General features: G+C 71.3%; 183 protein-coding genes and 2 pseudogenes (1 of these 185 running past the window's edge). 89 read left to right on the top strand and 96 right to left on the bottom strand.

The genetic code is table 11. The features are described from left to right. Positions 1 to 132: 132 nt before the first annotated feature. From AB0J40_RS32320 to sdhC, 4 genes are read right to left on the bottom strand one after another with little or no spacing between them, the layout of a single operon-like run. On the bottom strand, positions 133 to 903 hold the full coding sequence (locus tag AB0J40_RS32320; RefSeq protein WP_364460496.1) for a succinate dehydrogenase iron-sulfur subunit: 771 nt from the start codon (positions 901 to 903) through the stop codon (positions 133 to 135). Continuing rightward, positions 903 to 2,657 carry a succinate dehydrogenase flavoprotein subunit gene (gene sdhA, locus AB0J40_RS32315; protein ID WP_364460494.1) on the bottom strand — a complete coding sequence of 585 codons (1,755 nt, stop codon included), beginning with the start codon at positions 2,655 to 2,657 and terminating at the stop codon, positions 903 to 905. The genes AB0J40_RS32320 and sdhA overlap by 1 nt, the downstream gene beginning before the upstream one ends. A 19-nt stretch (positions 2,658 to 2,676) precedes the next feature. Beyond that, positions 2,677 to 3,090: a succinate dehydrogenase hydrophobic membrane anchor subunit gene (locus AB0J40_RS32310; protein ID WP_003064185.1), complete on the bottom strand. Its 414-nt coding sequence runs from the start codon at positions 3,088 to 3,090 to the stop codon at positions 2,677 to 2,679. A gap of 1 nt (position 3,091) precedes the next feature. After that, positions 3,092 to 3,535 (bottom strand): succinate dehydrogenase, cytochrome b556 subunit, encoded by a 444-nt coding sequence (gene sdhC / locus AB0J40_RS32305; RefSeq protein ID WP_364460491.1) that lies wholly within the window; start codon positions 3,533 to 3,535, stop codon positions 3,092 to 3,094. Positions 3,536 to 3,929: 394 nt separating this feature from the next. Here sdhC and AB0J40_RS32300 point away from each other — a divergent pair, with 394 nt between their 5' ends. From AB0J40_RS32300 to AB0J40_RS32270, 7 genes are all read left to right on the top strand, one after another. Beyond that, positions 3,930 to 5,921, top strand: a complete 1,992-nt coding sequence (locus AB0J40_RS32300) for an NPCBM/NEW2 domain-containing protein (protein ID WP_364460488.1) — start codon at positions 3,930 to 3,932, stop codon at positions 5,919 to 5,921. Positions 5,922 to 6,240: 319 nt separating this feature from the next. Beyond that, positions 6,241 to 7,386: a BMP family ABC transporter substrate-binding protein gene (locus AB0J40_RS32295; RefSeq protein WP_364460486.1), complete on the top strand. Its 1,146-nt coding sequence runs from the start codon at positions 6,241 to 6,243 to the stop codon at positions 7,384 to 7,386. 80 nt (positions 7,387 to 7,466) lie between these two features. Continuing rightward, positions 7,467 to 9,038 carry an ABC transporter ATP-binding protein gene (locus tag AB0J40_RS32290; RefSeq protein WP_364460483.1) on the top strand — a complete coding sequence of 524 codons (1,572 nt, stop codon included), beginning with the start codon at positions 7,467 to 7,469 and terminating at the stop codon, positions 9,036 to 9,038. Continuing rightward, on the top strand, positions 9,035 to 10,126 hold the full coding sequence (locus AB0J40_RS32285) for an ABC transporter permease (RefSeq protein ID WP_364460480.1): 1,092 nt from the start codon (positions 9,035 to 9,037) through the stop codon (positions 10,124 to 10,126). Before AB0J40_RS32290 ends, AB0J40_RS32285 begins: the two co-directional genes overlap by 4 nt. A 32-nt stretch (positions 10,127 to 10,158) precedes the next feature. Next, entirely contained in the window at positions 10,159 to 11,391 is a 1,233-nt protein-coding gene (locus AB0J40_RS32280) for an ABC transporter permease (RefSeq protein ID WP_364460538.1), read from the top strand. After that, positions 11,392 to 11,781, top strand: a complete 390-nt coding sequence (locus AB0J40_RS32275; protein ID WP_364460478.1) for a cytidine deaminase — start codon at positions 11,392 to 11,394, stop codon at positions 11,779 to 11,781. Next, entirely contained in the window at positions 11,778 to 13,055 is a 1,278-nt protein-coding gene (locus AB0J40_RS32270) for a thymidine phosphorylase (RefSeq protein WP_364460475.1), read from the top strand. The genes AB0J40_RS32275 and AB0J40_RS32270 overlap by 4 nt, the downstream gene beginning before the upstream one ends. Before the next feature lie 190 nt (positions 13,056 to 13,245). Here the strand turns inward: AB0J40_RS32270 and AB0J40_RS32265 are convergent, their stop codons facing one another. Continuing rightward, the gene (locus AB0J40_RS32265; RefSeq protein WP_364460472.1) at positions 13,246 to 14,334 is read right to left on the bottom strand and encodes a PA containing protein; all 1,089 of its coding nucleotides are present in this window, start codon (positions 14,332 to 14,334) and stop codon (positions 13,246 to 13,248) included. Between the two features lie 213 nt (positions 14,335 to 14,547). On the opposite strand from AB0J40_RS32265, the gene AB0J40_RS32260 reads away from it, so the two are divergent. Then, positions 14,548 to 15,642 carry an adenosine deaminase gene (locus AB0J40_RS32260; RefSeq protein WP_364460470.1) on the top strand — a complete coding sequence of 365 codons (1,095 nt, stop codon included), beginning with the start codon at positions 14,548 to 14,550 and terminating at the stop codon, positions 15,640 to 15,642. Positions 15,643 to 15,742: 100 nt separating this feature from the next. Next, the gene (locus AB0J40_RS32255) at positions 15,743 to 16,954 is read left to right on the top strand and encodes an MFS transporter (RefSeq protein WP_364460467.1); all 1,212 of its coding nucleotides are present in this window, start codon (positions 15,743 to 15,745) and stop codon (positions 16,952 to 16,954) included. Positions 16,955 to 17,128: 174 nt separating this feature from the next. Here the strand turns inward: AB0J40_RS32255 and AB0J40_RS32250 are convergent, their stop codons facing one another. Beyond that, a complete protein-coding gene (locus AB0J40_RS32250; protein ID WP_364460464.1) occupies positions 17,129 to 18,382 on the bottom strand; it encodes a primosomal protein in 1,254 nt (417 codons plus the stop codon). A 147-nt stretch (positions 18,383 to 18,529) separates the two neighbouring features. Here AB0J40_RS32250 and AB0J40_RS32245 point away from each other — a divergent pair, with 147 nt between their 5' ends. Beyond that, the gene (locus AB0J40_RS32245; RefSeq protein WP_364460462.1) at positions 18,530 to 21,034 is read left to right on the top strand and encodes a DUF3516 domain-containing protein; all 2,505 of its coding nucleotides are present in this window, start codon (positions 18,530 to 18,532) and stop codon (positions 21,032 to 21,034) included. Between the two features lie 38 nt (positions 21,035 to 21,072). After that, positions 21,073 to 22,116 carry a C45 family peptidase gene (locus AB0J40_RS32240; RefSeq protein WP_364460459.1) on the top strand — a complete coding sequence of 348 codons (1,044 nt, stop codon included), beginning with the start codon at positions 21,073 to 21,075 and terminating at the stop codon, positions 22,114 to 22,116. 221 nt (positions 22,117 to 22,337) lie between these two features. Here AB0J40_RS32240 and AB0J40_RS32235 read toward each other — a convergent pair whose 3' ends face one another. Both AB0J40_RS32235 and AB0J40_RS32230 read right to left on the bottom strand, forming a co-directional pair. After that, entirely contained in the window at positions 22,338 to 22,757 is a 420-nt protein-coding gene (locus AB0J40_RS32235) for a suppressor of fused domain protein (RefSeq protein ID WP_364460536.1), read from the bottom strand. 47 nt (positions 22,758 to 22,804) lie between these two features. Continuing rightward, the gene (locus AB0J40_RS32230; protein WP_364460456.1) at positions 22,805 to 23,350 is read right to left on the bottom strand and encodes an NAD(P)-binding domain-containing protein; all 546 of its coding nucleotides are present in this window, start codon (positions 23,348 to 23,350) and stop codon (positions 22,805 to 22,807) included. A 67-nt stretch (positions 23,351 to 23,417) separates the two neighbouring features. Here AB0J40_RS32230 and AB0J40_RS32225 point away from each other — a divergent pair, with 67 nt between their 5' ends. After that, positions 23,418 to 23,741 (top strand): helix-turn-helix domain-containing protein, encoded by a 324-nt coding sequence (locus tag AB0J40_RS32225; RefSeq protein WP_364460453.1) that lies wholly within the window; start codon positions 23,418 to 23,420, stop codon positions 23,739 to 23,741. Here the strand turns inward: AB0J40_RS32225 and AB0J40_RS32220 are convergent. Both AB0J40_RS32220 and AB0J40_RS32215 read right to left on the bottom strand, forming a co-directional pair. Next, positions 23,632 to 24,282 carry a hypothetical protein gene (locus AB0J40_RS32220; protein ID WP_364460450.1) on the bottom strand — a complete coding sequence of 217 codons (651 nt, stop codon included), beginning with the start codon at positions 24,280 to 24,282 and terminating at the stop codon, positions 23,632 to 23,634. The genes AB0J40_RS32225 and AB0J40_RS32220 overlap by 110 nt on opposite strands. A gap of 269 nt (positions 24,283 to 24,551) precedes the next feature. Beyond that, positions 24,552 to 25,541 (bottom strand): sugar-binding domain-containing protein, encoded by a 990-nt coding sequence (locus AB0J40_RS32215; protein ID WP_364460448.1) that lies wholly within the window; start codon positions 25,539 to 25,541, stop codon positions 24,552 to 24,554. Between the two features lie 128 nt (positions 25,542 to 25,669). On the opposite strand from AB0J40_RS32215, the gene AB0J40_RS32210 reads away from it, so the two are divergent. From AB0J40_RS32210 to ugpC, 5 genes are read left to right on the top strand one after another with little or no spacing between them, the layout of a single operon-like run. Next, positions 25,670 to 26,674, top strand: coding sequence for a zinc-dependent alcohol dehydrogenase family protein (locus AB0J40_RS32210; protein WP_364460445.1), 1,005 nt, complete (start codon positions 25,670 to 25,672; stop codon positions 26,672 to 26,674). Beyond that, positions 26,667 to 28,001 carry a sugar ABC transporter substrate-binding protein gene (locus tag AB0J40_RS32205; protein ID WP_364460442.1) on the top strand — a complete coding sequence of 445 codons (1,335 nt, stop codon included), beginning with the start codon at positions 26,667 to 26,669 and terminating at the stop codon, positions 27,999 to 28,001. The genes AB0J40_RS32210 and AB0J40_RS32205 overlap by 8 nt, the downstream gene beginning before the upstream one ends. Further along, complete coding sequence (locus AB0J40_RS32200) at positions 28,001 to 28,933, top strand: sugar ABC transporter permease (RefSeq protein ID WP_364460440.1); 933 nt, start codon at positions 28,001 to 28,003, stop codon at positions 28,931 to 28,933. Before AB0J40_RS32205 ends, AB0J40_RS32200 begins: the two co-directional genes overlap by 1 nt. Further along, complete coding sequence (locus tag AB0J40_RS32195) at positions 28,930 to 29,769, top strand: carbohydrate ABC transporter permease (protein ID WP_364460437.1); 840 nt, start codon at positions 28,930 to 28,932, stop codon at positions 29,767 to 29,769. Before AB0J40_RS32200 ends, AB0J40_RS32195 begins: the two co-directional genes overlap by 4 nt. A 2-nt stretch (positions 29,770 to 29,771) precedes the next feature. Next, complete coding sequence (ugpC, locus tag AB0J40_RS32190) at positions 29,772 to 30,845, top strand: sn-glycerol-3-phosphate ABC transporter ATP-binding protein UgpC (protein WP_364460434.1); 1,074 nt, start codon at positions 29,772 to 29,774, stop codon at positions 30,843 to 30,845. Positions 30,846 to 30,905: 60 nt separating this feature from the next. Here ugpC and AB0J40_RS32185 read toward each other — a convergent pair whose 3' ends face one another. The 3 genes from AB0J40_RS32185 to AB0J40_RS32175 are packed head-to-tail and all read right to left on the bottom strand — an operon-like array spanning position 30,906 to position 33,572. Then, positions 30,906 to 31,100 carry a ferredoxin gene (locus AB0J40_RS32185; protein WP_364460431.1) on the bottom strand — a complete coding sequence of 65 codons (195 nt, stop codon included), beginning with the start codon at positions 31,098 to 31,100 and terminating at the stop codon, positions 30,906 to 30,908. A 41-nt stretch (positions 31,101 to 31,141) separates the two neighbouring features. Beyond that, positions 31,142 to 32,341 carry a cytochrome P450 gene (locus AB0J40_RS32180; protein WP_364460428.1) on the bottom strand — a complete coding sequence of 400 codons (1,200 nt, stop codon included), beginning with the start codon at positions 32,339 to 32,341 and terminating at the stop codon, positions 31,142 to 31,144. Between the two features lie 10 nt (positions 32,342 to 32,351). Further along, a complete protein-coding gene (locus AB0J40_RS32175; protein WP_364460425.1) occupies positions 32,352 to 33,572 on the bottom strand; it encodes a cytochrome P450 in 1,221 nt (406 codons plus the stop codon). Between the two features lie 177 nt (positions 33,573 to 33,749). Between AB0J40_RS32175 and AB0J40_RS32170 the strand changes: the two genes are divergently transcribed. Together AB0J40_RS32170 and AB0J40_RS32165 are read left to right on the top strand one after the other, a co-directional pair. Further along, a complete protein-coding gene (locus tag AB0J40_RS32170; protein ID WP_364460423.1) occupies positions 33,750 to 34,400 on the top strand; it encodes a helix-turn-helix domain-containing protein in 651 nt (216 codons plus the stop codon). Between the two features lie 233 nt (positions 34,401 to 34,633). Further along, entirely contained in the window at positions 34,634 to 35,320 is a 687-nt protein-coding gene (locus tag AB0J40_RS32165; RefSeq protein ID WP_364460420.1) for a hypothetical protein, read from the top strand. On the opposite strand, the gene AB0J40_RS32160 is transcribed toward AB0J40_RS32165, so the two are convergent. From AB0J40_RS32160 to AB0J40_RS32125, 8 genes are all read right to left on the bottom strand, one after another. Further along, positions 35,317 to 35,757 (bottom strand): hypothetical protein, encoded by a 441-nt coding sequence (locus AB0J40_RS32160; RefSeq protein ID WP_364460417.1) that lies wholly within the window; start codon positions 35,755 to 35,757, stop codon positions 35,317 to 35,319. The two genes, AB0J40_RS32165 and AB0J40_RS32160, sit on opposite strands and share 4 nt — an antisense overlap. Before the next feature lie 119 nt (positions 35,758 to 35,876). Then, the gene (locus tag AB0J40_RS32155) at positions 35,877 to 36,623 is read right to left on the bottom strand and encodes a hypothetical protein (protein ID WP_364460415.1); all 747 of its coding nucleotides are present in this window, start codon (positions 36,621 to 36,623) and stop codon (positions 35,877 to 35,879) included. Positions 36,624 to 36,647: 24 nt separating this feature from the next. Next, complete coding sequence (locus AB0J40_RS32150; protein WP_364460412.1) at positions 36,648 to 36,962, bottom strand: hypothetical protein; 315 nt, start codon at positions 36,960 to 36,962, stop codon at positions 36,648 to 36,650. Further along, complete coding sequence (locus AB0J40_RS32145) at positions 36,955 to 37,668, bottom strand: hypothetical protein (RefSeq protein WP_364460409.1); 714 nt, start codon at positions 37,666 to 37,668, stop codon at positions 36,955 to 36,957. The genes AB0J40_RS32150 and AB0J40_RS32145 overlap by 8 nt, the downstream gene beginning before the upstream one ends. Positions 37,669 to 37,793: 125 nt before the next feature. Beyond that, positions 37,794 to 38,660 carry an aldehyde dehydrogenase family protein gene (locus tag AB0J40_RS32140; protein ID WP_364460406.1) on the bottom strand — a complete coding sequence of 289 codons (867 nt, stop codon included), beginning with the start codon at positions 38,658 to 38,660 and terminating at the stop codon, positions 37,794 to 37,796. Next, positions 38,653 to 40,086, bottom strand: coding sequence for an aldehyde dehydrogenase family protein (locus AB0J40_RS32135; protein WP_364460403.1), 1,434 nt, complete (start codon positions 40,084 to 40,086; stop codon positions 38,653 to 38,655). Before AB0J40_RS32135 ends, AB0J40_RS32140 begins: the two co-directional genes overlap by 8 nt. Continuing rightward, positions 40,086 to 41,060: a deoxyribose-phosphate aldolase gene (gene deoC / locus AB0J40_RS32130; protein ID WP_364460400.1), complete on the bottom strand. Its 975-nt coding sequence runs from the start codon at positions 41,058 to 41,060 to the stop codon at positions 40,086 to 40,088. Before deoC ends, AB0J40_RS32135 begins: the two co-directional genes overlap by 1 nt. A gap of 84 nt (positions 41,061 to 41,144) precedes the next feature. Beyond that, positions 41,145 to 41,759, bottom strand: coding sequence for a DUF1707 domain-containing protein (locus AB0J40_RS32125; RefSeq protein ID WP_364460533.1), 615 nt, complete (start codon positions 41,757 to 41,759; stop codon positions 41,145 to 41,147). A gap of 85 nt (positions 41,760 to 41,844) precedes the next feature. Between AB0J40_RS32125 and AB0J40_RS32120 the strand changes: the two genes are divergently transcribed. Genes AB0J40_RS32120 through AB0J40_RS32110 form a run of 3 tightly spaced genes read left to right on the top strand, consistent with a single transcriptional unit; the run spans position 41,845 to position 43,838 of the window. Continuing rightward, complete coding sequence (locus AB0J40_RS32120) at positions 41,845 to 42,267, top strand: protein-tyrosine phosphatase family protein (protein WP_364460398.1); 423 nt, start codon at positions 41,845 to 41,847, stop codon at positions 42,265 to 42,267. 5 nt (positions 42,268 to 42,272) lie between these two features. Further along, on the top strand, positions 42,273 to 42,896 hold the full coding sequence (gene upp / locus AB0J40_RS32115; RefSeq protein WP_285455977.1) for a uracil phosphoribosyltransferase: 624 nt from the start codon (positions 42,273 to 42,275) through the stop codon (positions 42,894 to 42,896). A gap of 3 nt (positions 42,897 to 42,899) precedes the next feature. Beyond that, entirely contained in the window at positions 42,900 to 43,838 is a 939-nt protein-coding gene (locus tag AB0J40_RS32110; protein ID WP_364460395.1) for a pentapeptide repeat-containing protein, read from the top strand. On the opposite strand, the gene AB0J40_RS32105 is transcribed toward AB0J40_RS32110, so the two are convergent. After that, positions 43,820 to 45,208 carry a hypothetical protein gene (locus tag AB0J40_RS32105; RefSeq protein WP_364460392.1) on the bottom strand — a complete coding sequence of 463 codons (1,389 nt, stop codon included), beginning with the start codon at positions 45,206 to 45,208 and terminating at the stop codon, positions 43,820 to 43,822. The genes AB0J40_RS32110 and AB0J40_RS32105 overlap by 19 nt on opposite strands. 97 nt (positions 45,209 to 45,305) lie before the next feature. Between AB0J40_RS32105 and AB0J40_RS32100 the strand changes: the two genes are divergently transcribed. Both AB0J40_RS32100 and AB0J40_RS32095 read left to right on the top strand, forming a co-directional pair. Beyond that, on the top strand, positions 45,306 to 45,848 hold the full coding sequence (locus AB0J40_RS32100; protein WP_364460387.1) for an RNA polymerase sigma factor: 543 nt from the start codon (positions 45,306 to 45,308) through the stop codon (positions 45,846 to 45,848). Then, positions 45,845 to 47,104, top strand: a complete 1,260-nt coding sequence (locus AB0J40_RS32095) for a hypothetical protein (RefSeq protein ID WP_364460384.1) — start codon at positions 45,845 to 45,847, stop codon at positions 47,102 to 47,104. The genes AB0J40_RS32100 and AB0J40_RS32095 overlap by 4 nt, the downstream gene beginning before the upstream one ends. On the opposite strand, the gene AB0J40_RS32090 is transcribed toward AB0J40_RS32095, so the two are convergent. Next, complete coding sequence (locus AB0J40_RS32090; RefSeq protein ID WP_364460381.1) at positions 47,077 to 47,694, bottom strand: TetR/AcrR family transcriptional regulator; 618 nt, start codon at positions 47,692 to 47,694, stop codon at positions 47,077 to 47,079. The two genes, AB0J40_RS32095 and AB0J40_RS32090, sit on opposite strands and share 28 nt — an antisense overlap. A gap of 83 nt (positions 47,695 to 47,777) precedes the next feature. Here AB0J40_RS32090 and AB0J40_RS32085 point away from each other — a divergent pair, with 83 nt between their 5' ends. The 8 genes from AB0J40_RS32085 (at position 47,778) to AB0J40_RS32050 (ending at position 56,283) form a co-directional block, all read left to right on the top strand. Then, positions 47,778 to 48,179 carry a MerR family transcriptional regulator gene (locus AB0J40_RS32085; protein ID WP_364460378.1) on the top strand — a complete coding sequence of 134 codons (402 nt, stop codon included), beginning with the start codon at positions 47,778 to 47,780 and terminating at the stop codon, positions 48,177 to 48,179. A gap of 50 nt (positions 48,180 to 48,229) precedes the next feature. Continuing rightward, the gene (locus tag AB0J40_RS32080) at positions 48,230 to 49,153 is read left to right on the top strand and encodes an aldo/keto reductase (protein WP_364460530.1); all 924 of its coding nucleotides are present in this window, start codon (positions 48,230 to 48,232) and stop codon (positions 49,151 to 49,153) included. An 80-nt stretch (positions 49,154 to 49,233) separates the two neighbouring features. Then, positions 49,234 to 50,775, top strand: a complete 1,542-nt coding sequence (locus AB0J40_RS32075; protein WP_364460376.1) for an NAD(P)-binding domain-containing protein — start codon at positions 49,234 to 49,236, stop codon at positions 50,773 to 50,775. Then, positions 50,775 to 51,845, top strand: a complete 1,071-nt coding sequence (locus AB0J40_RS32070) for an alpha-hydroxy acid oxidase (RefSeq protein WP_364460373.1) — start codon at positions 50,775 to 50,777, stop codon at positions 51,843 to 51,845. Before AB0J40_RS32075 ends, AB0J40_RS32070 begins: the two co-directional genes overlap by 1 nt. After that, entirely contained in the window at positions 51,842 to 53,107 is a 1,266-nt protein-coding gene (locus AB0J40_RS32065) for a cytochrome P450 (RefSeq protein ID WP_364460370.1), read from the top strand. Before AB0J40_RS32070 ends, AB0J40_RS32065 begins: the two co-directional genes overlap by 4 nt. Beyond that, positions 53,104 to 54,384, top strand: a complete 1,281-nt coding sequence (locus AB0J40_RS32060) for a cation:proton antiporter (protein ID WP_364460367.1) — start codon at positions 53,104 to 53,106, stop codon at positions 54,382 to 54,384. The genes AB0J40_RS32065 and AB0J40_RS32060 overlap by 4 nt, the downstream gene beginning before the upstream one ends. Positions 54,385 to 54,448: 64 nt before the next feature. Then, positions 54,449 to 55,096 carry a response regulator transcription factor gene (locus AB0J40_RS32055; RefSeq protein ID WP_364460527.1) on the top strand — a complete coding sequence of 216 codons (648 nt, stop codon included), beginning with the start codon at positions 54,449 to 54,451 and terminating at the stop codon, positions 55,094 to 55,096. Further along, on the top strand, positions 55,093 to 56,283 hold the full coding sequence (locus tag AB0J40_RS32050; RefSeq protein ID WP_364460364.1) for a HAMP domain-containing sensor histidine kinase: 1,191 nt from the start codon (positions 55,093 to 55,095) through the stop codon (positions 56,281 to 56,283). Before AB0J40_RS32055 ends, AB0J40_RS32050 begins: the two co-directional genes overlap by 4 nt. Here AB0J40_RS32050 and AB0J40_RS32045 read toward each other — a convergent pair whose 3' ends face one another. From AB0J40_RS32045 to AB0J40_RS32005, 9 genes are all read right to left on the bottom strand, one after another. Continuing rightward, the gene (locus tag AB0J40_RS32045) at positions 56,284 to 57,534 is read right to left on the bottom strand and encodes a hypothetical protein (protein WP_364460362.1); all 1,251 of its coding nucleotides are present in this window, start codon (positions 57,532 to 57,534) and stop codon (positions 56,284 to 56,286) included. It abuts the gene before it with no gap. A gap of 32 nt (positions 57,535 to 57,566) precedes the next feature. Further along, a complete protein-coding gene (gene hisS, locus AB0J40_RS32040; RefSeq protein WP_364460359.1) occupies positions 57,567 to 58,856 on the bottom strand; it encodes a histidine--tRNA ligase in 1,290 nt (429 codons plus the stop codon). 21 nt (positions 58,857 to 58,877) lie between these two features. Beyond that, positions 58,878 to 59,261: a hypothetical protein gene (locus AB0J40_RS32035; RefSeq protein ID WP_364460356.1), complete on the bottom strand. Its 384-nt coding sequence runs from the start codon at positions 59,259 to 59,261 to the stop codon at positions 58,878 to 58,880. Positions 59,262 to 59,350: 89 nt separating this feature from the next. Beyond that, positions 59,351 to 60,514: an amidohydrolase family protein gene (locus AB0J40_RS32030; protein WP_364460353.1), complete on the bottom strand. Its 1,164-nt coding sequence runs from the start codon at positions 60,512 to 60,514 to the stop codon at positions 59,351 to 59,353. Position 60,515: 1 nt separating this feature from the next. Beyond that, positions 60,516 to 61,637, bottom strand: coding sequence for an MAB_1171c family putative transporter (locus AB0J40_RS32025; protein WP_364460351.1), 1,122 nt, complete (start codon positions 61,635 to 61,637; stop codon positions 60,516 to 60,518). Beyond that, positions 61,634 to 62,155: a hypothetical protein gene (locus AB0J40_RS32020; protein WP_364460348.1), complete on the bottom strand. Its 522-nt coding sequence runs from the start codon at positions 62,153 to 62,155 to the stop codon at positions 61,634 to 61,636. The genes AB0J40_RS32025 and AB0J40_RS32020 overlap by 4 nt, the downstream gene beginning before the upstream one ends. After that, positions 62,152 to 62,556, bottom strand: coding sequence for a helix-turn-helix transcriptional regulator (locus AB0J40_RS32015; RefSeq protein ID WP_364460345.1), 405 nt, complete (start codon positions 62,554 to 62,556; stop codon positions 62,152 to 62,154). The genes AB0J40_RS32020 and AB0J40_RS32015 overlap by 4 nt, the downstream gene beginning before the upstream one ends. Positions 62,557 to 62,854: 298 nt before the next feature. Further along, positions 62,855 to 63,307 carry an NAD(P)H-dependent oxidoreductase gene (locus AB0J40_RS32010; protein WP_364460342.1) on the bottom strand — a complete coding sequence of 151 codons (453 nt, stop codon included), beginning with the start codon at positions 63,305 to 63,307 and terminating at the stop codon, positions 62,855 to 62,857. After that, complete coding sequence (locus AB0J40_RS32005; protein WP_364460339.1) at positions 63,307 to 64,941, bottom strand: phospho-sugar mutase; 1,635 nt, start codon at positions 64,939 to 64,941, stop codon at positions 63,307 to 63,309. The genes AB0J40_RS32010 and AB0J40_RS32005 overlap by 1 nt, the downstream gene beginning before the upstream one ends. 30 nt (positions 64,942 to 64,971) lie before the next feature. Here AB0J40_RS32005 and AB0J40_RS32000 point away from each other — a divergent pair, with 30 nt between their 5' ends. Continuing rightward, positions 64,972 to 66,141, top strand: a complete 1,170-nt coding sequence (locus AB0J40_RS32000) for a nucleotide disphospho-sugar-binding domain-containing protein (RefSeq protein ID WP_364460337.1) — start codon at positions 64,972 to 64,974, stop codon at positions 66,139 to 66,141. Here the strand turns inward: AB0J40_RS32000 and AB0J40_RS31995 are convergent. From AB0J40_RS31995 to AB0J40_RS31985, 3 genes are read right to left on the bottom strand one after another with little or no spacing between them, the layout of a single operon-like run. Continuing rightward, positions 66,128 to 66,907, bottom strand: a complete 780-nt coding sequence (locus AB0J40_RS31995; protein WP_364460334.1) for a purine-nucleoside phosphorylase — start codon at positions 66,905 to 66,907, stop codon at positions 66,128 to 66,130. The two genes, AB0J40_RS32000 and AB0J40_RS31995, sit on opposite strands and share 14 nt — an antisense overlap. After that, positions 66,904 to 67,323: an ABA4-like family protein gene (locus AB0J40_RS31990; RefSeq protein WP_364460331.1), complete on the bottom strand. Its 420-nt coding sequence runs from the start codon at positions 67,321 to 67,323 to the stop codon at positions 66,904 to 66,906. The genes AB0J40_RS31995 and AB0J40_RS31990 overlap by 4 nt, the downstream gene beginning before the upstream one ends. Continuing rightward, positions 67,320 to 68,255 carry a hypothetical protein gene (locus AB0J40_RS31985; protein ID WP_364460328.1) on the bottom strand — a complete coding sequence of 312 codons (936 nt, stop codon included), beginning with the start codon at positions 68,253 to 68,255 and terminating at the stop codon, positions 67,320 to 67,322. Before AB0J40_RS31985 ends, AB0J40_RS31990 begins: the two co-directional genes overlap by 4 nt. Before the next feature lie 113 nt (positions 68,256 to 68,368). Here AB0J40_RS31985 and AB0J40_RS31980 point away from each other — a divergent pair, with 113 nt between their 5' ends. Next, positions 68,369 to 69,001, top strand: a complete 633-nt coding sequence (locus AB0J40_RS31980; protein ID WP_364460524.1) for a MerR family transcriptional regulator — start codon at positions 68,369 to 68,371, stop codon at positions 68,999 to 69,001. Here AB0J40_RS31980 and AB0J40_RS31975 read toward each other — a convergent pair. After that, the gene (locus AB0J40_RS31975) at positions 68,998 to 70,743 is read right to left on the bottom strand and encodes a serine/threonine-protein kinase (protein WP_364460521.1); all 1,746 of its coding nucleotides are present in this window, start codon (positions 70,741 to 70,743) and stop codon (positions 68,998 to 69,000) included. The two genes, AB0J40_RS31980 and AB0J40_RS31975, sit on opposite strands and share 4 nt — an antisense overlap. 123 nt (positions 70,744 to 70,866) lie before the next feature. On the opposite strand from AB0J40_RS31975, the gene AB0J40_RS31970 reads away from it, so the two are divergent. The 5 genes from AB0J40_RS31970 (at position 70,867) to AB0J40_RS31950 (ending at position 77,732) form a co-directional block, all read left to right on the top strand. Beyond that, positions 70,867 to 72,717, top strand: a complete 1,851-nt coding sequence (locus AB0J40_RS31970) for a methylmalonyl-CoA mutase family protein (RefSeq protein WP_364460325.1) — start codon at positions 70,867 to 70,869, stop codon at positions 72,715 to 72,717. After that, a complete protein-coding gene (gene scpA, locus AB0J40_RS31965; protein WP_364460322.1) occupies positions 72,714 to 74,882 on the top strand; it encodes a methylmalonyl-CoA mutase in 2,169 nt (722 codons plus the stop codon). The genes AB0J40_RS31970 and scpA overlap by 4 nt, the downstream gene beginning before the upstream one ends. A 3-nt stretch (positions 74,883 to 74,885) precedes the next feature. Next, on the top strand, positions 74,886 to 75,881 hold the full coding sequence (gene meaB, locus AB0J40_RS31960; RefSeq protein ID WP_364460319.1) for a methylmalonyl Co-A mutase-associated GTPase MeaB: 996 nt from the start codon (positions 74,886 to 74,888) through the stop codon (positions 75,879 to 75,881). A gap of 49 nt (positions 75,882 to 75,930) precedes the next feature. Continuing rightward, positions 75,931 to 76,233 (top strand): hypothetical protein, encoded by a 303-nt coding sequence (locus tag AB0J40_RS31955; RefSeq protein WP_364460316.1) that lies wholly within the window; start codon positions 75,931 to 75,933, stop codon positions 76,231 to 76,233. 197 nt (positions 76,234 to 76,430) lie between these two features. Then, the gene (locus AB0J40_RS31950; protein ID WP_364460313.1) at positions 76,431 to 77,732 is read left to right on the top strand and encodes an amidohydrolase; all 1,302 of its coding nucleotides are present in this window, start codon (positions 76,431 to 76,433) and stop codon (positions 77,730 to 77,732) included. A gap of 297 nt (positions 77,733 to 78,029) precedes the next feature. Here AB0J40_RS31950 and AB0J40_RS31945 read toward each other — a convergent pair whose 3' ends face one another. Next, positions 78,030 to 78,482 carry a gamma-glutamylcyclotransferase gene (locus AB0J40_RS31945; RefSeq protein WP_364460310.1) on the bottom strand — a complete coding sequence of 151 codons (453 nt, stop codon included), beginning with the start codon at positions 78,480 to 78,482 and terminating at the stop codon, positions 78,030 to 78,032. Between the two features lie 127 nt (positions 78,483 to 78,609). Between AB0J40_RS31945 and AB0J40_RS31940 the strand changes: the two genes are divergently transcribed. From AB0J40_RS31940 to AB0J40_RS31920, 5 genes are all read left to right on the top strand, one after another. Then, entirely contained in the window at positions 78,610 to 80,010 is a 1,401-nt protein-coding gene (locus tag AB0J40_RS31940; RefSeq protein WP_364460307.1) for an NAD(P)H-quinone dehydrogenase, read from the top strand. Positions 80,011 to 80,174: 164 nt separating this feature from the next. Beyond that, positions 80,175 to 80,627: a hypothetical protein gene (locus tag AB0J40_RS31935; protein WP_364460304.1), complete on the top strand. Its 453-nt coding sequence runs from the start codon at positions 80,175 to 80,177 to the stop codon at positions 80,625 to 80,627. Positions 80,628 to 80,812: 185 nt separating this feature from the next. Beyond that, entirely contained in the window at positions 80,813 to 81,373 is a 561-nt protein-coding gene (locus AB0J40_RS31930; protein ID WP_364460302.1) for a hypothetical protein, read from the top strand. 77 nt (positions 81,374 to 81,450) lie between these two features. Then, positions 81,451 to 82,092 (top strand): class F sortase, encoded by a 642-nt coding sequence (locus tag AB0J40_RS31925; protein ID WP_364460299.1) that lies wholly within the window; start codon positions 81,451 to 81,453, stop codon positions 82,090 to 82,092. Between the two features lie 89 nt (positions 82,093 to 82,181). Next, the gene (locus AB0J40_RS31920) at positions 82,182 to 82,985 is read left to right on the top strand and encodes a VOC family protein (RefSeq protein ID WP_364460296.1); all 804 of its coding nucleotides are present in this window, start codon (positions 82,182 to 82,184) and stop codon (positions 82,983 to 82,985) included. A 327-nt stretch (positions 82,986 to 83,312) separates the two neighbouring features. On the opposite strand, the gene glpK is transcribed toward AB0J40_RS31920, so the two are convergent. Then, a complete protein-coding gene (gene glpK / locus AB0J40_RS31915; RefSeq protein WP_364460293.1) occupies positions 83,313 to 84,827 on the bottom strand; it encodes a glycerol kinase GlpK in 1,515 nt (504 codons plus the stop codon). A gap of 31 nt (positions 84,828 to 84,858) precedes the next feature. Next, positions 84,859 to 85,608 carry an MIP/aquaporin family protein gene (locus AB0J40_RS31910; protein WP_364460290.1) on the bottom strand — a complete coding sequence of 250 codons (750 nt, stop codon included), beginning with the start codon at positions 85,606 to 85,608 and terminating at the stop codon, positions 84,859 to 84,861. A gap of 235 nt (positions 85,609 to 85,843) precedes the next feature. On the opposite strand from AB0J40_RS31910, the gene AB0J40_RS31905 reads away from it, so the two are divergent. Then, on the top strand, positions 85,844 to 87,577 hold the full coding sequence (locus tag AB0J40_RS31905; RefSeq protein WP_364460287.1) for a glycerol-3-phosphate dehydrogenase/oxidase: 1,734 nt from the start codon (positions 85,844 to 85,846) through the stop codon (positions 87,575 to 87,577). 16 nt (positions 87,578 to 87,593) lie between these two features. Here the strand turns inward: AB0J40_RS31905 and AB0J40_RS31900 are convergent, their stop codons facing one another. The 7 genes from AB0J40_RS31900 to AB0J40_RS31870 form a co-directional block, all read right to left on the bottom strand. Next, a complete protein-coding gene (locus AB0J40_RS31900; RefSeq protein ID WP_364460284.1) occupies positions 87,594 to 88,124 on the bottom strand; it encodes a GNAT family N-acetyltransferase in 531 nt (176 codons plus the stop codon). 70 nt (positions 88,125 to 88,194) lie between these two features. Then, complete coding sequence (locus AB0J40_RS31895; RefSeq protein WP_364460281.1) at positions 88,195 to 89,205, bottom strand: hypothetical protein; 1,011 nt, start codon at positions 89,203 to 89,205, stop codon at positions 88,195 to 88,197. A gap of 78 nt (positions 89,206 to 89,283) precedes the next feature. After that, positions 89,284 to 90,438 (bottom strand): sensor histidine kinase, encoded by a 1,155-nt coding sequence (locus tag AB0J40_RS31890; protein ID WP_364460518.1) that lies wholly within the window; start codon positions 90,436 to 90,438, stop codon positions 89,284 to 89,286. Positions 90,439 to 90,459: 21 nt separating this feature from the next. Then, a complete protein-coding gene (locus AB0J40_RS31885; protein ID WP_364460278.1) occupies positions 90,460 to 90,849 on the bottom strand; it encodes a DUF1707 domain-containing protein in 390 nt (129 codons plus the stop codon). A 7-nt stretch (positions 90,850 to 90,856) separates the two neighbouring features. Then, on the bottom strand, positions 90,857 to 91,384 hold the full coding sequence (locus AB0J40_RS31880) for a DUF1707 domain-containing protein (RefSeq protein ID WP_364460275.1): 528 nt from the start codon (positions 91,382 to 91,384) through the stop codon (positions 90,857 to 90,859). A gap of 58 nt (positions 91,385 to 91,442) precedes the next feature. Next, entirely contained in the window at positions 91,443 to 93,236 is a 1,794-nt protein-coding gene (locus tag AB0J40_RS31875) for an acetyl/propionyl/methylcrotonyl-CoA carboxylase subunit alpha (protein ID WP_364460272.1), read from the bottom strand. A 106-nt stretch (positions 93,237 to 93,342) separates the two neighbouring features. After that, positions 93,343 to 93,618 (bottom strand): SAV_915 family protein, encoded by a 276-nt coding sequence (locus AB0J40_RS31870; protein ID WP_364460269.1) that lies wholly within the window; start codon positions 93,616 to 93,618, stop codon positions 93,343 to 93,345. 130 nt (positions 93,619 to 93,748) lie between these two features. Here AB0J40_RS31870 and AB0J40_RS31865 point away from each other — a divergent pair, with 130 nt between their 5' ends. Beyond that, the gene (locus AB0J40_RS31865) at positions 93,749 to 94,474 is read left to right on the top strand and encodes a hypothetical protein (protein WP_364460266.1); all 726 of its coding nucleotides are present in this window, start codon (positions 93,749 to 93,751) and stop codon (positions 94,472 to 94,474) included. A gap of 11 nt (positions 94,475 to 94,485) precedes the next feature. On the opposite strand, the gene AB0J40_RS31860 is transcribed toward AB0J40_RS31865, so the two are convergent. Both AB0J40_RS31860 and AB0J40_RS31855 read right to left on the bottom strand, forming a co-directional pair. Continuing rightward, positions 94,486 to 95,838: a dicarboxylate/amino acid:cation symporter gene (locus AB0J40_RS31860; RefSeq protein WP_364460263.1), complete on the bottom strand. Its 1,353-nt coding sequence runs from the start codon at positions 95,836 to 95,838 to the stop codon at positions 94,486 to 94,488. Positions 95,839 to 95,938: 100 nt separating this feature from the next. Beyond that, positions 95,939 to 96,568 carry a Maf family protein gene (locus tag AB0J40_RS31855; RefSeq protein ID WP_364460261.1) on the bottom strand — a complete coding sequence of 210 codons (630 nt, stop codon included), beginning with the start codon at positions 96,566 to 96,568 and terminating at the stop codon, positions 95,939 to 95,941. A gap of 118 nt (positions 96,569 to 96,686) precedes the next feature. Between AB0J40_RS31855 and AB0J40_RS31850 the strand changes: the two genes are divergently transcribed. Then, a complete protein-coding gene (locus tag AB0J40_RS31850) occupies positions 96,687 to 98,537 on the top strand; it encodes a glycoside hydrolase family 3 N-terminal domain-containing protein (protein ID WP_364460258.1) in 1,851 nt (616 codons plus the stop codon). A gap of 67 nt (positions 98,538 to 98,604) precedes the next feature. Here the strand turns inward: AB0J40_RS31850 and AB0J40_RS31845 are convergent, their stop codons facing one another. Further along, entirely contained in the window at positions 98,605 to 100,218 is a 1,614-nt protein-coding gene (locus tag AB0J40_RS31845; protein ID WP_364460255.1) for a DHA2 family efflux MFS transporter permease subunit, read from the bottom strand. Next, positions 100,199 to 100,828: a PadR family transcriptional regulator gene (locus tag AB0J40_RS31840; protein ID WP_364460252.1), complete on the bottom strand. Its 630-nt coding sequence runs from the start codon at positions 100,826 to 100,828 to the stop codon at positions 100,199 to 100,201. The genes AB0J40_RS31845 and AB0J40_RS31840 overlap by 20 nt, the downstream gene beginning before the upstream one ends. A 309-nt stretch (positions 100,829 to 101,137) precedes the next feature. On the opposite strand from AB0J40_RS31840, the gene AB0J40_RS31835 reads away from it, so the two are divergent. From AB0J40_RS31835 to AB0J40_RS31825, 3 genes are all read left to right on the top strand, one after another. Then, positions 101,138 to 102,031 carry an LLM class flavin-dependent oxidoreductase gene (locus AB0J40_RS31835; RefSeq protein WP_364460249.1) on the top strand — a complete coding sequence of 298 codons (894 nt, stop codon included), beginning with the start codon at positions 101,138 to 101,140 and terminating at the stop codon, positions 102,029 to 102,031. Positions 102,032 to 102,040: 9 nt separating this feature from the next. Beyond that, the gene (locus AB0J40_RS31830; protein ID WP_364460246.1) at positions 102,041 to 102,493 is read left to right on the top strand and encodes a MarR family transcriptional regulator; all 453 of its coding nucleotides are present in this window, start codon (positions 102,041 to 102,043) and stop codon (positions 102,491 to 102,493) included. 70 nt (positions 102,494 to 102,563) lie between these two features. Continuing rightward, positions 102,564 to 103,946 carry a hypothetical protein gene (locus AB0J40_RS31825; RefSeq protein WP_364460243.1) on the top strand — a complete coding sequence of 461 codons (1,383 nt, stop codon included), beginning with the start codon at positions 102,564 to 102,566 and terminating at the stop codon, positions 103,944 to 103,946. Here AB0J40_RS31825 and AB0J40_RS31820 read toward each other — a convergent pair. Together AB0J40_RS31820 and AB0J40_RS31815 are read right to left on the bottom strand one after the other, a co-directional pair. Further along, the gene (locus AB0J40_RS31820) at positions 103,943 to 104,164 is read right to left on the bottom strand and encodes an acyl-CoA carboxylase subunit epsilon (protein ID WP_364460240.1); all 222 of its coding nucleotides are present in this window, start codon (positions 104,162 to 104,164) and stop codon (positions 103,943 to 103,945) included. The genes AB0J40_RS31825 and AB0J40_RS31820 overlap by 4 nt on opposite strands. Next, positions 104,161 to 105,798, bottom strand: coding sequence for an acyl-CoA carboxylase subunit beta (locus AB0J40_RS31815; protein ID WP_364460237.1), 1,638 nt, complete (start codon positions 105,796 to 105,798; stop codon positions 104,161 to 104,163). Before AB0J40_RS31815 ends, AB0J40_RS31820 begins: the two co-directional genes overlap by 4 nt. A 54-nt stretch (positions 105,799 to 105,852) precedes the next feature. On the opposite strand from AB0J40_RS31815, the gene AB0J40_RS31810 reads away from it, so the two are divergent. After that, the gene (locus tag AB0J40_RS31810; protein ID WP_364460234.1) at positions 105,853 to 106,632 is read left to right on the top strand and encodes a GNAT family N-acetyltransferase; all 780 of its coding nucleotides are present in this window, start codon (positions 105,853 to 105,855) and stop codon (positions 106,630 to 106,632) included. Here the strand turns inward: AB0J40_RS31810 and AB0J40_RS31805 are convergent. Genes AB0J40_RS31805 through AB0J40_RS31790 form a run of 4 tightly spaced genes read right to left on the bottom strand, consistent with a single transcriptional unit; the run spans position 106,616 to position 109,640 of the window. Then, the gene (locus AB0J40_RS31805) at positions 106,616 to 107,266 is read right to left on the bottom strand and encodes a response regulator transcription factor (protein WP_364460231.1); all 651 of its coding nucleotides are present in this window, start codon (positions 107,264 to 107,266) and stop codon (positions 106,616 to 106,618) included. The two genes, AB0J40_RS31810 and AB0J40_RS31805, sit on opposite strands and share 17 nt — an antisense overlap. Further along, positions 107,263 to 108,366 carry a sensor histidine kinase gene (locus AB0J40_RS31800; protein ID WP_364460228.1) on the bottom strand — a complete coding sequence of 368 codons (1,104 nt, stop codon included), beginning with the start codon at positions 108,364 to 108,366 and terminating at the stop codon, positions 107,263 to 107,265. The genes AB0J40_RS31805 and AB0J40_RS31800 overlap by 4 nt, the downstream gene beginning before the upstream one ends. 34 nt (positions 108,367 to 108,400) lie before the next feature. Then, entirely contained in the window at positions 108,401 to 109,192 is a 792-nt protein-coding gene (locus AB0J40_RS31795; RefSeq protein ID WP_364460225.1) for an SRPBCC family protein, read from the bottom strand. 31 nt (positions 109,193 to 109,223) lie between these two features. Beyond that, positions 109,224 to 109,640: a MarR family transcriptional regulator gene (locus AB0J40_RS31790; RefSeq protein WP_364460222.1), complete on the bottom strand. Its 417-nt coding sequence runs from the start codon at positions 109,638 to 109,640 to the stop codon at positions 109,224 to 109,226. 79 nt (positions 109,641 to 109,719) lie between these two features. On the opposite strand from AB0J40_RS31790, the gene AB0J40_RS31785 reads away from it, so the two are divergent. Then, a complete protein-coding gene (locus AB0J40_RS31785) occupies positions 109,720 to 110,283 on the top strand; it encodes an NAD(P)H-dependent oxidoreductase (RefSeq protein WP_364460220.1) in 564 nt (187 codons plus the stop codon). Here the strand turns inward: AB0J40_RS31785 and AB0J40_RS31780 are convergent. Continuing rightward, positions 110,252 to 110,614, bottom strand: coding sequence for a helix-turn-helix domain-containing protein (locus AB0J40_RS31780; RefSeq protein ID WP_364460217.1), 363 nt, complete (start codon positions 110,612 to 110,614; stop codon positions 110,252 to 110,254). The two genes, AB0J40_RS31785 and AB0J40_RS31780, sit on opposite strands and share 32 nt — an antisense overlap. 75 nt (positions 110,615 to 110,689) lie before the next feature. Between AB0J40_RS31780 and AB0J40_RS31775 the strand changes: the two are divergent. Together AB0J40_RS31775 and AB0J40_RS31770 are read left to right on the top strand one after the other, a co-directional pair. Then, positions 110,690 to 111,549, top strand: a pseudogene (locus tag AB0J40_RS31775) (NAD(P)-binding domain-containing protein). Further along, entirely contained in the window at positions 111,546 to 112,286 is a 741-nt protein-coding gene (locus AB0J40_RS31770; protein WP_364460213.1) for an SDR family oxidoreductase, read from the top strand. Before AB0J40_RS31775 ends, AB0J40_RS31770 begins: the two are co-directional and overlap by 4 nt. A gap of 129 nt (positions 112,287 to 112,415) precedes the next feature. Here the strand turns inward: AB0J40_RS31770 and AB0J40_RS31765 are convergent, their stop codons facing one another. Further along, positions 112,416 to 113,192 (bottom strand): NAD(P)H-dependent oxidoreductase, encoded by a 777-nt coding sequence (locus AB0J40_RS31765; protein ID WP_364460210.1) that lies wholly within the window; start codon positions 113,190 to 113,192, stop codon positions 112,416 to 112,418. A gap of 71 nt (positions 113,193 to 113,263) precedes the next feature. On the opposite strand from AB0J40_RS31765, the gene AB0J40_RS31760 reads away from it, so the two are divergent. After that, positions 113,264 to 114,253 carry a helix-turn-helix domain-containing protein gene (locus tag AB0J40_RS31760; RefSeq protein WP_364460207.1) on the top strand — a complete coding sequence of 330 codons (990 nt, stop codon included), beginning with the start codon at positions 113,264 to 113,266 and terminating at the stop codon, positions 114,251 to 114,253. A gap of 24 nt (positions 114,254 to 114,277) precedes the next feature. Here AB0J40_RS31760 and AB0J40_RS31755 read toward each other — a convergent pair whose 3' ends face one another. From AB0J40_RS31755 to AB0J40_RS31745, 3 genes are all read right to left on the bottom strand, one after another. Then, positions 114,278 to 115,177: a LysR family transcriptional regulator gene (locus tag AB0J40_RS31755; protein ID WP_364460204.1), complete on the bottom strand. Its 900-nt coding sequence runs from the start codon at positions 115,175 to 115,177 to the stop codon at positions 114,278 to 114,280. Positions 115,178 to 115,292: 115 nt separating this feature from the next. Next, positions 115,293 to 115,904 (bottom strand): TetR/AcrR family transcriptional regulator, encoded by a 612-nt coding sequence (locus tag AB0J40_RS31750; RefSeq protein WP_364460201.1) that lies wholly within the window; start codon positions 115,902 to 115,904, stop codon positions 115,293 to 115,295. Positions 115,905 to 115,914: 10 nt separating this feature from the next. Next, the gene (locus AB0J40_RS31745) at positions 115,915 to 116,733 is read right to left on the bottom strand and encodes a methyltransferase domain-containing protein (RefSeq protein ID WP_364460198.1); all 819 of its coding nucleotides are present in this window, start codon (positions 116,731 to 116,733) and stop codon (positions 115,915 to 115,917) included. A 191-nt stretch (positions 116,734 to 116,924) separates the two neighbouring features. Between AB0J40_RS31745 and AB0J40_RS31740 the strand changes: the two genes are divergently transcribed. Further along, the gene (locus AB0J40_RS31740; RefSeq protein ID WP_364460195.1) at positions 116,925 to 117,518 is read left to right on the top strand and encodes a dihydrofolate reductase family protein; all 594 of its coding nucleotides are present in this window, start codon (positions 116,925 to 116,927) and stop codon (positions 117,516 to 117,518) included. Here AB0J40_RS31740 and AB0J40_RS31735 read toward each other — a convergent pair. Continuing rightward, a complete protein-coding gene (locus AB0J40_RS31735) occupies positions 117,502 to 118,353 on the bottom strand; it encodes a sigma-70 family RNA polymerase sigma factor (protein WP_364460192.1) in 852 nt (283 codons plus the stop codon). The two genes, AB0J40_RS31740 and AB0J40_RS31735, sit on opposite strands and share 17 nt — an antisense overlap. A 70-nt stretch (positions 118,354 to 118,423) precedes the next feature. On the opposite strand from AB0J40_RS31735, the gene AB0J40_RS31730 reads away from it, so the two are divergent. Next, positions 118,424 to 119,461 (top strand): alkene reductase, encoded by a 1,038-nt coding sequence (locus AB0J40_RS31730; protein ID WP_364460189.1) that lies wholly within the window; start codon positions 118,424 to 118,426, stop codon positions 119,459 to 119,461. A gap of 145 nt (positions 119,462 to 119,606) precedes the next feature. On the opposite strand, the pseudogene AB0J40_RS31725 reads toward AB0J40_RS31730, so the two are convergent. The 3 genes and pseudogenes from AB0J40_RS31725 to AB0J40_RS31715 all read right to left on the bottom strand — a co-directional run. After that, positions 119,607 to 119,792, bottom strand: a pseudogene (locus AB0J40_RS31725) (nuclear transport factor 2 family protein); the annotation flags it as partial. 79 nt (positions 119,793 to 119,871) lie between these two features. Further along, positions 119,872 to 120,207 (bottom strand): VOC family protein, encoded by a 336-nt coding sequence (locus tag AB0J40_RS31720; RefSeq protein WP_364460186.1) that lies wholly within the window; start codon positions 120,205 to 120,207, stop codon positions 119,872 to 119,874. Positions 120,208 to 120,217: 10 nt separating this feature from the next. Further along, positions 120,218 to 120,535: a DUF6223 family protein gene (locus AB0J40_RS31715; protein WP_364460184.1), complete on the bottom strand. Its 318-nt coding sequence runs from the start codon at positions 120,533 to 120,535 to the stop codon at positions 120,218 to 120,220. A 188-nt stretch (positions 120,536 to 120,723) separates the two neighbouring features. Here AB0J40_RS31715 and AB0J40_RS31710 point away from each other — a divergent pair, with 188 nt between their 5' ends. Then, complete coding sequence (locus tag AB0J40_RS31710) at positions 120,724 to 121,818, top strand: histidine kinase (RefSeq protein WP_364460181.1); 1,095 nt, start codon at positions 120,724 to 120,726, stop codon at positions 121,816 to 121,818. Then, positions 121,815 to 122,483 carry a response regulator transcription factor gene (locus tag AB0J40_RS31705; protein WP_364460178.1) on the top strand — a complete coding sequence of 223 codons (669 nt, stop codon included), beginning with the start codon at positions 121,815 to 121,817 and terminating at the stop codon, positions 122,481 to 122,483. Before AB0J40_RS31710 ends, AB0J40_RS31705 begins: the two co-directional genes overlap by 4 nt. Here AB0J40_RS31705 and AB0J40_RS31700 read toward each other — a convergent pair. Further along, complete coding sequence (locus tag AB0J40_RS31700; protein ID WP_364460175.1) at positions 122,456 to 123,481, bottom strand: C40 family peptidase; 1,026 nt, start codon at positions 123,479 to 123,481, stop codon at positions 122,456 to 122,458. The two genes, AB0J40_RS31705 and AB0J40_RS31700, sit on opposite strands and share 28 nt — an antisense overlap. Before the next feature lie 81 nt (positions 123,482 to 123,562). On the opposite strand from AB0J40_RS31700, the gene AB0J40_RS31695 reads away from it, so the two are divergent. From AB0J40_RS31695 to AB0J40_RS31675, 5 genes are all read left to right on the top strand, one after another. Further along, complete coding sequence (locus AB0J40_RS31695) at positions 123,563 to 124,360, top strand: biotin--[acetyl-CoA-carboxylase] ligase (protein ID WP_364460172.1); 798 nt, start codon at positions 123,563 to 123,565, stop codon at positions 124,358 to 124,360. Between the two features lie 85 nt (positions 124,361 to 124,445). Further along, complete coding sequence (locus tag AB0J40_RS31690) at positions 124,446 to 125,021, top strand: PH domain-containing protein (protein ID WP_364460169.1); 576 nt, start codon at positions 124,446 to 124,448, stop codon at positions 125,019 to 125,021. Beyond that, entirely contained in the window at positions 125,021 to 125,950 is a 930-nt protein-coding gene (locus tag AB0J40_RS31685) for a hydroxymethylglutaryl-CoA lyase (protein WP_364460167.1), read from the top strand. Before AB0J40_RS31690 ends, AB0J40_RS31685 begins: the two co-directional genes overlap by 1 nt. Positions 125,951 to 126,059: 109 nt before the next feature. After that, positions 126,060 to 127,022 (top strand): TNT domain-containing protein, encoded by a 963-nt coding sequence (locus AB0J40_RS31680; protein ID WP_364460165.1) that lies wholly within the window; start codon positions 126,060 to 126,062, stop codon positions 127,020 to 127,022. Then, entirely contained in the window at positions 127,022 to 127,282 is a 261-nt protein-coding gene (locus AB0J40_RS31675) for a hypothetical protein (protein WP_003105220.1), read from the top strand. The genes AB0J40_RS31680 and AB0J40_RS31675 overlap by 1 nt, the downstream gene beginning before the upstream one ends. A 23-nt stretch (positions 127,283 to 127,305) precedes the next feature. On the opposite strand, the gene AB0J40_RS31670 is transcribed toward AB0J40_RS31675, so the two are convergent. Both AB0J40_RS31670 and hisN read right to left on the bottom strand, forming a co-directional pair. Continuing rightward, on the bottom strand, positions 127,306 to 130,563 hold the full coding sequence (locus AB0J40_RS31670) for a GH92 family glycosyl hydrolase (protein ID WP_364460162.1): 3,258 nt from the start codon (positions 130,561 to 130,563) through the stop codon (positions 127,306 to 127,308). Between the two features lie 135 nt (positions 130,564 to 130,698). Further along, on the bottom strand, positions 130,699 to 131,484 hold the full coding sequence (gene hisN / locus AB0J40_RS31665) for a histidinol-phosphatase (protein ID WP_364460159.1): 786 nt from the start codon (positions 131,482 to 131,484) through the stop codon (positions 130,699 to 130,701). Between the two features lie 42 nt (positions 131,485 to 131,526). On the opposite strand from hisN, the gene AB0J40_RS31660 reads away from it, so the two are divergent. After that, positions 131,527 to 132,222, top strand: coding sequence for a response regulator transcription factor (locus AB0J40_RS31660; RefSeq protein WP_364460515.1), 696 nt, complete (start codon positions 131,527 to 131,529; stop codon positions 132,220 to 132,222). Positions 132,223 to 132,225: 3 nt separating this feature from the next. After that, entirely contained in the window at positions 132,226 to 133,509 is a 1,284-nt protein-coding gene (locus AB0J40_RS31655) for an ATP-binding protein (RefSeq protein ID WP_364460156.1), read from the top strand. Here the strand turns inward: AB0J40_RS31655 and AB0J40_RS31650 are convergent. The 9 genes from AB0J40_RS31650 to AB0J40_RS31610 all read right to left on the bottom strand — a co-directional run bounded on the left by AB0J40_RS31650 (position 133,506) and on the right by AB0J40_RS31610 (position 141,207). Next, entirely contained in the window at positions 133,506 to 133,931 is a 426-nt protein-coding gene (locus tag AB0J40_RS31650; RefSeq protein ID WP_364460153.1) for a Pvc16 family protein, read from the bottom strand. The genes AB0J40_RS31655 and AB0J40_RS31650 overlap by 4 nt on opposite strands. A 3-nt stretch (positions 133,932 to 133,934) precedes the next feature. Beyond that, on the bottom strand, positions 133,935 to 134,567 hold the full coding sequence (locus AB0J40_RS31645) for a response regulator transcription factor (protein ID WP_364460512.1): 633 nt from the start codon (positions 134,565 to 134,567) through the stop codon (positions 133,935 to 133,937). Between the two features lie 118 nt (positions 134,568 to 134,685). Then, positions 134,686 to 135,330 (bottom strand): response regulator transcription factor, encoded by a 645-nt coding sequence (locus AB0J40_RS31640; protein ID WP_086677051.1) that lies wholly within the window; start codon positions 135,328 to 135,330, stop codon positions 134,686 to 134,688. 18 nt (positions 135,331 to 135,348) lie between these two features. Continuing rightward, entirely contained in the window at positions 135,349 to 136,203 is an 855-nt protein-coding gene (locus AB0J40_RS31635) for an NAD(P)H-binding protein (RefSeq protein ID WP_364460150.1), read from the bottom strand. Then, positions 136,200 to 137,501, bottom strand: coding sequence for an MFS transporter (locus tag AB0J40_RS31630; RefSeq protein ID WP_364460148.1), 1,302 nt, complete (start codon positions 137,499 to 137,501; stop codon positions 136,200 to 136,202). Before AB0J40_RS31630 ends, AB0J40_RS31635 begins: the two co-directional genes overlap by 4 nt. Positions 137,502 to 137,708: 207 nt before the next feature. Beyond that, positions 137,709 to 137,930, bottom strand: a complete 222-nt coding sequence (locus AB0J40_RS31625) for a GNAT family N-acetyltransferase (RefSeq protein ID WP_364460509.1) — start codon at positions 137,928 to 137,930, stop codon at positions 137,709 to 137,711. Between the two features lie 19 nt (positions 137,931 to 137,949). Then, on the bottom strand, positions 137,950 to 138,477 hold the full coding sequence (locus tag AB0J40_RS31620) for a GtrA family protein (RefSeq protein WP_364460145.1): 528 nt from the start codon (positions 138,475 to 138,477) through the stop codon (positions 137,950 to 137,952). Between the two features lie 38 nt (positions 138,478 to 138,515). Continuing rightward, positions 138,516 to 139,013, bottom strand: coding sequence for a GtrA family protein (locus tag AB0J40_RS31615; RefSeq protein WP_364460144.1), 498 nt, complete (start codon positions 139,011 to 139,013; stop codon positions 138,516 to 138,518). Positions 139,014 to 139,023: 10 nt separating this feature from the next. Beyond that, positions 139,024 to 141,207, bottom strand: a complete 2,184-nt coding sequence (locus AB0J40_RS31610) for a sigma-70 family RNA polymerase sigma factor (RefSeq protein ID WP_364460141.1) — start codon at positions 141,205 to 141,207, stop codon at positions 139,024 to 139,026. A gap of 269 nt (positions 141,208 to 141,476) precedes the next feature. On the opposite strand from AB0J40_RS31610, the gene AB0J40_RS31605 reads away from it, so the two are divergent. From AB0J40_RS31605 to purE, 5 genes are all read left to right on the top strand, one after another. Next, positions 141,477 to 142,310, top strand: coding sequence for a GGDEF domain-containing protein (locus tag AB0J40_RS31605; protein ID WP_364460138.1), 834 nt, complete (start codon positions 141,477 to 141,479; stop codon positions 142,308 to 142,310). A gap of 71 nt (positions 142,311 to 142,381) precedes the next feature. Then, positions 142,382 to 143,725 (top strand): glycosyltransferase 87 family protein, encoded by a 1,344-nt coding sequence (locus tag AB0J40_RS31600; RefSeq protein WP_364460136.1) that lies wholly within the window; start codon positions 142,382 to 142,384, stop codon positions 143,723 to 143,725. Then, positions 143,700 to 144,905: a glycosyltransferase 87 family protein gene (locus tag AB0J40_RS31595; RefSeq protein ID WP_364460133.1), complete on the top strand. Its 1,206-nt coding sequence runs from the start codon at positions 143,700 to 143,702 to the stop codon at positions 144,903 to 144,905. Before AB0J40_RS31600 ends, AB0J40_RS31595 begins: the two co-directional genes overlap by 26 nt. 13 nt (positions 144,906 to 144,918) lie before the next feature. Beyond that, a complete protein-coding gene (locus AB0J40_RS31590; RefSeq protein WP_364460130.1) occupies positions 144,919 to 146,103 on the top strand; it encodes a 5-(carboxyamino)imidazole ribonucleotide synthase in 1,185 nt (394 codons plus the stop codon). Positions 146,104 to 146,117: 14 nt separating this feature from the next. Then, the gene (purE, locus tag AB0J40_RS31585; RefSeq protein WP_364460127.1) at positions 146,118 to 146,615 is read left to right on the top strand and encodes a 5-(carboxyamino)imidazole ribonucleotide mutase; all 498 of its coding nucleotides are present in this window, start codon (positions 146,118 to 146,120) and stop codon (positions 146,613 to 146,615) included. 4 nt (positions 146,616 to 146,619) lie between these two features. On the opposite strand, the gene AB0J40_RS31580 is transcribed toward purE, so the two are convergent. Further along, a complete protein-coding gene (locus AB0J40_RS31580) occupies positions 146,620 to 147,303 on the bottom strand; it encodes an SDR family NAD(P)-dependent oxidoreductase (protein WP_364460124.1) in 684 nt (227 codons plus the stop codon). A 108-nt stretch (positions 147,304 to 147,411) separates the two neighbouring features. Between AB0J40_RS31580 and AB0J40_RS31575 the strand changes: the two genes are divergently transcribed. Next, positions 147,412 to 148,422, top strand: a complete 1,011-nt coding sequence (locus tag AB0J40_RS31575) for an Lrp/AsnC family transcriptional regulator (protein ID WP_364460121.1) — start codon at positions 147,412 to 147,414, stop codon at positions 148,420 to 148,422. On the opposite strand, the gene AB0J40_RS31570 is transcribed toward AB0J40_RS31575, so the two are convergent. After that, positions 148,360 to 150,078 (bottom strand): AMP-binding protein, encoded by a 1,719-nt coding sequence (locus AB0J40_RS31570; RefSeq protein ID WP_364460118.1) that lies wholly within the window; start codon positions 150,076 to 150,078, stop codon positions 148,360 to 148,362. The genes AB0J40_RS31575 and AB0J40_RS31570 overlap by 63 nt on opposite strands. 110 nt (positions 150,079 to 150,188) lie before the next feature. Here AB0J40_RS31570 and AB0J40_RS31565 point away from each other — a divergent pair, with 110 nt between their 5' ends. The 3 genes from AB0J40_RS31565 (at position 150,189) to AB0J40_RS31555 (ending at position 153,392) form a co-directional block, all read left to right on the top strand. Further along, a complete protein-coding gene (locus AB0J40_RS31565; protein ID WP_086857850.1) occupies positions 150,189 to 151,346 on the top strand; it encodes an acyl-CoA dehydrogenase family protein in 1,158 nt (385 codons plus the stop codon). Between the two features lie 622 nt (positions 151,347 to 151,968). Continuing rightward, positions 151,969 to 152,898 (top strand): alpha/beta fold hydrolase, encoded by a 930-nt coding sequence (locus AB0J40_RS31560; protein WP_364460114.1) that lies wholly within the window; start codon positions 151,969 to 151,971, stop codon positions 152,896 to 152,898. 68 nt (positions 152,899 to 152,966) lie between these two features. Next, complete coding sequence (locus AB0J40_RS31555; RefSeq protein WP_364460111.1) at positions 152,967 to 153,392, top strand: hypothetical protein; 426 nt, start codon at positions 152,967 to 152,969, stop codon at positions 153,390 to 153,392. Here AB0J40_RS31555 and AB0J40_RS31550 read toward each other — a convergent pair. Further along, the gene (locus tag AB0J40_RS31550) at positions 153,389 to 153,784 is read right to left on the bottom strand and encodes a hypothetical protein (protein ID WP_364460108.1); all 396 of its coding nucleotides are present in this window, start codon (positions 153,782 to 153,784) and stop codon (positions 153,389 to 153,391) included. The two genes, AB0J40_RS31555 and AB0J40_RS31550, sit on opposite strands and share 4 nt — an antisense overlap. Before the next feature lie 137 nt (positions 153,785 to 153,921). Between AB0J40_RS31550 and AB0J40_RS31545 the strand changes: the two genes are divergently transcribed. Further along, positions 153,922 to 154,737, top strand: a complete 816-nt coding sequence (locus AB0J40_RS31545; protein WP_364460506.1) for a DUF1206 domain-containing protein — start codon at positions 153,922 to 153,924, stop codon at positions 154,735 to 154,737. Here AB0J40_RS31545 and AB0J40_RS31540 read toward each other — a convergent pair. After that, positions 154,734 to 156,587, bottom strand: a complete 1,854-nt coding sequence (locus AB0J40_RS31540) for a translation factor GTPase family protein (RefSeq protein WP_364460105.1) — start codon at positions 156,585 to 156,587, stop codon at positions 154,734 to 154,736. The two genes, AB0J40_RS31545 and AB0J40_RS31540, sit on opposite strands and share 4 nt — an antisense overlap. A gap of 259 nt (positions 156,588 to 156,846) precedes the next feature. Between AB0J40_RS31540 and AB0J40_RS31535 the strand changes: the two genes are divergently transcribed. After that, complete coding sequence (locus tag AB0J40_RS31535; RefSeq protein ID WP_364460102.1) at positions 156,847 to 157,287, top strand: DoxX family protein; 441 nt, start codon at positions 156,847 to 156,849, stop codon at positions 157,285 to 157,287. On the opposite strand, the gene AB0J40_RS31530 is transcribed toward AB0J40_RS31535, so the two are convergent. Next, positions 157,284 to 157,988 carry a TIGR03089 family protein gene (locus tag AB0J40_RS31530; RefSeq protein ID WP_364460099.1) on the bottom strand — a complete coding sequence of 235 codons (705 nt, stop codon included), beginning with the start codon at positions 157,986 to 157,988 and terminating at the stop codon, positions 157,284 to 157,286. The genes AB0J40_RS31535 and AB0J40_RS31530 overlap by 4 nt on opposite strands. Positions 157,989 to 158,096: 108 nt before the next feature. On the opposite strand from AB0J40_RS31530, the gene AB0J40_RS31525 reads away from it, so the two are divergent. Beyond that, complete coding sequence (locus AB0J40_RS31525) at positions 158,097 to 158,927, top strand: NAD(P)H-binding protein (RefSeq protein ID WP_364460096.1); 831 nt, start codon at positions 158,097 to 158,099, stop codon at positions 158,925 to 158,927. On the opposite strand, the gene AB0J40_RS31520 is transcribed toward AB0J40_RS31525, so the two are convergent. Further along, complete coding sequence (locus tag AB0J40_RS31520) at positions 158,920 to 160,215, bottom strand: LCP family protein (RefSeq protein ID WP_364460093.1); 1,296 nt, start codon at positions 160,213 to 160,215, stop codon at positions 158,920 to 158,922. The two genes, AB0J40_RS31525 and AB0J40_RS31520, sit on opposite strands and share 8 nt — an antisense overlap. Positions 160,216 to 160,253: 38 nt before the next feature. After that, on the bottom strand, positions 160,254 to 161,783 hold the full coding sequence (locus tag AB0J40_RS31515) for an LCP family protein (RefSeq protein ID WP_364460090.1): 1,530 nt from the start codon (positions 161,781 to 161,783) through the stop codon (positions 160,254 to 160,256). A 138-nt stretch (positions 161,784 to 161,921) separates the two neighbouring features. Here AB0J40_RS31515 and rfbB point away from each other — a divergent pair, with 138 nt between their 5' ends. Beyond that, positions 161,922 to 162,911 carry a dTDP-glucose 4,6-dehydratase gene (gene rfbB / locus AB0J40_RS31510; protein WP_364460088.1) on the top strand — a complete coding sequence of 330 codons (990 nt, stop codon included), beginning with the start codon at positions 161,922 to 161,924 and terminating at the stop codon, positions 162,909 to 162,911. Between the two features lie 8 nt (positions 162,912 to 162,919). Beyond that, positions 162,920 to 163,810, top strand: a complete 891-nt coding sequence (gene rfbD, locus AB0J40_RS31505; RefSeq protein WP_364460085.1) for a dTDP-4-dehydrorhamnose reductase — start codon at positions 162,920 to 162,922, stop codon at positions 163,808 to 163,810. Here the strand turns inward: rfbD and AB0J40_RS31500 are convergent. Next, positions 163,789 to 164,364 (bottom strand): helix-turn-helix domain-containing protein, encoded by a 576-nt coding sequence (locus AB0J40_RS31500; RefSeq protein ID WP_364460082.1) that lies wholly within the window; start codon positions 164,362 to 164,364, stop codon positions 163,789 to 163,791. The genes rfbD and AB0J40_RS31500 overlap by 22 nt on opposite strands. A gap of 77 nt (positions 164,365 to 164,441) precedes the next feature. Here AB0J40_RS31500 and AB0J40_RS31495 point away from each other — a divergent pair, with 77 nt between their 5' ends. Further along, positions 164,442 to 165,179: an ABC transporter ATP-binding protein gene (locus tag AB0J40_RS31495; RefSeq protein WP_364460503.1), complete on the top strand. Its 738-nt coding sequence runs from the start codon at positions 164,442 to 164,444 to the stop codon at positions 165,177 to 165,179. On the opposite strand, the gene AB0J40_RS31490 is transcribed toward AB0J40_RS31495, so the two are convergent. Genes AB0J40_RS31490 through AB0J40_RS31480 form a run of 3 tightly spaced genes read right to left on the bottom strand, consistent with a single transcriptional unit; the run spans position 165,173 to position 169,727 of the window. After that, complete coding sequence (locus tag AB0J40_RS31490) at positions 165,173 to 166,258, bottom strand: glycosyltransferase family 1 protein (protein WP_364460079.1); 1,086 nt, start codon at positions 166,256 to 166,258, stop codon at positions 165,173 to 165,175. The two genes, AB0J40_RS31495 and AB0J40_RS31490, sit on opposite strands and share 7 nt — an antisense overlap. Beyond that, positions 166,251 to 168,761, bottom strand: a complete 2,511-nt coding sequence (locus AB0J40_RS31485) for a glycosyltransferase (RefSeq protein ID WP_364460076.1) — start codon at positions 168,759 to 168,761, stop codon at positions 166,251 to 166,253. The genes AB0J40_RS31490 and AB0J40_RS31485 overlap by 8 nt, the downstream gene beginning before the upstream one ends. Positions 168,762 to 168,791: 30 nt before the next feature. Then, complete coding sequence (locus AB0J40_RS31480) at positions 168,792 to 169,727, bottom strand: glycosyltransferase family 2 protein (RefSeq protein WP_364460073.1); 936 nt, start codon at positions 169,725 to 169,727, stop codon at positions 168,792 to 168,794. A gap of 9 nt (positions 169,728 to 169,736) precedes the next feature. Between AB0J40_RS31480 and AB0J40_RS31475 the strand changes: the two genes are divergently transcribed. From AB0J40_RS31475 to AB0J40_RS31465, 3 genes are all read left to right on the top strand, one after another. Continuing rightward, on the top strand, positions 169,737 to 170,813 hold the full coding sequence (locus AB0J40_RS31475; RefSeq protein ID WP_364460071.1) for a glycosyltransferase family 1 protein: 1,077 nt from the start codon (positions 169,737 to 169,739) through the stop codon (positions 170,811 to 170,813). Between the two features lie 71 nt (positions 170,814 to 170,884). Further along, positions 170,885 to 172,015, top strand: coding sequence for a glycosyltransferase family 1 protein (locus AB0J40_RS31470; RefSeq protein ID WP_364460502.1), 1,131 nt, complete (start codon positions 170,885 to 170,887; stop codon positions 172,013 to 172,015). Positions 172,016 to 172,069: 54 nt separating this feature from the next. Then, positions 172,070 to 172,930, top strand: a complete 861-nt coding sequence (locus AB0J40_RS31465) for a glycosyltransferase family 2 protein (protein WP_364460068.1) — start codon at positions 172,070 to 172,072, stop codon at positions 172,928 to 172,930. Here AB0J40_RS31465 and AB0J40_RS31460 read toward each other — a convergent pair. Then, on the bottom strand, positions 172,927 to 173,382 hold the full coding sequence (locus tag AB0J40_RS31460) for a hypothetical protein (RefSeq protein ID WP_364460065.1): 456 nt from the start codon (positions 173,380 to 173,382) through the stop codon (positions 172,927 to 172,929). The genes AB0J40_RS31465 and AB0J40_RS31460 overlap by 4 nt on opposite strands. Positions 173,383 to 173,523: 141 nt before the next feature. On the opposite strand from AB0J40_RS31460, the gene AB0J40_RS31455 reads away from it, so the two are divergent. Further along, on the top strand, positions 173,524 to 174,612 hold the full coding sequence (locus AB0J40_RS31455; protein WP_364460062.1) for an NDP-sugar synthase: 1,089 nt from the start codon (positions 173,524 to 173,526) through the stop codon (positions 174,610 to 174,612). Between the two features lie 2 nt (positions 174,613 to 174,614). Next, entirely contained in the window at positions 174,615 to 175,511 is an 897-nt protein-coding gene (locus tag AB0J40_RS31450) for a DNA-3-methyladenine glycosylase 2 family protein (protein WP_364460059.1), read from the top strand. A 381-nt stretch (positions 175,512 to 175,892) separates the two neighbouring features. Here the strand turns inward: AB0J40_RS31450 and AB0J40_RS31445 are convergent, their stop codons facing one another. Genes AB0J40_RS31445 through AB0J40_RS31415 form a run of 7 tightly spaced genes read right to left on the bottom strand, consistent with a single transcriptional unit; the run spans position 175,893 to position 180,589 of the window. Beyond that, entirely contained in the window at positions 175,893 to 176,189 is a 297-nt protein-coding gene (locus AB0J40_RS31445) for a hypothetical protein (RefSeq protein WP_364460056.1), read from the bottom strand. A 2-nt stretch (positions 176,190 to 176,191) separates the two neighbouring features. After that, positions 176,192 to 176,557 carry a GntR family transcriptional regulator gene (locus tag AB0J40_RS31440; protein WP_364460053.1) on the bottom strand — a complete coding sequence of 122 codons (366 nt, stop codon included), beginning with the start codon at positions 176,555 to 176,557 and terminating at the stop codon, positions 176,192 to 176,194. Beyond that, on the bottom strand, positions 176,554 to 176,952 hold the full coding sequence (locus tag AB0J40_RS31435; RefSeq protein ID WP_364460050.1) for a hypothetical protein: 399 nt from the start codon (positions 176,950 to 176,952) through the stop codon (positions 176,554 to 176,556). The genes AB0J40_RS31440 and AB0J40_RS31435 overlap by 4 nt, the downstream gene beginning before the upstream one ends. A gap of 26 nt (positions 176,953 to 176,978) precedes the next feature. Then, on the bottom strand, positions 176,979 to 177,524 hold the full coding sequence (locus tag AB0J40_RS31430) for an NUDIX domain-containing protein (RefSeq protein ID WP_364460047.1): 546 nt from the start codon (positions 177,522 to 177,524) through the stop codon (positions 176,979 to 176,981). After that, on the bottom strand, positions 177,521 to 178,858 hold the full coding sequence (locus AB0J40_RS31425) for a coenzyme F420-0:L-glutamate ligase (RefSeq protein WP_364460044.1): 1,338 nt from the start codon (positions 178,856 to 178,858) through the stop codon (positions 177,521 to 177,523). The genes AB0J40_RS31430 and AB0J40_RS31425 overlap by 4 nt, the downstream gene beginning before the upstream one ends. Next, entirely contained in the window at positions 178,851 to 179,840 is a 990-nt protein-coding gene (gene cofD, locus AB0J40_RS31420; RefSeq protein ID WP_364460041.1) for a 2-phospho-L-lactate transferase, read from the bottom strand. The genes AB0J40_RS31425 and cofD overlap by 8 nt, the downstream gene beginning before the upstream one ends. Further along, a complete protein-coding gene (locus AB0J40_RS31415) occupies positions 179,837 to 180,589 on the bottom strand; it encodes a GNAT family N-acetyltransferase (RefSeq protein WP_364460038.1) in 753 nt (250 codons plus the stop codon). The genes cofD and AB0J40_RS31415 overlap by 4 nt, the downstream gene beginning before the upstream one ends. 58 nt (positions 180,590 to 180,647) lie before the next feature. Between AB0J40_RS31415 and AB0J40_RS31410 the strand changes: the two genes are divergently transcribed. The 3 genes from AB0J40_RS31410 to dapC all read left to right on the top strand — a co-directional run. Beyond that, positions 180,648 to 180,821 (top strand): hypothetical protein, encoded by a 174-nt coding sequence (locus tag AB0J40_RS31410; RefSeq protein WP_364460035.1) that lies wholly within the window; start codon positions 180,648 to 180,650, stop codon positions 180,819 to 180,821. 109 nt (positions 180,822 to 180,930) lie between these two features. After that, positions 180,931 to 181,251 carry a ferredoxin gene (fdxA, locus tag AB0J40_RS31405; RefSeq protein ID WP_003083029.1) on the top strand — a complete coding sequence of 107 codons (321 nt, stop codon included), beginning with the start codon at positions 180,931 to 180,933 and terminating at the stop codon, positions 181,249 to 181,251. Further along, positions 181,248 to 181,384, top strand: partial view of a succinyldiaminopimelate transaminase gene (dapC, locus tag AB0J40_RS31400; protein ID WP_364460032.1) — the 5' end (the start) only. The gene runs 955 nt beyond the window's last position; 137 of the gene's 1,092 nt are visible here — the first part of the coding sequence; the start codon lies at positions 181,248 to 181,250; its stop codon lies beyond the right edge, outside the window. The genes fdxA and dapC overlap by 4 nt, the downstream gene beginning before the upstream one ends.

The raw sequence follows: 181,384 nt of genomic DNA, 5'->3' as shown, positions 1-181,384 counted from the left end.
GCTCGGGTTTGTCAAGGCGGGAAAGCGTGCCTTGACAAACCCGAGCGTCGACTTAACTGCAGCTGGGATGAGGGGCGGGGGAGGTCTGGTGACCTCGTGGTCCTCTTGCTCTGCCGGCTGCCCGTTGCCTACTCAGACGCGCTTGAACAGCAGTGCGCGCTTCACTTCCTGGATCGCCTTCGTCACCTGAATCCCCCGGGGGCACGCGTCCGTGCAGTTGAACGTCGTGCGGCAGCGCCACACGCCTTCGCCGTCGTTCAGGATGTCCAGGCGCTCCTCCGCTCCCTCGTCGCGGGAGTCGAAGATGAACCGGTGGGCGTTGACGATTGCCGCCGGGCCGAAGTACGAGCCGTCGTTCCAATACACCGGGCAGGACGATGTGCAGCAGGCGCACAGGATGCACTTCGTCGTGTCGTCGAAGCGGTCGCGGTCCGCCTGGGACTGGATGCGCTCGCGCGTTGGCTCGTTGCCGTACGTGATCAAGTACGGCTTGATCGCCCGGTACGCCTCGAAGAACGGGTCCATGTCGACGTACAGGTCCTTCAACGTCGTCAGGCCCTTGATCGGGGCGATCGTGATCGTGGTCTTCTTGCCGTCCTTCTCCAGCAGGTCCTTCATCAGGACCTTGCACGCCAGGCGGTTGATGCCGTTGATCTGCATCGCGTCGGACCCGCACACGCCGTGCGCGCACGAGCGGCGGAACGAGAACGTCCCGTCGATGTAGTCCTTCACGTAGAACAGCAGGTTCAGCAGCCGGTCGGTGCGCTGCGCCGGGACGTCGTAGGACTCCCAGTGCGGCTCCGAATCCACCTCCGGGTTGAAGCGGAGGATCTTCAGCGTGACCGTGATCGGGGTGTGTTCGTCCGAGGCGGCGGTGGCCGAGTCGGCAGTGGCCGTAGTCATCAGTACTTCCGCTCCATCGGCTCGTAGCGGGTGAAGGTGACCGGCTTGTAGTCCAGCCGGATGTCGGACGACAGCTCCGTGCCCTGCTTGTAGGCCATGGTGTGCCGCATGAAGTTCGTGTCGTCGCGGTTCGGGTAGTCCTCGCGGGCGTGGCCGCCGCGGGACTCCTTGCGCGCCAGCGCGCCCACGACCAGGACCTCGGCCAGCTCCAGCAGGAAGCCCAGCTCGACGGCCTCCAGCAGGTCGGTGTTGTACCGCTTGCCCTTGTCCGCCACCGTGATCCGCTGGTAGCGCTCCTTCAGCGCCTGGACGTCGGTCAATGCCTGCTTCAGCGTGTCCTCGGTCCGGTACACCGACGCGTGCGAGTCCATCGTCTGCTGCATTTCCTTGCGGATGTCGGCGACGCGCTCGTCGCCGTGCTCCGACAGCAGGCCCGCGAGCTGGTCCTCGACCAGCTTGGTCGGGTTCTCCGGCAGCTCGACGTGCTCGTGCGCCAGCGCGTACTCCGCGGCCGCGATGCCGGCGCGGCGGCCGAACACGTTGATGTCGAGCAGCGAGTTCGTGCCCAGCCGGTTCGAGCCGTGCACGGACACGCACGCGACCTCGCCCGCCGCGTACAGGCCGGGGATGACGTTTTCGTTGTCCCGCAACGCTTCGCCGTGCACGTTGGTCGGGATGCCGCCCATCACGTAGTGACAGGTCGGGAACACCGGCACCGGCTCCTTCACCGGGTCGACGCCCAGGTAGGTGCGGGAGAACTCGGTGATGTCCGGCAGCTTGGTCTCGAGGACCTCGACCGGCAGGTGCGTGACGTCGAGGACGACGTAGTCCTTGTTCGGGCCGCACCCGCGGCCCTGCAGCACTTCCTGCACCATCGAGCGCGCCACGATGTCGCGCGGCGCGAGGTCCTTGATGGTGGGGGCGTAGCGCTCCATGAACCGCTCGCCGGAGGCGTTGCGCAGGATCCCGCCCTCGCCGCGGACGGCTTCGGAGATCAGGATGCCCAGGCCCGCGAGGCCGGTCGGGTGGAACTGGAAGAACTCCATGTCCTCCAGCGGGAGGCCCTTGCGGAAGATGATGCCGAGGCCGTCACCGGTGAGGGTGTGCGCGTTCGACGTCGTCTTGAAGATCTTGCCCGCGCCGCCGGTGGCGAACACGATCGACTTCGCCTGGAAGACGTGCAGCTCGCCGGTGGCCAGCTCGTAGGCGACGACGCCGGAGGCGACCGGGTTGCCGTTCTCGTCCTCGGACAGGATCAGGTCGAGCACGTAGAACTCGTTGAAGAACTCCGTGCCGTACTTGACGCAGTTCTGGTACAGCGTCTGGAGGATCATGTGCCCGGTGCGGTCCGCGGCGTAGCAGGCGCGGCGCACCGCGGCCTTGCCGTGGTCACGCGTGTGCCCGCCGAAGCGGCGCTGGTCGATCTTGCCCTCGGGCGTCCGGTTGAACGGCAGGCCCATCTTCTCCAGGTCGAGCACCGCGTCGATGGCCTCCTTGGCCATGATCTCCGCGGCGTCCTGGTCGACGAGGTAGTCGCCGCCCTTGACCGTGTCGAAGGTGTGCCACTCCCAGTTGTCCTCTTCGACGTTCGCCAGCGCGGCGCACATGCCGCCCTGGGCCGCGCCGGTGTGGGACCGGGTCGGGTAGAGCTTGGTGAGGACCGCGGTGCGGGCGCGCTGGCCGGACTCGATGGCCGCGCGCATGCCGGCGCCGCCGGCGCCGACGATCACCACGTCGTACTTGTGGAACTGCATCGAAAAAGTCTCCGTGGCTTCAGTTCGCGGGCATGTTCGGGTCGAAGGTGAAGATCACCATCGTGCCGACGGCCAGGATCAGCACCATCGAGACGTAGAGCAGGATCTTCAGCCAGAACCGCGTGCTGTCCTTGCGCGCGTAGTCGTCGATGATGGTGCGCAGGCCGTTGCCGCCGTGGATCTCGGCGAGCCAGAGCATGGCCAGGTCCCAGAACTGCCAGAACGGCGAGGCCCAGCGGCCGGCGACGAAGCCCCAGTTGATCCGGTGCACACCGCCGTCGAGGATGTTCATGATCAGCAGGTGGCCGAGCACCAGGATGACCAGCGCGAGGCCGGAGATCCGCATGAACAGCCAGCTGTAGAGCTCGAAGTTGCTGCGGCGGGCGGCGGGGCGCTTGGGCGTGCGGGGGTTCGCGAGCGCGAGGTCGGCCATGTCAGTTACCCCCGAAGAGCGTTTCGGCGGTGCGCTTCAGCATGAAGAACGCACCGGGGACCATCACGACGACCCAGACGATGCCGATGACCCACAGCATCGCCTTCTGCAGCTTCGGGCCCTTCGACCAGAAGTCGACCAGCATGACGCGGATGCCGTTGAGCGCGTGGAAGAGGACCGCGCCGACCAGGCCGACCTCCAGGAGGTTCACGATCGGCGTCTTGTAGGTCTCGATGACCTGGTCGTACGTGTTCGGCGACACGCGCACCAGCGCGGTGTCGAGCACGTGCACGAACAGGAAGAAGAATGTGAGCACGCCGGTGATGCGGTGCAGCACCCAGGACCACATGCCGGGGTCACCCCGGTAGAAGGTCCCTTGCCGGCGTGAGGCACCCGCCCGATCGCTCGCGCCTGCCTCGGGGGCAGTGCTCGCCGTGGTGGACATCGGTGAACGGCCTCCAACGTCTGACTGTGCGCCCGGTGGCCGTGAGGTCCGCTGTCGCCGCGGGAACGGCGGCTGTGCCGAGATCAACGTCATCGAGCCTGGATGAATCGGATGCTAGACCCGCACCCGGCACCCGGCTCACCTCCGGGTTCCTGTCTGTGATGGACCAGACACCGGTACCGGCGCACCGCCACCCGGCGGTGTGGCGCAGCGCACTCGGCCGCGCGGCGGTCCCGATCACCGGGCATTGCTGAGGTCAGACCTCTGGGAAATCTGATATCTGATGCATTACGCCAAAAGGCTGGCGAAGTCGGTGAATAGTTGACCAGCGCAGACGCTGTTCCTACTGTCGCTCGCACAGACATCGGACCTTTCACGATGGGGTGACGTTCTGGTGAGACGACTCGGCCTGGTGATCGCCGTCGCGGCCCTGCTGCCCGTGGTGGCGGTCACTCCCGCGCAAGCGCTGCCGGACGGATTGGCGCTGACGCCGCCGATGGGCTTCAACAACTGGAACACGACCGGCTGCGCCGTCGACGAGCAGCTCATCCGCGCCACCGCCGACCTCTTCGTCGACAAAGGACTGAAGGCTGCCGGTTACCAGTATGTGAACGTCGACGACTGCTGGGCGGAGCCGGCGCGGGACGCCGACGGCCGCATGCAGGCGAACAAGGCGCGCTTCCCCAGCGGGATCAAGGCGCTCGCCGACTACGTCCACGCGAAGGGCCTGAAGTTCGGCATCTACACCAGCGCCGGCACGCTGACCTGCGCGAAGACCCAGCCCGGCGCACTGGACCACGAGGACGTCGACGCGCAGACGTTCGCGGACTGGGGCGTCGACTACCTCAAGTACGACAACTGCAACAACCAGGGCCGCCCCGCGCTCGAGCGCTACACGAAGATGCGCGACGCGCTGAAGAAGACGGGCCGCCCGATCGTGTACTCGCTCTGCGAGTGGGGCGAGAACAAGCCGTGGGAGTGGGGCGCGGACGTCGGGCACCTGTGGCGGACCACCGGCGACATCAAGGACAACTGGGCGAAGGTCGTCCAGATCCTCAAGGCGAACGCGCCGCTCGCGCCGTACGCGGGACCCGGCCACTGGAACGATCCCGACATGCTCGAAGTCGGCAACGGCGGCATGACGACCGACGAGTACAAGTCGCACTTCTCGCTGTGGGCGATGATGGCCGCGCCGCTGCTCATCGGCGCCGACCTGCGCAAGGTGTCGCCGGAGAACTTCGACGTCCTGCGCAACACCGAGGTCATCGCGCTCGACCAGGACCGGCGCGGCGTCCAGGCGCGCGTGCTGTCCAACCAGGACGGTCACTGGGTCTTCGCCAAGCCCCTCGCGGACGGCGACGTCGCGGTCGCCCTCTTCAACGAGACGACGTCGAGCGCCGCGATCGGCACCACCGCGGCCGCGATCGGGCTCCCGAAGGCCGCCGGTTATACCGCGCGCGACCTCTGGGCCCACCGCGACCTGCAGACCGCCGGCCGGGTGTCGGCTGTCGTCCCGCCGCACGCGACGGTGGTCTACCGGGTCCACACGGGCGGGGCGTGGCTGCGGGCCGAGCCGCTGGTGAGCACCGGCCTCGAGCTGGCCGCGCCCGTCCCCGGCGTGCCAGGCGAGATCACGCCCGCCGGGAAACCCTTCGAGGTCACGGTGTCCGCGACCGACGAGGCCCGCGTCCCGGTGTTCGACCCGCGCGTCACGCTCACCGCGCCCGCCGGGTGGCACGTCGAGCAGCTGGCGCGGCCCCGGGAGTTCGTGCTGGGGACCGGTGACACGGCGGCCGGGCGCTGGCGCGTGACCCCGCCGGCCGGCACCGAAGGCACGACGGCGGTCCTGCGCGGCGGCGTCACCTATCGGGCCCTCGGCTTCGGGCAGGTGAGCTGGGCCGGCACCCAGCAGCTGACCGTGCCGGCGGCACCGCCGGGCGCGCCGGCGTGGGCGAGCGACCTGCGCTGGGCGGCCGAGAAGAACGGCTACGGCCCGGTCGAGCGCGACATGTCCAACGGCAGCATCCCGGCGGGCGACGGCAAGCCGCTGACGATCAACGGCGTGGTCTACCCCAAGGGCCTCGGGGCGCACGCACCCAGCGAAGTCGTCTTCTACCTGGGCGGCCGCTGCACGGCGTTCACCGCGGATGTCGGCGTCGACGACGAACGCGAGGCGACGAACAAGCAGGGCTCGACGACGTTCGAGGTCTACGCGGACGGGGTGAAGGCGGCCTCGACGGGCCTGCGGACGTGGCAGGACCCGGCGCTGCCGGTGGCGGCCGACCTGCACGGCGCGCAGTACCTGCGGCTGGTGGTCACCGACGGCGGCGACGGCAATTCCTACGACCGCGCGGACTGGGCCGCCGCCCGGCTCACCTGCGCCTGAATGGCCGCCCTCTCAAAGAGTGAACGGAGTGGCCCACTCCTCGGTCATTCCGGCACACTCCGTGACACGAAACGGCATTTCGACCGTGTCGTCGGCTTCGACGTCGCCGAAAGTAGCGCCGGGCATGCTCGATGATCACGTTCGGTGTCCAGTTCGTCGCGCGCAAGACTCCTGAGTAAACGTTTGTGTTACGTAGCGTGCCTTTCCTATGGCGCATTCCTGTCCGTTGGGTACGGTCTGGCGGTCGACCCGGCAGTGGGCCGGGTCGTGCCCTGATCGTCCGCTGGATCAGCGGGGAGGGAGAAACACGTTGCGTCGCATGCGTGGAACCGCGCTGGCCGCCGCGGCCATGGCCGGGGTGCTCGTCCTGGCCGGGTGCGCCAAGGACTCCGGCGGTGGTAACAGCTCGAACAACACCGCGGCCTCGTCGGGTGGCGGCTCGGACTGCGTCACCGCGCAGAAGCCGCCCGCGGCGCCCGCCGCCGCCAGCAGCTCGACCGCCGCCGGGGCGAAGGTCGACGGCAGCAAGCTGAAGATCGGCCTGGCCTTCGACGTCGGCGGCCGGGGTGACGCGTCGTTCAACGACGCCGCCGCCGCGGGTACCGACAAGGCGAAGTCCGACCTCGGCGTGACGACGGTCAGCGAGAGCACCGCCTCCGCCAGCGAGGCCGAGTCGGCCAAGCAGCAGCGCCTCGACCAGATGGCCTCCTCGGGCCTGAACCCGATCATCGCGGTCGGCTTCGCCTACGCGCCGTCGGTCAAGGTCGTCGCGGCGAAGTACCCGAACACCAAGTTCGCGATCGTCGACGACGACTCGATCACGCTGCCGAACGTGACGCCGCTGGTCTTCGCCGAGGAGCAGGGCTCGTTCCTGGCCGGCGTCGCCGCCGCGTACAAGAGCAAGAACTGCCACATCGGCTTCGTCGGCGGTGTCAACACCCCGCTGATCCAGAAGTTCGAGGCCGGCTTCCTGCAGGGCGCGAAGACGGTTTCGTCCAAGATCAAGATCGAGGACGAGTACCTGACCCCGGCCGGTGACTTCTCCGGGTTCCAGGACCCGCCGAAGGGCAACGCGAAGGCCGCGGCCGAGATCGCCAAGGGCGCGGACGTCATCTACCACGCCGCGGGCGCCTCGGGTAAGGGCGTCTTCGACGCGGCGAAGGCGGGCAACGCGCTGGCCATCGGCGTCGACTCCGACCAGTACAACCAGAAGACCGTCGAGGCCGACAAGGACGTCATCATCACGTCCATGCTCAAGCGCGTCGACGTTGCCGTGTTCGACTACATCCAGGCCGTCGCCAAGGGTGACCTGAGCGGCATGCCGAAGCGGTTCGACCTCAAGGTCGACGGCGTCGGCTACGCCACCTCCGGCGGCAAGGTCGACGACATCAAGGACGTCCTCGACGGCTACAAGGCCCAGATCATCTCGGGCGCGATCACCGTTTCGGACAAGCCGCAGAAGTAGCTGAAGAACGCGTCGGGGCTCGGAGGATTTTTCCTCCGGGCCCCTCACGCGTTTGGACGAGATATGGAATTCTCCCGCCCATGAGCACAGCCGAGGCCCCGGCCGAGGCCGTCCCCGACCGGGGCGTCCCCGCCGTCCAGCTGACCGGGATCACCAAGCGGTTCCCCGGCGTGGTAGCCAACTCCGACGTCAACCTCACCGTCGCCGCGGGCGAGGTGCACGCCATCTGTGGCGAGAACGGCGCCGGCAAGTCCACCCTGATGAAGATCCTCTACGGCATGCAGCCGCCGGACGAGGGCTCGATCGCGATCAACGGCGAAGAGGTGAAGCTGCGCAACCCGCAGGACGCCATCCGCGCCGGCATCGGCATGGTGCACCAGCACTTCATGCTGGCCGACAACCTCACGGTCGGCGAGAACGTGTTCCTCGGCGCCGAGGCGCTGCACGGCATCGGCCGCGCCGCCCGCGCCCGGCTGGCCGAGCTCGCCGAGCGGACCGGGCTGCACGCGAAGCCCGACACGCTGCTCGAAGAGCTGGGCGTCGCCGACCGCCAGCGCGTCGAGATCGTCAAGGTGCTCTACCGCGGGGCGAAGATCATCATCCTGGACGAGCCGACCGCGGTCCTCGTGCCGCAGGAGGTCGACGCGCTGTTCGCGACCGTCCGGGAGATGAAGGCCGACGGCTACACGTTCCTCTTCATCTCGCACAAGCTCGACGAGGTGCGCGCGATCGCCGACACCGTCACGGTGATCCGGCGCGGCACCACCGTCGGCACGGCCGACCCGAAGACCATCACCTCGCGGCAGCTCGCGGAGATGATGGTCGGCTCGGAACTGCCCAGCCCGGAGACCCGCGAGTCCACGGTCACCGACCGGGACGTGCTGCGGCTGACCGGCCTGACGCTCGGCGCCGAGGGCTCGGACCGCAACGCGCTCGACGACGTCACCTTCACCGTGCACGCGGGCGAGGTGCTCGGCGTCGCCGGTGTCGAGGGCAACGGCCAGACCGAGCTCGTCGAGACGATCATGGGCATGCGCAAGCCGACCGGCGGCACCATCGAGCTGGTGGACGCCGACGGCAAGGCGCGCGACCTCACCAAGGCGGGCACGCTCGCGCGGCGCGAGGCCGGCATCGGCTACATCGCCGAGGACCGCACCCGGCACAGCCTGCTGCTCACGCAACCGTTGTGGGTCAACCGGATCCTCGGCTACCAGACCCGCGAACCGGTCTCCAAAGGACAGTTGCTCGACATCGCGGGCGCCCGCGCGGACACCGAGCGGATCGTGCGCGACTACGACGTCCGCACGCCCGGCATCGACGTCCCGGCGGCGGCCCTCTCGGGCGGCAACCAGCAGAAGCTGATCGTGGGGCGGGAGCTCTCGGGCAACCCCGTGCTGCTCATCGCGTCGCACCCGACGCGCGGGGTCGACGTCGGCGCGCAGGCGCTGATCTGGGAGAACATCCGCCAGGCCCGCGCGGCCGGCCTCGCCGTGCTGCTCATCTCCGCCGACCTGGACGAGCTGATCGGCCTGTCGGACACGATCCGCGTCATGCTGCGCGGGCGGCTCGTCACCGAGGCCGACCCTGCCACCGTGACGCCGCAGGAACTGGGCTCGGCGATGACCGGCGCCGGAGAAGGTGACGAAGAATGACGTCCTGGCGCACGAAACTGCTGCCGCCGCTGCTGGCGATCGTCTTCGCCGTGCTGCTGTCGGCGATCGCGCTGATCATCTCCGGGGCCGACCCGCTGCAGGCGTACGGCACGATGATCGGCCAGATGTTCAAGGGCTCGACCGCGGTCGACACCGTGAACCTCGCGACCGTGTACTACCTGTCCGGGCTCGCGGTCGCCATCGGCTTCCAGATGAACCTCTTCAACATCGGGGTCGAGGGCCAGTACCGGTTCGCCGCCGTCGTCGCCGCCATCGCGGGCGGTGCGATGAAGCTGCCGCCGGTCATCCACGTCCTCGCGATCCTGGTGGTCGCGGTCGTCGCGGGCATGGCGTACGCGGCGGTGCCGGCGATCCTCAAGGTGACCCGCGGGGTCAGCGAGGTCATCTCGACGATCATGCTCAACGCGATCGTCGCCGGCATCATCGCGTTCCTCATCAACGCCGACCAGTTCGGCGTGCAGACCGGCAACAACATCGGCACCCGCGTGATCGAGCCGTCGGGCCGGATCCCGGGCATCCCGCTCGGCTCGGGCACGCTCTTCGGGTTCGTCTTCATCGCCGCGATCGTCGGTGGCGCGTACTGGTTCATGCTCAACCGCACGCGGTTCGGCTTCGAGCTCAAGGCGTCCGGCGAATCGACCACCGCGGCCGCCGCCGGTGGGGTCAACGCCAAGAAGATGACGCTCATCGCGATGCTGCTCTCCGGTGGCGTGGCCGGCCTGGTCGCCATGCCGGAGCTGCTCGGCCGCGACTACACCTACGGCATCACCGCGACCCAGATGTACGGCTTCACCGGCATCGCGGTCGCGCTGCTGGGCCGCAACCACCCCGGCGGCATCGCGCTCGGCGCGCTGCTGTGGGCGTTCCTCGACACCTCCGCGGTGTCGCTGGAGCAGATCAACGTGTCCAAGGAGATCGCGACGATCATGCAGGGCATCATCGTGCTGTCGGTCGTCGTGGCGTACGAAGTCGTGCGCCGGGCCGACCTCGCGGCCGAACAACGCAGGGTGGGCCGCGCGCTCGCCGGCCGCAAGGGTTCCTCGGTCGCCGAAGGGGGTGCGGTGTGATCACCGACGTCGCTCCCGAATCCGGCTCGACGATGCCGGTGCAGCGCCGCCGCCGGGGCCGGGTCCCCGGCTGGCTGCGCGGCGTGATCTGGGCCGTGGTCGCCATCGCCGTCATCTCGACGGCGTCGTACTCCACCGGCGTCGCCGCGCTGACGTCGTCGAACACCGCTTCGACGGCCTTGCGCCTGGCGCTGCCGATCCTGTTGTGCGCGCTCGGCGGGCTCTGGGCCGAACGCGCGGGCGTGGTCAACATCGGGCTCGAGGGCATGATGATCCTCGGGACCTGGGGCGCCGCTTGGGGTTCGTACAACGGCGGCGTGTGGGCCGGGCTGATCTCCGCGATCGTGTTCGGCGCGCTGGGCGGGCTGCTGCACGCCGTGGCGACGGTGACGTTCAACGTCAACCACATCGTCTCCGGTGTCGCGATCAACCTGCTCGGCCTGGGCGTCACGAAGTACCTGGCGAACCTGATCTTCGCGCCGATCTCCGGCAACCCGCGGCAGTCGCCGGTGGTGCCGAAGTTCGACACGTACTCGGCGACGTTCCTTTCGGACTGGCTGGGCGACCTGGAGAAGGAGCAGCGCGTCGGGATCTCCGACGTCGCCGGCATCCTGCGCGGGCTGGTCACCGAGGTGGCGCCGTTGACGATGATCGCGATCGTCCTCGTCCCGGTCAGCTTCTGGGTGCTCTGGCGGACCCGGTTCGGCCTGCGGCTGCGCTCGTGCGGCGAGAACCCGGTCGCCGCGGAGTCCCTTGGCGTCAACGTGTACCTGCACAAGTACGTCGCCGTCGTGATCTCCGGCGCGTTCGCCGGCATGGGCGGCGCGTCCCTGGTGCTGCTGCGCGGCGGCGCGGACTACCTGGAGAACCAGACCAACGGCCGCGGGTACATCGGTCTCGCGGCGATGATCTTCGGCAACTGGCGGCCGGGCGGCCTGCTCGGCGGCGCGGCGCTGTTCGGCTACGCGGACGGCCTGCAGCTGGCCGGCGGCGGCGAAGCGGTGCTCGCGCTGCTGTACGGCGCGGTGATCCTGGTCGGCGTGATCGTCGTCGTGCAGCTGTTCCGGCGGCAGTGGATCGCGGCCGGGCTCGGCGTCGTCGGCGCGGGCGTGCTGTACGCGATCTACTGGTCGAACGACACGCTGCCGTCCGACCTGATCCCGTACACCGCGCACTTCGTGACGCTGATCGTGCTGGCGGTGGCTTCGCAGCGGCTGCGGCCGCCGAAGGCCGACGGGCAGCCGTACCGGCGAGGGGAGGACTGAGTGTCTACTGTGGATTGGGATGCTCTGCGCTCCCAGGCGATCGAAGCGGCTTCCCATGCGTACGCGCCTTATTCGGGCCTGCACGTCGGGGTCGCCGGGATCGTCGACGACGGCCGGGTCGTGACCGGGTGCAACGTCGAAAACGCTTCCTACGGGCTCGGGCTGTGCGCGGAGTGCACGATGGCCGGGCAGCTCCGGCTGTCCGGCGGCGGGCGGCTGGTCGCCGTGGCCTGTCGTTCCGGTGCCGGTGACCTGCTGATGCCGTGCGGGCGCTGCCGGCAGATCCTGTTCGAGCTGGGTGGATCTGCTTGTCTGGTGGACACTCCGCGTGGCGTGCTGCCGATGTCCGAGGTCCTGCCGGACGCCTTCGGCCCGGACGACCTGCCGTGAGCGCGTTCGCGGCGGTCGACGTCATCCGGACGAAGCGGGATGGCGGGACGCTTTCGGACGAGCAGATCGACTGGGTCGTCGACGCGTACACGCGCGGGGTCGTGGCCGAAGAGCAGATGTCGGCGCTGGCGATGGCGATCTTCCTGAACGGGATGACTTCGGCGGAGATCTCGCGGTGGACGCACGCGATGATCGCGTCGGGGGAGCGGCTGGCGCTTTCGGTGTCGCGCCCGACGGTGGACAAGCACTCGACGGGCGGGGTTGGCGACAAGATCACGCTGCCGCTGGCGCCGCTGGTGGCGGCGTGCGGCGCGGCGGTACCGCAGCTGTCCGGGCGCGGGCTCGGCCACACCGGCGGCACGCTCGACAAGCTGGAGTCGATCCCGGGCTGGCGGGCCGCACTGTCCACTTCGGAGATCCAGGCGCAGCTGGAAGACGTCGGCGCGGTGGTCTGCGCGGCGACGTCCGGGCTGGCCCCGGCGGACAAGAAGCTCTACGCGCTGCGGGACGTGACGTCCACAGTGGAATCGATCCCCCTGATCGCCAGCTCGATCATGAGCAAGAAGATCGCGGAAGGCGCGTCCGGGCTGGTCCTGGACGTGAAGTTCGGGTCCGGCGCGTTCATGAAGACGCTCGACCAGGCGCGGTCGCTGGCCTCGGCGCTGACGTCGATCGGCGCCGACCACGGCGTCCCGACGACGGCGTTGCTGACCGACATGAACGTCCCGCTGGGCCGGGCGGTCGGGAACGCGGTGGAGGTCGCGGAGTCGGTTTCCGTGCTCCAGGGCGGCGGTCCGGCGGACGTCGTCGAGCTGACGCTGGCGCTGGCCCGGGAGATGCTGGCCCTCGCGGGTCTGGAGGTGGACCCGGCGGCGGTGCTGGCTTCGGGCGAGGCGTACGAGACGTGGTGCCGGATGATCTCCGCCCAGGGCGGCGACCCGGCGGCGCCGCTGCCGACGCCTTCGCACGTCCATGTGGTGTCGGCGCCTTCGTCGGGAGTGCTGGCTTCGCTGGACGCGTACGCGGTGGGTGTCGCGGCGTGGCGGCTGGGCGCGGGCCGGGCCCGCAAGGAGGACCCGGTCCAGGCCGCGGCGGGCGTGCTCTGCCTGGCCAAGCCCGGCGACGCCGTCTCCGAGGGCGAGCCGCTGCTGGAGCTGCACACGGATACCCCGGAAGCGGTTTCGGCGGCCTTGGCGGCGTTGGAGGGCGGATTTTCGGTCGCTGACTCGGCTCCGGAGCCGGGACCGATCGTGCGGGAGACGATCCGCAGGTAGCTGTGAGGATCGTCGCGAAGATGATCACCCGACCGAGTGACCTCGGGAGTCGCTTCCCGAGGTGACCGAGCCCAGCCGCCCGGAACTGTCGGTGGTGCTCGATAAGCTGGAAGACGGGGGCCGGAGGCTCGCCCCAAGCATGAGAAGGCCCCCACCGGAACCCGGCGGGGGCCTTCCTCGCAGATGAGAGCTACTCCGTGGCTTCTTCCGAGCCCTCGGCCTTGGCCTTCGTGTCGGCCGGCTTCGGGGCGCGGCCGTTGCGGGAGCTGCGGCGCGGCTGGCGCGGGGCCGGCGGGGGCGGGGCGATCTGCTGGACGGCCGGGCCGCCGCCGAGCATCAGCTCCGCGAACGTCGCCATCGCCTCGTCGAGCTGGCCGCCGATGCGGCGGACGCTCTCGTCGTTGCTCTTGCGGACCAGCGTGTCCACCGAGTCGGTGTCCGGCTGCTTGGCCAGCGTGCCCTCGACCTTCGCCAGGCCGCTCTTCACCGCGCCGTCGAGGTCGCCGAGGCTCGACAGGAAGCCGTCCTCCACCTTGTCGAGGCGCGACGCCAGGTCGTCGAGGCGGGTGGTGACCGTCTCGAGCCGGTTGCCCAGGTTCTCCAGGCGGTCCGAGGCGTCGATCATCTCGCCGGTCTCGGTCAGCGCCGTCTTGAGCGCCTCGGTGTTCGCGCCGATCCGCTCCTTGGTGGCGCGGTCCAGCTCGTCGACCTTCGCGCGCAGCTCGTGGTCGGCGGTGTCGACGCGCTCGCGCAGCGTCGACTCGGCCTGCTCGATCCGCTCGCGGACCGGGCCGTGCACCGACTGCGGCAGCGAGTCGAGCTTGGTGTCCTGCTTGTCGAGGTGGCCGCCCAGCTCGTCGAGCCGGCGGTGGATGTTCTGGAGCTTGTCCTCGAGCCCGTCCATCCGCCCGGCGACGCCCTCGAAGCGCGCGGCGACGCCGTCGAGACGGCCGTCGAGCTGCGCGAAGGGCTTCGCGAGCTTGTCCGGGAGGGCTTCGATCGCGCGGGTCAGCGCCGCGATGGCGTTGTCCTGGGCTTCGAGGCGGGACATCGCCTCGTCGAGGCGCTCGGCCAGGACGCCGACCTCGGTGCGGTCGGGCATCTCGGACAGCCGCTTGCGGACCGCGCCCAGCGAGTCCACCGGCGCGAGGCGGGCGTAGATGTCGTCGAGCGCGTCGAAGATCTGCTGCTGCTCGCTCTCACGCACTTCGGCCGCGCGCACCAGCATGTTGCGCATCCGGTCGAAGGACGGGGCGGCAATGTGGTTGTCAGTGGTCACTGCTGTGTGTCCTTCGTCGGCGGGGAAATGGAGGGACGTGCCACGAAGCTTATCGATTGGAAAAATTGCTGTCTGTATGGCCCCCGTGAAGAGCCTATTGCGGAGGCTGCCCCCGGATGGCCGATTCGTCGCCTGATCGTCAACGCTGAGGGTTAGCCCGAGCCTGAGACTTACGGCCATGTAGGGGAATGACAACGAGGTTACCGTTGGGGGATGCCTGACGAAAGCCCTGTTCTGACCAGCGAGACACTCCGCCGCGCGCCCAAGGTCCTCCTGCACGACCACCTGGACGGCGGCCTCCGCCCGGCCACCGTCGCCGAGCTCGCCGAGGCCACCAGTTATGCCGGTCTGCCCACCACCGACCCGGCCGAGCTGGGCAGCTGGTTCCGCCGGGCGGCCGACTCCGGCTCACTCGTTTCCTACCTCGAGACCTTCGCCCACACGTGCGGCGTGATGCAAACGGAGGAAGCGCTGGTCAGGGTCGCCGCGGAGGCGGTGGAGGACCTGGCCGCCGACGGCGTCGTCTACGCCGAGGTGCGCTACGCACCGGAGTTGTTCGTCGAACGCGGTCTGTCACTCGATGCGGTGGTCGAGGCCGTCCAGGCGGGGTTCACGGAGGGCGCACGCCGGGTCGCCGCGAACGGCGGCAGCATCCGCGTCGGGACGTTGCTCTGCGCGATGCGCCAGCACGCCCGCGCCCTCGAGATCGCGAACCTGGCCGTCCGCTACCGGGACGCCGGCGTCGTGGGGTTCGACATCGCCGGGCCCGAAGACGGATTCCCGCCGACCCGCAATCTCGACGCTTTCGAGTATTTGCGGCAGAACAATGCGCATTTCACCATTCACGCCGGAGAAGCGTTCGGGTTGCCGTCCATTTGGGAGGCGATTCAGCATTGCGGCGCCGAGCGGCTCGGGCACGGCGTGCGGATCGTCGAGGACGTCAAGACCGACGCGGACGGCACGGTCCACCTTGGACGGTTGGCCGCGTACGTCCGCGACCGCCGCATCCCGCTGGAGATCTGCCCGACGTCGAACGTCCAAACAGGCACGGTCCGCTCGATCGCCGAGCACCCGCTCGCCCTGCTCAAGCGGCTGCGCTTCCGGGTGACCGTGAACACGGACAACCGGCTGATGAGCGGATGCACGATGACCAGCGAATTCACCACTCTGCACGAGACCTTCGGGTACGGCCTCGACGACTTCCGGTGGTTCACGATCAACGCGATGAAATCCGCGTTCATCGATTTCGACGCCCGGCTCGCGCTGATCGACGACGTCATCAAGCCCGGGTACGCCGCACTGGCCTGACGTTACCGCTTCGGACCGCAACTCGCTTGCGGTCCTTAGCCATGCCAACTATCGTTCAATATGTAGGAAGTGATTCCCATAATTTGAGACGGTGAGGATGATGGCGCAGGTCGCTGGCGGTACGGGTGAGCAGGTGCACGCGAGTTCACGGCGGTGGCTCATCCTCGCGCTCGGCCTCGCCGCGCAGACCGCGAGCTGCTCGTTCCTCTACGGCATCCCGTTCCTGGTCCCGGCGATGCAGACCGACCAGGGACTGTCGCTGGCCCAGGCCGGCACGGTCGTTGCGGCTCCGAGCATCGGGCTCCTGTTCACCCTGATCGTGTGGGGCGCGGCTGCAGACCGTTACGGAGAGCGCCTGATCATGGCCCTCGGGCTGGGGGCCTCGGGGTTACTCCTGGTGTACGCCGGGGTCGGAACTCACCCGGTCGGGCTGCTCTTTGGGGTGTTCTTGGCGGCCGGAGCGTGTACGGCTTCGGTGAACGCGGCGAGCGGTCGCGTCGTGATGGGCTGGTTCGCGAAGTCCGAGCGGGGCGTGGCGATGGGGATCCGCCAGACGGCCCAGCCGCTCGGCGTCGGGGTCGCGGCGCTGGGGCTGCCGCCGCTGGCCGCGCACTTCGGGTTCCGCGCGGCGGTGCTGCTGCCGGCGGGGCTGGCGATCGTCGTCGCGCTGCTGGTGGCCTGGCTGGTGACGGACCCGCCGCGGCCGCCTCGGGTGGCCGGCGGGGTCAAGCCGCCGTCGCCGTACCGGCACGCGACGCTGTGGCGGGTCCACGGCGCGAGCGCGCTGCTGGTGGTGCCGCAGTTCGCGGTGTCGGCGTTCGCGCCGGTCTACCTGGTGGCGGTGCAGCACTGGAGCCCGTTGTCGGCGGGCTGGTACCTGGCGGCGGTCCAGGTGCTGGGTGCGGCGGGCCGGCTCGGGTCGGGCTGGTGGTCCGACCGCGCCGGCAGCCGGCTGGGGCCGATGCGTCAGCTGGCCGTGCTGAGCTGCCTGGTGATGCTGCTGGTGGCCTTGGGCGACGCGACCTGGCCGTGGCTGGTCCTGCTGGCGCTGGCCCTGGCGGGGATCATCACGGTGGCGGACAACGGGCTGGGGTTCACGGCCTCGGCGGAGCTGGCGGGCCTGGCGTGGTCGGGCCGCGCGATGGGGACGCAGAACACGGGGCAGAACATCGCGGCATCGCTGACCCCGCCGCTGCTGGGACTGGTGATCGGCGACAGCCGCTACGCACTGGCGTTCTGCGTGGCGGCGGTGTTCCCGGCGCTGGCGGTGCTGGTGGTCCCGGTCCGCGCGGAGCACACCTCGGACGACTGAGGCCGGCCGGCTCGCGGGGGCGCCCCCCGTCTCCAGCGTATCGGTGGGCTCCGACGGAATCCGGCTGTTCGCGAGCCGGGTGGGCGCACTTGTCCACATCGCGCCCGAGCTGTGGACCAACACGACGAAGGCCGCCTCCCCAACCCGGGGGAAGCGGCCTTCGCGGGAAAGAACTCAGGCGACCGTCAGCCGGTTCTCGAAGCCCTCGACGAGCTTCCGCCAAGCGCTCTGCTCCGCGTCGAACGGCGCCGACGGCTCCAGGCGCGTCGGGTCCGGGCGCAGCACGAACGACACCAGCCAGCCCAGGCTCTCGTTGCCCGCCAGCGCCGTCTCGGCCGAGTCGTCGCCCGCCCAGTCCGCCGCGTCCGTGATCAGCTCGACCGCCAGCTCCAGCTGGTTCGGGTCGATCGCCTCCGGGCCCTCCGCGATGTCCGCGTCCAGGCCCGTCAGCACGTACGTGTTCTCCGGGTCGACCTCGATCTCCAGCTCGCCCGCCGTCGCCTTGGCCAGGACCTCGTCCCACGTGGACACGTCCGCGAGGTCCGTGTCGGCCAGGTCCTTGCCGTCGGCCAGCGCGCGGGCCAGAGCCTTCTCCGACGTGAACACGTCGATCTCGCCCTCGCTGCCGAGGAACACCGGGCTGTCGTCGAGGTAGCAGCGCAGCGTGTAGTACTCCGCGCCGGAGGTGATGATCTTGATCGGGTCGATGCCCACCTCGGCCCAGAAGCCGACCGGGCCCTCTTCTTCCTCGTCGTCTTCGGAAGCCGAGTCCAAGGCCTCCAGGTCCTCTTCGCCCTCGGCGCCGGCCTCGGCCTCCGCGGACTCCTCGTGGAACGCCGCCAGCTCCTCGGCCGTCTGCTCGAGGACCTTCTCGTCGACGTCCGGCACCGTCACCAGGCCGTCGATCGCGTCCAGCACGGTGTCCCACTTCTGCGACACCGTCTCGGACAGGTCGTTCCACACCTGGACCCCGACGCTCCCGGTGAACGGGAGGGTGCCCTGGTCCAGCAGCGAGAAGCCCTCGGTCGAGTCGAGGATCTCGTGCACCTCTTCGAGGTCGCAGACGTCCGCGAGCGACCGCACGATGCCGACGATCTCCGCCAGCTCGGCGATGTGCCAGACGTCCGGCTCCTCGGCGACGAGCTCGGGCACGCCGACGAGGTCGTACGTGTGGTCCTCGTCCGGGATCAGCTCCGGCACGTTCAGCGACGGCACCGCGTCCCACGCCGGGTGGTCGAGCAGGTCGTGCCGCTCCGACGTGCGGACGAAGGCGGCCAGGTGCGCGGCGTCCGGGAAGGCGTACAGGTCGTCCTCGTCGCCGAGGAACGCTTCCCACTCCTCGCCGTCTTCCCGCCAGCGCGGGGCCCACAGGGTGACGACGTCGCCCTGCGGCAGCCCGAGTTCGATCGGGATGATGTCCTGTGCCATTCCTAAGCCCTCCGGAGTACCGCCCGTGTGCGCGCGACACCGTATCTCCCGGTCGAAGCGCGGTAACGCGAAGCCTACGGGTTTACCACGCGCGATGCGATCGCCCCTGCCGACTTTGCGACGAGCGGATGGCACGATGGACCTCTGATGACTCTTACAGACCTCCTGCCTGCGGATCCCGACCCCGACGCCCTGTTCGAAGCGTTCACGACCTGGACGGCCGACCGGGGCATCGAGCTGTACCCGGCGCAGGAGGAGGCGGTGATGGAGGTCGTCTCCGGATCGAACGTCATCCTCTCGACGCCGACCGGCTCCGGGAAGAGCCTCGTCGCCGTCGGCGCGCACTTCACCGCGCTCGCCCAGGGCCGCCGCAGCTACTACACCGCGCCCATCAAAGCCCTCGTCTCGGAGAAGTTCTTCCAGCTCATCGAGATCTTCGGGGCCGACAACGTCGGGATGATGACGGGTGACTCCAGCGTCAACCCGGACGCCCCGATCATCTGCTGCACGGCCGAAATCCTGGCGAACATCGCGTTGCGGTTCGGTGCCGACGCCCCCGTCGGGCAGGTCGTGGCCGACGAGTTCCACTTCTACTCCGAGCCCGACCGCGGCTGGGCCTGGCAGGTGCCGCTGCTCGAACTGCCGAAGGCCCAGTTCGTCCTGATGTCGGCGACCCTGGGCGACGTGTCCTTCTTCGAGAAGGACCTCACCCGCCGCACCGGCAAGCCGACCGCCGTCGTCACGTCGGCGCAGCGCCCGGTGCCGCTGACCTTCCGGTACGCGCTCACGCCGCTGCACGAGACCATGTCCGAGCTGCTCAACGGCGGTCAGGCGCCCGTCTACGTCGTGCACTTCTCGCAGGCCGCGGCCATCGAGCGGGCGCAGACGCTGATGAGCATCAACGTCACGACGAAGGCCGAGAAGGAGTCCATCGCCGAGCTGATCGGCGACTTCCGGTTCTCCGCCGGCTTCGGCAAGACGCTCTCGCGGCTGGTCCGCCACGGCATCGGCGTCCACCACGCCGGCATGCTGCCCAAGTACCGCCGATTGGTCGAGACCTTGGCGCAGTCCGGGCTGCTGAAGGTGATCTGCGGGACCGACACACTCGGCGTCGGCATCAACGTGCCGATCCGGACGGTCGTGTTCTCGGCGCTGACCAAGTACGACGGCGTCCGCCAGCGCCACCTCAAGGCGCGCGAGTTCCACCAGATCGCCGGCCGCGCCGGGCGGGCGGGCTACGACACCGACGGCTACGTCGTCGTGCAGGCGCCCGACCACGTCGTCGAGAACGCGAAGGCGCTGGAGAAGGCGGGCGACGACCCGAAGAAGAAAAAGAAGATCGTCCGGAAGAAGGCGCCGGAGGGGTTCGTCAACTGGACCGAGAGCACGTTCGACCGGCTCATCGCGGCCGACCCCGAGCCGCTCACGTCCAGCTTCAAGGTGACGCACTCGATGCTGCTGAACGTGATTTCGCGGCCGGGCAACGCCTTCGACTCGATGCGCCACCTCCTGGAGGACAACCACGAGGACCGCGCGTCGCAGCGCAAGCTGATCCTGCGCGCCATCGCGATCTACCGCGCGCTGCTCGCCGCCGGCGTCGTCGAGCGGCTGTCCGAACCGGACGAGCAGGGCCGGATCATCCGGCTCACCGTCGACCTGCAGTTCGACTTCGCGCTCAACCAGCCCCTTTCGCCGTTCGCGCTCGCCGCGATCGAGCTGCTGGACCTGGAGTCGCCGTCGTACCCGCTCGACGTCGTGTCCGTTGTGGAATCCACTGTGGACGACCCGCGGCCGGTGCTGTCGCAGCAGCAGTTCAAGGCCCGCGGCGAGGCCGTGAACGCGATGAAGGCCGAGGGCATCGAGTACGACGAGCGGATGGCGCTGCTCGAGAACGTCACGTACCCGAAGCCACTGGAGGAGCTGCTGCAGGCGGCGTTCCACAGCTACCGGCAGGGCCACCCGTGGGTCGCCGACTACGAGCTGTCGCCGAAGTCCGTGGTGCGCGACATGTACGAGCGCGCGATGAACTTCGTCGAGTACATCGGGTTCTACCAGCTCGCGCGGTCGGAGGGCCTGGTGCTGCGCTACCTCGCCGACACCTACGACGCGCTGCGTCACACGGTGCCCGACGAGGCCAAGACCGAGCCGCTGCAGGACCTCATCGAGTGGCTCGGCGAGCTCGTCCGGCAGGTCGACTCGAGCCTCCTGGACGAGTGGGAGGCGCTGCGGCACCCGTCCGAAGAAGGGCCGGTGTCGCACCGGCCGCCTTCGGCGCCCCCGGCGGTCACCCGCAACGAACGCGCGTTCCGCGTGCTGGTGCGCAACGAGCTGTTCCGCCGCGTCGAGCTGTTCGCGCGGCGGGCGTGGTCGGTGCTCGGCGAGCTGGACGCGGCGTCCGGCTGGGACGCCGAGGCCTGGGAAGACGCGATCGAGGACTACTTCGAGGAGTACGACTCGCTCGGCACCGGCCCGGACGCGCGCGGCCCGAAGCTGCTGATGATCGAGCAGCAGCCGGACGTCTGGAAGGTCCGCCAGATCTTCGACGACCCGGCGGGCGACCACGACTGGGGCATCAGCGCGGAGGTCGACCTGGCCGCCTCCGACGAGGCCGGGATGGCCGTGGTGCGCGTGACCGACGTGGGCGCGCACTGATTGTTGCGATTTCCTGACTGGTCAGTCATCGTGAGCGCATGGTGGCGACAGTGCGGGAGCACCGGATCGGCGACGTGCGCTGGACGATCGTCCGAGGCCGCCGGGAAGCCGCTTTCCACGCGCTCGGTGAGTACGCCGCGGCCGACATCCGGACCGTGCTGGCCGGGCTGCCGTCGTGGCCGGTGGCGTCGCGCGCCCGGCGGTCGCCGGTGCTGTTCCGGGCGATCGAGTCGGCGTCCCAGGTCGAGCACCCGGACGCGTACGCCGAGCTGACGGCGCTGGCGGCGGGCGCGGGCGTGCCGTTCGACGACCTGCTGCTGGCCAACCTGCGCGGCGACCTGGGCGCGGGCGACGGGACGGGCTGCACGGACCTGGCGTGGGCCGGCGTGTCGCCGCTGCTGGGCCACAACGAGGACGGCGCCCCGGTGTTCGACGGGATCGGCCGCCTGCTGACGCTGCTGATCGACGGCGAACCCGGCGTGTGCGTGTGGTGGTACCCGGGGTTCCTGCCGTCGAACACGTTCACGCTGACCACGCACGGGCTGGTGTGGGGGATCGACAGCGTGAGCGTGCTGACGCCATCGCCGTGCGCGGGCCGCCACTTCGTGGCGCGCACGGCCCAGCGCGCGTCCGGGATGGCGGAGGCGGTTTCGGTGCTGCGGTCGCGTCCTTCGGCCGGCGGGTTCGCGTACACGATGGGGCAGGTCGGCTCGCCTTCGGTGACCGTGGTCGAGAAGGCGGGAGACGAGACTGCGGTGACCACTGTGGACAGTGGGTTTGCTTGGCACACCAATCACTTCCGGCGGTTGTCGCCTGCGTTGGATTCGGCCTCGGAAGAGAGTTTGGCGCGTGCCGAGGTGTGTGCGCACCTGGATCCGGTTGCCCCGGACGCGAAGTGGCTGGTTTCGGTGTTGACTCATGATGTGCGCCGGGATGCCGTTGGTGGTGATCCGCTGATGACGTTGAGCACGGTGGTGACGGATTTGGCTTCGGGTGAGGTAACGCTCGTGCCGCGCGGCGGCGCACCGTTGCGAGCCCGGGCGGCGGATCTGGCATCGGGCAATGTCGGAGCGGTGGGCTGACGCGAGCGGCCGCTGTTCGGCGCGAGTTATCCACATTGGGTCCGGTTGTCCACAGATTCGGCCGATCACCCTTTTGTGCAGGTCAGAGCCGCTAGACTGGACTAGGGACGCCCCCGAGGAGGGTGGGGGTGCGCTCGTGCGGCGTCGGCGCCATCAACGGTGAAGTACGCGCTCCTGTCGAGCCCGAACGCGACCGCCATCGAGTACGGCCTCTGACCCGCTCAGCCGGAGCACACAGGTAGCTCGGCACGACCCAGGTCCAGGAGATCGGGGTCGTGCCGGACCAGCTCGTCTTCGAACGCCTTCCACCCATGCGAAGCGACGTAAGCCGCTTCGCCGGCTGAGATCGGTACCAGCCACACGATCGCCGCCCGGGTTCCGTCGGCGAGGTCGACCGCTGCGAAGTCGTCGTCCTGGTACACCGGGATCGCGGCGTACAGCGCCTGCATCTCGCTGCCCGGCACCAGGGGGCCTCGCGGTCCCACCACGTCGCCGCGCAGCAGAGCCTCATGAGAAGCCAGCAGCTCCTCGGCGACCTGGCCGAGTAACCCCGGCGGGAACTCGCCGAGACGGCCGTCCGTGATGAGCTCCAGCCGCAGCTGGCGCCCCGACGTGCGTGACACCAGGTCGTGGCGGCTCAGTCCCCAGCCGGGCTTCGAGGTGCTCGATCAGTCCCACCGCGTCATTCTCACCCGATCGGGGTCAGGATCGCCTGGGCGTCCTCGCCCGCGAACCACAACCCGATCACGAACGCCGCCGTGGCTTCGAGCAGGGCCGCGCGGTCCAAGCCGCCCGCGATCACCGGCTTCGCGCCGATGTCGCGGACCAGCGTGCTCACCGCTTCCAGAGCCGCCGGGTCGTCGCCGCACAGCGGGACCGACAGCGGGCGGCCGTCGAACACCGGCGGTGTCATTCGCCAGACGTCCACGTGTGCCAGGTTGAACGCCTTCACCACGTGCGCCTCCGTGACGATGCGCGAAGCCACCGGCGCGCCGGTCAGCGCCGGGTCGTTGGTGCAGTCCACCAGCACCTTCCCGGCCAGCGGGCCGGCCTGCGCGAGGACCTCGCCGATGGCCGCCGCCGGGATGGCGAGGAGGACCACGTCGGCGAACGTCGCCACCTCCTGCCACGTTCCGGTCCGGCGGCCCGCCACCCTGATTTCGTGACCCGCGCGCGCCCACTGCGTGCCGAGCGCGTCCGCCATCCCGCCCGTGCCGAAGATCCCGATCCGCATGCCGCCTCCTTGTGCTTGGCTGTACCAGCACGACGGTAGGAACCCGGGAAGGAACCGAACGGTAACCATGGACTTCCTCGCCGACTGCCGGACGCGGCTCGCGTTCGACCTGGTCGCCAACACGTGGAACCCGGTGGTGCTCTGGGCGTTGCGCGACGGCCCGCGCCGGCACGTCGACCTGCGGCGCGCGATCGGCGGGATCAGCGCCAAGGTGCTCACCGAAACCCTGCGGCGCCTGGAGTTCGACGGTCTCCTCGAGCGTCGAGAAGGCGCTTATGCGCTCACGCCGTTGGGTTCAAGCTTCCTGGAGCCGATCGAGGGCTTCGGGCGGTGGGCCGCTGCGCACGGCGACGACGTCGTCGCCGCTCAAAACCGAGCACGATCAGCGTGACCAGTGACAACGCCGGGAGCGGGTAGCCGAGCAGCAGTCCGGCGGCGACGTCGAACGCGGGTGCGGCGATCCCGGCCACGAACACCCAGGTCGGCGCGGTCGGCGGCTTCGCGGCCGGTGACCACGGCGTCTTGCAGGCCGGCTTCGCGACCGAAAGCCACGCCTGGAACGCGAGTGCGCTCGCCATCAGCGACGCTCCGGCGATCTGCGGCCAGGCGACCGTGCCGGTGTCGGCGGACTCGCGCAGCGCGGGGGAGAGCAGGAAGATCCCGGCGTAGAGCTGGATCAGCGTCAGGGCGAACTTGATCAGCACCCACCAGTGCCGGAAGTAGCCCCACGCGGTCGCGCCGGCGAGGAGGAGGCCGGTGAACGCGGAGACGTTCGCCATCGGGGCGAGCAGGACGGAGTCGAGACGGTCGGCGAGCGCCGGCGCGCCGGCCGACATCAGCACGACGAGCGCGAGGGCCTGGCTCATCCAGGCGACGGACGAGACGACGTGCAACCAGACGACGGATTGGCGCCAGCGAGGGGAAGTCTTCACGCGTTCCAGGCTCGCGAACCGCGGAGACGGGCGCATCGGGCGCGACCCGGGTTTCGCCCCGGAGCCGGGGAGGAGCGAAGTGCGCCAGGGGAAGTACGCGGCCGCGGAGGGGGTACTCCCGCGGGAGTAGGTCGGCCGCGCGGGTGGGCTCGCGTGGCATGGGCGGGTGGGCCTCGCCGCTCGGCCGCCCAGCGGGGACGAGCCGCCTCGCTGCCCCGGCAGGGTGCGGAGCGATGAGCGCTGCGCTCGGCCGGGCGAGGAAGCCCCTCTCAGCCGCGCGGTGCCGGTGGGTTCTTCGCCGCCAACGCGAGCAACGGCACCGCCGCCGCCGCGTCCGTGATCAGCGTCGACACCATTCCCGACCGCAGCACCGCGTCCACCGCCGCCGCCTTCGGCCTGCTGTACCCCAGCGCGATCACCTCCGGCACCGCCATCAGCTCCTCGTGGCTGATCGCCAGCACGTGGTGGGCCAGCCCCGTCGACAAAGCGTTCCCGGACGCGTCGAACAACCGCGCCGCGACCTCCGCCGTCGCCCCGCGGGCCGCGATCGCCGCTCGCTCGGCCTCGTCCAGCGCGTCGTACACCGTCGACTCGCCCGGCTGCCACGCCCCGATGCTGACCACCGCCTTCGTCAGGTTCCGGAACTGCCCGAACGTCTCCGCGATCCCCGGCTGCCGGCGCAACGTCTCCGTCGTGCGCCGGTCCGGGAGCACCAGCGGGCCGAAGATCGGGTACGCGTCGCCGCCGGACACCGACGTCACGCGGCTGACCGTCTCCACCGAACGGCCGCGCATGTCCATCCCGGCCTGGACTCCGCACAGCTGGACGATCGGGCACCGCGGCAACGCCCGGATCGCCTCCGCCATCGCGTTCACCGACCGCGCCCACGACAGCCCGATCACGTCCGACGGGATCGCGATCTCCTCCAGCAGCCGGGCCGCCAGCGTCCCGATCTTGGCCCGGACGACCTCCCGCGGCTCGCGCTCGGTTGAGCGTTCGAGCACCAGCGCCTGTTTCAGGCCGTACGCCGAGCGCACCTCGTCCGACAACGCCAGGTCCACCGGGGCCGGCAGCGAGAACTCCACCCTGACCAGCCCGGACTCCATGGCCGTGTCGAGCATCCGGGCCACCTTGAACCGGCTGACGCCGAACTCGTCGGCGATCTCCAGCTTGGACCGTCCCTGCACGTAGAAGCGCCGGGCGACGGTGGCGAGCAGCATCGCTTCCGAGAGCGAAGCACCCTTGCGAGAAGCGCTCATCTGAGCACTATAGCGCGAAATCTGCCCGAAAGGTTGACGTAACACCGACGTCAGACCTCTAATGCCTTCACATGTTCTCGACGCCATAGGTCACCGCCGCTCATATGAGCGCGAGAAAGGGGCAAGGCATGCGTGCCGCCATCGTCGACCGGCCCGGTGAGATCAGGGTCGGCGAGGTGCCCGATCCGAAACCCGGGGAACGTCAGGTCGTCGTCAAGGTCGGAGCGTGCGGGATCTGCGGGACCGACCTGCACATCGCGGACGGGCACTTCCCGCCCACCCCGTACCCCATCGTCCCCGGGCACGAGTTCGCCGGGGAGATCGTCGAGCTCGGCGCGGACGTGCCGGGCGAGTGGAAGGTCGGCGACCGCGTCGCCGTCGACCCGTCGCTGTTCTGCGGCTACTGCGGCCCGTGCCGCGCGGGCCACGGCAACCTCTGCGCGAACTGGGGCGCCACCGGCGACACCGTCAACGGCGCGTTCGCCGAGTACGTCGCCGTCCCGTCGTCCACCTGCTACCGGATGCCCGACTCGATGACGTGGGAGCAGGGCGCGCTGGTCGAGCCGGTCTCCTGCGCGGTACACGGCGTGCGCCGCGTCGGGGTCGAAGCCGGAGAGCGCTTCCTCGTCGTCGGCGCCGGGACCATGGGCCTGATCATGCAGCAGCTGCTGCAGCGCTCCGGCGCGCAGGTCACGGTCGTCGACCGCAACGAAGCCCGGCTGCCCCGGGCGAAGAGCCTCGGTGCCGTCGCCACGGCGAAGGACGTCAGCGACCTGAACGGCGAGAAGTTCGACGTCGCGGTCGACGCCACCGGCGCCGCGCCCGCCATCGAAGCGGCCTTCGACTCGATCCGCCGCGGCGGCCGGCTGCTCGTCTTCGGCGTCGCGCCGGCGGAAGCCCGCGTCGCGCTTTCGCCGTTCCGCATCTACAACGACGAGATCACCATCGTCGGCTCGATGGCCGTGCTGCACAGCTTCGGCACCGCGCTCGACCTCGTCGCCTCCGGTGCGATCGACACGGATTCACTGCTCACGGACACGCTGCCGCTGGAGCAGTACCCCGAGGCGCTGGCCAAGATGCGCAGCGGCTCGGGCCTCAAGGTGCAGGTACTCCCGGGAGGCGGCCGTGCGTAAGCTCCTCACCCTCTTCGCCGCGACGTCGTTGCTGGTCACGGGCTGCGCGGGCGCGGGCTCGATCGGCCAGAGCAACAGCACGCTGGTCATCGCGATCGTGTCCAACCCGCAGATGAAGGACGCGATCTCACTCGCGCCGGAGTTCGAGAAGGCCACCGGCATCAACCTGAAGTTCGTGTCCCTGCCGGAAAACCAGGCCCGTGCGAAGATCACCGCGTCGACCGCCACCGAGGGCGGCGAGTTCGACGTCGTCATGATCAGCAACTACGAGGCCCCGCAGTGGGCGGCCAACGGCTGGCTCGAGAACCTCGAGCCGCACATGGCGTCGACCCCGGGCTACGACGAAGGCGACTTCATCCCCAGCATCAAGCAGTCGCTGTCGTACCAGAACCAGATGTACGCGGTGCCCTTCTACGGCGAGTCGTCGTTCCTGGCCTACCGCAAGGACCTCTTCGCCAAGGCCGGGCTCACCATGCCGGCCAAGCCGACGTGGCAGCAGATCGCCGACTTCGCCGCCAAGCTCGACGACAAGGCCGCGGGCGTCAGCGGGATCTGCCTGCGCGGCAAGCCCGGCTGGGGCGAGAGCCTCGCGCCCTTCACCACGGTGGCCAACACTTTCGGTGCCCAATGGTTCGACAAGGACTGGAACGCCAAGCTGACGTCGCCGGAGTTCACCGAGGCCGCGAACTTCTACGTCAACCTGATCCGCGAGCACGGCGAAGTCGGCGCCTCCAGCGCCGGGTTCTCCGAGTGCGGCACGCGCTACACCCAGGGCCAGGCCGCGATGTGGTACGACGCCACCGTCATGGCGGGCACCAACGAGGACCCGTCGAGCAGCAAGATCGTCGGCAAGTCCGGGTACGCGCCCGCGCCGGTCGTCAAGACCCAGGCCAGCGGCTGGCTCTACACCTGGGCGCTCGGCATCCCGAAGGTCGCCAAGGACAAGGACGCGGCCTGGAAGTTCATGGCCTGGATGACCGACAAGGCGTACGTGCAGAAGGTCGGGACGACCTACGGCTGGAACCGCGTCCCGCCGGGCGTGCGCCAGTCGACGTACGCGATCCCCGACTACGCCAAGGCCGCGGCGGCCTACGCCAAGCCCACTTTGGACGGTATCGCCGACGCGAACCAGCAGAAGGCCATGGCGAACCCGGTGCCCTACCCCGGCATCCAGTTCGTCGGCATCCCCGAGTTCCAGGACCTGGGCACCCGGGTGAGCCAGCAGCTGTCGGCGGCGATCGCCGGCCGCGAGTCCGTCGAAGACGCCCTGAAGCAGTCCCAGGACTACGCCCAGACGGTGGGCGACTCCTACAAGGCGGTGCAGTGATGTCCACGCTCTCCGTATCCACCCCCACGTCCCAAACGCAGGCGAAGGTCGAGGAGAAACGCGGCCTGAGCACCGCGGCCAAGCGCCGGCTGCCGCTGCTGCCCGCGCTGATCTTCGTCATCGCGGTGACGCAGCTGCCGTTCCTGCTCACCGTGTTCTACTCGTTCCAGTCGTGGAACCTGGTCCGGCCGGGCTCCCGGCACTTCGTCGGCCTCGACAACTACATCGACGTCTTCAGCGACACGACGTTCCTGGTCGCGCTGCTCAACACCGTCCTGCTGACGGTGGTGTGCGTGCTGGTAGCGCTGCTGCTCGGCCTCGGCCTGGCGATCCTGCTCGACCGGAAGTTCTTCGGCCGCGGTGTCGTCCGGACGCTGCTGATCACGCCGTTCCTCATCCTCCCGGCGGCCGGCGCGCTGCTGTGGAAGACCACGGTGTTCGACCCGACGTACGGGCTGCTGCACTTCGTCTTCGGCACCGACGTCGACTGGCTTTCGGAGTTCCCGCTGGCGTCGGTGATGGCGCAGATCGTGTGGCAGTGGACGCCGTTCATGATGCTGCTGATCCTCGCCGGCCTGCAGAGCCAGTCCAAAGAGGTCCTCGAAGCGGCCTCTGTGGACGGTGCGAGCCGGTGGCGGACGTTCGTCTCCATCACGCTGCCGCACCTGTCCCGGTTCCTGCAGCTGGCGACGCTGCTGGGCGCGATCTACATCGTGAACAGCTTCGACGCGATCTTCCTGATGACCCAGGGCGGGCCGGGCACGGCCAGCACCAACCTGCCGTACTACATCTACCAGCGCGCGTTCGAGGGCTTCGACGTCGGCCAGTCGTCCGCGATGGGCGTGGTCGTCGTGATCCTGACGATGATCGTCGCGACCTTCGCGCTGCGCTTGATGTTCCGCACCTTCTCCGTGAGCGGAGGCGTGAAATGACCACTCTTGCCGCGCGTCCCCGAAAGAAGCAGTACGGCAAGGGCTCGCTGACCCTGGCGACCTGGGTGCTGGCGATCCTGTTCGTCTTCCCGCTGCTGTGGATGATCCTCACGGCGTTCAAGCAGGAGGCGGACGCCTACACCGACCCGCCGAAGCTGTTCTTCGCCCCGACGTTCGACCAGATCTCGAACGTCCTCAACGGCGGGTTCCTGCCGTACGTGTCGAACTCGGCGTTCGTCACGATCCTTTCGACGCTCCTGGTGCTGCTCTTCGGCGTCCCGGCGGCGTACGCGCTGTCGCTGGCGCCGGTGAAGGGCACGTCGAACGCGCTGGGCTTCTTCCTCTCGACGAAGATGCTGCCGATCGTCGCGGCGATCATCCCGCTGTACATCATCTCCCAGAACACCGAGCTGCTGGACACGGTGTGGGCGCTGGTCATCCTGTACACGTCGATGAACCTGCCGCTGGCCATCTGGATGATGCGGTCGTTCTTCCTCGAGGTGCCGCACGAGATGATCGAGGCGGGCCGCATCGACGGCGCCAACCTGCCGACGCTGCTGCGCAAGATCATCATGCCGGTGGTGGCGCCCGGAATCGCGGCGACCGCGCTGATCTGCGTCATCTTCTCCTGGACCGAGTTCTTCTACGCGGTCAACCTGACGGCGGCGCGGGCCGGCACCGTGCCGGTGTTCCTCGTCGGGTTCATCACCAGTGAGGGCCTGTACTGGGCCCAGCTTTCCGCCGCCGCACTGCTGGCCTCGCTGCCGGTGATGATCGTCGGCTGGATCGCGCAGAACCACCTCGTCCGCGGGCTGTCGATGGGAGCGGTGAAGTAGCCATGGCCGGAGTCGTTTACGAGCAGGCGTCGCGGATCTACCCGGGCGCGCACGAGGTCCGCGCGGTCGACAAGTTCGACCTGGCGGTGCCGGACGGCGAGTTCCTGGTGCTGGTCGGGCCGTCGGGGTCCGGCAAGTCGACGGCGCTGCGGATGCTCGCGGGGCTGGAGGACATCGACGAGGGCGCCATCCACATCGGCGACCGGGACGTCACGCACCTGCCGCCGAAGGACCGCGACATCGCGATGGTGTTCCAGTCCTACGCGCTGTACCCGCACATGACGGTGGCCGAGAACATGGGCTTCGCGCTGAAGCTGCGCGGACTGTCCAAAGCGGACATCGACGCGAAGGTGGCCGAGGCCGCCGCGATGCTGGACCTGACCCGGTTCCTGGACCGCAAGCCGAAGGCGTTGTCCGGCGGCCAGCGGCAGCGCGTCGCGATGGGCCGGGCGATCGTGCGCGAGCCGAGCGTGTTCCTGATGGACGAACCACTGTCCAACCTGGACGCGAAACTGCGGGTGGAGACGCGCGCGAACATCGCCAAGCTGCAGCAGCGCCTCGGGACGACGACGATCTACGTCACGCACGACCAGGTCGAGGCGATGACGATGGGCGACCGGGTGGCGGTGCTGCGCGACGGCGTCCTGCAGCAGTGCGCGTCGCCGCGGGAGCTGTACGAGAACCCGCGCAACAGTTTCGTGGCGGGCTTCATCGGCTCACCGGCGATGAACCTGGCGACGTTGCCGCTGACCGAGGGCGGCGTCCAGCTCGGTGACGTGGTGCTGCCGCTGCCGCGGTCGGTGCTCACAGCCGCCGGCGACCTGCGCGAAGTGGTGTTCGGCGTCCGGCCGGAGTCGCTGGAGCTGGTCTCCGAAGGCGGCTTCGAGCTGGTGGTGGAACTGGTGGAGGAACTGGGCGCGGACGCCTACCTGCACGGCAAGGTGGGCGACGACCGGTTCGTCGTCCGGGTGGACGGCCGCACCCCGCCGAGGATGGGCGACAACGTCCGGGTCGGGCTGCGCGGCGAAGGCGAGACGCACGCCTTCCACCCGGAGACCACGCTGCGCCTCTCCTGAACAGTTCAGGCCACGGCCACCTCGCGGGAACCCCTTACCCGCGAGGTGGCCGTTCCCTCGTCACTCCTGCAGCGAAAGGGCCTGGCTGGGGCACACGTGCACCGCTTCGCGGGCCTTCTCGACCAGTTCGCCCTCGGGCTCCTCGTTCAGGACGATGACCGTGCCGTCGTCCTCGCTCTGGTCGAACAGCGCGGGCTCGGTGAGCACGCACTGCCCGGCGCCGACGCACTTGCCGGTGTCCGCGATGATCTTCATGGTTGTCGCTTCCTGACTGTGGTGGGATGGCTCTTCGATCTCTACCAGGTCACCGGGAGCCGGTACAGCCCGTAGATGTTCGCGTCGTCCTTGAACGGCAGGTCGTCGACGTCCGACGCCAGCGCCAGCGAAGGAACGCGGCGGAACAGCGTGTCGAACACGATCTGCAGTTCCATCCGGGCCAGGTTCTGGCCGAGGCACTGGTGCGGCCCGAAGCCGAACGCCACGTGGTGGCGCGCTCCCCGCTCGATGTCCAGCTCGTCGGCGTTCTCGAACGCCCGCGGGTCGCGGTTCGCCGCGTAGCCCAGTGCCAGCACGCCTTCGCCCGCCTTGATGAGCTGACCGCCGACCTCGACGTCCTCGACGCACAGGCGCGCGGTGGCCGCGTCGACGATCGTCCAGTAGCGCAGCATCTCCTCGACGGCGTCCAGCGTCTTGCCCGGGTCGTCCCTGATCACCGCCAGCTGCTCCGGGTTGCGCAGGAACGCCACGGTGGACAGCGAGATCATGTTCGCCGTCGTCTCGTGCCCGGCCACCAGCAGCAGGAACCCGGTCGCGGCGAGCGACTCCCGGCGGTAGGTGCCCTCTTCGCGCAGCTTGACGATCTGCCGGCCGAGCAGGTCGTCCGGCGGGTTCGCCTCCTTCTTCGCGATGAGGTCCGCCATGTAGCCCCGGACGGTGTCGAACGCCGCACGGCGCTCCTCGGGCGAGGTCGTCCGCTTGATCAGCTTCGCCGTGTGGGTCTGGAAGAAGTCGTGGTCGGCGTACGGGACCCCGAGCATTTCGCAGATCACCAGCGACGGCACCGGCAGCGACAGCGTTTCGACCAGGTCACCGGGGTTCGGCCCGGCCAGCAGCGCGTCGATCCGCCCGTCGACGATCTCCTGGATCCGCGGCCGCAGCGCCTCCATCCGGCGCACCGTGAACTCGCCGAGCACGGCCTTGCGCGCCGGGCCGTGCTCGGGCGCGTCCATGGTGATCATGGTGCGCTCGTCGCCCTGGCGCCGGAACCCGCCCTTGACCAGCTGCGGGAAGTCCGGGTGCTGCCGGTCGGCGCTGAACCGCCGGTCGTTCAGCACGGTCCGGACGTCCTCGAGCCGGGTGACCACCCAGGCGTGGCCGCCGTCGGGCAGCCGGACCCGCTCGACGGCGTCGCCCTCGCGGATCTCCTCGTACGCCGGCGGCGGCGCGAACGGGCAGGTGCGGGTCATCGGGAACTCGTGCTTTTCGACGGTGGTCATGGCGTCCCCCTCACCAGGTCACGGGCAGGCAGTAGAGGCCGAAGATCTGCGCGTCGTGCTTGAACGGCAGCTGGTCGACCGGCGCGGCCAGCTTCAGCTCCGGGATGCGGCGGAAGAGCGTGTCGAACACGATCTGCAGCTCCATCCGGGCCAGGTTCTGCCCGAGGCACTGGTGCGGCCCGAAGCCGAACGCGACGTGGTGGCGGGCGCCGCGCTCGAGGTCGAGCTTGTCGGCGTCTTCGAACGCGCTTTCGTCGCGGTTGCCGGAGTAGCTGAGGCCCAGGACGCCCTCGCCCGCGCGGATCAGCTGACCGCCGATCTCGACGTCTTCGGTGGCGACGCGCGAGGTCGCGAACTCCGCGATCGTGAAGTACCGCAGCAGCTCCTCGACGGCGTCGAGCGTCTTGCCCGGGTCGTTCTTGATGATTTCGAGCTGGTCCGGGTTCTCGAGCAGCGCGACGGTGCCGAGCGAAATCATGTTCGCCGTCGTCTCGTGCCCGGCGAGGAGCAGCAGGAACGCCAGCGAGACCAGCGAGTCGTGGTCGACGTCGCCGTGCTCCTCGCGCTGCTTGAGGATCTGGCGGCCGAGCAGGTCGTCGGTCGGGTCGGCCTCCTTGGCGGCGACCAGCTTGTCGAGGTAGCCCTGCATCTCCTCGACGGCCTGCATCCGCGCTTCCTGCGTCACCTCCCGGTTCAGCAGGGTGGAGCTGCGCGACTGGAAGAACTCGTGGTCGGCGTACGGGACGCCGAGCTGCTCGCAGATGACCAGCGACGGCACCGGCAGGCTCAGCGCGGAGACGAGGTCGGCGGGCTTCGGGCCGGCCAGGATCGCGTCGATGTGCTCGTCGACGATCTGCTGGATCCGCGGCTGCAGCGCCTTCATCCGCTTGACCGTGAACTCGCCGACGACCTCGCGGCGGGCGGTGGTGTGCTCCGGCGGGTCCATGTTGATCAGCGACGCGGTGAAGCGGCGGCGCTGCGGCCGGCCCTGCTTCGTCAGGATCGGGAAGCCCGGGTTGAACCGGTTGGAGCTGAACCGCGGGTCGGTCAGCATCTGCCGGACCTCTTCGAGGCGGGTGATGGCCCAGGCGTCCGAGCCGTCGGGCAGGCCGACGCGCTGGACCGGGCCCGCTTCGCGCAGCTTCTCGTACGCCGGCGGCGGGGCGAACGGGCAGCTCCGCTCCAGCGGGAACACCTCGCCCTGCGTGGCAGGCTCGGCGACTTCGGTCATTTTGGCCCCCTAAAACGGACGTAAAGTATGCGGAGGATTACATTCCGGTTCTAGGCCCAAGGTACCGAAGCGGAAGGAAGTCGTCCACTAGCTAACGGGTGACCCGGTGCGGACCCGGTGTGTGGCCCCTTGACCATGCGAGAATCACTCCGCGCGATTCAGCGGAAGGCGAACGGCATGACGGCAGACCCCGAGACCACCCTGCGGGCGGACGCGCGCCGCAACCGCGACCAGATCCTGGCCGCCGCGAAGATCATCTTCGCCGTCTCCGGTCCCGAGGTGCCGATGGAGGAGATCGCCCGCGCGGCCGGCGTCGGCGTCGGGACGCTCTACCGGCGGTTCCCGGACCGCGACGCGCTGGTGCGCGCGGTCGCGATGGACAACTTCGAGCGGGTACTGGTCGACGCCCGCGCGATCGCCGCCGAGGAGACGTCGTCGTGGCGCGCGCTCGAGCGGCTGCTGCGGCAGTCGGTGGAGCTGCAGCTGAGCGTCCAGCTGGCGATGGTGTCGCCGCGGGCGCTGGCCATCCTCAAGCACGACCCGGAGGTCCGCCGGCTGCGGGACGAGATCCTGGTGGTCATGGACGAGTTCGTCGACGGCGCGCAGGCCGAAGGCAGGCTCCGGCCGGACGTCGGATCGGGGGACATCGCGATCCTGTTCGCGACGCTGCTGCGGCAGATGCGGGCGAAGTCGCCGGAGGTGGCCGAGATGGCGGCGCGCCGGTGCGTCGGCATCATGATCGACGGCTTGAGCGCGCGGCCGGGCACCGAGCTGCCGGGGCGGCCGATCACGTCGCACGATCTGGACCCCGCGGAAGACCACGCCTGATTCCCGCTTTTTCGTGTTAGGGTTCCGCCTCGTTCTGCCGAATTGTGGCTGCGGGCGGGAAAATGCGACGAAGAATTTTGTTGTTGGCGATTCCCTTTCTGGTGGCGGGTTGCGGCACCGGCCCGGTCGCCGGCGCGGCCGCTCCGGCTTCGGTGCCGGTTTCGGCACCTTCGTCGTCGGCGGTGTCCGTTCCGCCGACTTCCGTCCCACCTGCGCCTTCGTCCCGTTCGGCGGTGCCGACCCCGACGCCGCCGTCGGCCACGCCGGTGCGGGGCTGCCGCAGCCCGGAGTTCACGACGTCCGAGCCCGACGGCGGCTGGTCGGACGGCGGCTACTACGTCCACAACAACATGTGGAACACGGCCGAGGCGGGCCCGGAAACGCTGCGCGCGTGCGCGTACGACAACTGGTACGTCGAATCCAGCCAACCCGAATCGACGTCGGTGAAAACCTATCCGAACGTGCACAAGGACATCAACAACCAGAACGGAAAACCGTTCAACGACTATTCGGTGATCCGGTCGACGTTCGCGGGCCGCGGCCCGGGCGTCGGCATCTACGACGTGGCGTACGACCTGTGGCTGAACGGCGTCGGCGACGGGGCGGGCGTCAGCGAGCTGATGGTGTGGACGGAGAACCTGAAGCAGCAGCCATCGGGCGACAAGCTGGCGACGTACTCGGCGGGCGGCTTCACGTACGACGTCTGGGCGGACGACGACGGGTACGTGGCGTTCGTTTCCCGCTCGACGCAGTACTCGGGCAGCATCGACCTGAAGGCGATGATCGCGTGGGCGATCGGGAAGGGCCTGATCCCGCCCAACCCGACGGTCAACCAGATCGGCTACGGGATCGAGTTCTGCTCCACGGGCGGTGGCAAGGCGCGGTTCACGCTGACGGACTTCTCAGTGACGATGAGCTAGCGCGCGTACCGCTGGATGGTGCGCCGGGTCGGGCGGAACAGCGGCCAGCCGACCAGGAGGTTGACCGCGCACAGCACGACGGCGAGCGCGGGAAGCAACAGGAACAGCGCGATCGACGGTGTCACCGGGTGCACGTTGGTCGGGTGGGGTCCGTCGGTCCACGTGATGGTGGCCGTGTAGCTCGAGTAGAAGAACAGCGCGGACAGGATCGCGCCCACGGCCGCCGCGACCAGGACGACCGCGCCGGTGGCCGCCGGGCGAGCGTCGAACAGGAAGTCCGTGCCACCGGGGTGGCGGCCGAGCGAAACCCAGCCGCGGGCCACGGTCATCGTCACCCCGGACGTCGCCAGGAACAGGCCCAGGAAGATGCCGGAGCTGGTGGTGAGCATGGTGACCGGGCCCGTGGCGGTCGGCAGGGCGGGGCCGAGCACCGGCATGCCGACACCGACCAAGACAGCGGCGGCCAAGGTGACGGCTCCGGTGACGGAGCCGAAACGGCGAATCCGGTGTGCCAGTCTCGGCGGGATCCAGATACCGGCGGCCGAAGCGGGTCCGGTCATCCGGCGGTCCGCCAATCACCCGGGTGGGACATCGTGCTCGTATCGGTCTGATTCCACCCCGCGCCCACGTCATCGGCCTTGTCGTGGATCGCCACCAGTTCGTTCTGGATGGTGTCCACCGTCGTGTCGATCACGCTGACGATCGCGAACACCGCGGGGATGCCGGCCGCGATCTCCCCGGTGAGGATGCCGAGCGCGGCAGGCAACCCGACGACGGTCGCCGCACTGACGATGGCGGCCGCGGTCGCCCCGACCAGGCCCCAGATGATCGAGTTGTAGGTCAGCCAAAACGTCTCGACGGCATTGGCGAGGTTGGTGAGCGAGTCACGCATCTGCCTGCCGAGCTCCTTGGCGGCGTCGACCTTCTTGAGCTGTTGGGAAAGAGCGATCTTGTAGGTCTCGGCCGCGGGACCGCTCCAGTGCACGGTCGTCTTCAAGGACTCCGGATCCAGCGTGCCGGCGACCGCGTCGAGCCGCTGGGTGAACTTGTCACCCCACTCGACGGCGTAGGCCCGCAGCTTGTCGGGGTCGCCCTTGTCCCGTTCGAACTTCTCGTGCATGGCCGCGAATTCGGCGACCTTGTCGCCGATGAAGGTGAGACCGTCCTGGATCGGTTTGACCAGGTCCGCCAGGGCGTCCGGGATCCACGACAGCAGATCCCGGGCCCGTCGGAACAGGTCCTCAACGAGTTGCCTGAACTTGTCGTACCCGGCGAGCGCCTGGTCGATCACATCGTTGGTCATCGTGTTCTGGCTCTCCTCACGCCGTCAGTGTTCGCCGGCCTGGCGCAGCTTCCGCTGGTGTTCCTCTTCGGATACCTGGTACATCGCGGCACCCCGGTGGAGGCTGTCCGATATCCGGTGGAAGTTGAGCGCGCCTCGGCGGAGCGAGTCTTCGAGCTTGGCGAGGGTCAGCCCGTACTGGTGGTGGAAGCCCCGGCCTGCCGCGTAGCTCATTACGTCCGCCGGCGTCAGACCCAGCGGCGCGACCACGGCGCCCGCTTCGCCCAGCTGCCCGGCTGCCTCGTCCCAGGCGGCCGCGTCGGATCGCAGAGCCTCCAGGGCCACTTCGACATCACTCATCGGCCTTCGGCTCCTCGCGTGCCGGCGAACCATGGAGCCGGACTCGGCGGATCAACCGGTCGGGGTCGTGGATCAGGCCCAGGAGTTCTGTCGTGGCCTCTCCGGGCCGGAGACCTGCGGCGTCCGGTACCGAACCGCGGTGGAGCGACCTCAGGACCTCGGTCAATTCAGCCTCGATCTCGGTGTTCCGAGCCATCGAGGCCCAGGTCGGGTCGATGTCCAAGCTGACATAGCGTCCGCTCTGAGCGGTTCCCCCGACGTGTCCGCCGGCACTGGTTGAGGCGACCGGGCGATCGGCGAGGGCGAGGCGGGCCGACATCCCGTCGACTTCGGCTCTTACGGCATCGCCGAGCCGGAGAACGTCCTGAGGGCCGAGCGGGGTTTCGTCCGCGTCGTTCCGGGCCGGCGACGGCGGGTTCTCCCGGGTGACGCCGATCTGCTGCACCAGCGCCTCGATGGTTGCCGCGTTGGCCGCAGTCAGCACGTTCGAGTGCAGGCCGCGGGGGTCGACCTTGCTCTTCCAGTCTTCGGCGAGCTTGACCTGCCGGAACTCACCCTCGGGTGAGACCGTCACCGTCACGACCGAATCCCCGTCGCGGCCGGTGGGGCCGTCCGGTGGCCGCTCGGCCTCGGCCGGTGGCGGGCTTTCGCCCTCGTCCCAGAGGTCGATTTCGTTCTCGAACGCCCACTCTTCGTCGTCCGGCATCTGCACCCTCCCCGATGCGTCACGCTCCGTACCTGGGAGGGACTGTACCGGTGATGGAAGTGAGCGTCAGCCGAAGAGCGGGAATACGGCGGAGGCCATCAGTCAATGGCCTCCGCCGTCGGACCTCAGACGCCCAGCGGGTGCCAGACCGTCTTCGCTTCCAAGTACCGGCGCAGGCGGGTGATGTCCGGGGCCGCCGTCCAATCCGGCTCTGCCGACGGGACCGTCAACACCCTCTTCACCGTGTTCGCCGCTTCGCGTGCCAGCTCGACTCGGTCCTCCGGGGACGCTCCCGTCGGGTCCAGCGCGTTCACGTCACCGTGGGACGCCAGCCACGGGCCCAGCTCCGCCGCCCGCCCCGTCAGGATGTTCGCCACCCCGCCCGGGACGTCTGAGGTCGCCAGGACCTCCGACAGCGTGATCGCCGGCAGCGGCCGCTCCGCGCTCGAGACCACCACCGCCGTCGAGCCCGTTGCCAGGACCGGGGCCAGGACCTCGACCAGGCCCAGCAGGGAAGACTGCTGGGGCGCCAGGACACCCACCACGCCGGTCGGCTCCGGGACCGTGAACGAGAAGTACGGGCCCGCCACCGGGTTCGCCGCGCCGAGGACCGTGGCGATCTTGTCCGTCCAGCCCGCGTACCAGACCCAGCGGTCGATCGCCGCGTCCACAATGGACTCGGCCTTCTTCGCCGCCAGGCCCTCCGAAGCGGACACTTCCGCGACGAACTGGTCGCGGCGGCCCTCCAGGACCTCGGCCACCCGGTACAGCACCTGACCGCGGTTGTAGGCCGTGGCGGACGACCAGCCCGGGAACGCCTTGCGGGCCGCCACCACCGCGTCGCGCACGTCCTTGCGGGACGCGTGCGCCGCGTTCGCCAGGAACTTGCCCTTGCCGTCCGTCACCGGGTACACCCGGCCGGACTCCGAACGCGGGAACTTGCCGCCGATGTAGAGCTTGTACGTCTTCGCGACGGAAATCCGGTCAGACATTCAGGTACGCCTCCAGCCCGGTGCGGCCGCCTTCGCGCCCGAAGCCGGATTCCTGGTAGCCGCCGAACGGGGCGGCGGGGTCGAAGCGGTTGAAGGTGTTGGCCCAGACCACGCCGGCGCGCAGCTGGTTCGCCATCCACAGGATCCGGGAGCCCTTTTCGGTCCAGATACCCGCCGAAAGGCCGTACGGCGTGTTGTTCGCCTTCGCGACGGCCTCGTCCGGCGTGCGGAACGTCAGCACCGACAGCACCGGGCCGAAGATCTCCTCGCGCGCGATCCGCATCGACTGGTGCACGTTCGCGAACACCGTCGGGGCGAAGAAGAACCCGCGGTCCGGCACCGGGCACGGGCTGGTCCAGCGCTCGGCGCCCTCGGCGTCACCCGACTCGACGAGCCCGCGGATCTTGGCCAGCTGCTCGGCCGAGTTGATCGCGCCGATGTCGGTGTTCTTGTCGAGGGGGTCGCCGATGCGCAGCGTCGAGACGCGGTAGCGCAGCTTCTCCAGCACCTCTTCGGCGATGGACTCCTGGACCAGCAGGCGCGAGCCCGCGCAGCAGACGTGGCCCTGGTTGAAGAAGATGCCGTTGACGATGCCCTCGACAGCCTGGTCGAGCGGCGCGTCCTCGAACACGACGTTCGCCGCCTTGCCGCCCAGTTCCAGGGTCAGCTTCTTCGGCGTGCCCGCGACCTGGCGCTGGATCGCCTTGCCGACCTCGGTCGAGCCGGTGAAGGCGATCTTGTCGATGCCGGCGTGCTCCACAATGGACGCACCGATGTCGCCCGCCCCCGGCAGGATGTTCACCACGCCCGGCGGCAGTTCGGCCTGCTGGCAGATCTCCGCGAAGACCAGCGCGGTCAGCGGCGTCGTCTCGGCCGGCTTCAGCACCACGGTGTTGCCCGTGGCCAGCGCCGGCGCGATCTTCCAGGCCAGCATCAGCAGCGGGAAGTTCCACGGGATGATCTGGCCCGCGACACCGAGCGGACGCGGATTGGGTCCGTAGCCCGCGTACTCCAGCTTGTCGGCCCAGCCCGCGTGGTAGAAGAAGTGCGCCGCCGCCGTCGGGACGTCGGAGTCGCGGGACTCCTTGATCGGCTTGCCGTTGTCCAGGCTCTCCAGCACCGCCAGCTCGCGCGAGCGCTCCTGGATCAGCCGCGCGATGCGGAAGAGGTACTTGGCGCGCTCGGCGCCCGGCAGTTTCGACCAGACGTTGTCGTACGCCTTGCGCGCGGCCTTGACCGCGGTGTCCACATCGGACTTCGACGCGGTGCCGACCTCGGCCAGTACCTCTTCGGTGGCGGGGTTGATCGTCTTGAGCGGCTCACCCGCGCCGTCGACGAATTCGCCGTTGATGAAGGGTTTGTAGGAGTCCTTCAGGTTCGCGATGGCGCGCGACTCCGGCGCCGGTGCGTACTCGAAAACAGGCATCAGTCCACCGTCACGTAGTCGGGGCCGCTGTAGTGGCCGTCCACCTGGGTGCGGCGCTGCAGCAGCAGGTCGTTGAGCAGGCTGGACGCGCCGAAGCGGAACAGGTCCGGGGTCAGCCACTGCTCGCCGGCGACCTCGTGCACGGCGACCAGGTACTTGATCGCGTCCTTCGTGGTCCGGATGCCGCCCGCCGGCTTGACGCCGCGCAGCTCGCCGGTGCGGACGTGCCAGTCGCGGACGGCCTGCAGCATGATGTGCGTGACCGGCAGCGTCGCGGCGGGGGAGACCTTGCCGGTGGAGGTCTTGATGAAGTCACCGCCGGCCAGCAGCGCCAGCCACGACGCGCGGCGCACGTTGTCGTAGGTCGCCAGCTCGCCGGTCTCGAGGATGACCTTCAGGTGGGCGTCGCCGCAGGCTTCTTTCACCGCGCGGATCTCTTCGAAGACGTCCATGTAGCGGCCTTCGAGGAAGGCACCGCGGTCGATCACCATGTCGACTTCGTGCGCGCCCGCGTCGACGGCGATCTTCGTGTCGGCCAGCTTGATTTCAAGCGAAGTGCGGCCGGCGGGGAAGCCGGTGGCGACGCTCGCGACGTGGACACCGCTGCCCTTGAGCGCTTCGACGGCCGTCGCGACCATGTCCGGGTACACGCAGACGGCGGCGACGCGCGGGGTGTCCTGCCGTTCGGGATCCGGGCGGACGGCCTTCGCGGCGAGCGCGCGGACCTTGCCCCGGGTGTCGGCGCCCTCCAGGGTGGTCAGGTCGACCATGGAGATGGCGGTGTCGATGGCCCACCGCTTGGCGTCCTTCTTGATGCTGCGCGTGCCGAGGCCCGCCGCGCGCTGCTCGACGCCGACCTGGTCGACACCGGGCAGCCCGAGCAGGAAGCGGCGCAGGCTCGCGTCGTCGCGAGTCGCGTCCACCAGCGGTGCCGGGGTGGCCGGCGCCGCTGACGTGCTGGTCGTGGCTGTCATGCGCCTGAGTCTAGGCGCCGGGTCCGGCAGCGCGAGCCCCCGTCGAGTGTGACGCTCGGTGCGCGACGCGTCACAACGCCGAGGTCACGCCCCTTCGATCTGCGGCGGCTCGTCCCGCTTGGCCGGCTTGCGGTACACGATCACCCCGCCCCAGAACCCCAGCCCGTTGATCTTCACGGTCGGCGCCGTCGGGGGCGCCGGCGGTGCTCCCGACTTGTCCTCCAGCGTGAACCCGCCCATGAACCCGATCCCCGTCACGTCGACGTTGATGTCGTCCGGGACCGTGATCTGGATGCCGCCCATGATCGCGACCGCCGTGATCGTGCACTGCTTGTCCGCGAAGCGGGCCTGGCGGAGGTCGATCTCCGCGCCGCCCCAGAACGCGAAGCTCGTGTGCTGCGGGGGCAGGACCCAGCTGCCCTTGCGGACCGCGCCGGACATCACGCCGATCGACACCGGGGAACCCGGGTGGCCGCCGATGCGCTGGTCCGGGAAGCCCAGCGCCCGCGTGGTCGCCGGCTCCACGGCCGCCGAGGAGGTGGGCAGGTCCGCCGTCACCGGCTTGAGCTCGCCGACCGTTTTCGCCGCGTAGACCGTCGAAAGCCGCTCTTCCAGCTCGTTCACCGTGATCCGCCCTTCCGACAGGGCGTTGTGCAGCACCTGGGCGACGCGCTCACGGTCCGCGTCGGAGGCCCGCATCTGGTCGGGCGTCAGTTCGCTCACCCGGCGCAGCTTATCGGCGAAAACCACCCTGCGTGTCCATCTTCCGGAGGACACTGGGCAGATGGTCGAGTTTCCGGACGGCACCCGTGTCCACGGGCGTGGCCTGGCGCGCCCCAACCCCGACGGACCCGAGCCCGACTTCGGCCTCTACCTGGGGACGAGCCGGCTGCGGCGCAAGCACGGCGGGGGCATCACCTGGCCGCACGAATGGGTCACCTGGCCGGACTTCCTGCTGCCGGTCCACCCCGAAACCGCGCGAGACCAGATCAAGGCCCTCCACGAACGCGCCAAGACCGAAACCGTCGAAGTCGCCTGCTACGGCGGCGCCGGCCGGACCGGTACGGTCATGGCCTGCCTCGCGATCCTCTCCGGCGTCCCCGCCGACGAAGCCGTCGCCTGGACCCGAGCGCACTACCACGAACGCGCCGTCGAAACGCCCTGGCAGCGCGGCTGGGTGAAGAGCTTCGCGAAACGGCTAGATTGACGCGCATGGATGTGCACGTCGTCGATCACCCCCTCGCGAAGGCCCGGCTCTCCACGATGCGCGACGCGCGCACCGACAGCGCCGCGTTCCGGGCCGCGCTGCACGAGCTGACCGTCATGCTGGTCTACGAAGCCACCCGCGACGTGCCGGTGAAGACCGAGCGGATCCACACGCCGGTCGCTCGCACCGAGGGCTACACGCTGGCCAAGCCGCCGCTGCTCGTCCCCGTGCTGCGCGCCGGGCTCGGCATGGCCGACCAGGCGCACAAGCTGATCCCGGACGCGCAGATGGGCTTCGTCGGCCTGGCGCGCGACGAGGAGACGCTGAAGCCGACGCCGTACCTCGAATCGCTGCCGGAGTCGCTGGCCGACCGGCCGGTCATGGTGCTCGACCCGATGCTCGCCACCGGCGGCTCGATGGAGTACACGATCCGGCTGCTCACCGACCGCGGCGCCGACGACGTCACGGCCATCTGCGCGCTCGCCGCGCCGGAAGGCCTGGCGCACCTGGAGAAGACCGGCCTGCCGGTCCGCGTGGTCACCGCGAGCATCGACGAGCGCCTCAACGACTCGGGCTTCATCGTCCCGGGCCTCGGTGACGCCGGTGACCGCCAGTACGGCGCCGTCTGAGCCTTGCCGGTCCTCAAGTGGCGCTGGGTCGCCGTGGCGGGCGGTGCCGTCGCGCTCGTCACGGCCGGGCTGCTGTGGCTGCTGCTGGGCTGGTCCGCAGCGCCGGACGCGCCGGTGCGCATCGACGCCGTCAAGACGGCGTTCGGCATCGGCGCCGGCGCGGGCGGCGTCTTCGCGCTGTGGCTGGCGACGCGCCGCCAGCGCACCATGGAGCTGCAGCTCGCCGAGACGACCCGCGTCGCGGGCGTGACCGAACGCGACCTCGAGGAGCGGCGGGTCACCGAGCTGTACACGAAGGCCGTCGAGCAGCTCGGCAGCGACAAGGCGCCGGTGCGGCTCGGCGGGCTCTACGCGCTGGAACGGCTCGGGCAGGACAACCCGAAGCAGCGCCAGACGATCGTCAACGTGCTGTGCGCCTACCTGCGGATGCCGTTCAAGGGGCGGCCGACGGGACTCAAGGGAACCGCGGCCCGCGACCTGGACGACGACCCCGAAGAGAGTGAACTCCTCGTCCGGCTGGCCGTGCAGGAGCTGCTCAAGACGCACCTGAGCCACGACGCGGCGGGCTACTGGCCGGGCATGTCGATCGACCTGCAGCGGGCCACGCTCGTCGACTTCCGGCTCAGCGGCTGCACGCTCGCCGCCGCCGACTTCAGCCGCGCCCGGTTCGTCGGCCAGCTCCACATCCGCGGCACGCGCTTCACCGGCCAGGTGGGGTTCTACGGCACGGAGTTCGGCGACATCGTCAACTTCGACCGGTCGGTCTTCGAGGAAGGCGCCTTCTTCTCCCGGGCGCACTTCGTGAGCAACGTCCGCTTCACCCGCGTCCGGTCCGGGGGCCGGTTCGAGTTCTCACGCACGGTCTTCGAAGAGGGCGCCGACTTCGACGGCGGCGAACACGCGGAACTCGATCTCGCGGACGCTCAGTTCGGTACCAGGTAGAGCTCCTGTTTCCCGAGCGTCGGCGCGTCGATGGTCCAGTGGGCGAGCGCGTCCGGCGGCGGGCTCGGCAGCCGGCGCAGGACGAGGTCGGGACGCCGCGGCCGGACGTCGAAGTCGAAGAACGCGTAGTCGACCCGCAGTGCCGCGCGGATCCAGCGGTTGCCCGCCCCGCGGGCTTCGATGGCCGCGGGGAGCAGGCCGCGGTCGGCGAAGACGTCGACGATCGCGCACTCGCACGTGTACGCCAGGACGCCGATTTCGCCTGCGCTGCCGACCACCCGGCCACCGGCCAGGTCCCGCAGATCGCGGCCGATCTCGGCATAGCGAGCCGTGGACGCGTAGTTCGACGTCAGCGGCGCGAACTCCCGTGACGAGCCTGCGTACGCGACCGCGGAAGCGGCCACCACCGCGAGGACGGCTCCGGTCGCGACGTGGTGCGAAGCCGCCCACGCGCAGGCGCACACCGTTGCCGCGGTGATCACCGGCCCGTAGTACCAGTGGTAGGGCGGAACGTTCAGCAGCACGTACGCGCCGTAGTAGAGCGCGCCGCCCAAGGCCAGCGCCCTGAACGGCGGCCGCAGCCGGAACGCCAGTGGCAGCGACGCGAGCGGCAGGAACGACAACACGGTCGGCCACCAGGCGGTCCGGGCGTAGAAGAGCGGGCCGTTGCCGAAGTTCCAGTCGCCCCACGCCCGTTGCGCGCCCTGCAGCGTCTTGATCACGGCCGTGTCGGGCACCGCCGCGCCGAGCACCACCCAGCTGAAGGCGAACCAAGGCAATGCCACCAGGACAATCCCCAGCAGAGCCCGGCCGGACCGCACCGAGAACCCCAGGACGACCGCGAAGATCAGCAGGTCGAGCCGCACGAGCGCGAGCGCGCCCGCGGTGAGCCCGAAGGCGATGGGCCGCCGTTCGACGGCGAACACCGTCACCCACCCGAGCACAGCCGAGCCCAGCGCGACTTCCAGTCCGATGGACGACAGCAGCAGCGGGTTCACGGTGAGCGCCGCGAACGTCAGCGCAGGGAACCAGCGCGGCAACGCCGTGCCGAGCCGCCGCAGGGCCAGGACGAGCGCCACCTGGCTCAGCACGTACAGCACTCCGGCCGCGAAGACGGCGTCCCGCACCACGAACGTCAACACCGCCAGGGCGAGGACGTTCGCCGGCGACGTCGCGGAGTTCGACGTCGCGTCGGCCAGCAGTCCCCAGTGGCCGTGGAACGCGAGGTTGCGCGCGTAGGCGAGCGTGATGAACGTGTCGTCGACGAGGTGCGGGCGGGCCAGCAGGAACACCGCCGCCGACACGCACGCGACGGCCGCGGGCAACCGAAGGCGGAGCTTGTCCGTGGTCCGGACCTGTTCGATGATCACGACCGGAAGTGGCCGTCCGGGACGCGGGAGTTGCGCGCAACGTTCCCGCCGGTGCCGGCCACTGAGGGGTGTGACCAGCCATGCGACGGGGGCGCCGGTGGACGATCGGGTCCTGTGGGATCGGGCCGCCGGCGGCGACGAGGCGGCTTTCGGAGAGCTCTTCGAACGGCACGCCGAGGCCGTCTGGAACCACGCCTACCGGCTGACCGGGTCGTGGAGCGCCGCCGAGGACCTCACCTCGAACACCTTCCTCACCGCCTGGCGCCGCCGCGCCGACGTGACGCTGGTGCGCGACAGCGCTCTGCCGTGGCTCTACACGGTGGCCGGCAACGCCGCCCGCGACGAGCACCGCGGCGCGAGCCGGCGGCTGCGGCTGCTCCGGAGGATCCCGGACCCGCCGGTGGTGTCCGACCACGCCGACGCCGTGGCCGAGCGGCTCGACGGCGAGCAGCGGCTGCGCGAGATCGTCGACGCCGTGCGGGCGCTGCCGAAGGCGCAGCGCGCGGTCGTCGAGCTGTGCCTGCTCGGCGACCTGAGCGTCGCCGACGCGGCCGCCGCGCTGGCCGTCGCCGAGGTCACCGTCCGCGCCCACCTGTCCCGGGCCCGGGCCCGACTGCGCACGTTGCTGGAGGAGAAATGAGCGACGACCTCGGTCTTCCGCCGCGGCGCGCCCTGCCGGACGACGTCCGCGACCGGCTGCGCGCCGAGGTCCGCGCCGGGATCGGGAAACCGCGCCGGACCAAGCACGTCTGGTACGCCGCGGCCGCCGCGGTGCTCGTCCTGGCCGCGGGCGCGGTCGTCGCGACGAAGACGTTCCGGGAGCAGCCCGTCGCCGGCCCGCCGCCGGACCCGGGCAACCGCCTCACCCTCGACCCGAAGGCGGCGACGGCCGCGCTGGACCGCTGCTGGGCGGCCGTGCAAACGGCGGGCAAGAAGGACCGGGTGCCGCCGCGCGCGGAGTGGGTCCCGCTGTTCACGGAGGTCCTGGGGACGGACGCGGTGGTCGCGGCGACCGCGGCCGGCAAGCCGATGTTCTGCGAGAGCACCGAGACGACCGTGACGCTGTCGGACCCGGCGGCCACGCCCGCGTACGCGCCGGGTACGCGCGTCGGGCTGCTACTGCACAGCCCGACCGGGGTGGTCGCCGGGGTCGTCGACCCCGGGACCGCGTCCGGGTTCCTCGGGTCGCGGACCGAAGGCGGGGACACGATGTCGCAGTCGATCCGCACGTCCCCGGTCAGCGGCCAGTTCGTCGCGATGACCCGGTCCGCTCTGTGGACGACGACGCTCACCGTCGAACAGCCGTCGGCCCCGCGCGCGGCCGTGCTGCCCCAGGCACCGCCCTGGCTGGTCATGGCGGTCGACCGGCCGGTCACCGCCGAGCGGACCTCACCGGCGGGCCGGGCGCTGGGCGACTGCCTGAACTTCGCGGAGACGGAGGTGATCCCGGACGCCGCCGCGTACGCGCCGGGCCCGCTGCTCGAAACCGGGGACTTCCAAGTGGTCATGGGCCGCCTGGGCGACCGGGTGGTGGTCTGCGAGACCCAGCCCGACTACCGGCGGCCGGGGAAGACGAAGTTCCGCGCCTTCGCCGACTTCATCGGGCCGCAGACCCGGGCAGCACGCACGTTGACCGTGGACACCCTGGGCCACCCCGAGTCGGGCGCCCCGCCGGGGCAGTCGCGGCACCCGTTCGTCGCCGCACTGCCCCTGACCGCGACGAAGGCGACCATCGACTTCGGCATCGGGACGACGGTCGAGGCCGACGTCGTCGACGGCATGGTCGCCGCGTGGATCCCGGAGAACATCGGCCTCTCCCCGGAGGCGACGGCCCACGTCCGGGCCCGCGACGCGCAGAACCGGGTCGTCTACGACGGGCCGTTGCGGCTGATCTGAGGCCGCAGCCAGCCGGAGGCGTTCGCGCGCAGGGCCGTCTCGTACGAGCCCGTGACGTCGAACTCCTCCGGCAGGTTGCCGGTGAGCTCCAGGGAGACGAGCCCGTGCACGAAGGCCCAGCAGCCGACCGCGACCGTCTCGGGCGGGACGTCGAGGAAGACGCCGTCGGCGATGGCGCGGCGGATGACCGCTTCCAGGGGTTCGAGCGTCTTGCGGGCGAGTTTCTCGGCGTCTTCGTTGGGCTCGAAGCCGGGCACCGACCTGGTGAACATGATCCCGTAGAGGTTCGGGTCGGCCAGCGCGCTGGCGCGGTAGGCGCTGCCGAGCGCGACGAGGTCCTCGACCGGGTCGCCGGTCAGCGCGGTGCCCGCCATACGGGCACCGAAGCGGCGGAAGCCCTCGGTGTACAGCGCGTTCACCAGATCGGGTTTGCTGCCGAAGAGGGAGTACACGGCGGTGGTCGACGTCCCGGCGTCGGCGGCCAGCTTCCGCAGGGAAAGCGCCTTCGGCCCGTCGGCGGCGATGAGCTCGCCGGCGCGGTCGAGGAGCTTCAGCCGGAGGGCTTCGTCATGCGTGCGTGGCCGTGCCATCCACAGAGCGTATCGCAACGGTGTTATTTTTGGCGAGAGCCGGGAGTTGACCTGGAGTGCACTCCAGGTCGTAGTGTCGGCTCATGAGCTACTCGATAGCGGAAGCCGCTCGACGTAGCGGACTGTCCATCGACACCCTCCGGTACTACGAGCGCATCAAACTGCTCGACCCGCCCGCCCGGGACGCCGCGGGCCGCCGGGCGTACTCCGACGACGACCTCAACTGGCTCGGTTTCCTGACCAAGCTGCGCACCACCGGGATGCCCATCAAGAGCATGCGCGAGTACGCGTCGCTGCGCCGCCACGGCGTGGCCAGCGCGGGCCGCCGCAAGGCCCTGCTGGTGGAGCAGCGCCGGTCGGTCGCCGAGCGGATCGCCGAGCTGCAGGGGTGCCTCGACATCCTCGACTACAAGATCGACAACTACGCCCAGGTCGAGCGCAACGTGCTCGGCGTGGAACCCGGCAGGGAGGAGATTTCCGCGTGAAGACCAGGAAGCTCGGCGGTCTGGAGGTCGGCGCCCAGGGCCTCGGCTGCATGGGGATGAGCCAGGCCTACGGCGTCCGCGACAACGACGAAGAGTCGATCGCGACGATCCACCGGGCTCTCGACCTCGGCGTCACGCTGCTCGACACCGCGAACGTCTACGGCGCCGGCGCCAACGAGGAGCTGGTCGGCCGGGCGATCGCCGGCCGCCGCGACGAGGTCGTGCTCGCGACGAAGTTCGGCATCGTGTGGACCGACGGCGCGATGGGCGCCCGCGGTGACGCTTCCTACGTGAAGCAGAGCTGTGACGAGTCGCTGCGCCGGCTCGGCGTCGACCACATCGACCTGTACTACCAGCACCGCGTCGACCCGGACACGCCGATCGAGGAGACCTGGGGCGCGCTCGGTGAACTGGTGGCGGCCGGGAAGATCCGGTACGCCGGGATTTCCGAGGCGAGCGCGGCGACGATCCGCGCGGCGCACGCGGTGCACCCGGTGACGGCGCTGCAGAGCGAGTGGTCGCTGTGGACGCGGGGCATCGAGGGCGAAATCCTGGACACGTGCCGCGAGCTGGGCATCGGCGTGGTGCCGTTCTCGCCGCTGGGCCGAGGGTTCCTGACGGGCGCGGTGAAGTCGGTGGCGGACCTGCCCGAGGACGACATGCGCCGCGGCCTGCCCCGCTTCGCCGAGGACAACTTCGCGCGCAACATGGCGATCGTCGACGCGCTGCGCAAGCTGGCGGAGGAGAAGGGCGTGACGGCCGGGCAGCTGGCGCTCGCGTGGGTGCAGGCGCAGGGGGAGGACGTCGTGCCGATCCCGGGTACCAAGCGCCGCAAGTACCTGGAGGAGAACGTGGCGGCGGCGTCGCTGGAGCTGACGGCGGAGGACCTGGCGGCGATCGCGGCGGCCGCGCCGGCGGAGGCGGTCGCGGGGGAGCGTTACCCGGAGCGGCTGGCTCGCGCGGCCGGTAAGTGAGCAACTCCTTCTGAGCCTTTTCTGAGATCTCCGGAGCAGGCTCGGCGCCGATCAAGGTCGGTGCCGAGCCTCAGGAGGTCGTGGTGTCGGAAGTGCTCGATTATCTGGTTGTCGGGGCGGGGCCCGCGGGGTTGCAGCTGGGGCAGCACCTCGGCCACGCCGGCCACCGGTACCTCGTGCTGGAGGCCGGGTCCGCGCCCGGCCACTTCTTCGAGACCTTCCCCCGGCACCGGACCCTCATCTCCATCAACAAGAAGCACACCGGGTACGCCGACCCGGAGCTGCGCCTGCGGATGGACTGGAACTCGATCCTCGCCGATGGCGATGACGACCAGCTCGTCTTCACCGACTACAGCGAGAAACTCTTCCCGGACGCCCCCGACTTCCTCCGCTACATCGCCGACTACGCGGCGAAGCACAGGGTCAACGTCCGCTACGACACCCGGGTGACGCGTATCCGCCGCGATCCGGAAAGCGCTGTCTTCATTCTCACCGCCGGTGACGAAGAGTTCAGAGCGCACCGGCTGATCATGGCCACCGGCGTCACCAAGCCGTACATCCCGCAGTTCCCGGGCGTCGAGCTGATCGACCAGTACGTCGACGTCAGCGTCGACCCGCACGAGTTCACCGACCAGCGCGTTCTCGTGCTGGGCAAGGGGAACTCCGCCTTCGAGACCGCGGACAACCTCATCGAGACGGCCGCGGTCGTGCACGTCGGCGGCCCGCGGCCGGTGAAGCTCGCCTGGCGCACGCACTTCGTCGGCCACCTGCGTGCCTACAACGCCGGCATCCTCGACATGTACCAGCTGAAACTCCAGCACGCGATCCTCGACGGCGACGTCCGCGAGATCCGCAAGGACGCCGACGGCTACCACGTCAAGTTCGCCTTCGCCCGCGCCGACGAGGTGATCAAGGAGATCCGCTACGACCGCGTGATCGGCTGCACGGGCTTCCGGTTCGACGCCGAAATCTTCGACGAGGACTGCCGCCCGCAGCTCACCATCAACGACCGCTTCCCCGCGCAGACGCCGGACTGGGAGTCGGTCAACGTGCCCGGCCTGCACTTCGCCGGCACGATCACCCAGGTCCGCGACTTCAAGAAGGCCACCAGCGCGTTCATCCACGGTTTCCGCTACGGCGTCCGCGCCCTGGCCAAGGTTCTCGACGAGCGCTACCACGACACGCCGTGGCCGGCCACCGAGCTGCCCGCCAAACCGGACGCGCTGACCGACGCCGTGATCACGCGGATCAACCGGACTTCCGCGCTGTACCAGCAGTTCGGCTTCCTCGGGGACGCGCTGATCATCGATGGTGACACGGCTCGTTACCTCGAAGAGGTGCCGGTCGACCGCGTGCTCCAGGACCCGCCGGACGACGCCTACGTCGTCACCCTCGACTACGGCCCCGACCACGACAAGGTCGACCCCTTCGACTTCGTCGCGCGCGCCGCCCAGGACCAGGCGAACGACCACGGCGAAGGCCACTACCTGCACCCGATCGTCCGGCACTACCGCCGCGGCGAGCTCGTCGCGACCCACCACGTCACCGAGAACCTCGAGAACGAGTGGGACAAAGAGGTGCACGTCGAGCCGCTGACCGCGTTCTTCGCGCGGGAGCTGTGATGCGCACGGTCGCGGAGTTCGAGGCGGCGGCCCGCCGGCGCCTCGACCCGGTGCACTACGACTACTTCGCGGGCGGCGCGCAGGACGAGATCACCGTGGCGGAGAACGAGTCCGCGTTCCGGAAGCTGCGGCTGCTGCCCCGCGTCCTGCGCGGCAGTGACAAACGCGACCTGAGCCTGACCCTGCTCGGGACGCCGTCGTCGATGCCGATCCTGGTCGCGCCCACCGCGTTCCACCGGCTCGCCCACGCCGACGGTGAACTGGCCACGGCGCGGGCGGCGGCCCGCGCCGGGACGATCATGATCGTCAGCATGGCCGCCACCACGGCGATCGAGGACATCGCCGCGGCCGCCCGCGAAGTGACCCCGGACCCGGGCCTGTGGTTCCAGCTCTACCTGCAGCCGGACCTGGAGTTCACCGAGGCGATCGTGTGCCGGGCCGAGAAGGCCGGCGTGAAGGCGTTCGTGGTGACCGTCGACTCGCCGGTGCTCGGCCGCCGCGAACGCGACGACCGCAACGGCTTCCACGACCTGCCGCCGGGATTCGCTGTCGAGAACCTGCGCGACATCGGGGAAAACCGCAGCGGCGGCAACGCCAGCCATGTTCGCGAGATCGTCATGTCGGCCGGGCTGAACTGGGACCACATCGCGTGGCTGCGGTCGAAGACCAAGCTGCCGGTGCTGATCAAGGGGGTGCTGCACGCCGAGGACGCGCGGCTGGCGGTGCACCACGGCGTCGCCGGGATCGTCGTGTCCAACCACGGCGGCCGCCAGCTCGACACCGTGCCGGCGACCATCGACGTGCTGCCCGAGATCGCCGCGGCCGTCGGCGGCGCGATTCCCGTGCTGCTGGACGGCGGGATCCGGCGCGGCACCGACGTCGTCAAGGCGCTGGCCCTCGGCGCGGACGCGGTCGGCGTCGGGCGCCCGGTCGTCTGGGGCCTCGCCGTGGGCGGCCGCGAAGGCGTCACGCGGGTCCTGGAGCTGCTGCGCGACGACTTCGACCAGGCCCTCGCGATGTGCGGCGGCCGGCACCCGGCCGACCTGACCCCGGACCAGGTGCGGCGATGATCGGGAAAGCACTCGCCGCCGCCGCGGTGGCGACCGCGCCCGCCTGGCTGCCCGCCCGCGTCGTCGCCCTGCGGATGAAGATCTTCGCGCTGGTCAACGGCCAGGACACGGTGACGATCCCGGGGGAGCGGGTCGGCGCCGCGGACTTCAAGCGCGTCTACGCCGACCCGGCGGCGAACGGCCGCAGCCGCGGCGCCGCGCTGTCCGACCTCTTCTGGTACTGGCTCGCCCCCGGACCCCAGGTCCACCAGGAGCACCTCGAAGCCGGGCCGCGCTACGACGAGGTCGCCAAGTGCACCCGGCACATCCTCGTCCGGTCCAAAAAGGACTCCGAAGAGCTGGCCCGGCGGGTGGCCGCGCACGTCCTCGACGGCGTCGAACCCGGGCTCGTCCGGTTGCGCGACGCGATGATGCCGATCTGGGCCGAGCTGTACCACGAGCTGGTGTTCGACGAGCCGTGCCCGCCCGAGGCCCGCGACCTCATCGTCGGGCACGCCGACGACGTCGTCTCGGCGCTGAAGTGCGTGCGGCCGCGCAACATGCGCCGCCGTGCCCGCCTGACGAGGTACCTGCGGCGGCGCCTCGCCGACGTCCCGCACCCGCTGCCGGAGTCGCTGACCCCGGAGGAACAGGCGTACTACCTGCAAGGGACGTTCTTCAACACCGCCGTCGTGCAGATGTCCGAGGCGATGGCGCACCTGCTGATGATCATCGCGCACCGCCCGGAGGTCCAACGCCGGCTCGCCGAGCACCCGGACGACGACGCCTACCTCGACCGCGTCATCGACGACGGCCTGCGCGAGTACCCGCTGTTCGGCATCGCGCACCGGATCTCCACCGCGGACATCGAGCTGGAGCACCTGACGATCCCGGCGGGCACGGTGCTGTGCTTCAGCTATCCGGGCTACGCCGCACAGTCCGGAAAGGACGATTTCATCCCGTTCGGCGTCGCGCAGAACCGCGCCTGCCCGGCCCGCGGGCTGGCCCCGCCGACCATGCGGGTCGTGACGCGGGAAGTGCTGCGCCGGTTCAGCCTCGCCTCGACGGCCGGGCACACGCGCTCGATCCCCAACCGCGGCCCGGCGCTGCTCACCCCGCGCGGCGCGCGCACCCGGCGGGCACCGCTGGTGTGGCTGGCGGTCCGCGACCGCTGGGAAGACGTCTGGCGCAGCTTCGCGCAACTCGTGTTCGGCACGTACATGGTCCTCGACGCCCGTCGCCAAGCCTTGTGCACCACCTACTTCGCCGGAGGTAACTCATGAGCCCGTCCGAGGCGGCACCCACGTTCTTCCTCGCGGTCGTGGCGATCCTCGTGGTGGTCCGGCTGGTCTGCCTGGTCGCGGTCAAGCTCGGCCAGCCACCGGTGGTCGGGGAGATGATCGCCGGCGTGCTGCTCGGTCCCTCGCTGTTCGGGCTGGTGCTGCCGGACGTCCAGGCGGCGCTGTTCCCGGACGCGATCCGCCCGCTGCTCTACGTCGGCGGCCAGATCGGCCTGGTGATCTACATGTTCGGCGCCGGCTACGAGTTCAACCTGGGCAGCATCGGGAAGTCGCGCAAGTCGGTCGCGGCGATCTCTTCGGCCGGGACGCTGGTGCCGCTGGCGCTCGGGGTCGGGGTCGCCGTCCTGGGCACGTCGTGGGTCGGGATCGGCAAGGAAGGCGTGCCGCTGGTGACGTCGGCCGCGTTCGTCGGGGTGGCGGTGGCGATCACGGCGTTCCCGATGATGGTCCGGATCATCACCGAACGCGGGATCGGGGCCACCCGCTTCGGCTCGCTGGCGCTGGCCTGCGGCGCGCTCGACGACGTCCTCGCGTGGCTGCTGCTGGCGGTCGTGCTGGGGATGCACGCCGGGTCGCTGGGCCCGATCGCGCTCGCCCTCGGCGGCGGGCTCCTGTTCGCCCTGCTGGTGTTCATCGTCGGGCGGCGCCTGCTGACCCGGGTGCTGGGCAGCGACCGGGTGAGCGTCGACCAGCGGGTGCTCATCACCGCGATGACGTTGTTCGCGGCCGCCTGGTTCACCGACACCATCGGGCTGTACGCGGTGTTCGGCGCCTTCACCGTCGGGGTGGCGTTCCCGCGCGGCGCGGCCGCCGACGCCGTGCTCGCGAAGATCATGCCGATCGGGTCGATCGTGTTCGTCCCGCTGTTCTTCACCTATTCCGGCCTGAACACCCGGTTCGCGCTGCTCGCCGATCCGAAGCTGCTCGCCTTCGCGCTGGTGACGGTGGTGGTCGCGATCATCGGCAAGCTTGGGGCGTCCTGGGGCGCGGCCCGGCTGGCCGGCGAGCCGCCGGAGATCGCGACGCGGGTCGGCGTGCTCGTCAACGCGCGCGGGCTGATGCAGCTGATCGCGCTCAACGTCGGGCTCGCGGCGGGGATCGTCTCGCCGGCCCTGTTCACGGTGCTGGTGCTCGTCGCGCTGGTCACCACGATCATGACCGCGCCGGTGCTCGCGTGGCTCGACCGGCGCGATGCCCGCAAGGGGAGCACCGAGGTACTCCTGACGGCCGAGCCGGTACCGGTGACCGGGAAAAGTTGACAGTTCAATTTCGGAAAATCACTGCCAGTATGGATGCGTGCACGATGGGGCAGTCAAACCGCGGGTGCTCCTGGTCGAGGACGACCGGGAACTGGCGGGCATGCTCACCGAGCTGCTCGCGGACGAAGGCTACGAAACCGACGCGGCGCACGACGGGCAGCGGGGCTTGCACCGCGGGCTCACCGGGCACTACGACGTGATGATCATCGACCGGCGGCTGCCGGTGCTCGACGGTCTGGAGCTGGTGCGGCAGCTGCGGGCCCACGCGGTGACCACGCGCGTCCTGGTGCTCTCGGCGCTGGGCGAGCTGGCCGACCGCGTGGGCGGCCTCGACGCCGGCGCCGACGACTACCTCGTCAAGCCGTTCGAGGCCGAGGAGCTGCTGGCCCGGCTGCGCGCGCTGGGCCGCCGCGACCTCGAGGGCGCCGAGTGCCTGCCGCTCGGCACGGCGGCCCTCGACCTGCAGCGGCACGAGGTCGTGCTGCCGCGCGGGGAGCGGATCACGCTGTCCGGGCGGGAGTTCGAACTGCTGCGGACGCTGGCGCAGCGGCCGAAGGCGATCCACCCGCGGGCGGCGCTGCGGGGAGCCGTCTTCGCCGACTCGACCGGAGAGTCCATTGTGGACACCTACGTCTACTACCTGCGGCGCAAGCTCGGCCGCGGCGTCGTCCGGACCGTGCACGGCCTCGGCTACCAGATCGGCGCGGTATGAGACCCGACCCCGAAGAACGCGCCCTGCGGCGGGCGCGGTGGGCGATCACCGCGCAGATCGCCGTCGTGGTGTCGCTGCTGGTCGCCGTCGCGGGCGGGATCGCCTACGCGATCCTGTTGTCCCGGCAGCACGCCGAAGCCGACCGCACGCTGGCCAGAACGGTCGAGCTGGGGCCGGCCGAGACGCCGCCCGGCTGCGTCTGGCTGTTCACCCCGGCCCTGCACGCGCCGGCGGGACGGCCGCCGGCCGGGATGCCGATCCCGGCGCTGGACGCGACGGTGCCCGCGGCCGGGGACGTCCACACGGAACGGCGCTCGATCGGCGGCATGACCTACACGATCCGCGTCGAGAACCGCGGCGGCGTCGTCTCGCAGGCGTTCTTCGAGGAGCTGTACCAGATCCAGGACCGCTCGTCGCTGGTGTCCGGGCTCGTGGTCGCCGAGGTGCTGGCCCTGCTGGCCGCCGTGCTGTGCGGGCGGGTGCTGGCGTGCCGGGCGATCCGGCCGCTGGCCGACGCGCTGCGCCGGCAGCGGACGTTCGTCGCGGACGCGTCCCACGAACTGCGTGCCCCGCTGACCCGGCTGCACACGCGGGCACAGCTGCTGGCGCGCCGGGCGTCCGGCCGTGACGCGGACGACCTCGACCAGCTGGTGCGCGGCACGCGGGAGCTCGGCGAAGTCGTCGAGGACCTGCTGCTGTCGGCGCGGGCGTGCGACCGGCAAGCGCTGGAGCTGGTGGAGCTGGGGTCGCTCGCGGAGGAAGCGGTCGCGGCGGAGGCGGTCCGCGCGGGGGAGGGCCAGGTCCGGCTGGCGGTGACGCGCGAGCGGCGGCCGTACGTGGTCCAGGGCGTCCCGACGGCGTTGCGGCGCGTGCTGTCGGCGTTGCTGGACAACGCATTGGGCCACACCCCGCCGGGCGGCTCGATCGAGGTGTGGCTGGGGGTGCCGGACGAGGGGCACGTGGAGCTGCGGGTCCGCGACACCGGAGCCGGCTTCCCGGCGGCCGACGCGGACCGCATCTTCGAGCGCTTCGCCCGCGGATCCGACGGCGACGGCCGCCGGTTCGGGCTGGGACTGGCGTTGGTCCGCGAAGTCGTGACGGGCCACGGCGGCACGATCGCGGCGGTGGGCCGGCCGGGCGCGGGTGCGACGTTCACCCTGCGGCTGCGGCGAGCCGGCTCCGCCTGATCACGCCCGGTACCGCGCGGAACCCAGCAGGAAGCGGAGCCCGCGGGCCAGTTCGGGGTCGAGGTCGCCGCAGGCGGCCTCCAGCTCCGCCCGCAGCCGTGCTGATGGCTTCGTGTACACCCCGGACAGGTGCTGCCGGCAGGCGCGAAGGTCCTGTTCCGCGTCGGCGCCGAGGTCCGCGTCGGCCAGCAGCGTGAGGTCGGTGTGCAGGCGCACCCAGGTGTCGTGGTCGCGCAGCAGGGCCGCGGCCGCCCGTCGCGTGTGGACCGGGCGGTCCGCCGCCAGCAGCTCCCGCAGCGTGGTGACCTCGACGAACTTGCCGCGCAGGAACGCCACCACCTGGCGGGTGACCGCGGGGGAGGGGTCGGTCAGCAGTGGCAGCACCGCGGTCGATTCCGGCGCGATCCGGCGCAGGCCGCGGACCGCCGCCCGCCGGATCCGGGGGCGGTCGTCGGTCAGCTGGTCTTCCAGCAGGCGGGCGTCGTCGGCCGTGCCGGTCTCGCCGAGTCCGGCCAGCATGCCGAACGAGACGGGCAGCGCGCGGTAGTGCGCGGCCGGGTCGCCGCCCGCCTTGAGCACCAGGGCCTGGGCCATCGACCGCACGGCCGAAGTCGGGTCGGCCAGGTACTCCTCGGCCCGGCCGGCCATGGTGAGCGCGCGCATCCGGACCTTCGGTGCCCCGGCCGCCAGCAGCTCGTCGACGCACTCGCCGCGGTCGAGCAGCGCGGTGCCGGTGATCGAGCGCACGACGAAGTCCTCGTCGCGGGTCGCGATGTCCAGCAGCCGTTCGCGTGAAAGGAGACCGAGCGCCTCGCGGTGGGCCCAGCGGCGGGTTTCCCGGTCTTCGACCGCCAAGGCGGCGTCGAGCAGACCCGGGAGCCGGTCGCGGAAGAGGGTGGTCATCCAGTCGTCGACCTGCCGCCGCCGCAGGACGCCGAGCAGCGGCAGCACCGGGCGCAGCGTCGATTCGTCCAGTTTGGACAGTACGGCTTTCCGCGCCGCCTCTCGCACCGGCCGGACCCAGTCGACGCAGCGGATCAGCAGCAGCGGCAGCGCTTCCGGGTCCGGGCTGACCGCGAGCCGGTGGACCGCTGCCTCGCGCAGGTAGCCGTCGGCCGAGCAGACGGCGACGACCAGCGCTTCCCGCGGGGTGCAGCGGGTGCCGGCGGGCCAGTGCGCCCGCCGGAGTTCCACGTCGAAGTCCGCCCACCGCCGCACGTCTCCGGCGATGAGCGCGTCGAGATCCAGCACCCACTCAGCGTGCCAGGGGCGTCGAGCCTTTTTCAGCTCAGCAGGGCCTGGACCGCCGCGGGGGCGTCGGCGATCGCGACCGGGTTCTGCTCCCGGGTCGCGAGGCTGCGGACCGTCACGTTGCCCGCCGCCCAGTCCTCCTGGCCGACGATCACCACCGCGGCCGCGCCCGCCTTGTCCGCGCGGGTCAGCTCCTTGCCCAGCTTGCGATGCTCGATCGGCGTCGAGGTCCGCAGGCCCGCGCCGCGCAGGGACGCCGCCACCGAGCGGGCCGCGTCCGAGAGGTCCTCGGTCACCGGGATCACCATGACGTCGACCTCGCTGCGCGGGGCCGGGGTCAGGCCGTGCGTGTCGAGGAAGTCGATCAGCGTGACGTCGCCCATGCCGAACCCGATGCCCGGGATCTGCTGCGGGGTGAACATCGACGCGAGGTCGCTGTACCGCCCGCCGCCGAACAGCGCGCGGCGGTTCTCCGGCGAGGTGTCGAAGACCTCGAACACGGTCGACGTGTAGTACGCCAGCCCGCGCACGATCATCGGCTCGTACTTGACCAGGTCCTTGGCGCTGCTGTCGAGGACCTTCACCAGGTTCGACCGCTCGCGCACCTCGGCCGGGATCTCGTCGAGCAGGGCCTCGCCCATGGCGAGCGTCTCGGCCAGCTTCTCGAACTGCTTGTCCGACAGGCCGATCTCCGCGGCGCTCTCGGCCAGCTTCTCGCGCGGGTACTTCTCCCAGCGGTCGACGAGCGCGAACACCTGGGCCAGGTGGTCCTCGGAGACGCCGGCGACGTCGGTCAGCGCCGACGTCAGCAGGTTCCGGTCGTTGACGCGCAGCACGAACATGTCCGGCGTCGCGCCCAGCGCGGCCATCATGTCGTGCACCAGCTCGAAGATCTCGATCTCGCAGTTGGCGCTGTCCGACCCGAAGATGTCGGCGTTGATCTGCCAGTGCTCGCGGACGCGGCCGCGCTGCGGCGCCTCGTACCGGTGGCAGTTCGGGTGGCTGTACCAGCGGACGGGGAACGACAGCGACTTCGCGCTCCCGGCGATCATCCGCGCGACCGACGGCGTCATCTCCGGGCGCAGCGCCAGCCGCCTGCCGCCCTTGTCGGTGAGGGTGTAGAGCTGCTTGTCGGCGAGCTCCTGGCCCGACTTGCGCTCGTAGATCTCGGCGGATTCGAGGATCGGGCCGTCGTAGCGGAGGAAGCCGCGGCGCTCCAGGACGTCGTAGAGATGACCGAACACCTGGGTACGCACGGACATTTCGGCGGGCAGGAAGTCCCGGGTCCCCTTGTAGGGCGCGGTCGGCAGGTATTCAGGCACGTCACCAGCTTAACGACCGGTTCACGCGACCCCGTAGGCGGTGACGAGCACGGCGGCGGCGAGCAGCACGGCACCGACGCCGGTGACGCGCCCGCCGAGCTTGCCCCGGTTCGGCAGCAGGTGGAGGAAGAAGCCGCCGGACTGGGCGAGGATCCCGAAGAGCAGCAGGAAGCAGGTGACCCAGAGGGTGGTGTCCGACAGGGCCGTCCGGCTGAGGATCTGCAGCACGACCAGGGCGAGGACCAGCAGGACACCGGCGTGCGCGTGGCCGGCGCGGAACATCGCGCGCTGGTGTTCGGTGAGCTTGCGGTCTCGCATGACGCCCATCAGTGCGTAGCCGCCGTACATGACGGTGGGCAGCGAGACCAGGGCGATCACGGTGAAGAGCTGGGTGGGTCCGTGCATCGGGGGACTCCTTCTCGGGGGTGGTGGGGAGCTACTGTAACACTGTTTTAAAACGGTGTCACCAAAGCTGGCATTCCCCGATCGGGGAACTAAGCTTCGCGGCCCTGAGCCAGCACCAACAGCGGGTTCCGCAGTGCGGAGAGGGAAGCCAGCGGGTCACCCTCGACGACGAGCACGTCCGCCGCGAGCCCCGGCTCGAGTCGCCCGGTCACGTCGGCCAACCCCAGTCCGGCCGCCGAATCGCAGGTGGCGATCTCCAGGATCCGCCGCCGCGAAAACCCGAGCCATTCGTACAGCTCCAACGCCCCCACCGGATCGTCGAACACCGACCCCGGCAACCCCGCGTCCGTCCCCGCCAGCAGCCGCACGCCGTGCTCCTCCAGCCACGGCAGGCGGCCGTACATCGCCTGGGCCACTTCGTCGCCCAGCTTCTCGACGATCACCCGCCAGTTGCGGCTGCTCGTCGAACACGCCGAGATCCCCGAAGCGGCCATCCGCGCGGCCACCGCCTCGCGGCGGTCGAACGACCGCGGTCCGGTCAGGAAACTGCAGTGCTCGACCGTCGACACCCCGGCCGAAACCGCCGCCTCGATCGCGTCCGCGCCGTGGGCGTGCGCCGCCACCGGCAACCCGTGCGACGCCGCGTGCGAAACCACCACCGACAACTCGCGCTCGGAGAACTGCGACTCCCACATGTCCGCGCCGCCCTCGGTGATCTGGCCGCCGCTGGCCATCACCTTGATCACGTCCGCGCCCGCTTCCGCGTTCGCGTCGATCAGCGCGCGGATCGCGTCGTCGGACGTCACCGCGCCACCGAAGAAGTGGCAGTGCCCGTCCGGCACCGTGATCGGCGGGCCGGACACCAGCAGCCGCGGCGCCACCTCGTCCGAGAAGGACGCCCGTACCGCCGCGCCCAGGTGGCCGCGGTCGCCGAGGTCCCGCACCGTCGTCACGCCGCTGCGCAGCATCGACGACAGCCGCGAACGCGCCTCCTCGACCGAAGTACCGGCCTGGAAGTGGGCCAGCATCTCCCGGGAAGCGTCGAACGCCAGGTGCACGTGGACGTTGAACAACCCCGCCAGCGCGGTCCCGGTCGGGAAGTCGTGCCGCGAAGCGTCCGGCGCGGCCCGCGGCAGCACCTCCGCACGCGGGCCCGCCGCCACGATCACCCCGTCGCGCACCAGTACCGCGCCGTCCACCACCGGCGCCGACGGCCGCGGCAACACCCGGCCCGCGGTGATCACCGTGTCCACGTCACGACTCCATCGCGGCCGACAACGCCAGCAGCGGCCGGACGTCGGATTCGATGTCGTCCGCCGGTGCGGGCAGGACCTGCTTGGCGTGGCCGTCGCTCTCCTCGCCGGCCGCATGCCGCGCCAGCGCCGCCTTCAACGCCTCCGCCGCGGCAGCGGGATCGGTCGCGACGATGTCACCGAAACCCGCGTCCAGGTAAGGCGAAAGCTGCACCAGGCCGTCCCGGATCTCGATCACCCGGCGGTAGTACACCCGGTGAACGCTGCGCGGCGACAGCCGTTCGCCGCGACGGCGCGGCGGCGTCCGCAGCACGATGCTGGGGAACGCCTGGACCAGGACCGTCCACAACGGACCCAGTGCCTCGTGCTCGCGGCGGTGCCGGCGCCGGCGTCGCAACGCCGAAACCCGCGCCCGCACGCCGGGGTAGGTGACACCAAGCAGGAACAGCATCCCGCCGACGATCACGAACGGCACCCCGAGCAGCAGCAGGATCTTCACGACGGGGCCGAACACCCACGCGACGACGATGTACAGCGCGCGGAAGATGCTGCCGATCGCCGCGCTGGCCATGCCGACCGCGCCCATCCGCAGGCCGATCCGCAGGTGCCGGTCGGCCACCCGCAGGTAGCGCACGATCCACGCCGTGCAGGCGATCAGGCCGTAGATCAGGTACAGCCCGGCGCCGAGGTAGAAGCTCGCGACCCCGCTGTCGTGGATCGTCGACGGCCCGAGCGGGAGCCCGCGCAGCTCCGGCGGGGTCAGGGCCATCGTCACGACCATCAGCGTGATCGCCGCGGCCAGCGGCACCAGCTCGACCGCCACCCGCCGGTAGCGCCGCGGGCCCAGCGCCGAGCCGAGGAAGAAGATGACCAGCGCGCACACCCCGCACGCCAGCAGCGCGTTGTTCAGCACGCGCGCCGCGCCGCGGCCGAAGACCGCGTCGATGTCGTCGGAGATCACCTGCTGCTGGAGGAGGAACGCCGCGGCGAACCCGGCGACGCACGCGGTGACGGCCCAGTTCGGCACCGTCGGCGCGCGCTGCACCTGGTAGATCCGCCACGCGAGCGCGGCGGCGAACAGCACCATGGCAACAACGTTGACCGGGCTGAAAAGTGTGCTCACAACCACCCTTGGTGATCGCCGAGCGTCCCCTGGATCCGGCGGAGATCCCGGTCCGCAGCACGCCGCGGGATCGTGTAGTTCAGGACCGACGCCCACTCGAGGATGATGGTCGCGACGGTCTCGGCTTCCCACTCGTGCGCGTCATCGTAGGACGAGCGCCGCAGTGCGCGGTGTACTGCATCCGGGTCAAGATCCGGAACCGGCCCGCGCAGGAAGTCGGCGGGCTCGGCGTCGCCGTGCGGGTGGTGGTCGGCCAGCATGTGGCCGAGTTCGTGGAGGATGATGTGGTCCTGGTGGGATTTCGTGGTTTCGGCCTGGTAGAAGATGTAATCCGCCGAAGAGGTGGCGATCCAGCAACCGAACGGCCCGGGTACCTCCAGCGGGTAGGCCATCAGCCGGATCGGTTTTCCCCGTTGTTCGCCCAGCCGCGCGCAGAGCACTTCGACGTCGAGCGGCGGGCCGATGTCGAGCTGCTTCAGCAGCTTGCGGCAGCGGCGGCGCAGCTCCCGTTCCTTCATCGCGCGGCGTCCTCCGGGTTCCGGCCCTCGCGTTCGGCCCGTTCGTAGCGCTCCACCAGCTCCAGCAGGTCCATCACCTGCCGTCGCCCCTGCGGGGAGAGCTCCTGCGCCCGCATCGCCATCAGCTGCGCTTCCCCGGCGGGCGGCGCGGCCGCTTCTTCGTCGAAGAAGTACGTGACGGGCACGCCGAACAGCTTCGCCAAGGCCTCAACATAGTGGATCTTCGGGTTGACGCGCTTGCCCGTGGCCAGCTGCTGCAGGTAGGCGGGCGACATCGCCGGCCCACCCGCCCGCTCGACCGCCGCCGAGATCTCCCGGTAGCTGTGCGGCGCGCGGCCGTCCACCCGAGCCGCCTCGATCAGGGCGCTCAGCCGTTCCGCGAAACTGCGTTCCCGTGCCATACCCGCCCCCTAGGTTTCCACCGTGAAAATTCTAGCCGGGAAACCACTGTACGCACATGTTGACAGCTATCGTATGCAGTGGTTTACAGTTGGCACGCCTCTCGTCTTGCTCTCCGTGCCCTGGGGGTGTACGGAACCGCAAGACGAGAGGCTGTCGTGTCTTCTCGACTCGTCATGATCGCGCCGGTGTAGTACGCTTCAGCTGCCAAGGTCGAACGCCCTCGTGGCGATCCCTTGGCCACGGCCTGTTGCCGGAGGTCGACCCCCAGGGCTTCCGGTGACAGGCCCCTTACTTTCTTCAGGACATCAGCGTGGCGGCCACGGTGCCACCCAGCTCGGTGCACGCTTCCAGGATCTTCTTGTCCGGCTCGCCGGTGCTGATCACCGGGTCCGCCACCTTCTCCCAGGCCAGCCCCGTGGTGATGGAGAGCAGCTGGCGTTCGGTTCCCGACGTGTCGCTGTTGCCGTGGATCCAATAGCCGAACGGGCGGCCCCGGGTCGCGTCGAGGCACGGGTAGTAGACGGTGTCGAAGAAGTGCTTCAGCGCGCCGCTCATGCTGCCCAGGTTCGCCGGCGTGCCCAGCAGGTAGCCGTCCGCCTCGAGGACGTCGGGGACGGTCGCCGCCAGTGCCGCGCGGCGGACCACCTCCACGCCCTCGATGTCCGGGTGCGTCGCGCCCGCCAGCACCGCCTCGAACAGCGCCTGCGTCGACGGCGACGGTGTGTGGTGCACGATCAGCAGCCTGGGCATCAGGCGAGCAGCTCCTCGACGGCCGCCCGCAACGCACCCAGCCGCGCGTTCGCGGCATCGCGCGCTTCCGCGAGCGAACCCGTCACCGGGGCCACGACCTGCAAGTACGCCTTCAGCTTCGGCTCGGTGCCGGACGGGCGGACGACCACGCGCACGCCTTCGCCGGTGAGGCGCAGCACGTCCGCGTCCGGCAGCAGGTCTTCGAGCGTGACGGCGACGCCGCCCAGCTCGGCCGGCGGCGTCTCGCGCACCTTCGCCATCAGCTGCCCGCGGACGGCGAGATCGGTCACCCGCAGGGAAACCTGGTCGGTGAGGTGGACTCCGTGGCGCTGCGCCAGCTCGTCCAGGACGTCGAGCGGCGTGCGGCCCTGCGCCTTCAGCCGCGCGGTGTAGCCGGCGGCGAGCGTCGCGGCGGCGATGCCGTCCTTGTCGCGCACGAACCCCGGGTTCACGCACAGGCCAAGCGCTTCTTCGTAGGCGAACACGAGACCTTCGCCGGCGCGGACCAGCCACTTGAACCCGGTGAGCGTCTCGGCGTAGCGGGCGCCTTCGGCCTTCGCGATCTCGCCGAGCATCGACGACGACACGATCGTCGTCGCGACCAGCGGGTCCGGCAGGACCGTGCGGTCCACTGTGGACAAGACGTACGAGCCGAGCAGGACGCCGGTCTCGTCGCCGCGCAGCATCCGCCACCGGCCGTCCCGGTCGCGCACGCCCAGCGCGCAGCGGTCGGCGTCCGGGTCGAGCGCGATCGCCAGGTCGGCGTCCACTTCGGACGCCAGCGCCAGCAGCAGGTCGGTCGCGCCCGGCTCCTCCGGGTTCGGGAACGACACGGTCGGGAAGTCCGGGTCCGGCGCGGCCTGGTCGCCCACCAGGTGCAGGTCGGTGAACCCGGCCCGCTCGAACGCGGCGCGCAGCGTGTCGGCGCCGACGCCGTGCAGCGCCGTCGCGGCCACGCGCACCGCGCGCTCGGCGCCCATCGGCAGCGTCGCGACCTCGTCGAGGTAGCGGTCGAGCAGGTCGACGACCTCGGCCCCGGGCGCCCGCGGCACGCTCACCGCGGCGGGCGCGGCCTGGATGGCCCGCTCGATCTCGCCGTCGGACGGCGGGACGATCTGGCCGCCGCTCGCGTCGTAGAGCTTGTACCCGTTGTCCGCGGGCGGGTTGTGCGACGCGGTGATCTGGATGCCGGCCACCGCGCCGAGGCGCCCCACGGCGAACGCGAGCACCGGCGTCGGCAGCGGCTTCGGGAAGACCTTGACGTCGAAACCCGCCGCCACCAGGACCTCGGCGGCCGCGGTCGCGAAGGCTTCCGAGCCGTGCCGCGCGTCCCGGCCGACGACGACCAGCGCACCGGCGTGCCCGTGCGCCGTCAGCCACTCCGCGACCCCAGCAGTCGTGCGCGTGACGACGGCGACGTTCATCCCGTTCGGCCCGGCGCGCACCGGCCCGCGCAGCCCCGCGGTACCGAACTCGAGCGGCCCGGCCAGCCGGTCGGCCAGCTCGGCCCCCGCACCGGTGTCGCCGCCCATCGCCTTGGCGAGGACGTTCTGCAGCTCGGCGCGCGCGTCGTCGTCCGGGTCGTCGGCGATCCAGCGGAAGGCGGCGTCGCGCAAGGTCGAATCGATCGTCACCGCGCCAGCCTACGGGCTAGGGTCGGGGGAGTGCGCTTGCTCTTCACCTCACTGGGGTCCTTCGGTCACACGTTCCCGCTCGTCCCGCTGGCGGTCGCCGCGCGTGACGCGGGCCACGACGTCGTCTTCGCCACCTCGGAAGACTTCCTGCCGCAGCTGACGAAAGCCGGCCTGGAGACGGCGGCCGCCGGGCTCGCCATCCGGGACGCGTTCGGGCAGGCCTTCGCGGAGTCCGGGCCGCCGGGCCCGCGGCGGCCGCCGGGCGAGATCCCGCCGGAGGTGCTCCGCCCGATCGTGGCGAAGGTGTTCGGCGAGCTGATGCCGAAGCGGTTCGTCGCCGACCTGCTGCCGCTGTTCTCGCGGGTGCGGCCCGACCTCGTCGTGAGCGAGGCCGGCAACTCCGGTGGCGCGTTCGCCGCGATGAAGGCCGGGATTCCCGTGGTGGCGCACGGGTTCGGCCGGGTGTCGGGCGACGACCCGATGGTGACGAAGATCCGTGACGCGATCCGCGCGCACGGTGCCGAGCTGGGCATCGCCGTCGGCGAAGACCTGGCGTTCGGCGGCCCGTTCGTCGACATCTGCCCGGAATCGGTGCAGGACCCGGGTTTCCTGGCGCGCACGACGCGCGTCCCGCTGCGGCCGGTCGGCTGGAGCGACCCGGGTGAGCTGCCGTCCGGGGTGCTGGACCGGTCGCGGCCGCTGGTGTACCTGACGCTCGGCACGGCGATGGGCCACGCGGGCGTGCTGGGCGCGGCGATCGCCGGTCTGTCCGGTTTGGACGTCGACGTCCTGGTCGCCACCGGCCCGTCGCTGCCCGACGACGCGCTGGGCGAGGTGCCGCCGAACGTCCGGATCGAGAAGTGGGTCCCGCAGGCGGCGCTGCTGCCGCACGTCGACCTGGTGGTCCACCACGGCGGCAGCGGCACGACGCTCGGCGCGTTCGGCGCGGGCCTCCCGCAGCTGCTGCTGCCGCAGGGCGCGGACCAGTTCAGCAACGCGGACGCGGTCGTCGCGGCCGGGGTCGGCTCCCGCCTGCTCGCGGCGGAGGTCAGCGCCGAAGCCGTCGCGTCCGAAGCCCGTCGCCTGCTGACGGACACCTCGGTCCGGGACGCGGCCCGCGCGTTGGCGGCGGAGGTCGCGGCGATGCCGTCCCCGGCCGAGGTGGCCGCCCAGCTCCCCGGGTTCGTCAGGCGCGGGTGACCAGCTCGCGCAGCAGCGAGCCCATCTGCGTGGCCGCCGCGCGGCCGGCTTCCAGGACTTCTTCGTGGTTCAGCGGCTCGCCCGTCATGCCGGCCGCCAGGTTCGTCACCAGCGACAGCCCGAAGACCTCGACGCCGGCCGCGCGGGCCGCGATCGCCTCCAGGACCGTCGACATGCCGACCAGGTCCGCGCCGAGCGTGCGCAGCATCCGGATTTCGGCGGGCGTCTCGAAGTGCGGCCCGGTCAGGCCCGCGTAGACGCCCTCCGCCAGCGACGGGTCGATCTCCTTCGCGATCCCGCGCAGCCGCACGGAATAGAGGTCGGTCAGGTCGACGAAGTTCGCGCCCACGATCGGCGAGCGCGCGGTCAGGTTCAGGTGGTCGGAGATCAGCACCGGCTGACCCACGTGGAACCCCTCGCGCAGCCCGCCCGCCGCGTTCGTCAGCAGCACCGTCCGGACGCCGGCCGCCGCGGCGGTGCGCACGTTGTGCACCACCGGGTCGATGCCCTTGCCTTCGTAGAAGTGCGTCCGCCCCAGCATCACCAGGACGTTCTTGTCGCCGACCCGCAGCGAGCGGATGGTGCCGCCGTGGCCCACCGCGCCGGGCGTGGTGAAGCCGGGCAGCTCGGCGAACGGGATCTCCGTCTCGCACTCCCCGATGACATCCGCCGCCGGGCGCCAGCCCGACCCCAGGACCACCGCGATGTCGTGCGCGTCCACGCCGGTGCGCTTGGCGATGGCGCTCGCGGCCTCGTGTTCACTCATGCGAGGGAGCGTAACTTGGCACTTCGCACCCCCAGGAACACCACCAGCCCGAACGGCGAGAGGAAGATCGTCAGCACCAGGATCGGGCTGACGATCCACGGCGAAATCCCCTTCGCGCGCCCCTCGAAGTACATCCACCGCGCGATGAAGAGGTCGAACGCGATGAGGTGTGCCCAGACGAGCCCGGCGCCCCACGGCGTGGCGAGCAGGGACTGCAGGACGCCCAGGTCGGGCCGCAGCATCGCCCGTCCCCACTCGCCGAAGTGCGGCAGCACGAGCGCGAAGTAGCAGGCGAGCGGCAGCAGCGGCACCCACGGCGAGGCCATGACCCGCGGCGTCCACCGCCAGTTCGGTGCCAGGACCATCAGTGCCCAGAACGGCACGGCCAGTGGGAACGCCAGGTCGAAGAGGGTCATCGGGTCACGGCCCACGAGCCGATCCCGACGGCCGCGACCAGCGCCGCGAACGCCCCCAGCGTCGCCGCGTCCGGGTGCACGATCGACTGCGCCCGCAGCGCCTGCCACGTCACCAGCGCGGTCAGCCCCGCGTACCCGGCCGCGCCGACCAGGACGAGCCGCGCGCGGACGGCGTCGTCGCGCAGCCGGGCGAACCGCGGGGCCAGCGCCGCGAGCGCGATGGCCAGCAACGGCAGCGCCTGCAGCGCGTGCATCCCGACGAAGTGCGGGATCCGCAGGTCGCCCGCCACCGTGCTCCAGCCGAGGATCGGCAGGCCGGGGCCGCCGTCGGCGAGCCCGACGGTGTGCGCGCCGACCATGTCCGGCTTGCCGCCGTGCTGCCACTGCGCGAGCTGCTGCGCGGTCGGCGACGTCATCAGGATGCCCAGCGAGACCCCGGCCAGGGACAGCACGGCGCCGGCGCGGACGGCCCAGAAGCTCGCCCGGTCCTCGACCTTGGTGAACAGGACCAGCACGGTCAGCACGAGCGTGGCGACCCACAGGCCCATGATCATCTTGCCCATGACGTTGTAGATCAGGGCGTCCTGCGGTGTGGCGATGTTGAAGTGGCTCGCCCGGCCGCGTGCCGCCTGGAAGACCAGCAGGACGTACTCGGCGGCGAAGATCAGGACCAGGAAGTCCGTCAGCCAGGACGCCGTGCGCCGGAACCGCGGCAGCAGCGAGACGAGCCAGCTCCAGGTGGCGAAGTAGAGGGCGCCGGACACGGCGAACTTGAACGGCTTCGCCCAGATCGGCGCGCCGGCCAGGGTCCGCTGGTCGACGAGCAGCGCGGCGACGCACAGCACGGCCACCACCCCCAGCGTGGCGGCCGCGATCGCGGACGGGCGGTGCCACCCGCGCGTCCTGCTCCGGACATCGGCAAGGATGGTCATGGTTCCTCCCAGAATGGATAGTCAAGCTCTCCGTTATGGGAAGCTAAGCTATCCATACTGAGAAGTCTTCAGGGTTGACCCGGAGACGAACCCCGGGATCGGAGCGGATGCGCATGCGGATGGCCGAACTGAGCGCCGAGTCGGGGGTGCCGGTCGCGACCGTCAAGTACTACCTGCGCGAAGGCCTGCTACCGCCGGGCGAGCGGACGAGCCCCAACCAGGCCCGCTACTCCGCGGCCCACGTCCAGCGGCTCCGGCTGGTCAAGGCGCTCACCGAGGTCGGCGGGCTGCCGCTGGCGTCGGTGGGAGCCGTCCTGGCCGCGATCGACGGCGACGCGACCCCGCACCAGACGATGGGAGTCGTCCAGCAGGAGCTGGCCGGCACCCCGCCGACGGTGTCGGAGGAGGCCGGGGAGTGGGCGACCGGCCTCCTGCGCGACCTCGCCGAGCGCCACGGCTGGAAGTGGCACGGGGCGGAGGACCACACGATCGGCAACCTGATCGCCGCGCTGGCCACGGCGAAGGAGCTGGGGCACGAGAAGCTCGCCGACCGCCTCGACGAGTACTTCGCGCTGGCGATGCGCGTCGCGGAGCTGGACGTCGAAGTCGTGACGGGCCTGACGTCGTTCGACAGGATCATCGAGGCCGGCCTGGTGGCGACGGTCCTGGGCGACCGCATCTTCACCGGCCTGCGTCACATCGCGCAGGAGTTCGTGTCCCGCGGGGTACTGGACCAGGCGCCCTAGTCGGTGACCTGCAACGTCTTCGCGACGGGTTCGAAGACGTCCTGCTGGCCCGCGCTCTCCTGCTCGGCCGGGACCGTCACCGACAGCAGCCACAGGCTCGTTCCCGCCTGGATCAGCTTCATGAAAGTCACGCGGGTGCCCCCGCTGCCGTCCTGCTGGGGCAGCGTGCCGCCCTCGGCCAGGCGGTAGGTCAGCGTCACGCCCTTGCCGTCCGGCGAATTCGACGGCGGGAAGAGTTCGAACGAGTTGCCCTGGTAGGACTGCCGCAGCCAGCCGATGTAGTCGTCGTAGTTCTCGGACTGGTCGAAGTACTTCGCCAGCCGCTCCAGGCGCAGCGACCGGCGCCCGTCCGGCGAGACGTACTGGACGACCAGGCTCAGCCCGAACTTCGTGTTGTGCGGCGCGACGAACTTCTGCCAGCCCTCCGGCACGTCGAGGGCGTACTGGCCGCCGTCGTTGGTGAGGTAGCTGCCGTTGCCGGTCTGGTGGACCAGGGTCGGCGGCGGCACCTGCGTCGGCCCGTTCGACGTGGCCGCCGGCTCGGCGGCCGGCGGCAGCAGCGACTGGCCGCCGACCGTCCTGGCCAGCGCGAACCCGCCGCCTGCGGCCAGCAGGAAGAGCAGGATCGCCACGGCGATGAGCACGGCCGTCGCCCGCGCGGTGCGCCGCCCGGCCCGCGGCGGCGCGACGAACAGCGTGGCCGGGTCCGGCGACGGCGGACGCGACGGCGACGGCGAAGGGGCCGCCGGCGGCGTGGGCGGCCGCAGGAACGGCAGCGGACCGGGGTCCGTGGCGAGCTCGCTGCTCGACTCTTCGGACTTCTTCTCCGCCTTCTCGGGCAGGACGGTCTTGATCACCTGCGTGTCCGTCGCGTCCGGCTGCGCGGACGTCTTCTTCCCGTCCGGGGTGCGGAACAGCTCGGGCCCGAACAGGTCGAGCGGGGTCTTGGTCTGCAGCGGGTAGAGCCGGTGGCGGACCTCCCGCAGGGTGATCCGGTCGCCCGGCTCCTTCTTCATCAACGCCGTGATCACGTCGGCGAGCGGGCCGGCCTTCGGCTTGGGCACCTTGCCGTTGACGACCTTGCCGACGGTCTCCAGTGGATCGCCGTCGGCGTCGTACGGCGGCGCGCCCTCGACCGCGGCGAACAGCGTCGCGCCGAGGCCCCAGAGGTCGGCGGCCGGCACGACCGCGCCGCCGGAGGCGACTTCGGGCGCGATGTAGGCGGGGGAGCCGAGCATGATCCCGGTGCGGGTCATGGTCGCCTCGGAGACGTTGCGGGCGATGCCGAAGTCGGTCAGCTTGATCCGGCCGTCGCTGGCGACCAGGACGTTGCCCGGCTTGACGTCGCGGTGGGTGATGCCGGCGGCGTGCGCGGCCTCCAGCGCGGAGGCGACGGCGATGCCGACCGCGGCGGCCTGCTCGACGGTCAGCGGCCCGTGGTCGCGCAGGATGTGCGCGAGGCTGCGCGAGGGCAGCAGCTCCATCACCACGAACGGCTGGTCGTCCTCGCGGGCGACGTCGTGCAGGATGATCACGTTCGGGTGGGAGAGGACGGCGATCGCGCGCGCCTCGCGCAGCGTCCGCTCGCGCAGCTCGTCCGCCTGGGACGCCGGGATGCCCGGCGGCACCTTCATCTCCTTGACGGCCACCTGCCGGTGCAGGAACTCGTCGTAGGCGGACCAGACGGTGCCCATCGACCCGGAGCCGAGCACCGAACGCAGCCGGTAGCGACCGGCGACCACTCGTGTCTCTTCGCTGGAGGGGGGCACCCCCTGATTGTGTCGTACCCGAATCACCCCTGACCGCATAGGGGCGCGACTAGAGTCACAGGTCGGACGCGGCCCGTGCCTCTACCATCACTGGGTATGACTGAAGTGGCCGGTCCGGAGTCAGCGCCGATCTCCGAACTCGACCTGGCGGCCGAGTTCCCGCAGGCGACGCGCGAGCAGTGGCAGGAGCTCGTCGCCGGTGTCCTGCGCAAGAGCGGCAAGCTGCCGGAGGACTTCACGGGTGCCCCGGAGAGCAAGCTCGTCACGCGGACCTACGACGGGATCGAGATCCAGCCGCTGTACACGGCCGAGGACGTGCCGGGCGACGCCGGCTTCCCCGGGCTGCCGCCCTACGTGCGCGGCGCGCGGCCGGACGGCCAGGTCAGCACCGGCTGGGACGTCCGGGCCCGGTTCACCGGCGAGGACGCCCGCGAAGTCAACAAGGCGATCCTCGCCGACCTCGAAGGCGGCGTGACGTCGATCTGGCTGACCGTCGCGCCGGCGTCGCTGGCCGACGCGCTCAACGAGGTCTACCTCGACCTGGCGCCGGTCGTGCTGGACGCGGGTGCCGAATTCGAAGCCGCGGCCGAAGCGCTGTTCGAGCTGTTCGCCGAGCGCGAGATCCCGGCGAGCGAGGCCACCGCGGTGCTGGGCGCCGACCCGATCGGGTTCGCGGCGCGCACCGGCTCGGCCGCCGACCTCGGACCGGCCGCCGCGCTCGCCGCGCGTGTCGCCGGGAAGTACCCGAAGGTGCGCACGATCGTCGCCGACGGCCTGCCGTTCCACGAGGCGGGCGGGTCGGACGCGCAGGAGCTGGGCGCGCTGGTCGCCGCCGGCGTCGCCTACCTGCGTTCGCTGACGGACGCGGGTCTCGACGTCGAGGCCGCGGCCGGGCAGCTGGAGTTCCGGATCGCCGCGACCGCCGACCAGTTCTCCACCATCGCCAAGCTGCGCGCGGCCCGCCGCCTGTGGGCGCGCGTCGCCGAGGTGTGCGGCTTCTCCTCGCCGATGCGCCAGCACGCCGTGACGTCGCCGGCGATGCTGACCCGGCGCGACCCGTGGGTGAACATGCTGCGCACGACCGTCGCCTGCTTCGGCGCCGGTGTCGGCGGTGCGGACGCGGTCACCGTGCTGCCGTTCGACGCCGCGATCGGCCGGCCGGACGCCTTCTCCGCGCGGATCGCCCGCAACACCCACGCGGTGCTGCTGGAGGAGTCCAAACTGGCCGGCGTGGTCGACCCGGCGGGCGGCTCCTGGTACGTCGAGAAGCTCACCGACGACCTCGCGCACGCGGCCTGGGCCGAGTTCACCGCCATCGAAGGTGCGGGTGGCCTCGTCGACGAACTCGCTTCCGGCGCACTGGCCGGGCGCCTCGCCGAGACGTGGGAGAAGCGGTCCAAGCGGATCGCCACCCGGCGCGACCCGCTCACCGGCGTCAGCGAGTTCCCGAACCTGACCGAGAAACCGGTGGTCCGCCCACCTGTCGAGTCCCCTGTGGACGGTGGGCTGCCGCGGCACCGGTACGCCGAAGGCTTCGAGGCGCTTCGCGACGCTTCGGACGCGTACCTCGCCGAGCACGGCAAGCGGCCGCACGTCTTCCTCGTGCCGCTGGGCACGGTCGCCCAGCACACCGCCCGGGTGCAGTTCGCGACCAACCTGTTCCAGGCCGGCGGCATCGAGGTGGTCAACATCGGCCCGGACGGCGACTACGCCTGCGAATTCGTCGATGCCGGGTCGGGGGTCGCCTGCATCTGCGGCACCGATGCCGCGTACGCCGACGAGGCCGCGAACTGGGCCGAGACCCTGCACAAGATCGGCGCGAAGGCGGTCTTCCTCGCCGGTAAGCCGAACGATGCCTACGGTGACATCACGCGGTACGTGTTCGCCGGGTGCGACGCGCTCGATGTCCTGACCAGCCTCCACGCCCTGCTGGGAGTTTCCCGATGAGCATCCCGAACTTCGCCGGCCTCGACCTCGGCACGCCGTCGCCGGGCGACCGCGACGCCTGGGCCAAGGCCGTCCAGGAGGCCACCGGCAAGGGCCCCGACGCCCTCGCCTGGGAGACGCCGGAAGGCATCGGCGTCAAGCCGGTCTACACGGCCGCCGACCTGTCCGATGTGGACTTCCTGGCCACGTACCCCGGCATCGCGCCGTTCCTGCGCGGCCCGTACCCGACGATGTACGTCAACCAGCCCTGGACCATCCGCCAGTACGCCGGGTTCTCCACCGCCGAGGAGTCCAACGCCTTCTACCGGCGCAACCTCGCCGCCGGCCAGAAAGGGCTTTCGGTCGCCTTCGACCTGGCCACCCACCGCGGCTACGACTCCGACCACCCGCGCGTCTCCGGCGACGTCGGCATGGCCGGCGTCGCCATCGACTCCATCTACGACATGCGCCAGCTCTTCGACGGCATCCCGCTCGACAAGATGTCGGTGTCGATGACGATGAACGGTGCCGTACTGCCAGTGCTCGCGCTGTACGTGGTCGCGGCCGAGGAGCAGGGGGTGAAGCCGGAGCAGCTCGCGGGGACCATCCAGAACGACATCCTCAAGGAGTTCATGGTCCGCAACACCTACATCTACCCGCCGCAGCCGTCGATGCGGATCATCTCCGACATCTTCTCCTTCACTTCGCAGCACATGCCGAAGTACAACTCGATCTCCATCTCCGGCTACCACATGCAGGAAGCCGGCGCGACCGCCGACCTCGAGCTGGCCTACACGCTCGCCGACGGCGTCGAGTACATCCGCTCGGGCGTCGACGCCGGGCTCGGCGTCGACAAGTTCGCGCCGCGGCTGTCGTTCTTCTGGGCCATCGGCATGAACTTCTTCATGGAGGTCGCGAAGCTGCGCGCGGCGCGCCTGCTGTGGGCGAAGCTGGTCAAGGGCTTCGACCCCAAGTCGCCGAAGTCGTTGTCGCTGCGCACGCACTCCCAGACCTCGGGCTGGTCGCTGACCGCGCAGGACGTCTACAACAACGTCGTCCGCACGTGCGTCGAGGCGATGGCCGCCACCCAGGGGCACACGCAGTCGCTGCACACCAACGCCCTCGACGAGGCTCTGGCCCTGCCGACGGACTTCTCCGCGCGCATCGCCCGCAACACGCAGCTGCTGCTGCAGCAGGAATCCGGCACCACGCGCGTGATCGACCCGTGGGGCGGCAGCGCGTTCGTCGAGAAGCTGACCTACGACCTCGCGCGCAAGGCGTGGGGCCACATCACCGAGGTCGAGCAGGCAGGCGGCATGGCCAAGGCGATCGACGCGGGCATCCCCAAGCTGCGCATCGAAGAGGCCGCCGCGCGCACCCAGGCCCGCATCGACTCCGGCCGTCAGCCCGTCATCGGCGTGAACAAGTACCAGGTCACCGACGACATCGACATCGAAGTGCTCAAGGTCGACAACGCCGGCGTCCGCGCCCAGCAGCTGGAGAAGCTGCGGCGGCTGCGTGAAGAACGGGACGGCCGGGCGACCGAGGACGCCCTGCGGCGGCTCACCGAAGGCGCCGGCAACGGCGGCAACCTCCTGGAGCTGGCGATCGACGCCGCCCGCGCGAAGGCCACGGTCGGCGAGATCTCGGACGCGCTGGAGAAGATCTGGGGCAGGCACTCCGGGCAGATCCGGACGATTTCCGGCGTCTACCGCGAAGAGGTGGGTAAGTCGCAGAACGTCGAGAAGGCCCGTGAGCTGGTCGAGAAGTTCGCCGAGGAGGAGGGCCGCCGCCCCCGGATCCTCGTCGCGAAGATGGGCCAGGACGGCCACGACCGCGGCCAGAAGGTGATCGCCACCGGCTTCGCCGACCTCGGCTTCGACGTCGACGTCGGCCCGCTGTTCTCCACCCCGGCCGAGGTCGCGCGGCAGGCGATCGAGGCGGACGTGCACGTCGTCGGCGTCTCGTCGCTGGCCGCCGGGCACCTCTCGCTGGTGCCCGCGCTGCGCCACGAGCTCGCCGAACTGGGCCGCGAGGACATCATGGTCGTCGTCGGCGGGGTCATCCCGCCGCAGGACTACCCGGCGCTGCGCGAGGCCGGCGCGGCCGCGATCTTCGGGCCGGGCACGGTGCTCGCGGACGCCGCCATCGACCTGCTCGGCCAGCTGACGGCGCAGGAGTCCTGACCCTTGCCGCGCAAGATCGACGTCACCGCCTACGCCAAGGGCGTGCTGGCGGGCGACCGCGGGACGCTGTCGAAGGCGATCACGCTGGTCGAGTCGCAGCGGGCGGACCACCGGGCGCTGGCCCAGGAGCTGCTGGTCGAGCTGCTGCCGTCGGCGGGCGGCGCCCAGCGCGTCGGGATCACCGGCGTGCCCGGTGTCGGCAAGTCGACGTTCATCGACCAGCTGGGCACCGACCTGACCGCGGCCGGCCACCGCGTCGCCGTGCTCGCGGTCGACCCGTCGTCGACGCGCACCGGCGGCTCGATCCTCGGCGACAAGACCCGGATGGCGCGCCTGGCGGTCGACGAACGGGCGTTCATCCGGCCGTCGCCGACGTCCGGGACGCTCGGCGGCGTCGCGCGGGCGACCCGCGAGACGATCGTGCTGATGGAGGCCGCCGGCTACGACGTCGTGCTGGTCGAGACCGTCGGGGTGGGACAGTCCGAAGTGACCGTCGCGAACATGGTCGACTGCTTCCTGTTCCTGACGCTGGCGCGCACGGGCGACCAGCTCCAGGGCATCAAGAAGGGCGTGCTCGAGCTCGCCGACGTCATCGCCGTCAACAAGGCCGACGGCGACCACGAACGGGACGCCAAGCGCGCCGCCCGCGAGCTTTCGGGCGCGCTGCGGATGATCTACGGCCCCGAGGCGTCCTGGACCCCGCCGGTGCTCACCTGCAGCGGCCTGCACAACCTGCGCCTCGACGAGGTCTGGGCCGCGATCGAACAGCACCGGGACGCGCTCACGGCGTCCGGCGAACTGGCCGCGCGCCGCCGGCAGCAGCAGGTCGACTGGACGTGGGCGATGGTCCGCGAACAGCTGCTGAGTCGCCTGGCGGCGCATCCGGACGTGCGAACGGTCGTTCCCGACGTCGAACGGGCGGTGCGGGACGGTGAACTGACGGCTACCCTCGGTGCTCAGCGGATCCTCGACGCGTTCAATCCACCCGCCGGTGGCTGACGCGCCGGCGATCCGCGGGCACAATGCCTGGTGGCGGCGGAGGGATGACATGGCGAAACTGCGGGGTCTGGTCCTGGTCGGGGTGCTCGGCGCGGTGCTGTTCACCGCGTCGCCGGCGTCCGCCGAACCGGTGCGTCCGGCCGCCGTCGCGGTGACGGTGGCGCACGCGGCCGCCGCGCCGGTCCTCGTGCAGACCCAGCCGCCGGGCCCGGTCCTCGACCCGGCCCAGACCGACAAGGCGAACAGCGAGAAGACGAAGAACAAGCTGATCGCCGGCGTCGTCGCGGTCGCTTTGCTCGGCATCGTCATCTGGGGACGGCGGATCCGTTCGAAGAAGGCCAAGAGCTCCTGACGCGTTCGGGTGTGCCGAAGTGCTGCACACCGTTCAACGCAGATCCGGTACCGGCCATCTAGGACGGCCGTTTTCGAGGCGCGCGTTGCCGCCTGCATGGTGCACGATCGTCTGCAAATGCGTACGACAGATCGATCGGCACGTTGCGTGACCCCAGCCGCCGCCCGGGTTACCCGTGTTGCGGGAGGAGGTGCGGCGTGACGGTGTTGGACTCACGACCGGACGTTCCAGGCGACCCCCATGGGCGCATCATCAACCCCATGGAGGGGTCCGGAGCGCTCATTTCCGAAGCCGGCGTAAGCATGGCTCCCGTGGAGGACCTTGGTGCGGGCCGCGGCCCGTTCTGGCTCGACGACTGGCTGCACGCCAACGCGACCGACGTGCTGGCCTGGCGACGGCACATCCACGCCCACCCGGAGCTGTCGCGGCACGAGTTCGCGACCACCGAACTGGTCGTCACGCTGCTGCGCTCGGTCGGGCTCAAGCCGTGGGTGCTGCCCGGCGGCACCGGCGTCGTCTGCGACATCGGCAGCGGCGAGCGGTGCGTGGCGCTGCGCGCGGACATGGACGCGCTGCCGCTGACCGAGGCGACCGGGCTGCCCTACGCCTCGACTGTCGAGGGCGCGGCCCACATGTGCGGCCACGACGCCCACACGGCGATCCTGCTGGGCGCGGCCCGCGCGCTGGCCGGCGCGCCGGAGCTGCCCGGCCGCGTCCGGCTGGTCTTCCAGCACGCCGAGGAGGTCATGCCCGGCGGCGCGCTGGACATGATCGCGGCGGGCGCACTGGACGGCGTCGAGCGGATCTACGGCCTGCACGTCGACCCGCGGCTCGAGGTCGGCAAGATCGGCATGCGCGTCGGCGCCCTGACGTCGGCGGCGGACCTGATCGAGCTGCGCCTGACCTCGCCGGGCGGGCACACCTCCCGGCCGCACCTGACCGCCGACCTGGTCCACGCGCTGGGCACGGTGATCACCGGGCTGCCGGCGCTGCTCTCGCGGCGGGTCGACCCACGCTCGGGCACGGTCCTGGTCTGGGGCGCGGTCCACGCGGGCCAGGCGGCCAACGCGGTCCCGCAGGACGGCGTCCTGCGCGGCACCCTGCGGACCGCCGACCACGAGGTCTGGACGGCGCTGGAGCCGCTGGTGGCGTCGTCGGTGCAGTCCCTGCTGGCGCCCACGGGCGTCGGCTTCTCGCTCGACTACCGCCGCGGCGTGCCGCCGGTGGTGTCCGATCCGGACTCGACGGCCCTGATGCGCGCGGGCGCGGAAGCGGCGCTGGGCGAGGGCGCGGTGGCGCCGACGGAGCAGTCTTCCGGCGGCGAGGACTTCGGCTGGTACCTGGAGCACGTCCAGGGCGCGTTCGCCCGATTGGGTGTTTGGCCCGGCGAGCCGGACCCGCAGTCCGACATCCACCGCCCGACCTTCGTCCTCGACGAGCGAGCCCTGCTGTGCGGGGTCCGGACCCTGGTCCACACCGCTTTGACCTCCCTCGCCTGAGCGAGGTTGTCCACAGCTTTCCCCAGTTGTCCACAGGCCGTGAACCGGCCCTTCCCCTGATCGGGGGAGGGCCGTTTTGCGCGTCCGCGATCATGGCGGCAGACTGGACGGCGGCCTGGCGCCGAGAGCCCGGTCTACCTGCTGTTTTCCTTGTCCCGCAACGTGAATCACGCTCGCGTGCCGGCGGGGGAAAACCGGCGTGGCGGCAAGGGCGTGCGTGCTCGCGGGGGGCTCGGTGCCGGGCGGCAGGGGGCCGTGGTAGCGCTCAGGCCGCCGAGTTGTCCACAGGGTGTGTAGTCAGCCGGTGATGCCCGAACAGGGGCGGGTCCGCAGGTCGTCGACGTAGTCGGCGGGCGCCCCGGCGGCCTCCGCGGCGTCGGCCAGCACCCCGAGGTAGCGGGCCGACGGCAGGCCGCCCTCGTAGGCGTCCAGGACGTACAGCCAGGCGAGCGCCGAGCCGTCCATCGTCTGCACCCGCAGCCGGATCTTCGAGTGGATCCCGAGCTCGCCGCCTTCCCAGCGGTCCAGCCCGGCCTCGTCCAGCGGCGTCACGTCGTACAACACGACGAAGACCCGGGAGCCCGGGTCCTCGACGATCGTCGCCAGGGCACCTTCCCAGCCGAGGTCCTCGCCGCCGAAGGTCAGGCGCCACCCCTCCAGCCAGCCGGTGCCGGCCATCGGAGAGTGCGGCGCGCGCTCCAGCATCTGGGCGGGCTCCATGTTCGATCCGTACGCGGCATACAACGGCACGCCGACAGCGTAGCGATACCTCGCTCACCCGAGTGGACGCACTCGCCGTGTTCGCCCACTTCAGTGTCCGGCCACCTTCGCCGCGTACGGTGAGAGCACCGCACGGACAGCCTTGAGGAGGACCCAGGTGACCAGGATCGTGATCATGGGCGGGGGCCCGGCCGGCTACGAAGCCGCACTGGTCGCGGCTCAGCACGGAGCCGACGTCACGATCGTCGAGCGGGACGGCCTCGGCGGCGCGTGCGTCCTCTACGACTGCGTCCCCTCGAAGACGTTCATCGCCAGCTCCGGCGCGCTGGCCAAGATGCACGACCTCGGCGAGCTCGGCATCAACACCGACCTGGCCGACACCAGCGTCGACCTCCCGACCGTGCACGGCCGGGTGAAGGGCCTCGCGCTCGCCCAGTCCGCCGACATCCGCGCCCGCGTCCAGCGCGAAGGTGTCCGCGTCATCGCCGGCGAAGCCCGCTTCTGCGACGAAGAGCCCGGCCTCGCGACGCACAAGGTCGCCGTCACGACGTCCGAGGGCACCGAGAAGCTGCCCGCCGACGTCGTCCTGATCGCCACCGGGGCCACCCCGCGCGTCCTGCCGGGCGCGGTGCCCGACGGCGAGCGCATCCTCGACTGGCGCCAGCTCTACGAGCTGCAGGAGCTGCCCGAGCACCTCGCCGTGATCGGCTCGGGCGTCACCGGCGCCGAGTTCGCGTCCGCGTACACCGAAATGGGCGTCAAGGTCACCGTCGTGTCCAGCCGCGACCGCGTCCTCCCGCACGAGGACGCCGACGCCGCCGCGGTGCTCGAGGAGGTCTTCTCGCAGCGCGGCACGACCGTCGCGAAGCAGGCGCGCGCCGACCGCGTCGAGCGCACCGAAAAGGGCGTCGAGATCTTCCTCGCCGACGGCCGCGTGATCGAAGCCAGCCACGCGCTGATGACCGTGGGGTCGGTCCCGAACACCAAGGACATCGGCCTCGACAAGGTCGGCATCGCGCCCGGCCCCGGCGGGTTCATCACCGTCGACCGCGTTTCGCGCACCTCCGTTCCCGGGATCTACGCCGCCGGCGACTGCACCGGCGTGCTCATGCTGGCCTCGGTGGCGAGCATGCAGGGCCGCATCGCGATGTGGCACGCGCTGGGCGAGGGCGTCGCGCCGATCAAGCTCAAGACCGTCGCCGCCAACGTGTTCACCCACCCGGAGATCGCCACCGTCGGCATCAGCCAGCAGGCGATCGACTCCGGCGAGGTGCCCGCGCGCACCATCATGCTGCCCCTGGCCACCAACGCGCGCGCGAAGATGGAGGGCCTCCGCCGAGGCTTCGTGAAGCTGTTCTGCCGCCCCGCCACCGGCGTGGTCGTCGGTGGAGTCGTCGTGGCGCCGACGGCGAGCGAGCTCATCCTTCCCATCGCGCTCGCCGTCCAGAACCAGCTCACAGTGGACCACCTGGCACTGACATTTTCGGTGTACCCGTCGCTGTCGGGCTCGATCACCGAGGCCGGCCGCCAGCTGATGCGCCACGACGATCTCGACTGAAGCTTGTTCTGGTTAGTCCGCCGCGCCCCGCACGCAGACCGGCGGTCAGCTCGTAGCCATGCGGCGGACGACGGCTGAACAAGCTTCACTAGATCAGTAGGCAACCCGTCGCGCCCCGTCGCGTCTTGTCGGGTGTACGGCTGAAAGACGCGAAGGGTGCGAAGGTGCGCAAGACGGTGGTTTTCGTTGTGGCAGCGGTGATCGGGGCGACGACGCTGGCGGGTCCGGCGTCGGCGCAGCAGAGCACCGGTCCCGCGCCCGCTCCGGCCAAGGGCAGCGTCCAGCTCAACGTCAACACCGCGATCAACCAGACGCTCGTGGACAAGTACGTCCGGGACGCCCCGAACGTCGCGCTCGCGAAGTGTGACGGCGCTTCCCCCGCGTTCTCCTCGCCGGCGCTGACGTTCTCCAACTACACGCCGGGGCCGTTCATGGGCACCGACGCGAACATCAGCGCGGACGCCGTCCTCAAGCCGGGCACCGCGGCCGGGACGTACCCGCTGACCGTCACCTGCGGCGGCCAGACGTACCGCACGCAGTTCACCGTGCCCGCGCCGCAGGTTTCGAAGGTGCCCGCCGGTGCCGCGAAAGCCGGCGACGGCAGCATGGCAGGCTGATTCTTCTCTTTCGCCGAACCGCCCCGGAGATTTGCTCCGGGGCGGTTTTTCTTTCCGCGGGCGCAACCTTCCGCAGGTAGCGGCGTCTTGGGGGTAGAGGCAAGCGGACGACGCCGAGGCAGGGGGAACTGCGACCGGCGCCGGAGGGAATTGCCGTGCCGAATCATTCCACAGGGGAGAAAAGAATGAAGAAGACCGTTGTCGTCGCGGGTGCCGCCGCGGCTTTCCTCGTCCTCGCGCCCGGCGCCGCGCTCGCGAGCTCGACGCCGGCCGCCACGCCGGAGCCGTCCTCGGAGCACGCGGGTGTGCCGAAGGCCTACCTCCGCGTGCTGCCGAAGGTCGCCCGCCCGGGCGGGAAGGTGGAGATCCGCCTGGGCTGCGCCGCCGAAAGCACGCAGGGCCTGACGTCGACGGCGCTCACCATCGGCCCGCTGCGCCGCACCGGCCCGCAGACCGACCCCGCGGTGGCGCCGGCCGCCGTCGCGACCGCGGTCGTGAAGCAGGTCAAGCCGGGCGTTTACCCGGTGTCGTTCTCCTGCGGTGGCGCGGAGATCAGCGCGAAGTTCACCGTGCTGGGTGCCTCGGCCGCGAAGCAGGTCACCAAGGTGCCGGCGGGCGCGCCGCAGACCGGCGGCACCGACGGGCCGTCCGACGGCTCCGGCCCGCTGGCGGCCGCGGCGGCCATGGGCGTGCTGGCGGCCGGCGGCGGCGGTCTGGTGCTGGCCAGGCGGGCCCGGCGCCGCTGACCCGGGGAGGGGGGTAACGTCCGGGCGGCCCAACCGATCGGGCCGCCCGGACGTGTAGCAGCACGAAGGGGGAGCACATGACCACGAGGACCACCGGCAGCCGGGGCTACCTGATCGCGCTCGTCGTGGCGTTGCTGGCCGCGTTGGTGGTGGTGCTGGCGCTGACGCTCGGCGGCGGCCCCGAGCCGTCGACCGCGCAACCGCCGCCCGCGCAGCCCGTCGCGGTCGACCCGGAGCCCGCGTCCGGTGAGGTCGCCGCTTTGCCGAAGTCGGACCCGGTGTCGATCGACATCCCGAAGATCGGCGCGCACTCGTCGCTGGTCCCGCTGGGCGTCAACGCGGACAACACGATCCAGGTGCCACCGGTGAGCACGCCGCTGCAGGCGGGCTGGTACACGTACGCGCCGACGCCGGGCGAGGTCGGCCCGGCCGTCGTCCTCGGGCACGTCGACGGCAACCACCAGAAGGGCATCTTCTACCGGCTCAAGGAGCTCACCGCGGGCGACCGCGTCTCGATCGCGCGCGCGGACGGCACCACGGCGCTGTTCGAGGTGACGAAGGTGCACCAGGTGCCGAAGCAGGAGTTCGAGAAGGAAGGCGTCTACGACGACACCGCCGGCCCCGAACTGCGGCTGATCACCTGCGGCGGCGTGTTCGACCGGAGCGCGCACAACTACGTCGACAACATCGTGGTGTATGCCCGCCTGATCGGGGGTTGAGAGTCCTTCGGCCCTGGTTTTGTCGGTGGTGGGTGCCAGACTGTGTCGGCCGTCACCCGAGGCGGCGCGGACGAGGGTTGGGAGTCGACATGTTGTTCCGGGACGAGCGGTGGCCTGACGGCACGCCCAGCTGGGTGGACCTGATGGTGCCCGATCAGGCGAAGGCGGTCGCGTTCTACAGCGGTCTGTTCGGCTGGGACGTGCGCACGGGCGGTGAGGAGACGGGGTTCTACGGCATGGCGGAGCTGCGCGGCCGCCCGGTCGCCGGCATCGGCCAGATCCCGCCGGGACAGGAGCTGCCGCCGGTGTGGACGACGTACCTCTCGGTGTCCGACGTGGACAAGACCGCCGCGGCGATCACCGAGGCGGGCGGCCGGATCGTGATGCCGGTGATGGAAGTGCTGAAGGAAGGCCGGATGGCGGTGGCGGCCGACCCGGCGGGCGCGGTGTTCGGGCTGTGGGAACCGGGCCACCACCTGGGCACCCAGGTGACGGCGGCCCCGGGCACGCTGGCGTGGAACGAGTGCATGAGCCGCGACTACCCGGCGGCGAAGGCGTTCTACGAGCAGGTGTTCGGCTACGGCTTCCAGGACCTGTCGGGCGACGGCTTCACGTACGCGGTGCTGCTGATCGACGGCCGCCCGGTCGGGGGTTTGGGCGCACTGCCGGACTCGGTACCGGCGGAGGTGCCGTCGAACTGGTCGACGTACTTCTCGGTGGCGGACGCGGACGCGAGCGCGGCCCGCGTGGCCGAACTGGGTGGACGGGTGCTGGACCAGCCGTTCGACTCGCCGTACGGGCGGCAGGTGCGGGTGATGGACGATCAGGGGGTGCCGTTCCTGGTCATCGCGCCCAATGAGCAGTCCGGGAAGCCGGAGGGCTGGGAAGACTGAGGGGGCGAGGTCGGCCGGGCCGGTTGGGAGGGCCGGGGCCGGGCGGTTGGGGAGGGCCGGCCGGGGGCCGGTTGCGGTGGCCGGCGCGGGAGTGCGGTGGGCGGCTTGGCGCTCGGGCTGCCGGAAGTGCCATGCCGCTGCCCGTCCGCGCCGCCTTGCCGCGCGTGAGACAGCGAGCCAGGAGCACCCCGGCCGCCGAGCCACCGGGCTCACCAACCACCGGGCTCAGCGGAACCTTCGGGCCCAGCCGAGCGACTCGGCCCAGCCGAGTGCGTGGCCGAGCGGAGCGGGCCGGAGATGCCCATAAGCACCCCGGCCCGCCGCCCCTCAGTCTTCGTCCTCCACCCAGTCGAACGTCTTCGTCACCGCCTTCTTCCAGTTGCGGTACTCGCGCTCGCGGCGGGACTCGTCCATCGCCGGGTCCCACTGCTTGTCCTGGGCCCAGTTGTTGCGGATGTCGTCTTCGGACTCCCAGAAGCCCACCGCCAAGCCGGCCGCGTATGCCGCGCCCAGTGCCGTTGTCTCGTTGACCACCGGGCGGATCACCGGCACGCCCAGGATGTCGGCCTGGAACTGCATCAGCAGCTCGTTGACCACCATCCCGCCGTCCACCTTCAGCGACTTCAACGGCACACCCGAGTCCGCGTTCATCGCGTCGATCACCTCGCGCGACTGGAACGCCGTCGCCTCCAGGACCGCCCGGGCCAGGTGCCCCTTGTTCACGAACCGGGTGAGCCCGACGATCGCGCCGCGCGCGTCGGATCGCCAATACGGTGCGAACAACCCCGAGAACGCCGGGACGAAGTACGCGCCGCCGTTGTCCTCGACGCTGCGCGCGTGCTCCTCGATCTCGGCCGCCGTCGTGATCATGCCCAGGTTGTCGCGCAGCCACTGCACCAGCGACCCCGTCACCGCGATGGAACCCTCCAGCGCGTACACCGTGTCGTTCGAGCCGATCTTGTAGCAGACCGTCGTGAGCAGGCCGTTCTGCGACATCACCTTTTCGGTGCCCGTGTTGAGCAGCATGAAGTTGCCGGTGCCGTAGGTGTTCTTGGCCTCGCCGGGAGACAGGCAGGCCTGGCCGAACGTCGCGGCCTGCTGGTCGCCCAGGATGCCCGCGATCGGCACGCCGGCCAGCGCGCCCTTCTCGCGGACCTTGCCGTACTCCTCCGACGACGACCGGATTTCCGGCAGCATCGACAACGGGATGCCCATCTCGCCGGCGATGCCGGAGTCCCACTGCAGGGTGTCGAGGTCCATCAGCATCGTGCGCGACGCATTGGTCGGGTCGGTGACGTGCACGCCGCCGTCGGCGCCGCCGGTCATGTTCCACAGCACCCACGTGTCCATGTTGCCGAAGATCAGGTCACCGGCTTCGGCCTTCTCGCGCGCGCCTTCGACGTTGTCGAGGATCCACTTGATCTTCGGCGCCGAGAAGTACGTCGCGAGCGGCAGGCCGACCTTGTCGCGGTAGCGCTCCTGGCCGCCGCCGAGGTTGCCGAGCTCGGTGACGATCCGGTCGGTGCGGGTGTCCTGCCAGACGATCGCGTTGTACACCGGCTTGCCGGTCGTCTTGTCCCAGACCAGCGCGGTCTCGCGCTGGTTGGTGATGCCGACGGCGGCGATGTCGCGCGCGGTCAGGTCGGCCTTGGCGAGCGCGCCCGCGGCGACCCGTCGGGTGTTCTCCCAGATCTCCTCGGCGTTGTGCTCGACCCAGCCCGCCTTCGGGAAGATCTGCTCGTGCTCGCGCTGGTCGACCGAGACAACGCGGCCTTCGTGGTTGAAGATCATGCACCGGGTCGAGGTGGTGCCCTGGTCGATCGCGGCTACGTACGAAGTCATGTGTGCTCCAGGAATCCGAGAGGAAGGGCGATCACTTCAGGTTGTGGACGAGGAGGTAGACCAGTGCGGCGACGGCGCCACCGACGAGCGGGCCGACGACGGGGATCCACGAGTAGCCCCAGTTGGCGTTGGCCTTGTTCCGGATCGGCAGCAGGAACGCGTACGCGATGCGCGGGCCGAGGTCACGCGCCGGGTTGATCGCGTAGCCCGTCGGCCCGCCGAGCGAGGTACCGATCACGAGCACGACGAACGACACGCCCGCGTAGCCGAGCGCGGAGTTGCCGAAGTTCGGGGTGCCGCCGTCACCGGCCGCGTAGACCGGGCTGAGCAGGATCCAGGCGACGAGCACGAAGGTGCCGATGATTTCGGTGACCAGGTTCCAGGCGGTGTTGGGGATCTGCGGTGCGGTGGAGAAGATGCCGAGCGTGTTCTCGGGCTCGGGGTGGTCGTCGAACTGCAGCTTGTAGGCGGCCCAGCAGAGCACGGCGCCGATGATCGCGCCGGCGAACTGCCCGATGAAGTAGAACGGCACGTCTTTCCACGGCGTCTTGTCCGCGATCGCGAGGCCGAGGGTGACGGCCGGGTTGAGGTGGGCCCCGCTCGGGGCGGCGATGCTGGCGCCGGTGAAGACGGCGAACGCCCAGCCGAAGTTGATGAACAGGAAGCCGGCTTGGTGACCGTTGTTCTTGCGGAGCACGTGGTTGGCGACCACACCGTTGCCGAGCAGGATCAGCGCGGCCGTTCCCAGTAGTTCCCAGACGATTATTGCCCCAGCACTCACCGCTGCACCTCCACACTGGACACTCTGCGCAGGGTCGATCACGGCGTGCCACGGCACCGTTGCCGACCCACGTCCGGGGGACGTTACCGGTGTGCCGAAGATCATTCCAGGCACCGGGTAGCGGAATCTTTTCAAGATCGCCGCGGGTTACGCCACACGTGTCATCCGTGGACGGGCGGAGGATCACCAGGTCGTGCGATGCTGGAACCCCCGCCAGCACGAGGAGGAATGTCACGTGGCGCAGCACGCAGCGGAGACGAACCCGGCTCGACTGGGCCCGGCCAAGCGGGAAGAGACCTGGCAGCGGCTCGGCAACGAGACGTTCGACCTCGTCGTGATCGGCGGCGGCGTGGTCGGCGCGGGCACGGCGCTCGACGCCGCGACCCGGGGCCTGCGCGTCGCGCTCGTCGAGGCCCGGGATCTCGCTTCGGGGACTTCGAGCCGGTCGAGCAAGCTGTTCCACGGCGGCCTGCGCTACCTGGAGCAGCTCGAGTTCGGCCTGGTCCGGGAGGCCCTCCGCGAGCGCGAGCTGATGTTGACGACCATCGCGCCGCACCTCGTCAAGCCGGTCAGCTTCCTCTACCCGCTGACGCACCGCGTGTGGGAGCGGCCGTACACCGCGGCCGGCCTGCTGATGTACGACACGATGGGCGGCGCCCGCAGCGTCCCGGGCCAGAAGCACCTCACCCGCGCGGGCGCGCTGCGGATGGTGCCCGCGCTCAAGCGCTCGGCGCTGATCGGCGGGATCCGCTACTACGACGCGCAGTCCGACGACGCCCGCCACACCATGACGGTGGCGCGCACGGCGGCGCACTACGGCGCGGTCGTACGGACGTCGACCCAGGTCGTCGGCTTCCTGCGCGAGGCCGACCGGGTGTCCGGCGTGCGCGTGCGCGACGTCGAGGACGGCCGCGAGACGGAGATCTCGGCGGCCGCGGTGATCAACTGCACCGGGGTCTGGACCGACGAGCTGCAGCGGCTGTCCGGCGGTCGCGGGCGGTTCCGCGTGCGGGCGAGCAAGGGCGTGCACATCGTCGTGCCGCGCGACCGGATCGTTTCGGAGTCGGGGATGATCCTGCGCACCGAGAAGTCGGTGCTGTTCGTGATCCCGTGGCGCAACCACTGGATCGTCGGGACGACGGACACGGACTGGAACCTCGACCTGGCGCACCCGGCGGCGACGAAGCACGACATCGACTACCTGCTGGAGCACGTCAACAGCGTCCTGGCGACGCCGCTGACGCACGACGACATCGAAGGCGTGTACGCGGGCCTTCGCCCGCTGCTGGCGGGGGAGAGCGAAGAGACGTCGAAGCTTTCGCGCGAGCACGCGGTGGCGCGGGTGGCGCCGGGCCTGGTCGCGATCGCGGGCGGCAAGTACACGACGTACCGGGTGATGGCGGCGGACGCGGTCGACGCGGCGGCGGTCGACCTGCCGGGCCGGTCGCAGCCGTCGATCACGGACAAGGTCCCCCTGCTGGGCGCGGACGGCTACCACGCGCTGGTCAACCAGGCCGACCACCTGGCGGCCGAGCACAGCTTGCACCCGTACCGGGTGCGGCACCTGCTGGACCGCTACGGCTCGCTGGTCAACGAGGTCCTGGCGACGGCGAGTGGCCGCCCGGAGCTGCTGAAGCCGATCGAGCACGCACCGGACTACCTGGGCGTCGAGGTGGTGTACGCGGCTTCGCACGAGGGCGCGCTGCACCTGGAGGACGTGCTGGCCCGCCGGACGCGCATTTCGATCGAGTACGCCCACCGCGGGGTCGACTGCGCCGAGCAGGTGGCGACCCTGGTGGGTGAAGTCCTCGGCTGGTCACCCGAAACGGTGAAGAGGGAGATCGAGGTCTACAAGGCGCGGGTGGAGGCGGAGCGGGAGTCGCAGTCCCAGCCGAGCGACGAAGCGGCGGACGCCCTGCGCTCGGCGGCCCCGGAGGCCCGCGCGGGCATCGTGGAGCCGGTGAGCTGAGCGGCGGTCAGGAGGGTCAAGAGGTCCGGTGCCAGCGGATCAGCCGCTCGCCGGTCGGGGCTCGCTCGGCCTCCGGGCCCACCAGCGTGAACCCGCAGCGCTCCGCCACGATCGCCGAGGCCGCGTTGCTCTCCTCGTAGCGGTACGTCACCTCGGTCAGCCCCAGCCCGCCGAAGCCGAAGCGCAGGGCCGCGCTCAACGCCGTGGTCGCGATGCCCTTGCCGCGCTCGGCCGGGTGGACCCAGATCGTCGCCTCGGCGTAGGCCGCGGACAGGTCCAGCTCGCGCAGGCCCACCTCGCCCAGCAGCCGGCCCGACGTCGGCTCCGCGATCGCCCACGAACAGCGCTCGTCGCCCGCCCACTGGGCCGCGCGCAGCGCCACGTACTCGGTTGCCTCGTCGAGGGTGCGCAAGCGGTAGTTCAGCACGTACTTGCGGTGCGTCGGGTCGGCGAACGCCTCCATCAGCAGCGGGCGGTCGTCGATGTGCCGGTCGGCGCGCAGCTGGCGCAGGTAGTACGTGCCCGCGTTGATCTCCACCGGTTCCACTCCGCCCAGCCTAGCCAGGCCGGGAGCACGCCGCCCCCGGCCCGGCGATCAAGGCCGGATCAAGCCGGCGTCACGGCGTCAGGCGCCAGATCACCGGCACTCCGCTGCCGGCGGACGGGTCGTTCGACGCGTACCCCGCCAGCGTGCCGTCGTCGGCCGCGACCTGCGTCTTGAACACCGAATAGCCGCTCGGGCCCTGGACCACGCCCGGTGCCGTGCCGCGCCAGACCGCCCCGTTGCCGACGATCACCGGACCCGCCGGGTTCGGCACCAGGCCCGCGGTCAACCCGGCCTTGTTGACACTCAGGGCGAGCCCGCCGCCTTCCAGACCGACCGTCCCGTCCGCCGTGGACAACCGGGCCGCTTGCTCGACGCCGCCCCAGATCCTCCAGCCGACGACGATCCCGTTGCGGATCGCGGTCCCTCCGGCCTGCGAGGCCGGGCTCGGCGACAGGTGCCGGAGGACGCCGTCCTTCCACAGCGCCGAGCCGGCGCCCGAGTTCAGCAGGATCGTGCCGTCCTCGTCGAGGTCGCGCGGGCTCGAGAGGTCGTCCGTCTCCGGGATGACCACCGGCGCGCTGCCGTCGGCCCGCCACAGGACGACGGCGCGGGGCACCCCGGGCTGGTAGGCCTCGCCCAGCACGTCGCCGCGCGTGTTGATCGCGACGCCGGTCACCTCCTGGTAGCCCGCCGGGTTGTCCTTGATGTGGTAGCCCGACGCGTCCAGGGTGTAGGTCCGGCTGGTGAAGGTCTCGTAGTCGTGGATCGTGCCGACCACGACGCCGGACGAGTTCTCGTCGTTGGCGTCGACCCGCTCGTACCCGCTCGGCACGCCACGCAGGAACGGCTGCCCGTTGCGCCAGCTCACGACCTGGGTGACGTCGTTGACCCGGAACGTGCCGGTGTACTCGCCCTTCCCGTCCGACCCGGTGATGTTGCCCGCGCCCGCGCCGGGCGGCAGCGGCAGGATCGTCGGGCGCCAGGCGAGCCGGATCGCCGCCGCGTCCGCCGGGGTACCCAACGCGGTGACGGCGATCGCCACGGTGGCGAGCACCCCCGCCCGCAACCACGTCTTCTTCATGGAAGTCTCCCTTTCCCCCGACCTGCACGAGCATCACGTCCGGCAGGGGGAACCGGTTGTCCCGCGAACGGAGCAATCTCAAAGGGACGGGACCTGGACGCTCACGGCCGTGCCCTCGCCAGGGGTGCTCTCCACCGACAGCGTGCCCGCGACCCGCTGGACGCGCCGGCGCATGACCTCCAGGCCGAAGCCGGTGCCGTCGCCGCGGTCGCCCGGCCGGAAGCCCACGCCGTCGTCGACGACGTCGAGCAGGACCACCTCGTCCGAATAGGACAGTGTCACCCCGATCCGGGACGCCCGAGCGTGCTTCTCCGCGTTCGCCAGCGCCTCCTGGGCGACGCGGTAGAGCGTCACCTCCAGCTCGGGCAGCAGGGGCCGGGTCTCGCCGGTCGTCTCGACGCGGACCGCTACACCTGACGTCTCGGCGACGCGGCCGGCCAGCTCGGAAAGCGCTTCCGGCAGCTGGGCCGCGTCCAGGGGTTCCGGCCGCAGCGCCTGGACCGCGCGGCGCGCTTCGCCGAGGCTGTCGCGGGCCAGCTCGCGCACGAGTGCCAGCCGCCGGTCGCGATCGGGGCCGTCGGCCGCCCGCAGCTGCGTGACGATCCCGGTCAGGCCCTGGGCGAGCGTGTCGTGGATTTCGCGGGCCAGCCGCTGCCGCTCGTCGAGCACGCCCGCTTCCCGCGCCCGCGCCACCAGCTGCGCGTGCAGGCTCGCGTTCTCCGCCAGCGCGGCTTCCAGCCGGACGTTCGCCTTCCGCCGCTGCTCGCTCTCCGCCCCGACGAACCACGCCGCGTACAGCAGCGGCCCGGCCATCGACAGCACGAGCACCCACGTCGGGCTGGGGGAGTCCGAGTTCGCGGCCAGCAGCGGCAGCGTCGCCGTCGCGGCCACCGCGAAGAACCCCCACCGCGCCGGGAAGAGCACGAAGGCGAGCGGATAGCCGAAGGACGCGAAGCCCATGAAGGTGTCGTCGCGCGCCACCAGCAGTGTCGCCGCCGCGAGCACCCCGGCGTAGTAGCCCGCGGCGAGCCACGGGTGCGTCCGCCGGTGCGGGAACAGCGGGACCAGCACCGGGACCCACAGCGCCGTCACCACGACCACGACCAGCGTGGCGCCCCGGACCCCGTGGCCCCAGACCACGCACGCGGCGAGCGCGGCCAGGCCGACCCCGGTGAAGACCGGGCCCGCCAGCCGCTCGCCTCGGGCGTCCAGCGCGCCCGGAACCACGCCCATCACGGGCCGATTCTCGCAGGCTCAGCGCCGGCGGCGGGCTCCCGCGAGCATCGCGATCACCAGCGGCAGCGCGACCGAGAAGATCAGCAGCCTGCCGCGGGACAGGACGAGCACCACGATCGCCAGGACGATCGCGATCGGGACCGCGCCGCGCTGCAGGAAGGTCACCAGCGGGCTGTCGCCGGACAGCACCGGCACCTGGGGCGCGGTGGCCCCGTTGAGCAGGGCGCTCGGGCGCGGCGAAGGCAGGTCGTCGAACAGCGGGACCAGTTCGCTGACCCGCTTGGCCGCGGTGACCTTCGCGGAGCGGGTGCCGTACTCGTCGATGTCGAGGCGCCCGCTGCGGACGTGCTCTTCGAGGACGTCCAGGGCGTCCTGGCGTTCGGCGTCGCTCAACCGCATGTCGCTCACGGCGGGCTCAGCGGTCCAGGCCGCGCCGGTGGTCGCGGTAGGAGTCGCGCAGCTCGCGCCGGCGCTCCCGGTCGCGCAGGTGCCGCTCATGGCGATCGTGGTGGCCGCCGCCGTGCCCCCACATCGCCCGGCCGAAGATGCTCAGCCCGATCGGGACGAGGATCAGCGTGCCGTGCACGACGCCGGTCGCGATCAGGGCGATGGTCGCGATCCAGATCAGCGGCAGGAAGGCGGCGACGAACCGCTGTCCACCGTTCCAGCCGGCCGGCCGGCTCGGCGGCCGTGGGGCCGGGGCGGCTTCCGGGGGCGGCGCGACGGCCTGGGGGACGTCCTCGTACTGGGGGTGCGGCGCGGGCAGGTCCGCGAAGATGTCGACCAGCTCGCCGCGCGTCTTGGCCGCGGTGATCCGCGCCGAGCGCTCGCCGTACTCGTCGATGTCGATCCGCCCCGCGCTCATGTGCTCACCGAGCGCGGCCAGCGCGGACTCGCGGTTCTGGTCGCTGATCCGCAGCTGCGGAGACGGGACTTCGGTCACGTAGTCGATGGTAGGCCGCCCCGGGGGCGGCCCACCACGACATCTGTAACGAACTGTCCTACTTGATCTCGAGAAGCTGTGTGCCCTGCGTCACGGCGGCGCCGACCTCGACCGAAAGGCCGGTGACCGTGCCCGCTTTGTGTGCGGTGACCGGGTTCTCCATCTTCATCGCCTCGAGGACGACGATCAGTTCGCCGGCTTCGACGCTCTGGCCCTCTTCGACGGCGACCTTGACGATGGTGCCCTGCATCGGCGCGGTGACGGCGTCGCCGCTCACCGCGGCCTTGCCGCCGCCGGCGCGCTTGCGCGGCTTCGCCTTGACGGCGGTGCCGCCCCCGCCGCCGCCTTCGAGCGCGAACCCGCCCGGCAGCGACACCTCGAGCCGGCGCCCGCCGACCTCGACGACGACGTTCTGCCGCGGCGACTCCTCGGGCGTCTCGACGTCCGGAGCGACGAACGGCTCGATCTTGTTGTCGAACTCCGTCTCGATCCAGCGGGTGTGCACGCTGAAGCCGTTCTCGTCGCCGATGAACGCGGGGTCGTTCACGATCACGCGGTCGAACGGCAGGACCGTGGCCATGCCCTCGACGACCATCTCGTCCAGCGCCCGGCGGCTGCGCTCCAGCGCGTTGTTCCGGTCCGACCCGGTGACGATCAGCTTGGCCAGCATCGAGTCGAACTGGCCGCCGATGACGCTGCCGGACTCGACGCCGGAGTCGACGCGCACGCCCGGCCCGCTCGGCGCGACGAACTTCGTCACCGTGCCCGGGGCGGGCAGGAAGCCGCGGCCGGCGTCCTCGCCGTTGATGCGGAACTCGATCGAGTGACCGCGCGGCTCGGGGTCTTCGGTGATCCGCAGCTTCTCGCCGCGCGCGATGCGGAACATCTCGCGCACCAGGTCGAGCCCGGTCGTCTCCTCCGACACGGGGTGCTCGACCTGCAGCCGCGTGTTGACCTCGAGGAAGGAGATCGTGCCGTCGGTGGCGACGAGGTACTCGACGGTGCCGGCGCCGTAGTAGCCGGCTTCCTTGCAGATCGCCTTCGCCGACTCGTGGATGCGCTTGCGCTGCTCGTCGCTCAGGAACGGCGCGGGCGCCTCTTCGACGAGCTTCTGGTGGCGGCGCTGCAGGGAGCAGTCGCGGGTGCCGACGACGATCGCGTTGCCGTGCATGTCGGCCAGCACCTGCGCCTCGACGTGGCGCGGCTTGTCCAGGTAGCGCTCGACGAAGCACTCGCCGCGGCCGAAGGCGGCGACGGCCTCGCGGGTGGCCGATTCGAACAGCTCGGGGATCTCTTCGCGGGTCCGCGCGACCTTCAGGCCGCGGCCACCGCCGCCGAACGCGGCCTTGATGGCCACCGGCAGGCCGTGCTCGTCGGCGAACGCGACGATCTCCTGGGCGTCCTTGACCGGTTCCTTCGTGCCCGGCACCAGCGGCGCGCCGGCGCGCATCGCGATGTGGCGGGCGGTGACCTTGTCGCCGAGGTCGCGGATGGCCTGCGGGCTCGGCCCGATCCAGGTCAGCCCGGCGTCGAGGACGGCCTGGGCGAAGTCCGCGTTCTCGGAGAGGAAGCCGTAGCCCGGGTGCACCGAGTCGGCGCCCGACCGCTTCGCGGCGTCGAGGAGCTTGTCGAAGTTCAGGTAGCTCTCGGCGGCCGTCGTGCCGCCGAGCGCGAAGGCTTCGTCGGCCAGGCGCACGTGCGGTGCGTCGCGGTCCGGGTCGGCGTACACCGCGACGCTGGCCAGCCCCGCGTCCTTGGCGGCTCTGATCACGCGTACCGCGATCTCGCCCCGGTTGGCGACCAGGATCTTGGTCACCGGACCACCGGTCGATTCGCCGACCTGCTCGGCCACCCCGCACCTCCTGCGTCCCGACAGCTGCATTGCTGACCGCTTTCGCGGTACGGGGAAGTCTACGGATATGGAGTCGGGAGTCCCTTGAGTGAGAGCTGAACCACGCTCAGACGTGGTGGCGCAGCTCCTCGGGCAGCGGCGAGTCCAGCACGATGACGTCGTACGGGTTCGCCGCGTGCACCTTCGGCAGGTGCTCGGTGTTCACCAGCACCCACGGCTGGTGCTCGCCGCAGCAGTCGATCAGCCGGTCCAGCGCGGTGAACGCGACCAGGGCGGTGCGGCCGTCGGGCGTGCGGCGCAGCTCGATCGACGCGCCTTCGGTCTCGGCGCTGGCCGGCCCGGTCGGCAGGTACAAGGCGGGCGGGAGGTTCGGGTTGGTCACCCGGACAACATAGACGGACACGCTGTGTCAACCCGACTTGCCCTGGTGGGGCGCCCGGCCGGGGGATTTCGGCCACACCCCGCCGGGGCGCCGCCCACACACAGTCGCGAAGCGGCTTACGCTCTGTCTCATGCGGACTTCGGCAGCGCGGACGCCTCGGTCGGCGCTGCTCACCGCGGTGCTGGCGGCGGTGGTGACGCTCGGCGCGATCGGCGCGGTGTTCCTGCTGCGGCCGCGGCCGGAGGCGCCGTCCGGCGCGGCCGAGCCCGCGGCGGCGCCGGTGACCGCGGTGGTGACGTGTGGCGGCGGCCCGTGCCGCCAGCTCGCGGCGGTGACGGTCGGCGGGACGCCGGTCGTGCTGCTCGCCGACGCGGGGGGCGGGTCGGCGCGGGTGCGCGTCGGGGCCGAGCCGGGGACGGTGTTCGAGTTGTCGATCGCCCAGCTGGGCGTGCGGCTGGACCAGAACTCGCTGCGCTGCATCGACGGCGCGGCGCCGACGTGCCTGGTCCGCGGCGACGTCGGCGACGAGGGCAAGGCGGCCTACGGCGAGCTGCTGGTGGCGAGCGGCGGAGTGTGGCGCGCGCCGGGCAAGCCGTACTTCGCGGACGCGGGGACGTTGTCCCTCTACGACGTCACGGCCGACGGCCGGCCCGACGTGATCGTGGTCCGCCACGACTGCCGCGGCGCGGACTCGGGAACGGCCAAGTGCGACGCGGCCCCGGTGCTGGGCCAGGTGTACGACGTGTCGGGCAGGTCGCTCGGCTGCACCCGCCGGTACACCGCGCCCTCGGACCTGCGCGGTTGGCCCGACATCCGCCTGACGCGCGCCGACCTCCGTAGCTGCCCCAGCTCCTGAGAGCGCGTGGGTCAGGCGGGGGCGGGTTCCGTGTGGCGGGCGGCCGAGCCGTCGTCCGTCGTGAGGGGGCGGTCGGTCGGCGCGTTCAGGACCTCGTCGTCGAGCAGGCCCTCGCTGCGTGCCACGATCGTCGGGACCACGATCTGGCCCGCGACGTTCGTCGCCGTGCGCATCATGTCCATGATCGGGTTGACCGAGTAGATCAGCGCCAGGCCGAGCGCCACCTGCTTGGCGTCGAGGCCGATGAACGACGTCGTCAGCGTGAACGCCGTCAGCCAGCCGGTCGTGCCCGCCGTCGCCAGCGCGCCGACCACCGCGACCACCACGATGCCGACGTACTGCCAGAAGTTCAGCGACACCCCGGCCAGGTTCGCGACGAAGATCGCCGCGATCGCCGGGAAGACCGCCGCGCAGCCGTCCATCTTCGTCGCGCTGCCGAGCGGGGTCGCGAACGCCGCGTACGCGGGCTGGACGCCGAGGTTCACCGCGGACTGGCGGGTCAGCGGCAGCGTCGCGGCCGAAGACTGCGAGGCGAACGCGAACTGGATCGCCGTGCCGGCCTTCGCGAAGAACTTCAGCGGGCTGACCTTCGCCACGAACCGCAGCAGGATCGGGTAGACGACGAACAGCACGAGCAGGCAGCCGACGTACACCGCGAGCGTCGTCGAGAACAGCGGGCGGAACAGCGCGTCGCCGTAGTTGGAGACGGCCGCGCCGATCAGGCCGATGATGCCGATCGGGGCCAGCCGGACGATCCAGCCGAGGTAGCGCTGGATGATCTCGAACACGCTCGTCGTGAAGTCCACGAACGGCTTCGCCTTGTCACCCAGGCTGTACGCCGCCGCGCCGATCACCAGCGCGAGGAACAGCACCTGCAGCGTTTCCCCGTCGGTGAACGCTTTCAGGAAGTTCTCGGGCAGCAGGCCGTTGATGAACGCGTCCCACGAACCCCAGTGGTCGACGCTCTTCGCGGCCTTGTCGGCGTTCTTGGCGGTCGCCGTGACGCCGCCGAGCCCACCGGAGCCGGGGTTGAAGATCCGCCCGATGGCGATGCCGATCAGCGACGCGATGAACGACGTGATCGCGAACCACAGGACCGTCTTGCCGCCGAGGCGCGCGGCGGTGCGGCCGCCGCCGAGCTTCCGCAGGCTGTTGATGCCGACCACGATCGCCGTGAAGACCAGCGGGATCACCGCGATCTGCAGCAGCGTGGTGAAGATGGTGCCGATCTGGTCGAGGAGATCGGTCAGCCAGCCGGCCCCGGTCTGCCGCGCGAGGACACCCAGCAGGGCGCCGACGACGAGGGAGCCGAGGACCGCGGCCGCGAACACCCGCGGCTTGGTGTATGTCCGTACGAAAGACACGGGGCTACTCCGGTGCTCGAAAATTTCCTGTCTTGCCTCGTCGGGAGAACGTTAGGCAAGGCGGGACTCTTCCGGATCAGCCGTTCGTGTGGCGCCCTTCTCAGGATGCGGAACGTCGCCAGAGATCCACGACACTCACGCCGACCTCGGCGAGCAGCCGGCGCGTCAGCGGGAGGCTCAGGCCGATGACGCTCGTGTGGCCGCCCTCGAGCCCGTCGACGAACCAGCCGCCCAGGCCGTCGATCGTGAAGCCGCCGGCGACGTGCAGCGGCTCGCCGGTGGCGACGTAGGCGTCGATCTCCTCGGGGCTCGGCGTGCCGAACCGCACGGTGGTCGATTCCCAGCCGCTGGTCTCCTTCGCGCGCGTCCCGCCGTCGAGCCGGACGACCGCGTGTCCGGTGAGCAGTTCACCGGATGACCCCGCCATCGCGGCCCAGCGCCGCCGCGCGGTGTCCGGATCGGCCGGTTTGCCGACCATCCGCCCGCCGATGTGCAGCATCGAGTCGCAGGCGACGACGACGGCGTCCGGGTGGACCGCGGCGACCTGGTCGATGACCGCTTCGGCCTTGGCCGCGGCGAGGGCGGCGACCAGCTCCGAGGGCGACGGGTCGGTCAGCGACGCGGCGACGGCGTCCTCGTCGACGCCGGAGACGAACACGGCCGGATCGAGGCCGCCGGCACGCAGCAGGGCGAGGCGGGCGGGGGACTGGGAGGCGAGGACGAACTGCACAGGCCGAACGTACCCGGGTGCTCGTCGTGACCGAATTGTGACCGGCGCCACTTCGCAACGGAGTTAGTTTGTTGTGGCTCGCAACATATGGGTCGATTGATCGTTTCCGGAGGGAACAATGCCGCTCCTCCGCGCCAAGAGATCACTGCGCGCTACTGTTTTCGCTGCTCTCCTGCTGTCCGGCACCGCGCTGGCGCCGACGGCTTCCGCGGCCACCACGCCGCTGTACAAGAATCCGTACGCCCCCGTGTCCGCGCGCGTCCAGGACCTGATGGCGCGGATGACGCTCGACGACAAGATCGGGCAGATGACCGAGGCCGAGCGCCAGGCCGCGACGCCCGCCCAGTCCGCGACCGCCCGGCTCGGCTCCATCCTCTCCGGCGGCGGTTCGACGCCGACGCCGAACACGCCGGCCGGCTGGGCCGACATGATCGACGCCTACCAGCGGGCGGCGACGTCGACCGGCCTCGGGATCCCGATCGTCTACGGCGCCGACACCGTGCACGGCCACAACAACGTCTACGGCGCGACGGTCTTCCCGCACAACATCGGCCTCGGCGCGGCGAACGACCCCCGGCTGGTCGAGAAGATCGGCGCCGTCACCGCGGACGAAGCCGCCGCCACCGGTGTGAAGTGGGGCTTCGCGCCGTGCCTGTGCGTCGCGCGTGACGACCGCTGGGGCCGCACGTACGAGTCCTTCGGCGAGATCCCGCGCAACGCCGTGGCGAACTCCGTGATCATCGAGGGCATGCAGGGCCGCACGCTGGCGGACCGGACGTCGATCATGGCGACGGCCAAGCACTTCATCGGCGACGGCGGCACGACCGGCGGCGTCGACCAGGGCAACACGCAGATCAGCCTCGACGAGCTGCGGCGCATCCACCTCCCGCCGTTCCGGGCCGCGGTCGACCACGGCGTCGGTTCGGTGATGATCAGCTTCAACAGCTGGAACGGCGTCAAGGACCACGGCAACAAGTTCCTGATCACCGACCTGCTGAAGGGCGAGCTGCACTTCACGGGTTACGTGATTTCGGACTGGGACGGCATCAACCAGATCGACGGCCAGCCCGGGTTCACCGCGGCCGAGGTCAGCCAGGCCGTCAACGCCGGCATCGACATGGTGATGGTGCCCTACGACTACCAGAAGTTCATCGACACCCTGCGCGCGGAAGTCCAAAACGGACACGTCCCGATGTCGCGCATCGACGACGCCAACCGGCGGATCCTCACGAAGAAGTTCCAGCTGGGCCTGTTCGAGCACCCGTACACCGACCGCTCGCTGCAGAAGGACTTCGGCAGCGCGGCCCACCGCGCGGTGGCGCGGCAGGCGGTGCGCGAGTCGCAGGTGCTGCTGAAGAACTCCCACGGCGTGCTGCCGCTGGCGAAGAAGAACAACAAGATCTTCGTGGCCGGGAAGAACGCGAACGACATGGGCAACCAGGCGGGCGGCTGGACGCTGACCTGGCAGGGCCAGAGCGGCGAACGCGTCATCCCCGGCACGACGATCCTCGACGGCATCCGCTCGGGTGCCGGGAAGGGCACGGAGGTGACCTATGACCGTGCGGGTGACGGAATCGACGCCAGTTTCAAGGTCGCAGTCGCCGTGGTGGGCGAAACGCCGTACGCCGAAGGGCAGGGAGACCGGCCGGGCGGACTCGGCCTCGACGCCGAAGACGTCGCCCTCATCGGCAAGCTGAAGGCTTCGGGCGTCCCGCTGGTCGTGGTGACGGTTTCCGGGCGGCCCTTGGACGTTTCGGGTGTGCTGCCGTCGATCGACGGGCTCGTGGCGGCTTGGCTGCCGGGTTCGGAGGGCGCCGGCGTCGCGGACGTGCTGTACGGCGACTACAACCCGACCGGGAAGCTGAGCTTCACCTGGCCGAAGAGTTCGTCGCAGGAACCGATCAACGTCGGGGACGGGCAGCAGGCGCTGTTCCCGTACGGGTACGGGCTGTCCTATCGACGGCACTAGATAGAGCCACCGCTCCCGCGGTCCGTGCGAGCCTCCGGTACCCGACACCCGGAGGCTCGCACGGTTTTCAGGCCGCGGCGGCCTCGGGAGCCGGGGCCGCGGTCTCCCAGCGCGGCTTGACGCGGCGCAGCACGGCGGCCGAAAGCACACCCAGCAGCAGCACCGCCATCGGCAGCAGCATCGTCACGCGGGCCGCGTCGGTCAGTCCACTGTGGACCGCGTCGGACGCGAGACGGCCGGCCTGCGCGGCGATCTCGGCCGGCAGACCAGGGATCGGGGCGGGGCCGCCGGCCGATCCGAACTCACCCGTGCTCGCCGCCGCGTGGGCGATCCCCTCGGCGAACGGTGCCCGGTACTGCTCCGGCAGCTGCGAAGCCGCCTTCGCCGCTTCGTCCGTGATCGACGAACTCACCTGGGCCTGCAGCAGCACGCCGATCGCCGCGGAGCCGAGCACGCCGCCGACCTGGCGGGACGTGTTGAAGATGCCGGACGCCGTCCCGGCCAGCCGGGGCTCCACCGAGCCCATTGTCATGTTGCTCATCGGCGAGAAGATGCAGCCGATCCCCAGGCCGCACACCAGCAGCGCCGGGACGAAGCTCCACGGGCTGCTGTCCGGCGACGCCTGCAGCGCGATGATCCCCAGCCCGGCCGCCAGCGCCGTCAGGCCGAACATCACCAGGTACTTGCCGTTCACCTTGTCCGACAGGTTCCCGACGAACGGTGCCACGATCCCCGACAGCAGCGACATCGGCGCGGTCAGCAGGCCCGCCATCGTCGGGGTGAGCCCGAGCACCGACTGGATGTAGATCACCAGCGGCAGGAACATGCCGGTCATCGCGAAGCCGACCGTCGTCGCCGTCAGCGTGCCCGCCGAGAAGTTGCGGTTCGCGAACACCTGCAGTGGCAGCAGCGGCTCGCGCTTGTTGTACCGCTGCCACACCAGGAACGCGATCAGCAGCAGCACGCCGGCGCCGATGATCTCGAACACCGTGACCCCGCCGAACACCGTGCCCCAGTCGTACTGCTGGCCGTTCTGGACGCCGAACACGATGCACAGCAGCGCCGCGCTGGAGAGGAAGATGCCCAGCAGGTCGAACGAGTGCGAGTGCTTCGGCTGCCAGTCCGGCACCAGGACCAGCGTCATGGCGATGGCGATGACGCCGATCGGCACGTTGACGTAGAAGATCCACTCCCAGCCGAAGTGGTCGACGAGCACGCCGCCCAGCAGCGGGCCGGTGATCGTCGCCAGGCCGGCGACGCCGCCCCACATCCCCATCGCCGGGCCGCGCTTGGCCGGCGGGAACAGGTGCGTGATGAACGCCAGCGTCTGCGGCGTCATCAGCGCGGCACCGAGCCCCTGCACCGCGCGCGCCGCGATGAGCATCTCGACGTTGCCGGACAGGCCGCACCACAGCGACGCGCCGGTGAACACGACCAGCCCGGCGAGGAACACCCGCTTCGGGCCGAAGCGGTCGCCGAGCCTGCTGGTGAACAGCATCGGCACGGCGTAGGTGAGCAGGTAGACGCTGATCACCCAGACGACGGAGTTCAGCCCGGCGTTCAGCTCGCGCAGCATGGTCGGGATCGCGATCGACACGATCGTCGTGTCGAGCAGGATCATGAAGAAGCCGAGGCACAGCGCGCCGAGCGCCGCCCACGGGTTAGCTTGTCTTGCGTTCATCGTCGTCTTCCCCGGTGATGAGCTTCAGGATGGGTTCGTGGTGGTTGTCCTGGAACGGGATCCGCCCGGAGCGCAGGTCGTCGAGCAGCCGCTCGGTCCACGCGAGCTCGAACTTCCGCTGGTCGCACTGGTAGCGCCAGTCGAGCCAGTAGATCTCCGGCGTCGCGTCCGCGGCGAGGCGGTCGAGCACGGCCTGGTCGGCGGCCACGCCGGCGCGCAGCCGCGTGACCCGGTGTTCGAGTTCGAGGATCGAGGTCTCCTTGCCGAGCTCGTCGATGATGGCGAGCCCGGACAGGTAGGCGGGGTACTCCTTCGTGAGGTCGCCCAGGAGCTCGCGGCCGCGCTGGTTGAACTCGTCCAGGCCGGCCTGGGTCATGCCGTAGACGGTCCGTTCGGGCCGCCTGCCGTCGCGCTGCGTGTCGACCACTTCGATGAAGCCGTTGCGCTGCAGGCGTTCCACGGTGTGGTAGAGCGAGCCCGCCTTCACGTTCACTCGCGTGTCGACATACCGCTCGCGCATCAGTGAGGCCATCTCGTACGGGTGCATCGGCTTCTCGTGGAGCAGCTCCAGCACGGCGAGGCCGAGCGGGGTCAGCTTGGCCGAGGCCATGATCGTTAGTCCCTTCGGATGACTCCAGGTCGTTTATTCCACATGGACTATACGGCGCAGACTGGCCGGCGGTCCACGGCCAATCCCGTGACGGCCCGTACACAGCGCGGAGGCCCCCATGATCCGTCATGGGAGCCTCCGCGGCTTCTCTCGGAACGGCCAGTCGGCGTTCTTCCCCGCCTCGAGCAGGGGTCACCGCGGCGCCGGGGCGAAACCGAATGTCCGGCCGGCCGCCGACGGCCAGGTTTTAGTTCGTTCCAAGAACTATGTATAGTAAGTTCGTAGCACGAACTACCACTGGGAGGAATCATGGCGCACTTCGGCATCGGCGTCTCGACCGCGGTCGCCGCCGTCCCCGCCACCCTCGACCTGGCCGTCCAGGTCGATCGCGCGGGCCTCGACCTGCTCACCGTCTCCGACCACCCCTACCACGCCGACCGGCTCGACGCGTACGCCGAGATCGGCGTCCTCCTCGGGCGCACCCAGCGGATCTCCGGCCTGGTCAGCGTCACCAACCTGCCGACGCGCCCGGCGCCGATGCTCGCGCGCACCATCACGAGCCTGTCCGCGCTCACCGGCGGCCGGATCGTCCTCGGCATGGGCGTCGGCGGCCTCTGGGACGACATCGCGCGGCTCGGGTTCCCCAAGCTGACCCCCGGCCAGGCCGTCCGCGCCTTCGAAGAGGGCATCCGGCTCGTCAAGATGCTCGGCGGGGGCGGCGGACCGGTGACCTTCGACGGCGAGTTCTACCAGGTCACGGGCCTGGAGCCCGCCGCGGAAGCGATGCCGCCGGTGTGGACCGGGTCGGTCGGGCCGAAGTCCCTCGCCGTCACCGGGCGGGTCGCCGACGGGTGGATGCCCGGCCACGCCGCCGACTGGCTCAGCGAGCGCTTCCGCACCTCGCGCCCGCTGATCGACAAGGCCGCCGTCGACGCCGGGCGCGACCCCGCGGACATCGCCACCGTCTACAACTTCCCCGGCCGCATCACCGCGGCGCCGCTGCCGAAGACGCGCACCGAGGACGGCCGCTGGATCGGCGGCTCGCCGGACCAGTGGATCGAGGAGCTGACCGGCGCGGTGCTGGAGCACGCCGCCGCCGGGTTCGTCCTCTTCGGCCCCGGCGGCAGCACGCCCGACGCGGTGTCCGCCGCGCGCTGGGCCGAGGAGATCGTGCCTGCCGTGCGGGAAGCCGTCGCGAAGTAGGCTGGCGCGATGGGGAAACACGGGGAGGACCTCGGTGTGGTGGCCGGGCTCGTCCGGGCGTCGTTCCTGGTGAACGCCGTCTACGCCGAGTCGGCCCGCGAGTACGGGCTGACCGTGCAGCAGGGGCAGCTGCTGTGCGTGCTGATGGGGCGGCCGTACGGCATGGGCGACCTCGGTGCGACGCTCGGCCTCGAGAAGTCCAGCTTGACGGGGCTGGTCGACCGCGCGGTCCGGCGCGGGCTCGTTCGCCGCGAGCCCGACCCGGACGACCGCCGCGCGGTCCAGGTCGTGTTGACGGAGGAGGGACGCCAACTGGCGGAGGAGTTCTACGCGGCGACGTGCCGGCGCGTCGACGACCTGGCGGCCGGACTGCCCACATCGGACCGCGACCGGCTCGCGGCGCTGCTGGGGCGGGTGGTGCGGGACAACGAGGTGCCGACTGTTTTCCTCGACGTCATCTGATCCCGACTTTCGTCGGGCCGCCGCCGGGTGACAGTGGGAGCGCCAGGTTTCCCTGCCGTCGAGGAGCACCATGAAGCGCCTCATCCCGTTCGCCGTCGCTGCCCTTTTCGCCGGATCGGCCGCCGTCCCCGCGCACGCCGCCGCCGTGCACCGCGTTCTGTTCGACAACACCAAAGCCGAGACCGCCGGCAACGCCGACTGGATCATCGGCACCTCGCAGCCCGACCCGACGGCGCAGAACTCCGCGCCGCAGAAGGAAACCGACTGGACCGGCGCGCTCTCGGCGTGGGGTGTCGCGCTGCAGAAGACCGGGCAGTACAGCCTCAAGACGCTGCCCGCCGGCAACAGCATCACCTACGGCACCGGTGGTGCGCTCGACCTCCAGAACTTCGACGAATTCGTGCTGCCCGAACCGAACGTCGTGCTGAGCGCGTCCGAAAAGACGGCGATCATGCGGTTCGTCCAGAACGGTGGCGGCCTCTTCCTCATCTCCGACCACACCGGCAGCGACCGCAACAACGACGGCTGGGACTCCCCGGAGATCATCAACGACCTGATGACGAACAACGGCGTCGACAACACCGACCCGTTCGGCTTCTCGGTCGACCTGAAGAACATCTCCAGCGACCACCCGGTGGCCATCACCGACTCGGCGAACCCCGTGCTCAACGGCGCTTTCGGCACCGTGAAGCACAGCCTGATCGCCAACGGGACGACGTTCACCCTCAAGCCCGCGGACAACGCCTCGGTGAAGGGCCTCGCGTACCTGAGCACGTCGTCGCCGGGGAACTCCAACGCCTTCTTCGTGACCAGCACGTTCGGCTCGGGCCGCGTCGCGATCTGGGGCGACAGCTCGACGATCGACGACGGCACCGGCCAGTCCGGCAACACGCTCTACAACGGCTGGACCGACCCCACGGCCGACAACGCCGCACTCGGTCTCAACGCGACGGCTTGGCTCGCGGGCAGCGGCACGACCACGCCTCCGCCGAGCGGGTGCACCGCCGGGCAGCTGCTCGCCAACCCCGGCTTCGAATCGGGCGCGACGGTGTGGACGGCGTCGTCGGGCGTGATCGGCCAGCACGGCACCGACGAGCCGGCCCGCACCGGGACGTGGAGCGCCTGGCTCGACGGCTACGGCTCCGCGCACACGGACACCGTCAGCCAGACCGTGACGCTGCCGAGCGGGTGCTCGGCGTACACGTTCTCGTTCTGGCTGCACGTCGACACGGCGGAAACCGGTACGACCGCGTACGACAAGCTGACCGTGAAGGCGGGCAGCACGACGTTGGCGACGTACAGCAACCTCAACGCGGCCAGCGGGTATCAGCAGCGAAGCTTCTCGTTGTCCGCGTACGCGGGTCAGTCCGTGACGCTCAGCTTCAGCGGTGTAGAGGGCTCACAGCTGCAGACGTCCTTCGTCGTCGACGACACCGCCGTCACCGTCAGCTAGCTGGGGAGGCCCGAAGCGCGCCAAGCACCTTCGCCGGGGTGGAGCGGTCTACGCAGCGAAGCAGCGTGATCGCCCCACCACGACGTACGCGGCTTCGGCTTCTCCGGCGGCTTCGCGGCCGACGCGGCGGCGACGACCGCCGTCAGCGCCGCCAGTTCGGCGTCGCTCGGGTTCCCGCGGACGACCCGCAGCAGGGGACGTTCTTCTTCGCCGCTCACAGCGGGATGTTCCCGTGCTTCTTGGGCGGCAGCGACTCGCGCTTGTTGCGCAGCAGCGACAGCGCCCGAGCGACGTGCCCGCGGGTGTGCGCCGGCACGATCACGGAGTCGACGTAGCCGCGCTCGGCCGCCGCGTACGGGTTCAGGAGCGTGTCCTCGTACTCCTGGATCAGCTGCGCGCGAAGGGCGTCCACGTCCTTGCCCTCGTTCGCCGCGTTGGCCAGCGTCTTGCGGTGCACGATGTTCGCCGCGCCCTGGGCGCCCATCACCGCGACCTGCGCGGTCGGCCAGGCGAGGTTGATGTCGGCGCCGAGGTGCTTGGAGCCCATGACGTCGTACGCGCCGCCGTACGCCTTGCGCGTGATGACCGTGACCAGCGGGACGGTCGCCTCCGCGTAGGCGTAGATCAGCTTCGCGCCGCGGCGGATGATGCCGTTCCACTCCTGGTCGGTGCCCGGGAGGAAGCCCGGGACGTCGACGAAGGTGAGCACCGGGATGTTGAACGCGTCGCAGGTGCGGACGAACCGCGCGGCCTTCTCGGAGGCGTCGATGTCGAGGCAGCCGGCGAACTGGGTCGGCTGGTTGGCGACGACGCCGACGCTCTGGCCGTCGACCCGGCCGAACCCGACCAGGATGTTCGGCGCGAACAGCTCGTGGACCTCGAGGAACTCGCCGTCGTCGAGGACGCGGGTGATCACCTCGTGCATGTCGTACGGCGTGTTCGGCGAGTCCGGGATGATCGTGTCCAGCTCGCGGTCGGCGTCGGTGACGTCGTCGAAGAAGCCGGCCGGGCTGTCCGACGGCTCGAACACCGGCGCGTCGGACAGGTTGTTCTGCGGCAGGTAGGAGAGCAGTTCCTTGACGTAGGCGATGGCGTCCTCGTCGTCGGAACCGAGGTAGTGCGCGACGCCGGACTTCGTGTTGTGGGTGCGGCCGCCGCCGAGCTCCTCGAAGGTGACGTCCTCACCGGTGACCGTCTTGACGACGTCCGGGCCGGTGATGAACATCTGCGAGGTCTCGTCGACCATCACGATGAAGTCGGTGAGCGCGGGGGAGTAGACGTGCCCGCCGGCGTTGGCGCCCATGATCAGCGAGATCTGCGGGATCACGCCGGAAGCCTGCACGTTGCGGCGGAAGATCTCGCCGTACAGGCCGAGCGAGACGACGCCTTCCTGGATGCGCGCGCCGCCGCCCTCGTTGATGCCGATGATCGGGCGGCCGGTCTTGATCGCCAGGTCCATGACCTTGACGATCTTCTCGCCGTAGACCTCGCCGAGGCTGCCGCCGAAGACCGTCACGTCCTGGCTGAAGACGCAGACCGGGCGGCCCTCGACGGTGCCGTAGCCGGTGACGACGCCGTCGCCGTAGGGCCGGTTCTTCTCCTGGCCGAAGTTGGTCGAGCGGTGCCGGGCGAGCTCGTCGAGCTCGACGAACGAGTTCTCGTCGAGCAGCAGCTCGATCCGCTCCCGCGCGGTCTTCTTGCCCTTGGCGTGCTGCTTCTCCACCGCGCGGGCCGAGCCCGCGTGCACCGCCTCGTCATAGCGGCGGTACAGGTCGGCCAGCTTGCCGGCCGTGGTGTGGATGTCCGGTTCGTCCTCGGGTGGCGTCCCGAGCGGCTCCGTCGCACTGCTCATTCCCGGGAGCTTAACTACTTGTCGGTCACTTCGCGTGTGGCGTAGGCAACGTCCATGGAGATCCGGATGCTGGGTGCCGCCGACCTGCCCGCGTGCGCCGACCTGGCCGAGTCCCGGTCGTGGCCGCGCGAGCCCCCGAAGTGGCGGTTGCTGCACGAGGTCGGGCAGGTGTTCGGGGTCGACGCTCCCGACGGCGGGCTCGCGGCGTGCGCGGCGGTGGTGTCGTTCGGCACGGTGGCGTCGATCTCGATGGTGCTGGTCGCGCCCCGGTTCGAGCGGCGCGGACTGGGCCGCGCGATCACGGCGCAAGCGCTTGCGGCGGCGGGCGACCGGGTGGTGTGGCTGCACGCGTCGACGCTCGGCCGTCCGCTGTACGAGTCGATGGGCTTCGTCCTCGACGGCGGGTGCCAGGGGCACGTCGGGAGGTTCGCCGACGACGGCGGGCCGGGTGCGTCGCCGGGGTCGCCGGCCGACGTGTGGGCGCTGGACGCGCGCGCCCAGGGCGTCGACCGGCGGCGTTTCCTGGAGCGGCTGGGGACGCCGTACGTGGTGGACGGCGGCTTCGCGTTCGGAGTGGACATCGGCCACGTGACGGTGATCGGCCCGGTGGTCGCGGAGTCGGAGGACGCGGCCAAGGCGGTGGTCCGCGGAGTGGCCAGGACGGTGTCCGGTGAGGTTCGGGTGGACCCGGACTACCGGTTCCCTTCCTTCACGGCATGGCTGCGGGAGCGCGGGCTGGTGCCGGGACCGCCGGCGCCGCGCCTGGTCCTGGACGGCCGCTCGCTCCCGGGCGACGCCTCACTCCGCTTCGCTCCGTTCACGCGGGCGATGTAGGCCGGACCAGGCCGGATTCGTAGGCCGCGATCACCAGCTGGGCGCGGTCCCGCGCCGCCAGTTTGTGCAGCAGCCTCCCGATGTGGGTCTTCACCGTCGCGATCCCCAGGTGCAGCCTCGCCGCGATCTCGTCGTTCGACAACCCGCGCGCGATCAGGGCCAGCACCTCCTGCTCGCGCGCCGTCACGCCCTCGAGGTGTTTCACCGGGCCCGTCGGCAGTCGCGCGAACTCCGCCACCAGCCGCCGCGTCACCGACGGCGCCAGCAGCGCGTCGCCGGAAGCCACGATCGCGATCGCCGACAGCAGGTCCGCCGGTCGTGTGTCCTTCAGCAGGAACCCGCTCGCCCCGGCGCGCAACGCCGCGTATACGTACTCGTCCAGGTCGAACGTCGTCAGCATCAGGACCCGGACGTCCGAAGCGGCGCAGATCCGGCGGGTCGCCTCGATGCCGTCCATCGAGGGCATCCGCACGTCCATCAAGACGACGTCCGGGTCGAACCGCCGCGCCAGCGCAACCGCCTCGACGCCGTCGGATGCCTCGCCGACCACCTCCAGGCCCGGTGCGCTGTCGACCAGCACCCGGAAGCTGCCGCGCAGCAACGCCTGGTCGTCGGCGATCAGGACGCGCGTCATCGCGCCATCGCCGATTCGTAGGGCAGCCGCGCGAACACCCGGAAGCCGACGTCGGCGGGCTCCGCGGAGAACTCGCCGCCGTAGACCGCGACGCGCTCGCGCATGCCGATCAGCCCGTGGCCCGGCGTCGCGGACCCGCCGCGGCCGTCGTCGCGGACCTCGATGGTCACCTCGCCGTCGGTGCCCGTGACCCGGATGCGGCACGTCGCCGCGCCCGCGTGCTTGACCACGTTGGTCAGCGCCTCCTGCACGATCCGGTACACCGACTGGCCGACACCGCCCGGCAGCTCCTCGAGACCGTCGACGGCGAGGTCGACCGACGGGCCCGCCTGCTCCGCGCGTTCGGCGAGCGCGCGCAGGTCGTCGAGCGTCGGGGCGGGCGCCAGCGCCGGGACGCCGGTGCCGTCGCGCAGCACGCCGAGCATCCGCCGCAGCTCGGCCAGCGTCTCGCGGCTCGTGTCTTCGATGACGCGCAAGGCTTCCCGCGCTTCGGCGGGCTGCTCCAGCGCGACGTGGTTGCCGACCGCCGCCTTCACCGCGATCAGGCTCATGCTGTGCGCGACGACGTCGTGCATCTCGCGGGCGATCCGCAGCCGTTCCGCCGAAACCGCTTCCCGCGCGTGGTTTTCCCGCTCGGCCGCGGCGTACGCGCGGCGGCCGTGGACGGCGATGCCGAGCGCGAACCCGACGATCAGCGCCGACGTCCCGAAGTTGACCGTGGTGGCGGTGCTCGGGTTCGGCACCGCGACGCCGAGCAGGCCGACCGCGAGCAGCCCGGCGGCGAACCCGATGCGCGACGCCCGGCTGCCCCGTGCCACGACGAACGTGTAGAGCGCGCACCCGGCGCCCACGACGGCGACGGCGAGCACCGGCCCGCCAATCGGGACGGCCGCCGCAGTCAGGACGAGGGCGAGGACGTACGCGGGCCGCGGCCACCAGCGCCGCAGCAGGATCGGGGTGACGCTCGCCAGCATGATCGTCCAGCCCAGCCACCCGGGCAGCCACGGCGGCAGCGCCCACGCCCCGGCGGCGAGGTTGCCGCCGGCCCCGACCGCCAGCACCAGGACCGCCAGCGCGTCCAGCACCACGCGAATTCGCATGAACCGAACGTAATGCGCACGCGGGCGCCGCGCGTCAACCCTGGGTCGGACGCTCCGCGTAGTGCTTCTTCACGGCCTCGACGTGCTCGGGCGTCCAGTCCGGCAGGTCGACGCCGTGCGTCGCGGCGAACAGCTTGTCGAGCTGCTCGTGCCGCCGCGCCAGCTGGGCGGGGACGTCGGCTTCCGGCGCTTCGGTGAACTCGACGCGGGTGCCGTCGAGGGGATCTTGGGTGACGTGCCAGCCGGGTTCGTCCGGGAGCAGCGCGCGCACCTCGTCCACCGGCTTCCACACGAGGTCGCGGCGGAAGCGGATCGTCCCGTCTTCGAGCACTTCGCCGTAGGCGAGGCCGAATTCGTCCACATAGGACGCCATCCGGGCGTGCCAGTCCCGCGGCTGTTCGGCGTCGCGGCCGGACAGCCGCGCGTCGAGGGCGTCGAGGCAGACGTCCCAGCCGGCGGCGGTGCGGCCCGCGGCCAGCTTCGCGATCGCCGGCTCGCCGCGGCCGAAGGTGTGCGTGAACTCCAGCAGGCTGCCGTCGCCGTCCGGCGTGATGAGCCAGCGCAGGGTGTCGTCGTTCCAGGCGAAGGTGAACTCGCGCGGCGGGTCGACGGTGACCACGTGCCCGGTTGTCGACGTGTCCTCGCCGGGGAAGGTGAACCGGATGGCGCCGCCGTCACGCAGTTCGACGTCGACCTTCGCCGGGAACCAGTGCTGGAGTTCGCCCGGGTCCGTGATGGCGCGCCAGACCTGCTCGGGCGCGTGCTTCAGCCGGCGTTCCAGCCGGAGGGCGGGGCGTTCCTCGTCGGTCAGCAGTTTCGCGGGCATGCCTGTATATAACCACCGAGGCATATACGGGTCAAGCGCCGCGGACGGCCGCGACCGCGGCGGCGAGCTCCGGGTCGCCCGCGGCCTTGTCGAGCGAGGTCCGCAGCACCGCGCAGTACGTCGGCTCGGTTTCGGCGTACCGCTTGCGGCCGGCGTCGGTGATCACCGAGTAGACGCCGCGGCGGTCGTCTTCGCACAGGTCGCGGATGGTCAGCCCGGCGTCCTCCAGGCGGGCGCACATGCGGCTGACCGAGCTCTGGTTGAGCCCGATCGCCTCGGCGAGCTCCTGCATCCGCAGGCCGCCGCGCGGGCCTGCCACCAGCTTGCCGAGCGCGCGGTACTCGGACAGGCCGAGCCCGTGGCGCCGCTGCAACGCCTTTGCCAGTTCCTGCTCGACGCGGGCGTGCAGCACGAGCATGCGTCCCCAGGACTGTTCGTCGACGGTCATTTCCCGCCCTCCTCTTGACGTCCAGGATAGTCCATGGGCAGTATTTATATGTACATGCAAGTAACTGAGGGGATCGACGATGACGCGGAACTTCCTCTTCCTGGTCGGCGCGGCACGAGCCGGCGGGAACACCGAGATGCTGGCCCGGCGGGCGGCGAAGGAACTGCCCGGCGACGTCGAGCAGCGGTGGCTCCGGCTGCCCGAGCTGCCGCTGCCGCCGTTCGAGGACCGCCGCCACGGCGCCGGGTCGCACCCGGAGCCCGGCGAGAACGAGCAGTTGCTGATGGACGCGACCTTCGCGGCGACGGACATCGTGATCGTGTCGCCGGTGTACTGGTACTCGGTCGCGGCGAGCGTGAAGCTCTACCTGGACTACTGGTCGGGCTGGATGCGGCTGCCGGTCGAGTTCAAGGCGAAGATGCGCGGCAAGACGCTGTGGGGCGTGAGCGTCCTGAGCGAGACGGCGCGCGAGGCCCAGCCGCTGATCGGCACGCTGGAACTGTGCGCGGAGTACCTGGCGATGAACTGGGGTGGCGTCCTCCTGGGCAACGGCAGCCGCCCCGGCGACGTGCTCCTGGACGCCGACGCGATGTCGGCGGCCTCGACGTTCTTCACCGGGGTGCGTGCGGAGGTGCCGGTGTGACGCCGCGGCGCTTCGCGATGCCGGCCATGTTCTCTTCGCCCCAGTCGCCCAGCGGCAGCAGCGCGGTGTTCAGCCGCTGACCCAGCTCCGTCAGCGAGTACTCGACCTTCGGCGGGATCTCGTGGAAGACCTCGCGGTGCACGACTTCGTCCGCCTCCAGCTCCCGCAGCGCCTGGATGAGCATCTTCTCGCTGATGCCGGCCACCTTCCGCTTCAGCTCGCCGAACCGCAGCGGCTCGGCGTGCAGCGCCCAGAGGATCAGTGCCTTCCAGCGGCCGCCGACCACGTCGATCGCCGCGTCCAGTCCGCAGCGGTAGGTTCTCGCGAGCATGCGCCGATCCTTACGTTTTGGTGGGTACCTGACTTATTAGTCGGTACTTGTCCATCGTAAAGCGCCGGCAGCAGCATGATCGGCATGGGAGAAAGCAAGAAACAGGTGGGCGTGCTCGGCCTGGGGCGGATGGGCGCGGCCCTCGCCGGGGCGCTGCTGGGGGCGGGCCACGACGTCGTGGTGTGGAACCGGTCGCCGCTCAAGGCGGGGCCGCTGCTCGACCGGGGCGCGCGGCTCGCGGCGACGCCCGCGGAGGCGGCCTCGGCGGACGTCGTCCTCAGCTGTCTGTCCACATACGACACTCAACGGCCGGTGCTGGCGGCGGCGTCGCCGAAGGTGCTGGTCAATCTGACGTCGGGGACGCCCGAACAAGCTCGTTCGACGGCGGCGTGGGCGTCGTCGGCGGGGATCGAGTACGTGGACGGCGTTATCATGGCTGTCCCGCAAGGGATCGGGACCGCCGAAGCGAGGATTCTCTACTCGGGCGCATCGGCGACGTTCGACGCACAGCGCGACGTGCTGGCGGTGCTGGGAGAGCCGGTGTTCCTCGGCGAGGACGCCGGGCTGGCGGCGCTGTACGACCTGGCGCTGCTGGGCATCATGTGGTCGACGATGGCGGGCTACCTGCAGGCGCTGGCGCTGGTCGGCACCGAGGGGTGGCACCGTCGACGTTCACGCCGATGGCGTTGTCGTGGCTTTCGGCGGTGGGCGGGTTCCTGCCGGGGATCGGTGCGCAGGTGGCGAGCGGGGACTACGCGACGGATGTGTCGGCGCTGGACATCAACGCGGCCGGGCTCGGCCTCCTGGTCGAGACGAGCCGCGCCCAGGGCATCGACGCGTCGGTACCCGCGGCGGTCCGCGAGTTGTTCGACCGCGCGGTGGCGTCGGGCCACGGCGCGCACGCGATCGCGAGTGTCATCGAGGAGATCAGGTGAGGTTTTCGGGCAAGAAGGCGGTCGTCACGGGCGGCACGCACGGAATGGGCCTGGCGGTGGTGCGCGCACTCCTGGACGGAGGCGCGGAGGTCCTGGCGACCGGCCGGGACGTGTCGGGCCTGGAGATCCCGGGCGCGCACCTGCTGTCGTCGGACGCGTCGTCACTGGCGGACATCGACGCGCTGGCGGCGGTCGCTCTCGACCGGCTCGGGGCGGTGGACCTGGTGTTCATCAACGTCGGATTCGCCACGTTGACGCCGTACGAGCAGGCGACACCGGAGATCTACGACCGAACGTTCGACGTGAACGCGAAGGGCGCGTACTTCACGGCCCAGCGGCTGGCGGGGTTGGTCCGGCCCGGCGGATCGTTCGTGTTCACGACATCGGTGGCGGCAGGGGCGGGAATCGCGGGAATGGGCCCGTATTCGGCGGCGAAGGCGGCGGTCAGGTCGTTCGCGCTGACGTACGCGGCGGAGCTGGCACCGCGCGGGATCCGGGTCAACGTGGTCAGCCCGGGCTACACGGACACCCCGACGATGGGCGTGACGGGAGTGCCGGCCGAGGTGCTGGCGGCGTTCAAGCAGACGGGCGACGAGGTGACGCCGCTGAAGAGGCACGCAACGGTGGAGGAAGTGGCGGCGGCGGTGCTGTTTTTGGCGTTCGAGGCGACGTTCACGACGGGCGCGGATTTGCCGGTGGACGGAGGCTTGGGGCAGCGGTTGACCTTGCCGGCCTGAACCCGGCGCGGGCGCGGGCGAAGGTTTGCCGCGCCCGCGCCGGGTTGCTGGGCTACTTCGCCTCGCGCCGAGTTGTCTTGTGTCCGCGCCGTGGCGGTGCACTGGCTGCTCGCCGTTCTTTGGCGCGGCTCAGCCTGGCTGCGTGAGGTGGATGGCCAGGCCCGTTGCGCCCGGTGCGTGTTCGGGGCGCAGCACCAGATTGTCGTCGTAGTCGCCGCCGTTCTGGGTGCGGTATGGGATTGGTTCCGTTGTCTCCAGTGTGCTCAGGCGGGTGCGCAGCCGTTGCCTCGCCTCGGCGAAGTGCTCTTCCGACAGGCGGTCGGCGCCGTATACCGGGACCGGTGGCAGGACCGACATCCCCGCGTAGAACAGCGTTCCGTGGTGGAGCGGCCACAGGACTTCCTCCAGTGCGCCGTTCACCCCGCGCGGGCCCATCGCCGGCTCGCGGGCTCCCGCGGTGAGCACCACCATCGCCCTCTTGCCCGCCAGCCGGCCTTCGCCGTAGCGCGCTGTTTGGCCGTCTTTCGTGCGGATGCCGTAGCCGAAGCCCTTCACGAACACGCGGTCGAACCAGCCCTTCAGGATCGCCGGCAGGCCGTACCACCACAGCGGGAACTGCACGACGAGCGCGTCCGCCCAGTCGAGTTTCTCCTGCTCTGCCACGATGTCCGGGCTCAGTTCGCCGTTCGCGTGCGCGCGGGCCGACGTCGCTCCGACGATCAGCCGCTCGTCGCCGGCCTCGGTGCCGAAGTCGGCCGCGTCCACCACCGGGTTCCACTTCATCGCGTACAGGTCCGATTCCCGGACGTCGTGACCGAGTTCGCGCAGCGTCCGGACGCCGTCGTCGCGGAGGGCGCCGTTCAGCGAGCGCGGCTCGGGGTGCGCGAAAACCCACAACACGTTCATGACCTCGATGGTCACGCGGGCCGCCGTCTCGATCGAGTGGCCTGATAGCCAACATGTGCAAGAATCGAGCCATGGCCGAATTCGCGCACCCGGACCGTCACCACGTCGCCGTGCTGGTCAGGCACGGCATGCTCGTGATGGAGCTGGGCATCGTCCACCGGCTCTTCGGCCAGGCGCGCTCGGCGTCGGGTCAGCCGCTGTACGAGGTCGTGACCTGCGCCCTCGAACCCGGACCGGTCCGCACCGACTCGGACTTCGCCATCCCGATCGACCGCGGCCCCGAGGTGCTGGCCGAGGCCGACACCGTGATCGTCCCCGCGTCGCGGGCCGAGTACGAACCCCTGGCGCACGTGCTCACCCCGCCGCTCGCGGCCGCGCTGGACCGCATCCCGGCGGACGCGCGCATCGCGTCGATCTGCACCGGCGCGTTCGTGCTCGCCGCCGCCGGCCTCCTCGACGGCCGCCGCGCGACCACCCACTGGCGCTCCGCCGACGAGCTCCAGAGCCGGTTCCCGGAGGTCGACGTCGACCCGCACGTGCTCTACACCGACGACGGCAACGTCCTGACCTCGGCGGGGGTCGCGTCGGGGATCGACCTGGTGCTGCACATGATCCGCCACGACCACGGCGCCGCCGTCGCCAACGAAGTGGCGCGCGGCACGGTCGTCTCCCCGCACCGCGAAGGCGGCCAGGCCCAGTTCGTCCGGCGGCCGGTACCGGAACCGCGCACGTCGTCGACGAAGGCGGCGCGCGCGTGGGCGCTGGAGAACCTGCACCGCCCGCTGACGTTGCGCGAGCTCGCCGCCCGCGAGGCGATGAGCACCCGGACGTTCACCCGCCGCTTCCGCGAGGAAGTCGGCATCTCGGCGCTGCAGTGGCTTACGCAGCAACGGATCGAGCGCGCCCGCCAGCTGCTGGAGGAGTCGGACCTGCCGGTCGACCGCGTGGCGGCCGAAGCAGGCTTCGGCACGGCGGCCTCGCTGCGCCAGCACTTCCAGGCCGCGCTCGGGGTGTCGCCCAGCGCGTACCGGTCGACGTTCCGCGGCGAACTGGCGGGCTGAACCCCCACGCCGGGCAGGCTGCGGTCACCCGGCCGGGACGGCTCCCGGCCGAGCCAGTGCTTCGCCGACCTCGACCGCAGTTCGCACGAACCGTGCGATCCGCAGGTCCCGCGCGCCCGCCGGCCAGGCGAGGGCGAGCGAGTACGGCGTTGCGTCGCCGACCGGCCGGTAGACGATGTCGGCCCGCCGGTGCCACTGCGCGAACGACACCGGCACCAGCGTGATTGCCTGCCCGAGCGCGACCGTTTCCAGCAGCTGGGCGCTGTCCTGCACCACCGGTCCCGGGGTGACCGGGCGGCCGGTCACGTCCTGGCCCGCCCAGTAGGCCCGGTCCGCGGCCGACGCGTCCGGCCAGCACGGTGTCGGCCGCCCGGCGAAGTCCGCGCACGTGAGCGCGGACCGGCCGGCCAGCTCGTGCCGGAAGGACAGCGCGGCGACGCGCGGCTCGGTGAACAGCACCTCGACGTCCAGGTCGCCGTGGTCGCCCGGGCAGCCGAGCAGGGCCACGTCGGCCCGGCCGGCGCGCGGCAGGTTCGCCCGCCCGCCGAACCCGCCGACCCGGATCTCGACCGGGCCCGCGAACCGGTCGGCGATCCGCCGCAGCAGTTCGGTGGCCACGCCGGATTTCGCGGTGACGACGAGCGCCGGTGGCTGTTGAGCCACCCGTCGGGTGCGCCGGACCGCGTTCGCGACCGCGTCCAGCGCCTTCGCCGACTCCGTGAACAGGACGTTCCCGGCCGGTGTCAGCTCGACGTGCCGGCTGGTGCGTTCGAAGAGCTGGACGCCCAGCCGCCGCTCCAGCAACCGGATCGCGCGCGACAACGGTGGCTGCGCCATCCCGAGCCGCTCGGCGGCGCGGGAGAAGTTCAGCTCTTCGGCGACCGCGCGGAAGTACCGCAGCTCACGGACCTCGACGTCGTCCATACCGCGAGGGTATCGCGGCGGAGTCCATCGGTCTTTCCCTTCTTTCTCGGCGGATGGAGGGTTTGGTGTCGAAACTCCACAAAGGACGGACGGATCGCCGAGCACCGTGGTGGGGCTACGGCGCGATGCCCTCGAGCACCGCCCGCACCACCGATTCCGGCGTCGGCGGGTCGAGCGGGCCCGTGTGCGGGAAGACCACCGCCAGCACCGAGGCGTGGCAGTAGCCGACCAGCATGGCCGCCGCCGCGTCCACTTCGGACTCCGAGCGGAGTCTGCCGAGGCTTCGCTCCTCCTGCAGGTACGCCAGCAGGCGGTCGCGCCAGTACCCCGAGCGCTCGCTGATCTCCGCGAAGCGTTCCAGCACCCTCGGCTGACCGAGCAGGCCGCTGAACGCCGGCACGATCACCTTGTGCAGTGCCAGCCCGAACTCCAGGTGACGGCGGAGGTTGCCCGCCACCGTGCCTTCGCCCGCCACCGGCAGCTCGCCCAGCTCCGCTTCCGTCGTGCGCACGTGCTCCAGCAAGGCCCGGGCCACCAGCTCCTCCTTGTCGGAGAAGTGGTTGTAGAGCACGCCGTCGGCGACGCCCGCCATGCGCGCGATCTCGCGCACGGTCATGCCGGCCGTCCCGTGCGTGGCGATCATCTTCTGGGCGGTCTCGACCAGCAGGTCGTGCAGCGACTGGCCGTCGCGCTGCGCCGCGGCTTTCCTCGGTGACATCACCGCCATCGTAAGGGCCTCACGACCTCCTTCCCGTGACCAGCCACGCCGTCCCGCGCAGGCGGACCGCGTCCGGGCCCGCGTACGGCGCCAGCGCCGCCGTCAGGGCCTCGGTCGCCTTGGCCGCCGTCTCACCGTCGACCATGCCCAGGTGGTGGCGGACCGGGCCCCAGTCGCTGATGAACCGGGCCGCGTCCGGGACGTCGCGCCCCCACACCTGGTCGGCTTCGACGCGAGTGCACACCACGTCCGAGAAGCCGGCTTCGGTGAGGACCGCCTTCGTGCGGTTCGGGTCCGCGAACGACGTCGGCCCGCTGCCGTCGGGCCCCGTCGGCTGCGTCAGGTACTCGGCCAGCGCGCCGAACACCCGGCCGAGGTCGGTGCCCGCGAGCGCGGTCATGCACAGGAACGCCAGCCGCCCGCCGGGGCTCAGGGCCCGCCGGACGTTGGCGAACGCCGCCACGGGGTCGGCGAAGAACATCACCCCGAACCGGCTGACCGCCAGGTCGAACCCACCTTCGGCGAACGGGTGCACCTGGACGTCCCCCTGCTCGAACGTCACGTTCGGCACCCCCGCCGCCCGCGCCCGGGCGGTCGCCAGCATCGGCCCGGACAGGTCGACCCCGGTCGCGGACCGGGCCCGGGCCGCCGCCAGCCGCGTCAGCTGACCGTTGCCGCAGCCGATGTCCAGCACCCGGTCGTCCCGGCCGGCCAGGTCGAGCAGGTAGCCGTTGAACCCGCTGTTAACGGCGTCGTACCGGTCCGCGTGCGACGCCCAATGTTCGCCCTCGTACCCGTTCCACGCCTCGGCCTGCGCGGTGTTGACGATCCCGGTCATCGGCATCTCCTCCGTTGTGAACACGCGTTCATGAACGCCTGTTCATGGTCTCGGGAAGCCCGGCGGCTGTCAAGGCATCGGCCACCCCGGAGCCGGATGTCGGCCAGGTGGCAGATCTTCCGGCCGGGCGTTCCCGGAAGACTTCTCATCAGCGGGGGAAACCACCTCCCACCAGCACAAAGGAGCTAGAAATGGCCGACGTCATCGCCAACATGTCCATGTCCCTCGACGGCTTCGTGGCCGACCCCGAGGACCGCATCGACCACCTGTTCGGGTGGTTCGGCAACGGCGACGTCGAGGTGCCGACCGCCGTCGAGTGGGCGACCTTCAAGACCTCCGAGGCCAGCGCGAAGATGCTGCGCAACGCCATCGAAAACGTCGGCGCGCTGATCACCGGGCGCCGCCTGTTCAACCTCACCCAGGGCTGGGGCGGCATGCATCCGATGGGCGCGCCGGTCTTCGTCGTCACCCACGAGGCGCCCGCCGACTGGCCGCACCCCGACGCGCCGTTCACGTTCGTCACCGACGGGCTCGAAAGCGCCGTCGAGCAGGCGAAGAAGGTCGCAGGCGACAAGAACGTCGCCGTGGCCAGCACGACGATCGCGCAGCAGTGCCTCAACCTCGGCCTGCTCGACGGCATCCAGGTCGACCTGATCCCGGTGCTCCTCGGCAAGGGTGTCCGGTTCTTCGACAACCTCGACGCCACCATCACCCTGACCGGCCCCGAGGTCGTCGAGGGCACCGGCGTGACGCACCTGTCCTACGGGGTCAACCGAGGAGCGTGACGTGCAGCGCGGCCAGGCGGGCGGGATCGGCGACCACTTCGTACGCCGCCACCCGCTCGCCTTCGACCGCCACAGCGAGCGCGAGCAGCAGGCGGCCGCGCGGGGCCACGACGACGCCGACCGCGCCGTCCACCAGGGCCGCTTCGGCGAAGTGGGCCCGTTTCCCGAACACCTGGGTCTCCCGGGCCACCGCACGCGCCCCGCGCACCTCGAGGGCCGCGCCGGCCGGCAACGCGACCGCGTCGGCGCGGCGGACGACGTCGGGGGCCAGCACGTCCAGGAGCTCTTCGAGGTCGCCGCCGCGGGCCGCGGCGAGGAACGCGTCGACCACGCGGCGGTGCCTCGCCAGGTCGGCCGGCGGCAGCGGTGAGGTGCCCCGGACCCGCTGCCGCGCGCGGCTCGCGAGCTTCTTCGCCGCGACCGGCGTGCGGTCCAGGACCGGCGCGATCCGCTCGAACGGCACCGCGAACAGGTCGTGCAGCACGAACGCCACCCGCTCGGCCGGGCCCAGCGCGTCCAGCACGACGAGCAGCGCGCGGCCCACCGACTCGGCCAGCTCGACCTCCGCGGCCGGATCCGCGTCGGCCGCCGGCTCCGGCAGGACCTCGAACGGGTCCTCGCGACGGGCCTTCCGCGAGCGCAGGACGTCGAGGCAGACGCGGGAAACGACCGTCGTCAACCAGGCCGCCGGGTTGTCGACCGAATTGACACGGTTCAAGCGCAGCCAGGCTTCCTGGACGGCGTCGTCCGCCTCGGTCAGCGAGCCGAGCATCCGGAACGCCAGCCCGCGCAGCCTGCCGCGTTCCGCCTCGAACTCCTCGGCCAGCTCGTCCATCGGTCACCTTTCGCCCGCAGCCACCGTCGCACTCCCGACGGATCCCGGCGACCAGAGGTGACCGACGAGCTTGCTGACCCCTGCCGACCTGGGCGCGTGGCGCCTGCCGAACCGCGTGGTGCTCGCCCCGACGACCCGGGCGCGCGTCCCGGGCGGCGTAATAGGCGACCTGCAGGTCGCCTATTACGCGCAGCGCGCCGGCGCCGGGCTGATCGTCACCGAGGGCACCTGGGTGAGCGAACGGGCCGTGGGGTTCCCGGACGTGCCGGGCATCCACAGTGACGACCAGGTCGCCGGGTGGCGGCCGGTCACCGACGTCGTGCACGCGCTGGGCGCCCGGATTGTGGTGCAGCTGTGGCACACCGGCGCGGTGTCCCACCCGGGCTTCCTCGGGGAACGGCCGGCCGGACCCTCGGCGGTCGACCCGGAGGAGACCGTGCACACCGCCTCGGGCAGGCGCCCAACCGTGACCCCGCGCGAGCTGAGCGCGGCCGAGATCCGGGCGGTCGTCGCGGACTACGCCCACGCGGCGGAGAACGCGCGGCGCGCGGGCTTCGACGGCGTCGAGGTGGCCGCCAACGGCGTCTACCTGCTCGCGCAGTTCCTGCACCCGCGGCTGAACCGCCGCACCGACGCGTACGGCCGCTTGCGGCGCAAGCTGCTGCTGGAGGTGGTCGACGCGGTGCGCGCGGCCGGAATCGCCGTCGGGGTACGGCTTTCACCGTGGTGGACCGGCGGACTGTTCACTGTGGACGAACCCCTGCGCGCCGAGTACGACGACCTCGTCGGCGAACTCGACGTGTCCTACCTCCACCTCCGCGGGCCCGACAGCGGACCGGATTTCGCCGGCTTCGCCCGGTATCGCCGGCTGTTCCGCGGTCCGCTGATCGTGAACAACGGCTTCGACCGCGACTCCGGCAACGCCGTCGTCGAAGCCGGGATCGCCGACGCCGTGTCCTACGCCCGGCACTTCATCGCGAACCCCGACCTCGTGACGCGGTTCGCGCTCGGCCTCCCGCTGGCAACCGCCGATCCCGCGACGTACTACGGCGGTGGTGCCGCCGGTTACGTCGAGCAGGCGGCCGCGATCGCCGCGGTGTCCCAGTAGAACGGGCGGACCTCGGTGATGCGGCCGTCCGCCACCGTGATCGTCTGCGGGATCGGGAACGCCAGCTCGCGGCCGGTCGCCGGGCGCGGGCACGCACGTTCGTCAGCACCACGAGCGGGGACGTGGTGCTGAGGAACGCCTGCTCGCCCAGCTCGAAGACGGCCCACGTGCGGCTCATCTCCGCGAAGAACCGCCGCAGGCCGTCGTGCCCGCGCCAGACACCGCCGAACGGCAGCCCGTCGGCCTGGTGCAGCACGAAGTCCGCGGCGAAGTACGGCCGCAACGGCTCGAAGTCGCCGGTGGCGAAGTACTCGGCTTCGGCGGCGTACATGCCCTCGAGAACGGAGACGCTCATGACGGTCATCGTGGCGGGCCGGCGGGCGGGCCACCGGCGGGAACCGGCCCTCGCGCTACTCCGGGCACCACACGGCGAGCTCGCTGCCGCCGGGTTCGCGGAAGTGGAAGCGCCGGCCGCCGGGAAAGGCGAACGGTTCCTTCGTCACCTCCCCGCCGGCCGCTTCGACGGCGGCGCGGGCCGCCGCCAGGTCGTCCGTGCGGACCGTCACCAGCGGCGCGCGGGCCTGCTCGGCCGCGTCCGCCTGGAAGCCGAACGTGAGGCCGGCGGCCCGGACATCGGTGTAGTCCGGGCCGTACGGCGTCACCGGCCAGCCGAAGGCGCGCGCGAAGAACTCGCCGGACGCGGTGGCCGACGTGGACGGGAACTCGACGAAGTCGACTTCGAACATGCCCCCGACGCTAGCGGCGACCACCGACAAAACCGCGCGAGCGAGCCAGCGCCAGCCCGCCGAGCGCGGCGGCGGCCACCCCGATCACCAGGGCCACCCAGCCCCCGACGATCCCGTACCCGGTGCCGGGACCGCCCTTCGCCGCGGCCACGACGACCGCGCCGCCCGCCGCGCCGGCGATCCCGAAACCCAGCGCGAGGGCGGCGCCCCGGCCGCGGGTCAGGGCCAGGACGCCGGCGACGACGCCGGCCAGGCCCACCACCGCGGCGACCACGGACCACACGCGCCCCGGCGTCAACGCGTAAGTACTGACAGCGGCAAGAGTCATGGCGTACTCCCCATCTTTCGGTGTCCGGGAAGCATGTCCGCCGGACCCGCCGCCCGTCGTCGTGCGGACGCGGGCACTTCGCGCTGCCACGGCCGCCGCAGGAACCGCGGATGTACCGCGCCCGCAGTAGTCCGCGAATGCTCTTCAAGCCGGATTCGCCGCCCGGAACATCCGGTTAGGGTGCGGGGATGCGGGTCGTGGACGGGGTGGTCGCCGCCGGGGTGGCGGCGGCGTTGCTGATCGCCGGGCTCTCGGCGCGGCACGTGCCCACGGCCCTCGACCCGCTGGGGTACGCGCTCCTGGTGGCGGGCGGGCTGGCGCTGGTGGCGCGCCGCCGGGCTCCGGTCGTCGTGCTGGCGGTGACCGCGGCGTGCGCGCTCGGCTACCAGGTCGCCGGGTTCGAAGTGCCCGTCGTCGCGTACCTCTTCGCGGTGTACGCCGCGGTCCGGGCGGGACACCGCGTCGCCGCGGTGGTCGCTTCGGTGCTGATGCTCGGCGCGGTCCCGTTCGCGATCCTGGCCACGGGCCTGCACACGACCGGCGAGGCGTTCACGCAGTCCCGTGACGTCCTCCAGATCGCGTGGCTGATCGCCGCCGGCGCGGCGGGGGAGGCGTTGCGCCAGGCCGAGCGGCGCGCCGACGAAGCCGAACGGACCCGCGAGGAGACCGCGCGACGGCGTGCCGACGAGGAGCGGCTGCACATCGCCCGCGAGCTGCACGACTCGCTCACCCACCAGATCTCCGTCATCAAGCTGCAGGCCGAAGTCGCCGTCCACCTGGCGGCCAAGCGAGGTGAAGACGTGCCGGAAGCCCTGCTCGCGATCCGCGACGCCGGCCGCGACGCGGCGCGCGAACTGCGTGCGACGCTGGAGGCGCTCCGCGACGACGGCAAGAACCCGCCGCACGGGCTCGACGACGTCCCGGACCTCGTGGACCGGGCCCGCTCCGGCGGTCTCGACGCGCGGCTGACGGTCGAAGGCCGGTGCGACGACGTGCCGGCGGCGGTCGGCCGGACCGCCTACCGGATCGTCCAGGAGTCGCTGACGAACGTCGCCCGGCACGCCGCCGCGGCCACCGCGTCGGTCCGGATCGACCACCGGCCCGGCACGCTGGTCGTCCGCGTCGACGACGACGGGAAGTCCACTGTGGACAGTGTGCCGGGCGTCGGCCTGACCGGGATGCGCGAGCGCGTCACGGCGCTCGGTGGCCGGCTCGACGCCGGGCCGCGCCGCGAAGGCGGGTTCAGCGTCCGAGCCGAGCTCCCCGTGGACGACCCGGCATGATCCGCGTCCTGCTGGCCGACGACCAGCCGCTGATCCGCAGCGGGTTCCGCGCGCTGCTCGACGCCGAGGCCGACGTCGAGGTGGTGGCCGAAGCCGCCGACGGCGGCGAAGCCGTGACGCTCGCGCTGGAGCACCTGCCGGACGTCGTGCTCCTCGACGTCCGGATGCCGGGCGTCGACGGCCTCGAGGCGACCCGCCGCATCGCCGCGGACCCGGCGCTGGCCGCCGTGCACGTCGTCATCCTGACCAACTACGGCTTCGACGAGTACGTCTTCGAGGCCCTGCGCGCCGGCGCGGCGGGGTTCCTGGTGAAGGACATCCGGCCGGAGGACTTCCTGCACGCCGTGCGCGTCGCGGCCCGGGGCGACGCGCTGCTCGCGCCGTCGATCACGCGCAAGCTGATCGACCGGTACGTGACGCAGCCGCCGGTGCCCGGGGTGGGGCTGGCGGAGCTGACCAACCGGGAGCGCGAGGCGGTCGCGCTGGTCGCGCGGGGGCTGTCCAACGACGAGATCGCGGCGCGGATGGTGATCAGCCCGCTGACCGCGAAGACGCACGTCAACCGGGCCATGGCGAAGCTGGGGGCGCGGGATCGGGCGCAGCTCGTGGTGTTCGCCTACGAGTCCGGGCTGGTGCGTCAGGCCGGGCGGCCCGCGCCCGCGTAGTCGTCGCCCTTCGAGTGGTACGTGTGGATCTGGATCGCCTGACCCTCGGTCGGCGCGTTGATCATCAAGCCGTTGCCCAGGTACAGCCCCACGTGGTGGATGCGCGTGGCCGGGCTGCCGTAGAACACCAGGTCGCCCAGGCGGGGCTCCTGCGTGGCCGGCACCGGCGGCAGCGCGCGGAACTGGCTGTCCGCCGTCCGCGGCAGGGACACCCCGGCGCTGTCGTACGACGCCTTCGTCAGGCCCGAGCAGTCGAAGCCCGCCGCGCCCGCGTCCGGGCCGTTGCCGCCCCAGACGTACGGGAGGCCGAGCTGGCCCAGGGCGAACCGGGTCGCGCGGACCCGCGGCGACGACGCCGACGCCGGGTCCAGCGACAGCGTCGCGTACAGCTGGGCCATGCCGAGGACGCGCTGGCGGAACAGCTCCGTGTCGCTGCCCGGGTGGTAGGCCGCGATCGCCTTCCACCAGCCCGGGCCCGCGCCGAGGTCCGTGCCGCCCGCGCACAGCGCCCGGCCGGCCGCGACCGGGGCTTCGCCGCCGTACTTCTTGGCCTGCGCCGCGGTCAGGCCCAGGAGGTTCCCGCCGCTTCGGCCGTGGTCCGACGCCGCCGAGCCGACGCCCGCCAGCGTGACCCACGAGAGGTGGCACGACGGGTCTTCGCCGCGCAGCGCCAGCTCGCCGTTCGCGTAGCCGATCAACGCGGCCGCGGGGATGTCCAGCGGTCCCGCCAGCTGGTCGGCCCACTGCTGCAGCGGGCTCTTGCCGCCCTGGCCGGACGCGCCCTGGCCGGGCTCTTGCGCCTTCACCGGTGCGCTGACCTCGAGGACCGACGGGCCCGACGCCGCGTCGCGCGCCACCGGCAGCGCGGCCGCCGGCGCGGGCTCGGGCGACCGGTCGGCCAGCAGCCAGCCGGCGGTGACCAGACCCGCGACGAGCGGCAGCGCGACGAGGCCGCGCAGGGCCGCGCCGCGAGCCCAGGAGGTCGGCTTGGTCGTCACGGGTTCCAACTTAGAAGAGCGCACCTCTTGGTGAACGACTGAGTAGCTTGCACGTTAGGGGGACTCTCATATGGTGGACACATGACTGAGATCGACGCTGCCCGTCTCACCTCGGCACTCAAGGATCGGTACGCGCAGGTCGACGTCGTCGAGCGCACCGGCTCCACCAACGCCGACCTGCGGAAAGCCCTCGAAGACGGCGCCGCGGACCGGACCGTTCTCCTCGCCGAGGAGCAGACCGCGGGCGTCGGCCGGCGGGCGCGGCAGTGGAGCTCCCCGAAGGGCGCCGGGCTGTACCTCAGCGTGGCGCTGCGGCCGGAGGTCCCCTTCACCGCGCTGGGCTCACTCTCCGTCGTCGCCGGGCTCGCCGTCCGGGCGGCCGCCGCGTCCGTCGGGGTGGACGCCACGCTCAAATGGCCCAACGACGTCCTCTCCGGCGGGGCCAAGTGCGCCGGGATCCTCGCCGAGGCCGTCGCCGGGAATCCGCCGTCGATCGTGCTCGGCATCGGCCTCAACGTCCTGCCGCTCGGCGACGTCCAGCCGGGCCCGGGCGGCCTGCCCGCGACGTCGCTCGCCGAGCTGGGCGCCACGAACACCGACCGCACCGACGTCGCGATCGCGCTGCTCACCGAGTTCGACGAGCTGGAGAAGCGGTGGCGGCTCGCGGGCGGCGACCTCACCGAGGCCGGCCTGCTCGGCGACTACCGCGCCCACTGCTCGACCCTCGGCCAGGACGTCGAGGTCCAGCTGCCGGACGGCACGTCGCTCACCGGGCGCGCCGCCGACATCGACGCCGCCGGCCAGCTCCAGGTCGACATGACGGGCGGCCAGCGGCACACCGTCTTCGCGGGTGACGTGGTGCACGTCCGCCCGGCCTGATTCTTCGGGGCGTTGCACTCACCGGCCGGGCGTCTCGCCGGTACGGTGAGGCGACACCGCCGCACCGACCTTGGGAGCGTCCGCCGTGGCTTATCCGGACGATTTGCTCAGCGAGCAAGAGCACGTCGTGGTGCACAGTCACCCCCACTTCAAGATGCTGATCTTCCCGACGCTCGTGTTCCTGGTCACCCTGGGTGCTGGCACCTGGCTGGCGATCCTGGCGAAGGACGCGTCCTCGCCGTGGAACTCGGTCGGGCTGATCGCCATCGGGGTCGTGGCGCTCGTGCTGATCGTGTGGCTGTTCCTGGCGCCGCTCGTCCGCTGGCGGACCACCCACTTCATCGTGACCACCGACCGCCTCATCGCCCGCGAAGGCGTGCTGAAGCGCACCGGCATCGACATCCCGATGGGCCGCATCAACAGCGTCCAGTTCGAGCACGGCCTGCTCGACCGCGTCTTCGGCTGCGGCACGCTGATCATCGAGTCGGCGTCCGACGAGCCGCTGCGGTTCGAGGACATCCCGCACGTCGAGAAGGTGCACACGGTGATCTACCGCGAGGTCAACGACAACCCGTACGACGACTACCGCCCGGGCCCCCAGCAGACCGAGCCGCTGCCGCCGCAGGGCGGGCGGCCGCCGCGCGGCGACCGTCGCCGCTGATGGGCACGCGCGAACTGGGCCTGCCGGAGCGGGTCCCCTCGGCGGGGGAGCTGCCGGAGCGGGTGACGATCTGGGAGGTCGGCCCGCGGGACGGCCTGCAGAACGAGAAGACCATCGTCCCGGTCGAGGTCAAGCTGGAGTTCCTCGACCGGCTCGCGGGCGCCGGCCTGACGACCCTGGAAGCCACCAGCTTCGTGCACCCGAAGTGGGTGCCACAGCTGGCCGACGCCGAGCAGCTGCTCGCCGGGCTGGACCGCCGCGAAGGTGTCCGCTACCCCGTGCTGGTGCCGAACGAGAAGGGCCTGAACCGGGCCCTCGACGCCGGTGTCGAGCACATCGCGATCTTCGCCAGCGCGACGGAGACGTTCGCGCGCAAGAACCTCAACTCCTCGCTCGACGAGCAGTTCGGGATGTTCGAGCCGGTCGTGACGCGGGCGCGGGAGGCGGGCGTCGAGGTGCGCGGCTATCTCTCGATGTGCTTCGGCGACCCGTGGGAAGGCGCCGTGCCCGCCAAGCAGGTCGCCGACGCGGGCCGCCGTCTGCTGGACATGGGGTGCTCGCAGCTTTCGCTGGGCGACACCATCGGCGTCGCGACCGCGGGCCAGGTGGAGAACCTGATCGGCCTGTTCGGCGATGTCGGTACTTTGGCCGTGCACTTCCACGACACCTACGGACAGGCTCTGGCCAACACGCTCGCGGCGCTCCGATGTGGAGTGTCGACTGTGGACTCTTCGGCGGGCGGGCTCGGCGGCTGCCCGTACGCCGAGTCGGCGACGGGGAACCTGGCGACCGAAGACCTGGTGTGGATGCTCGACGGGCTGGGTATCGCTCACGGAGCCGACCTGGACGCGCTGGTGGCGGCCAGCACGTGGATGGCGGGACAGCTCGGCCGCCCGAGCCCGTCCCGCGTGGTCGCCGCGCTGAGCTGACCTCGCCCGCACCCGTTCCCGTGGGGTGCGGTATCAAGGGGGACCGGCAGCACCGCGGCCGCGTCGAACACCACGTGCCCGCGGGCACCGACCGAGCCGGAGGATGGGTGTGACCGAGCCTTCCGAGGCGGGCTCCGAACCGGTCGAGGCCGACCTCGACACGGGGCCGATCCGGGTGCCCGAGTACGGGCTGACGGATTCCGGCGCCTTCGAAGAGGCGCCGACCCCGCCCTCGGGCAACCCGGCGGCGTGGCCGCACGCGGTGTCGCCGCTGCTGCCGCCGTTCCCGCTGCCCCCGGCTCCGCCCGTGCCCCCGGCGCCCGCGCCGGCCGCGCCGCCACCGCCGGTCGCCGGGCCGCCGCTCAGCCCCGGTTCGCCGGCGCCGTTGCCACCGCTCGGGTCGCCGCGCACGGAACGGGAAAGCGTTGTCGCGCTGTTCCTGGTCCACATGTTCCCGATCGGGCACCTGCCGGTGGCCATGGACAAGCCGGCGCTGCAGCTGCCGCTGCCCGACGACCCGGAGGGCTTCGCCCCGAACGACCACCCGGACGCCCGGCTGATCTTCGACGACCAGGCGCTCACCAACGTGACCGCCGGGTTCCGCCGCTCGCCGACCGCGCCGTCGCGGCCCGTGCCGCGGCACCTGACCGAGGGGTACGTGCCGTACGCGCACGCGACGCAGGCGGTGTGGATCCGCCGGTTCGTCGTCGGGCACAGCGAACTCGGGCCCGAATACGCGTGGCCGCCCGGCGACCACTACCCGGAGGGCGGCGTCGACCACGCCGAGCCGGTGATGGTCCCGGCCAACACCGTGCTCGACCGCTTCGGCCCGGCGTACGGCCGCGTGTTCTTCGCCGACGGGACGCCCTTCGCGGAACGCTCGCTGCCGCCCGGGATGCTGGACGCCGAGTACCGCCGGTACGTCGTGGTGCGCGCGGTGCCGATGTGGCGGTCGGAGACGGCGAACTGGTTCGGCCAGGTCGGCGGCGGCACCCGGTACCGTGCGCTGCTGGCGGCCGACGAACTGGTGACCCTCGGCTACCTCGCCGAGGCCAAGGGGGATGAGGACTGATGAACACGCAGTCGATCCAGCGCTGGCTCGGCGTGCTGGGCGTGCCGCCGGAGGTCGTTTCGCTCGGCGCCGAGGTCGACAACGCCTGGTGCCTGATGCAGGGCGAGGACGAGGCGTGGGAGGTCTTCTGGCGGGAGCAGGGCAACCGCTACGACTGGGCGCGGTTCACCAGCGAGCAGGTGGCGTGCCACTACCTTTTCGGCAGGCTGGCCTGGGCGCAGGTCGCCCGCGGCGCCGTCGGCCTGCTGCCCGGGTCGTGACGCGCACGACCCGGGCAGGCCGGTCAGCTCACCGCGTAGGTGAAGACGTGCGCCGCGCCTGAACCGGTCGACGTCGGCAGCGTGATACTGCGAACCTGCTTCGCCGGATCGAGCGCGATCGGGGCCGTCGCGAACAGGTACGACGTGTACGGCCGCTGGAGCCGGAACATGTACCGCGGGAACGCCGAGTTCACGTACGGCACCTTCGCGACGACCGTGTTCCCGAACTGCGGCGTCTCCGCTCCACCCTTCAGCAGCCACTCCGACAGGCCCAGCTGCGCCTGCTGCGTCGAGCCGTCGGTGTAGGTGACGGTCACCGTGCCCTGCGCGTCCGAACCGGTTGCCGCACCGAGGAACGACAGTTTCGTCGCCCCCTTGGCCGCGGTCACCGCAAGCGTTTGCCCCGCCGCGATCACGTTGTCCGGCGACCCGGTCGGGCTCGACGGCCACCGGAACCGCTGGCCGTTGGCGGTCACCGTCCCGCCCGGCGTGATGCCGTTCGCGGCGAACCCCTGCGCGGAGTAGGAGAACGCGAACCCGCCCGGGTAGAGGTCGGTCTCGCCGAAGTCGCCGTACTGGACGAACTTGTCGTCCGTGACGCCGACGTTCGTGTTCGCCGCGTGCAGCGTCCCCGGCGTCCCGACGGTCACCGGCAGCCGAGCCGGTACCTGATCGCCGAACTCCACCGGCACGCTCGTGTACGCGTCCGGGGTCCCGGCCGCCGCGGTGACCTTCACCTGCTGGGAAGCGGAGCCGTGCGCGCCCACGGTGAGCGTCCCGCTCGACGGCGTCACGGTGATCCCGGCCGGCGGCTTCGCCCGCCACGTCACGGTGCCGGCGCCGGTGATCCCTTCCGCGATCACCGTGGCCGTCGTCGCGGAGCCGGGAGCGACGACCACACGGCCCGGGCCGACGCGTCCGCGCACTGGAACCTCGCCGTCGCGGAAGGACGGCGGGACGTCGGAAGCGCCCGAGCCCCACGACGTCGGCGACGCGCCGAGCGTGAAGTCGAGCCGGCCGCCGTTGACCGCGAAGGACTCCGGCAGCCACGGCTTGGTGCTGGTCTTGCCGTCGACCTTCAACGCGCGAACGTACTTCACCGAGCTGGACGCGCCGGGCGCGGTGATCGTGATCCGCTGCCCGGTCGCCCGGGTCAGCGTGATCTTCGGGAACATCGGGCTGGCCAGCACCAGTTCCGCGCGGCCGGGCGCCTCCGGGTACATGCCGAGCGCGGCGAAGACGTACCACGCCGACGTCGCGCCGAGGTCGTCGTTGCCGGGCAGGCCGTCTTCGGTGGGCTTGAACAGCAGTTCCGCCGAGCGGCGCACGATGTCCTGCGTCTTCGACGGCGCGCCCGCGTACGCGTACTCCCACGGAACCTCGAACGACGGCTCGTTCGACATGAACGCGTACGGCGAACTGGCGTCGCTGTTCAGCTTGGTGAAGAAGAAGTCGAGCCGCTTCTTCGCCGCGTCGTCGCCGCCCATCGCGTCGAAGAGCCCGCGGACGTCGTAGGGCACCATCCAGGTGTACTGCGCCGCGTTTCCTTCCTGGTAGCGCATTTCCTGGTACTGCGCGGGGTCGAACGGCGACAGGAACTGGCCGTCGCGCATCCGGGTCTGCAGGTAGCCCGTCGCCGGGTTGTAGACGTTTTCCCAGTACTGGGCCCGTGACATGAACTGGTGATAGGTACTGGACGCACCGAGCCGTTGGGCCAGCTGGGCGATGCCGAAGTCCGCCGTCGTCTCCTCGAGCATGTCGGAGACGTTGTTGGGGTGGTACCCCAGCGTCAGGTAGTCCGAGAGACCCGGCCGTTCGAGCGCGCGTTCACCGGCCTGCTGGACGCGGGTGGCGCCGGTGACCATCGACTTCAGCGCGTGGGACGCGTCGAAGTCGGTGGCGCCGAAGGCGTACGTGCTCGCGATGATCGAGTGGTAGGGGTCGCCGCCCATCACGCCCATGAAGTCGTTGTTCTGCGACCAGCGGTCCCAGATCCCGCCCGCCTGGTCCGCCTGGTTGAGCATCGACTGCGCCATGTCGGCGGCTTCGTGCGGCGCCAGCATCGACAGCAGCTGGACCTCGTCGCGGTAGGTGTCCCAGCCGGAGAAGTTGGCGTACTGCGCGTGCCCCGGTTTCGCGAGGTGGATCTGCTTGTCGAAGCCGGCGTACCGACCGTCCACATCGGAAAAGACGTTCGGCTGCATGAGCGTGTGGTAGAGCGCGGTGTAGAACGTCCGGGTCGCCGCGTCCGTGCCGCCCTCGACGGTGATCTGCCGCAGCCGGTCGTTCCAGGCTTGACGGGCCCGTGCCTTGACCGCGTCGAAGGAGTCGTGCCGCTGTTCCAGCAAGGCGTTCAGCCGCGCGCCCGTCAAGTCCACATAGGACACGCCGACGTGCACCTGGACCGGCTTGGCGGGGTCGAAGGTCAGGTAGGCACCGGAGCCGCCGTCCGGGGTGACGACCTGCTTGTCCCAGGTCGTCTTGCTCAGGTCGCCGCCGCGGGCGCTGGTGCCGCCCGGCGTCACGGTGGCGTCCTGCCAGGTCCCGGACGTCGTGAACGGCTGGTCGAACGACGCGATGAAGTACAGCTTGTACGTGTTGGGGCCGCGGCAGAAGTGGCCGGAGGACACCCATCCTTCGACGGTCCGCCGGGCCGGGTCGACCGTCACGGCGGCGTCGTCGCTGCCCATCGCCGACTGCGCGACGTCGATGAGCAGCGTGGCGGGCGAGTTCTTCGGGAACGTGAAGCGGCCGAGGCCGGAGCGCTGGGTCGCGGTCAGCTCGGTCGTGATGCCGGAGTCCGTCGTCACCTTGTAGTAGCCGGGAGACGCGGATTCGTTGGCGTGGCTGAAGGTGGGGAAGTACTTCGTCGCGTCGACGGCGGGCGACGTCGAAACCTGCCCGGCGAACGGCAGGAACGGGACGTCACCCGCCGCGCCGCCGCAGCCGGCGCCGTTGAAGTGGGTGAGGCTGAAGCCGCGGAGCTTGTTCTCTTCCCAGGCGTAGCCGCCGTCGCGGTCGCGGGCGTAGTACCGGCCCTGCCCGGCGGGCGGCTTGGGCTGCAGCGGCGTGTCGGGGCTCCACTGCACCATGCCGAAGGGGACGTCGGCGCCGGGGAACGTGTCGCCGGCGTAGGTGTTGGTCTCGGGGGTGTCGCCGGCCTTCGCGCCGGCGAACGGGTTGACGTAGGCGGAGAGGTCGCTCTCGTGGGCGGCCGCCGGACTGGCCGCGATGGCCGTGAACAGGGGAATGACCAAAGCCGCGGTGACGACTCTGCGCATGCTCTTCCTCCCGGGGTGAGCGGGCCGCCCGCGCCTGACAACGTTGTCAACGGACCGGGTGACCCGGCGAGCACTGGGAGTGAACCACCGGTCGTTCGGACCGGTCAAGAAGTTCCCGCCGAGCGGCCTACCCGGTTACCTCTTGAGGATCGCGAGCGCGTCTTCGTGGAGCCGGCCGTTCGTCGACAGCGCGCTGCCGTTGTCGTACCGCGCCACGCCGTCGAGGTCGCTGAACCGCCCGCCGGCCTCGGTGACGATCACCTGCGCCGCCGCGACGTCCCACGGGTTCACGATGCACTCCGCCGCGACGTCCAGGGCGCCCTCGGCCACCAGGACGTGGTGCCAGAAGTCGCCGAACGCGCGGGTCTCCCAGCACGCGTCCACCAGGCCGAGGTACTTCTCGCGCGAGTGGTACTCGGTCCACGAGTTCAAGTCCGTAGTGGACAGATAAGCGTCCGAAAGGGACGAAACCTTCGAAACCGACAGCTGCCGCGTGCCGGCGGCGTCCGAAGAGAAGGCCCCGGAACCGGTCGCCGCCCACCAGCGGCGGCCCAGCAGCGGCGCGCTGATCATGCCGACGACCGGGTCGCCGTCCGCCACCAGGGCGATGAGGGTCGCCCAGACGGGTACACCTCGGAGGAAGTTCTTGGTGCCGTCGATCGGGTCGAGCACCCACGCCCGGCCGGTCGCCGCCGAGCCGCCGCGCTCCTCGCCCAGCACCGCGTCGGCGGGCCGTTCTTCGGCGAGCACGGCACGGATCGCGTCCTCCACCGCGGTGTCCGCGTCGGTCACCGGGGTGCGGTCGGGCTTGCGCTCCACCGCGAGGTCCAGTGCGCGGAACCGCGCCGTCGTGATCGCGTCGGCGGCGTCGGCCAGCCGGGTGGCGAGGGCCAGATCATCTTCGTAGCCAGGCACGGTCACGATGGTTTCACGCCCGCGCGCCGTAGAGTTGGCCAGGTGAGCATGGTCCTACTTGCCGAAGACGATCCGGCCATCGCCGAACCGCTCTCCCGCGCCCTCGAACGCGAGGGATACGAGATCCACGTCGTCACCGACGGTCCTTCGGTCCTCGACGCCACCGCCGCCCAGAAGGTCGACCTGCTCGTGCTCGACCTCGGGCTGCCCGGCATGGACGGGCTCGAGGTCTGCCGGCGCCTGCGCGCGGGCGGCACCGAGCTGCCCGTCCTGATGCTCACCGCCCGGACCGACGAGGTCGACTTCGTCGTCGGCCTGGACGCGGGCGCCGACGACTACGTCGCCAAGCCGTTCCGGCTCGCCGAGCTGCTCGCCCGGATCCGCGCGCTGCTGCGCCGCCGGGTGCCCGAGGTGCTGGAGGCCGGCGGCGTGCGGATGGACCTCGGCGCGCGGCTGGTCACCGTCGACCTGCACGAGGTTCAGCTCGCGAACAAGGAGTTCGAGCTGCTGCGCGTCCTGATGAGCCGCGCCGGGCAGGTCGTCAGCCGCGACGAGATCCTCGCCGAGGTCTGGAACGACCTCGAGTCGAAGACGTCCAAGACACTCGACATGCACATGTCGTGGCTGCGGCGGAAGCTCGCCATCGCCGCCGACGAGGCCGCCGGGCGCACCAGCAAGGCCCACGACGGCGAGCGGCGGATCGCGACCGTTCGCGGCGTCGGCTTCCGGTTCAACGCCGAATAAGCCGTGCGCCGCCGCATCCTGCTGGCCATCCTGCTGGCCGTCGCCGTCACCGCGGCGGTACTGGGCATCCCGCTGGGCATCGTGGCGAGCTGGCAGATCGAGTCGAGCTACCGCGAGACGCTCGCCGAGAACGCCCGCGCGGCGGCGGCGATCCTCGACACCGAGATCGCCAACGGCCAGGCGATCGACCTCGACCAGGTGCGCGCGGCGGTGCCCGCGAACGGGATCCTCACCGTGCAGGTCCCGAACCAGCAGGAAAAGCGCTACGGGAACGACCCCGGGCCGGACACCGTCACCGAGACGGCCGACCTGGCCCGCGACGGCAAGGTCGCCATCGCCGTCCCGGCCGGCCCGATGCACGAGCGCCAGACCACGGTGACGCTGGTCGTCGTGCTGCTGGTGCTGCTGTCGGTCGGCACCGGCGCGGTGGTCGCGATCGCGACGGCCCGGCGGCTCGCGAAGCCCCTGCGGCACGTCGCCGAACGCGCGTCCCGCCTCGGTGGCGGCGACTTCCGGCCCGACCCGAGCCGCTACGGCGTCGGCGAGCTCGACATGGTCGCCGAAGCCCTGGACGCGTCCGGCACGGCGCTGGCCCAGCTCGTGCAGCGGGAACGCCAGCTCGTCGGCGACGTCTCGCACCAGCTGCGCAGCCGGCTGACGGCGCTGCAGCTGCGCCTGGAACCGCTCACCGTGCACCCGGACGAAGAGGTGGCCGACGAGTCGAAGGCGGCCCAGGAGCAGGCCGACCGGCTCGCCGAGGCACTGGACGAGCTGCTGGCGGCGGCCCGTGCGGCCCGCGAGGTCGGCGCGGAGCCGGTGGACCTGCCGACCCAGCTGCCCGAGATGGCGCAGGAGTGGCGAGAGCTGCTCCGCTCCGAAGGCCGCAACCTTCGGATGCGGGTGGCCGACGGCCTGATGGCTCGCGCGACCCCGGGGCGTCTTCGTGAGGTCGTCGGCGTGTTGCTGGACAACGCCCTGCGCCACGGGTCGGGCACGGTCACGGTCGCCGCGCGCCGCGGCGACGCCGAGGGCACGGTCGTCATCGAAGTCAGCGACACGGGCTCGGGCGTGCCCGACGAGCTGGCCCCGCACATCTTCGAGCGCGGTTTTTCGGGCGGCGGCTCGACCGGCGTCGGGCTGGCGCTGGCCCGCGCCCTGGTGGAAGCGGACGGCGGCCGGCTCGAGCTGTCGAACCGGCGGCCCGCGGTGTTCAGCCTCTTCCTCAAGGTGCCGCGGCCGAGTGACGTGCCCGAGGTGCGGTGGCCCGCGGAGCGCGTCCCGCGCTAGTCGGTGTCGGCCGTGACGAGCAGGACGAACCCGGCTCGCGCGGGCATGCCCAGGCTCGTCCACAGTCCCGTCGGATCCGTTGCGGCCAACGACATCCGCACCTTGGAAGCGCTTTCCGCGGGCAGCCGCCCGGCGTCGAGGACCGCGTGCAGCGCCGCGTCGAGCAGGGCGTGCTCGTCCTGGATCGCCCCGGCCCGCGCGGTGACGAGGTAGGAAAGCGCGCAGCGCCGGGCCGCGCGCTTCCCTTCCCCCTCGTTTCCCTCCCCGACGGCGTCGCGCAGTGCGAAGAGGAACAGCTCCACGCTCCGCACCTGCGACTCCGTCTGCCAGGTCGGTTTCGGCGGGTCGAGCCGGATCTGCGTTCCCGCGGGCAAGCGGGGCCGCAGCAGCCGGCACAGTGCCTCGTCGACCTGGGCGATCATGGGTCAGATCAACCCTTCACGCAGTGCGTACGCGACCGCGTGCGACCGGTTGCGCAGCTGGAACCGGTTCGTCACGTCGTGCAGGATGCTCTTCACCGTGCGCTGCGAGTAGCACAGCTGGTCGGCGATCTCCTGCGTCGAATACCCCGCCGCGACGAGCCGCAGCACCTCCGTCTCCCGGTTGCTCATCCCGCCCAGGTGCAGGCCGCGCGGCTGGAGCACCTGGCGTTGCAGGCGGGACACCCGGCTCAGCAGCCGGCCGAGCAGGTCGGGCGGCAGCGCGCCCTCCCCGGCCGCGGCCGCCTTGATCAGCCGGACGAGCACCTCCGGCCCGGCGTCGGCGCGGCGGGCGACCGCGCAGACCCCGTGCTCGACGGCGTTCAGGATCTCGTTGTCGTCGACTTCGCCCGCGATCAGCACGATGCGGGTGAAGCCCTGGTGGTGCAGCGCGGACAGCAGCTGGGTCATCGTCTCGTCGAGCCGGTCGGCGACCAGCAGCGCGACCATGGCCGAGTCGGCCGCCTCCCCGTCGACCACCCGGACCTCGTCGCGTGAACGCAGCGCCATGCAGACGCCGTTGTGCAGGATCGGATCGGTGGCGCGGACCACCACCGGCGTCCTGTCGGATTCGAACATCGTCACCCATTCCCCTCGAACGGTGCGAGGGTTTCCACCCCTCACCCTTCCCACAGTGCCCGCTCGGGTGTCCCGAGCGCATGGGACCGGCGTCCCGGATTGCCCGGTGGGGTGCCCGTCAGGACCGGCCGAGTCCCGCGTCCCGGGCCCGGACGATCGCTTCGGCGCGGTCGGCGACGTGCAGTTTGGCGAAGACGTTGGAAATGTGGTTACGCACCGTTTTCGGGCTCAGGCAGAGGGTGTTCGCGATGACGCCGTTGCTGTGCCCGGCCGCGATCAGGGACAGGACCTCGCGCTCGCGCCCGGTCAGCTCCGGGAACACCGGCTCGCTCGTGGGCGGCGGCTGGTTGAAGAAGCCGAGCACGCGGTTCGCGATGTCGGGGCCGAAGATGGCTTCGCGCCGGGCGACCGCCTGGACCGCTCGGATGATTTCGTCCGGCTCGGCGTCCTTGAGCAGGTAGCCGCGGGCACCGGCGCGCATCGCCGCGAAGACCGACTCGCTTTCGTCGGCCATCGTCAGCATCAGCACGCCGGTGTCCGGGCTCACGGCCGCGATGTGCCGGGTCGCCTGGATCCCGGACAGGTCGGGCAGGTGCAGGTCCATCACCACGACGTCGGGGAGCAGCGCGCCCGCGGCCTCGATCGCCGCAGCGCCGCTGGCCGCCTCGCCCACGATTTCGATCTCGGGCTCGGCGTCCAGCAGCGTGCACACGCCGAACCGGAACAACGGGTGGTCGTCCACGACGAGCACGCGCAGACCCATCCGGTCACCTCCCCGCTGTCACCCCCCGTAATGGTAGGTGAATGCGGCCGCGTTCTCACGTGCCCATTTCGCGAAGGTCAGCGGCGGCCGGCCGAGCAGGCGTCCGACGGTGTCGAAGACGACGTGTTCGCACTCGGCGGATTCCCGCTTCAACGCGAAGAATCCGTCGACGGCTTCGGCGGGCCAGCCGAATCGGCGCAGCATGCGTTCCCGCGCGGCGGTTTCCGGTTCTTCGACGAATTCAATCGGACGGCCGATCGCTTCGGCGAGGATCGCGACCTGCCGGGCGGTGGTGAGCGCTTCACCGCCGGTGAGTTCGTAGGTCGCGCCTTCGTGCCCGGACGTCGTGAGGGCGAGGGTCGCGACCGCGGCGACGTCCCGGACGTGGACGAGCGCCGACGCGGGGTCGCCCTCGGGCACGTAGACGGTGTTCTCGTCGCGGATCGAGCCGAGCCAGGCGAACCGGTTGTCCATGAACGCGCCGGGCCGCAGGATCGTCCAGGCCGGCCCGGCTTCGCGGACCGCCTGCTCCGCTTCGGCGTGGGCGCGGGTGATCGGGTCGTTCTGTCCGAAGTGGACACCTGTGGTGGACAGCTTGACGAGGTGGCTCACGCCGGCGCGGGCGGCGGCCTGGGCGACCGCCGCTTCGCGGTCGGCGCTGTGGCCCTGGGTCAGCACGAAGACGCGGTCGGCGCCCTCGAGCAGCGCGGGCAGATCGGCGGTGTCCAGGTCGGCCTGCACGACTTCGGCGCGCGGGTCGATGCGGGCCTTGGCCGGGTCGCGGGTCAGGGCGCGGACGGCGGCACCGGCGTCGAGCAGGGCGGGGACGAGGGCGCGGCCGACCTTGCCGGTGGCGCCGAGGACGAAGATCATCGGGAGTTTCCTGTCTTGAGCGGGACGTGGGGGAGTGCGAACGCCGTGACGAGGGCGAGCGCGAGGACCGGCAGCAGGGCGAGGAAGACGCCGTGGGCGCCGGCGGTGTAGGCGAAGCCGAGCGCGACCGGGCCGAGGCTCGAGCCGAGCGCGCGGGCGAGGTTGACGCCGGCGGCGACCGCGCCACGGTCTTCGGGTGGCGCGGTGTTCTGCGTGGCGAGGGCGAGCACCTGCAGGTTGAGCCCGGCCGCGAGGCCGAAGACGACCAGGCAGGCCACGGTCGCCGGGAGGCCGTCGACGGTCAGCAGGCCGAGGACGGCGAGCAGGCCGAGCGCCATGCTGAGCCGCGGGGCCCAGCGGTAGTGCCCGGTGCGGGCGATGACCTTGCTCGCGACGACGGAGGAAGCGGCCACGGCGAGCGTCATCGGCGCGAGCAGGAGGCCGCCTTCGGCCGGTCCCGTGTCTTGCTGCAGGAAGACGGCGATGTAGTTGACTGAGCCGAGGAACGCGAACCCGGCGAGCACGCTGAGCAGGACGGACACGGTGAACGTCCGGTCCCGGAAGAGCCTCGGCGGCAGGACGGGCGCTTCGGCCCGGCGTTCGACGAGCACGAACGCGACGGCGGCGACGGCACCGAGCGCGGCTGACCACGGCGTGAGCAGGGTGAACCCGGTGATGGCGCAGCCGAGCAGGACGACACCGGCGAAGTCGAAAGGTGCGTCCCGCCGTCGTCTCGGCAGGTCGAGTTTCCGCAGGAGGGCGACGGCGACCAGGCCGAGCGGCAGGTTGACGAGGAAGATCGACCGCCACCCGGCGACCTCGGTGAGCAGCCCGCCGGCGACGGGCCCGGCGAGCGACGCGACGGCGAAGCAGATCGAGAACCACCCGAAGTACTTCGCGCCTTCGCGGGGCGTGAACATCTCGCCGAGCGAAGCGCCGACGGAGACGAAGAGGCCGCCGGAGCCGGCGCCCTGCAGAACGCGCCCGGCGACGAGCGTCGCGGCCGACGGCGCGAGCCCGCAGGCGAGCGAACCGAGCAGGAAGAGGGCGAGCGCGCCGAGGAGCACGCGCTTGCGGCCGAAGACGTCACCGAGCTTGCCGTAGAGCGGAGCGGTGACGCTCCCGGCGAGCAGGTAGGCGGTGGTGACCCAGGCGTAGGTCCCGGTGGTGCCGAAGTCGGCGGCGATCCGGGGAAGTGCGGTGGCGACGACCTGGGCGTCGAGCATCGCGAGGAAGACGGACAGGAAAAGCCCGGCAATGGCCGGATTCTGGGCGCGTTTCAGCGCGGTCGTGCTCAAGAAGAAGTCCTTGTTTCGGCAGAAGGGACGAGAGATGCGGACGTGCTTTCACGCACGTCCCGTCGAGTCGGGAAAAGGTTCCATCGTCACCCGCGGGGCAGGTGCGACCTCTTCGCGCTCGGAAACCACCTCGAATCGTCCCGCTCGCCCGGCCGAACCCGGACGGCGTCCTCACGAAGGAACATTGACGAGGATGACTGTAGACAACTACATGTCGGAAGACAAGTAGTTTTCGATCCAGTACCGCCGGACGCGGGACACGCCGAGGGTCCGCGCTTCACCGAGCATCCGGCCGAGCGCCCAGCTCGCCACCCCGCGACCGCGCGCGGACGGCCGGACGCCGTAGCCGATGTGGCCGAACTGCCGGACGAACTCGCCGAAGCCGTGCCGCAGCGCGATGCCGCCGAGCACCCGGTCGCCTTCGACGATCCACCGGTAGGTGCAGGCGTCAGCGCAGGCGGGTCACGTCGCCGGTGTCACGACGGCGCTCGCCCAGCTCGTCCGGGAACACCCACTTCTTGAACCCCCAGAAGCGGAAGAACATCGCCAGCAGCATGCCGATGATCGACCCGCTCGCGAAGTCCGCCACCTCCTGCACCAGCCGCGTCACGTGCGGGACCTCCAGGTCCAGCACGTACCGCGACACGTACAGCGGGATCAGGTTCACCACGACCGCGACCCCGCTGATCACGAAGAACAGCGCGGCCTCGTGGTGGCGCTCGCGGCCGCCGCGGGTGCGGAACGACCACTCGCGGTTGAGGATGTACGACACGATCGTCGCGACGATGATGGCGATCGCCTTGGCGGTGGTCGGTTTCGACTCCAGCACCGAGAGCTTGAGCAGGTACCAGACCCCGTTGTCGACCAGGAAGGTCGTGCCGCCCACGATCGCGAACTTCAGCAGCTCCCGGTGCTTGATCAGCACCGAACGCAGTGGCTCCGGCGTGCGCTTCAGCACGGTTTCCACAACGGTCACACCACGCAGTCTAGGAGCACACCGCGTTGACCTGTGGTTCAGGCGGCCTCGCGGTCCTGAATGTCCGGATCTTCCACGACCTCGAGCACCCGCGCGCCTTCGTCGGGGAACACCCACTTCTTGAACGCCCACCAGCGGAACACCGTGCCCAGCAGCGTGCCGATGACGATCCCGCTGACGAAGTCGGCCACCTCGACGCCGAACGGCGACAACCGCGGCGCCTGCAGGTCCAGCACGTACCGCGAGAACCACTGCGGCAGCGCGTTGAGGCCCAGCGCGATCCCGCTGAACAGGAAGAACAGCGCGGCCTCGTGCGTCCGCTCGCGGCCGCCGCGGGTGCGGAACGACCACTCGCGGTTGGCGACGTAGGAAAAGATCGTCGCGACCAGGACGCCGACGATCAGCGCCGTGACCGGGTGGGTCCGCAGCACGGTGAACTTCAGGCCGTAGTTGACGGACATCGTGATCACGAAGCTGATCCCGCCGACGACGGCGAAGCGGAGGAGCTCGCGATGCTTCTTCAGCAGCTCGCGCACCGCGCGGACGCTACCCGGTCAGCCAGCCGAATCCCTTCTCGGGGGTGACGGTCGGCGGCTGGTTGCCCGGCTTGGTGCTCGGCCGCGGCGGCGCGCTGGTCGTGGTCGACGACGTCGGCGGCTCGACCGTGGGCTCGGTCTCCGACGTCGTGGTCGGCGGGGTGGACGACGGTTTCGGCGAAGTCGGTTTCGGCTTCGTCGGCGTCGTCGACGGCGAGGTCGACGTCGGCAGCGGGTCCTTGCCGCACCAGTGGTGGTAGCAGCCGAAGTCGATCGTCACCGGCGCCGCGGACGCCTTTCCGAGCTGGGCGTTGATCGTGACGCGCCCGTCGTCGGGACGGCCCTTCAGCCGCACCCACAGGTTGACGTGCTGGCCGGGGGCGACCGCGCTCTTCGTCGTGCAGCTCGCGCCTTCGGACGTCGTCGTGCAGGGGAAGCCGCGCAGGCTCCACCACTGCCACAGCGGGTGGTCGAAGGTGACCGTGACCGGCCGGGTCGTCTCGCCGGTGTTGCGGACCCGCACGTAGACCAGCGGGTTGCGGGTCCACGGGAACGCCGAGAGCCCGTCGCCCTGCGCTTCGAGGACCACCGCGTCCGGCGGCTGCTTCACGGTGACCTTGACGCTCACCGAGACGTTGATCTGCACGCCGGCGGTGACCGACCCGGTCACCGTGCCGCCCTGGGCGTCTTCGTCGGCCTGGAGCCGGAAGTTCAGCGTCGCGCTCTGGCCGGGCTGCAGGCCGGTGCCGGTCCGGCACGTCACCGTGCCGTCGCCGCCGGGGCAGTTCACCGAGATCGGGGCGCCGTCCTGGGCGAACGCCATCGGCGCGCCGCCGCCACCGGTGTCGACCGCGTGCACGCCCGGCGGCAGCTTCAGCGCGACGGCCACCGGCTCGGACGGGCTGCCGCCGTCGTTGCGGACGGTGATCGGCAGGTTCGCCGCGGAGCCGGGGGTGAGCTCGACGCCCTCCGGCGGGGTCGTCGCGGACATCGACGGCGGGGCCGGGGCGGGCGGGGCCGGGGGCGGCGGGGCCGGCGCGGGTGGTTCGACCGCGGGCGGCGGGGGCTCGACCGCCGGCGCCGCGGGCGGCGGCGGTGGCGCGGGCGGAGCGGGGGGCTGCGGGGGCGCGGGAGGCGCCGGCGGCTGGACCGGCTGGACCGGCTGGGCCGCGGGCGGCGGCTGCTGGGCCGCCACGGGGATCTCCTGCGCCCCGCCGCCGGCGGTGAGCGCGATGACGACGGCCGCGATGACCGCCGTGCCCGAGGCGGCGACCCCGGCGAACTGACGGGGTCCCGCGGCGGCGGCACCCGCGGCCGCGCCCGCCTTGCCCCCGGCCGCGGCGGCACCGGCGGCCGCCCCGGCGGTCGCTGCGGTGACCGCGCTCGCCTTGGCCGCGCCGATGGTCGCGAGGTAGCCGAGCGCCGCGCCGCCCAGGACGATCGGGGCGATGATCGCGCGCAGCCCGCCGTTGACGTCGGCGAGCTCCGCGGCCAGCGCGCGGCAGTTCTCGCACTCGTCGAGGTGGTTCTCGACCTGGTTGCGTTCGCGCTTGGACAGTCCGTCGCGGGTCCACGCGCCGAGCCGCTCGGCGCACGCGCGGCAGCGTTCTTCGGCGTTTTCCTGCAGGTGGACCTGCAGGTACGCCTGGCGAAGGCCCTCGCGGGCGCGGTAGGCGAGCGCCGAGACGCCGTTCGCGGTCAGGCCCAGCAGCGGCGCGACCTCGGCCGGGCTCTGCTGCTCGATCTCGGTGTGCCAGAGCACCGCCTGCCAGCGTTCGGGCAGCCGCGCGAACGCCTTGGCGGCCATCGTCCGCTCGAGCCCGGCGACGGCGGTGTCGGAGAACGGCACGGTCAGCGCCTCGGACGAGACGTCGGTCATGTCCTCGTTGAGGTCGACCCGGCGTTCCTTGCGCGTGCGGTCGTACGCGGTGTGACGCAGCGCAGTCAGCAGGTACGCCCGAAAGGCTGTGTCCGGGCCCTTGCCGCCACGCAGCGTGTCCAGCACCTTGGCGAACGCCTCGGACACGAGGTCGTCGGCTTCGGAGCTCGATCGGGCCAGCTGACGAGCGAGGTTGTGCGCCGCGCCGGTGTGGCGTTCGTAGAGCGGCCCGTACGACTCGATCTTCCCGGCGCGGACCTCGGCGATCAGCTCGGCGTCACTCTTTCCGCTGAGATCGGCGGGAACGGTGGACACGGCACTCCTCGGTCGGTTAGGGCCAGGACCTGCCATTACAGGCCGGTCCGGGGCGCGAGACAAGTGTGACTGACCCACCCCGGGCCGTCACGCGGTGGTCGGGGTGTTGACTCCGACGGCGGAGCAAAATCACCCATCCCCGGGTCGCGCCGTGGAAAAGCTTCTTAACAAAACTCGCGAGTACGCGTCACGGGATCCGGTGGGGCACGTCCTCACCGTGAAGCACCGAGCAAGATCGAAACGGACCGGATGAAAGGGACAGGGGGCCAGTGGACGTTCCGGCTGCGCGTTCCGGTCCCGGTGACGCTCCGCCCGCCGACCGCGCCCTGCGCGCGCTGCGGGCCCGCTGGCGCACGGCCAGCCTGGCCGCGGGGTGGCGCTTCCCCAGCGACTGGGCGCTGCCCGAGGTCGACGCCGTCTGCGCGACGGTGCTGGCCAAGGGGCGCGTCGAAGCCGCCGAAACGGCACTGGCCGGACTGGCCAGGGCCCGGGCGGCGGCCGGCGCCGGCCTCGCCGAAACCCTCGCCGACCTGGCCGCGCTGCACGCGGTGCTCGGCCACGGCGACGACGGCTTCGTCTCCCCGGACGTCGACGCCACTCCGGCGCGGCTGGTCCGGACCACCGCGCTGGCCTGGGCCGACGTCGCCACCGACCAGCTCGCGCACACCGAGGTCACCGACCCGCTGACCGGTCTGCCCTCGGCCGCCTACCTGCGCACCCGGCTCGCCGAGGTCTACCAGGCCGCGGCCGCGCGCGAACGGCCCGCCGCCGAGGACCACGTCCTGCTGGTCGTCTCGCTCGACCTCAGCGCGATCGCCGGGTTCCCGCGGCTGACCGGGATGATCCTGGTCGCCGACGCGCTGCGGGCGGTGTTCGACAGCGGGCAGAGCGTCGCTTCGCTGGGGCCGTCGGTCGTCGCCGCGCTGGTCCCGAAGGACGAGGGCGTCGCTTCGCACGGCGTCGCACTGCGAAGGGCGCTGCACGAGCGGTTGTCCGTCGATTCGCAGCTGGCCGACATCGGCCGGCCGCGCGTGTCCGCCGTGCGCCTGCCCGCCACCCACGAAATGGCCTGCGACCTGCTGGTGCGTCTCGCACGGGTGTAGAACGGGCGAAAAGTCCGGTTCCGCCCGGACCCTTCTGACCTGGATGGCGCGGGTCATGATTTCCTGGTGAGGTGACCCGGACCGTACCCACCGACGTCGACGGCGCGATCGCGGCCGGACCCCAGTACCGCCTGGCCCTGCGGAAGTCACTCGCCCGCCTGTCCGTGCGCCCGCGGTCGATCCTGATCCTCGCGGTGATCCCGCTGGTCGCGATCGGGTACGGCATCTACGGCTGGCAGCACGACTGGGTGCTCGGCGTCGACAGCGCGGTCTACCGGGCCGGCGCGCTCACGCTGCTGCACGGCGACTCGCTCTACGACGCCAACACCCTCGCCCCCGAGCCGTGGTGGGCGCTGCTGCCGTTCACCTACCCGCCGACGGCCGCGCTGATCTTCGTGCCGCTCGCCGCGTTCCCGACGCAGATCTCCTGGGGCCTGATCACCGCCGTCTCGCTGGCCGCGATGGCGCTGTCGATCCGGATCGCGATCGGCGCCCTGCCCCGCCCGGCCGCGGACGGGCCGCGCTGGTGGGCCTCGCCCGCCCGGTCGACCATCGTGTTCTTCCTGGTCTTCCTCGGCCTGGAGCCGGTCTGGCGGACGATCTTCCTCGGCCAGATCAACCTGATCCTGATGGCCATGATCCTGCTGGACATGCTGGTCATCGGCGCCCGCGGCAGCAGGTGGGGCGGCGTGCTGGTCGGCGTCGCGGCGGCGATCAAGCTCACCCCGCTGGTGTTCCTCGGGCACCTGTTCGTCACCGGCCGCCGGATGGACGCGATCCGCGGCTTCGCGACGTTCGTCGTGCTGCAGGGCCTGATGTTCCTGGTCAACGCCCACGACGCCGCCAAGTACTGGACCGTGACGCTGCCGGACACCGGCCGGATCGGGCCGGTGCACTGGGCGGGCAACCAGTCGCTGAACGCGCTGATGAACCGGGCCACCGACCTCGCGCCGTGGGCGTCGAAGGCGGCGATGGGCATCGGGTTCCTGCTCGCCATCCCGGCGCTGTGGCTGCTGATCCGGTTCCACCGCAAGGGCCAGGCGCTGGCGGCGCTGCTCGTCACCGCGTTCTGGACGCTGCTGATCTCGCCGATCTCGTGGACCCACCACTGGGTGTGGGTGATCCCGCTGATCGTGCTGCTGGTCTCGCGGCTGCCGAAGACCACCCCGAAGACGGCGTGGAAGCGCTGGGTCGGGACCGGCCTGGTGGCCTTCGTGTTCGTCAGCTGCGTGCTGCTGATCCTGCCGAACGGCCGCAACGTCGAGCTGCACTGGAAGGTGTGGCAGAACGTACTGGGGGACGCCTACATCCTGATGCCGGTCGTGCTGGCCTTCGCGCTGATCCTGCGCTGGGGGCTGCAGCGGCGGGCGCGGAAGAAGGCGGCCGCTGATGTCGACGTCCCGGCCGGGGTCTGAGGCGCGCGGCCGGCTGCCGGCCGGCCTGATCGCGCTGCTGGTGCTGGTCTTCGGCGTCGTCGCCTGGCTGTCGGGGTGGCATCTGGGCGCGGACAGCGCCGTCTACCGCGCCGGTGCGTTGACGCTGCTGCACGGCGATCCGCTGTACACGCGGGACGTGCTGACCGCGCTGCCGGACTGGGTGCGGCTGCCGTTCACCTACACGCCGGCCGCCGCGCCGCTGTTCCTGCCGCTCGCGCTCGTGCCCGCCGGCCTGGTGTGGGGCGTGATCGCGTTTTTGTCGGTGGTCGCCCTTATCGTCGTCATCACGGTGGTCTCGTCGTCGCCGGGGCGCGCATCCCTTCTGGGAAGAAGGTGGTGGGCGCTGCCGGCGGGAACGGCCGCCGCTCTGGTCCTTGAGCCGGTGTGGAAGACGCTGTTCCTGGGGCAGATCAACTTGATACTGATGGCGTTCGTGGTGCTGGACGTCCTGGTGCTCTCCCTGCGCGGGTCGCGGTGGGCGGGGGTGCTGATCGGCGTGGCGGCGGCGATCAAGCTGACCCCGCTGATCTTCGTGCCGCACCTGTTCTTCACGGGCCGGTGGAAGGACGGGCTGCGGGCCCTGGGCACGTTCGTCGCGCTCGAAGCGGTGATGTTCGCGATCATCCCGGTCGACGCGGCGCGGTTCTGGCGGGATTCGGCGACCGACCCGAGCCGGGTCGGGTCGGTGCACTGGATCTTCAACCAGTCGCTCAACGGGCTGGTCAACCGGGCTTCGGAGCTGGCTCCCTGGTCGCTGGCGGTGGCGGTCGGGGTGGCGGCGGCGCTGGCCGTGCCCGCGGTGTGGCTGGTCGTGCGGCTGCACCGGCGGGGCGAGGACGCGGGCGCGCTGCTCGTCACGGCGTTCTACGGGCTGCTGCTGTCGCCCGTGTCGTGGTCGCACCACTGGGTCTGGTGCGTGCCGTTGCTCACGCTGCTGGTGGTGAAGGCGCGGTGGTGGGCCGCGGCGGCGGTCGCGCTGCTGTTCGTCTCGCAGATCGTGATGCTGGTGCCCAACGGCGGCGACACGGAGTTCGGCTGGGGCCTGGGCTGGTCGGTGCTCGGCAACGTGTACGTCCTCGCGGCGGCGGCCGGGATCGTGGGGCTGGCGGCGCGTGAGCTTCGCCTGGTCCGGCGGTCGACCGGCCTGGTGACCGTTTAGGCTGATCGGCGCTATGGACAAACACACCGGTCTGCCCGTCGTGGGCATGGTGGGCGGCGGCCAGCTGGCCCGGATGACCCACCAGGCGGCGATCTCCCTCGGCCAGTCCCTGCGCGTGCTCGCCGCGAGCGAGAACGAGGCGGCGGGGCTCGTCGCGGGCGACGTCACCCTGGGGCACCACACCGACCTCGACGCGCTGCGGAAGTTCGCGGCGTCGGTCGACGTGCTCACGTTCGACCACGAGCACGTGCCGGGCGAGCACCTGCTGACGCTGGCGATGGAGGGCTATGCGATCCGGCCGGCGCCGGCGGCGCTCGGCTTCGCGCAGAACAAGCTGGTGATGCGCGAAATGATGGCCGGGCTCGGCGTGCCGGGTCCCGCGTTCGCCGAGGTGTCCACTGTGGACGACGTGGTGGCGTTCGGCGGCGAGCACGGCTGGCCGGTGGTGCTGAAGGCGTCGAGCGGCGGCTACGACGGCCGCGGCGTCTGGATGCTGGACACCGCGCAGCACGCCCGCGAGACGGTGCCGGAGCTGCTCGAAGCGGGCACGGCGCTGCTGGTGGAGGAGAAGGTGGCGATGCGGCGGGAGCTGTCCGCGCTCGTCGCCCGCTCGCCCTTCGGCCAGGGCGCGGCGTACCCGGTGGTCGAGACGGTGCAGTCCGCCGGGATCAACACCGAGGTGCTGGCTCCGGCGCCGGGGCTGTCCGACTCGCGCGTGCACGAGGCCCAGGACCTGGCGCTGCGGATCGCGTCGACGCTGGACGTCACCGGGCTGCTCGCGGTCGAGCTGTTCGAGACCGACACCGGGCTGCTGGTGAACGAGCTGGCGATGCGCCCGCACAACTCCGGGCACTGGACGATGGACGGCGCGCGCACGTCCCAGTTCGAGCAGCACCTGCGTGCGGTGCTCGACTACCCGCTGGGCCGGACGGACCTGATCGCGCCGGCGTGCGTGATGGCGAACGTGCTGGGCGCGGCCGAACTGCCGAAGATGGGGCCGGACGAGCGGCTGCACCACCTGTTCGCGCGGTACCCGGAAGTGCGGGTGCACCTGTACGGCAAGCAGGAGCGGCCGGGCCGCAAGCTCGGGCACGTCAACTTCACCGGCGAGCGCATGGACGACCTGCGCAACCGCGCGCTGCTGTCGGCGCACTGGCTGTCCCACGCCGTCTGGCTCGACGGCTACGAGATCCACTGACGGGAGTATCGGGTATGGCGCCGCAGGTGGGCGTGATCATGGGCAGCGACTCGGACTGGCCGGTGCTGGAGGCGGCCGGCGCGGCGCTGGACGAGTTCGGCGTCGAGTACGAGGTGGGCGTGTACTCGGCGCACCGCACCCCGCAGCGCATGCTGGACTACGCGACGTCGGCGGTGGCCCGCGGAATCCGGGTGATCATCGCGGGCGCGGGCGGTGCGGCCCACCTCCCGGGCATGGTGGCCTCGGCGACGGTGCTGCCGGTGATCGGCGTTCCGGTCCCGCTGAAGTACCTGGACGGCATGGATTCGCTGCTGTCGATCGTCCAGATGCCGGCGGGCGTCCCGGTGGCGACGGTGTCCGTGGGCGGCGCGCGCAACGCGGGCCTGCTGGCGGTCCGCATCCTGGCGGCGTCGGACGAGGGTCTGCGCGCGAAGATGGCGAAGTTCCAGCAGGACTTGGAGAAGCTGGTCCTGGACAAGGACGCGGCGCTGCGCGCCAAGGCCGGCCGCTGACGGGTCACCAGGGGACGGTGTCCCCGTTGCGGTCGAGGTAGTCGAGGCCGGGCTTGCCGTGCTTGGCGAGCAGGACGTCCACGATCTTCGGCACGCTCTCCTCGAGCGTGAACGGCGCCTCGGGACCGCCGAGAGCCGTCCGGATCCAGCCGGGAGCCAGCAGCACCAGGCTCCGGTCGGGGCGCCGGGCCGCGTAGCCGCGCATGAACATGGTGAGTGCGGCCTTGCTGCCCCGGTAGAGCTCGCGCGAGCCGGTCGTGTTGTTCGTGATGCTGCCCTGCCCGGACGACATGGCCCCGATGAGCCCGTCCGGGGGCACGAAGTCTTCGAGTGCCTCGATCACGCGCATGGGGCTGAGCGCGTTGGTCACCATCACCTCGACGAAGTCGGCGGTCGAGACGGCGCCGATCGGGGTGTCCTGGTTGCTCGCGGTGCCCGCGTTGACGAAGAGCAGGTCGAGGCGGCGACCGGCGAGCCGGTCGTGCAGGGGCGGCAGCTGCTCGGGCTTGGCGATGTCGAGGTGTTCGATCTCGACGCGCCCGTCCGACCTGTCCGCCAGGTCGTGCAGGGGAGTGCGCGAGGCCGGGTCCCGGACCGTGCCGATCACGTGCCACCCGCGGGCGGCGAGTTCGGCGGCGATCGCGTGGCCGAGGCCGCGGGAGGCGCCGGCGATGAAGGCGGTCTGCATGGGCTGTTCCCTTCGTTCGGTCTTGTGATCCGAGTGTTGACCCGGTGGCGCTACCTTGGCGCGGGCAAAGCGTGGTTTCGTAGGATCGCCTCGATTCCGGGAGGTCCGATGACCGAATCCGTCGATGTTCAGCCCGACGATGTGCGTCTCATCCGGGCGCTCCAGGTCGCTCCGCGGGCGTCGTTCGCCTCGATCGCGGCCGTGCTCGGGGTCACCGAGGCGGCTGTCGCCCGGCGGTACCGGCGGCTGCGGGCCGACGGCGTCGTCCGCGTGGCGGGCATCGTCGATCCGGGTGCGCTGGGGCAGAGCAAGTGGATGCTCCGGCTGCGCTGCCGGCCGGGTGCCGCCGAGGCGATCGCCGACGGGCTCGCGAAGCGGGAGGACGTCAGCTGGGTCGCGCTGTGCGCCGGGGGCTCGGAAATCACGTGCGCGGTCCGCTCGCGGTCCCGCGAAGACCGGGACGACCTGCTCGGCAGGCGGCTCCCGCGGACGGCGGCGGTCCTGGACATCCACGCGGCGGCGATGCTGCGGCAGTTCGTCGGTGGCCGCGGCCACTACTGGGTCGCCCTGCGCGGCACGTTGAGCGAGGAACAGGAAGCGGCACTCGGCGGCGGCGCCCCGCCGTTCACGGAGTCGCCGGTGGTCGCCCGCGAGCCGGTCCAGCTGACTCGCGAGGACGAAAAGCTGCTCGACGGCCTGGCTGTGGACGGTCGCGCGCCCCTGGTCGACCTCGCCGAAGCGGCGAACCTGACCCCGGGCCGCGTCGCACGGCGGCTGCGGACGCTGGTCGACCGGCGGGTCGTCCACATCGACGTCGAGCTGGCGGCGACGGCCCTGGGCTACCGCGCCGGGGCGAACCTGTGGCTGCGGGTGCACCCGTCGGCGGTCAAGAGCGTCGGGCGCGCGCTGGCGCGGGAACCCGAGATCGCCTTCGCCGCGGCGGTGTCCGGGCCGCACAACCTCCACGCCGTCGCGCACTGCCGCGACCTCGACGAGCTGTTCGAGTTCACGTCCGACCGGATCGGTTCGCTCGCCGGCGTGCAGAGCCTGGAGGTCTCACCCCTGTTGCGGCACGTCAAGCAGGCCGGCACCCGCCTGTCCGGTGACCGGCTGGCTTGACAGCCGGTCGCGCAGCTGCCGCTTGAGCACCTTCCCGGCCGCGGACACCGGGATCTGCTCGACGACGTGCACCTCCCGCAACCGCTTGTACGGCAGCACCTTCTCGTTCACCGCGGCCATCAGCTCGTCGGCGTCCAGCGAGCCGCGCGGGACGACGAACGCCACCGGCAGCTCGCCGACCTCGGTGTCCGGGCGGCCCACCACGGCCGCCGCCGCGACGCCCGGCATCGTGATCAGCAGTTCCTCCAGCTCGCGCGGGAAGACGTTGTACCCCTTGTACAGCAGCATGTCCTTCTTGCGGTCCACAATGGACAGGTAGCCGTCCGCGTCGAGGATGCCGATGTCGCCCGTGTGGAGCCAGCCGTCGACCAGTGCGGCCGCCGTCTCCTCGGGGCGGTTGCGGTAACCCTGCATGATCTGCGGCCCGCGCAGGCAGACCTCGCCCTTCTCACCCGCCGGGAGCGGGTCCTCGCCGCCCTCGGCCGGGACGACCTTGACCTCGGTGTCGAAGATCGGGACGCCCACCGAGCCGACCTTGCGCGTGCCGGAGGTGTACGTCGGCGAGATCACCGCGCCCATCGTCGCCTCGGTGAGGCCGTAGCCCTCGCTGACCACCACGCCCGGGAACCGCTCGCGCAGCGCGTTGATCATCGCGTGGTTCATCGGCGCGGCGCCCGAGCCGATCGAGCGCACCGAAGACAGGTCCGCGGTGTGGAACGACGGCGTCGCGAGCAGTGCGGCGAACAGCGCGGGCGCGCCGCCGATGCCGGTGATGCGCAGACGTTCGGCGTCGGCGACGTACGCGGGCGGGTCGAAGCGCGAGTGCAGGACGATCGTCGTGCCGGCGATCACCGCCGCGTTCAGGCCGCCGATGATGCCCATCGCGTGGAACCACGGCGTCAGGTTGATCGCGACGCCGGTGCCGAGGCGCGTCGGCCACTCGTCCTCGCTGCCGATCTGGTCGAGGGTGACGTCGCCGTGCTCGTCGAGCGCCGGGACCGAGCCGCTGCCCCAGCACGAGTGCTGCAGGGTGTTGACCACGACGTTGCGGTGCGTGAGCCGCACGCCCTTCGACCGGCCGGTGGTGCCGCCGGTGTAGGCGAGGTGGGCGAGGTCTTCGTGGACGTCGATGTCCACCGAAGGCCGCGTCTCCGGCTGGCCGGCCTGGAACGCCTCGAACTCGAAACCGCCCTCGGGCAGCTCGCCGGCCGGGCCGACCACGACGGTCAGCCGCGCCGGGATCCGGTCGGCGACGCTCGCCAGCGCGCCCGCGACCGGCCCGAACGTCACGACGGCGGCGGCCTCGCAGTCGGTGAGCTGGAAGGCGAGGTCGTCCGGCGGGAGCAGCGGGTTGGCCGGGCTGAAGGTGGCCCCGGCCAGCAGCGTGCCGTAGTAGGCGACCGGGAAGGCGAGGCAGTTCGGCAGGTGCAGCGCGACGACGTCGCCGCGGCCGATGCCCTGGGCCCGCAGTGCGTGGGCGAAGCGGCAGGCCGCGCGGTAGGTCTCGGTGAAGGTGAGGCTGCGGCCGTCGTGGGCGAAGGCCGTCCGGTCGCCCCAGCGCGCGGCGCCCGCGGCGAGGATCGAACCGACCGGGACTTCGGGGTAGTCGAGGGAGGCGGGCAAACCGGGCGGCGTCGTCGGCGCGGTGAGCGGCATCACTCGACCTTACGAATTCTGCGGTCCGCGACACAAGGACGCAGCCGGTCGGTGAACGAGCGCTAACATCGAGCGAGACTCTCCCGACGTCGTAGAGAAGGTGACCGGAAGTGACCGACGGCCTGTACCAGCTTGCCGAGGAGCACGAGGAGCTGCGGGCCGCGGTCCGGGCTCTGGCCGAGAAGGAGATCGCGCCGTACGCGGCCGAGGTCGACGAGAACGAGCGCTATCCGATCGAGGCGTACAACGCGCTGGTCAAGTCCGGGTTCAACGCCGTCCACATCGGCGAGGAGTACGACGGCCAGGGCGCGGACGCCGTCGGCGCCTGCATCGTGATCGAGGAGGTCGCGCGGGTCGACGCGTCGGCGTCGCTGATCCCGGCGGTGAACAAGCTCGGCACGCAGCCGATCATCCTGTCCGGTTCGGAGAGCGTGAAGAAGCTGGTGCTCCCGTCGATCGCGTCGGGCGAGGCTTCGGCGTCGTACGCGCTGTCGGAGCGCGAGGCGGGTTCGGACACGGCGTCGATGCGCACGCGCGCCCGGCTCGACGGTGACCACTGGGTGCTCAACGGCACCAAGTGCTGGATCACCAACGCGGGCGAGTCGTCCTGGTACACGGTGATGGCGGTGACCGACCCGGACGCGGAGAAGAAGGCCAACGGCATCTCGGCGTTCGTCGTGCACAAGGACGACCCGGGCTTCTCGGTGGGCCCGAAGGAGAAGAAGCTCGGCATCAAGGGCTCGCCGACGCGCGAGATCTACTTCGAGAACTGCACGATCCCGGAGGACCGGATCATCGGCGAGCCGGGCACGGGCCTGAAAACGGCGCTGCGCACGCTGGACCACACCCGCCCGACGATCGGAGCGCAGGCGCTGGGCATCGCCCAGGGCGCGCTCGACGCGGCGGTGGCGTACGTGAAGGACCGCAAGCAGTTCGGCAAGGCGATCGCCGAGTTCCAGGGTGTCCAGTTCATGCTGGCCGACATGGGGACCAAGATCGAGGCGGCTCGCCATTTGGTGTACGCCTCGGCGGCGGCTTCGGAGCGTGGGGACAAGCGGGCCGGGTTCATGGCTTCGGCCGCGAAGGCTTACGCGTCGGACATCGCTATGGAGGTCACTACCGACGCGGTTCAGCTGTTCGGTGGGGCTGGGTATACCCGGGACTTCCCCGTTGAGCGGATGATGCGGGACGCCAAGATCACGCAGATTTATGAGGGTACGAACCAGATTCAGAAGGTTGTCATGGCTCGGGCTCTGCTCAAGGGCTGATTTCGGGACGGCTCGGCGGCCCCTGGCGCGATACCGCGCTGGGGGCCGTTTTGTGGGTGGGGCGTTGGGGTTGGGCTGGCTTTGCCTCTGAGCCCAGGCGGCTCCGCCACCTCTGAGGCCGGGTGGCCCGCCCCCCGGAGCCCCGGTGGCTTCGCCACTCCTAATCCCCAGTTGGGCTTCGCCACCCCGATGCCCGATTGTGACTACGGCCGGCGGTACCGGGTCAAGGCGGGAAAGCGTGCCTTGACCCGGCACCGCCGGCCGTGTTCGGGCTTCGGATCGGGGTTGCGGGGAGGTCTGGGTCTCTTCGCCCCTTCGCGGCCCACGGCTCTCGGTGGGATCCTCACCGAGAGCCGTGGATTGCCGGCAACGCTGGATAACCACGTCACGCGTGGCGGGCTCCGTCGAGGGTTCGGCCACCAAGCCGTACGTCGGACACCGTCGCGCCAGAACTGGCTACCCGGCCTCCAGTCTTCCGGACCTCCGCCCCTCGCCGCAAGGCGTGCTACCAGGTGGGCTCGCGAAAGAAAATGACCCACCAGGGGGAGTGTCCGGACAAGTTACTCGCGCGTTAAGTCTTCGGTGACGCGGATCACCATCGGTTCACAGAGAGGTGAAACGGATGGGCGCAATGACGCGCAGGTGGCTCACGGCGGCCGTCGCTTCGGTGGCGGCGCTCGCGCTGGGGGCCGGTACCGGGCACGCGGCCGAGACGGAACCCACCGGGCCCGTGCAGCCCAACATCCTCACGGCCGCCGCCTACTCGCTGGCCGATCCCACCATCGCGCCGCCCGGGGCGAACGACTGGAACTGCAAACCCTCTGCCCGGCATCCCAATCCCGTTCTGCTCTCCAACGGAACCACCGCCAACGCCTACGAAAACTGGGCCAACCTCTCCTGGAAGCTCGCCAACGCGGGGTACTGCGTCTTTGCCGGCAACTTCGGTGGGGCGCCCGGTGCCTTCCTGCAGACCGTCGGGCCCGTCGCCGACACCACGAAAGCGCTTGCCGACTTCGGGGACAAGATCCTCCGGGCCACCGGGGCCGCCAAGCTCGATGTCGTCGGGCACTCGCAGGGCGGGATGAACGTCCGGTACTGGATCAAGTACCTCGGCGGTGCCGACAAGATCGGCCGGCTCGTCGGGCTCTCGCCGTCCAACCACGGGACCGACCTCTTCGGGCTGCTCAGCACCCTCGAAATGATCCCCGGCGTGCCTGCCGCGCTCGGGACCGTCTGCCAGGCCTGTAACGAACAGGCCGTCGGCTCGGACTTCCTCACCGACCTCAACGCCGGTGGCGAGACCGTCGACGGCATCCAGTACACCGTCATCCAGACCCGGTACGACGACGTCGTCACGCCCTACACCAGTGCTTTCCTGGCGCCGAAGCCGAACGTGAAGAACATCCTGCTGCAGAACGTCTGCGGGCTCGACTTCACCGACCACCTCGGCATCACCTACGACCCCGTCGCCGAGGGGCTCGTCCTCAACGCGCTCGATCCCGCCCACGCCAAGACGCCGCCCTGCGTGCCCGTGCCGCCGGTGATCAGCTGAGTTTCGCCACATGAGACATAACCCACCGCCGGGGCGGATTCGCGCCCCGGCGGTGTCACCCTCGAAGCATGTACTGGCCGGTTCCGGCGTCCTGGACGCCCCACGACGAAGCCGAGCTGGTCGCCGGCTGGCGGCTGTGGCTCGAGCTGTCCGACCGCGCCTGGCCGACCGCCGCCTGGGACGGCACGCCCGCCGGCGCCGTCCGCCAGCTGCGTGACCTGCTCGCCGCCTGCGACGAGATCGAAACCGCTTACCGGGCGGCCGCGGCCGAGCCGTCGCCCGGGTTCCTCAGCCTGACCCAGGGGCTCGCCGTCACGGCGGGTTCGGCGATTTCGCTCTGGTTCGACGACTTCGAGCAGCTCGACGGCGAACGCGCCGCCCTGCTGCACGACGACCTCGCGCGCTTCGCCGAGCAGGCCGAGCAGGTGCTGACGCTGCTCGCGGTCAACGGCGGCTGGGCGCGCCTCGACGAGGTCCGGCGCCGCCCCGCCTAAGCCAGCGTCGGGTCCGCTCCGCCGCCCTCGACGGGGCGGAACCGCGTGCCGCCCAGGAACTCGTCGAGCGGGCGGTCGAGCGTCAGCTCCGGGCCCGGCTCGAGGGCCCAGGCGAGCTCGACGAGCGTGTCGACGTGCTGCCGGCGCTCGACGCGGTGGGCGACCTCGGAGCCGTCCAGTGACCACGTGCCGTCGAGTTCCATCCGCAGCCGGACGGCGAGCCTGCCCGGGCGCGGTTCCGCCCAGTCGAAGCGGTGGACGGCGAACTCCGTGCTCCAGCTCGACCAGTACTGCCAGCCCGTGCCGTCGGCGCGGAAGCCGAGTTCGGTGTACTCGGGTGAGCCGGGGTACAGCTCCGACTCCGACCAGTAGCCGACCAATCGCGCGTTCACCCCGCGATCGTGCCACGGGCACAGCAAGTGATTAGTCCGCTTGGCCCAGCCGATCAGGGCCCGGAACGGGTACCTGAGCAGGCATGAACCGGACATCAGACGGCGCCAACCGCGCCGAGGCGAAGGCCGAAAGAGGCGTGCACCGGACCGAGGCCGACGCCCAGCGGGGCGAAAAGAGCAACACCGCTCAGCTGCTCGGCCGGGTCGGCATGGCCTGCTACGGCGTCGTGCACCTCGTCATCGCCTGGCTGGCCGTCCAGGTCGCCTTCGGCGACAGCGAGCAGGCCGACCAGAAGGGCGCGCTGCAGCAGATCGGCTCGACGGCGTTCGGCCAGGTCCTGCTGTGGATCGTGGCCGTCGGCCTCGTCCTGTTCGGCCTCTGGCAGTTCCTGATGGCCGCCACGGGGTACGAGTGGGTCAGCGGCGGGAAGCGGACGCGCAAGCGGATCGGCGCCGCCGCCCGCGGTGTCGTCGTGATCCTGCTCGGCTTCACCGCCTTCCGGATCGCCACCGGCAGCGGTGGCGGCGGGTCGAGCAGCCAGAAGCAGCAGGAGTTCACCGCCGAGCTGCTGAAGCTGCCGTTCGGGCGGGCGCTGGTGGTCATCGCCGCGGCGGGTGTCCTCGGGGTCGCGATCGCCGCCGGGGTGAAGGGCGCCAAGAAGAAGTTCCTCGAGGACCTGGACACGAGCGAGCTGCCGGGGAAGAGCAAGCGCTGGATCGGCTGGCTCGGCACCACGGGCTACCTCGCCAAGGCCGTCGTATTCACCGTGGTCGCGATCCTGCTCGCCATCGCCGGGTTCCAGGCCGACCCGAACAAGGCCGGCGGGCTGGACGCCGCGCTCAAGACGCTCGCCGCCCAGCCCTTCGGCACCGTGCTGCTCACCGTCGTCGCGCTCGGCCTGGCCGCGTTCGGCGCGTATTGCTTCGGCGCGGCCTGGGCGCACAAGCGCTAACGCCGGGCCACCCGCGCGAGGTACTCCTTGCGGTCCAGCGGGTTCTCGCCGGTCCGCGGCCGCGTCGGCGGCGGCCCCGGGTATGGCCGGTAGTCGGCGAACTCGCTGAGGAAGACGCCTTCGCCCTGGCTCAGGGCGGGCAGCGCCTGCTCGAACGCGTGGACGTGCTCGGCCGGGATCGTGCCGTGCAGCGTGCACGACGACGGCCCGACGACGGGTTCGCCGGGCACCGCGCGCAGCTGCGCGAGCTTGAGCAGCACCGCGCTCACGGCGTTCGCCGGGATCTCCAGCTCGAACCGGTGCACCGGCTCGTGCACCCGCGTTCCGGCCTCCTTCAGCGCCGCCATCAGCACCAGCGGCGTCATCTTGCGGAAGTCGCCCGCCGCGCTGAGCGGGCTGAAGAACGCCGTGTGCGTCAGCGTGACGGCGACGTCGAGCACCTCCCAGCCGTACAGCCCCTGCTCGAGCGTGCTGTGCACGGTTTCCTCAATCGCCTTGTGGAACGCCAGGGGCAGCGCGCCCAGCTCGACCGACAGCCCGAACGAGACCCCGGGACCGGGTTCCACGCGCAGCCCGACCGTCGCGAAGAAGTACAGCCGCTGCGCCGGATCCAGCCCCTCGACCGCTTCCCCGGCGCCGATCGGCTTTTCGACGTACAGCGTGCGCGTCTCTTCGAACGCGACGTCGATGCCGGCGCCCTCGGCCAGCATCGAGCGCAGCACCTCCTTCTGCACTTCGCCGTAGAGGCGCACCGAGAGGTCGTGGCCGCGGCGGCGGACGTCGATCAACGGGTCCTCTTCGGACAGCCGCGTCAACGCCGTGAACAGCGCCGCCGCCTGCTCGGGCCGGACCGGCCGCACCACGGTCTCCAGGCTGGGCGGCGCGAACACGCCGTCGCGGGCGGTGCCGGGGGAGCCGAGCCGGTCGCCGATCCGGACCTCGCGCAGCCCGCGGATCCGGGCCACGTCCCCGGCGAGCGCCACGTCGTCGCCGGCGACCTCGACCGCCGAGACCCGGCCGGTCAGCTCGGTTTCGCCGCGGTAGAACGGAATCCGCTGCCGCGCGGCCAGTGAGCCGGAATGCAGGCGCGCGTAGGCGATCTTCTCGCCGGCGCGGCCGCGGTCGATCTTGAACACCGTCGCGGCCAGCCGGCCGGCGCCGGTGCGCTCGGCCGCCGGGAGCAGCTCGGTCATCGCCGCCACCAGGTCCGCGACACCGGCGCCGGTGATCGCCGAGCCGGTCAGGACGGGGTGCACCAGGCACCGCGCGACCTGGCGGGCCAGCTCGGCGCGGCGGCCGGCCTCGTCGACGCGCTCGTCCACATAGGACTCCAGGAACGCGTCGTCGCCGTCGGCCAGCAGCTCGCCCAGCTCGTCGGCGGACGTGGCGTGCAGCCTGAACGCCCGCGGCGCCAGCTTCGCGCGGATGTCGGCGAGCTGGTCGCGGGCACCCATCCGGTCGACCTTGTTGACGAAGATCAGCGTCGGGATGCCGAGCCGGCGCAGCGTGCGCATCAGCACGCGGGTCTGGGCCTGGACGCCTTCGACGGCGGACACCACCAGGACGGCGCCGTCGAGCACGCGCAGCGCGCGCTCGACCTCGGCGATGAAGTCCGAGTGGCCCGGGGTGTCGATCAGCGTGATCCGGGTGTCGCCGGCCAGGAACGAGACCACCGCGGAGCGGATGGTGATGCCGCGACGGCGTTCCAGCTCCAGCGAGTCGGTCTGGGTGTCGCCGCCGTCGACGCTGCCGAGGTGGTCGATGGCGCCCGCTTCGAAGAGCAGGCGCTCGGTCAGGCTGGTCTTACCGGCGTCGACGTGCGCGAGGATGCCGATGTTCAGGGTTTTCACGGTCGTGGGAGGTCCTTTGTGATGCGGGTGACAGGCCGGGCAGGACGGTCTGTCGGCGCATCGGGATCTCCTCACGGTCGTCGGCGCAGGTCAGGGCGAAGGTAGCGCTCGTCCCGGCCCTCGCCAACCGGTTTTTGACGTCACAACCGGTCCCTGTCGGTTCCCTGTCGATCACCCTCCGGAGCTTCGATCAAGCGCGGCGGGGCCCTAACTTGGGGCGGGTCAGTTGAAAATTCACCCACCGGGGAGCTGAAAACCGATGTTCGGACGAGTCAAGGACGTGGCGCTGTTGCTGGGGAGGATCGGCGTCGCGGTCGTCTTCCTCGCGCACGGGCTCCAGAAGTGGAACAACGGCATCGACGGCACGGCGAAGTTCTTCGAGATGACGGGCATCCCGCTGCCCACGGTCGCCGCGGTCTTCGCGATGACCGTCGAGATCCTCGGCTCGGTCGCCTTCATCGTCGGGTTCCTGATGCCGCTGGTGGGCATCGGGTACGTCGTGATTTCGGTGGGCGCGCTGCTCTCGGTGCACATCGACAACGGCCTGACCGGCCAGGGCGGCTACGAGCTGGTCCTGGTGCTCGCGCTGGCGGGCCTCGCCCTCGGCTTCAACGGCGGCCGGCTGTCGCTGGACCACCTGCTGTGGGGGCGCAGGCGGGCGCGCCGTGAAGCCGAGGTCGGGGAGCTGCAGAACGCCTAGGCCGGGAGGTCCGCCGTGGTGCGCTCGGCAGCACGGCGGGCCGGCAGCTTGGCCTGGTCCGCGTTGCTGATGTGGACCAGGTGGGCACCCGCGACGAGGGGGACGAGCAGGCCGTCGAGAATGCCGTCCGGCCCGCTCCAGTCCCGGGTGGACAGCACCCGGTCGTCCGCGGTGAGCCCCAGTTTCGCCGCGCGGGCACGGGCTTCGGCCAGTACCTCGTCCACAGTGGACTCGAAGAGCGCGCCCGTGTCGCCGGGGATCGGGAAGAGCGGGCTGTATTGGTCGCCCGCCGTGCGCGACTCCGACAGGTAGTCGAACGCGCCGCCGCCGGGCGGCTCGGCCAGCCCGCGGCCCATCGGGTCGAGCGTGACGACGGCCGTCGCCGCGGCGCCGGTCGGTTCCGGGTCGTCCGGCCCGACGAACGCCACCCGCGCGCCGGCGCCCTCGGTCACGACGCGCGCCCCGCACCACCACGCCCCGAGCAGGACGCCGACGGTCTGCCAGTGCGCCGGGAGCTGCACGGCCACGGCGTCGCCCGGCTCGACGTCGAACTCCTCGGTCAGCCAGTTGGCCGTCTTGGCCGCCCAGTTGGCGGTCGTCGCCACGGACAGCTCGACGCGGCTGCCGAGCTGGTCGTCGTAGTGGGTGATCAACGGTTTCGCGGCCGGCAGCGGGCGCAGCAGCTCGTCGGTCAGGCTCATGTGGACAGGCTAAAGCGCGGACCACGCGCGGCGCCGGTTGACACCGGCTCGGCCCGCTCAGTATGTTTGCTTTGCAAGCAAATGTAACTGGAGAGCTGGGGGACAGCCATGACCATCCTCGTCACCGGAGCGCGCGGGCACGTCGGCCGCGCCGTGCTCGACGCGCTCGTCGCCGCAGGTCAGGACGTGCGCGCGTCGAGCCGCGACGCCACCACCCTCGACGTGCCCACGCCGAAGGTGAGTGCCGACCTCGAAGATCCGTCCACACTGGACGCCGCGCTCGACGGCGTCGAGTCGGTGTTCCTGTACACCCGGCCCTCGGGGATCGAGGGCTTCGTGAAGGCGGCCGAGGCGGCGGGCGTGCGGCACGTCGTGCTGCTGTCGTCGGGCGCGACGCTCGAACCGGATTCCGCGGACAGCCGCATCGCGCGGATGCACCGGGCGGTGGAGGAGGCGCTGATCGCGGCGCCGTTCGCGGAGACGATCCTCCACCCGGGCGCGTTCGCGACGAACGTGCTGGGCTGGCGCGCGGACATCGCCGAGGGTGTCGTCCGCACCCCGTACCCGGACGCGCGGATCGGAGCGGTCCACGAGCGGGACATGGGCGATGTCGCGGCAAAGGTCCTCGCGGACGGCTCCCACGTCGGGGAGTCGCTGCAGCTGACCGGGCCGGAGCCGATCAGCTTCCGCGAGCAGGCGGCCGTCCTCGCCGACGTCCTCGGCCGGCCGCTGCCGGTCGAGGAGCTGACGCCCGAGCAGGCCGCCGAGCGGATGGTCGCGCTGGGCTGGCCGCCCGAGGTGCCGCCGGGCGTCCTGCGGGTGTGGGACCGGACGACGCGGGAGCCGTCGCCGGTGACGGACGTCGTGCGCGAGGTCACCGGGCACGCGCCGCGGACGTTCCGGCAGTGGGTGGAGGACCACCGCGCCGACTTCAGTTGACGCAGGGGACTCCGTCGGAGGCCTGGAGCAGCGGTGCCGCGGCGGGGGCGGCGCCGCCGCCCGAGCCGCCGCCCGCGGGAACCGCGCCGCCCGCCGCCGGGGAGCCGCCCGGGGCCGGGCGGCCGGCCAGGCCCGCCACGAACGCGCGGACGGCCTTCGGGTCGACTTCCACGATGCTCTGGCCGTCTTCGCTGCGGCCGTTCGCGGTGATCACCGGGATCGTCGCGAACGACAGGTCGCCCGACGCGATGCCCTTCGCCTGCTGCGCGAACTGCAGCAGGTCGAGGCCCGGGTCGAGGACCAGCGACCGGTGTACCGCGTCCATCAGGTTGTTCAGCGTGCCGGGGCTGGTCAGCGTGCCCGCCGAGAGCACCTGGTGCAGCGCCGAGGACAGGAACGCCTGCTGCCGCACGATCCGGTCGAGGTCGCCGCGCGGCAGGTTCTTGCGCTGGCGGACGAACGAAAGCGCTTCGCCGCCCGAAACCGTCTGCTCGCCGCGGCGGAAGTTCGCGCCCGAGTCCTTGTCCTCGGTCGCGTGGTTCAGGCACACCTTCACCCCGCCGAGCGCCTCGGTGAGCAGGTAGAAGCCGAGCAGGTTGATCTCGGCGTAGTGGTCGACGCGCACCTGCGTGAGGTCCTGCACCGCCTGCACCAGGACCCGGCGGCCCTCGGTGTCGGAGTCGCGCTCGATCTTCGCCTGATCTCGCTCGCCCTGGGCGCGCAGCTGCTGCGCGAAGTGCGCCTTGGCGATGCCGTACGCCGAGTTGATCTTCGCCTTGCCGCGGCCCGGGATGTCGGTCCACGTGTCCCGCGGCACGGACACCGCGGACGGCTTCGAGCCGTCCTTCGGCACCCGCAGCAGGATCACCGTGTCGGTGTTCACCGCGCCGTTGTTGGCCTCGGTCCGCAGCTCCTTCAGCACCCGCAGCGGGAGCTGGTTGCCCTGCGCGTCCGTCCGGGCGTCGCTGCCGACGAGCAGGATGTCGTCGGCGCCGTCGTCGGCGGGCGGCGGTGCCGGTTCGCCGGCCCGCGGCGTGAGCGCGTCGGTCGTCGGGACGTTCTGCTGCAGCTGGTCCTTGGTGACGTAGGCGTAGCCGCTGGCGCCGAGCGCGAGCAGCGAAACGAGCCCGATCGCGACCCGGCGCGTCACCCGCCCGGCGCGGCGCGCCCGCGACGGCGCCTCGGCCACCGGAGCCGTCCGCGGGAACGGCGACGGCTTCCAGTCCGGATCGTCGCGCTGCGTCACCGGCGGTTCGGCCGGTTCCGGCTGTTCCTGCTCGTCGTTCATCCCCTGCTTACCTCCCCCGACCACCCTGCGTGCTCAGTCTAGTTGACGCAGGGAACGTCGCCCGCGGTGATCGGCGGCGTGGTGGGGGCGGACGAAGCCGCGGTCGACGGCGGTGCCTTCGGGGCCGACGACGACGTCGGCGCGCCGCCCGCGCCGGCGGCCGAGCTGCGGAAGTCCTTGCCCAGCAGCACGCGCACGTGCCCGGCGGTGACGTCGCGGTCCGGCTCGGCCTGGACCGTCGTACCCAGCGCCTGCTTGACGAGGTCCAGCGCGGCGGTGTCGGCCGGGTTGTACCGGACGACGGTGGTGTTGCGGGTGCTCAGCTTCTGGTCGGCGGCGAGCGTGAAGCCCTTGTTCTGCAGCAGCGTGTGCGTCTGGCCGGCCAGCGACGCCGAGCCCGAGCCGTCGAACAGCTCCACCGTGACGGCCTTCGCGCCCGGCAGCTGCGTGGACGTGGGCTGGGCCGGGGCGTCGCCGTCCGAGGTCAGCCGCGTCACCTCGGCCTGGACCGCGGCCTGGTCGACGCGCAGCACGTCGGCGCCGCCGATCACCGCGTTGCCCAGCGTCGGGATGGTGTGGAACTCGATGTTGCCGCCGGTCAGGCCGCGCATCTGCTCGGCGAACTCCGTCAGGTCCCAGCCCTGCGACACGACGACGGACTTCTTGACCGCCGACACGAGGTCGGCGATCTTCGCCGGGCTCGTCAGGACGTCGGACGAGATCACCTTCCGGGCCAGTCCGGAGAGGAACGCCTGCTGGCGCGCGATCCGGTCGAGGTCGTAGTTGGGCAGGCCGTAGCGCTGGCGGACGAACGCGAGCGCCTGCACCCCCTCGATCGTCTGGCGCCCGCCCGGCAGGTCCACGCCGGACTTCACCTCTTTGACCGGTCCGTTGAGGCAGACCTCGACGCCGCCGATCGACTTGGTGATCTCGTAGAAGCTGGCCAGATTGACCTCGGCGTAGCGGTCGATCATGCCCGGCTTGCCGATGAACTTCTCGATCGTGGCGATCAGGTTCTTCCGCCCGGCGACCTTCGCTTCCGCGTCGGCCTGCTTCAGGTCGGTCATGCCCTGGCGCTGCAACGTTTTGTAAGTGTCCGTGTACGCGTAGACAAAGGCGCTGTTGAGCTTGTGCTTGCCGTAGCCGCCCGCCAGCTCGACCCAGGAGTCGCGGGGGAACGAGATCGCGATGGCGTGCTTCCCGTTCTGGGGGATGTGCACGAGGATCATCGTGTCGGTGTTGAGCTCGCCGTCGGAGACGCCGGCGTGCAGCATGTCCAGCACTTCGCGGGGCAGCGGGTTGCCCTGCGCGTCGGTGCGGCTGTCCTGGCCGACCAGCAGGATGTCGATCGCGCCGTCGAGCGGCTTGGCGTGGGCCTCGGTGTCGGCGAAGACGTTCGTGGTCGTCAAGCCGGTGTTCGGGTCGCCGATGTAGTGCCAGCCGTACCAGGTCAGGGCCAGGATCGCGACGGACAGCAACGAAACCACTACCTTGCCACCGCGGCGCGCCACAACCGCGACGCCGTGGCTCCTTCGCGCCGGGACGGTCGGCGCAGGCCATTCGGTCACGCGCTTCCTCCCCTGTGAAACCCCGTGCTTCCCCCAGGGCACCGATGTGCCTCCACCATGACTCTACTGAGGGTGTTGTCAGGCCTCCGTAGGCTGGGGGCCGATTGCCCCGGTCGGGGCCGAGGGAAAGGCGGGAAGATGCGGGTCCTGGTCACCGGGGGTGCCGGCTTCATCGGGTCGCACTACGTGCGGCAGACGCTGAGCGGCGCTTACCCGGCGCTGCGCGACGCCGAGGTGGTGGTGCTGGACAAGCTCACCTACGCCGGCAACGAGGCCAACCTGGCCCCGGTCGCGGCCGACCCGCGGCTGCGGTTCGTCCGCGGCGACATCTGCGACGCGCGGAAGGTCGCCGACGTCATGCGCGGGGTGGACCTGGTCGTGCACTTCGCCGCGGAGTCGCATGTGGACCGGTCGATCCTCGGCGCCGCCGACTTCGTGCTGACGAACGTGCTGGGCACGCAGAACCTGCTGCAGGCGGCCCTGGAAGCGGGCGTCTCGAAGTTCGTGCACGTCTCCACCGACGAGGTGTACGGCTCGATCGAGACGGGGTCCTGGACCGAAGACCACCTGCTGGAGCCGAACTCGCCGTATTCGGCGTCGAAGGCGTCGTCCGACCTGGTGGCGCGGTCGTTCTTCCGCACCCACGGCCTGCCGGTGTGCATCACGCGGTGCTCCAACAACTACGGTCCGTACCAGTTCCCGGAGAAGGTCATCCCGCTGTTCGTGACGAACCTCCTCGACGGCCGGAAGGTGCCGCTGTACGGCGACGGCCTCAACGTCCGTGACTGGCTGCACGTCGACGACCACTGCCACGGCATCCAGCTGGTCGCCGACGGCGGGCGGCCGGGCGAGATCTACAACATCGGCGGCGGCACCGAGCTGACCAACCGGGAGCTGACGGAGAAGCTGCTGGCCGCGGTGGGGGCGGGCTGGGACAGCGTCGAGCCGGTCGAAGACCGCAAGGGCCACGACCGCCGGTACTCGGTGGACATCACGAAGATCTCTTCGGAGCTGGGGTACGCTCCGCGCGTGTCCTTCGAGGACGGTCTGGCCGCGACAGTGGCCTGGTACACCGACAATCGCGCGTGGTGGGAGCCCCTGGCGGAGCGGGCCGCGCTGAAGAAGTAGGGGTTTTCGTGCCGCTGACGGTGCTCGTGCCCGGGGGTTCCGGGCAGCTCGGCCGGGATCTCGCCGCGCTGGCTGGTTCCGGTCTCGACGTCGTCGCTCCGGGCTCGGCCGAGCTGGACGTGACTTCGACCGGTCAGGTCCTGGCCGCGGTGGGTGCGCTGGCCGACCGGGCCCGCGAGAACGGCTCGTCGCCGGTGGTGATCAATGCGGCGGCGTACACGGCGGTCGACAAGGCGGAGACGGACGAGGAGCGGGCGTTCGCGGTGAACGCGGACGGGCCGCGCGTCCTGGCGGCGGCGTGCGCCTCCCGGCGGGTGCCGTTGATCCACGTGTCGACGGATTACGTGTTCGCCGGGGACGCTTCCGCGCCGTACGAGCCTTCGGACGAGCTGGGTCCGCGTTCGGCGTACGGCCGGACCAAGGCCGCGGGTGAGGACGCCGTGCTCGGTTCCGGGGCTTCGTCGTGGGTCGTGCGGACCGGGTGGCTGTACGGGAAGTCGGGCTCGAACTTCGTGAAGACCATGGCCCGGCTGGAGTCCACGCGCACTGAGCTGTCCGTTGTGGACGATCAGGTCGGAGGTCCTACTTGGACCGCGGACTTGGCCGCGGGGCTGCTGGAGCTGGCTTCGCGGGTGGCCGCCGGTGACGGGCCGGAGCGGCGGATCCTGCACTGCACGAACGCCGGTGCGGTGAGCTGGTGCGGGTTCGCCCGCGCGATCTTCGAGCACTTGGGAGCGGACCCGTCGCGGGTGAAGCCGTGCACGTCGGCGGAGTACCCGCAGGCGGCGACCCGGCCGGCTTATTCGGTGCTGTCCCCGGCGTCGTGGAAAGAGGCCTGGCTGACCCCGATGCGGCCGTGGGAAGAGGCGCTGGACGCCTACTTCGCGGCCGCCAAGTAGGCGAGCGCCAGCTCGGTCGTCTCGGCGGCCCACGTGGTCCAGTCCAGGCCGTCGGGCCAGTAGCCGCAGGTGGCCGCGCGGTGCACGCAGGCGCCGATGACGGTCCGGGCCGTCATCCGGACGGCCCGGCTGTCTCCCGCGGCTTCGACGAAGGCCTGCTGGATCGCCGCCAGGGCCTGGAGCCCGCGCTCGCGGCCGTCCGCGCGCTGGCCGTCGAGCAGCTCGGGGAAGATCCGGTCGTGGGCGGCGAACGTGTCCGCCAGTGCCCGGGTGAAGGCGGCGACGACGTCATGCGGTCCCGACTCGCCGAGCGCCTCGGCGACGTTCGTTTCCAGCCGCGTGAGCAGCTGGTCCTTCACGGCGTAGAGCAGCTGGTCCTTGCCGGCGAACCGGCGGTAGATCGCGCCCACCGACAGGCCCGCCCGCTCGGCCACCGCGCCGATCGTGAACTCCTCGTGCCCGTGGTGCGCCAGCACGTATTCGGCCGCGGCCAGCACTTTCTCCAGCGACGCCCGGCTGCGGGCCTGCTGGGGCGGGTGAAAGCCCTCCTGCACGCGTACCTCCCACCGTCGACGGCGCGGATGCGAATGATAACTTGCGTTCGCATTCGGGCCGTGGAGGGGTGGCAGCAGTGGTGAGCATCGAGGTGCGGAACGCCTACGTCGACTTCCCGATCTTCGACGCCAAGACCCGGTCGCTGAAGAAACGGGTGCTCGGCAAGGTCGGCGGGAAGATCGGCACCGGCGCGAAGACGCCGATCATCGAAGCCCTGCAGGACATCACGCTGTCGCTGGCGGACGGGGACCGCGTCGGGCTGGTCGGGCACAACGGCGCCGGCAAGTCCACCCTCCTGCGGCTGCTCGCCGGCATCTACGAGCCGACGCGCGGGCACACCCGGGTCGCCGGGCGGATCGCGCCGGTGTTCGACCTCGGCGTCGGCCTCGACCCCGAAGTCTCCGGCCGCGAGAACATCCTGATCCGGGGCCTGTTCCTCGGCATGAGCCGCGCGCAGATGAAAAAGCGGGTCGACGACATCGCGGAGTTCACCGAACTCGGCGACTACCTGCACCTGCCGCTGCGCACCTACTCCGCGGGCATGCGCGTCCGGCTCGCGCTCGGCGTCGTCACCACCATCGACCCCGAGATCCTCGTCCTCGACGAGGGGCTCGGCGCGATCGACGCCGCCTTCCTCGCCAAGGCCCGTGAACGCCTGGTCGACCTCGCCCGCCGCTCCGGGATCCTCGTGTTCGCTTCGCACTCGGACGAACTGCTCAGGGAGCTGTGCACCGACGCCGTGTGGATGGACGAAGGCAGGATTCGCGCGAGCGGCGAGCTCGGCGAAGTGCTTTCCGTCTACAAAGGTCAGTGACGGCCCGAGGCCATCCGGTACGCGCCGACCGTCAGCTCGGCGCAAGTCCGCCACGTGAAGTTCGCCGCGTGCGCGCGCCTCGACGCCGATGTTGCCACCGCGTGCGGGTCCGTCACCGCCATGCGCAACGCCTCCGCCAGCCCGTCCACGTCGCCGTACGGGACCAAGCTCGCGCAGTCGCCCGCCACCTCGCGCAGGGCCGGGATGTCCGTGCACACCACCGGGACGTCCGAGGCCATCGCCTCCAGCACCGGCAGCCCGAACCCCTCGTCCCGCGACGGCAGCACCAGTGCCGCCGCTCCCGCCACCACCGTGCGCAAGTCCACATCGGACAGATAGCCGGTCTGCGACGTCCGGGCCGAGCGGGGGAACGGGCCCGGGCCCGCGAACACCAGGTCCGGCAGGTCCGGGGCGGCCTCGTGCGCGCGCGTCAGCCAGTCCAGGCCCTTGCGCGGCCCCGCCGCCCCCGCGAACAGCAAGTACCGCGAAGGCAGCCCCAGACGCGCGCGGCGCTCGTCGTCGGGCGGGCGCGCCGTGAACCACGCCGGGTTGACTCCCAGCGGGGTCACCACGATCTTGTCGCGCGACACGTCCAGGCGCTCCGCCACCGAGTCGGCCACCGCCGCCGTCGGGGTGCAGATCACGTTCGCCCGCCGCGCGCCGCGGCGGACCAGCTCCGGCAGGCCGCGGTCGCTCGGAGCCAGCTCTGCCGGATTGTCCAAAAAGGCCAGATCGTGGATCGTCACCACGCCCGCCGCGCGGAGTCTCCCCGGCAGCACGAAGTTCGTGCCGTGCACGACGTCCGTCGGGCCGGCGAACAGCTCCACCGGCGGGAAGTCCGAGCGCAGCCAGGCCGCCCGCAGCAGCCGGGCCGCCACCGGCATCCCGCGCGCCCGGGCGCCGTAGGGGAGGACGTGCCGCAGCCGGCGCCAGCCGCGCAGCGTGAACGCCACCGCGCGCGTGTCCACCTCGGGGATCGACACCAGCTCTTCGCTCAGCGCGGCCGTGTACCGGCCGATCCCGGTGCGCGCGCCGAGCAGCGGGGTGCCGTCGAGGAGGACGCTCAGGGACCTAGCCACGGCGGAGCCGTTGCTTCGCGACCTTCAGCACCCGGCCGCCGACGCGCCGCGCCAGCTCGCCCGCGCCACCCGCGGCGAGGTACTCCCGCACCAGGTCGGCGTCGCGGCGCAGCATCGCCCGGCCGCGCACCGGCGCCGTCGTCGTCAGGTCCGCCGACCCGGGCAGCCGGTCGGCCGCCGGGCGCGGGTCGCGGCAGAACTCCACCAGCGGCTTCAGCGCCTCCGGCCAGGTGTACCGCTGCGCGACGGCGGCGATCCGCTCGACGCAGCCCGCGGCGAACTCCTCGTCGTACAGGACCTTTTCCAGCGCGTCCGCCAGCGCGGAGGCGTCCTCGGCCGGCACGACGACCCCCAGCCGTTCGGCGCGCACGAGGTCGGCGAACGAGTCGCCGTCGGTGGTGACGATCGGCAGCCCGGCCCACAGGTAGTCGAGCACGCGGGTGCGGAACGCGAACGTCGTCTCGACGTGCTCGTAGTGCGTCGTGACGCCGCAGTTCGCGTCCAGCAGCCAGTTCTGGCGCTCGTGGTAGGGCACCCACTGCTCGTTGAAGTAGACGTGCTTCCCGGTCAGCCCCAAGGAATCCGCGAGCCGGATCGTCCGCGTGCCGATGTCCATCTCGGCGACCTCGGGGTTCGGGTGCTTCATGCCGAGGAACACCAGCCGGACGTCGGCGCGGCGGCGGCGCAGCTCGTCCATCGCGCGGATCAGGGTCAGCGGGTCGAACCAGCTGTAGACCCCGCCGGCCCACAGGACGACGTGGTCGGTGCCGCCGATGCCCAGCGACGAGCGCAGCCCCGGCCCGGTGCGCACCGGCGCCTGCGGCGACAGTCCGAAGGGGACGACCGCGAGCAGCGACTGCGTCGTCGGGTCGGCGTCGTAGAGGCGCGGGGACAGCCGGCCCAGCGCGGCCAGGTGGCCGAGCCACAGGTGCCGCTGCCGTTCGGACGCGCAGAGGAAGAAGTCGCCGCGCTCGATCTGGGCGTCGAGCACGCGGGTGACGCCGGCGAGGTCGGCCGCGCGCCGGTCGTCGGCGATGCCCTTGCCCTGCTCCAGCAGCTCCAGGTGCATCGGGTCGTAGAGGTCGGCGACGACGATCTTGCCGCGGTGCTCCTTCTTCAGCGACGGCGCCAGCTCGAGCACGTGCCCCTGCAGGACGACGACGTCGGCCCAGGCGATCGGCGCTTCCAGCTCGCGGTGCTTGCCCGCGCTGACGCGGAAGGGCGCGGGTGGCGGCGTCGCCAGCGGGTTCGTGGTGACCAGGTGGACGTCGTGCTCGGCGGACAGCGCCAGCGCGATGTTCCAGGCGCGGATCGCCGGGCCGGCCATCCGCTCGGTGAGCGCGTCGCCGGTGATCACCAGGATCTTGCGGCGCTGCCCGAACGCCTTCTCGATGCCGAACGCCTCGACGAGGATGTCGTGCGCGGCGAGGTAGCGCGGCAGCGGGTAAGCGGGCTCCAAAGCCTTGCGCAGCAACGGAAGCAGGTCGGCGTCGGTCCGGACGCGGGCGGCCTGCTCGATCGCCCGCGACTGGGCCAGCGACGGCAGCTGCTCGACGAACTGGTCGATCGCGAGAAGCCCGGCGAGCGTGGTGCGCGGGATGGCGACGTCGCCGGACTCGATCGGGCCGGAAGGAGCACCGCCCTTTTCGAGGTCCAGCTGGGTCGCGTCCAGCTCGCCGCGGGCGGTGGCCCGCCGGACGGCCAGGGCGAGCGCCGCGGGCAGCGCGCGGGCGAGCGTCTCGTCGGAGAGGTTCTTGTAGAGCGCGGCCAGGGCGTTGCGCTCGAGGAGGAAGGTCTCGCGGCCGGTTTCCGGCGCGTCGACCGCGGCCATCGTGCCGTGGTGGCGGTGGAACGCGTGCGATTCCGGGACGTACCGGACGCGCCAGCCGCGCAGGTTGAGCCGCCAGCCGAGGTCGACGTCCTCGTAGAACATGAAGAACCGCTCGTCGAAGCCGCCGACCTCGGCGAACACCGACGAGCGCACGAACATCGCCGAGCCGGTGCCGAACAGAACGTCCTTCGCGACTTCGTGCTCGGCGGCCGGGACGTCGGCCAGCGGACTGCCCGCGTGGCGCTTGTAGCCCATGCCGAACCAGGTGAGGCCGCCGTCGACGAAGTCGGTGCCGGTGCCGTCCCAGTCGAGGACCTTGCTGGCCACGGCGGCGACGCGGGGCTGCGCGCGCAGCTCGGCGACCGCCGCGGATACCCAGCCGGGGGCCGGGCGGGCGTCGTTGTTGAGGAAGCCGAGGACGGTGCCCTTCGCGTGCTTCGCGCCGAGGTTGCAGCCGCCGGCGAACCCGGTGTTGCGGCCGGCCTCGACGACGTGGGCCTGCGGGACGGCTTCGCGGATGCGGGCGGCTTCGTCGGAGTTGTCGACGCAGATCAGCTCGAGCTCGGGGTAGTCGTGCTCGACGAGCGCGCGCAGGCAGGTGATCGTGTCGTCGGCGCCGCGGTAGTTGACCACGATCACCGAGACGAGCGGTTGCGGTTCCCCCTGCGCCAAAGCCAGCTCCTTCGTCGGGTGGGCGTCAGCTTAAAGGCCTGCCCAAGCCTCCCAGACCGCGCCTCGGCCGAGTGCGGCCTCCCGGCCGATCTTGCGGCGGGCCCGCAACGTCGCTGGTAGCCGCGTTGCCACTTCGGCGAGCACCCGGCAGCGCAGGCCGAAGCGGAAGTTCGCCGCGGCCGGCCGTCCCGGCCGCAGCGGCAGCACCGCTGTCAACACGGCGAACCTGAGCAGCTGGTTCACCGCGACTCCGCGCGGCGCGCACCGCAGGAGCATCAGCAGCCGGTTGCGCTCGTTCCAGCGGTGGAACAGCGGCGAACCCAGCTCGCTGCTGACGCCGTGGGCGTGCCGGACGCGGGCTTCGGGCGCCGCGACGACGTCCCAGCCGGCCAGCCGCAGCCGCCACGCCGTGTCGGTGTCCTCGTAGTAGCAGAAGAACCCGGCCGGGACGCCGTGCACGCTCTTCAGCACGTCCGTCCGCAGGAGCGCCGCGCCGCCGCAGAAACCGAACACCTCGGCGGCGGGCTCGGTGAGGTCGGCGCCGTGGCCGTCGGCGGTGAGCCGGACGCCGGCGGACTGCGTGGTGCCGTCGGCCCGCACCAGCAGCGACGTCGCCGCGCCGGCCAACGGCGCTTTTTCCAGGGTGTCTTCGAGCGTCGCCAGCCAGTCCGGCTCGGGCTCGGCGTCGTCGTTCAGCCACGCCATCAGCGGGGTCTCGACGCGCTTCGCGGCGACGGCGAGCGCGCCCGCGTAGCCCGTGTTGCGCGGCAGGCGAATTACTTGCGGACGCGAAGGATGGGCCGCGAGCAGGGCGGCGGTGCCGTCGTCGGAGGCGTTGTCCACCACGAGCGTCCGATGTGGACGCGTCTGCGCGGCGAGCGCGTCGAGGCAGGCGGTGACGTGCCCGGCACCCCGCCAGGTCACGACGACCACCGTGGTGGCGGGATTCGCGGTCACGTCCCGCACAATAGCCGCGTGCCCGAACTGGTCGTGCTCGCCGAGCAGCTCCTCGCGCCCGTGCCCGGTGGCACCGGGCGCTACACGGCCGAGCTGCTGCCGGCGCTCGCGCGGACCGCGCCGCGCGGCTGGACGGTCTCCAGCGTCGTCGCGCGGCACGCCGACGTCGGCGCGGCCCGGCTGGACGGTGTCGAGGGCCCACGGGTGCTGCGCGTCCCGCCGCGGGTGCTGGTCGCCGCGTGGCAGCTGGGGCTGCGCTGGTGGCCGGGCGGCGACGCCGTGCACGCGCCGACGCCGTTCGCGCCGCCGCGCGCGCCGGCCGGGAAGACGTTGAGCGTCACGGTGCACGACACCGTGCCCTGGACCCACCCCGAGACGCTCACCGCGCGGGGGGTCAGCTGGCACCGGTCGATGATCGCGCGGGCCGCGCGGCGGGCGTCCGGGCTGGTGGTGCCGACGCGGGCGGTCGCCGACGAGCTGGCCGTGTTGATCGACGTCGACGTCCCGGTGCGCGTGGTGCCGCACGGCGTGCGGATCCCGGCCGGTTCGGCGCCGCTGGACCTGCCGGCGCGGTACGTGCTGGCCGTCGGGACGATCGAGCCGCGCAAGGGCATCGACGTCCTGGTCGACGCGGTCGCGGCGCTGGACGACGTCGTGCTGGTGCTCGCCGGGCAGCCGGGGTGGGGCGGCATCGACCCGGTGGCGCTGGCGGCCGACCGCGGCCTCCCCGCGGACCGGCTGCGGATGCTGGGGAAGGTGTCGGACGCGGAGCTGGCGACCGCGTTGCGCCAGGCGAGCGTCCTGGCCGTGCCGAGCCTGGCGGAGGGGTTCGGGATGGGGCTGCTCGAGGCGATGGCGGCCGGGGTCCCGGTGGTGCACACGGACGTCCCGGCCCTGGCCGAGGTGGCGGGCGGTGCGGGGATCACGGTCCCGCGCGGCGACGCCCGGGCGTTGGCCGCGGCGTTGCGAGAGGTGCTGGGATCACCGTCCGTGGCGGCTGATCTCACTCGATCGGGTCGTGAGCGCGCGCGGACGTTCACCTGGCGCCGTGCCGCGGAAGCCGTCTGGGCGATCCACACGCGTGCCCGCCCCTGACCGGTTTGCCAGTTCCCCACCATGACGCGGGGTCACCGCCGTACCCTGCAGGGGTGAGCGATGACCCCCGGGTGCTGATCGACGCGACCGCGGTTCCCGCGGACCGCGGCGGGGTCGGCCGGTACGTGGACTCGCTCGTCGCCGCGCTCGACGCGGACGGGGCGCGGCTCACCGTCGTCTGCCAGCCGCGGGACCTGCAGCTTTACGATCGGCTGGCGCCGGGCTCGCGCGTGGTGCCCGCGTCCCCGACGACGACCACCCGCACCGCGCGGCTGACCTGGGAACAGGCGACGCTGCCCCGGTTGGTGCGCCGCCTCGGCGCGGACGTCGTCCACTCGCCGCACTACACGATGCCGCTGGCCACGTCGGCGGCATCGGTCGTCACGCTCCACGACGCGACGTTCTTCACCGACGCCGTGCTGCATTCGTCGGTGAAGGCGCGGTTCTTCCGGGCGTGGACGGCGACGGCGCTGCGCCGCGCGACGCTGTGCGTGGTCCCGTCGGCGGCGACGGCGGCGGAGCTGGCCCGCGTGGGCCCGGTCCGGCACGCGTCCCTGGAAGTGATTCACCACGGCGTCGACAGCGAGCGCTTTCACCCACCGTCACCGGAGGAGGTCGCGGCCGCCCGTTCGGCGGTAGGCCTCGGGCGCACGCCGTACGTGGCGTTCCTGGGCGCGCTGGAGCCGCGCAAGAACGTGCCGGCGCTGATCCGCGGGTTCGCGCGGGCGGTGGCGGGTCAGCGCGACGCGCCGGCGTTGGTGCTGGCGGGCCAGCCGGGGTGGGACACGCAGGTGGAGCGGGCGCTGGACGCCGTCCCGCATCGGCTTCGCGTGATCCGGGCAGGATATTTGCCCTTCGGCACCCTGGCGGGATTCCTCGGGGGTGCCGAGCTGGTGGCTTACCCGTCGCTGGGCGAGGGGTTCGGGTTGCCGGTGCTGGAAGCGATGGCGTGCGGGGCCTGCGTGCTGACGACCCGCCGGTTGTCGCTGCCGGAGGTGGGCGGCGACGCGGTGGCGTACTGCGGAGTCGGCGCGGGTGACGTGGCGGCGGGGTTGTCGGAGCTGCTGGCGGACCCGGGCCGGCGGGCGGAGCTGGCCATGGCGGCTCAGCAGCGGGCCAAGGAGTTCTCCTGGGCTACCACCGCGGAGCGGCACCGGGAGGCTTACGCCAAGGCCTGGTCCCGGCACCTCCGGACCCGCTGAGTACGCCCTGTGGGGTGGCGGGGTCGCGATCCGTGACCGGTGGACAATGGCCGGGTGACTGAGCACCCCCGCTATGGCGACGAAGTCGGCGTCGTGACCGTGACCTACTTCTCCGAGGACACCATCGAGCGGTTCCTCGACACCCTCGAGAAGGCCACCGAGCGCGAGGTCAAGGTGGTCATCGCCGACAACGCGTCCGTCGAAGGTGCCCTCGCCGAGGTTGCCGCCAAGCGGCAGAACGTCCAGCTGCTCAGCATTGGCGAGAACGTCGGCTATGGGACCGCTGCCAACCGCGGTGTCGCCGAGCTGGACGACCGCTACGGCTGGGTCGTCGTCGTCAACCCCGACCTCGAATGGGAGCCCGGGTCGCTCGACGCCCTGCTCGAGGTCGCGAGCCGGTGGCCGCGGGGTGGGGCCTTCGGGCCGCTCATCCACGATCCCGACGGCACCGTCTACCCCTCCGCCCGCCTGCTGCCCTCCTTCGGGCGCGGCATCGGGCACGCCGTCTTCGCGAAGATCTGGCCAGGGAACCCCTGGACCCGCCAGTACCGCCAGGAAACCGGCACCCCCGTCGAGCGCACGTCGGGCTGGCTGTCCGGCTCCTGCCAGCTGATCCGCCGGGAGGCGTTCGACTCCGTCGGCGGGTTCGACACGCGGTACTTCATGTACTTCGAGGACGTCGACCTCGGTGACCGTCTCGCCAAGGCCGGCTGGCTCAACGTCTACGCGCCTTCGGCGAGCGTCATGCACGAAGGCGGCCACTCGACGTCACAGGCCTCGGAGAAGATGCTCAAGGCCCACCACGACAGCGCCTACCGCTACCTCGCCGACCGCCACCAGGGCCTCGCCTGGAAGCCGGTGCTCGCACTCGCGAAGCTCGGCCTCGCCGTGCGGCTGAAGCTCGAGACCCGCTAGATCCCGTCGAGCCGGCGCGAAAGGTCGGATTTGCCGTTCGTCTGCGTCACCGTCGGCACCAGGCCGGTGTCCTCCGGATCCGGCTCCTTCAGCGGGCTCGTGATCGGCTCGGCCTGGGGCCGGCGCGCGAGCGGCGTGGTGACCGGCGGCGTGGGCAGCGGGGTGGTCTGCGACGGCGTGCTCAACGGCGTCGTCGCCTGCGGGCGGCGGCCGCCACGGGCCTCCAGGCGCCGCGTCGGCGCCGCGCCGGCCAGCGGGTGGTCGTTCTCCTCGATCAGCGACGCCGGCAGCTGGGTGGTCGTGTCGGGATCAAGGCTGTCGATCTGCGCCCGGGGTATCTGCTGGGTGTTCGACGAGTCCATCGGTGACGTCGCGCTGTCGGGTGTCACGACGAACACACCGCGCGCCTGGGCTCGTGCGAGCAGGGCGTCCGCCCGATCGCGGGGGTCCATCCCCTCGGCCTCCCGACTGACCCGGGGCCCTCTGGGGAAAGGCCCGCCTGTTTCCTGTCTAGGGTAGGCCCTCCGGGCGACCTCCGTCAGGGTTTCCCGCGGCTTGTCGCTCAGCGGTGCGTGATACAAGAGGAGATTTCCGTGACGTCCGAGGTCCGAACCGACGCTGTCGACGCCGTCGTCCTGGTCGGGGGCAAGGGCACGCGCCTGCGTCCACTGACCCTTTCGGCACCGAAGCCGATGCTCCCGACAGCCGGGACGCCCTACCTGAGCCACCTGTTCTCCCGCATCCGCGAGGCCGGGATCCGGCACGTCGTGCTGGGCACGAGCTACCGTGCGGAGGTGTTCGAGGAGTACTTCGGCGACGGCAAGTCGATCGGTCTGGACCTCGAGTACGTCGTCGAGGAGGAGCCGCTCGACACGGCGGGCGCCATCCGCAACGTCCACGACAAGCTGCGCGCCGACCACGTGATCGTCTTCAACGGCGACATCATCTCCGGCTCCGACCTCGGCGAGCAGCTGCGGGTGCACCGCGAGTCCGAGGCCGACGTCACGCTGCACCTGCAGCGCGTGCCCGACCCGAGCCGGTTCGGCTCGGTGCCGACCGACGAAACCGGCCGCGTCCAGGCGTTCCTGGAGAAGACGCCGAACCCGCCGACCGACCAGATCAACGCCGGCTGCTACGTCTTCCGCCGCCCGGTGATCGAGGCCATCCCCGCCGGCCGCCGGGTTTCGGTCGAGCGCGAGACGTTCCCGCAGCTGCTGGAGCAGGGCGCGCACATCCAGGGCTTCGTCGACGCCTCCTACTGGCTGGACGTCGGCACGCCGGAGGCGTTCGTGCGCGGGTCGGCCGACCTGGTGCGCGGCGTGGCGCCGACGTCGGCGCTGCCCGGCCGGCCCGGCGACTTCCTGGTGCTCGACGGCGCTTCCGTCGCCGAAGACGCCCACCTGTGCGGTGGTTCGACCATCGGCGGCGGCGCGGTGGTGGGTTCGGGCGCGAAGATCGACGGCTCGGTGCTGTTCGACGGCGCGGCCGTCTCCGAAGGCGCGATCGTCGAGCGCTCGGTGCTCGGGCACGGCGCGCGGGTCGGCGCGGGCGCGGTGCTGCGCGGGGTGGTCCTGGGCGACGGCGTGTCCGTCGGCGCCGGCTGCGAGCTGCTGGACGGCGCCCGGATCTGGCCGGACACCGTGCTGCCCGACGGTTCCGTCCGCTTCTCGAGCGACGCGTAGCGATGTTCTGGCGTCCCGCGTTCGAGGTCGACTTGGGCAGTGTCCTGAGTCCGCTGAAGCGCGGGCGCGGGTCGCTCAACATCCTCACCGACGAGCGCGGGATCACCTGGCTCGCGTCGAACACGCCGGAGGGCCCGGGCACCCTCGCCCTGCGCAAGCTGACCGACGGCCGCATCGAGGCGGCGGCCTGGGGCGACGGCGCGGACCGGCTGCTCACCGGCGTCCCGGCGCTGCTGGGGGCCGACGACGACGATTCGGAGTTCGTCGCGCACCACGACGTCGTCGCGCGCGCCCGCCGCGAGAACCCGGGGCTGCGGCTCGGGGCGACCGGGGTGGTGTGGGACTGGCTGGTGCTGGCGGTGCTGGAGCAGAAGGTGGCCGGCAAGGAGGCGATCCGGTCGTGGGCCGAGCTGTGCCGCCGGTTCGGCACGCCGGCGCCCGGACCGGGGCCGGAGCGGCTGCGCGTGCCGCCGACGCCGGTGGCGCTGCGGTCACTGCCGGACTGGCACTGGCACCGCGCGGGCGTCGACATCAAGCGGCGCACGGCGTTGCTGAACGCGGCGCGGGTGGCCGGTCACCTGGAGCGGGCGGTCGAGCTGCGCGGGCTGGCGGGACGCCACCTGCTGCGGACGGTCCCGGGCATCGGGGTGTGGACGGCGGCGGAGATCGCCCAGCGCGCATGGGGCGACCCGGACGCGGTCAGCTTCGGCGACTACAACATCCCGTCGATGGTGGGGAACGCCGTGCTGGGCGTGAAACTCGACGACGCGGGGATGGCGGAGGTGCTGGCGCCGTACGCACCGCAGCGGCAGCGGGCGGTGCGGTACCTGGAGACGGCGGGACACCGACGGCCACGCTTCGGGCCGCGCATCGAGCTGCGCGACTACCGCGCCATGTGACGCTGGCTTTCGGTACTGGGGCGTCGGCCGGCTTGGGAAAGCGGCGCGCGATCTCCCGCTGGGGGAGGCTGGCTGGGTGTGAGGAAGCTTCCTCTGGGGAGGCTGGCCGCGCGTGGGGAAGCTCCCCGCCGCGGGGGAAGGCTCGCCGCGTGCGGGGAAGGACCCGGCCGGGGAGGGCTGGCCGCGTGCGGGGAGGCTCCCGCTGGGAAGGCTGGCCGCTGCGGGGGAAGACTCGCCGGGTGCGGGAAGCTCCCCACCGGGAGAAGGCTCGCGTATGAGGGGAAGCTCCCGCCGGGGAAGGCTGGCCGCCCGTGGGGAAGCTCCCCACCGCGCGGGGAAGCTCCCCTCCGCCGCGGGGAGGCTCGCCGCGTGCGGGAGGGCTTACTGCTGCGGGGGATAGCCGCCCTGCTGGGGCGGGAAGCCTTGCTGGGGCGGGTAACCGGGTTGCTGGGGCGGGTAACCGGGCTGCTGCTGCCCCGGGTAGCCCTGCTGCGGCGGGTAACCCGGCTGCTGCTGCGGCGGGTACTGCTGCGGGTAACCCTGCTGGGGCGGATATCCCGGGTACTGCTGCGGCGGGTACGGCGGCTGCTTCGGCTTGTTCATGTTGATGATCAGCAGCACCGCTCCGGTGAGGCCCCCGAGCACCACCACGATGATCAGCAGCATCAGCACGCTCACGATCAGTTCTTCCCCTCGTCGAGTGCGGCCCGGGCGATCGCGAGCGCTTCCGCGTCGTCCAAACCCAGTTTGCGGGTCAGCGCAGCGTAATCCGCCGCGGCCTGCTGGGCGCGGCGGCGGCTCTGGTCGCCCGCCGCCGCGACGAAGCTGCCCGCCCGGCCGCGCGTCTCGATCAGCCCGGCCTCCTCCAGCTCGCGGTACGCGCGGGCGACCGTGTTCGGCGCGATGCCGAGGTCGGCCGCCAGGGCGCGGACCGTGGGCAGCTTCGTGCCGACCGGCAGGCTCCGGTCGTTGATCCGCGTCGCGAGCCCGGACCGCACCTGCTCGAACGGCGGGACCGGGGACGCGCTGTCGAAGGGGATGATCACCAGCTCTGCGGACCCGCTCCCGGGCCCGGCGGCCGCTGCCCGTACGGCCCCTGCGGAACCGGCTGCGAAGGCGGGAAGCCCGGCTGCTGCGGAACCGGTTGCGACGGCGGGAACCCGGCCTGCGGCCCCGGCGCGTACCCCGGCGGCGGGTACGCCTGCTGCTGGAACCCCGCCGGCGGGAACCCTTGCTGCGGCGGGAAGTTCTGCTGCGGCGGGAACTGCCCGCTCTGCTTCATCGCCTCTTCGCGGCGCATCTTCGACACCCGCACCGCCACGACGATCACGAACACGATGATCGCCAGGATCAGCAGGCCGACGACGATGTAGCCGAACACCCCGTCGCCGCCGCCCCCTCTCGAGTGGTAGTGCACGCGCTGCGGAAACTGCGTAGCCATGTGGTCCCTCCCTGTCCACACCCAGGCTAGTGCCCGGCACCGACAGGAACGGCCGCTTTCACCAGATCGGCGAGATCCTCCGACCCCGCGGGCAGCGCGTCGACCGGCCACCACCGCAGGTCGTCGGACTCGTCGCTGCGCACCGGCGAAGCCCCCGCCGGGGCGTGCACCGCGAACCGGACGTCGAAGTGCCGCGTCGGCACCCCGAGCGAGCACGTGATCGGGTGGACGTCGAGGTGCACCGGCTCGGGGACGATCCGCAGCCCGGCCATCCCGGACTCCTCGGTCGCCTCCCGCAGCGCCGCGTCGGCCAGCGAAGCGTCCGCCGGTTCACAGTGCCCGCCGAGCTGCAGCCACCGGCCGACCCGCGGGTGCAGGGTCAGCAGCACCCGGGTCCCGGTGTGGTCCAGCACCACCGCCGACGCCGTGAGGTGCCCGGCCGCGCACGACCGCCGACACGAGTCCTCGCGCGCCGCGAGGAACCCGAGGAACGCCTGGCGCAGCGACTCCTGGGCAGCGAGGGCAGGCCGCCACGCACCCAGCGTCGCGACGGCTTCCGCGTGCAGGCTCACAGCTCCAGCAGCCCCTCTCCGGGCGTGATCGGCCCGCGCGGGCCGGGGTCGGACGCCGGCACGCCGATCGCCACCGAACCCAGCGGCTGCCACCGCTCGTCGAGGCCCAGGACGTCCCGGACGATGTCGGCGGCGAAGATCGTCGACCCGATCCAGCACGAGCCGAGCCCCTCGGCCGCCAGCGAGACCAGCAGGCCCTGCACCGCGGCGCCGCCGGCGACGGTGAACATCGTCTTCTCGCAGTCGTTGCGGCGCTCGTCGCGGTAGGTGTGCGCGCCGTCCGGGACCAGGAACGGGATGACGACTTCCGGGGCCCGGTAAAGGATGTCGCCGCGGCTGAGCCGCTTCGCGATCTGCTCCGGCGTGAACTCGTCGCCTTCGAGGTCGGCCCGCCAGGACTCGCGCATCGCGTCGAGGAGCTTGTGCCGCAGGCCGGCGTCGCGCAGCCAGACGAACCGCACCGGGTGCGTGTGGTGCGGCGCGGGCGCGGTCAGCGCGGACGCCACCGCCCGGCGCATCGCGGCGGGGTCGACGGGCTCGTCCGCGAACTGCCGCACCGACCGCCGCGACGGGACGGCCGCGCGCCGCCCCTGCTCGATGGCCTCGTTCGTGCCCAGCCGGAAGAGGTCCTCGTCGAGCGGGCGGACCAGGTTCCGGGCCGTCGAGCCGTCGTCGAAGATGTCGAGCCCGCGCACGACCGCGACCGGCGTCCCGCCGAGCTTGCCCTTGACCAGGTCGGCGGCCGCGGCCAGCTCGTCGGCGACCGCGACCTCGGTGACGGCCAGCTCGTTGCCCTGCCCGTCGACTTCGCCGCGGTAGGCGTGCAGCACGCGCAGGCCGGAGGAGCCGATCGCGGCGTCGGTCTGCCCGACCCGCCACGCGCGGCCCATCGTGTCCGTGACGACCACGGCGACCTCGACGCCGAGCCGCTCGCGCAGGCCGTTGCGCAGGGCCAGCGCCGACGCGTCCGGGTCGGCCGGCAGCAGCGCGACCTCGTCGCCCTCGACGTTCGACGCGTCGATGCCCGACGCCGCCTGCACGATCCCGAGGTGGTTCTGGGTGATCACCGTGCGCGCGATCCGCGCGACGACCCGGATCGCCTCGCGCTCGACGAGCTTGCGGCGTTCGGCGTCGCGGACCTCGGGGTCGGCGGGCACCTTGACGAGCCTGCCCTCGGCCTTCGAGACGATCTTGCTGGTCACGACCAGGACGTCACCCGAGCGCAGCCACGGCGCGGCCTTGACGATCGCGCCGGTCAGGTCGTCGCCGGGGCGGAACTCCGGCAGCCCGGTGACGGGCAGGATCTCGATCTTGGGGGAGGCGTGGTCAGGCAACGGGGGCTCCAGCCAGCTCGAGGGCGGCGCGGGCCATCGCCGCGGTCGCGTCCACATCGGACATCAGCAGCGGCACGTCGCGGACGGTCACGCCCGGCACGTCCGCCGTCTCGCCTTCGGCGATCAGCCAGCCGTCGAGGACACCGTCGTCCTTGCGGGAGCCGTAGTGCCGGCCCACCGCCTCCGCCGACGTCTCGACGCCGATCGCGGTCAGGCACGCGTCGGCCATCCCGCGCAGCGCCTTGCCGCCGATGATCGGCGACACCCCGACGACACCGGCGGACGTCTTGCGCAGCGCGTCCCGGACTCCCGGCACGCCCAGCACGGTCCCGACCGAGACGACCGGGTTCGACGGCGCGAACAGGACGGCGTCCGCGTCCTTGATCGCGTCGAGCACACCCGGCGCGGGCTTGGCCTCGTCGGCCCCGACCGCGACGATCGAGTGCGCCTTCGGCTCGGCGCGGTAGCGCACCCACCACTCCTGGAAGTGGATCGCCTTCTGCTGGCCGTCCTGCTCCGGGTCGTCGATCACGACGTGCGTCTCGACGCGGTCGTCGGACATCGGCAGCAGCCGGACGCCGGGCTGCCAGCGGTCGCACAATGCCTCGGTCACCGCCGAGAGCGGGTAGCCCGCGCGCAGCATCCGCGACCGGATCAGGTGGGTGGCGATGTCCTTGTCGCCGAGGCCGAACCACGTCGGCTCGGCCCCGTAGGCGGCCAGCTCCTCCTTGACGACCCAGGTCTCGCCCGAGTGCCCCCAGCCGCGTTCCTTGTCGATGCCACCACCGAGCGTGTACATGCAGGTGTCCAGGTCGGGACAGATCCGCAGGCCATGCATCCAGACGTCGTCACCGGTGTTGACCAGCGCCGTCACCTCGTGCCCGGACTCGGAGGCACCTTCCGGTGCCATGCCCAGCGCTGCCTTGACACCCAGCAGGAAGCGGGCCCCGCCCACTCCGCCGACCACTACCACGATCTTCACGACGTCGAATCCTCGCACGAGCCGGGTGCGGGCACCCAGTACCGGTATCTGTGGTGCGGGGCGTAGCCGAGCCCCGCGTAGAGCGCGAGCGCGCCCGCGTTCCCCTCCGCCACCTGCAACACCGCGTGGCCGGCCCCGTGTTCCACGCCCCACGTGTGCAGGGCGCCCATCAGCGCTTTCGCGAGCCCGCGGCGGCGGAACGCGGGGGCGACCTCCAGGCGGCCGATGTGCAGCCAGCCGTCGACCAGTGCCCCGCGGACGACGCCGGCGGTGACGCCGTCGGCCGTCGCGACGCCGTAGCCGACCTTCCCGCCGGTCAGGACGCTGCGGGCGGCCGGGGTGTCCTCCCCGGGACCGAGCGTCAGCTCCCACCACGCCGGCGTCGGCTCGTCGTGCACCTCGACGCCGTCGACCGGGGACGTGCCGGTCAGCGGGGTGGTGAGCACGACGACCTCGTGGCCGCGGTGGTGGCGCGTCGCCTGGGACCAGCCCTTGGCGACGACCGCGTGCTCGTTGGGGCTGTCGCGGATCACCTGCACCATCGGCTGGATCCCCCGAGCGTGGGCGAAGTCACACACCGCGCGCAGGGCGTCGGGGACCGGCAGGCCGGGGTCGCCGACCGCGAGCGCGCTGTTCGCGCGGCCCGTGAAGCCCCCTGCCCAGCGCAGCCGCCAGTCGTTCAGGGGTTCCTCGACCAGCGGCGGCCATGCTCTGCTGCAGACGATTTCGAGCGCTTCACGTGCGTTCACGACTAGATTGTGACCGAGGCCGTGAAAGGCGCGGAGCGGATTTATCCAGGAGGTGGCCGTGGGCATCCAGCGCAAGGACGAGCGGCACAACGAGAAGCTCGTCGACGAGATCTCCGAGGGGTTCAACCGCGCCGTGGGGGAGAAGAAGGACGAGACCGAGGCGCCCAAACCGCGCTTCGTCATCACCGGCGACGCCCGGGCCACCCCGCCCCCGCGCCGTCGGCAGAGGTGAGCGCCATACCCCGGGTATGGCTAAGGCTTGCCTCACCAACCGAACGGGTGGCCGAACCGCGTAGTGTCGGCCACGACTGGCTGTTTGCAGAGAAAAGCAGGAGTGCGCAGTGACCTACGTGATCGCCGAGCCCTGCGTCGACGTGCTCGACAAGGCGTGTATCGACGAGTGCCCCGTGGACTGCATCTACGAGGGCGAGCGGATGCTGTACATCCACCCGGACGAGTGCGTCGACTGCGGCGCCTGCGAGCCGGTCTGCCCGGTCGAGGCGATCTACTACGAGGACGACGTCCCGGACAACTGGTCGGACTACACCAAGGCCAACGTCGACTTCTTCGACGAGCTGGGCTCGCCCGGCGGCGCCTCCAAGGTGGGCAAGACCGCGCACGACCCGGCGTTCATCAAGGCGCTGCCCCCGCAGGGCGAATGAGCCCGGTCGCGCTGCCCGACTTCCCCTGGGATTCGCTCGCCGAGGTCAAGGCCAAGGCGCAGGCGCATCCCGGCGGGGTGGTCGACCTCTCCATCGGCACGCCGGTCGACCCGGTCCCGGCCGGCATCCGCGA

The organism is Amycolatopsis sp. NPDC049691, assembly GCF_040675005.1.
In the GTDB taxonomy this organism is placed as follows: Bacteria; Actinomycetota; Actinomycetes; order Mycobacteriales; family Pseudonocardiaceae; genus Amycolatopsis.
Note: the sequence above shows the minus strand (reverse complement) of the source record. Positions and strands in the feature narration are given on the sequence as shown.

Excerpts from the sequence above, each read along its gene's own strand:
- AB0J40_RS32310 (WP_003064185.1), bottom strand. The coding sequence starts at position 3,090 with ATGGCCGACCTCGCGCTCGCGAACCCCCGCACGCCCAAGCGCCCCGCC.
- AB0J40_RS32150 (WP_364460412.1), bottom strand. The coding sequence starts at position 36,962 with ATGAGTGATGTCGAAGTGGCCCTGGAGGCTCTGCGATCCGACGCGGCC.
- AB0J40_RS31560 (WP_364460114.1), top strand. The coding sequence starts at position 151,969 with ATGGGCGCAATGACGCGCAGGTGGCTCACGGCGGCCGTCGCTTCGGTG.
- AB0J40_RS31845 (WP_364460255.1), bottom strand. The coding sequence starts at position 100,218 with ATGAACGCAAGACAAGCTAACCCGTGGGCGGCGCTCGGCGCGCTGTGC.
- AB0J40_RS31530 (WP_364460099.1), bottom strand. The coding sequence starts at position 157,988 with ATGAGCCTGACCGACGAGCTGCTGCGCCCGCTGCCGGCCGCGAAACCG.
- scpA (WP_364460322.1), top strand. The coding sequence starts at position 72,714 with ATGAGCATCCCGAACTTCGCCGGCCTCGACCTCGGCACGCCGTCGCCG.
- AB0J40_RS31695 (WP_364460172.1), top strand. The coding sequence starts at position 123,563 with ATGACTGAGATCGACGCTGCCCGTCTCACCTCGGCACTCAAGGATCGG.
- AB0J40_RS32125 (WP_364460533.1), bottom strand. The coding sequence starts at position 41,759 with ATGCGGGCCTCCGACGCGGACCGTGAGCGCGTCGCCCAGGTGCTGCAC.
- AB0J40_RS32240 (WP_364460459.1), top strand. The coding sequence starts at position 21,073 with ATGGTGGCGACAGTGCGGGAGCACCGGATCGGCGACGTGCGCTGGACG.
- AB0J40_RS31660 (WP_364460515.1), top strand. The coding sequence starts at position 131,527 with ATGGTCCTACTTGCCGAAGACGATCCGGCCATCGCCGAACCGCTCTCC.
- AB0J40_RS31840 (WP_364460252.1), bottom strand. The coding sequence starts at position 100,828 with ATGGCCTCGGCCAAGCTGACCCCGCTCGGCCTCGCCGTGCTGGAGCTG.
- AB0J40_RS32145 (WP_364460409.1), bottom strand. The coding sequence starts at position 37,668 with ATGCCGGACGACGAAGAGTGGGCGTTCGAGAACGAAATCGACCTCTGG.
- AB0J40_RS31675 (WP_003105220.1), top strand. The coding sequence starts at position 127,022 with ATGAACACGCAGTCGATCCAGCGCTGGCTCGGCGTGCTGGGCGTGCCG.
- AB0J40_RS32170 (WP_364460423.1), top strand. The coding sequence starts at position 33,750 with ATGACGGCAGACCCCGAGACCACCCTGCGGGCGGACGCGCGCCGCAAC.
- AB0J40_RS32255 (WP_364460467.1), top strand. The coding sequence starts at position 15,743 with ATGGCGCAGGTCGCTGGCGGTACGGGTGAGCAGGTGCACGCGAGTTCA.
- AB0J40_RS32185 (WP_364460431.1), bottom strand. The coding sequence starts at position 31,100 with ATGAAGATCATCGCGGACACCGGCAAGTGCGTCGGCGCCGGGCAGTGC.
- AB0J40_RS32085 (WP_364460378.1), top strand. The coding sequence starts at position 47,778 with ATGAGCTACTCGATAGCGGAAGCCGCTCGACGTAGCGGACTGTCCATC.
- AB0J40_RS32140 (WP_364460406.1), bottom strand. The coding sequence starts at position 38,660 with ATGTCTGACCGGATTTCCGTCGCGAAGACGTACAAGCTCTACATCGGC.
- AB0J40_RS32180 (WP_364460428.1), bottom strand. The coding sequence starts at position 32,341 with ATGACCACCGTCGAAAAGCACGAGTTCCCGATGACCCGCACCTGCCCG.
- AB0J40_RS31640 (WP_086677051.1), bottom strand. The coding sequence starts at position 135,330 with ATGGGTCTGCGCGTGCTCGTCGTGGACGACCACCCGTTGTTCCGGTTC.
- AB0J40_RS31595 (WP_364460133.1), top strand. The coding sequence starts at position 143,700 with ATGTCGACGTCCCGGCCGGGGTCTGAGGCGCGCGGCCGGCTGCCGGCC.
- AB0J40_RS32060 (WP_364460367.1), top strand. The coding sequence starts at position 53,104 with ATGAGCCCGTCCGAGGCGGCACCCACGTTCTTCCTCGCGGTCGTGGCG.
- AB0J40_RS32175 (WP_364460425.1), bottom strand. The coding sequence starts at position 33,572 with ATGACCGAAGTCGCCGAGCCTGCCACGCAGGGCGAGGTGTTCCCGCTG.
- AB0J40_RS31850 (WP_364460258.1), top strand. The coding sequence starts at position 96,687 with ATGCCGCTCCTCCGCGCCAAGAGATCACTGCGCGCTACTGTTTTCGCT.
- AB0J40_RS32020 (WP_364460348.1), bottom strand. The coding sequence starts at position 62,155 with ATGAAGGAACGGGAGCTGCGCCGCCGCTGCCGCAAGCTGCTGAAGCAG.
- AB0J40_RS31980 (WP_364460524.1), top strand. The coding sequence starts at position 68,369 with ATGCGGATGGCCGAACTGAGCGCCGAGTCGGGGGTGCCGGTCGCGACC.
- AB0J40_RS31800 (WP_364460228.1), bottom strand. The coding sequence starts at position 108,366 with ATGCGAATTCGCGTGGTGCTGGACGCGCTGGCGGTCCTGGTGCTGGCG.
- AB0J40_RS31985 (WP_364460328.1), bottom strand. The coding sequence starts at position 68,255 with ATGACCATCCTTGCCGATGTCCGGAGCAGGACGCGCGGGTGGCACCGC.
- AB0J40_RS31830 (WP_364460246.1), top strand. The coding sequence starts at position 102,041 with ATGGGGAAACACGGGGAGGACCTCGGTGTGGTGGCCGGGCTCGTCCGG.
- AB0J40_RS31705 (WP_364460178.1), top strand. The coding sequence starts at position 121,815 with ATGATCCGCGTCCTGCTGGCCGACGACCAGCCGCTGATCCGCAGCGGG.
- AB0J40_RS32090 (WP_364460381.1), bottom strand. The coding sequence starts at position 47,694 with ATGGCACGGCCACGCACGCATGACGAAGCCCTCCGGCTGAAGCTCCTC.
- sdhA (WP_364460494.1), bottom strand. The coding sequence starts at position 2,657 with ATGCAGTTCCACAAGTACGACGTGGTGATCGTCGGCGCCGGCGGCGCC.
- AB0J40_RS32225 (WP_364460453.1), top strand. The coding sequence starts at position 23,418 with ATGGACTTCCTCGCCGACTGCCGGACGCGGCTCGCGTTCGACCTGGTC.
- AB0J40_RS32320 (WP_364460496.1), bottom strand. The coding sequence starts at position 903 with ATGACTACGGCCACTGCCGACTCGGCCACCGCCGCCTCGGACGAACAC.
- AB0J40_RS31920 (WP_364460296.1), top strand. The coding sequence starts at position 82,182 with ATGTTGTTCCGGGACGAGCGGTGGCCTGACGGCACGCCCAGCTGGGTG.
- AB0J40_RS32120 (WP_364460398.1), top strand. The coding sequence starts at position 41,845 with ATGGTCGAGTTTCCGGACGGCACCCGTGTCCACGGGCGTGGCCTGGCG.
- AB0J40_RS31790 (WP_364460222.1), bottom strand. The coding sequence starts at position 109,640 with ATGACCGTCGACGAACAGTCCTGGGGACGCATGCTCGTGCTGCACGCC.
- AB0J40_RS31930 (WP_364460302.1), top strand. The coding sequence starts at position 80,813 with ATGAAGAAGACCGTTGTCGTCGCGGGTGCCGCCGCGGCTTTCCTCGTC.
- AB0J40_RS31865 (WP_364460266.1), top strand. The coding sequence starts at position 93,749 with ATGCGGACTTCGGCAGCGCGGACGCCTCGGTCGGCGCTGCTCACCGCG.
- AB0J40_RS32015 (WP_364460345.1), bottom strand. The coding sequence starts at position 62,556 with ATGGCACGGGAACGCAGTTTCGCGGAACGGCTGAGCGCCCTGATCGAG.
- AB0J40_RS31890 (WP_364460518.1), bottom strand. The coding sequence starts at position 90,438 with ATGGGCGTGGTTCCGGGCGCGCTGGACGCCCGAGGCGAGCGGCTGGCG.
- AB0J40_RS32215 (WP_364460448.1), bottom strand. The coding sequence starts at position 25,541 with ATGAGCGCTTCTCGCAAGGGTGCTTCGCTCTCGGAAGCGATGCTGCTC.
- AB0J40_RS31720 (WP_364460186.1), bottom strand. The coding sequence starts at position 120,207 with ATGTTCGAAGTCGACTTCGTCGAGTTCCCGTCCACGTCGGCCACCGCG.
- AB0J40_RS31685 (WP_364460167.1), top strand. The coding sequence starts at position 125,021 with ATGGGCACGCGCGAACTGGGCCTGCCGGAGCGGGTCCCCTCGGCGGGG.
- rfbB (WP_364460088.1), top strand. The coding sequence starts at position 161,922 with ATGCGGGTCCTGGTCACCGGGGGTGCCGGCTTCATCGGGTCGCACTAC.
- AB0J40_RS32260 (WP_364460470.1), top strand. The coding sequence starts at position 14,548 with ATGCCTGACGAAAGCCCTGTTCTGACCAGCGAGACACTCCGCCGCGCG.
- AB0J40_RS31990 (WP_364460331.1), bottom strand. The coding sequence starts at position 67,323 with ATGACCCTCTTCGACCTGGCGTTCCCACTGGCCGTGCCGTTCTGGGCA.
- AB0J40_RS31970 (WP_364460325.1), top strand. The coding sequence starts at position 70,867 with ATGACTGAAGTGGCCGGTCCGGAGTCAGCGCCGATCTCCGAACTCGAC.
- AB0J40_RS31450 (WP_364460059.1), top strand. The coding sequence starts at position 174,615 with ATGTTCTGGCGTCCCGCGTTCGAGGTCGACTTGGGCAGTGTCCTGAGT.
- AB0J40_RS31520 (WP_364460093.1), bottom strand. The coding sequence starts at position 160,215 with ATGAACGACGAGCAGGAACAGCCGGAACCGGCCGAACCGCCGGTGACG.
- AB0J40_RS31925 (WP_364460299.1), top strand. The coding sequence starts at position 81,451 with ATGACCACGAGGACCACCGGCAGCCGGGGCTACCTGATCGCGCTCGTC.
- ugpC (WP_364460434.1), top strand. The coding sequence starts at position 29,772 with ATGGCCGGAGTCGTTTACGAGCAGGCGTCGCGGATCTACCCGGGCGCG.
- AB0J40_RS31815 (WP_364460237.1), bottom strand. The coding sequence starts at position 105,798 with ATGAGCAGTGCGACGGAGCCGCTCGGGACGCCACCCGAGGACGAACCG.
- AB0J40_RS31590 (WP_364460130.1), top strand. The coding sequence starts at position 144,919 with ATGGACAAACACACCGGTCTGCCCGTCGTGGGCATGGTGGGCGGCGGC.
- AB0J40_RS32295 (WP_364460486.1), top strand. The coding sequence starts at position 6,241 with ATGCGTGGAACCGCGCTGGCCGCCGCGGCCATGGCCGGGGTGCTCGTC.
- AB0J40_RS31535 (WP_364460102.1), top strand. The coding sequence starts at position 156,847 with ATGTTCGGACGAGTCAAGGACGTGGCGCTGTTGCTGGGGAGGATCGGC.
- AB0J40_RS32245 (WP_364460462.1), top strand. The coding sequence starts at position 18,530 with ATGACTCTTACAGACCTCCTGCCTGCGGATCCCGACCCCGACGCCCTG.
- AB0J40_RS32230 (WP_364460456.1), bottom strand. The coding sequence starts at position 23,350 with ATGCGGATCGGGATCTTCGGCACGGGCGGGATGGCGGACGCGCTCGGC.
- AB0J40_RS31670 (WP_364460162.1), bottom strand. The coding sequence starts at position 130,563 with ATGCGCAGAGTCGTCACCGCGGCTTTGGTCATTCCCCTGTTCACGGCC.
- AB0J40_RS31795 (WP_364460225.1), bottom strand. The coding sequence starts at position 109,192 with ATGCCCGCGAAACTGCTGACCGACGAGGAACGCCCCGCCCTCCGGCTG.
- AB0J40_RS31740 (WP_364460195.1), top strand. The coding sequence starts at position 116,925 with ATGGCCGACGTCATCGCCAACATGTCCATGTCCCTCGACGGCTTCGTG.
- AB0J40_RS32050 (WP_364460364.1), top strand. The coding sequence starts at position 55,093 with ATGAGACCCGACCCCGAAGAACGCGCCCTGCGGCGGGCGCGGTGGGCG.
- AB0J40_RS32280 (WP_364460538.1), top strand. The coding sequence starts at position 10,159 with ATGCCGGTGCAGCGCCGCCGCCGGGGCCGGGTCCCCGGCTGGCTGCGC.
- AB0J40_RS31570 (WP_364460118.1), bottom strand. The coding sequence starts at position 150,078 with ATGCCGCTCACCGCGCCGACGACGCCGCCCGGTTTGCCCGCCTCCCTC.
- AB0J40_RS31825 (WP_364460243.1), top strand. The coding sequence starts at position 102,564 with ATGAAGCGCCTCATCCCGTTCGCCGTCGCTGCCCTTTTCGCCGGATCG.
- AB0J40_RS32080 (WP_364460530.1), top strand. The coding sequence starts at position 48,230 with ATGGGGATGAGCCAGGCCTACGGCGTCCGCGACAACGACGAAGAGTCG.
- AB0J40_RS31785 (WP_364460220.1), top strand. The coding sequence starts at position 109,720 with ATGACGCGGAACTTCCTCTTCCTGGTCGGCGCGGCACGAGCCGGCGGG.
- AB0J40_RS31750 (WP_364460201.1), bottom strand. The coding sequence starts at position 115,904 with ATGGCGGTGATGTCACCGAGGAAAGCCGCGGCGCAGCGCGACGGCCAG.
- AB0J40_RS32160 (WP_364460417.1), bottom strand. The coding sequence starts at position 35,757 with ATGCCGGTGCTCGGCCCCGCCCTGCCGACCGCCACGGGCCCGGTCACC.
- AB0J40_RS31780 (WP_364460217.1), bottom strand. The coding sequence starts at position 110,614 with ATGCTCGCGAGAACCTACCGCTGCGGACTGGACGCGGCGATCGACGTG.
- AB0J40_RS31835 (WP_364460249.1), top strand. The coding sequence starts at position 101,138 with ATGGCGCACTTCGGCATCGGCGTCTCGACCGCGGTCGCCGCCGTCCCC.
- AB0J40_RS31745 (WP_364460198.1), bottom strand. The coding sequence starts at position 116,733 with ATGACCGGGATCGTCAACACCGCGCAGGCCGAGGCGTGGAACGGGTAC.
- AB0J40_RS31580 (WP_364460124.1), bottom strand. The coding sequence starts at position 147,303 with ATGCAGACCGCCTTCATCGCCGGCGCCTCCCGCGGCCTCGGCCACGCG.
- AB0J40_RS32135 (WP_364460403.1), bottom strand. The coding sequence starts at position 40,086 with ATGCCTGTTTTCGAGTACGCACCGGCGCCGGAGTCGCGCGCCATCGCG.
- AB0J40_RS31525 (WP_364460096.1), top strand. The coding sequence starts at position 158,097 with ATGACCATCCTCGTCACCGGAGCGCGCGGGCACGTCGGCCGCGCCGTG.
- AB0J40_RS31765 (WP_364460210.1), bottom strand. The coding sequence starts at position 113,192 with ATGAACGTGTTGTGGGTTTTCGCGCACCCCGAGCCGCGCTCGCTGAAC.
- AB0J40_RS32285 (WP_364460480.1), top strand. The coding sequence starts at position 9,035 with ATGACGTCCTGGCGCACGAAACTGCTGCCGCCGCTGCTGGCGATCGTC.
- AB0J40_RS31735 (WP_364460192.1), bottom strand. The coding sequence starts at position 118,353 with ATGGACGAGCTGGCCGAGGAGTTCGAGGCGGAACGCGGCAGGCTGCGC.
- AB0J40_RS31710 (WP_364460181.1), top strand. The coding sequence starts at position 120,724 with ATGCGGGTCGTGGACGGGGTGGTCGCCGCCGGGGTGGCGGCGGCGTTG.
- AB0J40_RS32070 (WP_364460373.1), top strand. The coding sequence starts at position 50,775 with ATGCGCACGGTCGCGGAGTTCGAGGCGGCGGCCCGCCGGCGCCTCGAC.
- sdhC (WP_364460491.1), bottom strand. The coding sequence starts at position 3,535 with ATGTCCACCACGGCGAGCACTGCCCCCGAGGCAGGCGCGAGCGATCGG.
- AB0J40_RS32200 (WP_364460440.1), top strand. The coding sequence starts at position 28,001 with ATGTCCACGCTCTCCGTATCCACCCCCACGTCCCAAACGCAGGCGAAG.
- AB0J40_RS31650 (WP_364460153.1), bottom strand. The coding sequence starts at position 133,931 with ATGATCGCCCAGGTCGACGAGGCACTGTGCCGGCTGCTGCGGCCCCGC.
- AB0J40_RS31955 (WP_364460316.1), top strand. The coding sequence starts at position 75,931 with ATGGCGAAACTGCGGGGTCTGGTCCTGGTCGGGGTGCTCGGCGCGGTG.
- AB0J40_RS32290 (WP_364460483.1), top strand. The coding sequence starts at position 7,467 with ATGAGCACAGCCGAGGCCCCGGCCGAGGCCGTCCCCGACCGGGGCGTC.
- AB0J40_RS32010 (WP_364460342.1), bottom strand. The coding sequence starts at position 63,307 with ATGCCCAGGCTGCTGATCGTGCACCACACACCGTCGCCGTCGACGCAG.
- AB0J40_RS31575 (WP_364460121.1), top strand. The coding sequence starts at position 147,412 with ATGACCGAATCCGTCGATGTTCAGCCCGACGATGTGCGTCTCATCCGG.
- AB0J40_RS32035 (WP_364460356.1), bottom strand. The coding sequence starts at position 59,261 with ATGCACGGACCCACCCAGCTCTTCACCGTGATCGCCCTGGTCTCGCTG.
- AB0J40_RS31635 (WP_364460150.1), bottom strand. The coding sequence starts at position 136,203 with ATGATCTTCGTCCTCGGCGCCACCGGCAAGGTCGGCCGCGCCCTCGTC.
- AB0J40_RS32250 (WP_364460464.1), bottom strand. The coding sequence starts at position 18,382 with ATGGCACAGGACATCATCCCGATCGAACTCGGGCTGCCGCAGGGCGAC.
- deoC (WP_364460400.1), bottom strand. The coding sequence starts at position 41,060 with ATGACAGCCACGACCAGCACGTCAGCGGCGCCGGCCACCCCGGCACCG.
- AB0J40_RS32155 (WP_364460415.1), bottom strand. The coding sequence starts at position 36,623 with ATGACCAACGATGTGATCGACCAGGCGCTCGCCGGGTACGACAAGTTC.
- AB0J40_RS31755 (WP_364460204.1), bottom strand. The coding sequence starts at position 115,177 with ATGGACGACGTCGAGGTCCGTGAGCTGCGGTACTTCCGCGCGGTCGCC.
- purE (WP_364460127.1), top strand. The coding sequence starts at position 146,118 with ATGGCGCCGCAGGTGGGCGTGATCATGGGCAGCGACTCGGACTGGCCG.
- AB0J40_RS31555 (WP_364460111.1), top strand. The coding sequence starts at position 152,967 with ATGTACTGGCCGGTTCCGGCGTCCTGGACGCCCCACGACGAAGCCGAG.
- AB0J40_RS31805 (WP_364460231.1), bottom strand. The coding sequence starts at position 107,266 with ATGACGCGCGTCCTGATCGCCGACGACCAGGCGTTGCTGCGCGGCAGC.
- AB0J40_RS31760 (WP_364460207.1), top strand. The coding sequence starts at position 113,264 with ATGGCCGAATTCGCGCACCCGGACCGTCACCACGTCGCCGTGCTGGTC.
- AB0J40_RS32195 (WP_364460437.1), top strand. The coding sequence starts at position 28,930 with ATGACCACTCTTGCCGCGCGTCCCCGAAAGAAGCAGTACGGCAAGGGC.
- AB0J40_RS31895 (WP_364460281.1), bottom strand. The coding sequence starts at position 89,205 with ATGAAGAAGACGTGGTTGCGGGCGGGGGTGCTCGCCACCGTGGCGATC.
- AB0J40_RS31645 (WP_364460512.1), bottom strand. The coding sequence starts at position 134,567 with ATGTTCGAATCCGACAGGACGCCGGTGGTGGTCCGCGCCACCGATCCG.
- AB0J40_RS31995 (WP_364460334.1), bottom strand. The coding sequence starts at position 66,907 with ATGAGTGAACACGAGGCCGCGAGCGCCATCGCCAAGCGCACCGGCGTG.
- AB0J40_RS32065 (WP_364460370.1), top strand. The coding sequence starts at position 51,842 with ATGATCGGGAAAGCACTCGCCGCCGCCGCGGTGGCGACCGCGCCCGCC.
- AB0J40_RS31810 (WP_364460234.1), top strand. The coding sequence starts at position 105,853 with ATGGAGATCCGGATGCTGGGTGCCGCCGACCTGCCCGCGTGCGCCGAC.
- AB0J40_RS32095 (WP_364460384.1), top strand. The coding sequence starts at position 45,845 with ATGAGCGACGACCTCGGTCTTCCGCCGCGGCGCGCCCTGCCGGACGAC.
- upp (WP_285455977.1), top strand. The coding sequence starts at position 42,273 with ATGGATGTGCACGTCGTCGATCACCCCCTCGCGAAGGCCCGGCTCTCC.
- AB0J40_RS32210 (WP_364460445.1), top strand. The coding sequence starts at position 25,670 with ATGCGTGCCGCCATCGTCGACCGGCCCGGTGAGATCAGGGTCGGCGAG.
- AB0J40_RS31460 (WP_364460065.1), bottom strand. The coding sequence starts at position 173,382 with ATGGACCCCCGCGATCGGGCGGACGCCCTGCTCGCACGAGCCCAGGCG.
- glpK (WP_364460293.1), bottom strand. The coding sequence starts at position 84,827 with ATGACTTCGTACGTAGCCGCGATCGACCAGGGCACCACCTCGACCCGG.
- AB0J40_RS31435 (WP_364460050.1), bottom strand. The coding sequence starts at position 176,952 with ATGGCTACGCAGTTTCCGCAGCGCGTGCACTACCACTCGAGAGGGGGC.
- AB0J40_RS31715 (WP_364460184.1), bottom strand. The coding sequence starts at position 120,535 with ATGACTCTTGCCGCTGTCAGTACTTACGCGTTGACGCCGGGGCGCGTG.